At 64.3% G+C, this 225,329-nt stretch carries 210 protein-coding genes, 2 tRNA genes, 1 other RNA gene, 4 pseudogenes and 1 riboswitch (1 of these 218 running past the window's edge); of the genes and pseudogenes, 126 read left to right on the top strand and 91 right to left on the bottom strand.

Annotation, left to right across the window (positions count from 1 at the left end):
- Nucleotides 1-164: 164 nt before the first annotated feature.
- From FJW05_RS00005 to FJW05_RS00015, 3 genes are all read right to left on the bottom strand, one after another.
- Complete coding sequence (locus FJW05_RS00005; RefSeq protein WP_140626814.1) at nt 165-2,009, bottom strand: aminopeptidase P family protein; 1,845 nt, start codon at nt 2,007-2,009, stop codon at nt 165-167.
- A 98-nt stretch (nt 2,010-2,107) separates the two neighbouring features.
- On the bottom strand, nt 2,108-2,980 hold the full coding sequence (locus tag FJW05_RS00010; protein WP_140626816.1) for a 50S ribosomal protein L11 methyltransferase: 873 nt from the start codon (nt 2,978-2,980) through the stop codon (nt 2,108-2,110).
- A complete protein-coding gene (locus tag FJW05_RS00015; RefSeq protein ID WP_140626818.1) occupies nt 2,980-3,564 on the bottom strand; it encodes an SCO family protein in 585 nt (194 codons plus the stop codon). The genes FJW05_RS00010 and FJW05_RS00015 overlap by 1 nt, the downstream gene beginning before the upstream one ends.
- 230 nt (nt 3,565-3,794) lie before the next feature.
- Here FJW05_RS00015 and FJW05_RS00020 point away from each other — a divergent pair, with 230 nt between their 5' ends.
- From FJW05_RS00020 to FJW05_RS00030, 3 genes are all read left to right on the top strand, one after another.
- Nucleotides 3,795-4,223 (top strand): CreA family protein, encoded by a 429-nt coding sequence (locus FJW05_RS00020; RefSeq protein ID WP_246673195.1) that lies wholly within the window; start codon nt 3,795-3,797, stop codon nt 4,221-4,223.
- 67 nt (nt 4,224-4,290) lie between these two features.
- Nucleotides 4,291-4,959 carry a DapH/DapD/GlmU-related protein gene (locus FJW05_RS00025; RefSeq protein ID WP_140626823.1) on the top strand — a complete coding sequence of 223 codons (669 nt, stop codon included), beginning with the start codon at nt 4,291-4,293 and terminating at the stop codon, nt 4,957-4,959.
- Nucleotides 4,960-5,248: 289 nt separating this feature from the next.
- A complete protein-coding gene (locus tag FJW05_RS00030) occupies nt 5,249-5,743 on the top strand; it encodes a low affinity iron permease family protein (protein WP_181164811.1) in 495 nt (164 codons plus the stop codon).
- An 8-nt stretch (nt 5,744-5,751) separates the two neighbouring features.
- On the opposite strand, the gene FJW05_RS00035 is transcribed toward FJW05_RS00030, so the two are convergent.
- Complete coding sequence (locus FJW05_RS00035) at nt 5,752-6,618, bottom strand: SDR family NAD(P)-dependent oxidoreductase (protein WP_140543314.1); 867 nt, start codon at nt 6,616-6,618, stop codon at nt 5,752-5,754.
- Between the two features lie 172 nt (nt 6,619-6,790).
- Here FJW05_RS00035 and FJW05_RS00040 point away from each other — a divergent pair, with 172 nt between their 5' ends.
- Complete coding sequence (locus FJW05_RS00040) at nt 6,791-7,072, top strand: hypothetical protein (RefSeq protein WP_140626825.1); 282 nt, start codon at nt 6,791-6,793, stop codon at nt 7,070-7,072.
- Between the two features lie 3 nt (nt 7,073-7,075).
- Here the strand turns inward: FJW05_RS00040 and FJW05_RS00045 are convergent, their stop codons facing one another.
- On the bottom strand, nt 7,076-7,651 hold the full coding sequence (locus tag FJW05_RS00045; protein ID WP_140626827.1) for a TMEM175 family protein: 576 nt from the start codon (nt 7,649-7,651) through the stop codon (nt 7,076-7,078).
- On the opposite strand from FJW05_RS00045, the gene FJW05_RS00050 reads away from it, so the two are divergent.
- Nucleotides 7,627-8,997 carry an MFS transporter gene (locus FJW05_RS00050; protein WP_246673147.1) on the top strand — a complete coding sequence of 457 codons (1,371 nt, stop codon included), beginning with the start codon at nt 7,627-7,629 and terminating at the stop codon, nt 8,995-8,997. The genes FJW05_RS00045 and FJW05_RS00050 overlap by 25 nt on opposite strands.
- A 32-nt stretch (nt 8,998-9,029) precedes the next feature.
- Here the strand turns inward: FJW05_RS00050 and FJW05_RS00055 are convergent, their stop codons facing one another.
- The 3 genes from FJW05_RS00055 to FJW05_RS00070 form a co-directional block, all read right to left on the bottom strand.
- Nucleotides 9,030-10,502 (bottom strand): MATE family efflux transporter, encoded by a 1,473-nt coding sequence (locus FJW05_RS00055; RefSeq protein ID WP_140626829.1) that lies wholly within the window; start codon nt 10,500-10,502, stop codon nt 9,030-9,032.
- A gap of 119 nt (nt 10,503-10,621) precedes the next feature.
- Nucleotides 10,622-12,094, bottom strand: a complete 1,473-nt coding sequence (locus FJW05_RS00060) for an esterase-like activity of phytase family protein (protein WP_140626830.1) — start codon at nt 12,092-12,094, stop codon at nt 10,622-10,624.
- Nucleotides 12,095-12,367: 273 nt separating this feature from the next.
- Complete coding sequence (locus tag FJW05_RS00070) at nt 12,368-13,393, bottom strand: LacI family DNA-binding transcriptional regulator (protein WP_140626835.1); 1,026 nt, start codon at nt 13,391-13,393, stop codon at nt 12,368-12,370.
- Between the two features lie 196 nt (nt 13,394-13,589).
- Between FJW05_RS00070 and FJW05_RS00075 the strand changes: the two genes are divergently transcribed.
- From FJW05_RS00075 to FJW05_RS00095, 5 genes are all read left to right on the top strand, one after another.
- Nucleotides 13,590-14,621: a Gfo/Idh/MocA family oxidoreductase gene (locus FJW05_RS00075; protein WP_140543319.1), complete on the top strand. Its 1,032-nt coding sequence runs from the start codon at nt 13,590-13,592 to the stop codon at nt 14,619-14,621.
- Entirely contained in the window at nt 14,618-15,526 is a 909-nt protein-coding gene (locus FJW05_RS00080; RefSeq protein WP_140626837.1) for a sugar phosphate isomerase/epimerase, read from the top strand. The genes FJW05_RS00075 and FJW05_RS00080 overlap by 4 nt, the downstream gene beginning before the upstream one ends.
- 105 nt (nt 15,527-15,631) lie before the next feature.
- Nucleotides 15,632-16,639 (top strand): substrate-binding domain-containing protein, encoded by a 1,008-nt coding sequence (locus FJW05_RS00085; RefSeq protein WP_140626838.1) that lies wholly within the window; start codon nt 15,632-15,634, stop codon nt 16,637-16,639.
- 86 nt (nt 16,640-16,725) lie between these two features.
- On the top strand, nt 16,726-17,517 hold the full coding sequence (locus FJW05_RS00090; RefSeq protein WP_140543322.1) for an ATP-binding cassette domain-containing protein: 792 nt from the start codon (nt 16,726-16,728) through the stop codon (nt 17,515-17,517).
- Entirely contained in the window at nt 17,514-18,572 is a 1,059-nt protein-coding gene (locus tag FJW05_RS00095; RefSeq protein WP_140626840.1) for an ABC transporter permease, read from the top strand. Before FJW05_RS00090 ends, FJW05_RS00095 begins: the two co-directional genes overlap by 4 nt.
- A 9-nt stretch (nt 18,573-18,581) precedes the next feature.
- Here the strand turns inward: FJW05_RS00095 and FJW05_RS00100 are convergent, their stop codons facing one another.
- Nucleotides 18,582-21,179: a UvrD-helicase domain-containing protein gene (locus FJW05_RS00100; RefSeq protein WP_140626842.1), complete on the bottom strand. Its 2,598-nt coding sequence runs from the start codon at nt 21,177-21,179 to the stop codon at nt 18,582-18,584.
- Between the two features lie 182 nt (nt 21,180-21,361).
- Between FJW05_RS00100 and FJW05_RS00105 the strand changes: the two genes are divergently transcribed.
- On the top strand, nt 21,362-23,674 hold the full coding sequence (locus tag FJW05_RS00105; protein WP_140626844.1) for a glucose/quinate/shikimate family membrane-bound PQQ-dependent dehydrogenase: 2,313 nt from the start codon (nt 21,362-21,364) through the stop codon (nt 23,672-23,674).
- Nucleotides 23,675-23,693: 19 nt separating this feature from the next.
- Here the strand turns inward: FJW05_RS00105 and FJW05_RS00110 are convergent, their stop codons facing one another.
- Complete coding sequence (locus FJW05_RS00110) at nt 23,694-24,131, bottom strand: hypothetical protein (RefSeq protein ID WP_140626845.1); 438 nt, start codon at nt 24,129-24,131, stop codon at nt 23,694-23,696.
- 247 nt (nt 24,132-24,378) lie between these two features.
- Here FJW05_RS00110 and FJW05_RS00115 point away from each other — a divergent pair, with 247 nt between their 5' ends.
- The gene (locus FJW05_RS00115; protein ID WP_140626847.1) at nt 24,379-25,281 is read left to right on the top strand and encodes a dienelactone hydrolase family protein; all 903 of its coding nucleotides are present in this window, start codon (nt 24,379-24,381) and stop codon (nt 25,279-25,281) included.
- Nucleotides 25,282-25,681: 400 nt separating this feature from the next.
- Here FJW05_RS00115 and FJW05_RS00120 read toward each other — a convergent pair whose 3' ends face one another.
- The gene (locus FJW05_RS00120; protein ID WP_140626849.1) at nt 25,682-26,533 is read right to left on the bottom strand and encodes a DMT family transporter; all 852 of its coding nucleotides are present in this window, start codon (nt 26,531-26,533) and stop codon (nt 25,682-25,684) included.
- Between the two features lie 163 nt (nt 26,534-26,696).
- Between FJW05_RS00120 and FJW05_RS00125 the strand changes: the two genes are divergently transcribed.
- Nucleotides 26,697-27,173: an Lrp/AsnC family transcriptional regulator gene (locus FJW05_RS00125; protein ID WP_140626851.1), complete on the top strand. Its 477-nt coding sequence runs from the start codon at nt 26,697-26,699 to the stop codon at nt 27,171-27,173.
- A 55-nt stretch (nt 27,174-27,228) separates the two neighbouring features.
- Here the strand turns inward: FJW05_RS00125 and FJW05_RS00130 are convergent, their stop codons facing one another.
- Both FJW05_RS00130 and FJW05_RS00135 read right to left on the bottom strand, forming a co-directional pair.
- On the bottom strand, nt 27,229-27,426 hold the full coding sequence (locus FJW05_RS00130; protein ID WP_140626853.1) for a hypothetical protein: 198 nt from the start codon (nt 27,424-27,426) through the stop codon (nt 27,229-27,231).
- 145 nt (nt 27,427-27,571) lie between these two features.
- Nucleotides 27,572-28,057 carry a thioesterase family protein gene (locus FJW05_RS00135; protein ID WP_140626855.1) on the bottom strand — a complete coding sequence of 162 codons (486 nt, stop codon included), beginning with the start codon at nt 28,055-28,057 and terminating at the stop codon, nt 27,572-27,574.
- 155 nt (nt 28,058-28,212) lie between these two features.
- Here FJW05_RS00135 and FJW05_RS00140 point away from each other — a divergent pair, with 155 nt between their 5' ends.
- Complete coding sequence (locus FJW05_RS00140) at nt 28,213-29,628, top strand: FAD-linked oxidase C-terminal domain-containing protein (RefSeq protein ID WP_140626856.1); 1,416 nt, start codon at nt 28,213-28,215, stop codon at nt 29,626-29,628.
- A gap of 15 nt (nt 29,629-29,643) precedes the next feature.
- Here the strand turns inward: FJW05_RS00140 and FJW05_RS00145 are convergent, their stop codons facing one another.
- A complete protein-coding gene (locus FJW05_RS00145) occupies nt 29,644-30,612 on the bottom strand; it encodes a Dyp-type peroxidase (protein WP_140626858.1) in 969 nt (322 codons plus the stop codon).
- Between the two features lie 195 nt (nt 30,613-30,807).
- Between FJW05_RS00145 and FJW05_RS00150 the strand changes: the two genes are divergently transcribed.
- The gene (locus FJW05_RS00150) at nt 30,808-34,731 is read left to right on the top strand and encodes an AsmA-like C-terminal region-containing protein (RefSeq protein ID WP_140626860.1); all 3,924 of its coding nucleotides are present in this window, start codon (nt 30,808-30,810) and stop codon (nt 34,729-34,731) included.
- Between the two features lie 440 nt (nt 34,732-35,171).
- On the opposite strand, the gene FJW05_RS00155 is transcribed toward FJW05_RS00150, so the two are convergent.
- A complete protein-coding gene (locus FJW05_RS00155) occupies nt 35,172-35,600 on the bottom strand; it encodes a helix-turn-helix domain-containing protein (protein ID WP_140626862.1) in 429 nt (142 codons plus the stop codon).
- A 171-nt stretch (nt 35,601-35,771) separates the two neighbouring features.
- Here FJW05_RS00155 and FJW05_RS00160 point away from each other — a divergent pair, with 171 nt between their 5' ends.
- A complete protein-coding gene (locus tag FJW05_RS00160; RefSeq protein ID WP_140626864.1) occupies nt 35,772-37,577 on the top strand; it encodes a chloride channel protein in 1,806 nt (601 codons plus the stop codon).
- Here the strand turns inward: FJW05_RS00160 and FJW05_RS00165 are convergent.
- The 4 genes from FJW05_RS00165 to FJW05_RS00180 all read right to left on the bottom strand — a co-directional run bounded on the left by FJW05_RS00165 (nt 37,574) and on the right by FJW05_RS00180 (nt 39,347).
- A complete protein-coding gene (locus FJW05_RS00165; RefSeq protein ID WP_140545388.1) occupies nt 37,574-37,801 on the bottom strand; it encodes a ribbon-helix-helix domain-containing protein in 228 nt (75 codons plus the stop codon). The genes FJW05_RS00160 and FJW05_RS00165 overlap by 4 nt on opposite strands.
- Before the next feature lie 8 nt (nt 37,802-37,809).
- Nucleotides 37,810-38,007, bottom strand: coding sequence for a DUF4169 family protein (locus FJW05_RS00170; RefSeq protein ID WP_140626866.1), 198 nt, complete (start codon nt 38,005-38,007; stop codon nt 37,810-37,812).
- A gap of 9 nt (nt 38,008-38,016) precedes the next feature.
- A complete protein-coding gene (locus tag FJW05_RS00175; protein ID WP_140545386.1) occupies nt 38,017-38,547 on the bottom strand; it encodes an SspB family protein in 531 nt (176 codons plus the stop codon).
- A 116-nt stretch (nt 38,548-38,663) separates the two neighbouring features.
- A complete protein-coding gene (locus FJW05_RS00180) occupies nt 38,664-39,347 on the bottom strand; it encodes a TetR/AcrR family transcriptional regulator (RefSeq protein WP_140626867.1) in 684 nt (227 codons plus the stop codon).
- 186 nt (nt 39,348-39,533) lie between these two features.
- Between FJW05_RS00180 and FJW05_RS00185 the strand changes: the two genes are divergently transcribed.
- Nucleotides 39,534-40,739, top strand: a complete 1,206-nt coding sequence (locus tag FJW05_RS00185) for a multidrug effflux MFS transporter (RefSeq protein ID WP_140545384.1) — start codon at nt 39,534-39,536, stop codon at nt 40,737-40,739.
- 282 nt (nt 40,740-41,021) lie between these two features.
- Here the strand turns inward: FJW05_RS00185 and ssrA are convergent.
- Nucleotides 41,022-41,382, bottom strand: a transfer-messenger RNA (tmRNA) gene (gene ssrA / locus FJW05_RS00190).
- 167 nt (nt 41,383-41,549) lie between these two features.
- Between ssrA and FJW05_RS00195 the strand changes: the two genes are divergently transcribed.
- Entirely contained in the window at nt 41,550-41,861 is a 312-nt protein-coding gene (locus tag FJW05_RS00195; protein WP_042644091.1) for a DUF2853 family protein, read from the top strand.
- Between the two features lie 364 nt (nt 41,862-42,225).
- Nucleotides 42,226-43,020 (top strand): thymidylate synthase, encoded by a 795-nt coding sequence (locus FJW05_RS00205; protein WP_140626869.1) that lies wholly within the window; start codon nt 42,226-42,228, stop codon nt 43,018-43,020.
- A 12-nt stretch (nt 43,021-43,032) separates the two neighbouring features.
- On the opposite strand, the pseudogene FJW05_RS00210 reads toward FJW05_RS00205, so the two are convergent.
- A pseudogene (locus tag FJW05_RS00210) lies at nt 43,033-43,238 on the bottom strand (TOBE domain-containing protein).
- A gap of 166 nt (nt 43,239-43,404) precedes the next feature.
- On the opposite strand from FJW05_RS00210, the gene modA reads away from it, so the two are divergent.
- The 4 genes from modA (at nt 43,405) to FJW05_RS00230 (ending at nt 46,473) form a co-directional block, all read left to right on the top strand.
- Entirely contained in the window at nt 43,405-44,199 is a 795-nt protein-coding gene (gene modA / locus FJW05_RS00215) for a molybdate ABC transporter substrate-binding protein (protein ID WP_140626871.1), read from the top strand.
- Between the two features lie 22 nt (nt 44,200-44,221).
- On the top strand, nt 44,222-44,926 hold the full coding sequence (gene modB, locus FJW05_RS00220; protein ID WP_140626873.1) for a molybdate ABC transporter permease subunit: 705 nt from the start codon (nt 44,222-44,224) through the stop codon (nt 44,924-44,926).
- On the top strand, nt 44,923-46,035 hold the full coding sequence (modC, locus tag FJW05_RS00225; RefSeq protein ID WP_140626875.1) for a molybdenum ABC transporter ATP-binding protein: 1,113 nt from the start codon (nt 44,923-44,925) through the stop codon (nt 46,033-46,035). The genes modB and modC overlap by 4 nt, the downstream gene beginning before the upstream one ends.
- 87 nt (nt 46,036-46,122) lie before the next feature.
- On the top strand, nt 46,123-46,473 hold the full coding sequence (locus FJW05_RS00230) for a winged helix-turn-helix domain-containing protein (RefSeq protein ID WP_140545379.1): 351 nt from the start codon (nt 46,123-46,125) through the stop codon (nt 46,471-46,473).
- 89 nt (nt 46,474-46,562) lie between these two features.
- Here FJW05_RS00230 and cobF read toward each other — a convergent pair whose 3' ends face one another.
- Complete coding sequence (cobF, locus tag FJW05_RS00235; protein ID WP_140626877.1) at nt 46,563-47,327, bottom strand: precorrin-6A synthase (deacetylating); 765 nt, start codon at nt 47,325-47,327, stop codon at nt 46,563-46,565.
- 141 nt (nt 47,328-47,468) lie between these two features.
- On the opposite strand from cobF, the gene FJW05_RS00240 reads away from it, so the two are divergent.
- The 6 genes from FJW05_RS00240 (at nt 47,469) to FJW05_RS00265 (ending at nt 53,175) form a co-directional block, all read left to right on the top strand.
- A complete protein-coding gene (locus tag FJW05_RS00240) occupies nt 47,469-48,485 on the top strand; it encodes a DUF4424 domain-containing protein (RefSeq protein ID WP_140626879.1) in 1,017 nt (338 codons plus the stop codon).
- Nucleotides 48,485-49,003, top strand: coding sequence for a dihydrofolate reductase (locus FJW05_RS00245; protein WP_140626881.1), 519 nt, complete (start codon nt 48,485-48,487; stop codon nt 49,001-49,003). Before FJW05_RS00240 ends, FJW05_RS00245 begins: the two co-directional genes overlap by 1 nt.
- A gap of 247 nt (nt 49,004-49,250) precedes the next feature.
- A complete protein-coding gene (gene hflK / locus FJW05_RS00250) occupies nt 49,251-50,366 on the top strand; it encodes an FtsH protease activity modulator HflK (RefSeq protein WP_140626883.1) in 1,116 nt (371 codons plus the stop codon).
- The gene (locus tag FJW05_RS00255) at nt 50,366-51,319 is read left to right on the top strand and encodes a protease modulator HflC (protein ID WP_140626885.1); all 954 of its coding nucleotides are present in this window, start codon (nt 50,366-50,368) and stop codon (nt 51,317-51,319) included. The genes hflK and FJW05_RS00255 overlap by 1 nt, the downstream gene beginning before the upstream one ends.
- A 5-nt stretch (nt 51,320-51,324) precedes the next feature.
- A complete protein-coding gene (locus FJW05_RS00260) occupies nt 51,325-51,510 on the top strand; it encodes a DUF2065 domain-containing protein (RefSeq protein ID WP_095764777.1) in 186 nt (61 codons plus the stop codon).
- 147 nt (nt 51,511-51,657) lie between these two features.
- Nucleotides 51,658-53,175, top strand: a complete 1,518-nt coding sequence (locus FJW05_RS00265; protein ID WP_140626887.1) for a DegQ family serine endoprotease — start codon at nt 51,658-51,660, stop codon at nt 53,173-53,175.
- Between the two features lie 133 nt (nt 53,176-53,308).
- On the opposite strand, the gene FJW05_RS00270 is transcribed toward FJW05_RS00265, so the two are convergent.
- Nucleotides 53,309-53,872 carry a GNAT family N-acetyltransferase gene (locus FJW05_RS00270; protein WP_140626889.1) on the bottom strand — a complete coding sequence of 188 codons (564 nt, stop codon included), beginning with the start codon at nt 53,870-53,872 and terminating at the stop codon, nt 53,309-53,311.
- Nucleotides 53,869-54,711, bottom strand: coding sequence for a phosphoserine phosphatase SerB (gene serB / locus FJW05_RS00275; protein ID WP_246673149.1), 843 nt, complete (start codon nt 54,709-54,711; stop codon nt 53,869-53,871). Before serB ends, FJW05_RS00270 begins: the two co-directional genes overlap by 4 nt.
- A 34-nt stretch (nt 54,712-54,745) precedes the next feature.
- Here serB and miaA point away from each other — a divergent pair, with 34 nt between their 5' ends.
- A complete protein-coding gene (miaA, locus tag FJW05_RS00280; protein ID WP_140628120.1) occupies nt 54,746-55,690 on the top strand; it encodes a tRNA (adenosine(37)-N6)-dimethylallyltransferase MiaA in 945 nt (314 codons plus the stop codon).
- Between the two features lie 123 nt (nt 55,691-55,813).
- Entirely contained in the window at nt 55,814-56,605 is a 792-nt protein-coding gene (locus tag FJW05_RS00285; RefSeq protein ID WP_140626893.1) for a GGDEF domain-containing protein, read from the top strand.
- A gap of 166 nt (nt 56,606-56,771) precedes the next feature.
- On the opposite strand, the gene FJW05_RS00290 is transcribed toward FJW05_RS00285, so the two are convergent.
- Nucleotides 56,772-58,604 carry an ATP-binding protein gene (locus tag FJW05_RS00290; RefSeq protein WP_140626894.1) on the bottom strand — a complete coding sequence of 611 codons (1,833 nt, stop codon included), beginning with the start codon at nt 58,602-58,604 and terminating at the stop codon, nt 56,772-56,774.
- Between the two features lie 153 nt (nt 58,605-58,757).
- On the opposite strand from FJW05_RS00290, the gene FJW05_RS00295 reads away from it, so the two are divergent.
- From FJW05_RS00295 to FJW05_RS00305, 3 genes are read left to right on the top strand one after another with little or no spacing between them, the layout of a single operon-like run.
- The gene (locus FJW05_RS00295; RefSeq protein ID WP_140626896.1) at nt 58,758-59,324 is read left to right on the top strand and encodes an XRE family transcriptional regulator; all 567 of its coding nucleotides are present in this window, start codon (nt 58,758-58,760) and stop codon (nt 59,322-59,324) included.
- A 5-nt stretch (nt 59,325-59,329) separates the two neighbouring features.
- Nucleotides 59,330-59,638, top strand: coding sequence for a hypothetical protein (locus FJW05_RS00300; RefSeq protein ID WP_140626898.1), 309 nt, complete (start codon nt 59,330-59,332; stop codon nt 59,636-59,638).
- A 38-nt stretch (nt 59,639-59,676) separates the two neighbouring features.
- A complete protein-coding gene (locus FJW05_RS00305) occupies nt 59,677-60,252 on the top strand; it encodes a GNAT family N-acetyltransferase (RefSeq protein WP_140626900.1) in 576 nt (191 codons plus the stop codon).
- On the opposite strand, the gene FJW05_RS00310 is transcribed toward FJW05_RS00305, so the two are convergent.
- The gene (locus FJW05_RS00310) at nt 60,209-61,093 is read right to left on the bottom strand and encodes a LysR family transcriptional regulator (protein WP_246673151.1); all 885 of its coding nucleotides are present in this window, start codon (nt 61,091-61,093) and stop codon (nt 60,209-60,211) included. The genes FJW05_RS00305 and FJW05_RS00310 overlap by 44 nt on opposite strands.
- 111 nt (nt 61,094-61,204) lie before the next feature.
- On the opposite strand from FJW05_RS00310, the gene FJW05_RS00315 reads away from it, so the two are divergent.
- Both FJW05_RS00315 and FJW05_RS00320 read left to right on the top strand, forming a co-directional pair.
- A complete protein-coding gene (locus tag FJW05_RS00315; RefSeq protein ID WP_140626901.1) occupies nt 61,205-62,356 on the top strand; it encodes a gamma-butyrobetaine dioxygenase in 1,152 nt (383 codons plus the stop codon).
- On the top strand, nt 62,353-62,943 hold the full coding sequence (locus FJW05_RS00320; protein ID WP_140626903.1) for an HD domain-containing protein: 591 nt from the start codon (nt 62,353-62,355) through the stop codon (nt 62,941-62,943). The genes FJW05_RS00315 and FJW05_RS00320 overlap by 4 nt, the downstream gene beginning before the upstream one ends.
- Nucleotides 62,944-62,999: 56 nt before the next feature.
- Here the strand turns inward: FJW05_RS00320 and FJW05_RS00325 are convergent, their stop codons facing one another.
- Nucleotides 63,000-64,808, bottom strand: coding sequence for an NAD(P)/FAD-dependent oxidoreductase (locus FJW05_RS00325; RefSeq protein WP_140626905.1), 1,809 nt, complete (start codon nt 64,806-64,808; stop codon nt 63,000-63,002).
- Nucleotides 64,809-65,392: 584 nt separating this feature from the next.
- On the opposite strand from FJW05_RS00325, the gene FJW05_RS00330 reads away from it, so the two are divergent.
- The 9 genes and pseudogenes from FJW05_RS00330 (at nt 65,393) to FJW05_RS00370 (ending at nt 75,707) form a co-directional block, all read left to right on the top strand.
- The gene (locus tag FJW05_RS00330; RefSeq protein WP_140626907.1) at nt 65,393-67,174 is read left to right on the top strand and encodes an acetolactate synthase 3 large subunit; all 1,782 of its coding nucleotides are present in this window, start codon (nt 65,393-65,395) and stop codon (nt 67,172-67,174) included.
- A 142-nt stretch (nt 67,175-67,316) separates the two neighbouring features.
- On the top strand, nt 67,317-67,892 hold the full coding sequence (gene ilvN, locus FJW05_RS00335) for an acetolactate synthase small subunit (RefSeq protein WP_140626909.1): 576 nt from the start codon (nt 67,317-67,319) through the stop codon (nt 67,890-67,892).
- Between the two features lie 106 nt (nt 67,893-67,998).
- Nucleotides 67,999-68,595, top strand: a complete 597-nt coding sequence (locus FJW05_RS00340; RefSeq protein WP_140543132.1) for a LysE family translocator — start codon at nt 67,999-68,001, stop codon at nt 68,593-68,595.
- 421 nt (nt 68,596-69,016) lie between these two features.
- Nucleotides 69,017-70,306, top strand: a complete 1,290-nt coding sequence (locus FJW05_RS00345; protein WP_140626910.1) for an efflux RND transporter periplasmic adaptor subunit — start codon at nt 69,017-69,019, stop codon at nt 70,304-70,306.
- Entirely contained in the window at nt 70,303-73,455 is a 3,153-nt protein-coding gene (locus FJW05_RS00350; protein WP_140626912.1) for an efflux RND transporter permease subunit, read from the top strand. Before FJW05_RS00345 ends, FJW05_RS00350 begins: the two co-directional genes overlap by 4 nt.
- 64 nt (nt 73,456-73,519) lie before the next feature.
- Nucleotides 73,520-73,777, top strand: a pseudogene (locus FJW05_RS00355) (nitrile hydratase subunit alpha); the annotation flags it as partial.
- A 13-nt stretch (nt 73,778-73,790) separates the two neighbouring features.
- Nucleotides 73,791-74,108: pseudogene (locus FJW05_RS00360) on the top strand (SH3-like domain-containing protein); the annotation flags it as partial.
- Nucleotides 74,095-74,446, top strand: a pseudogene (locus FJW05_RS00365) (nitrile hydratase accessory protein). The pseudogenes FJW05_RS00360 and FJW05_RS00365, both read left to right, overlap by 14 nt.
- Nucleotides 74,447-74,579: 133 nt before the next feature.
- Entirely contained in the window at nt 74,580-75,707 is a 1,128-nt protein-coding gene (locus tag FJW05_RS00370; RefSeq protein ID WP_140626914.1) for an ATP-dependent RecD-like DNA helicase, read from the top strand.
- Here FJW05_RS00370 and FJW05_RS00375 read toward each other — a convergent pair.
- Nucleotides 75,704-76,102 carry an STAS/SEC14 domain-containing protein gene (locus FJW05_RS00375; RefSeq protein ID WP_140626916.1) on the bottom strand — a complete coding sequence of 133 codons (399 nt, stop codon included), beginning with the start codon at nt 76,100-76,102 and terminating at the stop codon, nt 75,704-75,706. The two genes, FJW05_RS00370 and FJW05_RS00375, sit on opposite strands and share 4 nt — an antisense overlap.
- 109 nt (nt 76,103-76,211) lie before the next feature.
- Here FJW05_RS00375 and FJW05_RS00380 point away from each other — a divergent pair, with 109 nt between their 5' ends.
- The 4 genes from FJW05_RS00380 to FJW05_RS00395 all read left to right on the top strand — a co-directional run bounded on the left by FJW05_RS00380 (nt 76,212) and on the right by FJW05_RS00395 (nt 82,139).
- On the top strand, nt 76,212-76,952 hold the full coding sequence (locus tag FJW05_RS00380; protein WP_140626918.1) for a pyridoxine 5'-phosphate synthase: 741 nt from the start codon (nt 76,212-76,214) through the stop codon (nt 76,950-76,952).
- A gap of 86 nt (nt 76,953-77,038) precedes the next feature.
- Nucleotides 77,039-78,952, top strand: coding sequence for a potassium transporter Kup (locus FJW05_RS00385; protein ID WP_140626919.1), 1,914 nt, complete (start codon nt 77,039-77,041; stop codon nt 78,950-78,952).
- A 148-nt stretch (nt 78,953-79,100) separates the two neighbouring features.
- Nucleotides 79,101-81,017 (top strand): potassium transporter Kup, encoded by a 1,917-nt coding sequence (locus FJW05_RS00390; RefSeq protein ID WP_140626921.1) that lies wholly within the window; start codon nt 79,101-79,103, stop codon nt 81,015-81,017.
- Between the two features lie 81 nt (nt 81,018-81,098).
- Nucleotides 81,099-82,139 carry an aldehyde reductase gene (locus FJW05_RS00395; RefSeq protein ID WP_140626923.1) on the top strand — a complete coding sequence of 347 codons (1,041 nt, stop codon included), beginning with the start codon at nt 81,099-81,101 and terminating at the stop codon, nt 82,137-82,139.
- Nucleotides 82,140-82,178: 39 nt separating this feature from the next.
- On the opposite strand, the gene FJW05_RS00400 is transcribed toward FJW05_RS00395, so the two are convergent.
- Entirely contained in the window at nt 82,179-83,072 is an 894-nt protein-coding gene (locus FJW05_RS00400) for an SDR family oxidoreductase (protein ID WP_140626925.1), read from the bottom strand.
- A 272-nt stretch (nt 83,073-83,344) separates the two neighbouring features.
- On the opposite strand from FJW05_RS00400, the gene FJW05_RS00405 reads away from it, so the two are divergent.
- Both FJW05_RS00405 and FJW05_RS00410 read left to right on the top strand, forming a co-directional pair.
- On the top strand, nt 83,345-83,749 hold the full coding sequence (locus FJW05_RS00405) for a helix-turn-helix domain-containing protein (RefSeq protein WP_140626926.1): 405 nt from the start codon (nt 83,345-83,347) through the stop codon (nt 83,747-83,749).
- Nucleotides 83,750-83,838: 89 nt separating this feature from the next.
- Entirely contained in the window at nt 83,839-85,068 is a 1,230-nt protein-coding gene (locus tag FJW05_RS00410; protein ID WP_181164813.1) for an NAD(P)/FAD-dependent oxidoreductase, read from the top strand.
- Here the strand turns inward: FJW05_RS00410 and FJW05_RS00415 are convergent.
- Complete coding sequence (locus FJW05_RS00415) at nt 85,022-85,741, bottom strand: glutathione S-transferase family protein (protein WP_140626928.1); 720 nt, start codon at nt 85,739-85,741, stop codon at nt 85,022-85,024. The two genes, FJW05_RS00410 and FJW05_RS00415, sit on opposite strands and share 47 nt — an antisense overlap.
- Nucleotides 85,742-86,047: a Rieske (2Fe-2S) protein gene (locus FJW05_RS00420; protein ID WP_140543146.1), complete on the bottom strand. Its 306-nt coding sequence runs from the start codon at nt 86,045-86,047 to the stop codon at nt 85,742-85,744. It abuts the gene before it with no gap.
- Between the two features lie 96 nt (nt 86,048-86,143).
- On the opposite strand from FJW05_RS00420, the gene FJW05_RS00425 reads away from it, so the two are divergent.
- A complete protein-coding gene (locus FJW05_RS00425) occupies nt 86,144-86,599 on the top strand; it encodes a MarR family winged helix-turn-helix transcriptional regulator (RefSeq protein WP_140543147.1) in 456 nt (151 codons plus the stop codon).
- A 21-nt stretch (nt 86,600-86,620) separates the two neighbouring features.
- Here the strand turns inward: FJW05_RS00425 and FJW05_RS00430 are convergent, their stop codons facing one another.
- Nucleotides 86,621-87,052 carry a DUF1772 domain-containing protein gene (locus FJW05_RS00430; RefSeq protein WP_181164842.1) on the bottom strand — a complete coding sequence of 144 codons (432 nt, stop codon included), beginning with the start codon at nt 87,050-87,052 and terminating at the stop codon, nt 86,621-86,623.
- 121 nt (nt 87,053-87,173) lie between these two features.
- On the opposite strand from FJW05_RS00430, the gene FJW05_RS00435 reads away from it, so the two are divergent.
- Together FJW05_RS00435 and ilvC are read left to right on the top strand one after the other, a co-directional pair.
- Nucleotides 87,174-87,827: a TetR/AcrR family transcriptional regulator gene (locus tag FJW05_RS00435; RefSeq protein WP_140626930.1), complete on the top strand. Its 654-nt coding sequence runs from the start codon at nt 87,174-87,176 to the stop codon at nt 87,825-87,827.
- 25 nt (nt 87,828-87,852) lie between these two features.
- Nucleotides 87,853-88,872: a ketol-acid reductoisomerase gene (gene ilvC / locus FJW05_RS00440; protein ID WP_140626932.1), complete on the top strand. Its 1,020-nt coding sequence runs from the start codon at nt 87,853-87,855 to the stop codon at nt 88,870-88,872.
- A gap of 281 nt (nt 88,873-89,153) precedes the next feature.
- Here the strand turns inward: ilvC and FJW05_RS00445 are convergent, their stop codons facing one another.
- Together FJW05_RS00445 and FJW05_RS00450 are read right to left on the bottom strand one after the other, a co-directional pair.
- On the bottom strand, nt 89,154-89,438 hold the full coding sequence (locus tag FJW05_RS00445; RefSeq protein ID WP_140626934.1) for a PilZ domain-containing protein: 285 nt from the start codon (nt 89,436-89,438) through the stop codon (nt 89,154-89,156).
- A gap of 170 nt (nt 89,439-89,608) precedes the next feature.
- Nucleotides 89,609-90,196 carry a BA14K family protein gene (locus FJW05_RS00450; RefSeq protein ID WP_140626936.1) on the bottom strand — a complete coding sequence of 196 codons (588 nt, stop codon included), beginning with the start codon at nt 90,194-90,196 and terminating at the stop codon, nt 89,609-89,611.
- A 167-nt stretch (nt 90,197-90,363) separates the two neighbouring features.
- Between FJW05_RS00450 and FJW05_RS00455 the strand changes: the two genes are divergently transcribed.
- Complete coding sequence (locus tag FJW05_RS00455) at nt 90,364-91,476, top strand: endonuclease/exonuclease/phosphatase family protein (RefSeq protein ID WP_140626938.1); 1,113 nt, start codon at nt 90,364-90,366, stop codon at nt 91,474-91,476.
- 5 nt (nt 91,477-91,481) lie between these two features.
- Nucleotides 91,482-92,198, top strand: a complete 717-nt coding sequence (locus tag FJW05_RS00460; protein WP_140628129.1) for a hypothetical protein — start codon at nt 91,482-91,484, stop codon at nt 92,196-92,198.
- A 71-nt stretch (nt 92,199-92,269) separates the two neighbouring features.
- On the opposite strand, the gene FJW05_RS00465 is transcribed toward FJW05_RS00460, so the two are convergent.
- Genes FJW05_RS00465 through FJW05_RS00475 form a run of 3 tightly spaced genes read right to left on the bottom strand, consistent with a single transcriptional unit; the run spans nt 92,270 to nt 95,479 of the window.
- Entirely contained in the window at nt 92,270-93,487 is a 1,218-nt protein-coding gene (locus FJW05_RS00465; RefSeq protein ID WP_140626940.1) for an ABC transporter permease, read from the bottom strand.
- Nucleotides 93,484-94,188, bottom strand: a complete 705-nt coding sequence (locus FJW05_RS00470; RefSeq protein WP_140626941.1) for an ABC transporter ATP-binding protein — start codon at nt 94,186-94,188, stop codon at nt 93,484-93,486. Before FJW05_RS00470 ends, FJW05_RS00465 begins: the two co-directional genes overlap by 4 nt.
- Nucleotides 94,189-94,192: 4 nt before the next feature.
- A complete protein-coding gene (locus FJW05_RS00475; RefSeq protein ID WP_140626943.1) occupies nt 94,193-95,479 on the bottom strand; it encodes an efflux RND transporter periplasmic adaptor subunit in 1,287 nt (428 codons plus the stop codon).
- Between the two features lie 132 nt (nt 95,480-95,611).
- On the opposite strand from FJW05_RS00475, the gene FJW05_RS00480 reads away from it, so the two are divergent.
- On the top strand, nt 95,612-96,514 hold the full coding sequence (locus tag FJW05_RS00480) for a PhzF family phenazine biosynthesis protein (RefSeq protein WP_140626945.1): 903 nt from the start codon (nt 95,612-95,614) through the stop codon (nt 96,512-96,514).
- A gap of 162 nt (nt 96,515-96,676) precedes the next feature.
- Nucleotides 96,677-96,752 (top strand) — tRNA-Lys (locus tag FJW05_RS00485).
- A 40-nt stretch (nt 96,753-96,792) separates the two neighbouring features.
- On the opposite strand, the gene FJW05_RS00490 is transcribed toward FJW05_RS00485, so the two are convergent.
- The 8 genes from FJW05_RS00490 to cbiE all read right to left on the bottom strand — a co-directional run bounded on the left by FJW05_RS00490 (nt 96,793) and on the right by cbiE (nt 103,700).
- Nucleotides 96,793-97,053 (bottom strand): hypothetical protein, encoded by a 261-nt coding sequence (locus FJW05_RS00490; RefSeq protein ID WP_140626946.1) that lies wholly within the window; start codon nt 97,051-97,053, stop codon nt 96,793-96,795.
- A 223-nt stretch (nt 97,054-97,276) separates the two neighbouring features.
- A complete protein-coding gene (cobT, locus tag FJW05_RS00495) occupies nt 97,277-98,287 on the bottom strand; it encodes a nicotinate-nucleotide--dimethylbenzimidazole phosphoribosyltransferase (protein ID WP_140626948.1) in 1,011 nt (336 codons plus the stop codon).
- 24 nt (nt 98,288-98,311) lie between these two features.
- Nucleotides 98,312-99,079: an adenosylcobinamide-GDP ribazoletransferase gene (gene cobS, locus FJW05_RS00500; protein WP_140543160.1), complete on the bottom strand. Its 768-nt coding sequence runs from the start codon at nt 99,077-99,079 to the stop codon at nt 98,312-98,314.
- Complete coding sequence (locus FJW05_RS00505) at nt 99,076-100,392, bottom strand: cobyrinate a,c-diamide synthase (protein ID WP_140626950.1); 1,317 nt, start codon at nt 100,390-100,392, stop codon at nt 99,076-99,078. Before FJW05_RS00505 ends, cobS begins: the two co-directional genes overlap by 4 nt.
- Nucleotides 100,389-101,204, bottom strand: coding sequence for a uroporphyrinogen-III C-methyltransferase (gene cobA / locus FJW05_RS00510; RefSeq protein WP_140626951.1), 816 nt, complete (start codon nt 101,202-101,204; stop codon nt 100,389-100,391). The genes FJW05_RS00505 and cobA overlap by 4 nt, the downstream gene beginning before the upstream one ends.
- On the bottom strand, nt 101,201-101,965 hold the full coding sequence (cobM, locus tag FJW05_RS00515; RefSeq protein ID WP_140626953.1) for a precorrin-4 C(11)-methyltransferase: 765 nt from the start codon (nt 101,963-101,965) through the stop codon (nt 101,201-101,203). Before cobM ends, cobA begins: the two co-directional genes overlap by 4 nt.
- Nucleotides 101,962-102,459, bottom strand: coding sequence for a cobalamin biosynthesis protein (locus FJW05_RS00520; RefSeq protein ID WP_140628132.1), 498 nt, complete (start codon nt 102,457-102,459; stop codon nt 101,962-101,964). The genes cobM and FJW05_RS00520 overlap by 4 nt, the downstream gene beginning before the upstream one ends.
- Nucleotides 102,459-103,700: a precorrin-6y C5,15-methyltransferase (decarboxylating) subunit CbiE gene (cbiE, locus tag FJW05_RS00525; protein WP_140626955.1), complete on the bottom strand. Its 1,242-nt coding sequence runs from the start codon at nt 103,698-103,700 to the stop codon at nt 102,459-102,461. The genes FJW05_RS00520 and cbiE overlap by 1 nt, the downstream gene beginning before the upstream one ends.
- 1 nt (nt 103,701) lies before the next feature.
- Here cbiE and FJW05_RS00530 point away from each other — a divergent pair, with 1 nt between their 5' ends.
- On the top strand, nt 103,702-104,469 hold the full coding sequence (locus FJW05_RS00530; protein WP_140626956.1) for a cobalt-precorrin-6A reductase: 768 nt from the start codon (nt 103,702-103,704) through the stop codon (nt 104,467-104,469).
- Here the strand turns inward: FJW05_RS00530 and FJW05_RS00535 are convergent.
- The 8 genes from FJW05_RS00535 to FJW05_RS00570 all read right to left on the bottom strand — a co-directional run bounded on the left by FJW05_RS00535 (nt 104,433) and on the right by FJW05_RS00570 (nt 114,760).
- Complete coding sequence (locus tag FJW05_RS00535; protein WP_140626958.1) at nt 104,433-105,197, bottom strand: precorrin-3B C(17)-methyltransferase; 765 nt, start codon at nt 105,195-105,197, stop codon at nt 104,433-104,435. The genes FJW05_RS00530 and FJW05_RS00535 overlap by 37 nt on opposite strands.
- The gene (locus tag FJW05_RS00540; protein ID WP_140626960.1) at nt 105,194-105,943 is read right to left on the bottom strand and encodes a precorrin-2 C(20)-methyltransferase; all 750 of its coding nucleotides are present in this window, start codon (nt 105,941-105,943) and stop codon (nt 105,194-105,196) included. The genes FJW05_RS00535 and FJW05_RS00540 overlap by 4 nt, the downstream gene beginning before the upstream one ends.
- Nucleotides 105,940-106,572 (bottom strand): precorrin-8X methylmutase, encoded by a 633-nt coding sequence (locus FJW05_RS00545; RefSeq protein WP_140626962.1) that lies wholly within the window; start codon nt 106,570-106,572, stop codon nt 105,940-105,942. Before FJW05_RS00545 ends, FJW05_RS00540 begins: the two co-directional genes overlap by 4 nt.
- On the bottom strand, nt 106,573-108,048 hold the full coding sequence (gene cobG, locus FJW05_RS00550) for a precorrin-3B synthase (RefSeq protein WP_140626964.1): 1,476 nt from the start codon (nt 108,046-108,048) through the stop codon (nt 106,573-106,575).
- The gene (locus tag FJW05_RS00555) at nt 108,045-111,803 is read right to left on the bottom strand and encodes a cobaltochelatase subunit CobN (protein WP_140626966.1); all 3,759 of its coding nucleotides are present in this window, start codon (nt 111,801-111,803) and stop codon (nt 108,045-108,047) included. Before FJW05_RS00555 ends, cobG begins: the two co-directional genes overlap by 4 nt.
- A gap of 18 nt (nt 111,804-111,821) precedes the next feature.
- Entirely contained in the window at nt 111,822-112,859 is a 1,038-nt protein-coding gene (gene cobW / locus FJW05_RS00560; RefSeq protein WP_140545665.1) for a cobalamin biosynthesis protein CobW, read from the bottom strand.
- Nucleotides 112,856-113,287, bottom strand: coding sequence for a DUF1636 family protein (locus FJW05_RS00565; protein ID WP_140628135.1), 432 nt, complete (start codon nt 113,285-113,287; stop codon nt 112,856-112,858). The genes cobW and FJW05_RS00565 overlap by 4 nt, the downstream gene beginning before the upstream one ends.
- Before the next feature lie 39 nt (nt 113,288-113,326).
- A riboswitch (cobalamin riboswitch) is annotated at nt 113,327-113,530 on the bottom strand.
- Nucleotides 113,531-113,560: 30 nt separating this feature from the next.
- Nucleotides 113,561-114,760 carry a winged helix-turn-helix domain-containing protein gene (locus FJW05_RS00570; protein WP_140626968.1) on the bottom strand — a complete coding sequence of 400 codons (1,200 nt, stop codon included), beginning with the start codon at nt 114,758-114,760 and terminating at the stop codon, nt 113,561-113,563.
- Nucleotides 114,761-115,093: 333 nt separating this feature from the next.
- Between FJW05_RS00570 and FJW05_RS00575 the strand changes: the two genes are divergently transcribed.
- The 23 genes from FJW05_RS00575 to FJW05_RS00685 all read left to right on the top strand — a co-directional run bounded on the left by FJW05_RS00575 (nt 115,094) and on the right by FJW05_RS00685 (nt 140,131).
- Complete coding sequence (locus FJW05_RS00575) at nt 115,094-115,459, top strand: NADH-quinone oxidoreductase subunit A (RefSeq protein ID WP_040982049.1); 366 nt, start codon at nt 115,094-115,096, stop codon at nt 115,457-115,459.
- Nucleotides 115,450-116,031: an NADH-quinone oxidoreductase subunit B gene (locus tag FJW05_RS00580; protein WP_015317338.1), complete on the top strand. Its 582-nt coding sequence runs from the start codon at nt 115,450-115,452 to the stop codon at nt 116,029-116,031. The genes FJW05_RS00575 and FJW05_RS00580 overlap by 10 nt, the downstream gene beginning before the upstream one ends.
- 4 nt (nt 116,032-116,035) lie before the next feature.
- Complete coding sequence (locus FJW05_RS00585; protein ID WP_140626970.1) at nt 116,036-116,638, top strand: NADH-quinone oxidoreductase subunit C; 603 nt, start codon at nt 116,036-116,038, stop codon at nt 116,636-116,638.
- Between the two features lie 8 nt (nt 116,639-116,646).
- Nucleotides 116,647-117,837 carry an NADH-quinone oxidoreductase subunit D gene (locus tag FJW05_RS00590; protein ID WP_140545668.1) on the top strand — a complete coding sequence of 397 codons (1,191 nt, stop codon included), beginning with the start codon at nt 116,647-116,649 and terminating at the stop codon, nt 117,835-117,837.
- Nucleotides 117,837-119,159, top strand: coding sequence for an NADH-quinone oxidoreductase subunit E (locus FJW05_RS00595; RefSeq protein ID WP_140626972.1), 1,323 nt, complete (start codon nt 117,837-117,839; stop codon nt 119,157-119,159). Before FJW05_RS00590 ends, FJW05_RS00595 begins: the two co-directional genes overlap by 1 nt.
- A gap of 10 nt (nt 119,160-119,169) precedes the next feature.
- Nucleotides 119,170-120,474 (top strand): NADH-quinone oxidoreductase subunit NuoF, encoded by a 1,305-nt coding sequence (gene nuoF, locus FJW05_RS00600; protein ID WP_140545670.1) that lies wholly within the window; start codon nt 119,170-119,172, stop codon nt 120,472-120,474.
- A 75-nt stretch (nt 120,475-120,549) separates the two neighbouring features.
- Nucleotides 120,550-121,233, top strand: coding sequence for an NADH-ubiquinone dehydrogenase (locus FJW05_RS00605; RefSeq protein WP_095764863.1), 684 nt, complete (start codon nt 120,550-120,552; stop codon nt 121,231-121,233).
- Nucleotides 121,234-121,307: 74 nt separating this feature from the next.
- On the top strand, nt 121,308-123,389 hold the full coding sequence (gene nuoG / locus FJW05_RS00610) for an NADH-quinone oxidoreductase subunit NuoG (RefSeq protein ID WP_140626974.1): 2,082 nt from the start codon (nt 121,308-121,310) through the stop codon (nt 123,387-123,389).
- A 2-nt stretch (nt 123,390-123,391) separates the two neighbouring features.
- A complete protein-coding gene (gene nuoH, locus FJW05_RS00615; protein WP_140626976.1) occupies nt 123,392-124,435 on the top strand; it encodes an NADH-quinone oxidoreductase subunit NuoH in 1,044 nt (347 codons plus the stop codon).
- Nucleotides 124,435-124,926: an NADH-quinone oxidoreductase subunit NuoI gene (gene nuoI, locus FJW05_RS00620; protein WP_095764866.1), complete on the top strand. Its 492-nt coding sequence runs from the start codon at nt 124,435-124,437 to the stop codon at nt 124,924-124,926. The genes nuoH and nuoI overlap by 1 nt, the downstream gene beginning before the upstream one ends.
- 228 nt (nt 124,927-125,154) lie before the next feature.
- The gene (locus tag FJW05_RS00625) at nt 125,155-125,775 is read left to right on the top strand and encodes an NADH-quinone oxidoreductase subunit J (RefSeq protein WP_140545674.1); all 621 of its coding nucleotides are present in this window, start codon (nt 125,155-125,157) and stop codon (nt 125,773-125,775) included.
- Between the two features lies 1 nt (nt 125,776).
- Nucleotides 125,777-126,085 carry an NADH-quinone oxidoreductase subunit NuoK gene (gene nuoK, locus FJW05_RS00630; protein WP_027168992.1) on the top strand — a complete coding sequence of 103 codons (309 nt, stop codon included), beginning with the start codon at nt 125,777-125,779 and terminating at the stop codon, nt 126,083-126,085.
- 11 nt (nt 126,086-126,096) lie between these two features.
- Nucleotides 126,097-128,070, top strand: coding sequence for an NADH-quinone oxidoreductase subunit L (gene nuoL, locus FJW05_RS00635; RefSeq protein ID WP_140626977.1), 1,974 nt, complete (start codon nt 126,097-126,099; stop codon nt 128,068-128,070).
- The gene (locus FJW05_RS00640) at nt 128,070-129,575 is read left to right on the top strand and encodes an NADH-quinone oxidoreductase subunit M (protein ID WP_140626979.1); all 1,506 of its coding nucleotides are present in this window, start codon (nt 128,070-128,072) and stop codon (nt 129,573-129,575) included. The genes nuoL and FJW05_RS00640 overlap by 1 nt, the downstream gene beginning before the upstream one ends.
- A gap of 14 nt (nt 129,576-129,589) precedes the next feature.
- Nucleotides 129,590-131,026, top strand: coding sequence for an NADH-quinone oxidoreductase subunit NuoN (nuoN, locus tag FJW05_RS00645; protein ID WP_140626981.1), 1,437 nt, complete (start codon nt 129,590-129,592; stop codon nt 131,024-131,026).
- 4 nt (nt 131,027-131,030) lie between these two features.
- Nucleotides 131,031-131,852, top strand: coding sequence for a biotin--[acetyl-CoA-carboxylase] ligase (locus FJW05_RS00650; protein ID WP_140626983.1), 822 nt, complete (start codon nt 131,031-131,033; stop codon nt 131,850-131,852).
- Between the two features lie 96 nt (nt 131,853-131,948).
- Complete coding sequence (locus FJW05_RS00655) at nt 131,949-133,619, top strand: ribonuclease J (protein WP_140626985.1); 1,671 nt, start codon at nt 131,949-131,951, stop codon at nt 133,617-133,619.
- A gap of 148 nt (nt 133,620-133,767) precedes the next feature.
- Entirely contained in the window at nt 133,768-134,172 is a 405-nt protein-coding gene (mce, locus tag FJW05_RS00660; RefSeq protein ID WP_140626987.1) for a methylmalonyl-CoA epimerase, read from the top strand.
- Entirely contained in the window at nt 134,169-134,453 is a 285-nt protein-coding gene (locus FJW05_RS00665) for a DUF1467 family protein (protein WP_095764873.1), read from the top strand. Before mce ends, FJW05_RS00665 begins: the two co-directional genes overlap by 4 nt.
- Nucleotides 134,454-135,026: 573 nt before the next feature.
- On the top strand, nt 135,027-136,355 hold the full coding sequence (gene proS / locus FJW05_RS00670) for a proline--tRNA ligase (protein ID WP_140626989.1): 1,329 nt from the start codon (nt 135,027-135,029) through the stop codon (nt 136,353-136,355).
- The gene (locus FJW05_RS00675) at nt 136,352-137,638 is read left to right on the top strand and encodes a lipoprotein-releasing ABC transporter permease subunit (RefSeq protein ID WP_140626992.1); all 1,287 of its coding nucleotides are present in this window, start codon (nt 136,352-136,354) and stop codon (nt 137,636-137,638) included. Before proS ends, FJW05_RS00675 begins: the two co-directional genes overlap by 4 nt.
- Nucleotides 137,635-138,318 (top strand): ABC transporter ATP-binding protein, encoded by a 684-nt coding sequence (locus FJW05_RS00680; RefSeq protein WP_181164814.1) that lies wholly within the window; start codon nt 137,635-137,637, stop codon nt 138,316-138,318. The genes FJW05_RS00675 and FJW05_RS00680 overlap by 4 nt, the downstream gene beginning before the upstream one ends.
- A 562-nt stretch (nt 138,319-138,880) precedes the next feature.
- The gene (locus tag FJW05_RS00685; protein WP_140626994.1) at nt 138,881-140,131 is read left to right on the top strand and encodes a site-2 protease family protein; all 1,251 of its coding nucleotides are present in this window, start codon (nt 138,881-138,883) and stop codon (nt 140,129-140,131) included.
- Between the two features lie 10 nt (nt 140,132-140,141).
- Here the strand turns inward: FJW05_RS00685 and lipB are convergent, their stop codons facing one another.
- The gene (gene lipB / locus FJW05_RS00690) at nt 140,142-140,885 is read right to left on the bottom strand and encodes a lipoyl(octanoyl) transferase LipB (RefSeq protein ID WP_140626996.1); all 744 of its coding nucleotides are present in this window, start codon (nt 140,883-140,885) and stop codon (nt 140,142-140,144) included.
- Between the two features lie 239 nt (nt 140,886-141,124).
- On the opposite strand from lipB, the gene FJW05_RS00695 reads away from it, so the two are divergent.
- Nucleotides 141,125-141,209 (top strand) — tRNA-Leu (locus FJW05_RS00695).
- Between the two features lie 149 nt (nt 141,210-141,358).
- Here the strand turns inward: FJW05_RS00695 and FJW05_RS00700 are convergent.
- The 6 genes from FJW05_RS00700 to FJW05_RS00725 all read right to left on the bottom strand — a co-directional run bounded on the left by FJW05_RS00700 (nt 141,359) and on the right by FJW05_RS00725 (nt 149,327).
- The gene (locus tag FJW05_RS00700) at nt 141,359-144,040 is read right to left on the bottom strand and encodes a phosphoenolpyruvate carboxylase (protein WP_140626998.1); all 2,682 of its coding nucleotides are present in this window, start codon (nt 144,038-144,040) and stop codon (nt 141,359-141,361) included.
- 197 nt (nt 144,041-144,237) lie between these two features.
- On the bottom strand, nt 144,238-145,137 hold the full coding sequence (gene sucD / locus FJW05_RS00705) for a succinate--CoA ligase subunit alpha (RefSeq protein ID WP_140627000.1): 900 nt from the start codon (nt 145,135-145,137) through the stop codon (nt 144,238-144,240).
- 13 nt (nt 145,138-145,150) lie between these two features.
- Nucleotides 145,151-146,338 carry a malate--CoA ligase subunit beta gene (locus FJW05_RS00710; protein WP_140542015.1) on the bottom strand — a complete coding sequence of 396 codons (1,188 nt, stop codon included), beginning with the start codon at nt 146,336-146,338 and terminating at the stop codon, nt 145,151-145,153.
- Between the two features lie 18 nt (nt 146,339-146,356).
- Nucleotides 146,357-147,334 carry a CoA ester lyase gene (locus FJW05_RS00715; protein ID WP_140541999.1) on the bottom strand — a complete coding sequence of 326 codons (978 nt, stop codon included), beginning with the start codon at nt 147,332-147,334 and terminating at the stop codon, nt 146,357-146,359.
- A 10-nt stretch (nt 147,335-147,344) separates the two neighbouring features.
- Nucleotides 147,345-148,535, bottom strand: coding sequence for an aminotransferase class V-fold PLP-dependent enzyme (locus FJW05_RS00720; RefSeq protein ID WP_140541998.1), 1,191 nt, complete (start codon nt 148,533-148,535; stop codon nt 147,345-147,347).
- 120 nt (nt 148,536-148,655) lie between these two features.
- On the bottom strand, nt 148,656-149,327 hold the full coding sequence (locus FJW05_RS00725; RefSeq protein WP_246673154.1) for a response regulator transcription factor: 672 nt from the start codon (nt 149,325-149,327) through the stop codon (nt 148,656-148,658).
- A gap of 357 nt (nt 149,328-149,684) precedes the next feature.
- Between FJW05_RS00725 and mgtE the strand changes: the two genes are divergently transcribed.
- On the top strand, nt 149,685-151,103 hold the full coding sequence (gene mgtE / locus FJW05_RS00730; RefSeq protein WP_140541996.1) for a magnesium transporter: 1,419 nt from the start codon (nt 149,685-149,687) through the stop codon (nt 151,101-151,103).
- A gap of 143 nt (nt 151,104-151,246) precedes the next feature.
- Nucleotides 151,247-151,633 (top strand): MerR family DNA-binding transcriptional regulator, encoded by a 387-nt coding sequence (locus FJW05_RS00735; protein WP_027168973.1) that lies wholly within the window; start codon nt 151,247-151,249, stop codon nt 151,631-151,633.
- Nucleotides 151,634-151,964: 331 nt separating this feature from the next.
- Here FJW05_RS00735 and FJW05_RS00740 read toward each other — a convergent pair whose 3' ends face one another.
- Both FJW05_RS00740 and FJW05_RS00745 read right to left on the bottom strand, forming a co-directional pair.
- Nucleotides 151,965-152,444 (bottom strand): isoprenylcysteine carboxylmethyltransferase family protein, encoded by a 480-nt coding sequence (locus FJW05_RS00740; RefSeq protein ID WP_140627004.1) that lies wholly within the window; start codon nt 152,442-152,444, stop codon nt 151,965-151,967.
- Nucleotides 152,441-153,442, bottom strand: a complete 1,002-nt coding sequence (locus FJW05_RS00745; RefSeq protein ID WP_140627006.1) for a DUF1624 domain-containing protein — start codon at nt 153,440-153,442, stop codon at nt 152,441-152,443. Before FJW05_RS00745 ends, FJW05_RS00740 begins: the two co-directional genes overlap by 4 nt.
- A gap of 227 nt (nt 153,443-153,669) precedes the next feature.
- Here FJW05_RS00745 and FJW05_RS00750 point away from each other — a divergent pair, with 227 nt between their 5' ends.
- On the top strand, nt 153,670-154,869 hold the full coding sequence (locus FJW05_RS00750; RefSeq protein ID WP_140627008.1) for an MFS transporter: 1,200 nt from the start codon (nt 153,670-153,672) through the stop codon (nt 154,867-154,869).
- Here FJW05_RS00750 and FJW05_RS00755 read toward each other — a convergent pair.
- The gene (locus tag FJW05_RS00755; protein WP_140627010.1) at nt 154,838-156,028 is read right to left on the bottom strand and encodes an aromatic ring-hydroxylating dioxygenase subunit alpha; all 1,191 of its coding nucleotides are present in this window, start codon (nt 156,026-156,028) and stop codon (nt 154,838-154,840) included. The genes FJW05_RS00750 and FJW05_RS00755 overlap by 32 nt on opposite strands.
- A 103-nt stretch (nt 156,029-156,131) precedes the next feature.
- Between FJW05_RS00755 and FJW05_RS00760 the strand changes: the two genes are divergently transcribed.
- From FJW05_RS00760 to cobO, 3 genes are all read left to right on the top strand, one after another.
- Nucleotides 156,132-156,818: a gamma-glutamylcyclotransferase gene (locus tag FJW05_RS00760; RefSeq protein ID WP_140627012.1), complete on the top strand. Its 687-nt coding sequence runs from the start codon at nt 156,132-156,134 to the stop codon at nt 156,816-156,818.
- 129 nt (nt 156,819-156,947) lie between these two features.
- Entirely contained in the window at nt 156,948-157,493 is a 546-nt protein-coding gene (cobU, locus tag FJW05_RS00765) for a bifunctional adenosylcobinamide kinase/adenosylcobinamide-phosphate guanylyltransferase (RefSeq protein WP_140627014.1), read from the top strand.
- Between the two features lies 1 nt (nt 157,494).
- Nucleotides 157,495-158,124 (top strand): cob(I)yrinic acid a,c-diamide adenosyltransferase, encoded by a 630-nt coding sequence (gene cobO / locus FJW05_RS00770; RefSeq protein WP_140627016.1) that lies wholly within the window; start codon nt 157,495-157,497, stop codon nt 158,122-158,124.
- Here cobO and cbiB read toward each other — a convergent pair.
- Complete coding sequence (gene cbiB / locus FJW05_RS00775) at nt 158,121-159,110, bottom strand: adenosylcobinamide-phosphate synthase CbiB (protein ID WP_140627018.1); 990 nt, start codon at nt 159,108-159,110, stop codon at nt 158,121-158,123. The two genes, cobO and cbiB, sit on opposite strands and share 4 nt — an antisense overlap.
- Here cbiB and cobD point away from each other — a divergent pair.
- Both cobD and FJW05_RS00785 read left to right on the top strand, forming a co-directional pair.
- Complete coding sequence (cobD, locus tag FJW05_RS00780) at nt 159,109-160,164, top strand: threonine-phosphate decarboxylase CobD (RefSeq protein ID WP_140627020.1); 1,056 nt, start codon at nt 159,109-159,111, stop codon at nt 160,162-160,164. The two genes, cbiB and cobD, sit on opposite strands and share 2 nt — an antisense overlap.
- Nucleotides 160,161-160,670, top strand: a complete 510-nt coding sequence (locus tag FJW05_RS00785; RefSeq protein ID WP_140627022.1) for a tyrosine phosphatase family protein — start codon at nt 160,161-160,163, stop codon at nt 160,668-160,670. Before cobD ends, FJW05_RS00785 begins: the two co-directional genes overlap by 4 nt.
- An 18-nt stretch (nt 160,671-160,688) precedes the next feature.
- Here the strand turns inward: FJW05_RS00785 and FJW05_RS00790 are convergent, their stop codons facing one another.
- Nucleotides 160,689-161,486, bottom strand: a complete 798-nt coding sequence (locus FJW05_RS00790) for a creatininase family protein (RefSeq protein ID WP_140627024.1) — start codon at nt 161,484-161,486, stop codon at nt 160,689-160,691.
- 61 nt (nt 161,487-161,547) lie between these two features.
- Nucleotides 161,548-161,931 (bottom strand): RidA family protein, encoded by a 384-nt coding sequence (locus FJW05_RS00795; RefSeq protein WP_140627026.1) that lies wholly within the window; start codon nt 161,929-161,931, stop codon nt 161,548-161,550.
- 253 nt (nt 161,932-162,184) lie between these two features.
- Between FJW05_RS00795 and FJW05_RS00800 the strand changes: the two genes are divergently transcribed.
- The 9 genes from FJW05_RS00800 to FJW05_RS27865 all read left to right on the top strand — a co-directional run bounded on the left by FJW05_RS00800 (nt 162,185) and on the right by FJW05_RS27865 (nt 169,403).
- Entirely contained in the window at nt 162,185-163,189 is a 1,005-nt protein-coding gene (locus tag FJW05_RS00800; RefSeq protein ID WP_140627028.1) for an ABC transporter substrate-binding protein, read from the top strand.
- Between the two features lie 15 nt (nt 163,190-163,204).
- Nucleotides 163,205-164,026: an ABC transporter ATP-binding protein gene (locus FJW05_RS00805; RefSeq protein ID WP_140627030.1), complete on the top strand. Its 822-nt coding sequence runs from the start codon at nt 163,205-163,207 to the stop codon at nt 164,024-164,026.
- Nucleotides 164,013-164,864: an ABC transporter permease gene (locus FJW05_RS00810; RefSeq protein ID WP_140627032.1), complete on the top strand. Its 852-nt coding sequence runs from the start codon at nt 164,013-164,015 to the stop codon at nt 164,862-164,864. The genes FJW05_RS00805 and FJW05_RS00810 overlap by 14 nt, the downstream gene beginning before the upstream one ends.
- 75 nt (nt 164,865-164,939) lie before the next feature.
- Nucleotides 164,940-166,238 carry a cytosine deaminase gene (locus tag FJW05_RS00815; protein ID WP_140627034.1) on the top strand — a complete coding sequence of 433 codons (1,299 nt, stop codon included), beginning with the start codon at nt 164,940-164,942 and terminating at the stop codon, nt 166,236-166,238.
- Nucleotides 166,239-166,240: 2 nt separating this feature from the next.
- On the top strand, nt 166,241-167,644 hold the full coding sequence (locus FJW05_RS00820) for an FAD-binding oxidoreductase (RefSeq protein WP_140627036.1): 1,404 nt from the start codon (nt 166,241-166,243) through the stop codon (nt 167,642-167,644).
- Nucleotides 167,644-168,225: an NAD(P)H-dependent oxidoreductase gene (locus FJW05_RS00825; protein ID WP_181164815.1), complete on the top strand. Its 582-nt coding sequence runs from the start codon at nt 167,644-167,646 to the stop codon at nt 168,223-168,225. The genes FJW05_RS00820 and FJW05_RS00825 overlap by 1 nt, the downstream gene beginning before the upstream one ends.
- A complete protein-coding gene (locus FJW05_RS00830; protein ID WP_140627040.1) occupies nt 168,225-168,812 on the top strand; it encodes an NAD(P)H-dependent oxidoreductase in 588 nt (195 codons plus the stop codon). Before FJW05_RS00825 ends, FJW05_RS00830 begins: the two co-directional genes overlap by 1 nt.
- 70 nt (nt 168,813-168,882) lie before the next feature.
- The gene (locus FJW05_RS00835) at nt 168,883-169,116 is read left to right on the top strand and encodes a hypothetical protein (protein WP_140541977.1); all 234 of its coding nucleotides are present in this window, start codon (nt 168,883-168,885) and stop codon (nt 169,114-169,116) included.
- A gap of 164 nt (nt 169,117-169,280) precedes the next feature.
- Nucleotides 169,281-169,403: a hypothetical protein gene (locus FJW05_RS27865; RefSeq protein WP_281405761.1), complete on the top strand. Its 123-nt coding sequence runs from the start codon at nt 169,281-169,283 to the stop codon at nt 169,401-169,403.
- 55 nt (nt 169,404-169,458) lie between these two features.
- Here FJW05_RS27865 and FJW05_RS00845 read toward each other — a convergent pair whose 3' ends face one another.
- From FJW05_RS00845 to FJW05_RS00865, 5 genes are all read right to left on the bottom strand, one after another.
- Complete coding sequence (locus FJW05_RS00845; RefSeq protein ID WP_181164816.1) at nt 169,459-171,921, bottom strand: FAD-dependent oxidoreductase; 2,463 nt, start codon at nt 171,919-171,921, stop codon at nt 169,459-169,461.
- On the bottom strand, nt 171,918-173,099 hold the full coding sequence (locus FJW05_RS00850) for a pyridoxal phosphate-dependent aminotransferase (RefSeq protein ID WP_140627044.1): 1,182 nt from the start codon (nt 173,097-173,099) through the stop codon (nt 171,918-171,920). The genes FJW05_RS00845 and FJW05_RS00850 overlap by 4 nt, the downstream gene beginning before the upstream one ends.
- The gene (locus FJW05_RS00855; protein WP_140627046.1) at nt 173,099-173,998 is read right to left on the bottom strand and encodes a homocysteine S-methyltransferase family protein; all 900 of its coding nucleotides are present in this window, start codon (nt 173,996-173,998) and stop codon (nt 173,099-173,101) included. Before FJW05_RS00855 ends, FJW05_RS00850 begins: the two co-directional genes overlap by 1 nt.
- A complete protein-coding gene (locus tag FJW05_RS00860; protein ID WP_140627048.1) occupies nt 173,995-176,448 on the bottom strand; it encodes an FAD-dependent oxidoreductase in 2,454 nt (817 codons plus the stop codon). The genes FJW05_RS00855 and FJW05_RS00860 overlap by 4 nt, the downstream gene beginning before the upstream one ends.
- A 96-nt stretch (nt 176,449-176,544) precedes the next feature.
- The gene (locus FJW05_RS00865) at nt 176,545-177,132 is read right to left on the bottom strand and encodes an XRE family transcriptional regulator (protein WP_140627050.1); all 588 of its coding nucleotides are present in this window, start codon (nt 177,130-177,132) and stop codon (nt 176,545-176,547) included.
- Nucleotides 177,133-177,365: 233 nt separating this feature from the next.
- On the opposite strand from FJW05_RS00865, the gene FJW05_RS00870 reads away from it, so the two are divergent.
- Nucleotides 177,366-178,070 (top strand): nitroreductase, encoded by a 705-nt coding sequence (locus FJW05_RS00870; RefSeq protein WP_095764905.1) that lies wholly within the window; start codon nt 177,366-177,368, stop codon nt 178,068-178,070.
- A 14-nt stretch (nt 178,071-178,084) separates the two neighbouring features.
- Here the strand turns inward: FJW05_RS00870 and FJW05_RS00875 are convergent, their stop codons facing one another.
- The 5 genes from FJW05_RS00875 to FJW05_RS00895 form a co-directional block, all read right to left on the bottom strand.
- Nucleotides 178,085-179,467, bottom strand: coding sequence for an MFS transporter (locus FJW05_RS00875; RefSeq protein ID WP_246673156.1), 1,383 nt, complete (start codon nt 179,465-179,467; stop codon nt 178,085-178,087).
- A 225-nt stretch (nt 179,468-179,692) separates the two neighbouring features.
- Complete coding sequence (locus tag FJW05_RS00880) at nt 179,693-180,280, bottom strand: sarcosine oxidase subunit gamma (protein ID WP_140628140.1); 588 nt, start codon at nt 180,278-180,280, stop codon at nt 179,693-179,695.
- 7 nt (nt 180,281-180,287) lie between these two features.
- The gene (locus FJW05_RS00885; protein ID WP_140627055.1) at nt 180,288-183,281 is read right to left on the bottom strand and encodes a sarcosine oxidase subunit alpha; all 2,994 of its coding nucleotides are present in this window, start codon (nt 183,279-183,281) and stop codon (nt 180,288-180,290) included.
- A complete protein-coding gene (locus tag FJW05_RS00890; protein ID WP_140627057.1) occupies nt 183,278-183,556 on the bottom strand; it encodes a sarcosine oxidase subunit delta in 279 nt (92 codons plus the stop codon). The genes FJW05_RS00885 and FJW05_RS00890 overlap by 4 nt, the downstream gene beginning before the upstream one ends.
- Before the next feature lie 14 nt (nt 183,557-183,570).
- Nucleotides 183,571-184,830, bottom strand: coding sequence for a sarcosine oxidase subunit beta (locus FJW05_RS00895; protein WP_140627059.1), 1,260 nt, complete (start codon nt 184,828-184,830; stop codon nt 183,571-183,573).
- A 193-nt stretch (nt 184,831-185,023) separates the two neighbouring features.
- On the opposite strand from FJW05_RS00895, the gene FJW05_RS00900 reads away from it, so the two are divergent.
- From FJW05_RS00900 to FJW05_RS00970, 15 genes are all read left to right on the top strand, one after another.
- The gene (locus tag FJW05_RS00900; RefSeq protein WP_140627061.1) at nt 185,024-187,513 is read left to right on the top strand and encodes a mechanosensitive ion channel family protein; all 2,490 of its coding nucleotides are present in this window, start codon (nt 185,024-185,026) and stop codon (nt 187,511-187,513) included.
- Nucleotides 187,514-187,706: 193 nt separating this feature from the next.
- A complete protein-coding gene (locus FJW05_RS00905) occupies nt 187,707-187,970 on the top strand; it encodes a hypothetical protein (RefSeq protein ID WP_027167119.1) in 264 nt (87 codons plus the stop codon).
- 259 nt (nt 187,971-188,229) lie between these two features.
- Nucleotides 188,230-189,663, top strand: coding sequence for a UbiA family prenyltransferase (locus FJW05_RS00910; RefSeq protein WP_140627063.1), 1,434 nt, complete (start codon nt 188,230-188,232; stop codon nt 189,661-189,663).
- Entirely contained in the window at nt 189,663-191,030 is a 1,368-nt protein-coding gene (locus tag FJW05_RS00915; RefSeq protein ID WP_140627065.1) for an FAD-binding oxidoreductase, read from the top strand. Before FJW05_RS00910 ends, FJW05_RS00915 begins: the two co-directional genes overlap by 1 nt.
- Before the next feature lie 107 nt (nt 191,031-191,137).
- Nucleotides 191,138-191,587 (top strand): EamA family transporter, encoded by a 450-nt coding sequence (locus FJW05_RS00920; protein WP_140627067.1) that lies wholly within the window; start codon nt 191,138-191,140, stop codon nt 191,585-191,587.
- Nucleotides 191,584-192,591, top strand: coding sequence for an NAD(P)-dependent oxidoreductase (locus tag FJW05_RS00925; RefSeq protein WP_140627069.1), 1,008 nt, complete (start codon nt 191,584-191,586; stop codon nt 192,589-192,591). The genes FJW05_RS00920 and FJW05_RS00925 overlap by 4 nt, the downstream gene beginning before the upstream one ends.
- Before the next feature lie 23 nt (nt 192,592-192,614).
- Nucleotides 192,615-194,090, top strand: a complete 1,476-nt coding sequence (locus tag FJW05_RS00930) for an aspartate aminotransferase family protein (RefSeq protein WP_140627071.1) — start codon at nt 192,615-192,617, stop codon at nt 194,088-194,090.
- A gap of 12 nt (nt 194,091-194,102) precedes the next feature.
- Complete coding sequence (locus FJW05_RS00935; protein ID WP_140627073.1) at nt 194,103-195,323, top strand: hypothetical protein; 1,221 nt, start codon at nt 194,103-194,105, stop codon at nt 195,321-195,323.
- Nucleotides 195,324-195,331: 8 nt separating this feature from the next.
- Nucleotides 195,332-196,087, top strand: a complete 756-nt coding sequence (locus FJW05_RS00940; RefSeq protein ID WP_140627074.1) for an FkbM family methyltransferase — start codon at nt 195,332-195,334, stop codon at nt 196,085-196,087.
- Nucleotides 196,088-196,242: 155 nt separating this feature from the next.
- Entirely contained in the window at nt 196,243-198,804 is a 2,562-nt protein-coding gene (locus tag FJW05_RS00945; RefSeq protein ID WP_140627076.1) for an FAD-dependent oxidoreductase, read from the top strand.
- Between the two features lie 131 nt (nt 198,805-198,935).
- On the top strand, nt 198,936-199,877 hold the full coding sequence (locus FJW05_RS00950) for a phosphoribosylaminoimidazolesuccinocarboxamide synthase (protein WP_140627078.1): 942 nt from the start codon (nt 198,936-198,938) through the stop codon (nt 199,875-199,877).
- Nucleotides 199,878-199,953: 76 nt separating this feature from the next.
- Nucleotides 199,954-200,796, top strand: coding sequence for a DUF1194 domain-containing protein (locus FJW05_RS00955; protein WP_140627080.1), 843 nt, complete (start codon nt 199,954-199,956; stop codon nt 200,794-200,796).
- A 133-nt stretch (nt 200,797-200,929) separates the two neighbouring features.
- Nucleotides 200,930-201,880, top strand: a complete 951-nt coding sequence (locus FJW05_RS00960; RefSeq protein ID WP_140627082.1) for an ABC transporter substrate-binding protein — start codon at nt 200,930-200,932, stop codon at nt 201,878-201,880.
- 62 nt (nt 201,881-201,942) lie between these two features.
- Complete coding sequence (locus tag FJW05_RS00965) at nt 201,943-202,716, top strand: ABC transporter permease (protein ID WP_140628143.1); 774 nt, start codon at nt 201,943-201,945, stop codon at nt 202,714-202,716.
- Complete coding sequence (locus FJW05_RS00970; protein ID WP_140541957.1) at nt 202,713-203,504, top strand: ABC transporter ATP-binding protein; 792 nt, start codon at nt 202,713-202,715, stop codon at nt 203,502-203,504. The genes FJW05_RS00965 and FJW05_RS00970 overlap by 4 nt, the downstream gene beginning before the upstream one ends.
- A 20-nt stretch (nt 203,505-203,524) precedes the next feature.
- Here the strand turns inward: FJW05_RS00970 and FJW05_RS00975 are convergent, their stop codons facing one another.
- From FJW05_RS00975 to FJW05_RS00985, 3 genes are all read right to left on the bottom strand, one after another.
- Complete coding sequence (locus FJW05_RS00975) at nt 203,525-204,463, bottom strand: GlxA family transcriptional regulator (RefSeq protein WP_254633786.1); 939 nt, start codon at nt 204,461-204,463, stop codon at nt 203,525-203,527.
- Between the two features lie 308 nt (nt 204,464-204,771).
- Nucleotides 204,772-204,906, bottom strand: coding sequence for a hypothetical protein (locus FJW05_RS27870; RefSeq protein WP_081482193.1), 135 nt, complete (start codon nt 204,904-204,906; stop codon nt 204,772-204,774).
- A gap of 346 nt (nt 204,907-205,252) precedes the next feature.
- Nucleotides 205,253-205,438 (bottom strand): hypothetical protein, encoded by a 186-nt coding sequence (locus FJW05_RS00985; protein ID WP_140627083.1) that lies wholly within the window; start codon nt 205,436-205,438, stop codon nt 205,253-205,255.
- Between the two features lie 219 nt (nt 205,439-205,657).
- Between FJW05_RS00985 and FJW05_RS00990 the strand changes: the two genes are divergently transcribed.
- The gene (locus FJW05_RS00990; protein ID WP_140627085.1) at nt 205,658-206,557 is read left to right on the top strand and encodes a LysR substrate-binding domain-containing protein; all 900 of its coding nucleotides are present in this window, start codon (nt 205,658-205,660) and stop codon (nt 206,555-206,557) included.
- Nucleotide 206,558: 1 nt separating this feature from the next.
- Here the strand turns inward: FJW05_RS00990 and FJW05_RS00995 are convergent, their stop codons facing one another.
- Both FJW05_RS00995 and FJW05_RS01000 read right to left on the bottom strand, forming a co-directional pair.
- Nucleotides 206,559-207,521: an alpha/beta hydrolase gene (locus FJW05_RS00995; RefSeq protein WP_140627086.1), complete on the bottom strand. Its 963-nt coding sequence runs from the start codon at nt 207,519-207,521 to the stop codon at nt 206,559-206,561.
- A 309-nt stretch (nt 207,522-207,830) separates the two neighbouring features.
- Nucleotides 207,831-208,016, bottom strand: a complete 186-nt coding sequence (locus FJW05_RS01000; RefSeq protein WP_140541953.1) for a hypothetical protein — start codon at nt 208,014-208,016, stop codon at nt 207,831-207,833.
- A 340-nt stretch (nt 208,017-208,356) separates the two neighbouring features.
- On the opposite strand from FJW05_RS01000, the gene FJW05_RS01005 reads away from it, so the two are divergent.
- Nucleotides 208,357-209,379, top strand: a complete 1,023-nt coding sequence (locus tag FJW05_RS01005) for an acyltransferase (protein WP_246673159.1) — start codon at nt 208,357-208,359, stop codon at nt 209,377-209,379.
- Nucleotides 209,380-209,388: 9 nt separating this feature from the next.
- Here the strand turns inward: FJW05_RS01005 and FJW05_RS01010 are convergent, their stop codons facing one another.
- Nucleotides 209,389-211,458 (bottom strand): ASKHA domain-containing protein, encoded by a 2,070-nt coding sequence (locus FJW05_RS01010; RefSeq protein ID WP_140627088.1) that lies wholly within the window; start codon nt 211,456-211,458, stop codon nt 209,389-209,391.
- An 89-nt stretch (nt 211,459-211,547) separates the two neighbouring features.
- Between FJW05_RS01010 and FJW05_RS01015 the strand changes: the two genes are divergently transcribed.
- Complete coding sequence (locus FJW05_RS01015; RefSeq protein WP_224626007.1) at nt 211,548-211,790, top strand: hypothetical protein; 243 nt, start codon at nt 211,548-211,550, stop codon at nt 211,788-211,790.
- A 79-nt stretch (nt 211,791-211,869) separates the two neighbouring features.
- On the opposite strand, the gene FJW05_RS01020 is transcribed toward FJW05_RS01015, so the two are convergent.
- The 7 genes from FJW05_RS01020 to FJW05_RS01050 form a co-directional block, all read right to left on the bottom strand.
- Nucleotides 211,870-212,844 carry a methyltetrahydrofolate cobalamin methyltransferase gene (locus FJW05_RS01020; RefSeq protein ID WP_140541950.1) on the bottom strand — a complete coding sequence of 325 codons (975 nt, stop codon included), beginning with the start codon at nt 212,842-212,844 and terminating at the stop codon, nt 211,870-211,872.
- A 143-nt stretch (nt 212,845-212,987) separates the two neighbouring features.
- Entirely contained in the window at nt 212,988-214,079 is a 1,092-nt protein-coding gene (locus FJW05_RS01025; RefSeq protein WP_140541949.1) for a methylenetetrahydrofolate reductase, read from the bottom strand.
- Nucleotides 214,076-214,666, bottom strand: a complete 591-nt coding sequence (locus FJW05_RS01030) for a methylenetetrahydrofolate reductase C-terminal domain-containing protein (protein WP_140627090.1) — start codon at nt 214,664-214,666, stop codon at nt 214,076-214,078. The genes FJW05_RS01025 and FJW05_RS01030 overlap by 4 nt, the downstream gene beginning before the upstream one ends.
- On the bottom strand, nt 214,659-214,961 hold the full coding sequence (locus FJW05_RS01035) for a virulence factor (RefSeq protein ID WP_127863411.1): 303 nt from the start codon (nt 214,959-214,961) through the stop codon (nt 214,659-214,661). Before FJW05_RS01035 ends, FJW05_RS01030 begins: the two co-directional genes overlap by 8 nt.
- A 176-nt stretch (nt 214,962-215,137) precedes the next feature.
- The gene (locus FJW05_RS01040; RefSeq protein ID WP_140627092.1) at nt 215,138-215,404 is read right to left on the bottom strand and encodes a DUF6290 family protein; all 267 of its coding nucleotides are present in this window, start codon (nt 215,402-215,404) and stop codon (nt 215,138-215,140) included.
- A gap of 55 nt (nt 215,405-215,459) precedes the next feature.
- Nucleotides 215,460-216,242 (bottom strand): formyl transferase, encoded by a 783-nt coding sequence (locus FJW05_RS01045; RefSeq protein ID WP_140627094.1) that lies wholly within the window; start codon nt 216,240-216,242, stop codon nt 215,460-215,462.
- A gap of 94 nt (nt 216,243-216,336) precedes the next feature.
- On the bottom strand, nt 216,337-216,912 hold the full coding sequence (locus tag FJW05_RS01050; protein ID WP_140627096.1) for a DUF4893 domain-containing protein: 576 nt from the start codon (nt 216,910-216,912) through the stop codon (nt 216,337-216,339).
- A 128-nt stretch (nt 216,913-217,040) separates the two neighbouring features.
- Here FJW05_RS01050 and FJW05_RS01055 point away from each other — a divergent pair, with 128 nt between their 5' ends.
- Entirely contained in the window at nt 217,041-217,952 is a 912-nt protein-coding gene (locus tag FJW05_RS01055; RefSeq protein ID WP_140541943.1) for an NAD(P)-dependent oxidoreductase, read from the top strand.
- Between the two features lie 3 nt (nt 217,953-217,955).
- Here the strand turns inward: FJW05_RS01055 and FJW05_RS01060 are convergent, their stop codons facing one another.
- Nucleotides 217,956-218,597 carry a DUF1638 domain-containing protein gene (locus FJW05_RS01060; protein ID WP_140541942.1) on the bottom strand — a complete coding sequence of 214 codons (642 nt, stop codon included), beginning with the start codon at nt 218,595-218,597 and terminating at the stop codon, nt 217,956-217,958.
- 53 nt (nt 218,598-218,650) lie between these two features.
- Between FJW05_RS01060 and FJW05_RS01065 the strand changes: the two genes are divergently transcribed.
- Nucleotides 218,651-218,785 (top strand): entericidin A/B family lipoprotein, encoded by a 135-nt coding sequence (locus FJW05_RS01065; RefSeq protein ID WP_041003961.1) that lies wholly within the window; start codon nt 218,651-218,653, stop codon nt 218,783-218,785.
- 83 nt (nt 218,786-218,868) lie between these two features.
- On the opposite strand, the gene FJW05_RS01070 is transcribed toward FJW05_RS01065, so the two are convergent.
- Nucleotides 218,869-219,567 (bottom strand): B12-binding domain-containing protein, encoded by a 699-nt coding sequence (locus FJW05_RS01070; protein WP_140495658.1) that lies wholly within the window; start codon nt 219,565-219,567, stop codon nt 218,869-218,871.
- Between the two features lie 271 nt (nt 219,568-219,838).
- Here FJW05_RS01070 and FJW05_RS01075 point away from each other — a divergent pair, with 271 nt between their 5' ends.
- From FJW05_RS01075 to FJW05_RS01095, 5 genes are all read left to right on the top strand, one after another.
- On the top strand, nt 219,839-221,413 hold the full coding sequence (locus FJW05_RS01075; RefSeq protein ID WP_140627098.1) for a trimethylamine methyltransferase family protein: 1,575 nt from the start codon (nt 219,839-219,841) through the stop codon (nt 221,411-221,413).
- Between the two features lie 89 nt (nt 221,414-221,502).
- Nucleotides 221,503-222,192, top strand: a complete 690-nt coding sequence (locus FJW05_RS01080) for a 4Fe-4S dicluster domain-containing protein (RefSeq protein WP_140627100.1) — start codon at nt 221,503-221,505, stop codon at nt 222,190-222,192.
- A gap of 104 nt (nt 222,193-222,296) precedes the next feature.
- Nucleotides 222,297-223,028 carry a dienelactone hydrolase family protein gene (locus FJW05_RS01085; RefSeq protein ID WP_140541938.1) on the top strand — a complete coding sequence of 244 codons (732 nt, stop codon included), beginning with the start codon at nt 222,297-222,299 and terminating at the stop codon, nt 223,026-223,028.
- A gap of 181 nt (nt 223,029-223,209) precedes the next feature.
- Nucleotides 223,210-223,770, top strand: coding sequence for an RNA polymerase sigma factor (locus tag FJW05_RS01090; protein WP_140542008.1), 561 nt, complete (start codon nt 223,210-223,212; stop codon nt 223,768-223,770).
- A 2-nt stretch (nt 223,771-223,772) separates the two neighbouring features.
- Nucleotides 223,773-225,329 carry the 5' portion of a VWA domain-containing protein gene (locus FJW05_RS01095; RefSeq protein WP_140627102.1) on the top strand. 636 nt of this gene lie beyond the right edge of the window, so 1,557 of the gene's 2,193 nt are visible here — the first part of the coding sequence; the start codon lies at nt 223,773-223,775; its stop codon lies beyond the right edge, outside the window.

A 225,329-nucleotide genomic window follows, 5' to 3' on the forward strand; every position in this document is an offset into this window, starting at 1 on the left:
TCCAGCAACGCTCCCTTCCTTTCCCTCCGGAGGGGGAAAGGTGGCGCTGCGAAGCAGCGACGGATTGGGGGAACCACGTGGCAATCAAGCCTCGGCCCGATCAGTCACGCCAGTCGCACAAGATGTGTGCATAGCGAGCGTGAACGGGGAGAAAGAAGCCAGTCTCAGATCTTGGCGTCGTGGGGCAGCGGCGCGGTGGCCTTCTCCAGCCAGGCCAGCGTTTCGCCGTCGACCATCGGGCCGATCTCGGCCAGCACCCGGGCGTGATAGCGGTCGAGCCACTGCAGCTCGTCCCGATGCAGCAGGTCGGTGCGGATGAGCCGCTTGTCGATCGGCGCCAGCGTCAGCGTCTCGAAGCCGTGCATGGCGATGTCGCCGCCTTCGATCTGCTCCGCCGGCGTGACCAGGATCAGGTTCTCGATGCGGATGCCGTAGGCGCCTTCCTTGTAGTAGCCCGGTTCGTTGGATAGCATCATGCCGGCCAGCAGCTTTTCTGTGCCGGTGCGGGCGATGCGCTGCGGCCCTTCATGCACGGCGAGGTAGGAGCCGACGCCGTGGCCGGTACCGTGGGCGAAGTCGCAGCCATGCTTCCACAGCGCCACGCGGGCAACGGCATCGATCTCCGAACCGCGCGTGCCGGCGGGGAAACGCAGCGTCGAGATGCCGATCATGCCCTTCAGCACGAGGGTGAAGTGCTCGCGCATCTCCTCGCTCGGCTGGCCGATCGGCACGGTGCGGGTGATGTCGGTGGTTCCGTCCTGATACTGACCGCCGGAATCGAGCAGGAACAGCTCGCCGCTCTCAAGCTTGCGGCTGGTGGCGCGCGAGACGCGGTAATGCATGATCGCGCCGTTTGGGCCGGCGCCGGAAATCGTGTCGAAGGAGACGTCGCGCAGCGGCATCTGCGTTTCCTCGCCGGTCTGCCGGCGCACTTCCTCAAGCTTGGTGACGACGGCGATTTCGTCCAGCGTGCCGGGCTTCTGGCGGTCGAGCCAGCACAGCAGCCTGGCGACCGCGGCGCCGTCGCGGCGATGCGCGGCGCGGCTGCCGGCGATCTCGGCCTGGTTCTTGGTCGCGCGCGGAATACGCGCCGGGTCGGCCGCCAGGACGACCGTGCCGCCATTGTCCTCGACCAGCAGGCGGAGCTTCTCCGCCGCCAGCACCGGATCGAGCGCGATTTTCGCGCCACCCTTGGCGAGCTCGATGATCGCGGCTTCGAACTCGCCCGGGTCATGCGGATCGGCAAGCTGGGTGAGATAGGCCGCGACCTGGCGCGGGAATTTGCGCTGGTCCATGAACAGCTGATGCTTGCCGTCGGCGGCGAGGATGGCGAAGCCGAGCGCCAGCGGCGTATGCGGCACGTCGCCGCCACGGATGTTGAAGGCCCAGGCGATAGAGGACGGATCGGTCAGCACCGCATGGGTGGCGCCTTCCTTTTCGATCGCGCCTGCCAGCCGCTTGAGCTTGTCCTTGGCGAGCTCGCCGGCAAGGTTTTGCGGATGGATCTCGACAGCCGCGCGGGGCGGTTCCGGCTGATCCGTCCAGATGATGTCGATGGGATTCCTGTCGAGCGGCACCAAGGTCGCGCCGGATTGCTCCGCCGATGCCTTCAGCGCCTTGATCTCGCCGATCGTGTGCAGCCAGGGGTCGAAGCCGAGCCTTGCGCCCTTGCCGAGATTGTCCTTGATCCAGCTGGCCGGCGGATTGTCGATGAGGCTTTCGACGGTGAAGATCGAAAGATCGACCTCGCCCCGCACCTGCAGCGTGTAGCGGCCGTCGACGAAGATGAAGGCGCGGTCGCGCAGCACGATCGCGACGCCGGCCGAACCCGAAAAACCGGTCAGCCACTTCAGCCGCGCCGAGCGGTCGGCGACATATTCGCCCTGGTGCTCGTCCGCGCGGGGAACAAGGAAGCCATCCAAACCATTCTCAGCCAGCCATTGCCGCAGCAGCGCCACACGCGGCTTACCGACGGCAGGATCACCAGCGGAATCAAAGGTCTGGAACATTATTGGCCTCTCTTCGATACTTGTTGCGAGCGTAGCGCATGACCCCGGAAATCGGAATCGATTTCGGCAGGGCCAGATCGGCTGGATGCAACCCGGCCTCAGCGCTTGAGATGGATGGTCACCCAGCCCTCGCGATGCAAGGTGCGCACGTGGCGGAAGGCTTGGCCGACATAGGCCGAGATCACCGCGTCGCGCTGCCGGTCGAGGATGCCGGAGAGCACCAGCGAGCCACCGAGGCCGATGTGCTTGGCCATTTCGGGCGCGAGCCGCATCAGCGGCCGGGCCAGGATGTTGGCGACGATGAGGTCGAAAGGCGCGCGCCTGGCGAAGATCGGATGATGGAAGCCGGGCGCCGTCACCGTCTCGACCAGCGCCTTGGCGTGGTTGAGGCGGGCATTGGCGGCGGCGACGCGGACGGCGACCGGATCGATATCGGTCGCCAGCACCGGGATATGCGCGAGCTTGGCCACAGCAATCGCAAGCACCGCGCTGCCGGTGCCGAGGTCGAGCGCATTGCGCGGCCGCTCGCGCAGCACCACCTGCTCCAACACTTCGAGGCAGCCGGCGGTGGTGCCGTGATGGCCGGTACCGAAGGCAAGGCCCGCCTCGATCTCGATGGCGAGGTCGCCACTGCGACGCTTGGCCCGGTCGTGCGAGCCGTGGACGAAGAAGCGTCCGGCGCGGACCGGCTTCAGGCCTTCCAGCGAGCGCGACACCCAGTCCACGTCGGGAAGGACCTCGCGCTCGATCGCGTTCGGCAGGCCGAGACCGGCGAGGATATCCTTGACCCGGACCTCGACGGGATCGACGTCGCCATCGGCATAGAGCGACACTTCGTGGATATCTTTTTCCTCGTCGAGCTCCAGCACGGCGATCGGCAGGCCGTCCTCCTCGAAGGCGGCGTCCAGTGCGGCAAAGATGCGGTCGGCCTCGAGCTTGTTGGCGGTGAAGTGGAGCCTAGTCTGGCCCATCAGGTCTGCCCACCCGCAGCCAGCCGCTTCAGCTTGGCTATCGCGGTGTCGGCGCTCTCGCCATAGGCGATGGTGCCGGCGAAATCGCCCTTGGCGTTGAGCAGCAGCACCGAGGCCGTGTGGTCCATCGTGTAGTCGCCGTCTCCGGTGTCGACCTTCTTCCAATAGATACCGAAGGCCTTGGCCATGGCGTGCACCTTGTCCGGATCGCCGGTGATGCCGGTGATGCGGTCGGAGAAGTTGCTGACATAGGTGTTCATCGTCTCCGGCGTGTCGCGTTCGGGATCGACGGTGACGAAATAGGCGTTGAGGTCCTTGCCGCTGTCGCCCATCGTCTTCAGCCAGCCGGCGAGCTCAAACAGTGTCGTCGGGCAGACTTCAGGGCAATGGGTGAAGCCGAAGAACACGACGCTGGGGTGTCCCCTGAAGGCGGCTTCGGTGATCGGCGCGCCTTTCTGGTCGACCAGCGTGAAAGGCGCGCCGAAGGGCTCGCCGCCATAGTGGCCCCGGTACCAGTCGAATGTCAGCCAGCCGACGCCCGCCGCCATCAGGACAAGAATGCCGACCAGGATTGAGCGCATCATCAGTGAATGTCCGTTGCTTTGGCTGGAAGCCAGTTAGGCGACAGTCTTAGCGGGTCGGCGCCGGGCGCGCAAAGATGTCGCGTTGCCGCAAGCGGCCGGGCGGGCCGATCGGCTTGCAAACGCCACGATCCTGTCCCACCTGACATCGGCAAACGTGAACCGAGGAGGCTTCCTTGCGAAAATTGATCGGCTTGTTCGCCGCCTGTCTTGCCCTGAGCGCCGGCGCGGCCATGGCTGACGAAGTGGGTAAAGTGGGTGTCGACTGGGTCGGCAACGACATCATGGTCGACGCGATCAAGGACCCGAAGGTCGACGGCGTCACCTGCCATGTCGCCTATTTCGACCGCAGCATCATCGACCGGCTGCATAAGGGCAACTGGTTCGAGGATCCTTCCGATTCGTCGATCTCCTGCCGCCAGACCGGGCCGATCACCATCGGCGACATCGACATGGGCGAGAGCGGCGAGGAGGTGTTCAAGCAGGGCCTCAGCCTGATCTGGAAACAGCAGGTGGTGAACCGCATCTACGACAAGAAGAACGAGACGCTGATCTATCTGTCGCATTCGCGCCAGGTGCAGAACGGCTCGGCGAAGATGTCGGTCACGACCGTGCCGCTTTACGGCCAGAACGTGGTGTGGACCAAGGGCAAGCCGCAATAGCTTCCAACAGGCCTTGCCGGGACAGGCCGCGCTTGCGGGGCCGTCCCCGCCGGCGTAAAGCCCCCTCATGGATCGTCCTGAAAATCTCGTCCTCAAGGATCCCGAGCCGCGCATCCATCCGACCGCGGAGCTGAAGGCATGCAAGCTCGGCCGCTATGCCTCGATCGGCGAGCGGGTGATCCTGCGCGAGGTGAGCGTCGGCGATTTTTCCTATTTCGAACGCCATTGCGAGGCGATCTATACGACGATCGGCAAGTTCTGCTCGATCGCCGCGAACAGCCGCATCAACGCGCTCGAGCATCCGATCGAGCGGCTGACGCAGCACAAGGTCAGCTACCGGCCGAACGAGTATTTTCGCTGGCTGGGCGTCGACACGGCTTTTCGCGCGCGGCGGCAAGCAAAATCGGTCAGAATCGACCATGATGTCTGGATCGGACACGGCGCGGTGATCATGCCGGGTGTCGCGATCGGCAACGGCGCGATCATCGGCGCCAATGCGGTGGTGACACACGACGTCGCGCCCTACACGATCGTCGCAGGCGTTCCGGCAAAGCCGCTGCGCCGGCGGTTCTCGGCCACTGTCGCGGCGCGCATTGAAGCCCTCGCCTGGTGGGACTGGGCGCCCGAGAAACTGGCGAGCGCAATCCCCGACATGCAGGCCATGCCGATCGAAGCCTTTCTCGATCGTTGGGAAGAAACGCTCACTGACGCGGGCAGAACGCCGTCGAGCACATGACCGGCGCTATCCGACCGGTCCCCTTCCGGGAATCAAATGCCCCTTCCGCCATGCGGGGGTGGCGCAGCGGAAGGGGCTGGAGGTAAACCGCCGTGAAGCGGAAGGAACAGGCTTTCGGCCTGCAACCGCACTATGACGCACAATCGGATAAGGTGTTTCTTCGCGCGCCTGCGCTTTCTGCGTGTATGCGATTGCGGCTGCGAAGGCGAAAATTCAATCCTCGGGAACCGGAGAAGGCGGCAGCTTGTTTCTTCGCAAATGCCTGAGCATCCACGGTCCAGGGAATTGCATGATCGAGAAGGTTTTTACGAGGATAGCCAACCATGTGGCCCATCTAGCGGGTCTGCCGCCCACCTTTGCCGTCTGTGTGCTGATCGTGGTTATATGGGCGTTGAGTGGGCCGATCTTCGGGTTTTCGGATACTTGGCAGCTGGTCATCAACACCGGCACCACCATTGTCACCTTCCTGATGGTGTTCCTGATCCAGAACACGCAGAACCGCGACGGCGCCGCGATCCAGGCTAAGCTCGACGAGCTGATCCGCGTCAGCCGCGCCCACAACCGTTTCATCGGCATCGAGCACCTGACGGAGACCGAGGTCGAGGAAATACGCGCCAAATGCGAGGCGGCGGCAAAGCGGCACGACCGCAAAATCGCCGAAGCGGCGGCCAACAAGGCCGTGGCCGAAAAGAACGGCACCAAGGGCAATCGCAAGATCGCCCAGACGGCTGCAAAGAAAGCCGTCGGGGGCAAGAGCGGCTCCAAGAAGAAAGCCGCCGCGTGACCGGACTGTCAGCGGTACATGAAGGCCGCGAAGGCGTCCTTGTGGTCGGGATGCCAGCGCGACAAGGCAGGGCGGTTCTCGATGATGTCGCCGATCGCCCAGGCCATGCGTTTTTCATCCGTCGACCGTGCCACCTCGTTGTCGGGGCACAGGATGTAGAAGTCGTCGTCCAACAGCGATGTCAGCATGAAGTCGATCACCTGCTCGCCGGTCCAGGCGCCGGCGGGCTTTTCCGTCGCGCCTTCGGTCAGGCCAGTATAGGTGAAGCCCGGGATCAGCAGATGCGCCGACACCTTGGCTCCCGGCTCGTTGCGCAGCGCATGCGCCAGCCCTTCGGTAAAAGTCTTCACGCCGGCCTTGGAGACGTTGTAGGCGAGGTTGCCGGGCGGCGTGGTGATGCCCTGCTTGGACCCGGTGTTGATGATCAGGCCCGGGTTTCCGGCGGCGAGCATGCGCGGCGCGAAGGCTTCGACGCCATGCACGACGCCCCAGAAATTGATGTCCAGCAGCCGCTTCCAGGCGTCGCGGTTTTCCCACGGCTTGCCCGGATTGTTGCCGACGCCGGCATTGTTCATCAACACCGACACCGCACCGAAGGCGCCGTAAGCGAGGTCCGCCAGCCGGTCGACCTCTTCCGCCCTTGAGACATCGGTCGGGATTGGGAGGATGGCATCCTCGCCGCCGATCGCGGCGACCGCCTGCTTCGCCTGGTCGAGGCGCATGCCGCCGATGTCGGCAAGCACCACCTTCATGCCCATTGCCGCGAACCGTTTTGCGGCTGCAAGGCCGATGCCGCTGGCGCCGCCGGTGATCACGGCGACATTGCCGGAGGCGAAGGCGGGCAGGGCGGTCTGGATCTGGGCGTCGCTGGTCATGAGTTCCATCCTTGTTCGGGTCGGGCCGAACTTAACGCCGGGCGCAGCCGAGGCAAGGCCGGTTGGTCCCATCATTGACGGCAAAAGCCGCAACGGGTTGACGGCAAGAGCCGCAACGGGTTGACCATCGCAGCGCTCGCCGCGCATGTTGTCCCAAAAAGGAGTTCGGCATTTGACCGACTGGATCGGAATCCTGAAGGAGCAAACCGTCAACGGCGACCAGATGAGCCGCGAGGTGCCGAAGATGCTCGCCAATCCCGACATCAGCGAGACGCAGGTGAAGACGCTGTTTGCGGCGCTGGAGAAGCAGGCGGATTTCGCCGAGAAGCTAAGGCTGGCGCTGGAAAAATTCGGCCATGACTTTCCGATCATCAAGGCGGCCGAGAGGCTGGAGGAGCGCTATGCCGACCTTGCTGCCTCCGCGGCAGAAAAGCTGAAAACCATGCGGAAGTAAGCGTTATTTCTCGACCAACCGTTCGAAGCGCTTGTCCGGCACGAACCAGATGGCAGCCACAACCACATAGATCGCCACGCTGATCCACTGGTTGAGGAAGCTGAGCAGGACGGCGGCGATGTAGAGCGCCAGCGAGATCTTGCCTTTGTTGTCACGGCCGACGGCCTTGGCGAAGGTCGTGTCGGCGCCGTGCAGATGGCGCAGCTTGAGGACCAGGATGGTGTAGGCGACGGCGCAAAGCGCGAGGTCGATGCCATAGACGGCGACCGGTACGGGCGCGAAGTGGTTCTCTCCCATGAACGCGGTGGTCACCGGCATCAGCGACAGCCAGAACAAAAGGTTCAGGTTAGCCCACAGCACGCGTCCATCGACGCGCTGCACGGTGTGGAACATGTTGTGCAGGTTGTTCCAGTAGATGCCGACATTGATGAAGGACAGCACATAGCAGAAGAAGACCGGCCACAGCGGCAGAAGCGCTGAGAAATCCTCGCCATGCGGCACTTTCAGCTCCAGCACCATGATGGTGATGATGATGGCGACGACGCCATCGGTGAATGCCTCGACCCGTCCCTTGCCCATGGTTCCTCCTCGTCGGCCGACAAAAGCTACGCGAGGATTTCGCACAAGACCATCCTGTCAGGATTGTCAGGAGGACGTTCGGTGGCTGGAACAGCGCCATTATACAGGCGTTGTGCTTGCAACCCCCGGAGGCTGCCATGACCAGCTACGCTCAAACCATGACGCGTGACAATGAGCTTGGCGGCGGCGCCGCAATGGCCGTCGTCGCCGCCATGATCGCTGCGCTTTTTGCCGGCAGCACCGCGCTGACGCCGCTTTACGTGATCTACAAGCAGGCCTTCGGCTTCTCGCAGGTCACGCTGACGCTGGTCTATGCTGTCTATGTGGTCGGCAATCTGGCGGCGTTGCTGTTTTTCGGCCGCCTGTCGGATGTCGTCGGCCGCCGCCCCGCCGCGCTAGCGGCGATGGGCGTTGCCGTGGTCAGTGCGTTATTTTTCCTGTTCGCCGAAAACCTCGCCTGGCTCGACATCGCCCGCATTCTCAGCGGGCTCGGCATCGGTGTCGGCGCGGGGGCGGGCACCGCCTGGCTGGCCGAGCTGATCGAAGGCAAGGACAAGTCACGCGCCGCCGTCATTGCCACCAGCACCAATTTTGTCGGTCTCGGGGCCGGCGCGCTCATGTCGGGGCTGCTCGCCCAATATGCGCCCTGGCCGCTCAGGCTGACATTCGCCGTCTATCTCGTCCTGCTTGCGCTGGTGACCCTGCTGATCTGGCGCACGCAGGAAACCGTCTCCAGGCCCGGACGGTTCTCCGAGGTCTCGCTGCGGCCGAGGCTTTCGGTTCCCGACGATATCCGCGCGCAGTTCGTGGCGCCGGCGGTGACCGGCTTCGGCGCCATGGCGCTGGTCGGCTTCTACGCGGCGCTGGCGCCGAGCATCCTGGCGCAGCAGCTGCATGTGATCAATCATGCCGAAGCCGGCGGGCTTTTCTTCGAGCTGTCGATCGTGGCGGCCATCACCATCGTCGGGACCACATGGCTCTCCAGCCGTTCCACCATGCTTGCCGCGCTGGTGCTGATGATCCCGACCGTGGCGCTGATCGTGGCGGCGCAGGTCTATGCCTCGATGGTCCTGATGATCGTTGCGACGGCGGTCTGCGGCGTGGCGGCGGCGCTCGGCTATCGCGGTGGCCTGCAAGTGGTGAATCAGATCGCGCCCGCCGACCGCCGCGCCGAGGTGGTCTCGGCCTTCTTCATCTGTTGCTTCTGCGGCAACGCGCTGCCGGTGATCGGTATCGGCATCCTGTCGAGCCTGGCGAACGCAACCATCGCAAGCCTGGCCTTTGCCGGCATGATCGTCGTCTTCTCGCTGGTGGCGCTTGGCTTCGGCGCCAAATACGCGCGGTAGCGGATTTTCACGTTTTCCTGTCGTCGCGGATTTTAGCCGTTCGGCGTCTCCGACAGGAGCTGCGCGCGCTGGCGCGGCACGCCGAGGCCGGTGTCGGGCGGCTCGCCGGCCGCCGGCCGGTCCTCGATCATGTGCATCGTGCGCCAGCGGCCGAAGCGGTAATAGGCGGCGGCGAGCGCCAGCGAGGCGATCGAACCCGCCGGAAAGCTCCACCACAGCGCCTCCTGGCCGATGACGCTGCGCATGGAATAGGCAAAGCCGGTGCGAATGATCAACACCGAGATGATCAGGATGATCAGCGGCGGCATGACAGCGCCGGTGGCGCGCACCGTGGCGAACAGCACGATCGTGACGCCGAACAGGATGAACGACCAGGACGCCACCTTGTTGATGTGGGCGGCGATGTCGATCGCGGCGCTGTCGGTGCTGAGGAAGAGGCTGAGCACCGCGCGGTCGAAGACGAAAAGCAGCGCCACCAGCGCGCCGGTCAGCACCAGGTTGAAGCCGACGCCCGATGCCGCGACCCTCCCGATGCGGTCCCAGCGCCCGGCGCCGACATTCTGCGCCGCCATCGAGGAGACCGCGGCGCCGATCGCCAGAGCCGGCATCTGGATATAGGTCCAGAGCTGCGCTGCGATGCCGTAGGCGGCTGCGACCTGGGAGCCGTAGGAATTGACGATGCCCATCACGGTCAACGCCGCCGCCGAGATGACGATCATCTGCAGGCCCATCGGAATGCCCTTGGAGACGACGATGCGCAGCAATGTCGGGTCGGGCCGCAGCAGCGCGAGATCGCTGCCCGCCAGCCGCAGCGGATGTTTGCGCACATAAAGCACGATCAGGATGGCGATCACGCTCACCGTCTGGCCAACAAGCGTCGACATTGCCGAACCGGCAATGCCGAGTTCGGGGAAGGGGCCGATGCCGCGGATCAGCAGTGGATTGAGCACGACGTCGAGCACGACCGCCAGCGCCATGAAGACGAACGGCGTGCGCGAATCGCCGGCGCCGCGCAGCACGGTCATGACGAAGGACAAAAGGTTCATCATCGGCACGGCGATGAAGATGATGCGTAAATAGGCGCGCGCCAAAGGCAAGGCATCGGCCGGCGTGCCGAGTCCGGTCAGGATGACGTCGACCCAGATCCAGCCGCAGACGGCGAACACGACCGAGACGAGAAAGAAGAAGGTGGCGCTGGTACCGACGATGCGCTTCGCCTCGGGCAGGTCGCGGGCGCCGACCGATTGCGCCACCAGAATGGTCGCCGCCATGCCGATGCCGAAGACGGTGCCGAGAATGAGGAACAGCACCAGATTGGCGTTGGAGGTCGCCGTCAGCGCCGCCTCGCCGAGGAAGCGGCCGACCCAGACCGCGTTGATCGAGCCGTTGAGCGACTGCAACACGTTGGAGCCCAGCACCGGCAGTGCGAACAACAGCAGCGTGCGCGGAATGGGGCCGCTGGTCAGGTCGCCGGTCCGCCGCCGGGTGGTCTGTTTGTCATCCATGTTGTCACCCATGGTGGTGAGGCCGAAACTGAATCAGGCCCGCGATGCTATCGCAGGCCTGATGTTCATGCATCCCTTCAGAAAAGGCGTCGGCTGCCGCGGCAGCCGATCCTATCCCATTACTGAGTGGTGTTTCCAGAAAGGCCGGGGAGTGTGACCTGATAGACCAGGAAGGTGGTGTCGACATCGGCGCCGTCCTCGGCTTTGTACGCAGCGCCGACCTGGAAGCCGTCCTGGGTGAGGAAGTCATTGTCGTTGGCGACGAACAGGAAATAGTCGTCGGGCAGCTTCGGATCGAGCACCGGCGCCAGCGACATCGCCTCCCACTTCTCCGAGAGGTTGTTCTTGTCGTTCGGCGCGCCATTGTGCAGGCCGAAACGGCCGAGCTCGCCCTTGTCGTTGATGTCGATAAACGGCGTCAGCTTCGCCGGCGTCACCGACGCATCGAGCATGCCTTTCGGCGCGACCGGCTTGTCGGCGGCGTCGAACGGGCCGTTGGCGATATCGGTGGCGGCGGAGAGGTCGACGATCTCGATCTTGCGGTAGAGCGATTCATCGCCCTTGACGCCCTGACCGTTGCCTGAGTCGCGCGCCAGCATCAGGAAGCTCTTGTCGGAGAGCGCGACGATCTCGCTCTGAGCGGCCACCTTGGTCTTGCCCTTGGCGTCCGTGAACACCGGCAGCGGCACGACATATTCATGCGCCAGCTTGAGATGGGCGAGATCGGAAGCGTCGTAAACCAGCGCGCGGGTGTTCTGGCGGGTCGAGCCGGAATCGCCGCCGTCCTGGCGGGGCGCCGACTGCAGCACGGCGATCAGGAACCTGCCGTCCGGCGTCATCGACATGCCTTCTAGGCCCTGGTTGTTCTGGCGACCGGTTTCGGGATCCTTCGGATCGGGCTCGGCAGCGCCCGGGCCCGGGTTGTCGGACGCGAAGTTCGGCTTGCCGTGGCGCATCGGCACCAGCGCCGCGGGCGGTTGCGTCGCCGACATCAGACGGCCTTCGGCCGAGAAGCGGTAGATATTGGGACCATATTCGTCTGAGATGAACATCGTGCCGTCCGGCAGCCGCACGATCGCTTCGTCGTCCAGCGCCAGCTTGCCATTGGCCTCAGGCAGGATCGGCATGTCGCCAGCGGCGGCGCGCACGCCGTTCGACGGATCGAGGCCGGTGGCGTCGGCGCCCTTGTCGTCGGTCAGAAGCATCGTGTCGGCGAGCGTCGCCTTGACGCCCGACTGTTCCTGTCCGGCGGCGGGTGCCGCGCCAGGAGCGGTCGGGGCCAGCTCGATCGAGATGGTGTTGAGGCGCGGGCGATAGTCAGTGGTGCCGACGACATTGTAGCCGCGGTCCGGCAGCAGCCAGAGCGAACCCTTGTAGGTGGCCCCTTCACGCGTCCAGGATTTGGTGTCGATCGCCATGCCCGAACCTGAACCGAAGGTCTCGCCGAACTTGTCCTTCTGGTTGGCCGGGATGCGGCCGATGCCGATGAGTCCCTTGTTGACGTAAGCGACGCCGTCGGCGAGCGCCGGCGTCATGGCGGTAAACAGGACAAGTGCCGCGCCGAGCGCGACGGTTCGGTTGAGATGTTTCATCGATATCCCCTTCTTGACGAGCAGAGCGGCCTGGAAGGAACGCGCATCGGCGATGCGGCGAGCCGGTTCCCGTCGAGCGGTCTAGGACGTGAACGTGATGGTTGCGTGACAGTTTCCTTCTCCCCTTGTGAGAGAAGGTGGATCGGCGCGTAGCGCCGAGACGGATGAGGGGTGTTCCAGCGGAGTGAAACGCTGGTGTCTTCTGGAGCACCCCTCATCCGTCGCCTTCGGCGACACCTTGTCCCACAAGGGGAGAAGGGAAAGCGCCTCCGCTCAATCGCTCTCTCTTGCAATCAGTTCCAGCGGCCAAACCTCGTGGATGATGCGCGTGCCTTCGGGGCCGGCGAAGGCGGGAAGCGAAGCGAGCAGCATCTCGGCCAGCCGCCGGCCCATGGGCTCCAGCGACGGACGGAAGGCGGTCAGCGTCGGCGAGAAGTAGCGGCAGAGCGGCGTGTCGACGATGACGATCACGGCCATGTCATGGCCCGGCTTGATACCCATCTCGGCCAGCGCCTTGCAGCCGCCGAGCGCCATCGCGTCATTGTTGAAGATGATCGCCGTCGGCGGGTTTTTGGAGCGCATTACTTGCGGCGTCACCTGGTAGCCGCCGGTCTCGTTGATGAAGCCATCGGCGATCAGGTTGGGGTCGACCTCGATACCGTGCCGCTTCAGCGCCTTGCGGTAGCCGTCGAGGAACAGGTAGCCGAAGTTGAGATCAAGCGAAGGGCGGATGGCGGCAATGCGGCGGTGGCCGCGCGCGACCAGCCGGTCGACGGCTTCATCACCCGCCCTCTCGAAATCGATATCGAGTGAAGGATACGTGTCGCCGCCGGACTGACTTCGGCCAAGCGTGGCGAAGGGAAAGCCGGCCTTGCTGAGATAGTCGATCCGATCGTCTTCCCTTCGCGTATTGGCCAACACGACCGCGTCGGCCCGGCGCGTCTCGACCACGCGGCGCAACCGCTCCTGCTGATATTGGCCCGGCTCACCCATGACGACCATCAAATCCAGGTCATGCTCGGCGAGCCGCGCCTGCAGGCCGGTCAGGAACGGGATGAAGAACGGCTCGCCATATTGCTGGTCGCCGGGATGCGGCTGCAGCATGAAGGCGATCGAGCGGGTGGCGCCCTGGCGCAGGCTGCGGCCTGATTGATTGGGCGAATAGTTCAGCTTCCTGGCTGCTTCGAGCACACGCTGGCGTGTGTCGGCATTGACGTCGGCACGGCCGTTCAGCGCCCGCGACACGGTGCCGATCGAGATGTTCAGGTGACGCGCGAGATCGTGGATGCTGGACGCCAAGGACGGATTCTCCCCCTGCCTTGGCTAGCACCGGCTGCCGCTCAGGCCAAGGCTTCGGGACGATTTTTGCAAGCAGCCGGTTGACATTCTACGCCATCGGGTGTGTTCTCGTAAACGTTTACGGAAAAACGTTTACGGTGACGCCGTGGACGCCGTGACATCCGGTCTGGAGGGACCGGCGGAGGAGGAGCGCTGGATGATGAAGGTCGTCCTGGCCGGGTGCGGAGCGATGAGCAAGCACTGGCTCGATGCCGTGAAGCAGATCGACGAGCTCGCCGTTGTCGGCGTCGTCGACCTCGATGCCGAGCGGGCCCAGGCGAGGGCGCGCGAATACGCGCTCACCAACGCCGTCATCGGCACCAACCTCGACGCCGTCCTCGACCAGACCAAGCCCGATGCCGTGTTCGACGTCGTGGTTCCCGCCGCGCGCCGCGAGGTCGCGCTTTCGGCCTTCGCGCACAATTGCCATCTGCTCACCGAGAAGCCGCTGGCCGACAGTCCCGACAATGCGCGCGCCATCGTCGAGGCAGCGCGCCGCGCGGGGCGCATCCACGCCGTCGTCCAGAACCGCCGCTATGTCGCCAATGTCAGGCGCATCAGGCGCTTCCTGGACTCCGGCGTCATCGGCAAGCCGACCAGCATCCACGCCGACTTCTTCGTCGCGCCGCATTTCGGCGGTTTTCGCGAGGAGATGGCCCATGTGCTCCTGCTCGACATGGCGATCCACACGTTCGATGCCGCGCGTTACATGGTCGCCGGTGAGCCGGCCAGTGTCTATTGCCAGGAATGGGAACCCGTGAATTCCTGGTACAGGCAGGGGTCGTCGGCCAGCGCCGTCTTCGACCTCGGCGGCGGCAAGATCTTCACCTATGCCGGCTCCTGGTGCGCCGATGGTTTCCGCACGAGCTGGGAGGGAAGCTGGCGCATCGTCGCCGAGCGCGGCAGCCTTTTGTGGGACGGCCATGACGGGCTGAAGGCGGAGGTGATTGCGTCGGGCCGCGACGGGATCATCGACAAGACCCAGCCCATCGCAGTGCCGCCGCTCGATCCCGCCGACCGTGTCGACGGCCATGTCGGCATCATCCGGGATTTCATGCACGCGATCGAGACCGGCGTCGAGCCGGAGACGCGCGGCGCCGACAACATCAAAAGCCTGGCCATGGTCTTCGGCGCCATCGAGAGCGCGGAGAGCGGGCGGCGCGTGACAATCGCCAAGGAAGCACAATGACGGCAAACCCGCTTCTCGATATCAGGATCGGCACCATGGTGCGGGCCAATCTCGACGATCCGGCGGCCTATGTCAGGCAGATCCTGCCGCTCGGGTTCGAGAGCATCCAGCCTTTCTTCTGGCAGACACTGGGCGGCAAGGACCTGAAGCGCCTGGCGGGCGAGATCCGCGAGGCGATCGGCGACGCCGATGTGACCGTGTCCTCGATCGGTGTGTTCGGCAACGCGCTCGAGAATGGAGAGGTCGATCGCGGTGTGCTGGCAGCCTGGGAGACGGTGATCGACAATGCGCATCTGTTCGGCGCTTCGACGGTCAGCGGCTTCACCGGCCGCATCCGCGGCAAGAAGCTGACCGACAGCCTGCCGCGCTTCCGCGAGGTGTGGGGCCCGCTAGCCAAGCGTGCCGCCGACAAGGGCGTGCGCATCGCTTTCGAGAATTGCGCGATGGACGGCAACTGGGCGAGCGGCGATTGGAATATCGCGCATAACCCGGATGCCTGGGAGCTGATGTTCAACGAACTGCCGGACGACAATCTCGGGCTGGAATGGGAACCCTGCCATCAGCTCGTCTATTTGATCGATCCGATGCCGCAGATCCGCAAATGGGCGCCGCGCATCTTCCACGTCCACGGCAAGGACGCGACGGTGCGCTGGGACGTCATCCGCGAGCATGGCGTGTTCGGCCGCCTGCCATTCGTGCAGATGCGCACGCCGGGTTTCGGCGACAGCGACTGGACGCGGGTGATCAGCGAGTTGCGGCTGGCCGGCTACAAGGGCGCCATCGACATCGAGGGCTGGCACGACCCGGTCTATCGCGGCGACCTCGAGATCACCGGACAGGCGCGCGCGCTCGACTATCTGAAGCAATGCCGGGGAGGGAACAGCTACCTGCCCAATCCGGCTTGAGGCCAAATTCGATGTGTGGATTGGCCGGCGGGAGGAGCCGGCCGACCGAGGACGCAGATCAATTCGAAACCCTCTATCGGGAGGGGCTAAAAGGGAGGAACGTGCATGACGACCAGAAGGACTGTTCTGCGCTCGACCGTCGTGGCGGCTGCCACGGCGCTCTGCGCCTCGATCTCTGCCTTGCCGGCGCACGCGCTCGACGCGCAATGGTGCAAAGACGTACACATCCGCTTCTTCGTCGGCGGCGCCGAGGGCGACGCCTTCGGCACCATCGTCTATAATGGCGCCAAGCAAGCGGCGGCCGACCTCGGGCCGAAGGTCGACTACATCTTCTCGCAGTGGGACGTCGAGAAGATGGTGCAGCAATTGCGCGAAGCGGTCGCGGTCAAGCCGCAGGGCATCGCCATGATGGGCCATCCGGGCGATGCCGCGATCATGCCTTTGGCCGAGCAGGCACATAAGGACGGCATCAAGATGATGTACCAGAACGTTCCGGTGCCGAAGGTGGTGGCGGCGTTCGGCGGCGGCTATGTCGGCGCGCAGCAGGAGCAGCAGGGCCGCGCGCTCGGTGTCGAGGCGTTCAAGCTCGGCAAGCTCAAGGCCGGCGACAAGGCGATCATGATCGGTCCGTTCGAGAATGAAAGCCGCGGCGCACGCGAGCGCGGCACGGTGGCGGCGCTGAAGGAGGCCGGCGTCGAGGTGATCCAGCTGTCCTCGCCGCCGAGCGGCGAATGGGCGTCCGATCCCAACCTCGCCATTCCGGTGATCACCGCGGCGCTGCTCAACCACCCCGACGTCAAGGCGGTCGGCTATCCCGGCGGCCAGATGCTCGGCAATGTCGCCACCTATATGCAGGCGGCGGGCCGCAAGCCCGGCGACATCTTCAACTTCGGCTTCGACACCAGTCCGCAGATCGTCGAGGGCTTCAAGGGCGGCTGGGTGCAGCTGACGGCCGACCAGCAGCCGTTCCTGCAGGGCTACCTGCCGATTCTCAGCCTCTGCCAGCAGGTGGTGCTGGGGCTGGCGCCGATGAATGTCGACACCGGCGCCGGTTTCGTGACGCCGCAGAACTACGAGATCGTCTCAGAGCTCGCCAAGCAGGCGCTGCGCTGACCTCCCAGGCAGCCGGCCGGGCTTGTCCCGGCCGGCTGGACCGCCGGCGACGAGGCCGCCGAACAGACATTGCAAGCGAGGATCGCATGGGCGAACGCATCATCGAACTGCGCGACATCAAGAAATCCTACGGCCAGGTCTATGCGCTGGGCGGGGTCAACCTCAGCGTCGACCGCGGCGAGGTGGTCGGCCTTATCGGCGACAACGGCGCCGGCAAGTCGACGCTGATCAAGATCCTGTCCGGCGTGGTCAAGCCGACCAGCGGCGAGATCCTGGTGCGCGACAAGCCGGTCACCGGGTGGAGCGCGGCGCGCTCGCGCGACGCCGGCATCGAGACGGTGTTCCAGGACCGCGCGCTGGCCGTGCAGCAGACGATCGTGCGCAACATCTTCATGGGCCGCGAACTGACCAGCTTCATGGGCTGGCTGAAGGTCGACAAGGAGATCGAGGAGGCGAGCCGGCTGATGCGCGAGATCGGCTTCACCTCGAAAGTGTTCACGCCGCACTCGATCGTCGGCCAGCTTTCCGGCGGCGAGCGCCAGGGCGTGGCGATCGCCCGCGCCATCTACAAGCAGGCGGAACTGATCATCCTCGACGAGCCGACGACGGCGCTGTCGCTGACCGAGACCGCCAAGGTCTTCCACTTCGTGCGCCAGGTGCGGGCGAGCGGCCGCTCGATCCTGTTCATCGGGCACAACATCCACCATGTCTTCGACATCGCCGATCGTTTCGTCGTCCTCGACCGCGGCAAGGTGGCGCTCGCGGCCGACCGCAACGAGGTCAAGTCGGCAGAAGACCTCATCAACTTCATGGAAGACGTGGCACACCCCGGCGGATTGCCGGGACTGCATGAGGACGCGGAGCAGGGAGCGCAATGAGCAAGGCGATGGAACCCGATCTGCAAACTCCTCTGGGAACGGCAAGCGGCAAGGTAGCCAAGGGACCGGCCAAGGAATGGAGCCATCCGTCCAATCACTGGCTGCGCGGCTTCGTCCTCGACAACCGCGCCTCGCTCGGCACGCTCGGCGTGTTCATCGTCATGATGGCGGTGTTCATGATCGCCAACCCGACCGTGTTCACCACGTGGTATCTCTACAGCTCCGTGCTGACGACGCTTCCCGTCGCGCTGTTCGTGGTCGTGCCGCTGGTCTTCGTCGTCACCTGCGGCGAGATCGACCTGTCATTTCCCGCGACAATGGGCTTTGCCTCCTGGGTCTTCGCGCTGGTCGTGCAGGCAGGCTACGATCCGTTTATCGGCATCGCGGCGGCGCTCGTCACCGGCATGCTGCTCGGCTTCCTGGTCGGCTCGCTGGTCGTCTATGGCGGCCTGTCGTCGCTGATCGCCACGCTCGGCATGAATTTCCTGCTGCGCGGCCTGATCCAGATCATCAACGAAGGCAGGTCGACGGCGCTGACCGGCCTTGCCGACAGCTCGGCCTACAAAATCTTCTCCAGCCAGGTCTGGGGCATCCCCGTTCAGGTCTTCTGGGCGATCGCCTTCGTCGTCTTCTCGGCGCTGCTCTACAACCGCCATCGCTTCGGTGCGCAGGTGAAAGTGGTCGGCGACAATCCCGACAGCGCCAGGCAGATGGGCATCGACGTCAAATGGGTTCGGGTGAAAGTGTTCGTCTTCGTCGGCATCGGCGCGGCGATCGCCGGCACCTTCTCGGTGATGATCAATTTCACCTGGTGGCCGACGGCGGGCGACGGCTATCTGCTGCCGGTGCTGGCCTCGGTATTCGTCGGCGGCACGCCGACCTGGGGCGGCATCGGCACGGTGGTCGGCGGCGCGATCGGCGCGGTCACCGTGTCATTCATCCAGACCGGCGTGGTAGCGGCGGGCCTGAGCGGCTTCTACGTGCAGTTCTTCAACGGGCTGATCATCATCCTGTCGCTGCTCGGCCATAAATGGAACCAGGCAAGGTACAGGTGAGGAGGCCGGTCACACCGGCGCGACAAACCCGTCCAGCACCCGCTTCTGGCCGGCCTTGTCGAAGTCGATGGTGAGCTTGTTGCCGTCGATGGCCGCGATGTTGCCGTTGCCGAATTTCTGGTGGAAGACGCGGTCGCCGACATTGAAGGCGGATGGCGTGTCGGCGACGGATTTGGCGACCAGCTCGCCCTCGATGGTGCGGCCTTTCACGCTGGTGCGGCCGGCGCCGTAGCCTGAATCGGTTTCGCCATAGCCGATACGCTCGACCTGGTGGCCGGAGCGGGTGCCCCAGTTGCGGTCGGTCGCCTCGGTGCGGTTCGCCTGCGCGCGTTGCCAGCCGGGCGTTGCATAAGTGTTGGAGAAGCTGCCCTGGTCCTTGGCGCCGATATTGTCGAAGCGCGAGGCGCCGTAGGGGTTTTGCCGGCCGCCACCGCGCCCGGAAGCGAACGAGCCACCGCCATAGGGATTGCCGTAGCCGCCGTAGCTGTTGCCGCTGTCGGCAATATCGATATGGGTTTCGGGCAATTCATCGACGAAGCGCGACGGAATCGTCGATTGCCAAAGGCCGTGAATCTGGCGGTTGGAGACGAACCAGATATGCAGGTTCTTCTTGGCGCGCGTCAGGCCGACATAGGCGAGCCGGCGCTCTTCCTCGAGGCCGGAGCGTCCGCCTTCATCCAGCGCACGCTGATGCGGGAACAGGCCTTCCTCCCAACCAGGCAGGAAGACGGTCTCGAATTCAAGACCCTTGGCCGAATGCAGCGTCATGATCGAGACCGCATCTTGCGATTCGCCTTGCTCGGCCTCCATCACCAGCGCGACATGCTCGAGGAAGGAACGCAGCGATTCATACTCCTCCATGGAGCGGATCAGCTCCTTGAGGTTTTCCAGCCGCCCGGGCGCCTCCGCCGAACGGTCGTTCTTCCACATGTCGGTGTAGCCGCTCTCCTCCAGGATGGTCTCGGCGAGTTCGGTGTGCGGGGTGGTTTCCAGAGCCTTCTGCCAGCGCTCGAAATTGGCTGCGACCTCGCGCAGCGCCGCGCGCGGCTTCGGCTTCAGCTCGTCGCTTTCGGCGAGGGTTGCGGCAGCCTCCAGCATCGGGATGCGCATGGCGCGGGCCGTATCGTGGATCTGGCGGATGGTGGCTTCGCCCAGACCGCGCTTCGGCACGTTGACGATGCGCTCGAAGGCGAGGTCGTCGCCGCCATTGGCGACGACGCGGAAGAAGGCAAGCGCGTCGCGGATTTCCAGGCGCTCGTAGAAGCGCGGGCCGCCGATAACGCGGTAGTTCAAGCCCAGCGTGATGAAACGGTCTTCGAAGGCGCGCATCTGGAAGGAGGCGCGCACCAGGATCGCCATGTCGTTGAGATTGTGCTTCTGCCGCTGATAGGCCTCGATGGCGTCGCCGATGGCCCGGGCCTCTTCCTCCGAGTCCCAGGCGGCGTGGACGTGCACCTTGTCGTCCTCGGGGTCGTCGCGGTCGGTGAACAGCGTCTTGCCGAAGCGGCCCTCATTGTGGGCGATGAGGTGGGAGGCGGCGCCCAATATATGCGCGGTGGAGCGATAGTTGCGTTCCAGCCGGATGATGGTGGCGCCCGGGAAATCCTTGTCGAAGCGCAGGATGTTGTCGACCTCGGCGCCGCGCCAGCCGTAGATCGACTGGTCGTCGTCGCCGACGCAGCAGATATTAACGGCGCTGGCTCCAATCTCCCCCACTTGGGGGGAGATTGGCCTGCCGCCGGCGTCAGCGCCTTTGCGCCTAGAATTGGGCCGCTGCGCCAGAAGCCGCAGCCACATGTATTGCGCGGTGTTGGTGTCCTGGTATTCGTCGACCAGTATGTATTTGAACCTGCGGTGGTATTCCTTCAGCACGTCCGGGTAGGCGCGGAAGATTCGGATCGGGTGATAGAGCAGGTCGCCGAAGTCGCAGGAATTCAGCGTCTGCAGCCGTTCCTGGTAGGCCTTATAGAGCTGGCGGCCCTTGCCGTTGCCGAAGCTGCGCGCATCGCCTTCCGCGATTTCATCGGGGCCAAGGCCCTTGTTCTTCCAGTTGTCGAGCATCTGGGCGAAGGTCTTGGCCGGCCAGCGCTTGTCGTCCAGCCCCTCAGCCTGGATCAGTTGCTTGATCAGCCGCACCACGTCATCGGTGTCGAGGATGGTGAAGTCCGATTTCAGTCCGGCGAGCTCGGCGTGGCGGCGAAGCAGCTTCACGCCGATCGAGTGGAAGGTGCCGAGCCAAGGCATGCCCTCGACATTGCCTTCGCCGATCAGGATGCCGATGCGCTGCTTCATCTCGCGCGCGGCCTTGTTGGTGAAGGTGACGGCCAGGATCTGCGAGGGAAAGGCCCTGCCGGTGGCAAGGAGATGGGCAATGCGCGTGGTGAGCACCCGCGTCTTGCCGGTGCCCGCGCCGGCCAGCACCAGAACCGGGCCTTCGGTCGTCTCGACGGCGAGCCGCTGCTCCGGGTTCAGGCCCTTGAGATAATCGGGCACGCCGTTCTGGCCGCTGCGGGCGGCCATGGCGCGCGCGGCTATGCCGGATGGAGCCGCAGCGGGCCGCGCATTCGGTTCATCGAAAAAAGGCATGTCCTCGGAAAAGCCCGACATCGCTCCCGAATGTAGTGATTCGGCAGCGAAAGACCAGAACTGTCTACGTTTTGTTCTAGTTTCGCGTGTCTGGCCGCAACTTGACAGCCGGAGCGGGTGAGGGAAAGCTGCCGGCAGGGCAGGGACGGCTCGCCGTCGCCTGAAAGCGGCCGCGAAGGCGCAACAGTCGAAGGAGCACCGTCTTGGCTGTCACCATCACCTCCCTCGTCCTCTTCCTCATCGGTCTCATTCTCGGCGGCGGCGGCATCTTGCTCATCGCGCTGGGCGGCAGTTGGTATTATCTGGTCGCCGGCCTGGTCTTCCTGATCACCGCCTGGCTGCTGTTCAGGCGCCGGTCGACCTCGCTCTGGCTCTACGCGCTGTTCGTACTGGCCACGCTATCCTGGGCGGTCTGGGAAATCGGCTTCGACTGGTGGCAGCTCGGCCCGCGCGGCGGCGTCATCGTGCTCATCGCGCTGTGGCTGCTGACGCCGTGGGCAAGGCGGGGCTTGCTCGGGCCGGACGGACGCGCGCCGCTGATCCTGGCCGTGCTCGCCTCGCTCGCGGTCGCCGGTTATTCGATGACCGCCGATCCCATGGATATCGGCGGCACGCTGGGCACCGAAAAGGCGGCGACGGCCGCCAATCTCGGCGGCGACATGCCGGCGGGCGAGTGGCAGTTCTACGGCCGCACGCCCTTCGGCCAGCGCTATTCACCGCTCGACCAGATCACGCCGGACAACGTCGCCAAGCTGCAGCCGGTCTGGACCTATCGCACCGGCGACGTGAAAGGCCCCGACGATATCGGCGAGACGACCTATCAGGTGACGCCGCTGAAGGTGGGCGACGCGCTGTTCATCTGCACGCCGCATAATTTCGCCATCGCCATCGATGCCGCGAGCGGCAAAGAGAAGTGGCGCTACGATCCGAAGATCAAGTTCGACCCCAACCGCCAGCATCAGACCTGCCGCGGCGTGTCCTATTATGCCGACGCCAAGATCGCCGCCGGCCAGCCTTGCGCCGCGCGCATCTATCTGCCGACCTCCGACGCCCGGCTGATCGCGCTCGACGCCGCGAACGGGCAGGTGTGTCCGTCCTTCGCCGAGGGCGGCACGCTGAACCTGATGGCCAACATGCCCTATCCGAAGTCGGGCTATTACTATTCGACATCGGCGCCACTGATCGTCGGCGGCAAGATCATCGTCGGCGGCGCGGTCAACGACAATTACTCGACCGAGGAGCCGTCGGGCGTCATCCGCGCCTTCGACGTCAACACCGGCGCGCTGCTGTGGAACTGGGATTCCGGCAATCCGGATGTGACGACGCCGCTGCCCGCCGGGCAGACCTACACCCACAACTCGCCCAACATGTGGTCGACCGCGAGCGTCGACGAGAAGCTCGGGCTGATCTACGTGCCGCTCGGCAACCAGACGCCGGACCAGCTCGGCATGGGCCGCAGCGCCAATGTCGAGAAGTTCTCCTCCTCGATCACCGCGCTCGACCTCAACACCGGGCAATTGCGCTGGGTGCGGCAGACTGTGCATCACGATCTGTGGGACATGGACGTGCCGGCGCAACCGTCGCTGGTCGACATCACTACGGCGAGCGGCGTCGTGCCGGCGCTGGTCGGACCGACCAAGCAGGGCGATCTCTACGTGCTCGACCGGCGCACCGGCGAGCCGATCATTCCGGTGAAGGACGTGCCGGCGCCCGGCGGCGCGATCGAGGGCGATCATGCCTCGCCGACGCAGCCGGCCTCGGATCTGTCCTTCAATCCGAAGCCGCTGACCGGCGCCGACATGTGGGGCATCACCATGTTCGACCAGTTGGCGTGCCGGATCGAATTGAAGAAGCTGCGCTATGAGGGACGCTACACGCCGCCCTCGCTTCAGGGCTCGCTGATCTATCCCGGCAATTTCGGCGTCTTCAACTGGGGCGGCGTCGCGGTCGATCCGGTGCGGCAGGTGATGTTCGGCATGCCGACCTATCTCGCCTTCACCTCGAAGCTCATCCCCCGCGCGGACGTGCCGCCGCCGGGCGACACCAAGGGCAGCGAGCAGGGGCTGAACCGCAACGAGGGCGCGCCTTACGCGGTGGTGATGGGACCGTTCCTGTCGCCGCTCGGCATTCCCTGCCAGGCGCCGCCCTGGGGCTATGTCGCCGGCGTCGATCTCAAGACGGGAAACATCGCCTACAAGCACCGCAACGGCACCGTCTACGACATGACACCGCTGCCTTTGCCGCTGAAGGTCGGCGTTCCCGGCATCGGCGGGCCGATGATCACGGCTGGCGGCGTCGCTTTCCTGGGCGCGGCGGTCGATGACTATCTTCGGGCCTACGACCTCACCACCGGCAGGCAGCTCTGGCGGGCGAGGCTGCCGGCGGGCGGCCAGTCGACGCCGATGACCTATACGGTGGCCGACGGCCGCCAGTTCGTCGTCATCGTCGCCGGCGGCCACGGCTCGGTCGGCACGAAGCCGGGCGATTACGTGATGGCCTACACGATGCCGAAATAGGACAGGGCGGCGTCAGGCCTCAAAGCCCGAGATGACCGCGCAAGCTGGGCACCTGGTCCAGCACCTGATTGGTCAGGTCGGGGCCGGCGGCAACCTCGGCCTGCTTGATCAAGGTCTCGCCGGCCTGACGGATTTGCGCCATGTCGAGGCCGGACGCCTTGAGCGCGGCGATGCCGTTGATCAGCGCGCCGGCCTTTTCACCCAGCACGCCGCCCAGCGCGCCCTGCAGCGACGACAGAAGCCCGCCGCCCGAATTGGCCGTCGCGCTGGCGGCCATCACGTCGTATTTCTGGGCCAACGCATCGGCGCCGGGAATCTGGTCGAAGAAGGACGAAACGCTGGTGCCTTCAGCCTCATGCTCGAGCACGGAAAAAATGGTGCCCACAACCTTCTCGGTGGTCGGCTCGTCGAGGCCAGCCTTCGAGGAAACGGTGTTGATGATATCCTGGACGTTCATGGCATTCCCCTTTTTCGTCATTCGTATCGGTGAAGCCGATCCGGCAACTTCACGTCCTAATGTGACAGCACCATCAAGCCTTTCGGAAATGACCAAAATGTGATGAATCGCGCTGGCTTGTCGGCGCGACGGCGGGTTGGCTCCACCAGGGTTCCGCCCATATGGGTCGTCACCGGGGCGTGACTGGACCGTGCGATACTCGACCCTATCTTGCGGTTCGATCTGCCAATCGTCGTCGAGGACAGCCATGACCGAACCCGTTGCAAAGCCCGCCATCACGCAGCCTATCATCACCCAGGCGATGATCGACGCCTATGACGAATACACGCATCTGACGCTCGACCGCCGCCGCTTCATGGAGCAGTTGACGAAGCTGGCGGGCTCGGGTGCCGCGGCGGCCGCGATCGCGCCGATGCTGGCGGCCAATTCCGCAAAGGCGGCGATTGTCTCCGAGGACGACAGCCGCGTTAAGGGCGAGGACATCACCTATCCCGTCTCAAGCGGCGAGATGAAGGGCTATCTGGTCAAGCCCGCGAACCAGTCAGGCAAGCTCGGCTGCGTCATCGTCATCCACGAGAACAGGGGGCTGAACCCGCATATCCGCGATGTCGCCCGGCGCGTGGCGCTGGAGGGATTCATCGCGTTGGCGCCGGACTTCCTGTCGCCGCTTGGCGGCACGCCGTCCGATGAGGACAAGGCGCGCGACATGTTCACCAAGCTCGACGTGGCCAGAGTCGCCGCCGACGGCGTTGCGACGATCGCCTATCTCAAGGGCCTCAAGGATGGCAACGGCAAGGTCGGGGCGGTCGGCTTCTGCTGGGGCGGAGGCGCGGTGAACCAACTCGCCGTCCATGCGCCCGACCTCAGCGCCGGCGTCGCCTATTACGGCATGCAGCCCAAGGCCGAGGACGCTCAAAAGATCAAGGCGCCGCTGCTGCTTCACTATGCCGGGTTGGACGAACGCACCAACGCCGGCATCGACGCCTATAAGAAGGCGCTCGACGCCGCCCATGTCGAATACAAGGTGTATGTCTATGAGGGCGCCAACCACGCCTTCAACAACGACACCTCGGCCGCGCGCTATGACAAGAGGGCCGCCGACCTCGCTTGGGGCCGGACGATTGCTTTCCTGAAGGAGAAGCTTGCATAGCCGAGCGGTCCAGAGCAATTCCAGGAAGAGTGACAAACGGCAACCTTTCAAAATCCGTGTGTCGGAGAACCAGGGCGTTTCACTGTTTCACGGAAACGGCGCCGGGAATTGGTTGAAGCCGCCCCAGCCTCGTCATTCTATGGCGGAGCAAGGAGCGAAGCGACGCGCGCAGACCATAGAATCCATTCCGTGACTTCGAAGCGACGCCTCGGTGCAGAATTCTGCTCCGTTGCACGCCTTGGCGAAGGTAACGGCATGGATTCGAAGGATATTCGCGACGGAGCTTCGCTCCTGCTCCGCCCTGGAATGACGATCGCGATGGGCGTTTCGGCCAATCTCCGAGGCGTGCCACCTGCCAACGCAAACAGAGCCGACCGGTCAAAATCCCTGTGCAGTGCCACTAGGCGTTTGCCGCCGGCTTGTGGAAGGCCACCCCGGCGATGACCAGTGCAATCCCGACGCAATCGGTGAGGCTTGGCACCTGGCGCAGCACGATGACGCCGATCAGCGTCGCCGTGAGCGGCAGGAGCGAGAGCATCAGCGCGAAGCTCGCGCGCGGCAACCTCGCCATGGCGAGCTGGTCGCAGATGTAGGGGATGACCGAGGAGCAGATGCCGACACCGATCGCGGCGCCGAGCAGTTGCGGCGACGCGAAGGCGGGCAGCGCCTCGCGAAAGCCGATGGGCAACACGATGAGGAAGGCGACCGCCATGGCGGCGCCGAGGCCGGCGATGCCGATGCCTGCCTGGGCGACGCGGTGACCGATCACGATGTAGCCGACGAACAGGGCGCCGTTCAAAAAGGCCCAGAACAGGCCGACCGGATCGCTGGACCATTTCACGTCGATGAGCAGCAAGGTGCCGACAACGGCAATGGCGAGCGCGGCAAAGTTGCGCCGGCTGCGCAGGCCAACCAGCGCGACCGCGATCGTGCCGACGAATTCGATCGCCGCCACCAGCGAGATCGGCAGCCGGTCGAGCGCCAGATAGAACGAGCAGTTCATCACCGCCAGGCAGATGCCGAATGCCAGCAGCAGAAGTCGCTGAGGGCGATCGGCGCGGGCGAAAACGCGCCAGGGCCTGGTCAGGGGAGCAAAGACGAGGGCGGCGGTGGCGATGCGCAGCCAGGCCATGCCGAGCACGCCGACCTGAGCGAAAAGCAGCACGGCGAAGGCCGGCCCGAGATAATGGAACACGGCGCTGACGCAGAACCAGACATGCGGCGGCAACGCGTCGGCCGTTCTGGCAACCATGGTGGGGCCGGCGAGGGCTGGGTGCGCATCGGCGGCGGCCCGGTTTGCAGCCGGAATTTGCGTTTGCGTTTTCATGCGAGCATTATCGCAGGCGGAACTCGCGGATTACATGTGTAATGAATGGCTCGATTGACGCTTTGCTTTCTGATGGGAGAGGTTTGGCTTGAAAAACCTTCGAAGTGAAAATGTCGATCTGGACGCGATCGACCTGAAGCTCCTGCGGCTCCTGGAAAAGGACGCGCGCATCAGCACGGCGGAACTGGCGCGTGCGGTCGGGCTGTCGGCGCCGAGCGTGGCGGAGCGCATCCGCAAGCTGCAGGATAACGGCGTGATCGAGGCGTATACGGTCAGGATCAATCCGGCCGCTCTCGGCATGAAGCTGTCCGCATGGCTGAGAATCAGGCCGGTGCCGGGACAGCTTTCCGTGGTGGCGGACATCATCCGCGAGCTGCCGGAAATCGCGCAATGCGACCGCGTGACCGGCGAGGACTGCTTCGTCGCGCTCGCCCATGTCGGCTCGGTGAGCGAGCTCGAGCGGGTGATCGACCGGATCATTCCCTATGCGATGACCAACACCGCGATCATCCAATCGTCACCGGTCGAGCCGCGCTCGCCGCTGGGCGGGTTCAAGCAGCCATGATTCGGCGGTTATGACTCGGCAGCTATGACTGGGAGGATGAGGCAGCGACGATGAATCAAGCGTGGCCGCGCTTCATGCGCGCCTGCTTCAGGATCACGCGCCAGCGGATCATGTCGAACGGGATGGGTTCGTTGTTGTTGGCGATGTGGAAGATCTCGTTGTTGACGTTCTTCAGCGATCGCCAGAAATCATAGTCGGTGATGCGTGGATCGGCCGCCAAGCGCTCCACTTCGACGTTGATGTCGGTTTTCATGCACTATCCTCGCACCGCATTCCGCCAGCCGCCCCCGCGCAAACCCGGTACGGCGGTTTTCGAACGCGCCAGTGAGTCGTTCAACGGACTCAACCGACTTGTTCACGTTAAAACCTTGGTAAGGTTAACGCGGGCGTGCGGGTTTTCAAGCGCTCTTGCGCTTGATGCCGATCGAGCGGCCGGCGCGCTCCGGCGTCGGCAGTCCGGCATGAGCGGCGCGCATCGCCTCGACCTGGGCCATCACGTCGGCGGGGAAGGGAGCGACCTTCGGTCCTTCCATGTCGACATGCAGCGACAGCGACTCGGACGTGGCGGCCAGCCAGCCGTCGACATGGCGGATTTCCTGGTAGGCACGCAGGCGCTTCTCGTCATGGTCGATCAGCTGGAACGAGACATTGACCTTGTGGTCGAGGTGCAACTCCTGCACGTAGCAGACATGAACTTCGGCCGTGTAGATGGTGAGGCGTCGCTCCTTGGCGTAGTTCGGCCCCATGCCCATCAGCTCGAACGCCTGGTCCGAGCAGCGGTCGAACAGCACGTTGTAGTAGGCCATGTTGAGATGGCCGTTATAATCGATCCATTCCTTCTCGATCGCCATTGGGCCGGAAATGATCGGTGCGGGGATCGTCATTTTGGTTTTCCTCGATGGTCGCTGGACGGGGCGGATGGAAGATTACGACGTAGTCGCCACAAGCCTAATCGCTTGGCACTTTTCCTAGGATTGCTTTAGGCATCATTCATAGCTGCACTAAAAGCGTGGCCACTGGTCCATTCGCGGAGGAATTCATGGCTTTGAGCGACCTCAACCCCGTCGAACGCAATGAGGAAGGCATCGCCGCGGTGCTCGGCATCCTCAAGCAGCGCTTCGGCGAGCGCTTCCAGACCGGCGAGGCGATACGCGGCCAGCACGCGCACACCACCACCTATATCCCGACCCAGGCGCCGGACGGCGTGGCTTTCGTCGAGACGGCTGCGGACGTGCAGGAGATCGTGCGCGCCTGCGCCGTCCACCGCGTGCCGGTCATCGCCTTCGGCGTCGGTTCTTCGCTGGAGGGCCACACCAATGCGCCGGGCGGCGGTATTTCCATCGATACGTCGCGCATGAACCGGATCCTGGCCGTCAACCCGCAGGACCTCGACTGCACAGTCGAGCCCGGCGTGACGCGCGAGGACCTCAACCGGCATCTGCGCGACACCGGCCTGTTCTTTCCGATCGATCCGGGCGCCAACGCCTCGCTCGGCGGCATGGCGGCGACCAGGGCCTCCGGCACCAACGCGGTGCGCTACGGTACCATGCGCGAAAACGTGCTGTCGCTGACCGCCGTCATGGCCGACGGCGAGACGGTGACGACCGGCAAGCGGGCGAAGAAAAGCTCGGCCGGCTACGACCTGACGCGGCTTCTGGTCGGCTCCGAAGGCACGCTCGGCGTCATCACGTCGCTGACGCTGAAACTGCAGGGCATTCCGCAGGCGATCTCCGGCGGCGTCTGCCCGTTTCCGAGCCTCGAGGCGGCCTGCAACACGGTGATCGCGACCATCCAGATGGGCATTCCGGTGGCGCGTATCGAGCTGGTCAACGCGCTGCAGATGCGGGCGATGAAAAACTATTCCAAGCTCGACCATCCGGAGAGCCCGTGCCTGTTCGTCGAGTTCCACGGCAGCGACGCGGGCGTCGCCGAGCAGGCCGAGACGTTCGGCATGATCGCCGAGGAGCAGGGTGGCGGGCCGTTCCTGTGGACCAGCGTCGCTGAGGAGCGGACAAAGCTCTGGAAGGCGCGGCACGACGCCTATTGGTCGTCGCTGACGCTGCGCCCCGGCGCCAAGGGGCTTTCGACCGACGTCTGCGTGCCGATCTCGCGGCTTGCCGAATGCGTCACGGAGACCGAGGCCGACATTGCCGAGATGGGGCTTGTCGCGCCGATCGTCGGCCACGCCGGCGACGGCAATTTCCACGTGCTGGTGCTGATGGATGTCGACAATCCTGGAGAGATCGCGCTCGCCGAGAAATTCGTCGCCCGGCTCAACTTGCGCGCCATCGCCATGGAAGGCACCTGCACCGGCGAGCACGGCGTCGGCCAGGGCAAGGTCGGCTTCCTGCGCCACGAACTCGGCCATGGCGTCGATGTCATGCGCACCATCAAGCAGGCGCTCGATCCGCTGAACATCATGAACCCGGGCAAGATCCTACCGGCGGCGGGCTGATCCGCTGGCCGGCGGCTATTCGCCCACGCCTTCGGCCAGCTTCTGCAGCATCGGCCGCGTCGGCGCGAAGAAGGTCGTGCCGGTATGCGGCGTCGAGAAGTCGAGCAGCCGGTCGTAGGCGCCGGCCGGCTCGCCGACATACATGCGCTGCAGCATCTTTTCGATCACCCACAGATAACGCGTATAGCCGATGAAATAGGTGCCGAACTCGTTCTGACCCGGGCGGCCGAACGGCATGTTGTCGCGCAGGATGTCGTATTCGTTGCCGGCGTCGTCCTCGATGGTGGCCAGCGACTTGTGCGACTTGCGCGGCCTGTCGTCGTCATCGATCTCGATGTTGTCGATCTTGGTGCGGCCGATGATCTCTTCCTGGACATGCGTCGGCGTCTCTTTCCAGGCTGCCATGTTGTGCAGATATTTCTGTACGACGACGTAGCTGCCGCCGGCAAAGTCGCCGTCCTCGTCGCCGATCAAAGCAGAGGCGGGCAGGTCGAGGCCGGTCGGATTTGCGGTGCCGTCGACAAAGCCCAGGAGGTCGCGCGCGTCGAAATAGCGGAAGCCGGACACCTCGTCGGCGACGGTCACGCTGCCGGCCAGGCGGTCCAGCAGGATGCGCTCGAGCTCGAAGCACATGTCGGGCCGCTCGGCGCGGATGTGGAAGAGCAGATCGCCCGGCGTCGAGGGCGCCGAGTGCGCCGAGCCCTCGATCGGCGCGAAGGGTTTCAGCTCGCGCGGCCGGCGGCCGGGCGACAGACGGTTCCAGAGCGCGGCGCCGATGCCGGCGATGCAGGACAGGCGTCCCGACAAGTCGCGGAAGCCGACGTTCTTGACGAGATCGTCGAGCTCGCCCAGCACCGAAGCGACATTCGAAAGCGCGGCCTTGTCGCTGCCGACGGTCACAACAAGGAAAATCGCGGCCAGCGACAGCGGAGCGTCCACGCTCTGCGCGTCGATGGGCACTCTGTCCCAGTTCTTGCCTGACATCGGGAACGCTCCGTGTTGGGTTCAGATTTGTCGCGGCCAAGGACGTGACCGGAAGGGCGGGAATCCGCAAAAGAGATATCGCGAGCGCAAGCCTTCGCGCAACTGGAGACGTCGGCCGTTGCCGCGCATTGAATTGCCTCTTTATCGACACGCGGATGCGGGTAGAGTGCGGCTGACTTTCAACCTGGGAAACAGATGCTCGCCCGCCTGTTCGTGATTTTCGGTGGCCTGTTCGTGCTGGTGCTGTGCGCGGCGCTGGTGGTGCCGTATTTCATCGACTGGACAGGTTACCGGGGCGATTTCGAGCGCGAGGCGAGCGCCGTCCTCGGCCGCAAGGTGACGGTGAAGGGCGACGCGACAGCGCGGCTGTTGCCGTTTCCGTCGGTGACCTTCTCGAATGTCGAGGTCGCGGGCGGGCCGGAAGGCCAGCCGGCGATGACGGTCGAGACCTTCTCCATGGATGCGGAGCTCGCACCATTCCTGCGCGGCGAGGTGCTGATCTTCGACATGCGGCTGGTACATCCGAAAGCCGTCATCAATATCGCCGGTGACGGCACCGTCGACTGGACGCTCCGGCCCTCGGCTCCCTTCGATCCGGGCCAGATCGCGATCGAGAAGCTGTCGGTGACCGAAGGGCAGATCGAGCTGCGCCATGCCGCCGGCGGGCGCAGCCACCTGATCTCGGAGATCAACACGACGATTTCGGCCAAGGCGCTCACCGGCCCATGGCGCATGGACGGAACGCTGCGCTTCGATGGCCTGCGGGCCGACGTCTCGGCTTCCACCGGCAAGGTGGAGCCGGACGGCCAGATGCGGCTCCGGCTGAAAGCGGATCCCGATGCCTATCCGCTGATCATCGAAGCCGACGGCAATGCCGGCATCGTCAACGGCGCCGCGGTCTATTCCGGCCAGTTCAAGATTTCGGGTGACGACAGGAATTCGGCCGAGCTGCGCGGCAACGGGGGCGAACCGGTCAAGGTCAGCACCGGCAAGCCCGATCCGGGCTTCCGGCTGAACGGCAAGTTCGCGCTCGACCACCAGAAGCTCAATTTCGACGAGTTCCGCTTCGAGACCGGGCCGCTCGACAATCCCTATACCGCCGACGGCAAAGCATCGGTCGATCTCGGCCTGAAGCCGCATTTCTCGGTCGAGGCCAGCGGGGCGCAGGTGCAGTTCGACGAGGCCGTCGGCGGGGCCGCCGCCGGTTTCACGCTCGACCAGCGCATTGCGGCGTTCGAGCGGACGCTGCAGCACATGCCGAAGCCGACCATACCGGGCAAGGTCGAGGTCAGGCTGCCGGCGGTGGTGGCGGGCGACACGACGGTGCGCGATGTGCGGCTGTCGGCCGAGCCGGCCGAAGGGGGCTGGTCGGTCAAGTCGCTTGCCGCGACGCTGCCGGGCCGCACAACGCTCGAAGCCGACGGCATGTTGAGCGTCGAAGACCATTTCGGCTTCACCGGCTCGTTGCTGCTGGCCGTCGGACAGCCTTCCGGCTTTGCCGCCTGGCTGTCGAAGGATGTCGACGAGGCCATCCGCCGGCTGCCCGCGGCAGGTTTCAAGGCCAAGGTCGATCTCAGCGAGAACCGGCAGTCGTTCAGCGATCTCGAGCTCATCCTCGGCAAGGCGAAATTTTCGGGCAGCATCGATTCCAGCCAGCCGGACGGCGCCAGGCCATCGGTGCTGATGCGGCTGACGGGCGGCGAGATGGATCTGGACGGGCTCGCGGCGTTCGCCTCGATCTTCATCAGCGACAAGGGCGCCAACCGCTTTTCGGATCGCGATCTCGATTTCCAGATCAAGGCGGGTCCGGTCAGCGCTGCCGGGCTCAGCGTCGACACCGTCGACACGGCGCTGCGGCTGCGCGAGGGCCTGCTCGAGATCGACCGGCTTTCGATCGGCGGCCTGGCCGGCGCCTCGATCAGCGCCACGGGCCGGGTCAAGGATTTCCCGCAAAGCCCGACCGGCAAGCTCAACGCTTCCGTGGTGGCGGTGGACCTCAAGCCGCTGATCGACGTCGCGGCCCAGCATTATTCCGACAATGCCATGCTCAAAGGCCTGGCCAGCCGCGCGGCGGCCTATCCCGAACTGTTCCAGGACGCGCGCATCGATCTCTTGACCAGCGCCGCCGACAATGGCGACGGCACCACGGGCCTGGCGCTCTCGGCCCAGGGCAAGGCCGGCGGTTCGGCCTTTTCGGCTTCGCTTTCCGGCAAGGGAACCGCGGACAAGCTCTCCGAGGCGCCGGTGGCGATCACCTTCAACGCCCACAACGACAATGCCACCGCGCTGCTTGCGCTTTACGGCCTGCCGGCGTTGCCGCTCGGCATGCTCGGCCACGCCAACACCGACGTCTCGGCGAAGGGCTCGGTCGCCGGCGGTCTCGCGACAAGCTTCAACCTGACGGCTGATGATTTCAAGGCAAGCTTCGACGGAACAGTCGCCTCGACGGCGCAAGGCCCCACCGCCAAAGGCAAGGTCAATCTCGACGCCGCCGATATCGAGCCGTGGCTGATGACGACGGGGGTAGGCCTGCCCGGCATGGGAACGGGGACGTCGACGTCGCTGGCGGCCGATGCCGATTTCGGCAATGGGCTTCTGGTGCTGAGCGGTCTCACCGGCTCGATCGACAAGGCGGCGGTGTCCGGCGACGTCAATATCGACGCCAAGGATGGTCTGCCGCATCTTGCCGGGGCGCTGGCGCTCGACGAGCTCGACCTCGATCCGCTGGCGGTCTCGCTGTTCGGCGACCAGTCCTTCGCTGCCGCCAAGGGCGGCTGGCCGACGACGCCGTTCAGCCAGAAGTCGACCCTGCCGTTCAACGCCGACCTCGATCTCAACACCTCGGCGCTCGCCGTCGGGCCCTTCGCGACGGCGCATGACGCTTCATTCTCGCTTAAGCTCGACCGCGAAGGCATCCATGTCTCCGATCTCAAGGCGAAGCTCTATGGCGGCGAGCTGACCGGCCTGTTCGACCTGAAGAACACCGAGGGCACCGGCCTGTTCTCCAGCCAGATGAGGCTGGCCGGCAGCGATCTTTCCGCGGTCCTGCCAGGCGCCGGCATCGGCGGCAGCGGCGATCTTTCGGCCGCGTTGTCGACCAGCGGCAAATCCGTCGATGCCATGATTGCCGCCCTGTCCGGTTCCGGCACCGCGGCGCTGAAGGGATTGAAGGTGGACGGCATCAATCCGGACGGCTTCGGCGCCATCATCGCCAAGGCCGATGCGATCGGACGCGATATCGACATGGCCAAGACCGCGGAGTTCGCGCCGCAGATCGCAGGCGAAGGCAGCTTCGCCGCCGGCGACACCGATGTGGCCTTCACCGTCGCCAACGGCACGCTGCGCGTGCCGCCGATCAGCCTCGACAATCCCGGCGCGACCTTGTCCGCCGACGTGACTGCCGATCTCAACACGAGCACCGTCACGGCAAAGGGGACGCTGACCTATCGCCCCGGCGATGAGGCACTGGTCGGTTCCGAGCCGGCCGTCAATTTCAGCCTGGCCGGTCCGCTCGGGGCCGCGCCCCAGTTCGACAGCGGCCCTCTTGCACAGTTCCTGACGCAGCGCGCGCTGGAGAAGGAACAGCAGCGGGTCGAGGCGATGCAGGCGGCGCTGCTGGAGAAGCAGCGGCTGCGGCGCGAGGTGCGCTATTACGCCTCGCTGCAGACGGAGCGCGACAAGGCGGCCGAGGAGTTGCGCCGGCAAGAGGAAGAGGCGCGGCAGAAGGCCGAGGCGGAAGCCAAGGCAAGAGCTGAAGCGGTAGCGCAGGCACAGGCAGAAGCCGAGGCAAAAGCCAAGGCGGATGAAGAGGCCAGGGCCAAGGCGGAGGCCGACGCCAAGGCGCAGGCCGAAGCGGACGCCAAGGCCAAGGCCGATGCACAGGCGAAGGCCGAGGCCGAGCAGCGGGCCGCGGACGAGGCGGCCAAGGCACAGGCCGAAGCCGATCGCAAGAAGGCGGAGCAGGCGAAGCTGGACGCAGCGCGCAAGGCGGCCGAGCAAACGCGCAAGGTCGACGGGTCGCTGCCGGGCGTCAACGACGGTTCGGCGCCGGCGCCGGCGAAACCGAAGGCCAACCCTTTCACGATCGACAATCTGTTGAAGTCGCTCGACGGCGGCTGAGCTTTACGCTGCGGGGGCGGGACCAGTTCCGCGGCACACGGATTTGACCGGTCGGCTCTGTTTTCGTTGTCAGGTGGCATGCGTTGGAGATTGGCCGAAAACGCCATCGCGATCGTCATTCCAGGGCGGAGCAGGAGCGAAGCTCCGTCGCGAAGACCCACGGTCATAACGTCTGGAATCCATGCCGTTACCTTCGCCAAGGAATGCAACGGAGCAAAATTCTGCACCGAGGCGGCGCTTGCAAGTCACGGAATGGATTCTATGGTCTGCGCCGCGTCGCTTCGCTCCTAGCTCCGCCATAGAATGACGAGGTTGGGGCGGCTTCAACCCATCCCCGGCGTTTGCGCTGATTTCACGGCAATGAACGGAGATCTTGCTCTAAGACAAACGGCAACCTCTCAACATCCCTATGTCGGGGAACCAGTTGAATATCTTAGCGCCTAGGATTCTTCTTGGCGCGAGAGCAGGCGCCGCAGCATCGGCTCGATGCGCGAAAGCTCGTCGAGATGCGCGGCCGACAGTTCGGCCAGGCGATCGTCGGCCAAAGGGGTAAGCTGCAGCAAGACGCGGCGGTGATCGGCCTTGTCCTGATCGCGTATCACCAGGCCTGCCTCGACAAGGCGGTTCACCAGTTCCACGGCGCTGTGGTGGCGGATGCGCAGCCGCTCGGCGAGATCGCCCACTGCCACCGGTCCGCCGCCTGGAAACCCCTTGATCGCCAGCAGCGCCTGGTGCTGGCGCGGCGTGAGGCCCGCCTCGTTGGCCTGTACCTGGCTGAATTCGAGAAAGCGGCGGATCAGATAACGGAACTGCGACAGCCGCTGGTAGTCGGCCTGGCTGATGGCGGGGCGTGGTTTCGGCGGCGTCATTTCCCGTCTTATGGTCTTTTCCTGCAAAAGCTCAACTGGCCGTCGCGATCCTTGTCCAAAATGACGCGGCGCAGCGATTGAAAACAGCCTTGCAGGTTTATATCGTGTTACGATATGAGGCCACCTGAAACCGGACGCTCTTCGCGCCGTCAGAAAGTTCAGGCTCCCAAAATGAAATCCGCTCGTGCCGGCAACGGCCATCTTCGCGACTTCACGACCGACCCGCGCGTGCTGTTTATTGCAGCCATCGCCGTGGTGGTGGCGACCGCCGGGCTCTTCGCCGGCATCGTGCTCCTGCAGCTCATCCGGCTTGCCACCAACATCGCCTATTTCGGCCAGTTCTCGCTGGCCGAGCTAAGGCTCGAGGACACGCCGCTTGGGCTGGCCGCCGTGATCGTGCCGGTGATCGGCGCGCTGATCATCGGCCTGATGGCGCGCTTCGGCAGCGAGAAGATCCGCGGCCACGGCATTCCCGAAGCCATCGAGGCAATCCTGCTCGGGCGCTCGCGGCTCGATGCCAAGGTCGCGGTGCTGAAGCCGCTATCGTCGGCAATCTCGATCGGGTCGGGCGGACCGTTCGGCGCCGAAGGCCCGATCATCATGACCGGCGGCGCCATCGGCTCGCTGATCGCGCAGATGCTGCCGGTCAGCGACAATGAGCGCAAGACGCTGCTGGTGGCGGGTGCAGCGGCCGGCATGACGACCGTGTTCGGCACGCCGATCGCCGCCATCATGCTTGCGGTCGAACTGCTTTTGTTCGAATGGACGCCGCGCAGCTTCATCCCGGTTGCCGTCGCGGCAATCGTTGCGGAAGTCGAACGCAGCCTGCTTCACCTGCCGAGCCCGATCTTTCCGTTCTCGGGCAGCATGGATTCATCGATCGCCGGGCTGGGCGGCTGGGTGCTGATCGGCATTGCCGCCGGACTTCTTTCAGGACTGCTGACGCAATTGGTCTATGCCTGCGAGGACGCCTTCCTGAAGTTGCCGATACACTGGATGTGGTGGCCGATGATCGGCGGCCTGGTGGTCGGCATCGGCGGACTTATCGAGCCGCACGCGCTCGGCGTCGGCTATGACAACATCGCCAACATGCTCGAGGGTCGCACCGTCGCCACCGCCGCGCTGCTGCTTCTGGTGGTGAAGGCCGTCATCTGGTCGGTTGCGCTGGGATCCGGGACCTCGGGAGGCGTGCTGGCGCCGCTGCTCATCATGGGCGGCGCGATGGGCGCGGTGCTCTCGGGCATCTTGCCTGAGGCAAGCCCCGGATTCTGGCCACTGCTGGCGATGGCGGCGACGATGGGCGGCACCATGCGCGCGCCGCTGACCGCGACCTTTTTCGCCACCGAGCTCACCGGCAACACGCATGTGCTGGTGCCGCTGATCGCGGCCTGCGCCACCGCGCATGCGGTCACCGTGCTGTTGATGAAGCGCTCGATCCTGACCGAGAAGGTGGCGCGGCGCGGGCACCATCTCGTGCGCGAATACCGCGTCGATCCTTTCGCCCTGACCAGGGTCAAGGAAGTGATGACGACCAAGGTCGAGAGCGTGCCGGGAACGATGACGCTGCATGGCGCGGCAACCTTCCTGACCGCTCCGGACACGCGGCATCCGAGCTTCCCGGTCATCGATGAAGCGGGGCATGTGCTCGGCGTCATCGATCCGCCGGCGATCCTGCGCTGGCGTCGTAACGGCAAGCACCGCAAGGCGACGCTCGGCGAATTGCTGGCCGGCAGCAAGATCACGCTCGCCTATCCGGACGAGTATCTGGAGGCGCTTTCCGATAAGCTGCTCACCGCCAATGTCTCGCATCTGCCGGTCGTCTCACGCGAGGATGAACGGCTCGTCGGCTATATCGGCTGGAAAGACATGATGCGGGTAAGGTCGAAAAAGCAGGCGGAGGAGCGCGACCGCACCGCATTGCTGAGCTTTGGCGCAAGGCGCAAGACGCAACAAAGCGTCAGCGACAACGCGGTCTAGGGCGCGGCGGCGCCGCGTTTGGCCCAGGCTAGCACATAGAGCCTCAGCGCGGATGACAGGTTTGCGTCGCGGGTCCGAGTCTCGTCGATCTCCGCGACCAAGGCCGCGAGCGACAGCGAGCGCTCGGCGGCGATGGCGATGAGGTCGTCATAGAAGGGCTGTTCCAGGGAAAAGCTGGTGCGGTGACCGCGGATCGTTACCGAACGTTTCTCGACCGCGGCCATTGCAGGACTCAGCGCTCGCCAGGGTCGTCGGGTTTTTCCCGGCGATGGCCGGCTACGAATTTCTCGGCCTTCTGCGATGTCAGCCTATCACGCTCGCGCTCTGTCTTCGAGCGGCCGTGCAGCGCCCGGTTCTCGCCGGCCCGGCGTTCCTTCTCGGTGCGCGCTTTCTGCTTGCGGGCCTGGCGGAGATTGATGACCTCGCCCATGGCGCCGGGCTACTTCTTGCGGAAGGCGTCGAGCGAAACGACGTCGGCGCCCTTGGCGCCTGTCTCGGCGACCGCCTGCTTCTTTTCGGCCTCGGCGGCCTTCTTCTTGGTTTCCGCCTTCTTCTCGGGGACGACGGCGACCGGCTCGGGGGCCGGAGCGACGGCCTCGTCTTCGGCGCTTTCCGTCTTGACGTCGAATTCGAGCTCGAAATTGACCGACGGATCATAGAAGCCGCGCACGGCGGAGAAGGGGATTTCGAGCTTTTCCGGCACGTCGGAGAAGGAAAGCCCGACCTCGAAGCCGGCATCCGTCACCTTGAGGTCCCAGTACTGGAACTGGATGACGATGGTCATCTGCTCCGGATAGCGCTCGCGCAGCCTGGACGAGATGCGCACGCCCGGCGCGCCGGTCAGGAAGGTGATGAAGAAATGATGATTGCCCGGAAGGCCGGTGCGCGCGACCTCGGCCAGGACCTTGCGCATGACGCCGCGCAGAGCCTCCTGGGCCAGAATGTCGTAGCGGATGTGGTCGTCGGCCATCTGATGGTCGGGTTCCGTTGAATCGTCCGCATAGCTGTAATCAAGCTTGAGCGCGGCGTAAACCGCATATAGGCGCAAAGCCGCGAGGCCAAGAGGGGTGTCGGCGATTTGATGGCTCAGGCGTGAGCGAGCGCAGCCTGTTTGCCGGCCGGCGATTTCCTTCTGGCGAAGGCGCCGAGAAAGGTCCGCACGCCGTTCGTGGCCGAGCGCAGCACCTCTTCCTCGGTGGGCACGCCGCCCAGCATGAAAGTGATCTGAAGCTCGGCGTTGACGAGGGCGAAGAACTGACGCGCCGCGACGTCGGGGTCGCCGATCGACAAGTGGCCGGCGAAGGCAAGCCGGGCAAAGCGCGCGGCAAGCGCCGACCAGGTACGGCCCGGGCCTTGCTCGCGCCATTCGGCAAACAGCTCCGGACAACGCTCGCCTTCGGCCTGGATCAGCTTGCGCAGGAAACGGCCATCGCGGTTGCAGATGCAGTTGCGGTTCATGCGCACGGCGAAGGCGACAAGGTCGGCTTCCAGGTTCGTCGGCTGGTCGGGGAAGCTGGCGATGGTGGCGAAGATGCCGGCATTGCAGCGCTCCGTCAGGTCGCGCACGACGGCGACGAACAGCTTTTCCTTGTCGCCGTGATGGTTGTAGACGGTCTGCCGCGAAACGCCGGCCTCGGCCGCGATCAGGTCGATATTGGCGCCGGCATAGCCTTCGCGGCAGAAGACGGAAGCGGCAGCGTCAACCACCGATACGCGCTTGGCCTCGTGGCTGCGTGGCGGGAAAGTGTCAGGAGAAACGCCGGGCTTCATGAAAATCTATATAGCGGCGATTGACGAATTGGACAAGCCTGTCTAAATTTGTGGACACAATAAAGGAAGCCCGCACGGAAGGGGCGAAGAAATTCGCCCTTGGACGTAGGATTTCCGCGGGATGGAACGTCCTGGGTTCAGACGCCGGCATTTTGCGGCGGCAACCAGATCCGAAAGAGCCTTATCATGAGTCCCAAATTCCTCCGCATCGCGGTCGTGCTCGGCTTGTTGTCCGCGATCGGCCCATTTGCGATCGATATGTATCTTCCCGCGCTGCCTTCGATCGGCCAGGACCTGCATGCCGGCACTGCCGCCGTGCAGATGAGCCTTCTGATCTTCTTCCTGTCGATGGGTTTTGGGCAGATCGTCGTCGGCCCGATCTCCGACATGGTCGGCCGCAAGGCGCCGCTTTATGCCGGCCTCGCGCTGTTCATGGTCGGCGGCGTCGGCTCGGCGATGGCGCCGACCATCGAGTGGCTGATCGCCTTCCGCTTTCTGCAGGGGCTTGGCGCCAGCGCCGGAATGGCGGTGCCGCGCGCCATCGTGCGCGACCTGCACACCGGCAACGAGGCCGCCAAGCTGATGTCGCTCTTGATGCTGGTCTTCTCGGTGTCGCCGATCCTGGCGCCGCTGACCGGCAGCCAGATCATCGAGAGCTTCGGCTGGCGCGCCGTGTTCTGGACGGTGACGGGCGCGGCCGCCTTGGCCACCATCCTGCTTGCCACCTCGCTCAAGGAGACGCGGCCCGTCGAAGAGCGCGCCGGCTCATCCTTCGGCACGGCGCTTGCCGGCTACCGCTACCTGATGGGCGACCGCAACTTCCTCGGCCTCGTGGCTATCGCCGGCTTCGGCATTGCGAGCTTCTTCGTCTATCTGTCGAGCTCGTCCTTCATCCTGATCGACCATTACGGCCTGTCGCCGTCGGTCTACAGCGTGTTCTTCTCGATCAACGCGGTCGCGTTCATCGGTATGTCGCAGCTGACCGGCTTGCTGGCCGACCGCTTCGGGTTGAAGCGCGTCGTCTGGGTGGCGGTCACCGGCTATGCCACGGTGATGGTGGCGCTGTTTGCGATCATGGCGTCCGGCGTCGACCGGCTCGACGTGATGGCCGCGCTGCTTTTTGTCGGCTACGGTTTCCTCGGCCTCGTCATCCCCACCACCTCGGTGCTGGCGATGGAAGAGCATGGCGAGATCGCCGGCACGGCCTCGGCGCTGATGGGCACGCTGCACTTCGCCATCGGCGCGCTGGCGATGGGTGTCGCCGGCCTCTTCTTCGACGGCACGCCGCTGCCGATGGTGGCCGGCATCGCGCTGTGCGCCGTGATCTCCTTCACTCTGGCCAAGCTAACGCTCGGCCGCGCGCGGGAAGCGGTCGAAGCGCCGGCGGAGTAGGACAGCCGTTGAGAAGATAGAAAGGCCGGGTCGCTCCCGGCCTTTTTCATGTGCCTCGCGAAGCTGTTTGATCGAGGGCGAAGCGCACCCGTTCATCGACCGGAGCGAGAGGCAACGGTACCAGGTCGTAGCCGAGCTCCGCATAGAGGTCAGCACGAAAAATCGATCGGTATCGTTTTGCATCGCCTGTCCATGGATGATGGGCGGCAAGGCTGTGCCCGCGCATCAGGCGCCGGACGAGCCTTGGCGTTCGGTTGACTGGGGAGAAGCAAGGAGGGGGAAGGTGGAGGTTTCTGTTGCCAGGTACCTCCGAACCCCGCCTAGAAGTGCGAACCCCTAGGGCTTGATTTGAAGCGTTCGCGCCGCATTAAGCAGCGAGACGAGCTTCCGCATAGTTGTCGTTGGCAACTATAAGTTTAGCCCGATAACGGTGGTACAATGCCGGGCAAAAGTACGATCTTTACACCTTCGTCGATCCTATTTCGCCCCCAGCAAAAGCCGCTCCGTCAACCAGAGCGGTTTTTGGTGGAGGCGCCGGGTACCGCCCCCGGGTCCGAACGGCTTATTTCATCGCCTGTTTATCGCCATAGTCGGTCAAGCCGACGAACCGTATATAGGGAGCGGCGAGGGAAAAATAAAGGCCAAAACCGGCGCTTATCCGGTTGTGCCAAACGGCAGCCAAGGGTTGACTTGCGCGCCTACTCAATCAAATCTCGCTCCCGGTGAGGAGTCTCTGACCTAGCGCACAGGTTGCGCGGCGCGCCACAACCCTCATCGACCGGATCCGTGGCGCCGACGAGGGGAAGTTTGATGGCCGACTATCTTGCGGATGTGAAGAAATATGATGCCGGCGCCAGCGCCGACGCGGTCGATAAGATCGTCAAGCATCTGGGCATTGCGCTCAGGAACCGCGATTCCTCGCTGGTGTCCTGCACCGACCCGAAGGAACTCGACCGCGTGCGGGAGAACTGGATCGGCAAGAAGCTCGGCATCGCCGATGCCGCAAAGGCCAACGCCTCGATCGAGAAAACCTGCAAGGCGATGCAGGCCGACAACACCAAGAGCCGCGTGACCTTTTACTACCTGGTCGCCAAGGATCTCGGCAAACTCGGCTCCCTCTGACGGTCGCGCGTCGGCTGGCGAAGACTGGCGCGGCAAGGCTGTCGCGTCGGATTTGAATTTACGTCACGGGGCATCAGCGCTGCCCCTCATTTGGCTGCCGGCATCCTCTCCCCGTATAGTGACGGGGAGAGGGGCTGTCTTAGGCGGTTTCGCCAACCGTCAGCGTCGCAAGAAACGCTGCAGCGCGGCAGCCAGCCCTTTCTCCCCGTCACTATACGGGGAGAAATGCCCGGCAGGGCAATGAAGGGGCGGCGCAAACGTTTGGAAGTGTAGTGGTGCACAGGCGCTAATGGCGCCGTTTTGGTGTGTCCGGACACCTGGCTATCGGTTATTATCGGCTATTACTCGAATCGAGGCAGAGCCGATGCGCCAATATCTCGACCTGTTGAAGCATGTGCTGGAGAATGGCATCGATCGCGGCGACCGTACGGGTACCGGCACGCGCTCCGTGTTCGGCTACCAGATGCGCTTCGACCTTTCGCGCGGCTTTCCGGTTACGACCACGAAGAAGCTGCATCTGAAGTCGATCATCCATGAGCTTTTGTGGTTTCTGGCCGGCGACACCAACATCAAATATCTCAACGATCATGGCGTCACCATCTGGGACGAATGGGCCGACGAGAATGGCGATCTCGGGCCGGTCTATGGCAAGCAGTGGCGCTCATGGCCGGACGGGCATGGCGGCGAGATCGATCAAATTGCGGGCCTTTTGAAGGAGATACGCAAGAATCCCAACTCGCGCCGGCTGATCGTCTCGGCCTGGAACCCGGCCGAAGTCGAGGCGATGGCGCTGCCGCCCTGCCACTGCCTGTTCCAGTTCTATGTCTCGGAAGGCCGGCTTTCCTGCCAGCTCTACCAACGCTCGGCCGACGTCTTCCTCGGCGTGCCGTTCAATATCGCTTCCTATGCCTTGCTCACCCTGATGGTGGCGCAGGTAACCGGGCTGAAGCCCGGCGAGTTCGTCCACACACTCGGCGATGCGCATCTTTATTCGAATCATTTCGAGCAGGCGCGCGAGCAGATGCGGCGCACGCCCAAGGCCTTGCCGACGATGTGGGTCAATCCGGAGGTGAAGGACCTCTTCGCCTTCCGCTTCGAGGATTTCCGCCTCGAGAATTATTTCGCGGACGCGAGTATCAAGGCGCCTATCGCGGTGTGAGCCAGCTTCGGCTCAATCGATGCCAACCGTGACGTCCGAGGCCTTGATCACCGCATAGGCTTGCTTGCCCTTCTCGATCACGAGGCCGGCGACCGCTTGGTGATTGACGCGGTGACGATGACGCCGCCGCCGATGTCCATCCTAACATGCGAAGTGGTGGCTTCCTTGACGATCTCGGTCACCTCACCCTTGTGGATGTTGCGGGCGCTGATCTTCATGCGTCCCTCCTTGAGCTTCGCCCTTCCGTTTCGCATTCGCCGTAGGCTGAGATCGCGCCGGCGCACAATGCCGCGACAGGTGAAAAGCCTTCCCTTGTTATGTTCATACGGATATATCGGTCCAAGGCTTTTGGCGGTACGGATTTTGGAACCAGGGAGAGACTTCATGACGGGCAAGGGTTTCGGGTTGAAGGCGATCGCCACTGGCGGTCTGGCGGCGATGTTGATGGCGGCGGTGCCGGCGGCCCATGCCGACGACAAGGTGGTGGTGTTTGCCGCGGCCAGCCTCAAGGACGCGCTCGACGCGGTCAACAAGGCCTGCGAGCCGGAAGTCGGCGAAGCAGCGACCATTTCCTACGCGGCGAGCTCGGCGCTCGCCAAGCAGATCGAAGGCGGCGCGCCGGCCGACATCTTCGTCTCGGCCGACCTCGACTGGATGAAATATCTCTCCGACAAGAAGCTGACCAAGCCTGATACCGAAGTGAAGCTGCTTGGCAACCAGATCGTGCTGGTGGCGCCGAAGGATTCCGCGGTCGAGACCAAGGTCGAGAAGGGCTTCGACCTCGCCAGGCTGATCGGCGACGGCAGGCTTGCCATGGGCGATTTCAAGGCCGTGCCGGCCGGCAAATACGGCAAGGCGGCGCTGGAATCGCTGGGCGTCTGGTCGTCGGTCGAGGGCAAGATCGCGCAGGCCGAGAATGTGCGTGCAGCTCTCAAGCTGGTGTCGACCGGCGAGGCGGCTCTGGGCATCGTCTACGCCACCGACGCGCATGCCGAAAAGGGCGTCAAGGTGGTCGGCACCTTCCCGGAAGATTCGCATCCGCCGATCATCTACCCGATTGCCCAGACCGCCGATTCGAAGGACAAGGATGCGGCGGCCTTCCTGAAATGCGTCGAGTCGGCCAAGGCCGCCGACCTGTTCAAGGAGCAGGGCTTCACGGTCCTCGCACCGAGCAACTGAGAAAGACCGCGCAAACACAATCATGAACTGGCTGCTGGACCTCACTCCCGACGAATGGAATGCGGTGCGGCTGTCGATCAAGGTGGCGACGGTGGCGATGATCGCCAGCTTGCCGCCGGGCATCCTGATCGCGCTCCTGCTCGCGCGGGGGCGTTTCTGGGGCAAGACGCTGCTCAACGGGCTGGTGCATCTGCCGCTGATCCTGCCGCCGGTGGTGACCGGCTATCTGCTCTTGCTCACCTTCGGCCGGCGTGGTCCGGCCGGCGCCTTCCTTGCCGAGCATTTCGGCATCATCTTCTCGTTCCGCTGGACGGGCGCGGCACTGGCCTGCGGGGTCATGGGCTTTCCGCTGATGGTCCGGGCCATCCGGCTCTCGATCGAGGCTGTCGACCGCAGAATCGAAGCGGCGGCCGGCACGCTCGGCGCCAATCCGCTCTGGGTGTTCGCCACCATCACACTGCCGCTGATCCTGCCCGGCCTGATCGCGGGAGCAATCCTTTCCTTCGCCAAGGCGATGGGCGAATTCGGCGCCACCATCACCTTCGTCTCCAACATCCCCAACGAAACGCAGACGCTGCCCTCGGCGATCTACACCTTCACGCAGGTGCCGGGTGGCGATGAAGGCGCGCTCAGGCTGACGCTGATCTCGATCGTCATCTCGATGGCCGCGCTCATCGCCTCGGAAGTGCTGGCGCGGCGGGTCGGCCGGCGGATGGACATCGAATGACGCTCTCGGCCGACATCAGCCATCGCCTGGGCGATTTCGCCGTGGAGGCCCGTTTCGAGAGCGCCGGCCGGCTGACGGCGCTGTTCGGGCCGTCGGGTTCGGGCAAGTCGACGCTGATCAACCTGATCGCCGGCCTGATCCGCCCGGACAAGGGGCGTATCTCGGTCGACGGCAATGTGCTGGTCGACACCGCCGCGCGCATCTTCGTGCCCATGCACAAGCGGCGCATCGGCATGGTGTTCCAGGATGCGCGGCTGTTCCCGCATATGAGCGTCGCCGGCAATCTGCGCTACGGCCGCTGGTTCACGCCGTCTTCCGAGCGCTACGCCAAGATGGATGCGGTGGTCGACCTGCTCGGCATCGGTCACCTGCTCGACCGGCGGCCGGCGAAACTGTCGGGCGGCGAAAGGCAGCGCGTCGCGATCGGCCGCGCGCTGCTTGCCAGCCCGAAACTGCTTCTGATGGACGAACCGCTCGCCTCGCTCGACGAAGTGCGCAAGGCCGAGATCCTGCCTTACATCGAACGGCTGCGGGACGAGACGAAGATCCCGATCGTCTATGTCAGCCATTCCGTCGCCGAGGTGGCGCGGCTGGCGAGCGACGTCGTGGTGCTTTCGCAGGGCAAGGTCGCGGCCGCGGGGCCGACCGAGGCGATCATGCGGCGGCTCGACCTGTTGCCGGCGGAGGAGCGCGGCGAGGGCGGTGCGGTGCTCGATACCAAGGTGCTGCGTCACGACGAGGTCTTCGGCATGACGGTGCTTGCCTCGCAGGCCGGCGAAATCCGCGTGCCGAAACTGGCGCGGGCGGCGGGCGCTCCGGTGCGCATTCGCATCCGCGCCCGCGACGTGATGGTCGCCACCGAGAAACCCGCCGGCCTCAGCGCGCTCAATATCCTGTCGGGAACGATCGTCGGCATGAAGCCGGGCGAGGGGCCCGAGGTCGAAATCGGCATCGATTGCCATGGCGCGGTTGTGATCGCGCGGATCACCGAGCAATCGCGGCAAGCGCTTGGCCTCAAGCCGGGAAGCCAGGTCTTCGCGGTCATCAAGACGGTGAGCTTCGATCGCGCAAACACCGGCGCCGGCCTGCCGGCCGAAGTCGGCGTTTGAGGATCTCGATCATGTCGCTATGTATATTTGGAATAGCGCTCCCCTCCCATAGGGACTATTGTCGTGCGTGGAATCCGAGGAGATGAAATGCCGTCGCTCAGCCTGCGGATAAATCTCGACCCCGATGGCCGGATCGGCCCGGGCAAGATCGAATTGCTGGAGCAGATCGCCGCCTTCGGCTCGATCTCGGCCGCGGCGCGCGGCATGGAGATGTCCTACAAGCATGCTTGGGATCTGGTCGAGGACATGAACCGCGTGTTCGGCAAGCCGCTGGTCGCGGCGCAGACCGGCGGCCGCAAAGGCGGCGGCGCGCAACTGACATCGGCGGGTTTGGCGGTCGTCAGCCGGTTTCGCGCCATAGAGCGCGCCGCTTCATCGGCCGCCGCCGTCCATATGCGGGCCCTGCAGGCGGAGATCGATGCTGGAGTAGGGGAGTAGGGGAGTAGGGGAGTAGGGGAGTAGGATGTGATGTCCTGGCCGCCTGCGCATGCGATGTGCGCCCCCTATTGCCTGACTCCCCTACTCCCTTACTCCCCTGATTTTCTCAGCAGATAGATGTCCATGATCCAGCCCTTCTTTCCTCTGGCGTCTTCGCGAACCCTTTCGATTTCGGCACCCACGTCGCCTAAGCGTCCGGAGATGACGATCTCGTCGGGCGTGCCGAGATAGGCGCCCCACTGGATGAGGACGTCCTGGTCGGCAAGCGTGTTGAAGGCGCATTTGCCGTCGAGCATGACGACGGTGGAGCCGGCGTTCGCGGGCAGCCCTTCTTCGGTTAGCCGGCGACCAGTCGTCACCAGGATCGAATCGCCGATGCGGTTGAGCGCAGTCGCGTGGGCGGCGGCCAGCGCCTGGATCGCGGTGATGCCGGGGATTACCTCGAGCTCGAAACCGACATTGCCTCTCAGGCGCACGCGCTCGAGAATACGCAGCGCGCTGTCATAGAGCGACGGATCGCCCCAGATCAGGAACGCGCCGCAGCCGTTTTCGGCAAGCTCGTCGCGGATCAGAGCCTCATAGATCTCGGCGATCGCCTCGTGCCAGTCGTCGACCGTCACACGATAGGACGATGTCGGCTCGGCCCGAACCGGCACATCGAACTCGACCCGGCGCGATTTCGGATTGGTGACGAAGCGGTCGCAGATCTGCCGGCGCAAATCGGCAAGATCGTTCTTCTTCGCTCCCTTGTCGGGAATGAACAGCACGTCGGCGCGGTTCAGGCCGTCGATGGCCTGGACCGTCATGTGGTCGGGATTGCCGGCGCCGATGCCGATGACGAGAAGCTTGCGCATGGCGATCTCCTGCCCGATCGGCGGCGCGGTGTCCAGAAGTACCCGTATTGACCAACGAAGGGCTTTGAAACGCCGTCCTGAAACGGCTAGATGGAACTGCGCATTCGGCTGATCCCGGTATTGCCGCAGAGAGGAGGGTCCATGTTACGCACCGTACTGACCGCAGCGCTGGCGCTCGTGACTGCCCCGGCCTTCGCCAATGATTCCGTCGCCGAACTCGGCACCGGCGGGCTGATCCTGTCGCGCAGCGACGCCGTCGCCATGCAAAGCGAGGACCTTTTCATCTCGCCGGAGAAGGTGACGGTCGACTATGTGTTCCGCAACAACACCGACAAGGATGTCAGCTCCATCGTCGCATTCCCGATGCCCGACATCGAAGGCGATCCCAACGAGATGCCGGCCATCCCGGAAGCGCAGAGCGACAATTTCCTCGGCTTCGAGGTGACGATCGACGGCGTCGATGCGAAGCCGCAGCTGGAACAAAAGGCGCTGGCGCTCGGCATCGACATCACCGCCGATCTCAAGGCGCAGAACATGCCGCTCTATCCGTTCGGCGACGCCGCAAAGACGGCGCTGGCGAAGCTGCCCAAGGATGTCGCCAAGGACTGGGAAGACCGCGGCATCATCATCGAAGATACCGCCGATGACGGCTCGGGCATGCAAGCCGCTTACGTGCCCTTCTGGCAATTGCGCTCGACCTACTGGTGGCGCTCGACCTTCCCCGCCAACAAGGAGGTCCATGTCTCGCACCGCTACAAGCCCAGCGTCGGTGGCACGTCCTCGGTCAGCTTTTTCTTCGACGGACAGTTCCAGAAGCCGCAATACGACACCTACAAGACCCGCTACTGCATGGACGGCGCGTTCGAGAACGCGGTGCGCAGGGCCGCGAAGGAAAATCCCGACGGCTATCCGAAATATTACGAGAGCCGGATCGCCTATATCCTGACCACCGGCGGCAACTGGGCGGCCGGAACGATCGGCAATTTCAAGCTCACCATCGACAAGGGCAGCCCCAAGAACCTTGTCTCCTTCTGCGGCGACAATGTCAAAAAGGTCGGGCCGACGACGTTCGAGGTCACCGCGAAGGATTTTTATCCCGAGCACGATATCGACATCCTTCTGCTCGAGCCGTCGGACAATGGCGAGAACGGCGGCTGATGGATATCGCGATCTATGTCGCCATCGCCGAAAACGGCGTGATCGGCCGCGAAGGCGGCCTGCCGTGGCGGCTTTCCACCGATCTCAAGCGCTTCAAGGCCGACACGATGGGCAAGCCGATCATAATGGGCCGCAAGACCTATGAAGGCATCGGCCGGCCGCTGCCCGGTCGGCTCAACATCGTGGTGACGCGCGACAAGACCTGGCGCGCCGAGGGCATCGAGGTGGCCCACTCGCTGGAGGACGCGATCGCTCTGGCCAAGGTGCGCGGCCGCTGCATGGAGGGAGCGGAGGAGATCTGCGTGGTCGGTGGCGGCGAGATCTATGCCCAGGCCTTGGCGCTTGCCGACCGGCTGCATGTGACCCATGTGCTGGCCAGCGTCGATGGCGATGCGCATTTCCCGCCGATCGATCCAAGCATCTGGCGAGTCGTCAGCGCCGAGGACTTTCCTGCCGGCGAGAAAGACAGCCACGCCACGCGTTACACGGTTTACGAGCGCCGACGCGACGATCGTTGACGACGACAAAGGGTCGCTACCCGTCCAAATCGCACGGGGACGATGGCACATCGCGTTGAAAGCGGGTCAAGGCGTCCCTATAGAAGAACGGTGTTGCAGCGGCGCGCGTCCAACCGGACGCGCAAGAGGCCGCCGTAATACTTTGATTTTGGGGCATGATTCCTTTTCGAAAACCGATATGGGTTTTCGTGGTCATGCGCTAGGATTGCGCCGCAAGGCCTGAGGGAACCGAAGCGAAAGGACATTCATGCCCTGGAACGACAAGAGCGGCGGCGGCGGCCCATGGGGCGGCGGCGGCAATCAGGGGCCCTGGGGGCAGGGACCGAAAGGGCCAAGCGGCCCGCAGGGTTCGCCCCCCGATCTCGAGGACATCATCCGCCGCGGCCAGGACAGGCTGCGGCGCGCGCTTCCGGGCGGCGGCGGCGCCAGCCCGGCCGTGCTCGGGCTGATCGCGCTGGCCCTCATCGTGCTGTGGGCCTTCAAGGCGATCTACACCGTGCAGCCCGACGAGGTTGCGGTCGAACTGCGCTTCGGCCAGCCGAAGACCGAGCTTTCGCAGCCGGGCCTGCATTTCCACTGGTGGCCGATCGAAACGGTCGAGACTGCCAAGATCTCCGAGCAGCTCGTCAGCATCGGCGGCGGGTCGAGCAGCGGCTCCGGGCTGATGCTCTCCGGCGACCAGAACATCGTCAACGTGCAGTTCTCGGTGGCCTACCAGGTCTCCGATCCCAGAGCCTATCTGTTCGATGTTTCAGATCCCGACGGCATGCTGACCCAGGTCGCCGAGAGCGCCATGCGCGAAGTCGTCGGCCGGCGGCCGGCGCAGGACATCTTCCGCGACGACCGCCAGGGTATCGCAACCGGGGTGCGCGAGATCATCCAGGGCACGCTCGATGGCTACAAGACCGGTCTCCAGGTCAACGCAGTCTCGATCGAGGACGCGGCGCCACCGCGTGAGGTGGCCGACGCGTTCGACGAGGTGCAGCGCGCCGAGCAGGACGAGGACAAGTTCGTCGAGCAGGCCAACCAGTATTCCAACCAGAAGCTCGGCCAGGCGCGCGGCCAGGCGGCTCAGGTCCGCGAGGACGCCGCCGCCTACAAGAACCGCGTCGTGCAGGAGGCGGAAGGCGAGGCGCAGCGCTTCATCTCCGTCTACAACGAATATGCCAAGGCGCCCGACGTCACGCGCAAGCGCCTCTACCTCGAAACCATGGAGAGGATCCTGAAGGACTCCAACAAGGTCGTCGTCGAGCAGGGCAACGGTCAGGGCGTGCTGCCTTACCTGCCGCTGCCGGCATTGCAGCCGAAAGCGCAGCCGGCGCCGGCCCCTCTGAGCGGCGTCACGACGGGAGGCAACCAGTGATGGCCAACCGTCTTCCCATCGTCGCCGTCATTGCGGCTGTCCTTCTGTTCCTGCTCTACTCCTCGGTGTTCGTGGTCAATGCCGGCCAGCAGGCGATCGTGCTCAGGTTCGGCGAGATCATCGACGTCAAGAGCGAGCCCGGCATCTACTTCAAGGCGCCATTCGCCTTCTTCGATGCCGACAGCGTGCAGATGGTCGAGAAGCGGGTGATGCGCTTCGATCTCGACAACATCCGCGTCCAGGTCTCGGGCGGCAAGTTCTACGAGGTCGACGCCTTCATCGCCTATCGCATCTCGGATCCGCGCACGTTCCGCGCGGCGGTGTCCGGTCAGGTTGAACTGGCCGAGGCACGGCTGCGGACGCGTCTCGATGCGGCGCTTCGCCGTGTCTACGGCCTGCGCGACTTCGAGGCCGCGCTTTCGGAAGAGCGCGGCGTGATGATGCGCGAGGTGCGCGATCAGCTTCGCCCCGATGCGACCTCGCTCGGCCTCGACATCGAGGATGTGCGCATCCGCCGGACCGACCTGACGGCGGAGGTCTCGCAGCAGACCTATGACCGCATGAAGGCCGAGCGCCTGGCGGAAGCCGAGCGTCTGAGGGCGCGCGGCAACGAGGCGGCGCAGCGCATCAGGGCGCGGGCCGACCGCGAGGTCGTCGAGATCGTCGCCGAGGCGCAGAAGGAATCGGAGATACTGCGCGGCGAGGGCGAGGCGCAGCGCAGCGCGACCTTCGCGGACGCCTACAAGCGCGATCCGGCCTTCTTCGATTTCTATCGCTCGATGAATGCCTATGGCACGGCGCTGGACAGCACCGGAACGACGATGGTGCTCTCGCCTGAATCCGAGTTCTTCCGCTACTTCCGCGATCCGGACAGCAAGCCTCAGCCCGGGCAGCCGGCCGCGCCCGCGACGCCGCCTGCCGCACCGGCCGCGCAACCCGGCACCGCCCAGTAGCGGCGGTGCAGGACTTTGTCGCGGCGATCGGGCTGGTCCTGGTGATAGAGGGCCTGGTCTATGGCGGGTTTCCGGGCCTTGCCCGGAAACTGGCGAGCGAAATGCAGTCGATGCCCGAGAACGCGCTGCGGTTCGGAGGGTTGGCGGCAATCGCGGTTGGCGTCGCCATTGTGTGGCTGGTTCGCGGCTGATGAAATTCATTGGTACCGCGGCGACGGACGATTTATCCTGAGAAGACGGGCATAGCCGCAAACGTGCCGTATTTCTTGCCAACATGAACCGGACAGGGCGTCTTTGCGGAAAACGCCTGTCCTTTTCAGACACACCGGGAGGCCACGATGATATCCGACACCCTGTTGCGCGCGGCGCGGCGCATGGTCTTCGCCGGCGCCACCGCATTCGCGGTCGGCATTGTTGCCGTCCCGTCCTTCGTCACACCGACGATCGCCTCCGACGGGCCGCCTTCGGTCGCCGATCTCGCCGAGCACCTGCTTGGCGCGGTGGTCAACATCTCGACCTCGCAGACGGTGAAAGGCACGGAAGGGCCGGGCGCGGTGCCGATGCCGCAGCTGCCCGAGGGCTCGCCGTTCCAGGACTTCTTCGACGATTTCTTCAAGAATCGCGGCGGCGACAAGGGCGGCGCCGCGCAGAAGGTGCAGTCGCTCGGCTCCGGTTTCGTCGTCGACGCCGAGCAGGGTATCGTGGTGACCAACAACCACGTCATCGCCGATGCCGACGATATCGAGGTCAATTTCTCCGACGGCATCACGCTGAAGGCGACGCTCGTCGGCACCGACACCAAGACCGATGTCGCGGTGCTGAAGGTCGACCCCAAGGGTCACAAGCTGACGGCGGTGAAATTCGGCGATTCCACCAAGATGCGGGTCGGCGACTGGGTGATGGCGATCGGCAATCCGTTCGGCCTGGGCGGCACGGTGACGGTCGGCATCGTCTCGGCGCGCAACCGCGACATCAATTCCGGCCCCTATGACGACTTCATCCAGACCGACGCCGCCATCAACCGCGGCAATTCCGGCGGCCCGCTGTTCAATGCCGAGGGCGAGGTCATCGGCATCAACACCGCGATCATCTCGCCGTCGGGTGGCTCGATCGGCATCGGTTTCTCCATCCCCTCGCAGCTTGCCGCCGGCGTCGTCGACCAGCTTCGCCAGTATGGCGAGACGCGGCGCGGCTGGCTTGGCGTGCGCATCCAGCCGGTGACGGCGGACATCGCCGAAAGCCTCGGCATGGCGACCGCAAAGGGCGCGCTGGTGGCCGGTGTCATCAAGGGCGGGCCGGTCGACAACGGGTCGGTGCAGGCCGGCGACGTCATCATCAAATTCGACGGCAAGGATATCCATGAAATGCGCGACCTGCCGCGTGTTGTGGCCGAAAGCCCGGTCGGCAAGGCGGTCGACGTCGTCATCGTACGCAAAGGCGTCGAGCAGACCGTCAAGGTGACGCTCGGACGGCTGGAGGACGGCGAGAAGCTGGCCAGCGGCGAGAACGGCAATACCGACCAGGACAAGGGCGACAAGGCGACGCCTCCGGTATCGACGGCCTCGGTGCTCGGCATGACGGTCGGCGAGCTCAACGACCAGACACGGCAGAAGTTCGGCATCGCGGCCGATGTGTCCGGCGTGGTCATCACCGACGTCGCCAAGAATTCGGCGGCGGCCGAGCGCGGCATCCAGCCCGGCGAGGTGATCACCGAGATCGCGCAGGAATCGGTCGGCACGCCCAAGGACGTCATGGACCGGATCGGCGCATTGAAGGAGCAGGGCCGCAAGAACGCGCTCTTGATGCTGGCGTCGAAGACCGGCGAACTGCGCTTCGTGACGATCCGGATGGATTGAGAGCGATGGAGACCGCGGCCGACTTCCTGCGCCGGCAAGCGGGCAACGCATCTGCCTGGGATTTTGCCAAGGTTCTAGACAGGGTCGCAGATGCGGCGCCACAGCCTGGCGACGAGCAGCCCTCCGAAAGCGATCAGCGCCGTCGCGCCCGCCAGTCCTCACGCGACAGCCTATAGAGCACATGGCGCTTGAGATGCGGGTGGGTGTCCGGCACAGCGGGATGGTCGAAATCGGCGCCCGCATCGGCTTGCATGCCGAGTCGCTTCATGACTGCGACCGAACGATGATTGCCGGCGACCGCGAACGATACGATTTCGTCGACGCCAAGCGTTTCGAAGCCGAAGGCGAGCCAGGCTTCAGCCGCTTCGGTGACATAGCCCTTGCCCCAGAATTCCGGCGCCAGCCGCCAGCCGATCTCGATCGTGCCGTCCGGTAGCGATGGCACATCATCCGTATCCAGGAGACCGACGAAGCCGATGCATTCGCCGGTGGCCGCGATCTCGGCCGCGGCGAAGCCGTAGCCATCCTCATCGATCCAGGCGCGGAATTCGTCCATCTTGGCATCCGCGGTCGCACGGTCGCGGCGGAACGGGAAGAACTCCATCACGTGCTCGTCGGAGTTGACGCGGTGGAAAAGCGCGCGGTCGCGCTCCTCCCAGTTGCGCAGGATCAGGCGGTCGGTGCGGATCGGCTTCATTCGACGAACTCATCCCGGCGGTAGCCTTGGAGATAGAGCAGCGCGGTCAGATCGCCGTGATCGATGCGGATGCGGGCCTGCTCGGCCACCGTCGGCTTGGCGTGAAGCGCGATGCCGGTGCCGGCAAGACGGATCATGTCGAGATCGTTGGCGCCGTCGCCGACCGCGATGGCATCCTCGGTCGTCAGCCCGAGCCGTGCCGCGATGTCGAGCAATGCTTCGGCCTTGGCGGCGCGGCCGAGGATCGGCTCGGCCACCATGCCGGTGAACGTGCCGTCTTTTTCGATCAGGCGGTTGGCGCGGTTTTCCTGGAAGCCCAGCATATCGGCGATGCGGCTGGTGAAGACGTCGAAGCCGCCAGAGACCAGCGCCGTCCAGGCGCCATGGGCGCGCATCGTTTGCACCAAGGCGCGGCCGCCGGAGGCGAGCGTCAGCCGATTGGCGATGATGCGGTCGACCACGGCTGTGTCGAGGCCTTTCAGCAAGGCGACGCGCTCCCGCAAGGCGGGCTCGAAGGCGATCTCGCCATTCATCGAGCGCGCGGTGATCGCCGCCACATGATCCTTGACGCAGATCTCGTCGGCAAGCTCGTCGATGCATTCCTGGTCGATCATGGTCGAATCCATATCGGCGAGCAGGATCTTCTTGCGCCTGCCTTCGGCCGGTTGGACGATGACGTCGACCGGCTCGGAAGCCAGCGCCGCGCGCAGATTGGCGGTCATTTCGCCGATATCCGGCGTCTGCGGCAAAACGAGATCGCAGGCGACGTCCTCGGCCAGCCAATGAACGGCGCTTGCGCCGGCGGCCCGCAAGCCCATATTCGCAAGCGAGGCCGGCATGGCGCGGGCTTCTGGACGGGACACTAAAGTGGCGATCAGCGGCATCGAGAATTCCGGCAGGCAGGCGGGCGAAGGCCGCATCAAGAACGCGATCCTGATAGCCGGGCCGACAGCCAGCGGCAAGTCGGCGCTAGCGCTTGATCTCGCCGAATGCAATGGCGGCGTCATCGTCAACACCGATTCCATGCAGGGCTATTCGGTGCTCGATGTCCTGACGGCGCGGCCGAGCGCCGCCGAAATGGCACGCGTTCCGCATTTCCTTTACGGCCATGTCCATCCCGCCACCGCCTATTCCACCGGCGCCTGGCTGCGCGACGTGACAAAGCTGATTGACGACGGCGTGCTGTCGGGCCGTCCGGTCGCTTTCGTCGGCGGCACCGGGCTCTACTTCCGCGCGCTGGCCGAAGGCATCTCGGATATGCCGGACATTCCGGCGTCCGTCCGCGAGCGCTGGCGCTACGAGCTCAAGGAGCAAGGGGCCGAAAGGCTGCACCGCCTGCTGATGCACGAGGATTCGGCTGTGGCCATGCAACTCAGGCCGACCGACGGCCAGCGTATCGTTCGGGCGCTCGAAGTGCTCGACGCTTCCGGGCGCTCGATCCTCGAATGGCAGGCGGTGCGCGGTCGGCCGCTGATCGATCGCGACAGCGCGCGCTTCCTGGTCATCGAGCCGGACCGCGAGCAACTGGTCCGGCGCATCGAGGCGCGTTTCGACCAGATGCTCGACAAGGGCGCTCTCGACGAAGTGCGTCGACTCACCGCTCTCGGTCTCGACCCGGACCTGCCGGCGATGAAAGCGATCGGCGTGCGGGAGCTGCAGGCGGCGATGGCCGGACAATCGGATTTTCCAGCAGCCATTGAGCGCGCCAAGATCGCGACCCGGCAATATGCCAAGCGTCAGTCGACCTGGTTCAGGCATCAGCTGGGAGCGGAGTGGCGCAGGCTGCGGCCGGGCGACGAACCGGCTGTTCAGGACTGACTAAAAGCTTTTTCAATCAGCGCCTTAAAATCCCCGGCTCTAATTCTCGCCAAGGTTGCTCGGGTTAACTGTCCGTAAGGTCGGCCATGCCATAACCTCGGGGCTAGAGTGCGCGGGGAGTAGATGCGTTTCCATAAGGCGGAATCCGCATTTTTCGTCTTTATTTTCGTGATCCTGGCCGCGGGCCTGGTGACCTACCACGCCTATGGCCAATTGCAGGACATCGCCGCCGACCTCGACACCGCATCGCGCGTCGACAAAATTGTCTATCTCAACAAACTGCTGTTCGTCACCGGGGCGCTTCTGGCAACCGCGCTGTTCTTCGGCACCTTCTTCATCTACCCGCTGATCCGCGGCCAGGTGCGGGAAGAGGGCAAGCTCAGGGCCATGACGGTTTCGCTCAGCGCTCGCTCGCAGACGCTTGAGCAGGCGGCGCTCACCGACAGTCTCACCGGAATGCAGAACCGCCGCTATTTCGACGATGCGCTGCGCGAATATCTGCACGAGTTTCGCCGCATCGACAGGCCAGTCGGGCTGATGATCCTCGATCTCGACCATTTCAAGCAGGTCAACGATACGCATGGCCATGACGTCGGCGACGAGGTGCTGAGGGCCGTCGCTACCTGCCTGCGGGGCATGACACGCTATCACGACGTGGTGGCGCGGCTGGGCGGCGAGGAGTTTGCCGTCGTCACCCCCAACATGGATGTCGAATTGCTCGCCAGGTTCGCCGAGCGCATCCGCAAGGCGGTCGCCAACATGTCGATCATGTCGGGCAACGTGCGGCTGAAGGTCACCACCAGCGTCGGCCTTGCCGTCTGGGACCACAAGGAGAGCGCGGAGGATTTCTACCGCCGCGCCGACCGCCAGCTCTATGAGGCGAAGAAGCAAGGCCGCAACCGCGTCTGCGCCTAAAATTCCGAAGATGAATTCGTGAGGCTGGCCGTATGCCGCCATTTGCTGCGCTTCCGGTGCTCACGGACTTTTATGTCCGCTCCGCTCCGGTTCTCGCAAACGGCACCATCCGACTCAGCCTGACGAATTCCCTATCGGAATTTGCGTGTCTTGCAGCGCCGCCAGATCAGTCGTTGAGCTGGCGCATGCCGAAGGTCGAGGGCTTCAGGCCGTAGCGCGTGTCGAAGTCGTCGTCCGGCTGCACGCGCGCGGCGGTGGCCGGCTTCTTGTAGTCTGGGTCGCCGGCCTGGCGGGAAGAATCCACAGCCTCGGCGAAGGCCATGGCCTGCTGCGGCTTCGGCACGTTGCGCAGCCGCTCGACGATCATGGCGAGATCGACGTCGTTGCCATCCACGGAGGGATCGATCTTCTCGCCCTTCGCGGTGCCCGGGATGAACTCCTGCGGCAGCTTCTCGAACTTCAGCCGCATGGTGGTCGCCACGCCTTCGCCGAAGGCGATGGCTTCGCGCTGCCCCATCGAGGAGAGGAACGCCAGGGTCGAGGCCGAGGAATCGGCGATCGCCGAGCGGATGATGGCCTGGTCCTGCTCGTTGGCAAGCCGCATGGCGAAGAAGGTCGAGCACTGCGACAGGATGGTCGGGTCGAGCTCGCCCGGACGCTGGGTGACGACGCCGAGATAGCAGCCGTATTTGCGGCCTTCCTTGGCGATGCGCGACAGCGCGTGCCTTGTCGGCGCGAAGCCGAGACGCGGATCGGCCGGCATGTAGCGATGGGCTTCCTCGCAAAGCAGCAGCAGCTTCAGCCGGCCCTCGCTCCACAGCGCCAGGTCGAAGGCCAGGCGTGCCAGCACCGAGCAGACCGAGTTGACGACTTCCGAAGGCATGCCCGCCATCTCGAAGCAGGTCACCGGGCGTCCATGGTTGGGGACGCGGAAGATGTTGCCGATCGTTTCGTGGATGGTGTCCTCGATCAGCCGCGAATTGAACATGAAGCGGTAGCGCGGATCGGCCGCCGCCGATTCGATGCGCGTCTTCAGCGATTTCAAGGTCGGGCGGTCGTTCTTGCTTTCGAGCATGCCCATGCGCTCGTCGATCTGCTTGATGAGATCGGCAATGCGATAAGGCACCGGCGTGTCCGCCGTCAGCGCGTCGCTGCCGCGCCTGACATAGGTGCCGGAATTCGGGTTGCGGTAAAGGTTCTTGGCGGCGGGGATCAGGTCGCGCAGGACATCCACTTCCTCGGGCACCGTCTCGCGGCCGCGAAACAGCACTTCGGCGAACTCCTCCAGCCTGAACATCCAGAACGGCAGGTCGAGCGTCTTGGAATCGACCTTCACGCAATATTCCGGCAGCGAGGCGGCGAACTCGTTATGCGGGTCGAGGATGAGCACGCGCAGATCCGGACGCGCTTCGATCGTCTTGCGCAACAGCAGCGAGACAGCTGTCGACTTGCCGACACCGGTGGTGCCGACGATGGCGAAATGACGCGCCAGCGTGTCGTCAATGGCGATATTGGCATCGATCGACTCATCCTGCGACAGGGTACCGATGGTCACCGAATGGCGCCCGGCCAGATCGTAGACCGCCTGCAGGTCGCGGGTTCGGATGCGGTGAGCAATGGCGCCGATATGCGGGTAGGTGGTGATGCCACGGTCGAACACCGGCTTGGCGCCGGGCTCGACGCCGTCGCGCACCTCGCCGACCAGTTCGACGCTGACCTCGATCGGATTCTGCCCTTCGTGGTTCCAGGCGCGATCCGATTTGCCGATGGCATAGACAAGGCCGACCGTTCGTGTCGAACCGAGATTGATGGAGATCATCTTACCGACGGTCCAAAGGCCGCTGATCGCGCCTTCGGTGTCTTCGGCATGGGCACTGATGGTGGCTCGCGCGCCATCGCATTGCACGACATTGCCCAGAATCCGCTTGTCGTTCTGTTGGATGTTGCGGCGCTCCTGCGAAGTCGGTTCGCCAACGGAGGCTTCGCGTTCGACAAACATGGCTGACCTGATCCCATTCCCCTGGAGCCTCGACCCTACCCAATCGGGGTTAAAGTCAGGTGAGGTCGGATGGTGTAGGCAGCGTTAAGCCCGGCGCGACAATTCGATCGACTGGCCTCTTTCCAGGCTGAAAAAATCCGATATATTGGACGAATGGATGATATATCGAATAGTATTACCGCCACGATCGGCAGGCGGATACGCTCCGAAAGAACGGTGAGGGGCTGGTCGCTTGCCGAATTGGCCGAGCGCTCGGACGTTTCGAAGGCGATGCTGAGCGCCATCGAACGCGGCACGAACAGTCCGACCGCGGCGCTTCTGGTGCGCATCGCGGCGGCCTTCGGCATGACGTTGTCGACGCTGATCGCACGGGCCGAGATGCAAGGCGGCGGTATTTCGCGCCGGGACGAGCAGCCGATCTGGCAGGATCCGGCAACCGGGTACATCAGGCGGCATCTATCGCCGGCATCGCAGATGCCGCTGGAACTGGTCAGGGTCAGCCTTCCGGCCGGTGCCAAGGTCAGTCTGCCGGCGGCGTCCTACGCCTTCATCAAACAGCAGATATGGCTGATCGACGGAAGGCTGGATTTCACCGAGGGCGATGTGGCGCACCGGCTCGAGCCCGGCGACTGCCTGGCGCTGGGCGCGCCCTCGGATTGCGTCTTTCATGCTCCCGGACCGGATGCGGCGGAGTATCTTGTGGCGCTGGTCAGGGACTGACTCCGATGTCTCGCCGGCCAAAACGCTCGCACAATGGCGGGCCGCCGCTCGACGACTATGACGGCCCGCCCTGGGGCAAGGGCGATGCCTACATTTTCCTCGCCTGGCGCGCCGCCCACGACAAGGCTTGGAGGGCGCCAAGCCACGCCGTCATGCTGATGCGGCTGGAACGGGCCGAGCGGCTCGGTCTGACCTATGAGGAATATACGCTCGAGATTTTGGAGCGCGGCCGCCATCTCAGCGAGGACGACGCCGACCGTATCGCCGAAATCCGGCGGGCGCGCCGACGCAAACGCATCGGCCATTTCGAATGACCTCGTCAACGACATATCATCACCTGGAGAGCACCAGCATGAACTCCCTTGAAATCCGGGCGTTGCGTGACGATGCGGCGACCATCGCGATGCTCACCGATCTGCTGATCGAGACGGTCGCCGCCGGCGGATCGGTGAGCTTCATGCATCCATTGTCGGCGGAGGCCGCGCGGGATTTCTGGCGCAAGTCACTTGCCGCGGCCGCGCGCGGCGAAAGGGCGGTGCTGGGCCTATGGCGGGGCGAGGCGCTTGCCGGCACCGTCACGCTGTTGCTCGACTTCCCGCCCAACCAACCGCACCGCGCCGAGATCGCCAAGCTGATGACCGGCCGGAACCATCGCGGCAAAGGCGTCGCGACGGCCCTGATGCGGGCAGCGGAGAACCTGGCCGTCGAGAAAGGCCGTAGGCTGCTGGTGCTGGATACGGCCAGCGAAGAGGGCGCGGCCGGGCTTTATGAGAAACTTGGTTTCACCTTGGCCGGTGAGATCCCCGATTTCGCGCTCAAGCCACAGGGCGGGCTGACCGGCACCCTTATCTACTGGAAACGGATCGGGGGCAGCGGCCGACACGCTATCCTGAAATCCTGGCGATGCGCGACAGAAGCCAGCGGCTAAAATCCTGCTCGGCGCCGGAGAGCCGCGACGATGACGGTCTCGTCAGGAAATGGCCCGACGGGCTCGAAAGCTCGAAATCCGAAAGCCTGATAAGAACCTTGTCCTTGAGGGCCGCGTCGATCAGTGGCCGCGAGCCGAGCAGCGCCCCGGCGCCGACCTTCGCGGCTTCCATGGCGGCGACGAAACTGTCGAAGCGGTGCGAGCGGCGGGGATGGCCGGAAACGCCCGCGGCGGCGAACCATTCCGCCCACATTTCGCGCGCGCCCGCCACCAGGAGAAGCGGCAATGACGTCCACTCGCCACCTCGGGCGAGCGGCGGAGCCGCGACCGGGACAAGCCGCTCGACGGTCAGCCGGTCGGCCTCACGCCCGGGAAAGGATCCGTTGCCGAAGCGTATGTCGAGCGCCGAGCCCGGCTGGTCGTAGTCGGTCGGCCGATGGATGGTCACCAGATCGAGCCGGATCTGCGGCAGCATCTTTGCCAGGTCCGGAAGAGCCGGGACCAGCACCAGCATCGCGAAGGAGATGGGGACGCGGATGCTGACGATCTGCACGGCACGCGGCTCGAACAGCTCGTTGGTGCTGTTGCCGATGGTCGCGAATGCCGATTGGATGTGCGGGAGATAGGCTGCGCCTTCCGGCGACAATGCCACGCCGCGCGCCAGGCGCGCGAACAATCGCGTCTTGAGCCGCTCCTCCAGAAAACGGATGTGCTGGCTGACGGCGGCTTGCGTGAGCCCGAGCTCGGCGGCCGCGGCAGTGAAGTTCGACAGGCGGGCGGCAGCCTCGAAACTGCGCAGCCAGTCGAGCGGAGGCATTGTGTCGAAAGCCCTGCCAGCCATCAGAAATTTAGGCCTATTGCCCGAAAAACGATAATTTGAATTATGCCTTGGATGAGGCCACCATGCAATCCGTGCCCCTAGTGGCGGGTAAAGGATGGGAGCTTTCGGGACATGTTGAGGACGGCAACGCTAGCCGACGACGGACGAGTGATCGAGCTTTGCTGGAAGGACGGAACGGTGAGCCGCTTCCATGCCATATGGCTGCGCGACAACGCGCTGGACGACAAGACGCGCAGCGCCGGCAACGGACAGCGGCTGATCACCATCCTCGATATTCCCCCCGAGACGCGGATCGGCGCGGCCGAGATCAAGGGCGAGCTGCTCGAAGTCACGTTCGTTCCCGAAGGCAAGGTCGTCAGCTTTCCCTCAAGCTGGCTCCGCGCTCATGCCTATGATCGCAAGGAGGTGCGCGAGCCTGGCTGGACGGGAGGCGACATAGAGCGCTGGACGAAAGCCACGATGCAGAATTCCGTGCCGCGCGCGACCTATGCGGAGGCCAGCCGCGACAGCAATGTGCTGCGGCAATGGCTGGCCGCGGTCCGCAGCTTCGGCTTCGCTATCATGGACGGCCTGCCTGCCGAATCCGGCGCGCTGTGCAAGGTGGCGGACCTGTTCGGCTATATCAGGGAGACCAATTACGGGCGCTGGTTTGAGGTGCGCGCAGAGGTCAATCCGAACAATCTCGCCTACACCAATCTCGGCCTGCAGGCGCATACCGACAATCCCTATCGCGATCCGGTGCCGACGCTGCAGATCCTGGCCTGCATCGAGAACACGGTGGAAGGCGGCGAGTCCAGCGTCGTCGACGGGTTCGCGGTGGCTGCCGCACTTCAGTCGGAAAACCCGAACGGATTCCGGCTGCTCTCTTCCTATCCGGCGCGTTTCGAATATGCCGGCTCGTCGGGCGTGCGGCTGCAGTCCAAGCGGCCGATGATCGAGCTCGGGCCCGACGGCGAGCTCATCTGCATCCGCTTCAACAACCGCTCGCTGGCCCCGACCGTCGATGTGCCCTTCGCTGTGATGGACAAATATTATGCGGTCTATCGCCGGTTCGCCGAGCTGATCGAGGATCCTGCCTTCGAGGTCACGTTCAAGCTCGAGGCGGGGCAATGCTTCATCGTCGACAACACCCGCGTCATGCATGCGCGCAAGGCGTTTTCCGGCAGCGGCAAGCGCTGGCTGCAGGGCTGCTACGCCGACAAGGACGGCCTGCTGTCGACGCTTGCCGCGATCGAGCATGGTTTCCAGGAGGCGGCGGAATGAAGCCGAACGAATTGAACGCAGGCAACATCGTCGAGTTCATCGCCGATATTTTCGAGCGCCGCGGCGCCGAATCCTATCTCGGCGAGCCGGTCACCATGTCAGAGCATATGCTGCAGGGCGCGTGGCTGGCCGAGCAGGACGGCGCGCCGGAGGAGCTTGTGGCGGCGGCGCTGCTGCACGACATAGGCCACTACACCAGCGAGTTCGGCACCTATTCGCCCGACGACGTCGAGGACAAGCACCATGACGAGGCGGGCGGTGAGGTGCTGGCGCCGTTCTTCCCGCCGGTCATCGTCGAATGCGTCAGGCTGCATGTCTCGGCCAAGCGTTATCTGTGCGCCACCGATCCGACCTATTTCGGCAAGCTGTCGCCGGCTTCGGTGCATACGCTGTCGCTGCAGGGCGGGCCGATGAGCGCGGAGGAGGTGGCTGAGTTCCGCAGCAATCCCTTCCACGACGAAGCGGTGCGCGTGCGGATCTGGGACGAGGGCGGCAAGGTCGCCGACATGAAGACGCGGGCCTTTCGCGACTACGTGCCGTTGCTCGATCGAGTGGTGAAGAAGTTCGCGGCTGAAAAGGCGGCATAGACGGCAGAAGCCCGGCCGGTCGGCCGGCTTTCTGCCATCCGCGAGCGCGCCGTGCGTCAGCTCTTGTGGTAGACCTCCTGCAGTCCGTAGACGGGCGTCGGCAGGCCAACTTGGCGCGCCTTCAGCTGCAGCGACAGATACTGCGAATAGTGGCGCGACTGGTGCAGGTTGCCGCCGTGAAACCACAACGCTTCCTGCTGCGTCGGCTTCCACATGTTGCGCTGCTCGCCCTCCCAGGGACCCGGATCCTTGGTGGTGGCGGAGCCGAGGCCCCAGACCTTGCCGACCTTGTCGGCCACCTCTTGCGAGATGAGGTCGGCGGCCCAGCCGTTCATCGAGCCGTAGCCGGTCGCATAGATGACCAGGTCGGCCGACAGTTCGGTGCCGTCGACGAATTTGACGCCGGTTTCGGTGAGTTCCTGAACCGCGGCACCCGGTCCGCTCTTCAGCTTGATCGAGCCGTCGATGACGAGGTCGCAGGCGCCGACATCGATGTAGTAGCCGGAGCCGCGGCGCAGATATTTCATGAACAGGCCCGACCCATCGTCGCCCCAGTCGAGCATGAAGCCGGCCTTTTCCAGGTCGTCGTAGAATTTCGCGTCGCGCTCCCTCATCTGCCGGTAAAGCGGGATCTGGAACTCATGCAGGATGCGGTAGGGCAACGAAGCGAAGATCATGTCGGCCTTGCCCGTCGTCATGCCGTTCTCCACCGCCTGCTCGGAGTAGAGCGCACCAAGCCCGATATCCATCAGCGTGTCCGACTTGACGATGTGGGTCGACGAGCGCTGCACCATGGTCACATCGGCGCCGCCTTCCCACAGCGCCGCGCAGATGTCGTGGGCCGAGTTGTTGGAGCCGATGACCACCACCTTCTTGCCGCGGTATTTGTCCGGTCCGGGATGGGTCGAGGAGTGCTGCTGCTCGCCCTTGAAGATGTCCTGGCCTTTGTATTTCGGCCAGTTCGCCTTGCCCGACATGCCGGTCGCCAGCACCAGTTGCTTCGGCTTCAGCACGATCTCCTTGCCGCCGCGCTCGACGACGATCGTCCATTCCTTGGCCTTCTCGTCGTATTTGGCGGATTTGGCGGTGGTGGAAGACCAATAGTTCAGCTCCATCACCTTGGTGTACATTTCCAGCCAGTCGCCGATCTTGTCCTTGGGCGCGAAGACCGGCCAGTTCTTCGGGAAGTCGATATAGGGCAGGTGATCGTACCAGACCGGGTCGTGCAGGCAGAGCGACTTGTAGCGCTTGCGCCAGGAATCGCCCGGGCGCTCGTTCTTCTCGACGATGATGGCCGGCACGCCGAGCTGCTTCAGCCGGGCGCCGAGCGCGATACCGCCCTGGCCGCCGCCGATGATAACGACATAGGGTTGCCTGGTGTGGCCGAGCTCGGCGATCTCGTCGTCGCGCTCCTCACGCCACGTCTTGCGGCCCTTGCCGTGGCCGTGCTTGGCGCCGAGCGGGCGGGTGAAGCCGGCCTTCTCCTCGTGGCCTCTCAGCTCCGCCATGGTGGTGAGCAGGGTCCAGATCAGGTCGCCCTTGAACCGCACGAGGCCAAAGCCGCGCGCAACGCTCGTCTCGAAGGTGATCCAGGCGGTGATGATGCCGCCGTCCTCGTTCGCTTCCTCGTCCTTGGCCACCGCCCATCCGGTCGGCCTGGTGCTGGCCAGCGTCGCCTGCAGCATGTCGCGGATCTGGTCCTGGCCCTCCATCGTCTTCAGGTTCCAGGTGAAGGTGACGAGGTCGCGCCAGTAGCAATCGGCCTGGAAGCAGTTGACGGCGCTGTCGATGTCGCCGGCTTCCAGCGCCTTGCCGAATTTGTCGAGCAGCGCCTGCGCCTTGGTGGTGGGTGTTCTCTCGAGCATTTGTTCTCCTCCACTTTGCTAGAGTCCGGCATGAGCAGCAAGCAGCCTGCCAACCGCGACGCTCATGAGCGATTGCAATGAAATCAATCTGTTAGGACGATATGGGCTTCGATCGGCCGTGCCGGGTCGAGTCGATGGGTATCGATGCAGCGCGGCCAGGATTGAACTATGACATCGTCGCGAGACGATCGCACGCCGGACACGACCTGCTCGATCTCGCGTATGTGCTCGCCAGCCATGCGTCCTCCTCGCACGTCTTTTGCCAGCGTATAGTGGTGCGTCGGAGAGCGACGCTCAACTGTACTATGGTAGCTGTGGGGCGGTAGCGCGCAGGCGCCGTCTCTCACAGGCGAGTGAATTCGCGCTGGACCCCATTGACGAGCCCGCGTTTTGGCCCTTATTGTCCGCGCCCATGAAAACGGCACTCATTCTCGTAGGCTGGCGCGTGGGCAAGGCGGTGTAACCGCCGGGCGAAAACCTCCCATGCGCATCACACAGGCTCCCTCGGGGGCCTTTTTTATTGCCTTGAACACGACTAAACGACCAGCAAATCGCCAGGCGGCGAACATTACGGGACCAGACCGATGAGCAACGGACAGAACGAGCGGCGCGAGATGACGGGCGCCGAAATGGTGGTGCAGGCGCTGAAGGACAACGGCGTCAAGCATGTGTTCGGCTATCCGGGCGGCGCCGTGCTTCCGATCTACGACGAGATTTTCCAGCAGGACGACGTCGAGCACATTCTGGTGCGGCACGAGCAGGGCGCCGGCCACGCGGCCGAAGGCTATGCGCGCTCGACCGGCAAGGCCGGCGTCATGCTGGTGACGTCGGGCCCGGGCGCCACCAACGCGGTGACGCCGTTGCAGGACGCGCTGATGGATTCGATCCCGCTGGTCTGCCTGACCGGCCAGGTGCCGACCTCGCTGATCGGCTCCGACGCCTTCCAGGAATGCGACACGGTCGGCATCACGCGGCCCTGCACCAAGCACAACTGGCTGGTGAAGGACGTCAACGAGCTCGCCGCCACCATCCATGAGGCGTTCCATGTCGCGACGACCGGCCGACCCGGCCCGGTCGTGGTCGATATTCCGAAGGACGTGCAGTTCGCCAAGGGCATCTACGTGCCGCCGCAGACGGCGCCGCGCACCAGCTATCAGCCGAAGGTCCAGGGCGACCTGGAAAAGGTGAAGGCCGCCGTCGAGCTGATGGCCGGCGCGAAGAGGCCGATCATCTATTCGGGCGGCGGCGTCATCAATTCCGGTCCGGAAGCCAGCCATCTGCTGCGCGAGCTGGTCGATCTCACCGGTTTTCCGATCACCTCGACGCTGATGGGCCTCGGCGCCTATCCGGCATCCGGCAAGAACTGGGTCGGGATGCTCGGCATGCACGGCACCTACGAAGCCAATATGGCCATGCATGACTGCGACGTGATGGTCTGCATCGGCGCGCGCTTCGACGATCGCATCACCGGCCGGCTCAACGCATTCTCGCCGAACTCGAAGAAGATCCACATCGATATCGACCCGTCGTCGATCAACAAAAACGTTCACACAGAGGTGCCGATTATCGGCGATGTCGGCCGGGTGCTCGAAGATATGGTGCGGCTGTGGCGGGCGACCGCCAAGGTCGACAAGAAGGCGCTCTATCCGTGGTGGGAGCAGATCGCGAAATGGCGGGCGCGGGATTCGCTCGCCTACAAGATGAACAACGACGTGATCATGCCGCAATACGCGATCCAGCGGCTCTACGAACTGACCAAAGATAAGGACACCTACATCACCACCGAAGTCGGCCAGCACCAGATGTGGGCGGCGCAGCACTATCATTTCGACAAGCCGAATCGTTGGATGACGTCCGGCGGTCTCGGCACGATGGGCTACGGCCTGCCGGCCGCGCTCGGCGTGCAGATCGCGCATCCCGACGCGCTGGTCATCGACATTGCCGGCGACGCTTCGGTGCAGATGACCATGCAGGAAATGAGCTCGGCGGTGCAGTATGAGGCGCCGATCAAGATCTTCATCCTCAACAATCAGTATATGGGCATGGTGCGCCAATGGCAGCAGCTGCTGCACGGCAACCGGCTGTCGCATTCCTACACCGAGGCGATGCCGGACTTCGTCAAGCTGGCGGAAGCCTATGGCGGCCACGGCATTCGCTGCGACAAGCCGGACGAGCTCGACGACGCGATCAAGGAGATGATCTCGGTCAAGAAGCCGGTGTTGTTCGACTGCCGCGTGGCGACCTTGGCCAACTGCTTCCCGATGATCCCATCGGGCAAGGCACATAACGAGATGCTTCTGCCCGACGAGGCGACCGACGAGGCGGTGGCCAACGCCATCGACGCCAAGGGCAGGGAACTAGTTTAGAGCATGATGCCGAAAAGTGAGAAGCGGTTTTCGGGCAACATCATGCTCCATCCATAACACCAGCCATCAAGGCGGGGCTGTCGCGAGAAAGCCGTGCGCAAACAGAGAATTAGCTCAAAAGTCTGAAATCGAGATTCACCTTATGAACGCACAGCACCTTCAACCGACCGGCTCCGCCTATTTTATCGCCAAGGAAACCGAGAAGCCGGAAACGCACACGCTTTCAGTGCTGGTCGACAACGAGCCGGGCGTGCTTGCACGCGTCATCGGCCTCTTTTCCGGTCGTGGCTACAACATCGAGAGCCTTACCGTTTCCGAGACCGAGCATGAGAAGCATCTGTCGCGCATCACCATCGTGACGCGCGGCACGCCGCATGTGATGGAGCAGATCAAGCACCAGCTCGAGCGCATCGTGCCGGTGCACAGGGTGGTCGACCTGACCGTGCGCTCGCATGAGCTAGGCCAGGAGCGGCCGCTGGAACGGGAATTGGCGCTGGTCAAGGTCGCCGGCACCGGCGACGCCCGGGTCGAGGCGCTGAGGCTCGCCGACGCGTTCCGCGCCAGCGTGATCGACGCCAACACCGAGCATTTCATCTTCGAGATCACCGGCAAGGGCTCCAAGCTCGACCAGTTCATCGCCATCATGAAGCCGCTTGGCCTTGTCGAGATCTGCCGCACCGGCGTCGCAGCGATGAACCGCGGTTCGCAGGGAATGTGAAACAGGACGACCATCCTGTTTTCAAGCTTTGGCCCGGCGGTTGCCCGGTTCTGGCTTTTGCGCATTCGCTAAAGGACAGTAAGGCTGACATATCCGGGAGGATAACATGTCGCTCGACACATTCCTTGCCCTGTTGGTCTATGCCTTCGTGACTTCGATCACGCCGGGGCCGAACAACCTCATGCTGCTGGCTTCCGGCGTCAATTTCGGTATCGCCAGGACGGTTCCGCACATGCTGGGCATCAGCATCGGCTTCCTGGTCCTGCTGCTGGCCGTCGGCTTCGGGCTCGGCGCGGTGCTGACCGCGGTGCCGGCGCTGCATACGGCGCTGAAGATCGCCGGCGCCGCCTACCTGCTCTACCTCGCCTGGAAGATCGCCATGTCGCGCTCGATAAGCGACGGAAAAGGAGCGGAGGGGCGGCCGATGCGCTTCATCGACGCCGCCGCATTCCAGTGGGTGAACCCCAAGGCATGGGTGATGGCGATCACCGCGATGGCTGTCTACACCAATGCCGATCACCCGTTCGTCTCGGTGGCGCTGATCTCGATCGCCTTCACCATCGTCAACCTGCCCAGCGTTTCGGTATGGGCCGGCTTCGGCACGGCGCTGCGCGGCTTCCTGTCGGATCCGGTGCGGCTGAAATGGTTCAATATCGCCATGGGTGTGCTCTTGGCGGCGACTCTGTGGCCAATGCTCCGTTAGATGTGCCGATATTCAGGTGAGGCCGGCCTGCAAACGCTGGCTTTCTGCGCTTCCGGTGCTCACGTACGAAAAGTACGCTCCGCTCCGGCCTTCGCCGGCCGAAGCCCTCATAAGTGTCTCCGCCCTATGAAGGCTACGGCTGGCGTAGGCCGGTTCTCGAAAACCATCGTTTTCGACTCGGCCTGACCTGAATCTCAACACATCTGACAGTTTTCGGACTGGTCGCAGAGGCGTTCGTTGGTTCGTTTGCCGGCTGCTTAGCCATTGTGCATTGCACATTAAATCTTCGTAATGCCCCGCTTTGGCCCTTTTCGGCCAAAGCCTTGTCCTATCTACTCCACGAAAATCGCGGCACGAGGTCGTGAAGCGAGCTAGAATGGACCACCGGGATCGGCGTGTCGGGTAGAAGGCTTATTTGTCGATGCGCGGAAAAATTGCCTTTGCAGTTGTTGCGGTCGCCTGCCTGGCGGGCGCCGGGCTCTATCTTTCGCCCACGATGTTGGCCAAGGTCCAGCAGCTGATTTCGGGCAAGCAGGAAAGCGCGGGCGCCACGAACAAGACGGCGAGCGGCGATAAGTCGGCCGGTGCCTCGGACAATGCGAAAGGCAGTGGTCCGCGTTCGGCCTCGATCGTCTCCGCCACCGCGACGACAGCCGATTTTCCGATCCGCCGCTATGCCATCGGCTTCGTCTCGTCACCGGAGGTGGTCAATATCAACGCCCGTGTCTCCAGCCAGATCGTGTCGATCGCGGTCAAGGACGGGCAGATGGTCAAGGCCGGCGATCTGCTCATTTCGCTCGATGACCGCGCGCTGAAGGCGCAGCTCGCCAAGGATCAGGCGCAGCTCGCCAAGGACCAGGCGATGCTGGTGAGCGCCCAGGCCGATCTGCAGCGCGCCAAGGACCTCGTCGCCAAGCAGGCCGGCACGCAGCAGACCTACGATCAGGCGCTGGCGGCGCAGAAAGCCGCTGCCGCCACCATCGACGCCGACAAGGCGACCATCGATGCCGACACCGTGCAATTGAGCTATGCAGCGATTACGGCGCCAATCTCGGGCCGGCTCGGCGCGGTCAACGTCTCGGTCGGCGATCTCGTCACCACCAGCAACGGCAACTCGAGCAGCTCGACGCCGCTGGTCACCATCACGCAGATGGATCCGCTGCAGGTGAACTTCACGCTGCCCGAGAGCAACCTTGCCCTGTTGCACAAGGCGCTCTCCGATCCACAGCAAGGCGACGTGACGCTGACCAAAAGCGGCGATCCCACGCCGATCGGCAAGGGCACACTCGATTTCGTCGATTCCAGCGTCGATACGGCCTCCGGCACCATCGCCACGCGGGCGAGCATACCGAATTCGGATCTTTCGCTATGGCCTGGGCAATATGTGAACGTGGTGCTCGAGGCCGGCATGATGCCGCAGATGACCTCGGTTCCGACGGTCGCGGTGCAGTCCAGCCAGAAGGGGCCGTTCGTCTATGTCGTCAAGCCGGACAACACCGTCGAGATGCGGCCGGTGCAGGTGGCGCTGACGGAGGGCCAAAACAGCGCCATCAGCGACGGTCTCAAGAGCGGCGAGAAGGTCGTCGTCGAAGGCCAGACACGGTTGAAAAACGGCGCGGCGGTGCATGAAGGCAAACCCGCCGCGGGATCCGGTGATCAGGCATCGCCCAAGGTCGCGGAGGCCGACAAGGCCGGCGGGGCGAGCCGATGATCTCCGAATTCTGCATCCGCAAGCCTGTCGCCACCCTTCTGATGTCGTTCGCCCTCATCCTGGGCGGTATTTTTGCCTACAAGTTCCTGCCGGTGGCGGCGCTGCCCAGCGCCGAATTCCCGGTGGTCAATGTTTCGGCCAGCCTGCCCGGCGCTTCGCCGGAGACGATGGCGACATCGGTGGCGACGCCGCTGATCAAGCAATTCGCGACGATCGCCGGCATCGATTCGATCTCGACCACCAATTCGCTCGGCCAGACCTCGATCGCCATCCAGTTCGTGCTCAACCGTGACATCGATGCCGCGGCCGCGGACGTCCAGGCGGCGATCGCGCGCACGCAAAGATCGCTGCCGCCGGAAATGACCTCGCCGCCAAGCTATCGCAAGGTCAATCCGGCCGACGCGCCGATCCTCCTGATGTCGCTGGTCAGCGACACGATCCCGCTGACCGACCTCGACGCCTTCGCCGAAAATGTCATCTCGCCCTCGCTGTCGACCATCGACGGCGTGGCCCAGGTCTCGATCTTCGGCCAGCAGAAATATGCCGTGCGCATCCAGATCGATCCGACCGCGCTCGCCGCTCGCGGCATCTCGATCGATCAGCTGCAGGCCGCGATAACCTCGGCCAACAGCAACACCCCGCTCGGTGTTTTGCAGAACAACAAGCAGCAGCTGACGATTACCGCCAACACGCAGCTTACCGACGCCGCAGGCTTCTCCAACCTCATCATCGCCACCAAGAACGGCCGCCCGGTGCGGCTGGGCGACGTGACGCGCGTCGTCGATTCCGTGCAGACCACGACGACGGCGAGCTGGTATGACGGCACGCGCGCGATCATCATGGCTGTGCAGCGCCAGCCCGACGCCAACACCGTCGACGTCGTCGACAAGGTCAAGGCGATGCTGCCGTCCTTCCAGGAGCAGATGCCGGCCGCCGCCCAGATCAAGCTGCTCAACGACCGCTCGACATCAATCCGCCAGGCCGTCGATGACGTCCAGTTCACGCTGCTCCTGACCATCGCCCTGGTGGTGCTGGTGATCTTCGTGTTCCTGCGCAGGGTGACGGCGACGATCATCCCGGCGGTGGCGGTGCCGATCTCGCTGATTGCCACGCTTGGCGCGATGTTCCTGTTCGGCTTCTCGATCGACAACATCTCGCTGATGGGATTGACTTTGGCCGTCGGCCTTGTCGTCGACGACGCCATCGTCATGCTGGAAAACATCTTCCGCCATATGGAAGAGGACGGGCTGTCCGCCTTCGACGCTTCGCTGAAGGGGGCGCGCGAAATCGGCTTCACCATCATCTCGATCTCGATCTCGCTGGTGGCGGTGTTCATTCCTGTGCTTCTGATGGGCGGCGTCATCGGCCGCATCTTCAACGAATTCGCCGTCGTGGTGACCGTCGCCATCCTGGCCTCGATGTTCGTGTCACTAACGCTGACGCCGATGCTCTGCTCGCGTCTGTTGTCGGTGACCAAGGCCGATCGCGAAAAGCATGCCCCCGGTCATAAGCCGGACCTCGTCACGCGCGGCTACGACCGGATCCTGGGCTTCTGCCTGCGAAACACTTTCCTGGTGTTCCTCGTCTTCATCGCGACCGCCGCGGCGTCGGTGTGGGTGATCCAGGTCTCCCCGAAGGGCTTCTTTCCGCAGGAGGATATCGGCCAGATATCGGTGAGCACGATCGCGCGCCAGGACATCTCGTTCGACGCCATGGCGAAGCTGCAAGGGCAGGTGGCCAGCGTGTTTTCGAAGTCGCCCTATGTCGACCATGTGGCCTGGTCGGCGGGTAGCGGCAACAACGCGCTCAACCAGGGCAAGCTCTTCGTCCAGCTCAAGGGCAAGGACCAGCGGCCCAACATCGAGAAGGTGCTTTCGGACCTCAGACGCCAGCTGGCCGGCGTGGCGGGCATCGAGACCTATATGCAGCCCGTGCAGAACCTGCGGCTCGGCTCGCGGTCGTCGGCCAGCGCCTATCAGCTCGTGGTGCAGGGGCTCGACACCGGCCAGACGGATATCTGGGCGCAGAAGCTGAACGACGCGATGGCCGCGGACCATACGAAATTCACCGATGTCACCAGCGACCTGCAGAACAACGCATCGCAGGCCTCGCTGGTGATCGACCGCGACAAGGCCGCCCAGCTCGGCATCGACACCAACACGCTGCGTTCCGCCCTCTATGGCGGCTTCGGCACCGACCAGGTTTCGACGATCTTCGGCTCGGCCGACAGCTACGAGGTCATCACCGAGCTCGATCCCAAGATCGAGTGGTCGCCCGAACGGATGCTCGCCATCCAGATGCGCACGGCGAGCGGCAGCCTGGTGCCTCTCGGCGCCTTCGCCCATGTCGATCGCACGGCCGGCGCGCTGACGATCAATCAGCTCGGCCAGCTTCCGGCGGTGACGATCTCCTACAACCTGCCGCAGGGCGTCTCGCTCGGCGACACGGTGACCCGCATCGACCAGCTCAAAGAACAGATCGGCATGCCGAAGGAGATCTCGACGAGCTTTGCCGGCACGGCCAAGACCTTCCAGGATTCGCTTGCCAACCAAGGCTTGCTGATCGGCGGCGCGATCCTGACGATCTATATCGTGCTCGGCATGCTCTATGAGAGCTTCATTCACCCGCTCACCATCCTCACCGGCCTGCCGTCGGCGGTGCTGGGCGCCGTGGTGGCGCTGCGCTTCGCCGGCATGGATCTCTCTGTGATCGCGGTGATCGGCATCCTGATGCTGATCGGCATCGTCAAGAAGAACGGCATCATGATGGTCGACGTCGCGCTGGAGCTCAGGCGGCACGGCATGTCGGCGAGGGACTCCATCCACAAAGCCTGCCTGATGCGCTTCCGGCCGATCATGATGACGACGCTTGCGGCGCTGATGGGCACGTTCCCGATCGCGCTCGGCACCGGTGCCAGCGCCGAATTGCGCCAGCCGCTCGGCGTAGCCGTGGTCGGCGGCCTGCTCGCCTCGCAGGCGCTGACGCTGTTCGTCACGCCGGTGATCTACGTCTATTTCGAGAATTTCTCGGGCTGGCTTCTCGGCTTCTCGTCGAAGAAGAGCCGGCCGGCGCTGCATGTGGTGGAAAGCGGCGAGCAACGCTCGCTGTTCGACGGCGAACCCGAGCCGCAGAAGACGGCAGCCGAGTAGATCGCGCCGACTGGCCCAAGCCGTGGCGCTTGCCGCCGGCCGCAGCCGATCCTAGTCTGTGGCCATGTCCCATGATCATGACCACGACAACGAGCTCGATCCGTTCGCGGCGCGCGTGCGCGCGCTGGAGACGATCCTGACCCAAAAGGGCCTGATCGACCCTGCGGCCATCGAAGTCATCATCGACACCTATGAGACGAAGATCGGCCCGCGCAACGGGGCGCGGGTGGTGGCGAAGGCCTGGAATGATCCAGCCTATGCCGAATGGCTCAAGCGCGACGCGACGGCGGCGATCGCCTCGCTGGGCTACACCGGTCGCCAGGGATGTGCCGGCCGTGCTCGCCAAGGGCGGCCCGTGCGACCGGCCGGTCACCACGCCGGCGCGGTTCCAGGCGGGCGACCGGGTGCGGACGAAGAATTTCAACCCGACTGGGCATACGCACCTGCCGCGTTATGCGCGCGGCAAGAACGGCAGGATTGAGGCGGTGCGCGACGGCTTCGTCTTCCCCGACAGCAATGCGCACGGCAAGGGGGAGAACCCGCAATGGGTCTACACCGTGGTGTTCGACGGGGGCGAAATCTGGGGCGAAGGCGCCGATCCGACGCTCAGCGTCTCGATCGACGCCTGGGAGAGCTATCTTGAGCCGGCATGAAGGTGCTTTGCCGGCCGGTTTCGACGAGCCGGTCTTTGCCCGAGCCGTGGCAGGCCGAAGCCTTCGCCATGACGGTGGCGCTGCACGGCGAGGGCCTGTTTTCGTGGAGCGAGTGGGCGGAGGCGCTTTCGGCCGAGGTGAAGCGGCCAGGCGCGGCAACGGACGGCCACGACTACTACGAGCATTGGCTGGCGGCGCTGGAGAAGCTGCTGTCGCGAAAAGGGGTCGCCGGCAAGGTCGAGGTGGACCAGCTTGCCGCCGCCTGGGAACGCGCCGCGCATGCGACCCCGCACGGCAAGCCGATCCTGCTGGAGAATGATCCGGGCGCAGGCCGATAGATCGTTTTTGTTCTCTTTACGTTCCGGTTGGCGACTGATAGCCTGAGTTGACGAGGCTCGCGCCCGCAGCCGACAACGGTCGACATGGCGGGCCAATCTTGTCTTTCGTCAGCGAATCCGGTCTGTCGCACTGATGGAATTTTCTCCCCAACAGGACGAGGCTCTGAAGGCGGTCGGGCGCTGGCTCAAGGAGGGCCGGCCGCAGGTCTTTCGGCTGTTCGGCTATGCCGGCACCGGCAAGACGACGCTGGCGCGCTATTTCGCCGAGCATGTCGACGGCCAGGTGCAGTTCGCCGCCTTCACCGGCAAGGCGGCGCAGGTGCTGCGCTCGAAGGGCGCGACCAACGCCCGCACCATCCATTCGCTGATCTATAGGCCCAAGGGCGAGGAATCGGTCGAGGACGAGGTGACCGGCAAGACATCGATGTCGCCGACCTTTTCGCTCAACCGGCAAAGCCCGATTTCGCGCGCCAAGCTTGTCGTCATCGACGAATGCTCGATGGTCGACGAGCAGCTCGGCCGCGACCTGCAGAGTTTCGGCACGCCGATCCTGGTGCTTGGCGACCCGGCGCAGCTGCCGCCGATCTCGGGCGGCGGCTTCTTTACCGAGCATGAGCCGGATGTTCTGTTGACGGAAATCCACCGCCAGGCGCGCGACAATCCGATCATCCGGCTGGCGCTCGACGTGCGCGAGGGCCGCGAATTCATGCATGGCGACTACGGCACGGCGCAGGTGATCGGCAGGGAAGCAGTCAACCAGGAGCTGGTTCTCAAGGCCGACCAGGTGCTGGTCGGCACCAACCGCACGCGCCGGCGCTACAATCAAAGGCTGCGCGAGCTGAAAGGGTTCAATGCCGACTTCCCGCAAGCCGGCGACAAGCTGGTCTGCCTGCGCAACGATCCGGCCAAGGGGCTGCTCAACGGTTCGCTGTGGAAGGTGATGACCTCGTCGCGCGAAACGGTGAAACCTGGCATCAATCTTCTGGTCTCGCCGGAAGACGACGACCCCGACCGCGGCGTCGCCAAGATCAAGCTGCTCAAGGCGGCATTCGAGGATCCGGATGCCGAGATCCCCTGGCAGCAGAAGAAGCGCTTCGACGATTTCGACTACGGCTATGCGCTGACCGTGCACAAGGCGCAGGGCTCGCAATGGAACGACGTGGTGCTGTTCGACGAGAGCTGGGCGTTCAAGGAAACCAGGCAGCGCTGGCTCTACACCGCCATCACCCGGGCCGCGGAGCGACTGACGGTGGTGCGCTAGTCCGTTGGTCTTGCGCCAAGCCATTGCCAGGCGGCTTCCTCGTCGTCGACGCCAAAGCGCCTGAATTCGAAAGGCAGCGTCTTGGGGAAAAGGCCGGCGACGAGGGGGGCCCAACTCGGCTCGCCGATGGCCGCGCAGCGCACGACATGTTGCATCGCGTCGGCCACGCCCTGCTTGAGCGTGTCTTGCTTGATATTGGCCCAGTCGACGCTTTCCTCGTCGGTCAACCTGACCAGCACGTCGATCCTGGGATGCAGCGCGTAGGCGGCCTCCAGCAGGCCGAACAGGTTTTCCGCATCGGCCGGCGAGACATCGCCGACGACGTCGATGGCGAAAAGCGCATCGCGGTTGGTCTCGATGCGGCGGATCGCCGGCACGGCTTCGAGGAAATTCACTGGCAAATCCTTATCTTAGCCTCCATCTATCCCCTGGAACACGCGAAACCCTCTATCTGTTCCCGTCAAAGGCGCTATAGATGCGCGCCGATCCACTGGACCCCAGCTCATGCCCGCCAAGCTTTCGGTCAATCTCAACGCCGTCGCCATGCTGCGCAACCGTCGCGACTTGCCATGGCCGAGCGTGACCGGACTTGGCCGCATAGCGCTTGCCGCCGGCGCGCACGGGCTGACGGTGCATCCGCGCCCTGACGAGCGGCACACCAGGCATTCCGACCTGCCGGAGATCAGGGCGCTGATCGATGACGAGTTTCCGGGCGCGGAGTTCAACATCGAGGGCTATCCGACCGAGGATTTCCTGGCGCTTGTCGAAAAGAACCAGCCCGAGCAAGTGACGCTGGTGCCGGACGACCCTGCACAGGCGACTTCTGACCATGGCTGGAACTTCGTCGCCCAGGCGGCGTTCCTCATTCCGATCGTCAAGCGGTTGAAGAAGGGCGGGTTCCGGGTGTCTTTGTTCTCCGACGCCGATCCTGATGGCGTGAACGCGGCGCGCGATACCGGCGCCGACCGCATTGAGCTCTATACCGGCCCCTATGGTGGCTTCCATTCCGATTCCGAAAAGGCGGCGAAAGAACTGGAAAGATTGGGAAAAACCGCTGATGCGGCATTCGCGGCCGGGCTCGGTGTCAATGCCGGCCACGATCTGACCGTGAAGAACCTGCCGCCGCTGGCCAAACGCATTCCGGCATTAGCCGAAGTATCGATCGGACATGGGTTGACAGCGGATGCGCTGGAGTATGGCATGGCCGGCACTGTCGGGCGGTTCTTGAAGGCCTGCGGATGGTAGGGCGCCTTGCGTAACTCCGGCAGTTTCGGTGCGTCCCGCGCGTTGCGGCGACGTCGAAGCGTGGCGAATCTGATGAAATGGGGTTCATGGTGCTAGCCAACGCCAGCGAGACGGAATCCCTCGAACGCTCGGGCCATGCCGAAACCGAGCGGCAGCACAGCACCAAGGTCCTCATGCTTGGCGCGCTGGGCGTCGTCTACGGCGATATCGGCACGAGCCCGATCTACGCCTTCCGCGAGGCGCTGCATGCCTCGTCGAGTTCGGTCGCCCGCTATGACGTGCTCGGCGTGCTGTCGCTGATCGTCTGGGCGCTCACCATCATCGTCACGATCAAATATGTCGCCTTCGTGCTCAGGGCCGACAACAAGGGCGAAGGCGGCACGCTGTCGCTGATGTCGCTGGCGCGCAGCGCCTATCCCCCGGGCTCGCGTTTCATCCTGGTGATCGGCCTTTGCGGCGCGGCATTGTTTTTCGGCGATTCTATCATCACGCCGGCGATCTCGGTGCTTTCGGCGGTTGAGGGCCTGAAAGTCATTACCCCGGCACTCGATGCCTATGTGGTCCCGATCACGTTGGTCATCCTGGCCGTGCTTTTCGCCGTGCAACGCTTCGGCACCGGCAAGGTGGCGGCGGTGTTCGGACCGGTGACGGCGACTTGGTTCGTGGCCATCGGCGCGGCCGGCATCTATCATATCATCGACGACCCGTCCGTTTTCCTGGCGATCAATCCCTATTACGCGATCTATTATCTCGCCACCACGCCGACAGGCGCCTTCGTCACCGTGGGCGCCGTGTTCCTGGCCGTCACTGGCGCTGAGGCGCTCTATGTCGACCTCGGCCATTTCGGCCGCAAGCCGATCGTGATGGCCTGGTTCGCAATCGTTTTCCCTTGCCTGCTCCTGAATTATTTCGGGCAGGGCGCCTTCGTGCTCTCGCATGGCGGCAAGCCCACCAACCCGTTCTTCCAGATGCTGCCCGAATGGGCGCTGATGCCGATGGTGGGCCTGGCGACCGCGGCCACCGTCATCGCCAGCCAGGCCGTCATTTCCGGCGCCTTCTCGCTGACAAGGCAGGCGGTGCAGCTCAATCTTCTGCCCCGTATCGAGGTGCAGCATACTTCCGAGATGCAGAGCGGCCAGATCTATATGCCGAGGGTGAATCTCCTGGTGGCGCTCGGCGTGATGCTTCTGGTCGTCGGTTTCGGCAGCTCGAGCGCGCTCGCCTCGGCCTACGGCATTTCGGTGACCGGCGAGATGCTGATGACGACGATCCTTTTGTTCGTGGTCATGCGCTGGCTCTGGAAATGGCAGGTTGCGGCCGCACTAGCGCTGGCATTGCTGTTCGGCGTCATCGATCTCGGCTTCTTCTCGGCCAACGTCGTCAAGATCGTCGAAGGGGGCTGGGTGTCGATCACCGTCGCCTGCCTCATGGGTCTGATCATGTGGACCTGGATCCGCGGAACCCGCTACCTCTTCGACAAGACGCGCCGCAACGAGATCCCGCTCGATTTCCTGGCGGGGAACCTGTTGAAGAAGAAGCCGCAGCTCGTCTCGGGCACCGCCGTGTTCCTGACCAGCGATCCGCTGAGCGCCCCCACAGCTTTGATGCACAGCCTGAAGCACTACAAGGTGCTGCATGAAAAGAACGTCATCCTGTCGGTGGTGACGGCGCCGCAGCCGGTCGTGCCGGACAGCGAACGCGTGAAGCTGGAGACGGTCAACGAGCTGTTCATGCGGGTGACGCTGACCTTCGGCTACATGGAGCAGCCCAACATTCCGCGCGCGCTGGCCATCTGCCGCAAGCAGGGCTGGAAGTTCGACATCATGACGACGTCGTTCTTCCTGTCGCGTCGCTCGCTTAAGGCCTCGCCCAATTCCGGCATGCCGGTCTGGCAGGACCGCCTATTCATCGGCCTTGCGCGGACGGCAGCGGATGCAACGGAGTATTTCCAGATTCCGACCGGACGCGTGGTCGAGATCGGCACGCAGGTCGCTATCTGACGAGGCCCGTTTCTGTCGGATGACGGTGCCAACGCGCTCCGTACGCAGTGAAGTCGTGCGTCGGCGGCATGGGAGCCCTCACGCTAGGGCACTTGATATTGCACTGCAGCAAGCGTAGAGCACCGCGCATTTTATCGGAGTGTCGTCCATGGCCCTTGCCAATGGTGCTGAGGCAGAACCCGTCGACCAATCGAGCCATCCAGAGATCGAACAGCACAGCACCAAGGTGCTGATGCTGGGGGCGCTCGGTGTCGTCTATGGCGATATCGGTACGAGCCCGATCTACGCCTTCCGCGAGGCGCTGCACGCCTCGTCGGGCGGCGACGTGGCCAACCGCGCCGACATTCTCGGCGTGCTGTCGCTGATCATCTGGTCGCTCACCATCACGGTCACGGTAAAATACATCATGTTCGTGCTGCGCGCCGACAACCGCGGCGAGGGCGGCGTGCTGTCGCTGATGGCGCTGGCGCGCGGCACTTTCCCGACACGCTCGGCGATCGTGCTCGGCATCGGCATCGTCGGCGCGTCGCTGTTCTTCGGCGATGCCGTCATCACGCCGGCCATCTCGGTGCTGTCGGCGGTCGAGGGCATGAACGTCGTCACCCCCGCCTTCCAGCCCTATGTGGTGCCGCTGACATTGCTCATTCTCGCCGCCGTGTTTGCCGTGCAGCGTTTCGGCACGGGCGGTGTCGGCCTGGTGTTCGGGCCGGTCACCGCCATATGGTTCCTTGCCATCGGCATATCCGGGCTGAAGCACATCATCTCGGACCCGGAAATCCTGTGGGCCATAAGCCCGCATTACATCGTGGCCTTCTTCATCAATTCGCCCGACGTGTCTTTCGTCACGGTCGGCGCCGTCTTCCTGGCCGTCACCGGCGCCGAGGCGCTCTATGCCGACCTCGGCCATTTCGGCCGCAAACCGATCGTGCTGGCCTGGCTTGCGATCGTGTTTCCCTGCCTGCTTTTGAACTATGCCGGGCAGGGCGCCTATGTGCTTGCCAAGGGGGGTACGGTCGGCCACCCGTTTTTCGAGATGAATGAGGGCTGGGCGCTCATCCCCATGGTGGTCCTTGCAACCGCGGCGACCGTGATTGCCAGCCAGGCCGTCATCTCCGGCGCCTATTCGCTGACCAGACAGGCGGTGCAGCTCAACATGCTGCCGCGGCTTGAAATCCTGCATACGTCGGAGAAGCAGTCCGGCCAGGTTTATATGCCGCGCGTCAATATGCTCCTGGCGCTGGTGGTGATGCTGCTGGTGGTTGGCTTCGGCGAATCCAGCAGGCTCGCCTCGGCCTACGGCATTTCCGTCACCGGCAACATGCTGGTGACGACGACGCTGCTGTTCATCATCATGACGCGCATCTGGAAATGGAACATCTGGCCGGCGATCGGCCTGACGGCGGTGTTCGCCCTGATCGACATTGGCTTCTTCGCTTCCAACGTCGTCAAGGTGTTCGAGGGCGGCTGGGCCTCGCTCGCGGTCGCCTTCGCCATCATCCTCGGCATGTGGACCTGGGTGCGCGGCAGCCGCTATCTGTTCGACAAGACGCGCCGCAACGAGATCCCGCTCGATTTCCTGGCGGCCAATCTTCTGAAGAAAAAACCGCAGCTGGTATCCGGTACAGCCGTGTTCCTGACCAGCGATCCGTTGAGCGCGCCGACGGCGCTGATGCACAGCCTGAAGCACTACAAGGTGCTGCACGAAAAGAACGTCATCCTTTCAGTGGTGACGGCGCCGCAGCCGGTCGTGCCCGACAGCGAGCGCGTGAAGCTGGAGACGGTCAACGAGCTGTTCATGCGGGTGACGCTGACTTTCGGCTACATGGAGCAGCCGAACATTCCGCGCGCCCTGGCCATCTGCCGCAAGCAGGGCTGGAAGTTCGACATCATGACGACGTCTTTCTTCCTGTCGCGTCGCTCGCTTAAGGCCTCGCCCAATTCCGGCATGCCGATCTGGCAGGATCGGCTGTTTATCGGCCTGGCGAAGACGGCGTCGGACGCGACCGAGTATTTCCAGATTCCCACCGGACGCGTGGTGGAGATTGGCACGCAGGTCGCGATCTGAGAAACTGCGCCGCACGGGGTAGCTCAGCGTCACGCAATTCCGATGGAAAGCTGCTGGAATTACTCTTGAGGGGAGGCGGGCATGAGCGGCGAATTGGTGCTTGTGACCGGCGGCTCCGGTTTCCTCGGCGCCCATTGCATCCTTGGGCTTTTGAACGCGGGCTACCGCGTGCGCACGAGCGTTCGCTCGGCCAAGCGCGAAGCCGATGTTCTCGCCATGTTGAAGGCCGGCGGCGCCGATCCGGGCGATGCGCTTTCCTTTGCCCATGCCGATCTCACGGGCGACAAAGGCTGGGCGGAAGCGGTCGGCGGATGCCGCTACGTCCTTCACGTCGCTTCGCCTTTTCCGCCCGGCGTGCCGAAGCACGAGGACGACCTGATCGTCCCGGCCAGGGAGGGGGCGTTGCGCGTGCTGCGGGCCGCGCGCGATGCCGGCGTCGAACGCGTCGTGCTCACCTCGTCCTTTGCCGCCATCGGCTATGGCCAGCTACCGATCGCCGGCCATCCGTTCACGGAAGAGAACTGGACCGACCTGTCGCAGAAGGTGAGCGCCTATGTGAAATCGAAGACGCTGGCCGAGCGGGCGGCGTGGGATTTCATCGCCGCGCAGGGCGGGTCGCTGGAGTTGGCGGTCGTCAATCCGGTCGGCATTTTCGGGCCGGTTCTGGGACCGGATCATTCGACGTCGACGGATTTCATCAGGCGCCTGATGGATGGCGAGATGCCCGGCCTGCCGCGCATGGTGTTCGGCGTGGTCGACGTGCGCGACGTCGCGGACCTGCATCTGCGCGCCATGACCAATCCCGCCGCCAGGGGCGAGCGGTTCCTGGCCATCAGCGGCGACTTCATGACGATGCTCGAGATCGCGCGGACGCTGAAAGCGCGACTGGGCGACGCAGGCTCGCGCATCACGACCAGGGTGTTGCCGGACTGGCTGGTCCGGATCGTCGGCCTGTTCGACGGGCAAGCGGCCCAGATCGTGACAGAACTGGGCAAACCGAGGAACGCCACGAGCGCCAAGGCCGTGCGCCTGCTCGGCTGGGCGCCGCGATCGCGCGAAGACGCGCTCGTCGCGACCGCTGAGAGCCTGATCCGGCTTGGATTGCTCAAGAAGTCGAAGTGAAGCGCGCCCGCGGGACGACTTCCCCAGGCGCGCCAGACTTCAACCGAGCAGGGCAGTCTTATTCGCTTCGAGGAACTGCCTCAGCGTCCGCGGCTTGCGGCCTGAGAGCTTCTCGACGGCATCGGTCACCTCGCCTATGCGGCCGGCGCGGGTGTTGGCATCGAAGGAGACGATGATGCGGGCGAAGTCCTCGGGAACGCCCGCCGCTTTCACCCCTTCGGTCAGCGCCTCGTCCGGCAACTGGATGACCTCCAGCGGCTTGCCGATGACTTCGCTCACCAGCGCGGCGATCTCGCTTGTCGTGTAGGCCTCCGGGCCGGTCAGCGTATGGATTTCGCTCTGCTTCGAGCCGGAAGCGAGGCCGGCAGCAATGGCCGCCGCCATGTCGTCGCGCGCGCCGTGAGCGACGCGGCCGTCGGCGGCAGAGCTGTACCACTTGCCCGACGCAATGGCGTGCGGCAGCGACATGAACAGGTTCTCCTGGTACCAGCCGTTGCGGAAGATGGTGTAGGGGATGCCGCTCGCCTTGATCGCCTCTTCGGTGCCGTAATGGTCGCCGGCAAACAGCACCGGCGAGCCGGGCTCCGGATTGGGCATCGAGGTGTAGAGCAGGTGCGAGACCTTGGCCGCCTTGGCCGCCGCCACCGCTGCCTGGTGCTGCTTCAGGCGCCGGTCGCTTTTCAGGTCGAGCTCGCCGGTCGAGATGACAAGCACCCGGTCGGCGCCCGTGAACGCTTCTTCCAGCGAAGCCCTATCGTCGAAGTCGGCGACTCTCACAGCGACGCCCCGCGCAGCCAGATCGGCGAGATTCTCCGGGTTGCGCGTGGTGGCGATGATATTGGCTGGCGCGACTTTCCGTTCGCCAAGCAGATGATTGATGACGGCGCGGCCAAGATGGCCGGAAGCACCGGTTACGAGAAGGGTTTCGGTCATCGGGTATCCCTTGAAAATGCCAATGGCGGGTCTGATTGATGGTCTCAAAAAGAGACCAGCGCTAAAATAGGAATTGACCGCAGGCCGTAAAGAAGGCAGTTTTTCGGGAGGTAGGCACTGCGAGGGAACCACCCCGGCCGGCCTAAAGCGCGTCGCGATCTTTCAGATTCGCTCCATGCGCTTTAGGTTTTTGATTTTTACGCATGTCTTTATCCTGAAACCGGTTCCCGTTTTCGGGAGACATGCTTTAGTTTCGATCAGCGGATGTCGCGATGGACAGCAAGATCTTCAATCTGAAAGCCAAGCTCGAGGTCTACAAGGCCATGACGAACGGCGCCAATTTCGCCGATTGTCCGGTCCGCGACGTGATCCAGGGCATCAGCGGCAAATGGAGCTCGCTGCTGGTGATGGCGCTGGCCGAGAAGCCCTATCGCTTTGGCGAGCTGCGCCGGTTGGTTCCCGACATTTCGCAGCGCATGCTGACGCAGACGCTCCATGATCTGCAGCGGGACGGATATGTGCACCGCGAAGTATTCCCGACCAAGCCGCCGAGTGTCGAATATAGCCTGACCGATCTTGGACGCTCGATGTTCCTGCCTCTGCAACAGCTCGTTCAATGGGCCGAACTCAATCATGACGCGGTGCGCGCCGCCCGCGCCGCCTTCGACGCTGCCTAGGGCTGATCTCTCGACACAAGCGTCAAAGCGCCCGATTGATCCGGAGCGTTCCAAGCGGGATTGTCCCCGCAAGGTCGGGTTGGGGTACGATGGGCAAGTCTTACGACATAGCGATTGCCGGTGCTGGTCCGGCCGGGCTGGCGGCAGCGCTTTACCTCAAGCGAGCCGGGCACAACGTCACCGTCTTCGAGCGCTTCGATGCGCCGAAGCCTGTCGGTTCCGGCCTCATCCTGCAGCCGACCGGGCTAACCGTTCTCGCCGATCTCGGCCTGCTCGACGAGATCCTTTCACTTGGCAGCCGTATCGAGCGGCTGCACGGCACTGATGCCGGCAGCGGGCGCACGGTGCTCGAAGTCCGCTATGACGCGCGGCGCGGCCGCCGCTTCGGCCTCGCCGTGCATCGGGCGGCGCTGTTCGGGGTGCTCTACCGCGCCGCCTTGCGCGAAGCGGTCGCCATCGAAACCAATGTCGAGGTCGAAACGCTGAAAGTCGGCGAGCGGGCGACGCTGGTCGGCGGCAATGGCAGCCGGCTCGGACCCTTCGACCTCATTGTCGATGCCAGCGGCGCGCGCTCAACACTGCGGCGCTATCTCGGCGATGCCGCCATGCCGCGGCCGCTCGCCTATGGGGCATTCTGGGCGTCGCTCGGCTGGCGGGGCGGCTTTGACAAGCGGGCGCTGCTGCAGCGCTATGACAAGGCGAGCGTCATGGTCGGCGTGCTGCCCATCGGCCGGCCGGAGCCCGGCGCGCAAGAGATGGCGGCCTTCTTCTGGAGCCTCAAGCCGGCCGATGCCGAACAGATAAAGGCGAAGGGCCTCGATGCCTGGAAAGCGAGGGTGGTCTCTGTGTGGCCAGAGTGCGAGGCTTTCACCAGCCAGATCGACAGTTTCGAGCAGCTCTCGCTCGCCCGTTATGGCCACCACACGATGACACTGCCGGCCGGCCGGCGGCTTGCCGTCATCGGCGACGCGGCGCATTCGACCAGCCCGCAGCTCGGGCAAGGCGCGAACATGGCGCTGCTCGACGCGGCGGCGCTCAGGCATGCGCTGGCGCAGGCGAAAGGTGTCGACGACGCGCTCGACACCTATGCGAAGGCAAGGCGCTGGCATGTGCGCGTATTCCAGGCGCTGTCGCGGTCGCTGACGCCATTCTACCAGTCGGACTCCGCGGCCCTTCCCTTTGTCCGCGACCATATGGTCGCGGCGTTAGCGAGAGTTCCGCCAGGGCCGCAATTCCTTGCGGCCATGGTCGCTGGTACAGTAATCGATCCGTTCAGGCGGATCGGGCTTGCGGAGTGGCGATGGCCTGCCGCCGGATGATCCCAGACAGATAAGATTGCTTTGCCAGAAGGAAGGCATGCAGCCGCCGTGGATAGTCCGGGCCGACGGCTTCGGTCACCGATTTCCGTTTGCTCAAGGCCGCGCGCCAGGCCTGGACGAGCGGCTTGCCGTCCAGAATGCCGAAATCGTCGATGCTGTCGAACGTGTCGAAATAGCGGAAGACCGGTCCGTAGACGGCATCGACCAGCGAGAAACGATCTCCGGCGAACCACGGACCGCTTTGCCTTGCCGCGAGTTCTGCTTCCACACGCGCGAACATCCCGGACAAGCCCCTGCTTTCATGGAGGAAAGCGGCTTCATCGGCAGCGGAATAGAAACGGCCGATGGCATTGAGGATCGCCGAGCCGAATTCGATCCAGGCGCGATGCCTGGCCCGCAGCAGCGGATCGGCAGGGTGCAAGGGATTGGCCTCCGTCTCCTCGAGAAATTCGAGGATAACGGCGGATTCGAAGATGATTTCCTGCGCGTCGCCATGCCGGACGCGCAGCAGCGGCACCTTGCCAAGCGGCGAGACCGCCTTGAACCAGCCGGGCTTGTTGGCAAGGTCGACATCGACCCGTTCGAACGGCACGCCTTTCTCGGCAAGCGAGATCGCGGCGCGCTGGACGTAGGGGCAGAGGTGATGGCTGACGAGAGTGAGCCTGGCGGTCATCTATTCCCCCCAGACGTAGTTCAGCGCGCCGTCTTCGACGCGGGTCGACAGGAACATCAGGCGGGAGCCCTTCGGCGCCGGGCCTTCCAGGTGTTCGCCGCTTGCGATGTCGAACTTCGCGCCATGCCATTGGCAGACAAATGAGCCGTCCTTGCATTCCAGCGGCCCGCCGAAATGCAGGCAGGCATTGGCCGCGGCGCGGATGCGCTCGCCGCTGCGCCAGACATGGACCTCGCGGCCGAAGAACGGCGCGATCAGGCTGCCGGTTTGCGGGATATCAGCGATCTTGCAGATTTCATGTTTCATCGGAGAACTCCATATCGATGCGTTTGCATCTATATGGATGCACTCGCATCGATCGTCAAGCTTGATGCATTTGCATCTATCCGCTAGGCTGCGCCGATGACGAAGAAATCCCCATCGCCCGAAGCCGTCGCCGCCTGGGCGCGCCTCATGCGCGTCTCGCGCCAACTGGTCGAAAAGACCGAGGACGCGCTGAAGGCCAGCGGGCTGCCGCCGCTAGGCTGGTATGACGTGCTGCACGAGCTGGCGGAAGCGGGCGAGGGAGGGCTGCGGCCGTTCGAGCTGATCGATCGCGTTCTGTTGGCGCAGTACGGCGTTTCAAGGCTGCTGGCCCGGCTGGAAGCGGATGGCCTCGTCGAAAAGCTCCCCGTTTCGGATGACGGCCGGGGCCAGACCGTGCGCATCACGCCAAGCGGTCGGGACATGCGCCGCCGCATCTGGGCCGTCTATGGCGCCTCGATCGCGGAACTGATGGGCGACAGGCTGTCAGCCAAAGAGCTGGAGATGCTTGCCGGGTTGCTCGGGCGGCTGCGCGATCCGCCTGTCACGGACTGAAATCCATGAGCCGACGAGCTTTCAGGGCAGGCGCAAGGCCCATAGAAATGCGATCGTCGCCAGCCCGCCCAGTGCGACACGGACCAGATGCATCTCGCCCCACCTGACGATCAATGACCTCGCCTGAGAATTGGCGGCCTCGGCATCCATCGCCTCCAGCATCCGGTTCGTCGGCATCATCACCAGCAGCGTCCATGGCCAAGGCAGAATGATGAACAGCGCACCGGCCAGATAGGCCGACGCGCCCGTCAGCCACCAAGCGATCAAGCCGAGAACGCAGGCGACCATGGCAATCGAGGCCTGCATGGCGGCGCCGCGCTTATAGGAGGGCTGCCATTCGCGCAGCAACGCCTGGTCATCGAGGCCAAGCCGCGCAGGCTGCTCCGCGACGCTGACATAGACAGCGGCACCGGTGAAAGCGGCGGCCACAGCCAGGGCGAGCAGACCGACCAGCATCGTATCCCTCCGGCAAGGAAATGGAAAATAGGGCTTGCATGACGTCCGGCAATACGGCATAGAACCGAACCGTAACGTACGGTACGCACCGGTCTTATTGACGTAGCCGAGGGCAAACGTGTTGCACAGCGTGCAGGATATCGACAACAGCGAGACGCTCACCGAGCGCCAGCAGGCCGTCCTGGATGCGGCGCTTCGCCTGCTGGTCGAGGAGGGCGACAACCTGACCATGACCGCGGTGGCGCGGCGGGCAAGCTGCTCCAAGGAAACGCTCTACAAATGGTTCGGCGACCGCGACGGGCTGCTGACGGCGACAGTGCAGTGGCAGGCGTCCAAAGTGCGCGTGGCGCCGGTCGATCGCAAAGGGCTCGACCTTGCTTCGTTGACCGCGAGCCTCGAACGCTTCGCATCCGACTGGCTCAAGGTGATTTCCAGCGACACCTCGATCGCGCTCAACCGTGTCGCGGTCAGCCATGCCGGCTCGGGCAAGGACGATCTCGGCGCCGTCGTGCTGCAGAACGGCCGCTTTGCCTTGGCGAAGCGCCTGAAGCCTGTGCTCGAAGCCGGACGCCTGGCAGGACTGCTCGATTTCGAGGACGCCGAGACGGCGTTCCGGACCTTTTTCGGCCTGGTCGGCCGCGACGTGCAGATACGTCTGCTGCTCGGTGATCGGGTGGAATTGACTGGGGCGACGATCGGCGGCGATGCCCGCCGCGCGACGCAACAGTTTCTCGCTCTTTTCGGAGCAAAAACCGGGCCGCAGGCCCTCTGATCTTCAAACGGGAAGGAAGACCACAATGCGTGTCTATTACGATCGTGATGCCGATCTCAATCTGATCAAGGGCAAGAAGGTCGCCATCATCGGCTATGGCAGCCAGGGCCGGGCGCACGCGCTCAACCTCAAGGATTCCGGCGTCAAGGAGATCGCCATCGGCCTGAAGGCCGGCTCGGCGACCGCCAAGAAGGTCGAGGCCGACGGGCTCAAGGTGATGACCGTGGCGGACGCTGCCAAATGGGCCGACCTGATGATGATGGCGACGCCCGACGAATTGCAGGCCGACATCTACAAAAACGAGATCGCGCCGAACATCCGCGACGGCGCCGCGATGGCCTTCGCGCACGGCCTCAACGTGCATTTCGGCCTGATCGAGCCGAAGGCCTCGGTCGACGTCGTCATGATCGCGCCGAAGGGCCCGGGCCACACGGTGCGCGGCGAATACCAGAAGGGCGGCGGCGTGCCGTGCCTGGTGGCCGTCAACCAGGACGCTTCGGGCAACGCGCTCGACCTCGCGCTCTCCTACGCCTGCGGCGTCGGCGGCGGCCGTTCGGGCATCATCGAGACCAATTTCCGCGAGGAATGCGAGACCGACCTGTTCGGCGAGCAGGTGGTGCTGTGCGGCGGCCTGGTCGAGCTGATCCGCGCTGGTTTCGAGACGTTGGTGGAAGCCGGCTACGCGCCGGAAATGGCCTATTTCGAGTGCCTGCATGAGGTGAAGCTGATCGTCGACCTGATCTATGAAGGCGGCATCGCCAACATGAACTACTCGATCTCGAACACCGCCGAATGGGGCGAATATGTCTCGGGTCCGCGCATCATCACCGCCGAGACCAAGGCCGAGATGAAGCGCATCCTGAAGGACATCCAGACCGGCAAGTTCACCTCGGAATGGATGCAGGAATATCGCGCCGGCCTGTCGCGCTTCAAGGGCATCCGCCGTGGCAACGACAGCCACCAGATCGAGGAAGTCGGCGCGAAGCTGCGCGCCATGATGCCGTGGATCGCCAAGAACAAGCTGGTCGACAAGGCGAAGAACTAAAGCGATCCACGTCTTTTTGCCTGCGCGTCCTCGGGCTTCGCCCTGCGGTCGCGCGGGTGATCGCCAAGAACAAGCTGGTCGACAAGGCGAAGAACTAAGGCGATCCACGTCTTTTTGCCTGCGCGTCCTCGTGCTTCGCCCTGCGGTCACGCGGGTGATCGCCGAGAACAAGCTGGTCGACAAGGCGAAGAACTGATCTTCGATTTCACCGTTGCATTCCATAGGCCGGCGGAGCGATCCGCCGGCCTTTCTTTGCCAAGCAAGCTGGTCGGGTCCGGGATTTAGCCGTAATGCCAATTCGGCTTGGGCTCGGTGCCGGTGAACTCGACGCCGATGCGGTCCTCGCGGCGCCAACGCACCACGGCCCTGTAGCCGATGCCGTCGACCGGCACATAGAGCAGAAATTCGTCCGGCACGCGCGCATCGATCGGCACTTTCAACTCTGCGCCGTTAGCATGCATGTTGCGCACCATGCATCTGACCTCGGAATTGTTGATGCCGGTCAGGATCGCCGCGCCTTTGAGCACGCGTTGCCTGTGTTGGTTTCTGTGTTCGTTTTCGGCCATGGCGTGCACGTCTCGCACCCCGTTCGCGCGAATCGTCATATTGGGGGACAACGGCGTGGATGAATAGCCGCCGCTGATGAATTTAGGGTTATCGGCCGATGGCGGACACAGGTTGCGGCAAATAAAACGGCGCCGCGAAGGGCGCCGTCTCATTCTTCCTGCCGAAGGGCTCAGATATAGGGCGAGATGCACTGCCGGCGCGGGCCGTAGTTGGGCTGGAACGTGTTGTCCCAGGCCCGATAGGACCGGTAGCGGTCGTAGCACCATTGGACATGGGCCCTGGAAAGCCGCTCGGTCCGGTAAATGCGCCGCGGCTGAACGTAGCGCGGGTAAGGGTCGTAATAGTATGGATCGTAGTAGTTGTTGTAGGCGAGGCTACCCAGGCCCAGGCCTAGGCCCAGCCCCAGAAGGGCGGCGTCACCATTGTCGAAACCCCGATGATGGCGATGATGTCGCCAGCGCCAGTCGCCGCCGCCGTCCCAGTTGCGGGAGAAATGACGAGAGCGGAAGTCGTCGCCGCGCCATCTGAAATCCCGGCCCCGCCAGTCGCCACCGCGCCGCCAGCGCCAATCATACATCCCCCGCCGGTCGTTGCCGCCGGCCCAGCTGTCGCGGATGGGTATGATGGTTGCCGCCGTGCTGGTTGCGGTCGACAGATCGGGTTGCAGGATCGGTCCAGCGACCGATGGCGCCGTCACGCCGGTAACGAGGCCCAGGACCAAGAGGCCGGATCTCATGGAAGAAAAAAGCGGTTTCATTTCACTCTCCAAGGAGCAAAGGCCCCACGCCCAGCACAACTCGGGAAGAGGCCCATTGTTGGAACTTTCCGTCTGAACGGAGGATGAACGGAAAGGTTCCATCAACCATAACGAGTATCGCGCCTGGCTCTTGTTTTCGCCCCCGCTTGCGGGCAAAGGTCACGGCCATGTCGCTGCGGCTTGCCACCTTCAACGTCGAGAACCTGATGAGCAGGTTCGATTTCTCGGGCTATCGCAACCAGCTCAATGAAGACCGCACGCTGGCCCTATTCGATATCCAGAGCGAGGCCGAATACCGGTTTCTCGAGCAGGCCCGTGCCATCGCCCAGTCCGACGACACGCGCCAGATGACGGCGCTCGCCATAGCAGCCACCCGCGCCGACATCATCTGCATGCAGGAGGTCGACAATATCGAGGCGCTGAAGGCTTTCGAATATGGCTATCTGTTCAAGATGATCGGCCAGGGCTACCGGCAGAAATACACCACCGCCGGCAACGATACGCGCGGCATCGATGTCGCGGTGATGATGCGCAACGAAACAGCGCAAGGGCAGCCGATCGACTTCGTGCGCATGACCAGCCATGCCTATGTCACCTTCGAACAGTTCGGCCTGTTCACGCCGGAGCTCGCCGCGCTCGGCTATCTCGCCAATGAGCGTGTCTTTCGCCGCGACTGCCTGGAGATCGACCTGAGGGTCGGCGGCGTGCCGTTGACGCTCTATCTGGTGCATTTCAAATCGATGGGGCCGCCGCGCAACGGGCTGGATGGCCGCCAGGCGTCGATGCCGCTGCGCATCGCGGAAGCGCAAGCGGTGCGCCGCATCGTCGAGGAGCGTTTCGGCAAGGACCATGCCGCCGACAAACGCTGGGCGATCTGCGGCGACATGAACGATTACCGGCAACGCGTGAAGATCGATGGCGACGCCATTGACGGCTACCATTTCGAGGTCATCGACGAAACCCGGTCCTCGATCGATGTGCTCACCGCAGGGGGCTTTTGCGAGAATGTCGTTGAGCGGCGTCCGGAGATGGACCGCTGGAGCTTCTACCATACGCGCGGCCCGGAGGAGCGGCACCTTTGCCAACTCGACTATATCCTGCTGTCGAAGGCGCTGGCAGCGAAGAATGCCACCGCCGTTCCCGACATCATCCGCAACGGCCAGCCCTGGCGCACCATCTTTCCGCCCGGACAGGAGGTCGAACGTTTCCCGCGCGCGGGCTGGGACAGGCCGAAAGCGTCGGACCACTGCCCGGTGGCGATCACACTGGACATGGCATGACGCTGTTGAGTTTCGACCTGCCGCGCAACGTCATTCTTCCGGTCGATGCGGTCGATGTCCGCCTCGATCCCGGCCCGCATCCCTTCGCGCTGAGCAATGCGGCAGCCATCGCCGAGAACTGGCGGCGGGAGATCGCCGCCAATCCGGCATTGTTCGACGGCGCCGTGGTGCTGCTTTCCGAGCTTGCCTACCGCGACGGCCGCCTCGTCGGCCGCTGCCACGCGGTGAACTATTCGACCTTCATGCTGTGGCGCAAGCGACGCGAGAATTCCGGCGCCGAGCACGCCTACGCGCATGCCGTGCTGGTCGCCGGCGACAATGCGCTGGTCGCGATCCGCATGGGGCAGCATACGGTCAATGCCGGCCGCGTCTATTTCGCCGCCGGCTCGTTCGAGCCGATCGATTTCCGCGACGGGCTGGCCGATGTCGACTTCAACATGATCCGCGAGGTGAGAGAGGAGACCGGGCTCGATCTTTCTGCGGCCGAGCGCGGACAGCGCTATCACGCGCTATCGATGGCAAGCGGCACGGTGATCTTCCGCCGCTACCGGGTGGCCGAGCCGGCCGACGAGCTGGCGCGCCGTATCAGTGCCTTCGTCGCCGCCGAGACCGAGCCGGAGATCGAAGGGCCGGTCATCATCCGCAATGCCGCCGATCTGCCCGACGGCCTGATGCCGCACATGAAGCCGCTGGTCGAGTGGCATTTCGCCGGCGATCGCTAGCAGCACCCATCCGCTCTTTCAGCGCAGCGTCACCGCAAGATCGGGGCACAGGCGCAGAACGATGCCTCTGACTATTCGTGCCTGAGCGCGTCGATCGGGTCGAGCCTGGCGCCGCGCAGCGCCGGGAAGAAGCCGAACACCATGCCGATCAGCGCCGAGAAGCCGACGGCGAGCATGATGACGGCGGGGCTTGGCGCGAACGGTATCGTCAGCGTCATCGAGGCAAGGCCGGCCAGCGAAAGCCCGGTCAGGATGCCGATGATACCGCCAAAGAGCGACAGCACCGTCGCCTCGACCAGGAACTGGATGAGGATATGTTTTTCATGCGCGCCGATCGCCAGCCTGATGCCGATCTCGCGCGTGCGTTCGGTGACCGAGACCAGCATGATGTTCATGATGCCGATGCCGCCGACCAGCAGGCTGACGCCGGCGACGGCGCCCAGCATGCCGGTCATTGTGGTGGTGGCGCTGGTCATCGCATCGGCGATCTGGGTCATGTCGCGGATGGCGAAATCGGGATCGCGGTCGGGCGTGATACGGCGTGTGTCGCGCAAGATATCCTCGACGCGCGACTGCAGCTCGGTGGTCGGGGTGCGGTCGTCGGCGGCGATATAGATGTTGTCGATGTCGCGGTTGCCGGCGATGCGCCGTTGAAAGGCGTGCAGCGGCGTCAGCACGACATTGTCCTGGTCCTGGCCGAAGCCGGTATAGCCCTTGGGCTCGAGCAGGCCGATGATCTTGCAGGAGGTGCGGTTGACGCGGATGATCTCGCCCTCCGGATCGCCGGCGCCGAAGAATTGCTGGCGCACGGTTTCGCCGATCAGGCACACACCCGCGCCGGCGCGCGTTTCGGAATCGCTGAAGGATCGTCCGGACACCAGTTTCCAGTCGCGGGCGTCGAGATAGGCGCTGTCGGTGCCGGTCACGCCAGAGGTCAGGCTTTCGGTGCCGAAGATGACGCGGACCTGCTTTTGCGAGGCCGGCGAAATCGCGCGGGCGCCGCTCAGATGCGCGACGAGCGCGGCGACATCCTTTTCGGCCAGCGGCCGCACCGCCTGGTCGAGCCCTCCCGGTCCGCCGGGTCCCGCCGGCCGACCGGCGCGAACCACAAGCAGGTTGCTGCCGAGCTTGGAAATATCCGCCTTGACCTTCTCCGTCGTGCCGGAGCCGATGGTGAGCATGGCGATGACGGCCGCGACGCCGATGACGATGCCAAGCAGCGTCAGGAACGAGCGCAATACGTTGCGGCGGATTGAGCGCAGCGAGAGGCGTACGGTCTCCCAGATCATGCCGCTTGCTCCGCTAAGGTGTCGGAGGCGACATGGCCGTCGAGGAAACGGATGGTGCGGCCGGCATAGTTCGCGACGTCGGCCTCATGCGTGACCATGACGATGGAGAGCCCGAGCTCGGCATTGAGCCTGGTCAACAGCTCCATGATCTCGTGCGTGCGCGCCGTGTCGAGATTGCCGGTTGGCTCGTCGGCAACGAGCAGCGTCGGCCTGGTGACGATGGCGCGGGCGATCGCCACGCGCTGCTGCTGACCGCCGGAAAGCTCGGCCGGCGTGTGGTGCTCGCGCCCGACAAGTCCGACCTCGGCCAGCGCCTGCATGGCGAGATCGCGGCGCTCGCGCGCGGCAACGCCGCGATAGATCAGCGGCAGCTCGACATTTTCCGCCGCTGTGGTGCGCGGCAGCAGATTGTAGCCCTGGAAGACGAAGCCGACATAGAGGTTGCGCAAAAGCGCGCGGCGGTTGCGGTCGAGGCGACCCGCATCGATGCCCATGAAAGAGTAGGTTCCGGCCGTCGGCGTGTCGAGGCAGCCGATGATGTTCATCGCCGTCGACTTGCCCGAGCCGGAAGGACCCATGATGGCAACGAATTCACTTCTGCGGATGGCAAGATCGACGCCGGCCAGCGCGTGCACGCGGGCCTCGCCCTCGCCGTAGCTCTTCCAGATCTTGTCGAAACTGATGAGAAGATGAGCCGACATTTCGTCAGCTCCGCTGCTGCGCGCCGGTGACGACCTCAGCGCCCTCATCGAGGCCGGAGGTGATCTCGGTCAACTCGCCGTCGGTCGAGCCGGTTCTGACGTTGACGGGATGCGGCCGGCCGTTCTCCAGCACATAAAGCGTGCGCGAACCGTCGGTCGGCGCCTTCGTTGCCTCGGCTTGCCGGTTGGGGCGGCCTATTCGGCCGGTGAAGAGGTCGCGCAGGCTCCAGCCGCGTGCCTGCTGTTGCATCGGGCGGTAGCGGAAGGCGGTCGACGGGACGGTAAGCACGCCTTTGGCCTGCCGGGTGACGACCGAGACGGTCGCCGTCATGCCGGGCCGCAAGAGCAGCTCGCCATTGTCGACTTCGAGCCGCGCTTTATAGGTGACAACGCCGTCGGTGGTGACCGAGGCATAGGAGATGTCGCGGATCTCGGCGTCGAACGGGCGGTCCGGGAAAGCGTCGACGGTGAAGCGGGCATGCTGGCCGGGCTTGACCTCGCCGATATCGGCCTCGTCGACCGCAGCCTGCAATTCCATGTTGCGAAGGTCGGCGGCGATGACGAAGAGCACGGGTGCCTGCAGCGAGGACGCGACCGTCTGGCCGGGATCGACCGAGCGCGTTAGCACGATGCCGTCGATCGGCGCATAGATGGTGCTCTTGGCGAGATCGGTCTGCTGCGCCTTGAGATCGGCCTGAGCAATGGCGAGATTGGCTTCGGCGCTGTCGAGCGCCGCCTTCGAGCGATCGCGCGTTGCGGTCGCCGCTTCGAGCGACTGGTCCGTCGCCATGCCGCGCTTGGTCAGCGCGCTTGCGCGCACAACCGCGTTCTCGTTCTCCTGCAAGGTAACCTTGGCGTTCTCGACGGCGGCTGCCGCCGCCTTGGCGGAGGCGGTGGCGCGCTCGATCTGGACTTCGAGCTTGGCGGTGTCGAGCCTCGCCAGCACGTCGCCCCTCTTGACCTGCTGATTCTCGTTGACCGCGACCGATCGGACGATGCCGGAAAGCTCGCTGGAGATATCGACCTGGGTCAGCGGCTGCAGCGTGCCGGTGGCCGATACCGCGACGGTGAGGTCGGCGATCGCCGCGGGCACGGTGGTGTATTCGATCCTGGGAGGTGCTGCGGCATACGACCGATAGACGGCAATGCCGGCCGCGATGATCGCCATCGTCAGCAGCGCGTAGAACCAGAAGCGGCGACGCTTGCGGCTTACGCCCTTGCGGTCGAGCCCGAGCGCTGCCTCTATGGAAGTACCGGATTCCGCGTTTGGCGGATTGACAAGCTGGTCCACGCCGGACCCCTATGCTGAAAATGGATGTCCCTATCCGTCCACAAATCAGGCCTTAAGGTTCGAATTTCAAATTAAATTTCCCTCATGTTGGGATTGAGGCAGAAATTCGGGGCGAGGCGAAAGGTTTTCTCCATGGCGCGCAATTACTTGCTTTACGATGTGTTTACTACCGAAGGGCTGGCCGGAAATCCGCTTGCGGTGGTGCTCGACAGCGATGGGCTCGACACTGGCGGCATGCAGGCGATCGCGCGCGAATTCAATCTGTCCGAGACGGTGTTCATGCTGCCTCCCGACAATCCGAAGCATCGCAACCGCATACGCATCTTCACGCCCGACTATGAAATGCCTTTCGCAGGCCATCCGACGGTCGGCTCGGCGATCGCGCTGGCCGAACTCGCCGGCGAGGCGACCGGCATCTTCGTGCTGGAGGAGAATATCGGGCCGGTGCGCTGCGCGGTGAGCAAGCATGACGGCTCGACCTTCGCCGAGTTCGACCTGGCGAAATTGCCGGAACCGCTGGAGCTCAAGGCTGACCCCGACGCGATCGGCGCCGCGCTCGGCCTTGCCCCGCACGAGATCGGCTTCGAGAATCACCGCGTCGCCTTCTGGTCGGCCGGCGTGCCTTATGTGACGATTCCCGTTGCCGGGCTGGAGGAGGCGGCCAAGATCCGGCTCGACAACCAGGCGTGGTCGGAATTGGCGCCGCGCAAGAGCGAATGGGCCTTCGCCAGCCCCTACATCTATTGCCGCGAGCGGGTCCATCACGACAGCGCTTTCCATGTCCGCATGATCGTGCCCGGCACGCCTTCCTATGAGGATCCGGCGACCGGTTCGGCCGCGGCCGCCTTTGCCGGCGCCATCATGCATTTCGACGCCCCGACCGACGGCATATCGCAACTCTGGATCGAGCAGGGGCTGGAAATGGGCCGGCCGTCGCGCATCCGGCTCGAGCTCAACGTCGATGGCGGGAAACTGGCCTCCGCGCGCATTGGCGGCCATGCGGTCAAGGTGGCTGAAGGCAAGCTGTTCGTGTGACACCTGCGGGCTTCTTGGGCAGGCATGATCTTTTTCCGAAAACCGGAATCCACTTTTCGGGATCATGCCGTGTCGATTTGTCGGGAAATGATCCGGCAGGGCCTAGACATAGCCGAAAGCGGCGGCTATATGCGCCGCCGACGCTGAGTTTTCCGGCGGTGTGGGTGTGTAGCTCAGTTGGTAGAGCAGCTGACTCTTAATCAGCGGGTCCACAGTTCGATCCTGTGCACACCCACCAAATCTTCTCATGAAAACAACGAAGTCGGCCGCAGCGGCGCCTACTGCGCCGTCTTGCTGAGGCTCGCCTTGAACCTGACCTTCATTGTGATCTGACCGCTCACCGTGAGCTGTGATCCGCCGTAACCGCCGATGTTGCGGTCCCTGCCATTGAGATTGGTGCTCATGCCGGCAATCTCGCAGGTATCGGCGACGGTCTCGACCACCATCGCGCAACTGCCGGCCGCCACTTTGTAGAAGGAGCGAAGCGCGACTTGCTGCTGCGCGGCAGCGTCGTCGTCATCCTTGACCGGAAAGGTCATCGAGATGGACGATTGGATCCTGGCCGAGCCGTCTTCGCCCGGACGGAGCGGCCGAACATATTGGTCCTGAGATACGGCCGGCGAAGCTGCGGCAACAAGAATCGCAGCAGATATTAGATACTTCAAATACATCGAATGATCTCCCGTGAGACTTCTACGTCTCATGGAATAATCAAGATGACGTTATTTCGATGTTTCAACAGTGTTGAAATTTCGACCGATTTTATTTTTCAGAAACGCCGGCCTCGGCAAAGCTCGCCATCTTTGCGTGGCATTCGAGCGCCGAGCGCACGACGTTGACGGCAAGGCAGGCGCCGGAGCCTTCGCCGAGCCGCATGCCGAGATCGAGCAGCGGCGGCAGGCCGAGCGCCTCGAGCAGGCGGCGGTGGCCGGCTTCGGCCGAGACATGGGCGGCGATGGTGTGGGCCAGCCCGGTCGGATGCAGCCTGGCCAGCGGTGCTGCGGCCGCGGTGCAGACGAAGCCGTCGAGCAGCACCGGCACGTTGTTCTTGCGCGCGGCGAGTGTGGCGCCGAGGATTGCCGCCAGCTCGCGCCCGCCAAGGGCGGCAGCGATCTTCAGCGGATCGGAGAGCGCATCGGCATGGCGCTTGAGGCCGGCCTCGATGGCCACGATCTTGCGCAGCAACCCGGCATCGTCGACGCCGGTGCCGCGGCCGGTCCATTTTTCCGCGCCGCCGCCGAAAAGCGCCGTCGAGATCGCCGCCGCCGGCGTCGTGTTGCCGATGCCCATCTCACCGAAGCAGACGAGGTCAAGATCCTTGGTCACCGTGTCGTAGCCGGCCGAGACGGCGGCGAGGAATGCCTTTTCGTCCATCGCCGGCACTATCGTGAAATCGCCGGTTGGATGATCGAGATCGAGCGGGATGACGTCGAGCTTGGCGCCGGCAGTGCGGGCAAGCTGGTTGATGGCCGCGCCGCCGCCGGCGAAGTTCGCCACCATCTGTACCGTGACTTCCGAAGGATAGGCCGACACGCCCTGCGCGGTGACGCCGTGATTGCCGGCGAAGACGACGACCTTCACTTGGTCGAGCTTCGGCATGTCGCGGGCCTGCCAGCGGCCGAGCCAAGCGGCGATCGTTTCCAGCCGTCCGAGACTGCCCTGCGGCTTGGTCAGCGTGTCCTGGCGCCTCGCGACGGCGCTGGCGGCCGCATCGCTGCCGGTGGGGAGGTCAAGGCAGGCGGCGCGAAGGTCTTCGAGGGATTTGAAGCTCATGGGGGCAAGGTCTCCGAAAGTGAATCAGGAAAGGCAGACGGATGCGACGAGCAGCACGGCGATCTCGCCGAGCTGCTGCAGCGCGCCGATCGTGTCGCCGGTCTGGCCGCCGATCTGGCTGAGGCAAAGCGCGCGGAACGCCATGAAGACCAGGCCGAGCAGGATCAGCGCCGCGATCGCGCCGCCAAGGCCGAGCGCCAGCAGCGCCACGGCACCAAGCGCAGCACCGATGACTGCGGTTTCGGTGGTGACGGTGCCTGCGCCCGCCGACAGGCCGTCGCTGCGTGCCGGCGGCAGAAGATGCATGAAGGCGCCGAACAGGCCACGCGAGCCGGCATGCGCAGCAAGCAGCGCCAGGAACACGTGGCCTGGACCGGCGAGCTCGGACAGCGCGCTCCAGCGGATGAGCAGCGACAGCCCAAGCGCGGCGGCGCCATAGGCGCCGATGCGGCTGTCGCGCATGATCTCCAATTTCCTGTCGCGCGTCCTGCCACCCCAAAAGCCATCGGCGATATCGGAAAGCCCGTCCTCGTGTAGGCAGCCGGTAACGAGCATCGTCGCGGCGAGCGTGAGCGCCGCGGCCGGTGCTGTGGCGAGGCCGAAGACGGCGGCGATCGCATAGACGAGCGCGCCGATGATCGCCACCGCGAGGCCGGCGAAGGGCGCCGCCCAGATTGCATCCGCCAGGCTGCGGCCGCCGAAGTCGCTCGAGGGCAACCTCAGCCGGGTGAAGAAGACGAGGCTGAGGCCGATATCGTCAAGCACTTGCCGGGGCGCGGAAGGGCCGCTCATGCGCCCCTCGCAATGGCATGGAAGAAGGTGCCGCTGACATGGCCGCGCCGGTAGCCGGAGGCGCCGAGCGGGTTGCCCTGGCCGTCGGCGAGATCGGCCAAGGGCTCGTCATTGCCGGCAGCAAGCATCTGCGCGTAGTGGAACTCGTGACCGCGGATCAGCGTGCCCTCCGGTCCCAGCGGGCAGGCGGCACGCAGCCGCGCTCCGCGATAGCCGAGGTTCATCTTGCGTTTGGCGAAGCTGGTCGAATGGCCAAGCAGGCCAAGCATCTTGTGGCTCTCGCCGTCCGCGTCTTCCAGCACTTCGCCCAGCACCATGAAGCCGCCGCACTCGCCGTGAACCGGCTTCGTCGCCGCCAACCGCGCCATTCCGGCTTGGAAGTTGGTCGCGGCCGCAAGTTTTCCGGCATGCAGTTCGGGATAGCCCCCCGGCAGCCAGCAGACGTCACAGCCCTGTGGGGGCGCCTCGTCGGCGAGCGGCGAGAAAGGCACGATCTCGGCGCCGGCCTTGCGCCAATGCGTGGCGACATGCGGATAGAGGAAGGTGAAGGCCGCGTCTTCCGCCAGCGCGATGCGCTGCCCGGGCGGCTGCAAGGCATCGCTGAAGTCGCCGGCCGCCGGCTCCAGCGGGCATGCCAGCGCCAGGATGGCGTCGATGTCGAGCGACTTCTCGACCATGTCGGCCAGCCGGTCGAGATGCGCCATCAGGTTCTCGTATTCGCCGGCCTGGACGAGGCCGAGATGCCGCTCCGGCAGGTTGAGTGTCGGATCGCGCAGGATGGCGCCGACCACGGGCAGGCCGATCGCCTCGATAGCGTCGCCGGACAGGCGGCGATGGCGTTCGCTGCCGAGCCGGTTGAGCACGACGCCTGCCATGCGGACATCCGGGTCATAGGTCGCGAAACCCTTGGCCACCGCCGCCGCCGTGGTCGATTGGCCGGAAACGTCGAGCACCAGGAGCACAGGCAGGCCGTAGAGCCGGGCGAGATCGGCGGCCGAGCCGGAGCGGCCTTCCGGCGCGGGGATGCCGTCGAACAGGCCCATCGCGCTTTCGAGAATGATGTATTCGGCGTCGCCCGCGGCCTGGGCCGCCAGCGCGTTGAGCAAGGACGGCGACATCGCCCAGCTGTCGAGATTGACGCCGGACAGGCCGGTCGCGGCGGCGTGGAAGCCCGGGTCGATATAATCCGGTCCGGACTTCGCGCCGCGCACCTTCAACCCTCGCCGGGCAAGCGCGCGCAGCAGGCCGATCGTGACGCTGGTCTTGCCCGAGCCGGAGCGCGGCGCGCCGACGATGATCGCGCGCGCCGTCATGCCTCGCCCGCCAGTGCCGCGCGCATGGCGACGATGCCGCCGACCACGATCAGCGCCGGCGAAGCGAGCCCGGCGGCCGCGGCCTCCTCAGCGATGGTGGTGAGCGTGGCGACGACGATGCGCTCCTGCGGCGTGGTCGCCGCGATGATCACGGCGGCCGGGGTCGACGGCGCTAGGCCGCCACTGAGCAGCTTTGCCGCGATGACCGGCAGATTGGCCATGCCCATATAGATGACGACCGGCTGTCCGGTGCGGGCGAGCGCGGCCCAGTCTATGTCGTCATCAGTGCCCGCCGCGTGGCCGGTGGCGAGGATGACCGCCTTGTTGATGCCGCGCATGGTGGCCGGAATGCCGGTGGCGGCCAGCGCGCTGAGACCGGAGGTGAGGCCGGAGAGCACCCGGAATGGAATTCTTTCGCCGGCGAGCGCCAGAGCCTCTTCGCCGCCGCGGCCGAAGATGTAGGGGTCGCCGCCCTTCAAGCGCACGACGCGGCGGCCTTCGCGCGCCAGGCGCAGGAGAAGGGCGTTAATGTCGTCCTGCTTCATCGAGGGCTGGCCGCCGCGTTTTCCGGCGTAGAAAAGCTCGGCACCTTGAGCGACCGCCACGACGTCGGGCGAGACCAGCGCGTCATAGACCAGCGCGTCGCATTGCCCGAGTGCGGCCAGCACCTCCAGCGTCAGGCAGCCGGGGTCGCCGGGGCCGGCGCCGGCCAGCCAGACATGGCCGGGTTCCAGCACGCGCGGCTTGAAGTTCAGCCGCGCCAGCGCCTGCTCCACATTTGCCCGTCCGTTCGTATTGGCGCTGCCGTTCACAATCCGTCCCGTCCGCGAAAACGCCGCTGGTAGTGGGCGTCGTACAATGAGCTTTCGCCGAAATCCTGCGCCGCGAGCGCGCTGCCGACGAAAATGATCGCCGTGCGCTCCATCGGGTTTTCCGCCAGCTGTGCTTCGATAGTGCCGAGCGTGCCGGTCAGAATGCGCTCGTCCGGCCAGGAGGCGCGAAAAACGACCGCGACCGGACACTCGGCGCCGTAGAGCGGCGTCAGATCCGCGACGACGCGGTCGATGGCATGGATGGCAAGATGAATGGCAAGCGTGGCGCCGGTGCGGCCGAAGCCGGCCAGCGTCTCGCCCGGTGGCATTTTTGAGGCGCGGCCGGAGACGCGGGTCAGCACTAGGCTTTGCGCGAGCTCGGGAATGGTGAGCTCGCGGCGAAGTGCGGCCGCCGCCGCCGCGAAAGAGGGCACGCCTGGGGTCAGCGTGTAGGGGATGCCGTGCTTTTCCAGGCGCCTGATCTGTTCGGCCACCGCGCTCCACACCGAAAGGTCGCCGGAATGCAGGCGCGAGACATCCTGGCCGGCCTTGTGCGCGGCGACATATTCGGCCTCGATCTCGTCGAGCGACATCGGCGCGGTGTCGATCAATTTGGTGCCTGGCGCGCAATGCTCGAGCAGCTCCGGCGCGACGATCGAGCCGGCATAGAGGCAGACCGGACAACTGGCCAGGAGCCGCGCGCCGCGCAGCGTGATGAGATCGGCCGCACCTGGACCGGCGCCGATGAAATGGACGGTCATGGCGCATCTCCGCTGATGGCGATGGCGCAGGTGACCGGGCCAAGAACTGTGCGGGGCCCGAGCAGTCTCGCGCCGGCCCCGGCAACCGCGAGGGCCGACGCCTCCGAAACCGACGGTGTGCCGGCGAGTTCTTGCGAAAGGTTGCGTGAGGCGGCCCCCTCATCCGGCCCTTCGGGCCACCTTCTCCCCGGTGGGGAGAAGAGACTGGCGCCAGCGCTGGTAGCCTCCTCTCCCCTCGGGGAGAGGTCAGCCGAGCGAAGCGGAGGCTGGGTGAGGGGGAGCGGTGGTTCGGAGCCAGCGGCATCCACCACTATCACCGGGAGGCTGAGCTTACGACCGGCGGCAAAAATGGCTTCTTCGTTGCGTTTGAATTCGGTTGTCGCCAAGGCGGACAATGCCGTTATGGTCAGGCCATGCGCTTCGAGCGCGGTCTCGATCGCCGCCAGCACGTCTTCGACACTCACGCCCTTCCGGCTGCCGATGCCCGCGACCATCATAGCTTGATCCAGCTCCACTGCGTGACCGGCATGGCCGGTCGCCATGCCTGCATCGAGCCGACAGGCGCCGCGCGCGAGAGCGCAATTCGGGTGAGGTCGCCGCCACGCCTGTTGTGCAGGTCGAGCAGCAGCGCCTCCATCTCCAGCGTTACCGCATTTGCGACCAGCCGGCCGCCGGGACGCAGCGCCTTGATCGCCTTCTCCAGCACGCCGGCATCGCTGCCGCCGCCGCCGATGAAGATGGCATCGGGCATCTCCAATTTTGCCAGCGCCTTCGGCGCGGCTCCTTCGATCACGACGAGGCCGGGCACGCCGCAATGCGCGGCGTTGCGGTGGATGCGGGCGGCGCGCTCGCTATTGGCTTCGATGGCGATGGCGCGCAGGGAGGAATGAGCCAGCATCCACTCGATGCCGATCGAGCCGGAACCGGCGCCGATGTCCCACAGCAGCTCGCCGCGCCGTGGCGCCAGCGCCGATAGCGTGATGGCGCGGATCTCGCGCTTGGTGATCTGGCCGTCATGCTCGAACAGATGATCGGCAAGCCCGACGGTCAGAGGCAGGATGCGCGCATCCGGTGTCGATTCAATTTCGAGCGCCAGCACATTGAGCGGGTTGATGTTTTTGAGGTCGAAGGCATCGGCGCGGGAGGTCCGAAGCGCCTCATCCATACCGCCGAGCGCTTCGAGGACCGTCAACCGCGAAGAGCCGAAACCGAGCTCGTCGAGCAGTGCGGCGATAGCCGCCGGCGCATCGGCGTCGGAGGTGAGCGCCAGGATGCGCGCGCAGGGATGGAGCAGGGGCCGGATCAGGTCGATCGAATGGCCGTGCAGCGAGATGGTCTCCACGTCCTGCAAGGCCCAGCCGAGGCGGGAGGCGGCCAGCGACAGAGACGAGGGCGCCGGCAGGACGAGCATTTGCTCCGGCTTGACCTTGCGGGCCAGCGTGACGCCGACACCATGGAAAAACGGGTCGCCGGACGCGAGCACGCAGATTTTTTTACCCTTGAGCGCCAGCACGTCGCGCATTTCGGCATCGAATGGCGTCGGCCATGAGCGGGTTTCGCCCTTGGCCAGCAAGGCGACAAGGCTGAGATGCCGCTTGCCGCCGAAGACGACGTCCGCCTGCGCAATGCGCTGCTTGGCCTCGTCGCCGAGACCCGCTACACCGTCCTCGCCGATGCCGACGATGGTGAGCCATTTGGAGGCGGGCTTGGCGGCGCGCGGACCCTTAGCAGGCATGATGACCCACCGTATCCTGATCCTCGGCGGAACGACGGAAGCCCGGCAGCTGACCGGGACGCTCGTCCGTCGCGAGGAACTGTCGGTCACACTGTCGCTTGCCGGCCGCACCGAAAGCCCGGTCGCGCAAAGCGTGCCGGTGCGTGTCGGCGGCTTTGGTGGCGCCGACGGGCTGGCCGCCTATCTTCGCGAAGAACACGTCGATCTGCTGATCGACGCCACGCATCCATACGCCGCGCGTATTTCGGCCAACGCCGCCGAAGCGGCAAGGCAGACGGACGTGCCGATCCTGGCGCTGCGCCGTCCCGGCTGGGAACCCGTGACGGGTGATCGCTGGACGCTGGTTGACAATGTCACCGAGGCGGCACGAGCGCTCGGCACGGCGCCGCGTCGTGTCTTCCTGGCGATCGGCCGGCAGGAGGCGGGCGCGTTCCAGGCCGCTCCGCAGCACCACTACCTGATCCGCAGCGTCGACCCGGTCGAGCCGAAGCTTGCCGTGCCCGATGCGCTCTACCTGTTGGCGCGCGGGCCGTTCCCGGAAGCGGACGAACGGGCGTTGCTCGAAGAATATGGCATCGACGCCGTCGTTTCCAAGAACAGCGGCGGCCAGGCGACCTATGGCAAGATCGCCGCTGCGCGGGCGCTCGGCATCGACGTGGTCATGATCCGCCGACCGCCTTTGCCGGACGTTCCTTCGGCCGAAACCGTCGATGCGCTGGCGGCAAAAGTCGATCATCTTTTCGACCCCGTTGCCGAACGCGGCGTGTAGACCAGCGCGGGTTTTTTGCCGCGCTTGATGATGCGGGTCTCGGGCGAGCCGATGATGATGCAGGTCGCCATGTCAGCCTTTGCCGCATCGGCATCCGCCAGCAGGAAAACCTCGATGCGCTCGTCGGGCCGGCCGGCGGCGCGGCCGAAGATCACCGGCGTGGTGCCGGGCAGGATCGCCTTCAGGCATTCGAAGGCGCGGCCAAGCTGCCAGGGGCGAGCCTTGCTGATGGGATTGTAGAGCGCGATGACGAAGCCGGCCCCGGCCGCCGCCAACAGGCGCAGCTCGATCAGCTCCCAAGGCTTCAGATTGTCGGAGAGCGAGATGGCGCAGAAATCATGGCCGAGCGGCGCGCCGATGCGGGCGGCAACAGCAAGCATGGCGGTGACGCCGGGAACGACCGACAGGTCGATGGCGCGCCATTCGGCCGGGCCTGCTTCGATCGCCTCGCAAACCGCCGCCGCCATGGCGAAGACGCCGGGATCGCCGCCGGAAACGACGGCGACGTTGTGGCCTTCTGCGGCCTTGGCCAGCGCTTCGTTGGAGCGGGCGAGTTCCTCGCGATTGTCCGAAGCGATGCGGGTCTGGTCCTGCCGCAGCTTCAGCCGGTCGAGATAGGGCTTGTAGCCATAGAAGAAGGAAGCCTCGGCGACGGCATTGGCAGCCTGCGGCGTGACCTGGTCGGCATTGCCGGGTCCGAGACCGATGACGGTAAGGCGGCCGCTCATGGCTTGGCACCCGGGCGAGCCGACCAGCCGGCAACCAGCACGATGGCGAAATAGGGCGCCTTGTCGTCCGGTTTCTCGGCGAGCCGCATCGAGACGCTGCCCGGCATGGTGCCGCGCTCGACATAGACGGCCTTCGCCAGCTTGCCGGTCGCTTCTAGCGCGCGGCGGATTTTTGGCAGGTTGCGACCGACCTTCATGATGACGGCGGCATCGGTGTCGGCGAGGCGACGGGTCAGCTCGAACTCGCTCATCGTGCCCGGCAGCACACTCAGCACGTCGTCGCCTTGGACGATCGGCAGGCCGGTGCTCGACCAGCAGCCCGACATGGCGGTGATGCCCGGGATGACCTCGGTCGGGAAGCGGTGCGCCAGGCGCACATGCAGATGCATGTAGGAGCCGTAGAACAGCGGATCGCCTTCCGACAGCACCGCCACCATCCTGCCGGCGCCGAGATGCCGGGCGACCTGTTCGGCCGATTGCTCGTAAAAATCGGCGATCTGCGCGCGGTAGTCGTCGTGGTCCTTGTCGATCTCGGTCGTCACCGGATAGAGCAGCGGCAGCTCGATCATGTCCGGCCGGAAGCGCGCCTGGACGATGGCACGCGCATTGCTGTTGTTGCCGCGCTTGGCGAAATAGGCGACGACGTCGGCCTCGGCCAGCGCGCGCGCTGCCTTCAGTGTCAGAAGCTCCGGATCGCCAGGGCCGGTGCCGACGCCGACGAGACGGCCTTTCATGATCGCGTTCACAGGCCCGGCCTCGCCAACGAATTGAGCGCGGCGGCGGTCATGGCGCTGCCGCCGAGCCTGCCGCGCACGATGGCGTAGGGCACGCCATAGGAATTTTCGGCCAGCGCATCCTTGGATTCGGCAGCGCCGACGAAGCCGACCGGCATGCCGATGATCGCGGCCGGCTTCGGCGCGCCGTCGCGCAGCTTCTCCAAGAGATAGAAGAGCGCGGTCGGCGCATTGCCGATGGCGACGACAGAGCCGGCCATGCGCTCGCCCCAGAGGTCGATCGCGGCAGCCGAACGCGTGTTGCCGATTTGCTTGGCGATGTCGTGCGTGCGCGGGTCGCGCAGCGTGCATATCACTTCGTTGTCGGCCGGCAGCCGGGCGCGGGTGACGCCGTGCGCCACCATCTCGGCATCGCAGAAGATCGGCGCGCCAGCGGCGAGCGCGGTCCGGGCGGCGGCAACGAAATTGTTCGAGAAGACGAAATGGCTGGCGGCTTCGACCTGGCCGCAGGCATGGATCATGCGGATCGCGACATCGGCCTCCGCTTCCGAGAAGCGAGACAGGTCCGCCTCGGCGCGGATGATGGCGAAAGAGCGCTCGTAGATCGCCGTCCCGTCATGGATATAGTCGTAGGCGGCCATTCACTGGTTCCGTCGATAGAGTTCGGCGATGCCGGCAGCGCCAAACCTTGCCAGGCAGGCGGCGGCGGTTTCGCCGGGATGTCGTGCGTTTTGGAGCGCCACCGCAATACTGGCGACCCCGCGCGCGGCGTCATAGCCCGGCCTGTACGCGGCAGGAAGGGTCTTTGCCGTCCCGTCCACGACAAGTCCGGCTCCGTTTTCGTCGCCGACCAGGGTGAGCGCGGTGGTGCCGGGATGCGCGCAGCCCTTGGCGCAGCCTGAGATATGCAGGGTCAGCGAGGCGTCGAGAAGGTCCGCGCTTTCCTTTGCGATGGTTTCGGCGACGGCGCGGGTGGCGATGCGGCCGGACGCGCAAGCCGGCGTGCCGGGGCAGGCGGCGATGCGGGTGCGCGGATCGGCAGGGTCGGTGACGAAGCCGAGAGCGGCGGCGGAGGATTGGAGAGAGGAGGGGGCGGAGAGGCCGAGGAAGAGCAAGGCGCGACCTGGGGCGAGGCGGATTTCGGTGGCGCCGAGGTTTGAGGCTTGGGTGGCGAGGTCGATGAGGGACTGCGCCGGCATGCTGCCGTAGGGCAGGGCGATGCCTAGGGCGTGGGTGTGGGTGAGAGTGAAGGTGCCAATGGGGCTTCTTGTAGGTTGCTGCTCTACGGCGCCCCCCTCTGTCCTGCCGGACATCTCCCCCTCTAGGGGGGAGATTGCCTTGTCACCGCGGCTTTCGCCAATTTCCAACGCTGAAAGTGCAGAGCCGGCGCGGGAACTGCCAATCTCCCCCCTAGAGGGGGAGATGTCCGGCAGGACAGAGGGGGGCGCGACGGAATGCCAGCCTGCGAGAGAAGCCAACTGTCTCTCCGAAAGATCCCGGGTGTGCGCCTCGCGACCTTTTTCGGCGACCATCCGAAGAGCCGCGACTGCAATGTCGCGCGCGCCATCCGCATCGACCGTCGCGAGCGGCTTCGCACTCCGCCCGTCGCCGGCAACCGATATGCTCCATTGAACGCCCGCCGCAGCCCGCACCGCCTTCAGCCTTAAATCGGCTGTCAGCGCATTCATCGTCAGCTGCCCACCTCCATCGACTACCACCGACACCTTCGGTCCCACCCTTGTCGTCAGGCCGGCCGCTTCAATCGCCGCGCTTATCCGCTCAGCCAGCGGACGCGGATCGGCGATCTCTTCCGGATCGATCCCAGCCAACGGCCCCGTCTCGACCGGCACCCCCGTCCGCACTTCGATCCCCAGCGCATCTACTTCGTCCGCCAGCAGCCGGGCGCTTTCCGCCGTCAAACCACGAATCTGCAGGCTGCCGCGCGCTGTCACCTCCATGATGCCGTTGCCGTGGCGCAAGGCGGATTCGCCGAGCCCGATCAGCGGCTTGGGCGAAATTCCTCCAGCCACCGGGTTGAGCCGCACGAGCAGCCCGTCGCCGGTGTGCATCGGGGCGCTGAGGGCCGGGCAGGCGCCGCGGCGCGAGAAGGCGTTCATGCCGCCACCTCGCTTGCCTGGGCCTCGGCGATCAGGGCCGCGAGGTCGTCGTCGATGGAATTCCTGAGCGGATGCCAGAGACCGCGCCGACGCGCGGAGAGAAGCCGCTCGGCGATGACCTTCGCCGCCGCCGGATTCTCGCGCAGCAGGAAGGCGCGCACGTCCGGGTCGCCAACATAGGCGTCGTGCACTGCCTCGATCAGCGCGCCGGGAATCGCATGGGTGGTTTCGGCGAAGCCGACCAGACGGTCGACCGTTTCGGCGAATTCGGAGGCGCCGCGCGGGCCGTGGCGCATCTGACCGGCGATGAAGCGCGGGTTGACGGCGCGGGCGCGGACCACGCGCGATACCGCTTCTCCGACCGAACGCGGCTTTGGCTTCTTCGGGTCTGTCGTGTCGAGCACGATGACGTCGGCATTCCGGCCAAGTGCTGCAAGGGCAGCCGAAAAGCCGCCGATGAAGGCGACGTCGGCCGAGCCTTCGAGGATGTCGCGGCCCGGATCGTCGCCGGTGTGGACGAGGAGATCGGCTTCGGCGATCCGGCCTTCGAAAGCGCCGGGCGCGGAAATCGCCTGGCCCTCGGCGCCGCCATAGGCGTGCGAGGTGGCGTCGAGATAGGCGCGGCCGATCTCTTCGCGCGCGCCCCATTCGCCGCGCGACAGCAAGTCCTCGACGCCGGCGCCATAAGATCCCGGCGAGGTGCCGAAAATGCGCGGGCTGATCTTCCCCTGAGCGCGCGTCGCCGCGGCGAGCGGGTTTTCCGTGTCGTCCTCGTCGCGGCTGGCGACCGCGTTGGCAGCGGCGTCGATCAACGCGATCTGGGTCGGAAACATGTCGCGGAACAGGCCGGAGATGCGCCAGGTGACGTCGACGCGCGGGCGGCCGAGCGTGGCCGGCGGCAGCACCTCGATACCGGTGACGCGGCCCGTCGCGGCATCCCATTGCGGCCGGCAGCCCATCAGCGCCAGGCCTTGCGCGATCTCTTCGCCGCCGGTGCGCAAGGAGGCGGAGCCCCAGAGGTCGATGACCAACGAGCGCGGCCAGTCGCCATGGCTTTGCATATAGCTGCGCACCACTTCCTCCGCTGCCGCCTGGCCGAGGTCATAGGCAGTCGGTGTCGGCATGGTGCGCGGATCGGAGGTGAAGAGGTTGCGGCCGGTGGGCAGCACGTCGGAGCGGCCGCGCGCCGGCGCACCGGCAGGTCCTGCCTTGACGTGACGGCCGTCGAGCGCGGCAAGCAGGGCTGCTTTTTCCGCGTCCGCGCTTTGCCGGCGCAGCGGATCGGCTTCGTCCTGCGGCGCGCGGCCATAGATATGCAGCCCGTCCTTGACGGCGAAATCCTTGAGGTCGCAGAGCCAGGCGTCGATGCGGCGCAGCGCTTCGTCCGGAGCGTCTGTGCCGGCAACGCCGGCTTCGGACGCAAGGCCGGTCTTTTGCGCCGTCTCGACGATCAATTTGGCCAGACGGTCGCGGCGGCGGCGGTCGAGGCCGTCGGCCTGGGCATATTCGTCTACCAAGCGCTCCAGCTTCTGTTGCGCCTCGTCTAGGCCGGCGCCGGTCAGCGGCGGCGGTAGATGGCCGAGGGTGACCGCCGAGATGCGGCGCTTGGCCTGCGCCGCCTCGCCCGGATTGGAGACGATGAAGGGATAGATGACGGGCAGCGATCCGGTGACGATCTCGGGGAAGCAGGTTCCGGAGAGGGCCACCGTCTTGCCCGGCAGCCATTCCAGCGTGCCATGCGCGCCGACATGGATGATGGCATGCACGCCGAGCGATTTCTGCAGCCAGAGGCCGAAAGCGATCAGCTCGTGGCGTGGGGGCAGCGTCGGGTCGTGATAGTCGGCGCGGCGATCGGCGGAGCGGCCGCGGTCGGGGGCCAGCGCCACGGTGACGTTGCCGAAGGTCGCGGCGCGGAAGGGGAAGTGGTTGTAGGAACTGGCCTGCGAAGGTAGGCGTTCTGTCGCCCCCCTCTCTGTCCTGCCGGACATCTCCCCCTCAAGGGGGGAGATTATTCCTTCACCTCGGCTTTCGCCACCCACTTGGGTTGCAGGAAGGGCACCATCGATGGAACTGCCAATCTCCCCCCCTGAGGGGGAGATGTCCGGCAGGACAGAGAGGGGGGCCTCGCGCAGCCCTATCTCGTCACCCCATGCGGCCTTTACGGCATCGCGCGCTCCCTCGGGCAGATCTGCCGAAAGGGCGAGATAATCCATCAAGGCAAGGCCGTGCCCACCCACCTCCAGCGCATCCAGCAATCCCCGCGGCGATTGCGGAATCCCCTCAACCGCATAGCCCTGTTCCTTCAGGTCATGCAGCATCGCAAGCACACTGGAGGGCACATCGAGCCCGACGGCATAACCTGTACGTCCGGGCGCGCTCGGATAGTCAGGGATCAGGATCGCGAGCTTGCGTTTGGCCCGCGCCGTCCGCTGCAGGCGGATAAAGGCGGCGACGCGCTTGGCGACCTGCGCCACGCGGTCCGCCTCCGGCCGGTTGGCGAAGGCGCGGAAGGCGAGCGCCGGATCGGTCTCGACCTCGCCCTTGAAGGAGATGGCGCCGGCCAGGATGCGGCCGTCGAGCTCGGGCAGGACGACATGCATGGCAAGGTCGGCGGGCGCCAGGCCGCGCTGGTTCTTTTCCCAGACCTCGCGCCTGGTGGTGGCGACGATGACCTGGAAGACGGGCACGCCCGCGCGGTCGAAGAGGGTCTCGGCGCCGGGTTCCGCGCCGGAGGCGAAAGCAGTGGCGGTGACAATGGCTGAGGGGTTCGATGTTGCGATGGCATTCTCTACGAAGGCCAGGGATGCCGGATCTTTGAGGCTGGAGACGAAGATCGGCACGGGGGTGAGCCCTTGCAGCTTCAACGCTTCCACGAGAACGTTGATCGGCGCTACGTCTGCCGCCAACAGCATCGAGCGGTAGAAGAGGATGGGGATAGCCGGGGCGCTGAGGTTGCCAGCGTCGAGTTCCGTCGCCCCCCCCTCTGTCCTGCCGGACATCTCCCCCTCAAGGGGGGAGATTGTTCTGTGGTCGACGGTTTCGCCAACTGTAGATGTTTCAAGTAGCTCGATATTTGACGAAGCAGAGATAGAGCCGGCTTGGGTGACAGCTGATCTCCCCCCTTGAGGGGGAGATGTCCGGCAGGACAGAGGGGGGGGCGAAGGATCGCCGACGCTCGACAGGACTGGCTTTTCGACAACTCCCAGACCCGGCTCATAATACCCCGCCTTCGGCACGCTGACCGGTTCGGCCACGGCCGCATCCGACCCCGCAAGCCTTGCCAGCCTTTGCACCAGCGCGCTCATATTCGCCGGGCCGCCTTCGCGGAAATAGCCGAGCAGAGCGTCCAACTCGGCACGCGGCAGGGTCGAGGCTTCGATCAGCCGCTGGTCCTCGTCATGGCTTTCGCCGGGCAGCAATGCCAGCTTGATGCCGCGCTCGCGCGCGACCGCGGCGAGCTGGTCGCAGCCATAGCGCCACCAGTCATAGCCGCCGAGGATGCGCACCAGCACCACCCTGGCGTGGCGGGCGACGCTGTCGATCCACAGGTCCACCGACATCGGGTGCCGAAGGTCGCGCAGCGCCGCCAACCGCATCGATGGTAGCCGCCCCGCATCCGCCGTCCAGGCGGTGGCCAGGCCGGCGAGATCGCTGTCGGTAAAAGACAGTGCCACGACATCCGCAGGCGCCTGCCTGAGGTCGATCGGCTCGGCGAGGTCGTCGAGCGAAGCGGATGTGGTGGCGAGGATGTGCATCGCTTTTTGGTATTAGCCTCAGCCGGCGAGGATACGCTCGATCGCCGGGCGGTTCAGCCCCTTGAGGCCGATGACGACGAGCCGCGAGCGGCGATCGTCCTCGGACGTCCAGGCGCGGTCGTAGTAATGATTGACGCGTGGGCCGACCGCCTGGAGCAGGAGCCGCATCGGCTTGCCGCCGACCTCGACGAAACCTTTGACGCGCAATACGTTTTCCTGCTCGGCGGCAAGGGCGACGCGCTCGGCCAGCTCGTCGGGATTGGTGATCGAGGGGATATCGAGGACGAAGGAATCGAAATCGTCGTGCTCATGGTCGAGCTCGTCGTCGTGATGGGTCTTGCGGTTCTCGATGTCGTCCTCCACCGCAAGGCCAAGGCCGAGCAGCACGGACGGATCGACCTTGCCCTGCGCTGTCGGCACGATCTTGACGGCACGCGCGACATGCTCGCCGATGACGGCGTTGGCACGGGCGGAGCCTGCCGCATCCATCAGGTCGCTCTTCGACAGGATGATCAGGTCGGCGCAGGCGATCTGGTCCTCGAACACCTCCTCGACCGGATCGTCATGGTCGAGGGAATCGTCCGCCGCACGCTGCGCCTGCAGCGCATCCATATCGGAAGCGACACGGCCGTCGGCGAGCGCCGGGCCGTCGACCACGGCGATGACGCCATCGACCGTCACGCGGCTCTTCACGCTCGGCCACTGGAATGCCTGCACCAGCGGCTTCGGCAGAGCGAGGCCCGAGGTTTCGATCAGGATGTGATCGACCTTGGGGTTGAGCGACAGGATTCGGTCGAGCGCCGGCACGAAATCGTCGGCAACGGTGCAGCAGATGCAGCCATTGGCGAGCTCGACGATGTTCTCCTCCGGACAGGAGTCGACGCCGCAGCCTTTGAGAATCTCGCCGTCTATGCCGACATCGCCGAACTCGTTGACGATGATCGCCAGCCGCTTGCCCTTGGCGTTCTCGAGCAGGTTGCGGATCAGCGTCGTCTTGCCGGCGCCGAGGAAGCCGGTGACGACGGTGCAGGGCACACGGGAAACGGATGCGTTCATGGTCGGTCCTTCAGCATGTCGAGGGGAGGGATGCGGGCAACCAGGCCGCGCTTGAGAGAATCGGGCCGGCCGCGCCAGGGGATCAGGCCGTCGGTCGAGGTGGCGAAGAGTTTCGCGCCGGTGACGAGATCGGCGCCGCTGGTCGTGTTCAGATCGCCGAAGACGTAGCTCCAGCAGCCGTCGCGCAGCAGCGCCGCGCTTAGCCGGCGCTTGCAGTTGCCGAGGCATTCGACGGTACGGATGTCGATCTTTTCGCCGCAAGCCGCCCGACGCGTGTCTTCGGCAAGCAGCGCGCCGGCGCGCGGATGCGCATCCGACCCGGTCTCGTCGCGGCAGGATGAGCAGACGATGACGGCGACGCCGGCCAAAGCGTCGGGCTCGGACGGAACATCCGCACTGTTTGCCGGGAAACTGCCGTTGCGATCCAAAACCATGCTCCTTGCCCGGAAAACCCGCCGGGCATTCGGATACTTAAAGTCTCAGACGGCAGGTCTCCTGGCTCGCGGGTCGTCGCCCTGAATGCCGCCTTCCCGGGAACATCCCAGTGGTTTTCGGCAGAGGCTCGTCGCTTACAGTTGCGGGGACAGCCGCGGATTTGGGTTTTGGCCCGCACCGCATTCCCTCTTGGCTCCTCCCTTTGCCGGGAGAAGACCGTCTGGGTCAGGATTTAGGCTTACGGCTAGGTCCCTGTCAACGCGCAGCTACGACACCGCGATGTCGGCCAGCGCCGGTCCGACGTCGCCGGCCGGCGTCACTTCGATTGACTCCAGGCCGAGCCAGCCCTGCATCTGCTTCAACTCGTCGAAGAGCTGGGCGGCCGTTTCGGGCGGGGCGCCGGCCTCGGCATAGGCAGCGTGGACACGCAACACGCTGGCCGGGCGATCGGCCCTCAGATCGACGCGGGCGACGATCCGGTCGCCGAGCAGGAAGGGCAGCACGTAGTAGCCATATTGGCGTTTCTCGGCCGGCGTGTAGATCTCTATGCGGTAGCGGAAATCGAAGAGTTTCTCGGTCCTGGTGCGTTCGAAGACGACGGGATCGAAGGGGGCGAGCAGGGCACGCGCTTCTATCCGGCGCGGAAAACGGGCGTCCTTGTGGAGATAGGCGGTCTTGTCCCAACCTTCGACCTTCACCGGCAGCAATTCGCCGGCATCGACCAGTTCCTCGATGCGATCCTTCGTGTCGCCCGGCGCGAGACGAAAATAGTCGCGAAGGTCGCCATAGGTGGCGATGCCATGGGCGCGGGCCGAGATGCGTAGCAACTCGCGATGCGCGTCCTCGACGGAGGGTACGGGCAGGTCGAGGACCGCCTGCGGCAAAACGCGCTCGGGCAGGTCGTAATAGCGTTCGAAGCCGCGGCGGTAGGCGGTGGTGATGCGCCCGGCCCAGAACAGCCATTCGAAAGCGTGCTTGGCCTCGCTCCAGCCCCACCAGCCGCCATTGCCCTTGTGGCCTTCGATATCGGAGGCGGCGATCGGACCGCGATCGGCGACCTCTCTATATATCTCGTCGATCATTTCCTTGCGTTCACGGCCCCATTTCGCCAGGCCGAGATACATCTCGTCGCCCTGCTCGGCGCGCTGCATGCGCCAGCGCATCAAAGGGTAGGTCTCGACGGGCAGGAACGACGCCTCATGCGCCCAGTATTCGAACACGGCGCGCTTGCGGGTGACCGCGGCATTGTCGAGCAGCGTAAGCGGGTAGGGGCCGAGGCGCGAATAGAGCGGCATGTAATGCGCGCGCACCACCGCGCTCACGGAATCGATCTGCAAGAGGCCGGTTCGCGAAAGTACCCGTGCAAGGTGGCGGCGATCCGGAATACCACTGGGCCTAGGGTCGTTGAACCCTTGCGCGCCGAGCGAAATGCGCCTCGCCATGGCCAGCGAAATCTTGTCCTTCATCAGGTGTCCTTGCCCGATCATCTGCTGGATTTTTAGCCGGTGATTCCTGTCATGCTAGCAGGCAAATGGCGGGAGATATGTCAGGAGAGAAAAGTGGAGTAAAAGCTGAAGGAAATCAAACAGGAGCGGATCGGACCAGTTTCTTCCGATAAGGCGTCCAGCGCCGCGATTTGAACAACGTTTGACTTGCGTCACCGAAACCGCTGCGCTAACCCTCGCCGCGTTGCAGCATGGGCCCGTTAAAACGGTTCAGCGGTTAAACTGTCACGCTTCCGCATTAGAGTCCGTTGCTGTAATCAAAGTGAACTGCCCCCGCCGAAGGAAAGTCGCCGCATGAGCGCACTCCTAAGTTCGTACCTGCCTATCGTGCTGTTCATCGCCGTGGCGATGATCGTCGGTCTGGCGCTCATCGTCGCTCCGTTCCTTGTGGCCTACCGCAATCCCGACCCGGAAAAGCTTTCCGCCTATGAATGCGGGTTCAACTCGTTCGACGACGCCCGCATGAAGTTCGACATCCGCTTCTACCTGGTGTCGATCCTGTTCATCATCTTCGATCTCGAGGTCGCCTTCCTGTTCCCGTGGGCGGTGTCCTTCTCGAAGCTCGGCATGCTCGGCTTCTGGTCGATGATGGTGTTCCTGGCGGTGCTGACCATCGGTTTTGCCTATGAATGGAAAAAAGGAGCGCTGGAATGGGATTGAACGACAGTTCAGGCACCCTCGTCGCGCCGAAGCCCAAGGGCATCATCGACCCCAACACCGGCAGGCCGGTGGGGGAGGACGATCCCTTCTTCCTCGAAATCAACAATGAGCTGGCCGACAAGGGTTTCCTCGTCACGTCGACCGAGGCGCTGATCACCTGGGCGCGCAGCGGCTCGCTGATGTTCATGACTTTCGGCCTCGCCTGCTGCGCGGTCGAGATGATCCACACCTCAATGCCGCGCTATGACTCGGAGCGCTTCGGCGTCGCCCCGCGCGCGTCGCCGCGCCAGTCCGACATTATGATCGTCGCCGGCACGCTGACCAACAAGATGGCGCCGGCGCTGCGCAAGGTCTACGACCAGATGCCGGAGCCGCGCTACGTCATCTCGATGGGCTCCTGCGCCAATGGCGGCGGCTACTACCACTATTCCTATTCGGTGGTGCGCGGCTGCGACCGCGTCGTGCCGGTCGACATTTATGTGCCCGGCTGCCCGCCGAGCGCGGAAGCACTGCTCTACGGCATTCTCCTTCTGCAGAAGAAGATCCGCCGCACCGGCACGATCGAACGGTGAGCCGATGACCCTGGCGTTGAATGAACTCTCCACCTATCTCGGCGAGAAGCTCTCCGGCCGCATCGGCGAAGCCGTGATTGCGTATGGCGAGCTGACGGTTTCGGTGGAACCGGGCAATCTGATCGAGGTGGCGACCTTCCTGCGCGACGATCCGCGCTGCCAGTTCATCTCGATCATCGATGTCTGCGGAGCGGACTACCCGTCGCGCGCCAGGCGCTTCGACGTCGTCTATCACCTCCTGTCGCCGAAGCAGAATGCGCGCGTCCGCCTCAAGGTCCAGGCCGACGAGGAGACGCTGGTGCCGTCGCTGACCGGCGTCTATCCGGGCGCCGACTGGTTCGAGCGCGAGACCTACGACCTTTACGGCGTGCTGTTCTCGGGCCATCCGGACCTGCGCCGCATTCTCACCGATTATGGTTTCGAGGGCCATCCGCTGCGCAAGGATTTCCCGCTGACCGGTTTCGTCGAGGTTCGCTACGACGACGAGGCCAAGCGGGTGATCTACGAGCCGGTCGAGCTCAAGCAGGAATTCCGCAATTTCGATTTTCTTTCTCCCTGGGAAGGGACGGACTACGTCCTGCCGGGGGATGAGAAGGCGAAGCAGTAGGGCGACCCATGGCTGAAACCTCCGTCCGCAACTTCAACATCAACTTCGGTCCGCAGCATCCTGCGGCGCATGGCGTTTTGCGCCTGGTGCTGGAGCTGGACGGCGAAGTGGTCGACCGCGTCGATCCGCATATCGGTCTGCTGCATCGCGGCACCGAGAAGCTGATCGAGGCCAAGACCTATCTGCAGGCAGTGCCCTATCTCGACCGGCTGGATTATTGCGCGCCGATGAACCAGGAGCATGCCTTTGCGCTCGCGGCCGAGCGCCTGCTCGGCATCGAGGTGCCGAAGCGCGGTCAGCTGATCCGCGTGCTCTATTCCGAGATGGGCCGCATCATGTCGCACATCTTGAATGTGACGACGCAGGCCATGGACGTCGGCGCGCTGACGCCGCCGCTGTGGGGCTTCGTCGAGCGCGAAAAGCTGATGGTGTTCTATGAGCGCGCTAGCGGTTCGCGCATGCATGCGGCCTATTTCCGGCCGGGCGGCGTGCACCAGGACCTGCCGCAGAAGCTGGTCGAGGACATCGGCAAGTGGATCGACCCGTTCCTGAAGTCGATCGACGATCTCGACGCGCTCTTGACCGGCAACCGCATCTTCAAGCAGCGCAATGTCGATATCGGCATCGTGTCGCTGGCCGACGCCTGGGCCTGGGGCTTTTCGGGCGTGATGGTGCGCGGCTCGGGCGCTGCCTGGGACCTGCGCAAATCGCAGCCCTATGAATGCTATTCCGAGATGGATTTCGACATTCCGATCGGCAAGAACGGCGACTGCTACGACCGTTACCTGGTGCGTATGGAAGAGATGCGCCAGTCGGCCAGGATCATGCGCCAATGCGTCGATCTCTTGTTGGGCAAGGAAAGCGCCGGCCCGGTGTCGAACCTCGACGGCAAGGTCGTGCCGCCGAAGCGCGCTGCAATGAAGCGCTCGATGGAAGCGCTGATCCATCACTTCAAGCTCTATACCGAGGGCTACCGCGTGCCGGCCGGCGAGGTCTATGCGGCCGTCGAGGCGCCGAAGGGCGAATTCGGCGTCTACCTGGTCTCCGACGGCACCAACAAGCCCTATCGCTGCAAGCTGCGCGCCCCCGGTTTCGCGCATCTGCAAGCCATGGATTTCCTGTGCCGCGGCCACATGCTGGCCGACGTCACCGCCGTGCTTGGCTCCCTCGACATCGTGTTTGGTGAGGTCGATCGCTAATGTCAGTCCGCCGTCTTGCAGAAGCCAGCCTCCAGCCAGCCACCTTCGCCTTCAACGAGGCGAACGCGGCAGCCGCACAGCAGTGGATCGCCAAATATCCGAAAGGGCGCGAGCAGTCGGCGATCATCCCGCTGCTGATGATTGCGCAGGAGCAGGAAGGCTGGGTCACCAAAGCGGCGATCGAGACGATCTCGGACATGCTCGGCATGCCGCGCATCCGCGGCCTCGAGGTCGCGACCTTCTACACGCAGTACCAGCTCAATCCGGTCGGCACGCGCGCCCATATCCAGGTCTGCGGCACCACGCCCTGCATGCTGCGCGGCTCGGAAGCGCTGATGGATGTGTGCCGTTCGAAAATCCATCACGACCAGTTCCACACCAACGATAAGGGCACGCTGTCGTGGGAGGAGGTCGAATGCCTCGGCGCCTGCGTCAACGCGCCGATGGTCATGATCTTCAAGGACACTTTCGAGGACCTGACGCCTGAGCGGCTGACCGAGATCATCGATCTCTACGACGCCGGCAAGGGCGCCGAGGTGAAGCCTGGTCCGCAGAACGGCCGCCACGGGTCCGAGCCGGCTACCGGGCTGACGACGCTGACCAGCGAAAAGGCGATCCTGAAGTCGACGCGCGACAAGGAAGCCAGGGCGGCGGCGAAAGCCGCCAAGGAAGCTCTCGCGTCGGCGCCGCCTGTAGCTTCCGCCGCAGCCCCGGCACCCGCTGCGCCGGCAAGCTCGGCGCCAGCTCCGGCCGCCTCTGGCCCGGTTGGACCGTCAAAATCCAGCAAGCCGAAGACCCATGCGGCTGAAACCAGCCCGGCGCTCAACACGCCGTCGCCGGTCAAGGTCGCCCCGGCCACCGAGAACGGCGCCAGCGTCAGGGCACCGCGTCATTCGGCCGCCAACGCCAACCAGGCCGCTCCGGAAGTCGAGGCGGTTTCAAAGCCGCGCAGCGGGCCGAAGACCAAGGCCGAGCCGGCCACCGCTTTCAAGGCGCCGGAAACCAAGCAGCCTGTCGCCAAGACGGCGAAACCTTCGCTCGACGACAAGAACCGGCCGGCCGGCATCGAGCGCCCGGCAACGGTCGACGATCTCAAGCTGATCTCAGGCGTCGGCCCGAAGATCGAAGGCACCCTGCATTCGCTGGGCATCTACACCTTCGCGCAGGTCGCCGCCTGGAAGAAGGCCGAGCGCGAATGGGTCGACGGCTATCTCAATTTCCGCGGCCGCATCGAGCGCGACGACTGGGTGAAGCAGGCCAAGGCGCTCGCCAAGGGCGGCGTCGCCGAATACATCCGCGTCTTCGGCAAGAAGCCGGTCTGAGGGACGAAAAATGCTTCAGGACAAAGACCGCATCTTCACCAACATCTACGGCCTGTTCGACAAGTCGCTGGCCGGCGCGCAGTCGCGCGGCATCTGGGACGACACGCCAGGCCTCGTCGCCAAGGGGCGCGACTGGATCATCAATGAAATGAAGGCGTCCGGCCTGCGCGGCCGTGGCGGCGCCGGCTTCCCGACCGGGTTGAAATGGTCGTTCATGCCCAAGCAGAGCGATGGACGGCCGAGCTATCTCGTCATCAATGCCGACGAATCCGAGCCCGGCACCTGCAAGGACCGCGATATCCTGCGCAACGATCCGCACACGCTGGTCGAGGGCGCACTGGTCGCCGGCTTCGCCATGGGTGCGATCGCAGCCTACATCTACGTGCGCGGCGAGTTCATCCGCGAGCGCGAGGCGCTGCAGCGCGCCATCGACGAGGCTTACGCGGCCAAGCTGATCGGCAAGAACAACACGTCCGGCTACGACTTCGACATCTACATGCATCATGGCGCCGGCGCCTATATCTGCGGCGAGGAGACGGCGCTGCTCGAAAGCCTGGAAGGCAAGAAGGGCCAGCCGCGGCTGAAGCCGCCATTCCCGGCCAATGTCGGCCTCTATGGCTGCCCGACCACCGTCAACAACGTCGAATCGATCGCGGTGGCGCCGACCATCCTGCGCCGGGGCGCCGCCTGGTTCTCGTCCTTCGGCCGCCCGAACAATGCCGGCACCAAGCTGTTCTGCGTGTCCGGCCACGTCAACAATCCGTGCACCTTCGAAGAAGCGATGTCGATCCCGTTCCGCGAGCTGATCGAGACACATTGCGGCGGCATCCGCGGCGGCTGGGACAATCTGCTCGCGGTCATTCCGGGCGGCGCTTCGGTGCCGCTGGTGCCGGCCGAGCAGATCATGGACGCGCCGATGGATTTCGACGCGCTGCGCGACCTGAAATCCGGCCTCGGCACGGCCGCCGTCATCGTCATGGACAAGTCGACGGATATCGTGAAGGCGATCGCCAGGCTGTCCTACTTCTACAAGCATGAGAGCTGCGGCCAGTGCACGCCGTGCCGCGAAGGCACCGGCTGGATGTGGCGGGTGATGGAACGGCTGGTGCGCGGAGAGGCGCAGAAGCGCGAGATCGACATGCTGCTCGACGTCACCAAGCAGGTCGAGGGCCACACGATCTGCGCGCTGGGCGACGCGGCTGCCTGGCCGATCCAGGGCCTGATGCGGCATTTCCGCGGCGAGGTGGAACGCCGCATCGACGAGTTTTCGCGCAACGCGCACCGGGTCGAGCCGGTGATGGTGGCGGCGGAATAAGACTACGAAATACGGGCTTGGCCCGAAGACTAAAAAACTGGGGCGGGCATACGAAGAAACGACCAGGAGATCTCTATGGCGCCGTATTCGATACCCTATCCGTTCGTGCCTGATTTGGACCAACTCGAGAAGATGAACCAGGACCTGACCAAGATGATGCCGAAGGAGATGGCCAGCGCCGTCAACCTTCTGGCGCATCCAGTCGCGGGTGCCGCCGCGATGTCGGCGCTCAGCATCGGTCTGGCCAACCACGCCGTCGGCATGTGGATGGGCGCGTTCACCGGCGCGCTGGAGGCTTCGCAGCGCATGTTCCAGCCTTTCCTCGACGATCTCGAGGCGCAGCACGAAGCGGCCGCCAACGCCTCCAAGGCGCGCAAGGCGACCGAGACGTTGATCGCCAGGGCTCAGACCTTCGCCCAGGATGTGACCGACATAGCGGCGAACGCGACCGAGAAAGCGCTCGACGCGACCGGGGCCGATATTGTCGCCCAACCGGCTGCAACGGGGCTGATGCCCGAGGATTTCAGGCAGCCTAAGGCCGTCGACAAGCCGGCGAAGCCGTCGGACCTGAAGGCGATTTCGGGTATCGGACCGAAGCTGGAAAAGGTGCTCAACGGTCTCGGCATCTGGACCTATGGCCAGATCGCCGCCTGGACGTCGGAAGAGATCGCCTGGGTGGAAGATTACCTGTCGCTCGCCGGCCGTATCGGCCGCGACAACTGGACTGCCCAGGCCGCGGCGCTTGCCGCGAAGAAGTGAATTGAAATGCCGGGCGCGGCTTCAGTCGCGCCCGGAAGGATAGATTGCGGGACATCCGCAGAGGTTTGAGGCGAATGGCAAAGCTAAAGGTCGACGGGAAAGAGATCACGGTACCCGACCATTACACGCTGCTGCAGGCGGCCGAGGACGCCGGCGCGGAAGTGCCGCGCTTCTGCTTCCACGAGCGGCTGTCGATCGCCGGCAATTGCCGCATGTGCCTGATCGAGGTAAAGGGCGGTCCGCCCAAGCCGCAGGCCTCCTGCGCCATGGGCGTGCGCGACCTGCGCCCGGGCCCGAATGGCGAGCCGCCGGAAATCTTCACCAACACGCCGATGGTCAAGAAGGCCCGCGAAGGCGTGATGGAATTCCTGCTGATCAACCATCCGCTCGATTGTCCGATCTGCGACCAGGGCGGCGAATGTGACCTGCAGGACCAGGCGATGGCCTTCGGCGTCGATTCCTCGCGCTATCACGAGAACAAGCGTGCGGTCGAGGACAAGTATATAGGCCCGCTGGTCAAGACGGTGATGAACCGCTGCATCCATTGCACGCGCTGCGTCCGCTTCACCACCGAGGTCGCCGGCATTTCCGAGCTCGGCCTGATCGGCCGCGGCGAGGATGCCGAGATCACCACCTATCTCGAACAGGCGATGACGTCGGAGCTGCAGGGCAATGTCATCGATCTGTGCCCGGTCGGCGCGCTGACCTCCAAGCCGTTCGCCTTCCAGGCGCGGCCGTGGGAGCTGACGAAGACGGAATCGATCGACGTCATGGACGCCGTCGGCTCGGCGATCCGCGTCGACAGCCGCGGTCGCGAAGTGATGCGCATCCTGCCGCGCGTCAACGAGGCGGTGAACGAGGAGTGGATCTCCGACAAGACCCGCTTCATCTGGGACGGCCTGCGCACGCAGCGCCTAGACCGCCCTTACGTGCGCAAGAACGGCAGGCTCGTTTCGGCAAGCTGGGCGGAAGCCTTCGCAGCGATCAAGGACGAGGTTGCAAAGACCGCGCCCGAGCGGATCGGCGCCATCGCCGGCGATCTCGCCGCGGTCGAGGAAATCTACGCGCTTAAGCTGCTGATGGCGGCGCTCGGCTCGAAGAACGTCGACTGCCGCCAGGACGGTGCCGCGCTCGATCCGTCGCTCGGCCGCGCCAGCTACATCTTCAACCCGACCATCGAAGGCATCGAGCAGGCCGATGCGGTGCTGATCATCGGCGCCAATCCGCGCTTCGAGGCCTCGGTGCTCAACGCTCGCATCCGCAAGCGCTGGCGCGTCGGCAATCTGCCGGTCGGCGTCATCGGCGAGATCGGCGACACACGCTACGACTATGAGCTGATCGGCGCCGGCCCGGAATCGCTCAAGGATCTTGCCGACGGCAACGGCAAGTTCTTTGAGGTGCTGAGCAAGGCCACGCATCCGCTGATCATCGTGGGCCAGGGCGCGCTGGCGCGCACCGACGGCGCAGCGGTGCTCGGCCAGGCAGCCAGGCTCGCGGCTGCCGTCAACGCGGTCACAGCCGAGTGGAACGGATTTGCGGTGCTGCACAACGCAGCGGCAAGAGTAGGCGGCCTCGATGTCGGCTTCGTGCCGGGCGAGGGCGGCAAGAACGTCGCCGGCATGCTGGGCGACACCGATGTGCTCTTCCTGCTCGGCGCGGACGAGATCGACATGGCCAAGACCGGCGGCGCCTTCGTCGTCTATATCGGCACGCATGGCGATGCCGGCGCGCACCGCGCCAATGTCATCCTGCCGGCCGCGGCCTACACCGAGAAGTCGGGCACCTATGTCAACACGGAAGGCCGCGTGCAGCAGACCAACCGCGCCGGCTTCGCCCCTGGCGAGGCGCGCGAGGACTGGGCGATCCTGCGGGCGCTCTCCGACGTGCTCGGCAAGAAGCTGCCCTTCGATTCGCTGGCGCAGCTGCGTGCCAAGCTCTATGGCGAATTCCCGCATCTCGCCCGCATCGACCAAGTGCAGGCGGGCAGCGGCGACGACATCGCCAAGGTGGCGAAGCTCGGCGGCCGGCTTAACAAGGGCACCTTCACCTCGCCGGTGAAGGACTTTTATCTCACCAACCCGATCGCGCGGGCGTCGGCCGTGATGGCTGAATGCTCGGCGCTGGCCAAGAGCGGCTTCAAGCAGGCGGCGGAATAAGCATGGACACCTTCTTCTCCTTTTATGTGCTGCCGACGCTGCTGATCCTGTTGAAGTCGGTCGTACTGATCGTCGTGCTGCTGATCGGCGTCGCCTATCTGCTCTATGCCGACCGCAAGATCTGGGCGGCGGTGCAATTGCGGCGTGGGCCGAACGTCGTCGGTCCGTGGGGAACGCTGCAGGCCTTTGCCGACCTTCTGAAATTCGTCTTCAAGGAGCCGGTGATCCCGTCGGGCGCCAACAAGGGCGTGTTCCTTCTGGCGCCGCTGGTCTCGGCGGTGCTGGCGATTTCGGCCTGGGCGGTCATTCCGGTCAGTGAGGGCTGGGCGATCGCTAACATCAATGTCGGCATCCTCTATGTCTTCGCCATCTCCTCGCTTGAGGTTTATGGCGTGATCATGGGCGGCTGGGCATCGAACTCGAAATATCCGTTCCTCGGCGCGCTGCGCTCGGCCGCGCAGATGGTGTCCTACGAAGTCTCGATCGGCTTCGTCATCGTCACCGTGCTGCTCACCGTCGGCTCGCTCAACCTCTCCGACATCGTCATGTCGCAGCAGGACGGTCTCGGCACGCGGCTCGGCCTGCCTAACACCTTCCTCGACTGGCATTGGCTGTCGCTGTTGCCGATGTTCGTGGTGTTCTTCATTTCGGCGCTGGCCGAAACGAACCGCCCGCCTTTCGATCTCGTCGAGGCGGAATCGGAACTTGTCGCCGGCCACATGGTCGAATATTCGTCCACGCCGTTCCTGCTCTTCTTCCTCGGCGAGTATGTCGCCGTCGTCCTGATGTGCGCGCTGGCGACCATCCTGTTCCTCGGCGGCTGGCTGCCGCCGTTCAACTTCGCGCCTTTCACCTGGGTGCCGGGGGTGATCTGGTTCGTGCTGAAGATCTGCCTGATGTTCTTCATGTTCTCCATGGTGAAGGCTTTCGTGCCGCGCTACCGCTACGACCAGCTGATGCGGCTGGGCTGGAAGGTGTTCCTGCCGATCTCGCTGTTCATGGTCGTCGCCACCGCGGCCTTCCTCAAGATCACGGGGTTTGCGTGATGTCCGCTCTGGCCCAGGCCGCAAAATCGCTGCTGCTGAAGGATTTCGTCAGCGCCTTCTTCCTGTCGATGCGCCAGTTTTTCGCGCCGAAGGAGACGATCAACTATCCGCATGAGAAGGGGCCGATCAGCCCGCGTTTCCGTGGTGAGCATGCGCTGCGCCGCTATCCGAACGGCGAGGAACGCTGCATCGCCTGCAAGCTCTGCGAGGCGATCTGCCCGGCGCAGGCCATCACCATCGAGGCCGGGCCGCGCCGCAATGACGGCACGCGCCGCACCGTGCGCTACGATATCGACATGGTGAAGTGCATCTATTGCGGCTTCTGCCAGGAAGCCTGCCCGGTCGACGCCATCGTCGAGGGGCCGAATTTCGAATTCGCGACCGAGACGCGCGAGGAGCTCTACTACAACAAGGAAAAGCTGCTCGCGAACGGCGATCGCTGGGAGCGGGAGCTGGCGCGCAACATCGCGCTGGATGCGCCGTATAGGTGATTAGCGTGCTTCTCCCCGTTTACGGGGAGAAGATGCCGGCAGGCAGATGAGGGGCGGCGCCAGCTTCTGGAAAGTTGGCGTACCCCTCATCCGGCCCTTCGGCCACCTTCTCCCCGTAAACGGGGAGAAGGAACAAGAAAGTGGACGGCGCAACGTCGTCCGTCTAAGGAACACGCGGTTTCGAACCGGAGGCGGGTCGGAGTCGGAATTTGGAACCCGGGGGAACCCATGCTGAGTGGACTAGAGGCGGCCTTTTTCTACCTCTTCGCCTTTATCGCCGTGGCGTCGGCCTTCATGGTCATTTCGTCGCGCAACCCCGTGCATTCCGTGCTGTTCCTGATCCTCACCTTCTTCAACGCCGCGGGGCTGTTCATGCTGACCGGCGCCGAGTTCCTGGCGATGATCCTGCTGGTCGTCTATGTCGGCGCGGTGATGGTGCTTTTCCTGTTCGTCGTCATGATGCTCGACGTCGACTTCGCCGAGATGAAAGAGGGGGCGCTGCAATACGCGCCGATCGGCGCGCTGGTCGGGCTGATCCTGGCGGCGGAGCTGATCGTCGTGCTCGGCGGCTACACATTCGCGCCGCAGCTCGCCTCGACGGTAGCCAAGGCAACGCCGGATCTCGCCACTCGCTCCAACACGGCGGCGCTCGGCGACATCCTCTACACGGACTACCTCTATTATTTCCAGATTTCCGGCCTGGTGCTGCTGGTCGCCATGATCGGCGCCATCGTCTTGACGTTGCGCCACAAGGAAGGCGTCAAGCGGCAGTCGATCGCCGCGCAGGTCGCCCGCACGCCGGCGACGGGCATGGAAATCCGCAAGGTCAAATCGGGCGAGGGCATCTGAGATGGTCGTCGGCATTGCACATTATCTGACCGTATCGGCGATCCTGTTCACGCTCGGCGTGTTCGGCATCTTCCTGAACCGCCGCAACATCATCGTCATCCTGATGTCGATCGAGCTCATCCTGCTTGCGGTCAACATCAACTTCGTCGCTTTCTCGGCGGCGCTGCACGACCTCGTCGGACAGGTCTTTGCCCTGTTCGTGCTGACGGTCGCAGCCGCTGAAGCCGCGATCGGACTTGCCATTCTTGTCGTCTTCTTCCGCAACCGCGGGTCGATCGCGGTCGAAGACGTGAGCGCGATGAAGGGTTGACGGGAACCACCATGTATCAGGCTATCGTCTTCCTTCCGCTGCTTGGCTTCCTGATTGTCGGCCTGTTCGGCAATTCGCTCGGCGCCAAGGCTTCCGAATACATCACTTCCGGCTTCCTGGTGATCGCGGCGGTGCTGTCGTGGGTTGCCTTCTTCACCGTCGGCTTCGGCCATGGCGAGGTGTTCACCGTGCCGGTGCTGCGCTGGATCCAGTCGGGCGGCATCGACGCCTCCTGGGCGCTCAGGATCGACACGCTGACGGTGGTGATGCTGGTCGTCGTCAACACCGTGTCGGCGCTGGTCCACATCTACTCGATCGGCTACATGCACTACGATCCGAACCGGCCGCGTTTCTTCGCCTATCTGTCGCTGTTCACCTTCGCGATGCTGATGCTGGTGACGGCCGACAACCTCATTCAGATGTTCTTCGGCTGGGAAGGCGTCGGTCTCGCCTCATATCTCTTGATCGGCTTCTGGTACAAGAAGCCGTCGGCCAATGCGGCGGCGATCAAGGCTTTCGTCGTCAACCGCGTCGGCGACTTCGGCTTCGCGCTCGGCATCTTCGGCGTATTCGTGCTGTTCGGCTCGGTCAATCTGAGCACCGTCTTCGCCAATGCCGCATCCTTCCTGCCGGCCGAAGGCGCGCCGGCGGGTGCCGCCGTGCTCACCTTCCTCGGCCAAGCGCTCGACAAGCAGACGGCGCTGACGGTGGTCTGCCTGCTGCTCTTCATGGGCGCCATGGGCAAGTCGGCGCAGGTGCCGCTGCACACTTGGCTGCCGGACGCGATGGAAGGCCCGACGCCGGTCTCCGCGCTGATCCACGCCGCGACCATGGTGACCGCCGGCGTGTTCATGCTGGCGAGGCTTTCGCCGCTGTTCGAGCTGTCGCATTCGGCGCTGACCGTCGTCACTTTCATCGGCGCATTCACCGCCTTCTTTGCGGCGACCGTCGGCCTCGTCCAGAACGACATCAAGCGCGTCATCGCCTATTCGACCTGCTCGCAGCTCGGCTACATGTTCGTGGCGCTCGGCGTCGGCGCCTATGGCGCGGCGATCTTCCACCTTTTCACGCACGCCTTCTTCAAGGCGCTGCTGTTCCTCGGCTCCGGCTCGGTCATCCATGCCGTGTCCGACGAGCAGGACATGCGCAAGATGGGCGGCCTGCGCAAGCTGATCCCGGCGACCTACTGGATGATGGTCGTCGGCACGCTGGCGCTGACCGGCGTCGGCATTCCGGCAACGGTGATCGGCACTGCCGGCTTCTTCTCCAAGGACGCCATCATCGCGACCTCCTTCGCCAGCCACAATGCGGTCGCCGGCTTCGCCTTTATCCTGCTGGTGGTCGCCGCCTGCTTCACCAGCTTCTATTCCTGGCGGCTGATCTTCATGACCTTCCACGGCGAGCCGCGCGCCAGCCACGAGGTCATGCACCATGTCCACGAATCGCCGCCGGTGATGCTGGTGCCGCTCTATGTGCTGGCCGCCGGCGCGCTGTTTGCCGGTATCATCTTTCACGGCGCCTTCATCGGCGAGGGTTACGCCCAATTCTGGAAGGCTTCGCTGTTCACGCTGCCGGAAAACCGCATCCTGCGTGAGATCCACGAATTGCCGCTCTGGGTCGAGCTCGCCCCGTTCGTCGCCATGCTGATCGGCCTCGCGGTGGCCTGGAAATTCTATATTCGCTCGCCGGAACTTCCCCGAAGCGTCGCCGCCAATCATCGCCTGCTTTATGCGTTCCTGCTCAACAAGTGGTATTTCGACGAGCTCTACGACTTCTTGTTCGTGCGGCCGGCGAAGCGCCTCGGCAGGTTCCTGTGGAAGACCGGCGACGGCGCCGTCATTGACGGCCTCGGCCCCGACGGCATCTCGGCGCGCGTCGTCGACGTCACCAACAGGGTCGTCAAGCTGCAGACCGGCTATCTCTACCACTATGCCTTCGCCATGCTGATCGGCGTGGCCGCTCTCGTCACCTGGATGATGCTCTGATGACCGACTGGCCAATCCTCTCGCTGGTCACCTTCCTGCCGCTGGTTGGTGTTCTGCTCATCCTTTTCATCAGCGACGACAGCGAAAACGCGCGCCGCAACATCCGCGCGATCGCATTCATCACGACGGCGTTCACCTTCGTCGTCTCGCTGTTCATCTGGACGGGCTTCGACAATTCGCAGGCCGGCTTCCAGTTCGTCGAGAAGCACGCCTGGCTGGATTCGGGCATTTCCTACCATATGGGCGTCGACGGCATCTCGATGCTGTTCGTCATCCTGACCACCTTCCTGATGCCGCTCTGCATACTGGCCTCCTGGGATGCGATCGAGAAGCGGGTCAAGGCCTATATGATTGCCTTCCTGATCCTCGAGACGCTGATGATCGGCGTGTTCTGCGCGCTCGACATCGTGCTGTTCTACGTCTTCTTCGAGGCCGGCCTGATCCCGATGTTCATCATCATCGGCGTCTGGGGCGGCAAGCGGCGCGTCTATGCCTCGTTCAAGTTCTTCCTCTACACGCTCGCCGGCTCGGTGCTGATGCTGCTCGCCATCATGGCGATGTTCTTCCAGTCGGGCACGACCGACATTCCGACGCTTTTGACGCATGATTTCCCGGCCAACATGCAGACCTGGCTGTGGCTTGCCTTCTTCGCCTCCTTCGCAGTGAAGATGCCGATGTGGCCGGTGCATACCTGGCTGCCCGACGCCCACGTCGAGGCGCCGACCGCGGGCTCCGTCATCCTGGCCGGCATCCTGCTGAAGATGGGCGGGTACGGCTTCCTGCGCTTCTCGCTGCCGATGTTCCCGGAGGCGTCGGCGATGTTCGCGCCGCTGGTGTTCACGCTTTCCGTCGTCGCCATCATCTACACCTCGCTGGTGGCGCTGATGCAGGAGGACATGAAGAAGCTGATCGCCTATTCGTCGGTCGCCCATATGGGCTTCGTCACCATGGGCATCTTCGCTATGAACCAGGAAGGCGTGCAGGGCGCGATCTTCCAGATGCTCAGCCACGGCCTCGTCTCGGGCGCGCTGTTCCTGTGCGTCGGCGTCATCTACGACCGCATGCATACGCGCGAGATCGACGCCTATGGCGGTCTGGTCAACAACATGCCGAAATACGCCACCGTGTTCATGATCTTCACCATGGCCAATGTCGGCCTTCCCGGCACCAGCGGCTTCGTCGGCGAGTTCCTGACCATGCTCGGCGTGTTCAAGGTCAACACCTGGGTGGCGTTCTTCGCCGCCACCGGCGTCATCCTGTCGGCGGCCTACGCGCTGTGGCTCTATCGCCGGGTGATCTTCGGCGCGCTGACCAAGGACAGCCTGAAAAACCTGCTCGACCTTTCGCCGCGCGAGAAGGCGATCGTCTACCCGCTGGTGGCGCTGGTCATCTTCTTTGGCGTCTACCCGGCGCCGGTGTTCGACGCGACCGCCGCTTCAGTCAAGACGCTCGTCACCAACGTCACCGCATCCATCAATTCCGCGCAGACCGCGGCGGCGAACTGACTGGGGAATAGACCATGACGCCGGACCTTCTCTCCAGCTTTTCGCTCTCGACTCCGGAACTGATCCTCGCCGTCGGCGCGCTGGCGCTCCTGATGATTGGGGCCTATTCGCGCTCCAACAGCACCATGACCGTGACCGGGCTGGCGGTTCTCGTGCTGGTGGTGGCCGGACTGTGGCTTGCCTTCTCCGGCACGCAGGGCTCAGCCTATGGCGGCGCCTTCGTGCAGGATCCCTTCAGCGCCTTCATGAAGATGCTGTCGCTGATCGGCTCGGCGGTGACGCTGATCATGTCGATGCGCTTCGCGCGCCAGGAACATTTCGACAAGTTCGAATTCCCGGTACTGGTGCTGCTCTGCACGCTGGGCATGCTGTTGATGATCTCCGCCAACGGCATGATCGGGCTTTATCTCGGGCTCGAGTTGCAGTCGCTGGCGATTTATGTGCTGGCGGCGATCAACCGCGACAATCTGCGCTCGACCGAAGCCGGCCTGAAATACTTCGTCCTCGGCGCGCTGTCGTCGGGCATGCTGCTCTACGGCATCAGCCTCGTTTACGGCTACACCGGCAATACCGGCTTCCAGGAAATCGCGACGGCGCTTGGCAGCGGCGAGCGCCAGCTCGGCCTCGTCTTCGGCCTGGTGTTCGTGCTGGCAGGCCTCGCCTTCAAGATCTCGGCCGTGCCGTTCCACATGTGGACGCCGGACGTCTATGAGGGCGCGCCGACACCGATTACCGCCTTCCTGGCAGCCGCTCCGAAGATGGCGGCGATGGCGCTGATCGTGCGCGTCACCATGGGCGCCTTCAAGCCGATCGCATCGGACTGGCAGCAGATCGTCGTCTTCATCTCGATCGCCTCGATGGCGCTCGGCGCCTTCGCGGCCATCGGTCAGACCAACATCAAGCGCCTGATGGCCTATTCCTCGATCGGCCACATGGGCTACGCGCTGGTCGGCCTTGCCGCCAACAGCCAGGCCGGCGTGCGCGGCGTCGCCATCTACATGCTGATCTATCTGGTGATGACGCTCGGCACCTTCGCCTTCATCCTCGCCATGCGGCGCAAGGAAGGCAATGTCGAGCAGATCAGCGATCTTTCCGGTCTCGCCTCGACCAATCCGTTCATGGCCACCATCCTCACCATCCTGATGTTCTCGCTGGCCGGCATTCCGCCGCTCGCAGGCTTCTGGGGGAAGTGGTACGTGTTCCTCGCCGCCATCAACGCGCATCTCTACGCGTTGGCGATCATCGGCGTGCTGGCCTCGGTGGTGGGCGCCTATTATTACCTGCGCATCATCAAGATCATGTGGTTCGACGAACCGGTCGGCGGCTTCGTGCCGATGGCCAGCGAGCTGCGCCTCGTGCTCGGCGTCAGCGGCGCCTTCGTGCTGTTCTATGTGCTGATCGGCGGGCCGATCGGCAGCTATGCCGAAGCCGCCGCCAAGACCTTCTTCTGACGGGATGGCATTTCGGCTGGCTCCAACCGCGGCGTCGGAGGGGTTCCGGCTCGAGGCGCATGACAGCGTCGGCTCGACCAACGCGCTGGCGCTGGAGCACGCGCGCGCCGGCGATCCCGGCAAGCTCTGGGTCGTTTCGAAGAAGCAGGAAAGCGGCCGCGGCCGCCGTGGCCGTGTATGGGCAACGCCCGAAGGCAATCTCGCGGCGACGCTGCTTCTGGTTCCGGGCGGCGAGCTCCGCCTTGCCGCGACGCTCGGCTTTGTCGCGGGGCTTGCACTGGCCGACGCGCTAGACGCCGTCGTGCCGAAGGGCCGGATCGCCGTCGCCTTGGATGGCGCAAGCCAGGGCCGCAACCGCTTCGAATTGAAATGGCCGAACGACGTGCTGGCTTCGGGCGCCAAGCTTGCCGGCATCCTGTTGGAGTCGGCGATGCTCGATGGCGGCCGCTTTGCCGTCGCCATCGGCATCGGCGTCAACGTCGTGGCTTACCCTGAGGATTTGCCTTATCCAGCGACGTCGCTGCAGGCGCTGGGCGCCACTTGCGATGCCGAAACCCTGTTCCTGGCGCTTTCGGATGCCTGGAGCGAGAATGCCCGGATGTGGGATGACGGGCGCGGGCTCGATGCCATCAGAAAGCGCTGGCTTGCCCGCGCAGCCGGCCTCGGCGGCGAGGTTGCTGTCAGAATTGACGGTAATGTGGTGCGCGGCGTCTTCGAAACCATTGACGAGGACTGCCGTTTCGTGATCCGCGACGATGAGGGATCGGTTTTGACGATCGCGGCCGGCGACGTGCATTTCGGCGCGGTCGCTTCGGCCCGCGTATAATTTTGTTTTTGCGCAATTCCGGGCGGAAAGCCGTGACACGCTTTTCCGGGAATTGCGCCAACGGCTTGGCCAAAGCGGCCAGGAAGGAAAGAATTGATGGCGAATAGACAAAACGCCGAGCTCGTTTTCGCGCCGCTGGGCGGCGTCGGCGAGATCGGCATGAACTTCGCCCTTTACGGCTATGGGCCCGCCGACGCGCGCGAATGGATTATCGTCGATGTCGGCGTCACCTTTCCGGACTCGGCACATCCCGGCGTTGATCTCATCCTGCCCGATACGCGCTTCATCGAGGAGAATATCGACGGCCTGCGCGGCATCGTCATCACCCACGCGCATGAGGATCATTACGGCGCGCTGCTCGACATCTGGCCGAAGCTTAAAGTCCCGGTCTGGATGACGCCGTTCACCGCCGGCCTGCTCGAAGCCAAGCGGCAGGGCGAGCAGGGCGCGCCGAAGATCCCTGCGTCGATCTACCGGGGCGGCGAGAAATTCACCATCGGACCTTTCGAGATCGAGGCCATTCCGGTGGCGCACTCGATTCCCGAGCCGATGTCGCTGGCGATCACCACGCCCGCCGGCACCGTCATCCACACCGGCGACTGGAAGATCGACCCGGCGCCGACGATCGGCCCGAAGACCGACGAGGCACGCTTCCGCGCCTATGGCGACAAGGGCGTGCTGGCGCTGATCTGCGATTCCACCAACGCGCTTAGGGAAGGGGAGTCGCCGTCGGAAGTCGCTGTCGGGGAAGGCCTCAAGGGCGTCATCGAGAGCGCGAAGGGGCGCGTCGCGGTCACGACCTTCTCCTCCAATGTCGGGCGCATCGTCTCGATAGCCAAGGCGGCACGCGATGCCGGCCGGCAATGCCTCGTGCTCGGCCGATCGCTGAAGCGCGTTATCGATGTGGCGGGCGAGCTCGGCTACATGGACGGGCTGCCGGAGTTCATCGCCGAGGAGGACTATGGCTATATCCCGCGCGAGAACCTGGTGATCATCTGCACCGGCAGCCAGGGCGAGCCGCTGGCTGCCCTTGCCAAGCTTTCGCGCGACGAGATGAAGTCGGTGGCGCTGACGGCCGGCGATACGGTGGTGTTTTCCTCGCGCACCATCCCGGGCAACGAAAAGGGAATTCTCGAGATCAAAAACCGGCTGATCGATCTCGGCATGAAGATCATCGAGGACGGCGACGCGCTGGTGCATGTCTCCGGCCACCCGCGCCGCAGCGAATTGCGCAAGATGTATGAATGGGTGCGGCCGCAGATCGGCGTTCCCGTGCATGGCGAGGCGGCGCATCTGGTGGCGCAGGGCTCGCTGATGTCGATGTCGGGGATCGGCCAGGTGGCGCAGGTGCGCGACGGCGACATGCTGAGGCTCTGGCCTGGCCCGGCGACGATCATCGACCAGGTGCCGTTCGGGCGGCTCTACAAGGATGGCTCGCTGATCGGCACCGACCAGGCGATGGGCATACGCGACCGTCGCAAGCTTTCCTTCGCCGGGCATGTCGCGGTCAATGTCGTGCTCGACGACAAATATGAGCTTGCCGGCGACCCCGACCTGGTGGCGATCGGCGTCGCCGAAGCGGATGCCCGCGGCGAGACACTGGAGGACCTGATGCTCGATGCGGCAATCGGCGCGGTGGACTCCATTCCGCGTCAGCGCCGAAAAGACCTCGACCTGGTGCAGGAGGCGGTGCGCCGCGCAGTGCGCGGCGCCGCCAACGAAGCCTGGGGCAAGAAGCCGCTGGTGACGGTGTTTGTTACGAGATGAGGCAGTAGGCAGTAGGCACTAGGCAGTAGGCAATAGGAAAGGCAATTGCTTTTTAGCTCGCCAAATTTGCTTCTTCTCTACTGCCTACTGCCTACTGCCTACTGCCTACTGCCTACTGCCTACTGCCTACTGCCTGAGGAAACCGCCGATGCTTGGACGCCTGAACCATGTCGCGCTTGCCGTGCCGGACCTGGCCGCGGCAATGGCCGCCTATCGCGATACGCTGGGCGCGCGGCTGAGCGAGCCGCAGGTGCTTCCGGAGCATGGTGTGAGCGTGGCGTTCGTCGATGTCGGCAACACCAAGATCGAGTTGCTGGAGCCGCTGGGCGAGGCATCGCCCATCGCCGCTTTCCTCGAGAAGAACCCTTCGGGCGGCATGCATCACGTCTGCTATGAGGTCGACGATATCCTGGCCGCTCGCGATCATTTGAAGCAAAGCGGCGCGCGCGTGCTTGGCGACGGCAATCCGAAGATCGGCGCGCATGGCAAGCCGGTGCTGTTCCTGCATCCCAAGGATTTCTTCGGCACGCTGGTCGAACTGGAGCAGGCATGAACTGGATCCTGTTCGCGGCGCTGTTCTTCGTCACCTGGTGGCTGGTGCTGTTCGTCGTTCTTCCGTTCAGCCTGCGCACCCAGGACGACGACCAGGATGTCACGCTCGGCACCGTTTCCAGCGCGCCGCGCGGCCCGCATATGCTGCGCGCCTTCGCCCGCGCGACGATCGTGACGGTGGTCGTGATGGGCATTCTCTACGGCCTGACGATGGGCCTGGGATTCAGCTTCGACGATATCATGCGGATCATGCCGGACTTTAGTCCGAATGCCCATCACTGACGCTGAAGATACAGTCTCCCCAAGTATTAAGCAGCATACGCGCGCCAAGGTTGAATTCGGAAGCCGGCTTCCGAATTCGGCGGCTAACCGTGGCTGATGCCGTTTGGCAGATGATCGCGCTAAGCAGATGATTGCACAAAAAAAATGCAAGGCACAAGGCCTTGCAATTTAAACGCGTCCGATCCGTTTCCGGTGTCCGGCGGCAGCGAGTTACCGCGCCTAGATCGCATCCTCCCAAGACTTTGACCGCGTAGGAGAGCAGATTTTTCTCCGCCCTCTCGGTTATCGGCGCACACTAGACCAAGGCAGGTGAAAATGTCACGAAGAATTTTGCCTCGAAACAGGCAATATCGTGCTGCACTGCACAATAGTGCGGCAGGGCTTGCTTGTGAATCGATCAAAAAGCCATTTGCGGCACTTTGCAGCCAAAATCGCCTTTTTGGGAAGGTGCAGAAGGCCCGATACTTTGGGGCACTCGGGTTTCCATTCGGCCATGAAATGGCTATGAAGCCCGGGCAAGCAGCCTCGGTTGCGCCGATTCCCGCGCCGCCATTTTCACTCACGGACAAGTCCATGCGTTTGTCGCGCTATTTCCTGCCCATTCTCAAAGAAAATCCCCGCGAGGCCGAGATCGTCTCGCATCGGCTGATGCTGCGCGCCGGCATGATCCGCCAGCAGGGGCAGGGCAGCTTTTCGTGGCTGCCATTGGGCAAGCGCGTGCTGGACAAGGTCTGCCAGATCATCCGCGAGGAACAGAACCGCGCCGGCGCGCTGGAAATCCTGATGCCGACCATCCAGTCGGCGGATCTGTGGCGCGAAAGCGGCCGTTACAACGACTACGGCAAGGAGATGCTGCGCATCAAGGACCGCCAGGACCGTGACATGCTCTACGGGCCGACCAACGAAGAGATGGTCACCGAGATTTTTCGTGCCTACGTGAAGTCCTACAAGGACCTGCCGCTCAACCTCTACCATATCCAGTGGAAGTTCCGCGACGAGGTGCGCCCGCGCTTCGGCGTCATGCGCAGCAGAGAATTCCTGATGAAGGACGCCTATTCGTTCGACCTCGATTTCGAGGGCGCCAAGGCCGCCTACAACCGTATGTTCGTCTCATATCTCAGGACGTTCACACGCATGGGCCTGCAGGCCATTCCAATGCGCGCCGACACCGGTCCGATCGGCGGCGATCTCAGCCATGAGTTCATCATCCTGGCCGAAACCGGCGAGAGCCAGGTGTTCTGCGACCGCGCCTATCTGACGCTCGACGTGCCGGGCGCCGGCACGGACTTCTCCAACGACGCCGAGATCGGCGATATCGTGAAGAAGTGGACGACGCCTTATGCCGCCACCGACGAGATGCATGACGAGGCGGCCTGGGCGAACGTTCCGCCAAGCGAGCAGGTCTCGGCGCGCGGCATCGAGGTCGGCCACATCTTCCACTTCGGCGAGAAATACTCCAAGCCCATGGGCGCCAAGGTGACCGGACCCGACGGCAAGGATCACTTCGCCTCTGGCGGCTCCTACGGCATCGGTCCATCGCGCCTGGTCGCGGCGATCATCGAGGCGAGCCATGACGAGAACGGCATCATCTGGCCGGAAGCGGTGGCGCCCTTCGACATCGGCCTGATCAACATGAAGGTCGGCGACGGCGAATGCGACCGCGTCTGCGACGAGCTCTATGCGGCGCTTAGCGCAGCCGGCAAGGACGTGCTTTGTGACGACACCGACCAGCGTCCCGGCGGCAAATTCGCCACCGCCGACCTGATCGGCCTGCCGTGGCAGGTGATCGTCGGCCCGCGCGGCGTGGCCGCCGGCGAGGTCGAGATCAAGAACCGCAAATCGGGCGAGCGCGAGACGCTGCCGATCGCCGAGGCCAAGAAACGCCTGGGTATCGCCGCATGAACGAGGCGGCGGCAGCGGCCAGATCAGCGGCGGGCGCTTTCTCCGGCTTCGAGCGCATGGTGGCGTGGCGCTATCTGCGCTCGCGCCGCAAGGAGACGGTGATCTCGGTCATCGCCTCGATCTCCTTTCTCGGCATCATGCTCGGCGTCGCGACGTTGATCGTCGTCATGGCCGTGATGAACGGTTTCCGCGCCGAATTGCTGACCCGCATCCTCGGCGTCAACGGCCATCTCATCGTGCAGCCGCTCGATTCGCCGCTGGAGGACTACGCCCAGGTGGCGAGCCGAATCAACGGTGTTTCGGGCGTCAAATACGCCATCCCGCTGATTGACGGCCAGGTCCTGGCGCAAGGCAATGTCGGCGGCGGCACGGGCGCCCTGGTGCGCGGCATCCGCGGTGAGGACCTCGGCAAGATTTCGATCGTCGCCAGCAACATCAAGCAGGGCACGCTCGACGGTTTCGACACCGGCGACGGCGTGGCGATCGGCAAGCGCATGGCCGAAAGCCTCGGACTGGTGCTCGGCGACACCATCACGCTGATCTCGCCGGACGGCGACGTGACGCCGCTCGGCACCACGCCGCGCATGAAGGGCTACAAGGTGGCGGCGATCTTCGAGGTCGGCATGTCGGAATATGACAGCTCGATCGTCTATATGCCGTTCTCGGAAGCGCAGCTCTATTTCAACATGGACGGGCGCGCGCAGACCATCGAGATCTATGTCGACAATCCCGACAATGTCGACGCGTTGAAGCCGCTGGTCGAGCAGGCGGCGCAGCGGCCGGTCGACCTCGTCGACTGGCGCCAGCGCAACGAGACCTTCTTCTCGGCGCTGCAGGTCGAGCGCAACGTCATGTTCATGATCCTGACGCTGATCGTGCTGGTGGCGGCGCTCAACATCATTTCCGGCCTCATCATGCTGGTGAAGGACAAGGGCCACGACATCGCCATCCTGCGCACGATGGGCGCCTCGCGCGGCGCGATCCTGCGCATCTTCCTGATGACCGGCGCGGCGATCGGCGTCACCGGCACCATCGCCGGCGTGCTGCTCGGCGTCATCATCTGCATCAATATCGAATCGATCCGCCAGTTCTTCTCCTGGATGACCGGCCGGATCCTGTTCAACCCCGAGCTCTATTTCCTCAGCCAGCTGCCGGCAAAGATGGATCCGCGCGAGACGACCTATGTCGTCATCATGGCGCTGGCCCTGTCGTTCCTCGCGACGGTGTTCCCGGCCTGGCGGGCCGCCCGGCTCGATCCCGTCGAAGCCTTGAGGTACGAATGATGGCCGAGGCCATTATCGAGTTGAAGGGCGTCGAGCGGCACTACGTCCAGGGGCCGCGCAAGCTCACCATTTTGAACGGCGCCGACTTTTCGCTCAGGCGCGGAGAGATGGTGGCGCTGGTGGCGCCGTCGGGCACCGGCAAGTCGACCCTTTTGCACACGGCCGGTCTGCTGGAGCGGCCCGACGCCGGCGACGTGATCCTCGCCGGCCGTGCCTGCGGCCGGCTGTCGGACGAGGAGCGCACCGCGATCCGCCGCAACGATGTCGGCTTCGTCTATCAGTTCCATCATTTGCTACCGGAGTTCTCCGCGCTCGAGAACATCATGATGCCGCAACTGATCAAGGGGCTCGGCCGCAAGGAAGCATCCGAGCGGGCGGCACAGCTCCTCGACTATATGCAGATCGGCAAGCGCGCGCAGCACCGGCCGGCCGAGCTTTCCGGCGGCGAGCAGCAACGCGTCGCCATTGCCCGCGCGGTCGCCAACGCGCCGCTGGTGCTGCTGGCAGACGAGCCGACAGGCAATCTCGATCCGGTCACCGCCTCCTATGTGTTCGATGCGCTGGAGGCGCTGGTCAGGCAGTCGGGCCTCGCAGCGCTGATCGCCACCCACAACCACGAGCTCGCCGGACGCATGGACCGGCGCGTGACGTTGGCCGAGGGCAAGGTCGTGCCGCTTTAGGCCAAACCGATATTCGGATGAGGCTGGCCTGCGGACGGCAGGTTCCCTGCGCTTCCGGTACTCACGTACTTTAAGTACGCTCCGTTCCGGTTCTCGGAACCTACCGTCCTCGACTCAGCCTGATCCGAATCTCGGCTTGCCCTGGCTCTGCGCACCGAGGCCCAATCCGCCGTCAACCCTTCCTTAACCCTGCCCTAACGGACCGCTCGAATTTCCCCGGCGTGCTGCAGGCGGCCGTTGACATTCGAACAAAATTAGAACAAATTGCGAACATTCCAACAACGGAGAGAGTTATGTCTGATCTGGTTCAGGATGTTGTCTCGCTGGTTTGCATGAGCACCTTTCTCGTTTCCATGGCGATCTGGATCGGCGCCATGTGATCAGGCGGCTTCGCCGCTACCGGGACGGGCAATGGCCCGTCCGTTGTTCGGGCGGGCAACAAGGCCCGCCTGTGGGATAAGCAAAGCCCGCCTTGAACGGGCAAGAGCCCACCCATTGCTGTTAAGCCTTTCTTGGCCGCGTCGCCGCTAGGCTGCTCCTTCAAGACAGGGAGCCAAGGCAAGTGTCGGTCATCGTCACGGTCACGCTCGTGGCCGGCAATCTCGGACTGATCTTTCTTTTGATGACCGTGCCGCTTGGACTGCGCACGGTGACGGTCAGCCGCGTGATCAAGGCCGACCGCAATCGCCTTTGGCAGGCGCTGTGGCCGTTCGGCAGCGATGCCGGCTGGTCGGGCGGAATCCTTTCCGCCGAACCGCTGGATAGCGAAGGGACGGCGCTGATCCGGCTCTCCTGGGAAGGACGGGACGGCCGGACGATCGACCGCAAGGCGCGGTTGGAGGATGTGAGGGAGGGAAGCTGCTTCTCGATGACGGTCCTCGAGGATACGGCGCTCGATCCCTCGTTCTGGGCGAACTATCGCGAGACCGCCGAACTCGTACCGGAAGGTGATGCCACGCGGGTGACGCTCAGCCAGACCGATCGCTATCGCGGTGTCGCGTTCCTGATCTTCCGCTTCTTCGCCATGCGCCGTGAGCTCCGCAAGCTGGACGTGTGGGCGGCTACCGGCACGTATCGCAGGGGCGGCTGGTTCGAGCATCCGCTGAGCCAGGTCGGCTTCGCCGTGCTTTCGGCCCTGATCCTGTGGCCGTTCTTCGGGCTCAATCTTGGCGGCCTGGCGCTGGCGGCGATCCTCACCTCGGTGGTCGCCCTGCACGAGCTTGGCCACATGGCCGCCTTCCGCCTGACGGGGCATCGCCGGGCGCGGATGATCTTCATTCCGCTGCTTGGCGGCATCGCCATCGGCGGCAGGCCCTATGACAGCCGCTTCGAGGTCGCCTTCGTGGCGCTTATGGGCGCCGGCTTCTCCGCCTTCCTGGTGCCGGTGCTGATCGCCGCCAGCGGCTTCGCCAATGGCGAAGGACATCGGCTGGCCGCCATGCTTTTGGCCACGCTTGCCGGCTGCGCGTCGCTGTTCAACATCGCCAATCTGGTGCCGGTGTGGAAATTCGACGGCGGCCAGGTGCTGCGCCAGATCTGCCCGGGCCCGGCCGCACTTGCGCTGGCGTCCTTCCTGCTGCTCTTGGCGCTTCTGTCGCTCGGCTGGCGGGCTGGTTTCTCGCCGAGCTTCCTGCTGATCGCCGGCGCGGTATTCGCGATCCTCAGCTTGATCACCGTGGGCAGCGGCGTGAAGCCGCGCCACGAGCTGAAGCCGATCCGGCCCTTCGACAGGCTGGCCATGGCCGGCGCGCTGCTCGCCGTTTTTGCCATCCATGGCTACGGGATGCTGTGGGCGTCCGCGCAGCTCATGTAGGCGGAGCGGCTTAGCTAGCCTTGCGAGCGGGCTCGGCGGCAGAAACTGCGGCAGGTCCGAACACATCCTCGAACGCAGCTTTCAGCGCGAGGTCGAGGTCGGCCATGGTGACCGGCAGCCCAAGATCGACGAGGCTGGTCACGCCATGATCCGAGACGCCGCAGGGCACGATGCCGCTGAAATGGCCGAGGTCCGGTTCGACATTGATGGCGATGCCGTGGAAGCTCACCCAGCGCCGCAGCCGGATGCCGATGGCCGCGATCTTGTCTTCGGCGGGCGTGCCGTCCGGCAGGGCGGGCCGGTTCGGTCGTACCACCCAGACGCCGACGCGGTCCTCGCGCCGCTCGCCGCGCACGTTGAAGGCGGCGAGCGTGGCGATGATCCATTGCTCGAGCGCCGCGACGAAGGCGCGCACATCCTCGCGCCGGCGCTTCAGGTCGAGCATCACATAGGCCACGCGCTGGCCGGGACCGTGATAGGTATATTCGCCGCCGCGCCCGGCGGCAAAGACCGGAAAGCGGTCGGCATCGATCAGGTCTTCAATTCGCGCGCTGGTTCCGGCGGTGTAGAGCGGCGGATGCTCGACCAGCCAGACCATCTCGCCGGCAGCACCGCTGCGGATCGCCTCGGCGCGCGCTTCCATGAAGGCCAGCGCGTCCGGATAAGAGGTGAAGCCAGGTTCGATCATCCATTCCACCGGCGACGAACCAGGCAGGGGAAGGAACGACGTGGCGATCTGGCTGCGTTCGGTCATGGAACTTTCTCGATGCTCCTCTCATATGGCGGCAATCGGCCAAAACGTCCAGTTTCGCCAGTGTGAAGCCGAGCCGCGGCGGCTTGTGCCAGCCGCTTTGCCTGATGCACGTCGTCCTCCCAAAACCTCTGCGCAGTTGTGGGCGATACGCATTCGCGAATATTCCGCTCGGCGCACTTGTTTCGCCGGAAACGATTTGCTACAGGCCCCGGGCCGGTCGGTTCCGGCTCCTACCACGTGCGGTCGTGGCGGAATTGGTAGACGCGCAGCGTTGAGGTCGCTGTGGGGCAACCCGTGGAAGTTCGAGTCTTCTCGACCGCACCATTCTCCCCAAAAGCCTGTTGAATTTGGCTTCGGCGAGCGATCGTCGCTGCCGGCGGTTTCCTAGACCAAAGTGAAGCGGCGGCGGGCCATGAGACCACACCGCCGCTGATGCTTGACGCGAGGCGATTCCGGCAACCGGCAAACCGAGCCTATCCCGTCCACCCCAGACCGGCCGAGATGCAGTTGATCGAGACGAGCAGGGCGTCGGTCGCCCGCCTTTGATCTGTGCTTGTGCCTGCCCGAGCTTCGCGCAGCAGATTGACCTGCAGCCGGTGGATGTCGTCCATCTGCCGGCGCAGATTGTCGAAACGCCTTTTGAACATCGGGAAGCGCGCGGAAAGGTCGCCTCCCGTAAGGTCGCCGATCAGGCGCCGCGTCAGCTCGTATTCGGCCGCGATGCGGGCGTGGATTCTTGCTGCCACATCGCTGTCGGACACCAGGTCGGCATAGAGCCGTGCGATCTCCATGTCGGACTGGTAGAGCGTCTTTTCGGCCTCGTCGACGATCAGGCGGAAAAAGCGCGAATGCTCGAACATGCGGGTCAGAAGCTCGCGCCCGGCCTCGCCGCGCACCGTGACGAAAGCGCTCAGCGCGCTGCCGATGCCGTACCAGCCGGTCAGCAGATGTCGGTTCTGGCTCCACGCGAACACCCACGGAATGGCGCGCAGGTCGGCAATGCCGCTGGCGCCGAAACGGCGATCCGGCCGTGAGCCCATTTTCAAGAGCGCCAGTTCGGCAACCGGGCTCGCCTGGTTGAAATAATCGAGGAAGCCCGGCTCGGCCATCAACCTGGCATAAGACGCCTGCGACATGCCGGCCAGCGCTTCCAGCGCTTCGTCGAACTCCGGCGATTCCTTCGGCCCGGCATCGCCGGGCGATCGGATCCCGTGCGCCAGCACGGCGGCGGCGAGAACCTCAAGCTGGTTGAGGCCGGTGCCGCGATTGGCAAATTTCGACGAAACGACCTCGCCCTGTTCGGTCACCCGCATGGTTCCGGCGACGGTGCCTTGCGGCTGCGCCGCGATCGCCCGGCCGGTCGGCGCGCCGCCGCGGCTGACGGAGCCGCCGCGGCCGTGAAAGAAACCGATCCTGACCTTGTGCTTGCGGCCGATGGCGGCGAGGCGCTTCTGCGCCTTTGCCAGTTCCCAATTGGAAGCGAGGAATCCGCCATCCTTGTTGGAGTCCGAATAGCCAAGCATGATTTCCTGGCGCGCGCCGAAATCGCGCACCGTCCGCCGCACCAGCGAGACGCCGAGCAGTTCGTTCAGGATGGCAGGGGCTGCCTGCAGGTCGGCGATGGTCTCGAACAACGGCACGATCCGCAGCCCGATCGTGCCGTCGCCGCCGGGCGCGGTGGAGAGCCCGCAATATTGCGCCAGCAGATAGACCGCGAGCAGGTCGTCGGCCGAGCGGGTCATGCTGAGCACGAAAGAGCCGATGGCATCGGCATCCGCGCTAGATATTTGTTCGCGGATGACAGCGAATGTCGACAGCAGTTCACCTGCCTCCGGCGAGAGTTGGCTTGCGTCGATCTGCAACCGCTCGCCCTGGCTGAGCGCCGCGCGGATGCGCATCGACCATTGTGGCGTGCCGGCGGTGATCGGATCGGTGGCGTCTATAAGAGCAAACAGCTCGGCGAGCACCCGATTGACGACTGTGGAGTTCTGCCGGATGTCGAGCGAGACGGTGCGGAAGCCAAAGCTTCCGACCTGCCAAACGAGCGGCTGGATGAAACGCCTGGCGACCGCGCGGCCACCGATCGCTTCGAGGACTGAAGAGAGGGCGTTGAGATCGGCGCGAAACGCCTCCGCCGAGAGGTACGCCGCCTTGCCGCCATCACGGGTGGCGACCAGTCGGGCCAGCAGGGCCGAAGCGAACTGCCGCAGCGGTTCGTCAGGATTGCGGCCGGCTATCTCTTGCGCCTCTCCACTCTTATCCAGCGCTGTTTGCAGCACCGGCCTGAAGCCGGCCGGCAGGTCGATGACGTTCGAACTGGCGCTGAGCACCGTCACCAGCCGCTGCGCCTGCGCCAGATACCAGCCTATGGCGGTGTTGCGGCATTCGGCCATGGCATGGGCCGTGACCGCAGCCGTCACGTTCGGATTGCCGTCGCGGTCGCCACCGATCCAGGAGGCATAGCGCATGAAGGAAGGAATTTTGATTGGCTCGCCCGGATAGTGACGCTCGAAGGCGTCCTGAAGCTTGCCATAGAGCTGTGGCGTTGCCTCGAAGATGACTTCGCGGAAGAAATGAAGTCCCCAGGCGATCTCGCGCTCGACCGTCGGTCGCTCCAGCCGCAGCTCGCCCGTCATCCACAGAAGCTCTATCTCGCTTTCCAGATCGGCGACCAAGAGATCGCGCTCGCGCGGCGCCCAGCGCGGCTGGTCGAGCTCGGTCAGCTTGCGATAGATGCGGCGGTGGATCTCCAGCACCGTGACGCGTTTGGCCTCCGTCGGATGCGCGGTCATGGTCGGGCCGACGCAAAATTCGTCGAGCATCGCCTGGACGTCGTCCGCCGAGTGGCCGCTCGCCGCCATCTCGGCAATCACGCTGGCGAAGGAGCCGGGCACTTCGTCGGCGCCCGCGCCTTGCTCGAGCTCGCGCCGCGCCCGCATCGCCAGCAACTCGTCGGCAATCGCCAGCAACTGGAACCACACGCCGCTCGCCTGAAGCGCCGGGATGCGCTGCTCCGGGGCCAGCGAGACAAGTGACCTGCGGCCGCTCAGGACCGCGGCGATCTCGGGCTCGCGCGCGCTTGCGACCTGAAGCAGCAGACGTAACAGCAGGCTGCGCTCGTCCTCACGAAACTTGATGGGTTTGCTCTGTTCCAAAGCCGCTTTCCCGATCGTCAGCCGATTTGCCGCTGCGCTGCTAAGTAGTTGTTTTCAGGCAATCCCGGACGGCCGCAGCGCACGTCTCCTGGAATTGCTCTTCATAGGGCAGCGCCGAGCGCACGGGCCGACGACCATCGAGGAGGCCGGCCCGGAACAGGCTTCACATCCTGTCGCGATATTCGCCTGGTCGACCGTCAAGCAGCCTTCTTCGTCCGCGCCAGCGTGTCGGCCACGACCTCGCCGAAGGAGGCGGGGGTGGGCACGATGACGACGCCGGCTTCCTTCAGGATCTCGACCTTTTCCTGCGCCGACTCGCCAAAGGCGGAGATGATCGCGCCGGCATGGCCCATGCGGCGGCCCTTCGGGGCGGAAAGGCCGGCGATGTAGGCGATCAGCGGCTTCCTCATATTGTCGCGCGCCCAGATCGCGGCTTCGGCTTCCTGCGGGCCGCCGATCTCGCCGATCATCACCACGGCGTCGGTGTCGTCGTCGCGCTCGAAGAGCTGCAGGATGTCCTTGAAGGACGAGCCGTTGATCGGATCGCCGCCGATGCCGACGCTGGTCGACACGCCGATGCCCAGCGCTTTCATCTGCGATGCGGCCTCGTAACCCAGCGTGCCGGAACGGCCGACGATGCCGACGCGTCCGGGCAGATAGATGCTGCCCGGCATGATGCCCATCAGCGCCTGTCCGGGCGTGATGACGCCAGCGCAGTTCGGGCCGACCAGCCGCATGCGATCCTCGAAGCGGTAGCGGCGCATGTAGCGCTTGACCTGCATCATGTCCTGCGAGGGGATGCCGTCGGTGATGCAGACGCAAAGCTTGATGCCGGCGTCGGCCGCTTCCATGATCGAATCGGCGGCGAAGGGCGGCGGCACGAAGACGATGCTGGCCTCGGCGCGGGTCTCGCGCACGGCGCCTTTGACGGTGTTGAAGATGGGCAGGCCGAGATGCGTCTGGCCGCCCTTGCCGGGGGTGACGCCGCCGACCAGCTTGGTGCCGTAGCGTTTCATGTCGTCGGCGTGGAAGCTGCCGATCTTGCCGGTGAAACCTTGCACGATGACGCGCGTGCTGCGGTTGAGCAGGATTGCCATTTCTCGACCTCCCTCAGGCTGCTTTTTTGTTCTTGGCGGCTGCGCGCCAGGCGGCGACGGCTTTTTCGGCGGCTTCGGCCAGCGTGTCGGCGACGATCACCTTCTCGCCGGAATCGGCCAGGATCTTGCGTCCTTCCTCGACCTTGGTGCCGGACAGGCGCACCACCAGGGGGACGTCGACGCCGACCTCGCGGATCGCCTTGATGACGCCTTCAGCCACCCAGTCGCAGCGGTTGATACCGGCGAAGATGTTGACCAGGATTGCCTCGACATTCTTGTCGCCGAGCACGGCGCGGAAGGACTTTGCTACCCGCTCCGGCGAGGCGCCGCCGCCGATGTCGAGGAAATTGGCCGGCTCGCCGCCGGCGATCTTGATCATGTCCATCGTTGCCATGGCGAGGCCTGCGCCGTTGATGATGCAGCCGATATTGCCGTCGAGCCCGACATAGGAGAGGCCGCGGTCGCTGGCGAAGGTTTCGCGCGGATCTTCCTGGCTCTTGTCGCGCAACTCGGAGATTTCCGGCCGGCGGAACAACGCGTTCTCGTCGAACGACATTTTTGCGTCGAGCGCGACGAGGCTGCCGTCACGCGTCACCACCAGCGGATTGATCTCCAGCATCGAGGCGTCGTAGTCGCGGAACACCTGGTAGCAGCCGAGGATGGTTTCGGTCGCCTTGCCGATCAGGTTGCTCTCAAGCCCGAGGCCGAAGGCGATTTCGCGCGCCTGGAAGCCTTGCATCCCGACGCCCGGATCGACGGTGGCGCGGATGATGGAGTCCGGCTTCTTTTCGGAGATGTCCTCGATCTCCATGCCGCCGGCGGCCGATGCCACGATCATGACGCGCTCTTCCTTGCGGTCGAGCACGAAGCCGAGATAGAGCTCCTGCGCTATATCGACGGCTTCCTCGAGATAGAGGCGCGAGATCAGCTTGCCGCGCGGGCCGGTCTGCTGCGTCACCAGCTTGCGCCCGAGCATGGCTTCTGCCGCGTTGGAAATCTCCTCGTCGTTCGAGCAGAGTTTTATCCCGCCGGCCTTGCCGCGCGCGCCGGAATGGACCTGCGCCTTCAGCACCCATTTGGCGCCGCCGATCTCCCGGGCACGATAGGTCGCCTGCTCGGGGCTGTAGGCGAGGCCGCCGCGCGGCACGTGCACGCCGTGGCGAGCAAGCAGTTCCTTGGCCTGGTATTCGTGGATGTCCATCATGTCCTCCGGGTATGTCTATTGCGCGGCTTGCGGCTTTTGTTCGCTGGCAAGATGGCCTGCGCGTTCGATCGCCTCGTTCACCACCAGCACGTTGCGCGCCATGCGCTCCGACGCCGCGTCGATCATCTTGCCGTCGAGCGCCGCCGCGCCCTTGCCGAGCGCCTCGGCTTCCTTCAGCACTTCGAGGATACGCCTGGCCCGCGTGACTTCTTTCTCCGGCGGCGAGAACACATCGTTGGCCAAGGCGATCTGCGAAGGGTGGATCGCCCATTTGCCTTCGATACCGAGCGCGGCGGCACGCCTCGCGGCCGCCTTGTAGCCTTCGGGATCGGAGAAATCGCCGAACGGCCCGTCGATCGCACGCAGGCCGTAGGCACGGCAGGCGACCGTCATGCGCGACAGCGCGAAGTGCCACTGGTCGCCGGGATAGTCGGGGTTGAGGCCGCCGATGTTGACGGTGCGCGCCTTGTTGCTGGCGGCATAGTCGGCGACGCCGAAATGCATGGCTTCCAGCCGGCCCGGCGTGGCGGCGATCGCCTCGACATTGGCCATGCCCAGCGCCGTCTCGATCAACGCCTCGAGGCCGACACGGGTCTTGAAACCCTTGGCCATCTCGATCTGGTTGACCATGGCCTCGACCATATAGAGGTCGGCCGGCACGCCGACCTTCGGCACCAGGATCGTGTCGAGCCGGTCGCCGGCCTGTTCCATGACGTCGACGACGTCGCGGTACATGTAATGCGTGTCGAGACCGTTGATGCGCACCGAGACGGTCTTGCCCTTGGCGCGCCAGTCGATGTCGTTCAGCGCCTGGATGATGTTCTTGCGGGCGCGCTCCTTGTCGGGCGGCGCCACCGCGTCCTCGATGTCGAGGAAGACGAAGTCGGCGGCGCTGTTGGCCGCCTTGTCGATCATCTCCGGGCTGGAGCCCGGCACGGCGAGCTCGCTGCGCTGCAGCCTCAGCTTCTTCAGGTGGTTGATGGTGTGGCTCATGGTGCGCTCCTCACGCCGCTCTGGCGACCGGCACGTCGGCCGTGCGGCGGAAATGCTCGATCGCCGCCGCCACGCCCGAGCCGGGGGCCAGGCGCACGCCGCAGTCGAGCAGCGCCATTTCGGCGGCCGACAGCGAGGCCAGCACCATCACCTCGTTCAGCCAGCCGAGATGGCCGATGCGGAAGACCTTGCCGGCCACCTTGTTGAGGCCGCCGCCGAGAGAGGTATTGTATTGCTGGTAGGCGCGCTTGACGACATTCGCGCTGTCGATGCCTTCCGGCACCAGGATGGCGCTGACCGTGTCGGAGTGCCACTGCGCTGTCTTGGCGCACAGCTTCAGGCCCCAGGCGTCGACGGCCTTGCGCACGCCCTCGGCCAGGCGATGGTGGCGGACGAAGATGTTCTCCAATCCTTCCTCGGCAATCAGATCGAGCGAGGCGCGCAGGCCGCGCAGCAATTGGGTCGCCGGCGTGTAAGGGAAGTAGCCGGCGTCATTGGCGCGGATCATGTCCTCGAAGGAAAAGTAGCAGTGCCGGTGTGTCGCCACCCGCGAAGCGGCAAGCGCCTTCTTGCTGACCGACAGGAAGCCGAGGCCGGCCGGCAGCATGAAGCCTTTCTGTGAGCCGCTGACGGCGCAGTCGACGCCCCATTCCTCCTGACGGAAGTCGATCGAGCCGATCGAGGAAACGCCGTCGACGAAGAGAAGGGCAGGATGGTGCGCCGCGTCGAGCGCCGCGCGGCAGCCGGCGACGTCGCTGGTGACACCGGTCGCGGTCTCGTTCTGGGTGCAGAAGACAGCCTTGATGCGGTGCGCCTTGTCGGCCCGAAGCTTCTCGGCATAGAGCTCGAGCGGAACGCCGGTGCCCCACTCGCAGTCGATGACGTCGACCTCGAAGCCGAGCCGCTCGGCCATGTCGACCCACAGATGCGAGAACTGGCCGAAGCGCGACATCAGCACCTTGTCGCCGGGGCTGAGCACATTGGTCATCGCCGCTTCCCAGGCGCCGGTGCCGGAAGACGGGTAGATGAAGACGCGGCCGGTCTCGTTCTTGAAGACCCTTTTGATGTCCTCGAACAGCGGCAGCGTCAGGTTGGGGAAGGAGGAGGCGCGCATATCCTCCATCGGCAGGTTCATGGCTTGCCGGACTTGCTCGGGAATGTTGGTGGGCCCCGGGATAAAAAGATGCGTGAACCCAGCCATGCGCGAAACTCCTCCGATCGTTGGGATGTGGAGGAAGTTTCGTCTCGGCGAGGTCCGGCAACAACACCTTGCCGGGTAAGTTGTTCGCCCTTGCGGGTGGGGTGATCCTACCCGGTCGGCCTACCCGATAGGCGATTTGGAGGTGCGGCGTTTCTCGCTCGAATAGAGCGCGACGGCCATCGCGCGGTTGCGGACGTCCAGCTTGTCGTAGAGATTCTTCAGGTGATACTTCACCGTGTTCTCGGAAATCCCGGTCCGCGTTGCGATCTGCAAATTGGTCCAGCCGTCGGAAAGCACCGCCAGCAACTCGCGCTCGCGCACGGTGAGCCTGGACAACGGCGTGTCGTTGACCTTGTTGATGTCGATATAGGGAATGCAGATACGCCCGTGGGCGACCGCCAGGATCGTCTCGAAGATCACCGGCGGATCGTCGAACTGGAAGCAGTAGCCTTGCGCGCCGAGGCGCACGCATTGCTTCAGGATGCCGATGTCGTGGTCGTTGGAGAAGATCGCGATGCGCACGCCAAGCTCGCGGCTCTGGACTTCCGCAAGCACATCGGCGCCGTCCATGTCGGCCAGCTTCCAGCCGACGACGGCGACATCGAATTGCGTGGCGGCGGCCAGTTCCAGGAATTGCGCGCCGCTGTGCACGACACCGAGCAAATCGAAGCGGCCGTCGCATTCCAGCATCTCGCGTAAAGCCGAAACGACGAACGGATTGCGTTCGGCGACGACCACGCGAACGCGCCGCTCGGCATTTCCTTCGCTCGTCTTTCCGGACTTGATGTTCAAGGGCAGCGTTTGTCCTCGGAGCATTTGGCGATGCGCTGATCTCTGGATCATGCATCATGACAATTCTGCCTCAATAGGGAAGGGGTGCTCTTTCCCCAGCGACATGCACTGTCGCGCCCGCTGAAGCGTTATCACACCTGCGACGCGGTAGTCGCACGCTGCTTCCGAGAAGTGCGGGGCGAAGGCGGCCGTCACATTTCCTTGGCTATTCCGCGCGCTAGAGCGACATCTTTCCAAGACGAATCCTATTGCCGCGCTATCTGCCGAACAGGGTTTGGATTTCCCGAAAAGCGGTTTCCCCTTTTCGGGATCATGCACTAGACCTCGTTTGGGGATTCCTCGTTGCGGGAGGCGCTGGTGGAAGGCCAGGACAGACAGACGACCGGCGCCGCGCCCGCCGAGGAGCGCCACGCCGACATCTATGGCGAGGACGGCGCAGTGCGCGCCTCCTTCCTTGCCCAGATCGGCGCGGCGATCGCCGACCGCGACACGATCACCCTCAAGCGCGAGGTCGACGACCTGCACCAGTCGGAGCTCGGCGACGTGCTGGAAGCGCTTCATCCCGAACAGCGCCGGGCTTTGGTCGAACTGCTCGGCTCCGATTTCGACTTCTCCGCGCTGACCGAAGTCGACGAGGCGATCCGCCTCGACATCGTCGACAATCTGCCCAACGCACAGATCGCGCAGGCGGTGCAGGAGCTCGATTCCGACGACGCCGTCTACATCCTCGAGGACCTCGAGAAGGAAGACCAGGACGAGATCCTGTCGCAACTGCCTTTCACCGAGCGCATCAGGCTCAGGCGCGCGCTCGACTATCCGGAAGAGACCGCCGGCCGGCGCATGCAGACGGAGTTTGTCGCCGTGCCGCCGTTCTGGACCATCGGTCAGACCATCGACTACATGCGCGAGGACAGAAACCTGCCCGAGCGCTTCAGCCAGATCTTCGTCATCGACCCTAGCTTCAAGCTGCTCGGCGCCATCGATCTCGACCAGATCCTGCGCAACAAGCGCGCGGTCAAGGTCGAGGACGTCATGCATGAGACCCTGCATGCGATCTCGGCCACGATGGACCAGGAAGAGGCGGCGCGCGAGTTCGAGCAGTACAATTTGCTCTCCGCCGCCGTGGTCGACGAGAACGGGCGGCTGGTCGGCGTGCTGACCATCGACGACGTGGTCGACGTCATCCAGGAAGAGGCGGAAGAGGACCTTTTGCGCATGGGCGGCGTCGGCGACGAAGAACTGTCCGACACGGTGCTCGCCACCTCGCGCTCGCGCGTGCCCTGGCTGCTGGTCAACCTTGTGACCGCCTTCCTTGCTGCCTCGGTCATCGGCCTGTTCGACCGCACGATCGAGCATATCGTGGCGCTGGCGGTGCTGATGCCGATCGTCGCCGGCATGGGCGGCAATGCCGGCTCGCAGACCATGACCGTCACCGTGCGCGCACTGGCGACCAGGGACCTCGATATCTACAACGCCGCCCGCATCATCCGTCGCGAGGTCGGTGTGGGCTTCATCAACGGCATCGTCTTCGCTACGCTGATAGGCATCGTGGCCGCAGTCTGGTTCCGCGATCCCAATCTGGGCGGCATCATCGCGGCGGCGATGATCATCAACATGTTTGCGGCTGCCTTGGCCGGGATTCTCATCCCGCTGCTGCTTGACCGCTTCAAGATCGATCCGGCCGTGGCCTCCGCCGTCTTCGTCACCACCGTCACCGACGTCGTCGGCTTCTTTGCTTTCCTTGGCTTGGCTACCTGGTGGTTCAGCATTCGCTAAAGCAACAAGGCGCCGTTAATTGACTTTTACGTAAATGCCGTGCGAGGTTGCCGCGGGGTCACGTGCCGATTCCGGCGCTGGATGGGTATCACCGGAGGGAAGGGCGACGCTTCAAGCGGCGATGCCCTGGCTTGGGAGCGGGAATGCGGGAATATTACACGATCACCGAGCTGACGCGCGAATTCGACGTGTCGACGCGGACATTGCGTTTTTACGAGGACGAGGGGCTGGTGCAGCCGGTAAGGCGCGGCCGCACGCGGCTGTTTCGGCCGTCGGACCGGCATCTCATCCGCCAGATCATGCGGGGAAAAAGGCTCGGCTTCTCGATCAACGAGATCCGCGAGATCATCCAGATGTACAAGGAGCCGCCCGGCGAGGTCGGCCAGCTCAAGCTGATGATCAAGCGCATCGAGGAAAAGCGCGAGGACCTGCGCCAGAAGCGGCGTGACCTGGAAGAGACGCTGGCTGAATTGGACCAGGCGGAAGAGTCCTGCGTGGAGCGGCTGGCCGAGCTGGGTGTGAATACGTAGCCCGCTGACAGGCGAAGACCAACTGGGGCGAACGTTCGAGATTAGCCGGTGCCTCCCGAAGTTCGTCATCCACGGGCGAAGCGGACGCGGAGACCCGAGGATCCATTCCGTGACCTTCGCCGAGGCATGCGGCGGAGCAGAATTTTGCGCCGCGGCGACACCTCAATGTCACGGAATGGATTCCAGGGTCTGCGCGCGTCGCTTCGCTCCTTGCTCCGCCCTGGAATGACGAAGTCGCGGATGCTCCTGCCACATCGCCGAGGTGCGCGGTTGCCAATCGCCTAGGTGTGCGGTCTGATCGCACCAGGCAGCCGTCATTGCGGAAGCAACTTCAAATCCAGCGCCGCACCCTTTTTGCGTAATCGCGGTATTTCTTGCCGAATTTCGCCGCCAGGATCTTCTCTTCCTTCTCGATCGCTAGCTTCTGCGTCGCGAAGCCGGCGAGGAAGGCAAAGAGCAGGAACCAGGCGATGCCGGTGATGAAGGCGACGCCGATCAGAAGCAGCGTGTTGGCGAGATACATCGGGTTGCGCGTGATGCCGAAGGGGCCTGACGTCACCAGATGATCGGGCTCGGCGTTGGGGTCGAATGTCGTCTTGGCCCGCATCATCACGCGGATGGCAGTGACCCAGAGCATGGCGACGCCGAACAGCGCCACCCAACCGACGCCGAACAGGAGATCGCCGAAGATGTCGCCGATCCAGGGCAGCGGGTAGAGCATGCCGAGGACGACGCTCGCCGCAATCGCCACGACGTAGATCACCGGCGGCCAGGGAATGATCCCGCGTCTGGGCTTTACGATGCCCGTCATTGCTGCCCTCCCTCCATCTGGTCCTGCGTCGCGGCGGTGCAGGTCTCCGCCATGTCGGCCAGATGCGATTTCCAGACGCTGGACTGATCGTTGGCGTAGAGCTTGTCGAGCGACCCTTCGCCCTTCAGCGTGTCCAGCATGCAGCCACAATAGCTCGTACAGAACTTGCTGTCCCGCTGTTGTTCGCACTGCGCCTGGCAAGCCGGCAGGAAGCCGGCTTCCCTATCCTGAGGGGCGGCGGGCATGACCTGCGAGAACAGCCACACCGAGCCGAACAGAAGCGGCTGATGGATGAGGTAGAAGGCGAGGCTGTGCCGGCCGATGAAGGTCAGCGGCTCAGACCCGCGGCCGGGCAGCCATGTTCCCAGCCGGGCGAGAAAGCCAGTGGCAGAAGCGAGCTTCGCCGTGGCGATGCCCGCAAGCACCGCGCCGAACCACGGGAAAAGCGGCACGTAATCGTTGGAACGCGGGTTGGTGGCGGAAAGGCCAACCCACCACAGCGCCGGATGATCGAAGAACTCCGACCGCAGATAGTAAGGGGCGGCAATGACCGCCGCGGCAATGATCGTCGTCACCAACCAGGGCAGCCTGAGAAAGGCGAGGCCGAGCAGGCTCGCCAGCGCGATCTCATGCAGGATGCCGAAGAAGATGAACCCGTCCGGGGTGACGATGTAGGTGACTGCCGAGATGGCGGCCGCTGCGATGGCCACCATGGCAAAGCGCTTCCAGAAGCCTGGCCAGCGGATATGACGGCCGTGGGCAAGGAAGAGGCTGACGCCGACAAGCAACAGGAAAGTCGAGGCAATGCAGCGCGCGTAGAATTTCCACCAGCCGAAGGCGGTGAGGGCGGGCGCGGTGTAGCCGAAGTTTTCGAGGTCCCAGGTGAAGTGGTAGCTCGCCATCGCGATCAGCGCGATGCCGCGCAGGATGTCGATGGCCTGGATGCGGCCGTGCTTTGGCGCGTCCTGAACAGGGCCGCTCGTCGTTTGAAGGCTCATCATCTCGATCCGATTCAGTCGTGCCAAACGACTATCACGGTTCAAGTGGACGACAGAAGCAGGCGGCCATCAATGCCGTTCATGGCAGCCATGAAATTTCGCTTTAGGCCAGAGCTGGAAAGCCTTTGGCAGGCTTCGCTTTTCGGCCTCTCGGAGTCGGTTTCCTGCTACTGGCCGGCAGCTGGCCCGGCCAGATTCGGGCGCGGGATTCACGTTTCGGAGGGCCGATGTCCACCCATGTGCGCCATCCGATCTGGCTTCCGGCCCTGCGGCCGGCGGACGCGCGCACCTTCGCCTCGCTCTATGCGGTTGAATCCTTCGCCCGCGCCACGATCTCCAGCGTGATCCCGATCCAGGCCTACGAGATCCTGCACAATGAGCGGATCGTCTCGATCCTCTACACGATCGTATCCCTGATGGGCCTTTCGGTCACGCTGTTCATGCCGATCCTCATCCGCCGCTTCGCGCGGCGCTGGGTCTACACGGCCGGCTGCGTGCTGCTGGCGCTCGGCTCCGCCTTCTTCGTCACCCACTCGCTGCCCGGCCAGATTGCCGGCATGCTGTGCCGCGTCATGGGGGCGAGCGCGCTGTCGATCACGCTCAACCTCTACATCATGGATCACATCCGCAAGACCGACTTCATGCAGGCAGAATCGCTGCGCATGGCGTGGTCGATGTTCGCCTGGACCGGCGGGCCGACGCTCGGCATCTTCCTCTACACCCATTTCGGCATCTATGCCGCGCATGGCGCGGTCGTCGTGTTTGCGTTCGCCCTGCTTTGCCTGTTCTGGTTCTATCGGCTGAGCGACAACCAGTCGATCCGGCCCGGCAAGTCGCGGCCCGCCAATCCGCTTGCCAATATCGGCCGCTTCGTGAAGCAGCCAAGGCTCAGGCTTGCCTGGCTGATCGCCTTCGGTCGTTCCTGCTTCTGGACGACGTTCTTCGTCTACGGCCCGCTGTTCATGGTGATCACCGGCCAGGGCGAGCTCGCCGGCGGCTTGCTGGTTTCGGCCGGCAACGCGCTCCTGTTCGCGGCGATCTTCTGGGGCAGGGCCGGCAAGCGCTTCGGCGGGCGGCGGGTCATGACTTTCGCCTATTTCGCCATGTCGGCCATGTTGTTTGCCGCGGGCGGAATCGGCGAGGCGGCGCCGTTGCTCACCGGCGCGCTGCTGCTTTGCGGCGCCTTGTTCACCATCGCGCTCGATGCGCTCGGCTCGACCGTCTTCATGCGCTCGGTGCGCGCTTACGAGAAGGCGCAGATGGCGGCGGTCTACCGCACCTATCTCGATTTCTCCGAGCTGACGCCGCCGCTCGTCTATTCGGTGGTGCTGGCCTTCTTCGGCCTCGGATCGGTGTTCGTCACGCTCGGCATCCTGGCCGCCTTCTGCGGCTTCATCACCTGGCGCTACCTGCCGAAGGCGTTTTGAACGCTGCGTGACGGCCGCGCACCCAATCGTGGAAGCGGTGCAGGTCGTATTCCTCCGGCATTAGCACGCCGGCTTTGTGGCGCAGCGAGCGAAGCCCCTTCTGGTTGACCTCGCAGATCGCGGCGTCTTCTTCGAGCACCTGGGTGCCGAAGGCGACGATGTTTTCGACATCGGTCTCAGCCAACGCTTCCGGAGCGAACAGCCATTCGGCGGTCAGCTCAGTCTGCTCCGGGCCGAGCGGGGCGAGCCGCACGGTGCGCATGTAGTCGACATGGCCGACGATGAACATCGAGGGCAGCGAGGTGGCGTAGGTCTGGCCGGCAGCGCGCTCGGCCGGCGTCAAGCCGGAAAAGACAGGGCCATGGACATGGCCGTCCTTGGACCAGGTTTCGGCACCGGGGCGCAGCCGGCCGGAGAATTCCGGGGCGTCATTGTCGGCGTGGCGCGCCCATTCGGGATCGTCATGCCTGGCCATCAGGCCGCGGCCATAGATCGGCACCAGTCGCGACAAATCCTTATGCACGCCGGGGCAGTGCAGGCATTCGTTGAAGTTCTCCCAGAAAATCTTCCAATTGCAGTTCATCACTTTGGTGAGCCGGTGGCCGGTGACTAGGCTTTCCAGAGGCCAGCTGGAAAGATCTCCGGAGGCGCGATCGAAGGAGCTTTCCGCCGAGCCGTCGGGATGCTCGGCGAGGTTGACGAAGACGAAACCGCGCCACACCGATAGCGCCACGCGGTAGAGCGGATAGTCGGCCTTGTCGAAGCTCTCGGGCAGCGATTTCGACGGCACGCGCACGAGATCGCCGCGCAGCGAATAGGACCAGGCGTGATAGGGGCAGGTCAGCAGCCTGGCTTTCAGCCGCCCGGCGCTCTCCTGGCAAAGCTGCGAGCCGCGATGCCTGCAGGTGTTGTGGAAGGCGCGCAAGGCGCCGGTCTCGTCGCGCAGCACGACGACCTCCTGGCTGCCGATGCGCACCGTGCGGAAGGCGAGGGGCTCGGCGATATCGGCCTCGCGGCAGACCATCAACCAGTTTCGATACCAGATGGCGTCCAGATCGCGCCGGTAGGCGTCGGCGTCCCAATAGGCGGCCGACGGCAAGGTCGGCTGGAGGCTGGTCAGGCCGTTGTAAGGGTCGCGTTCGTTCGGATCGGGCTGCATCGGATACTCCGTGGCTGCCGACAGCCGACACCCGGGCCAAGGAGTTGTCAATCGCGAGGCGCCCGCATAGTTTCGGTCGCGCAGGAACCTTAAGGTCGCGCGCATGCCGCCAAGAACCATGTCGCTAACCGAGGAACTGGTCGCCCGCTGCTTCCGCGCGGTCGAGGATGCAGGACCGGATCCCGATGCGGCGCATCTGGATGACAGCGACTATGCGGCGATGACGCGTGAGCTGGAGGCTCAACTCCTGGCCAACGAACCGCTTTGGCTGTTTGGCTACGGCTCTCTGATCTGGAAGCCCGAGATCGAGCATGTCGAGGAGCGCGTGGCCCTGCTGCGAGGTTGGCACAGATCCTTTTGCATGAACATGACGCGTTGGCGCGGCACCAAGGAGAGTCCGGGCCTGATGATGGCGCTGGACCGTGGCGGACAGTGCAAGGGCGTCGCCTTTCGGCTCGGCGACGGTGACAGGCGCGAGCAACTCGACAAGATCCTGCGGCGAGAGGTGACACTGAAGCCGACCAGCTACCATCCGCGCCTGCTCAATATGACGAGCGATGGCGGCCCGCTGCGGGCGCTGGCCTTCGTCATCAACCGCCAGGGCACCACCTATGCCGGTCCATTAATCGAGGATGCGGTTGTCGAAAGGCTGGCGACCTCCTGCGGCCATTGGGGCTCGGGTGCCGACTATCTCTACAACACGGTGAATAATCTCGAGCAGCGCGGCATCCACGATACGCATTTGTGGCGGTTGCAGCAGCTGGTCGCGGCGCGGATTGCCGGCTCGTAGCATCGCAAGTCGTGCCGCAATCGCACCGGGCGGTGGCGGAATTGGGTTTGCCGGTGGTTGCGCTTCTGCCTAAGGTTCGCGCACCGTCGGCCTCTGGGCCGCGACACGATTCCAACCTGGAAGGCAAGAATGACCGGCGCGACAGCCGCGAGCGGCAATAGAGCTTCCGATGGGAAGCTGACCTTCATCCTGGGCGGTGCGCGCTCGGGCAAGAGCACGCATGCCGAGGCGCTGACAACCGCCCATCCATCGCCCTGGACCTACATCGCCACCGCGCAGGCCTATGACGACGAAATGCGCGAGCGCATCACGCTGCATCGGTCGCGGCGCGGCGAAGGCTGGGTCACCGTCGATGCGCCGCTCGATCTGACGGGCACAATCGAGGCTTTGCCGACCCACCAACCTGTGCTGATCGATTGCCTGACATTGTGGCTCACCAACCACATGCTGGCCGAACACGATGTCGAAGCCGAATGCCGGCGGCTCAAGGATGCGCTGTCGCGGCCGCGCGGGCCATGGTTCGTGGTCTCAAACGAAGTCGGCCTGGGCATCGTGCCCGACAATGCGCTGGCGCGCCGGTTCCGCGACGCTGCGGGAAGACTCAACCAGCAGGTCGCGGCGACAGCCGACAGCGTTCTCATGATGGTGGCGGGATTGCCACTCAAGGTGAAGTGACATGGCCGAAATCGAAGACAAGACTATCGACGACAAGGACGCCGAGCGCCACCGCGCCAAGATGGCCAAGCGCAAGGCGGTGCAGGATGCCGAAGTGGCCGGCAAGACGGTCGAAAAGGGGCTGCTGATCGTCAACACCGGGCCGGGCAAGGGCAAGACTACGGCTGCCTTCGGCTTGGCGCTGAGAATGCTGGGCTATGGCAAGCGCGTCGGCGTCGTGCAGTTCATCAAGGGCAAATGGCATACCGGCGAGAAGGATGCTTTCGCGGCCTTCGGCGACCGTGTCGTCTGGCATGCGATGGGCGAGGGTTTTACCTGGGAGACGCAGGACCTGAAGCGCGACATCGCCGCCGCCGAAGCCGCCTGGGCCAAGGCGTTGGAGCTGATCGCCGATCCGTCGATCAGCCTCGTGGTGCTCGACGAGCTCAACATCGCGCTGCGCTACGACTATCTCGACCTGGAAAAGGTGGTCGCGGCGCTGAAGGCGCGCCGGGGCGACCTGCATGTGATCGTCACCGGCCGCAACGCCAAGCCGCTCCTCGTCGAGGCGGCCGATCTCGTCACCGAGATGGGGCTGACCAAGCACCATTTCGCCGCGGGCGTGAAGGCGCAGCAGGGAATTGAGTTTTAGCCGCCGATCAAGATGGTCAGGTAGATCACGATCGCGGAGACGACCGCGAACAGGCCGAGCAGCAGCCAGTCGGCTATGCGATAGAGCTTGAGCGCCTGGCGGATGTCGGTGCTTTCGGCCTCGCGGCGGCCGTCTTCGCCCATGAAGGCGTCCTCGACGACTTCGCCGCCATAGCTGCGCGGTCCGGCGAGGGATAGCCCCAGCGCGCCGGCCATCGCCGCCTCCGGCCAGCCGGCATTGGGCGAACGGTGCTTCCTCGCGTCGCGACGCATGACATGCCAGGCGGAGTGCGGATCGGCGCCCGGGACGAGAAAGGCCGCCAGCACGATGAGCAGCCCGGTAAGCCGCGATGCGGGTAGGTTGACCAGATCGTCGAAACGGGCGGCCGCACGGCCAAAGGCTTCGTATTTCGGCGTGCGGTGGCCGATCATCGAATCGGCGGTGTTGGCGGCCTTGTAGGCAGCACCTCCGCCAAGGCCGCCGATGCCGGTCCAGAAGGCGGGCGCGACAATGCCGTCCGAAAAATTCTCGGCCAGGCTTTCGATCGCGGCACGCGCGACACCGGCCTTGTCGAGCTTTTCCGGATCGCGGCCGACAATGCGCGATACGGCGATGCGGCCGAGCGTCAGGCCGCCGGTCTCCAGCGCATCGGCGACCTCCTCGACATGCTCTGCGAGGCTTTTCTGCGACAGCAGCGTGGAGCCGAGGATGGCGGCGATGACGAGACCCGCCGGGAACATCGTCCAGAGCAGGACATGCAGCGCCAGGCCGATCAGGCCGGGCACCAGCAGAATGACGAGCAAGGCCTGGACGCCGCGTCGGCGACGCAATTCGTCGGAATCCGTAGCGTGGTTGAGCCGGCGATCGAGAAAGGATATCAGCCTGCCGATCCAGGTGACCGGATGGCCGATGGCGCCGAACAGCCAGTCCGGGTAGCCGAGAGCCCGTTCGACGGCGAGTGACAGGAAAGCGATCAGGACGGACATGAAACTTCTAAGCGGAGCGATTGCAGCGGTTGATCATGGCGGCAGCCTTGGCCGGGCAAACGCGCTTTTTCCTCATGCGCCAAAACCTTTCGTGGACCTCTCGACAGGTATCAATCCGCACTCCTATCCGCTTTTCGATCTGCCCGCCACAGCGCTGTCCCGATTGCCGGAGGCAGGACAACTGTGCGAATTGGCCGAAATTGCGGCCAGGGCCTATGGCGCGCCGTCGGCGGCGCATGTGGCGGCGGCGCCCGGCACGCAGATTCTCCTGCCGCGCGTCGCTTCGCTGCTACGGCCAGGCAAGGCGCTGGTGCTTGGCCCGACCTATGCCGAACATGCCCGGGCCGCCGCTATCGCGGGCCATGCCGTCGCGGAAGTCAGCGATTTCGGCGCGCTGGCCGAGGCGGACCTTGCTGTGCTGGTCAATCCCAACAATCCGGATGGGCGGCTGATCGAAAAGGCCCGTCTGCTCGACCTTGCGGCGCGGCTTCGCGCCAAGGGCGGGCTGCTGGTCGTCGACGAGGCCTTCATGGATGTCGGCCCGATCGAGCAAAGCCTCGCCGGCGATGTCGGGCAGGGCGGCATCGTCGTGCTGCGCTCCTTCGGCAAGTTTTTCGGCCTCGCCGGTGTTCGGCTCGGCTTCGCGCTGGCGGATCCGCTGATGGCCGAGCGGCTGGATGCGCAGCTCGGGCCCTGGGCGATCGCCGGCCCGGCGCTCGAATATGGCATCCGCGCCTTGTCGGATGCGGCGTGGCAGGCCGATATGCGGCAACGCCTGGCGCAGGATGCCGGGCGGCTCAACGCGCTGCTTGGCCGATTCGATGTTCCGGTCGCCGGCGGCACCAGCCTGTTCCGCCATCTGTCGTTTCCCCAGGCCGCAGGCCTTTTTTCGGCACTTGGCTCGAGCGGCGTGCTGGTCCGCCATTTTGCCGAGCGGCCTCAAGTGCTGCGTGTCGGTTTGCCGGGCAATGAAGCGGAATGGCAACGCCTCGAAGGCGCCCTTGCCACGTGGGCCGCGCGGCGCAAGGATGCGCCAAAGGAGTTCGGGCAATGATCCACGTCTGTTCGCTGTCGAAGGTCGACGAGGCCGTGGCAAGGACCGGTGCGCAGCGGTTGTTGTCGCTGCTCGCCGCAGGCACCGAAGTGGTCCGCCCGGCCTCGATCCTGGCGGAAAACCACCTCCATCTCGTCATGCACGACATCGCTGTCGCGCAGGAAGGCATGACGATGCCCGGCGAGGAGCATGTGCGGGCCTTGCTCGATTTCGCCTATCGTTGGGATCGGGCAAAGCCTTTGGTGGTGCATTGCTATGCCGGCGTCAGCCGCTCGACGGCATCGGCCTACATCATCGCGGCGGCGCTGGCGCCGAAGCGCGACGAGATGGAACTCGCCCGGACGCTGCGCTTCCTCTCGCCGACGGCCACGCCCAATCCGCGGCTGATCGCCGTCGCCGATATGCTGCTTGAGCGTGACGGCCGCATGATCGCGGCGATCGAAGCCATCGGACGCGGTGCCGACGCGTTTGAGGGGATCCCCTTCGAATTGGGGATCGAAGCTTAAGTCAAAGCAGACCCGCCGCTACGCCAGCCACTCGGCAAGCTTCGCCTTGCGCACATCCCGGACCAGGTTGATAAAACCGTCGGCCTGCATTTCCGCCGTCAGCCGGCCCTTCTCGGCCGTGGCGATGGAGGCGTCGCCGACCACGCCGTTCGGATTGAGGTCGCTGGCGATCCAGGCGAAGGCATGCGTGCCGGTGTGGCGCAGCAGGGCGAATTCCTTTTCGGCGCGCCCGACATTGGAGACGAAATTCTCCGCCTTGCTCATGTCGACGAGGTCGGGCCGGAAGTGCAGCATCAGTGATGTCTCGACATCGCCGCCATGGATGCCGTGACGGTCCTCGAGCTCGGTGTACATGCCGGCCGGACGGCCGAAACGCTGCCAGCTCGTCTTCACCGACAGCATTTTGGCGCGCACGCGCAATTCGCGCGAAATGATGCCCATGATCTCTTCATTGCCGCCATGCGAATTGACGACGATCAGCTTCCTCACCCCGGCCCGGGCGACCGACAGGCCAAGCTCGGTCCAGGCGTCGACCAAGGTGGTGGCGGGCAAGGTGAGCGTTCCCGGCGCATGCAGATGCTCGTTCGATTTGCCGACCGCCTGCACCGGCAGGATGCGGATGTCGAGATCGTCGGGCAGACGCGCGATCACCGTCTCCAGCATGCCCGCCATGATCGAGGTGTCGGTCGAGACCGGAAGGTGCGGGCCGTGCTGCTCGATCGCCGCCACCGGCAGCACGGCGATGGTCGCTTCGGCGTCGATCGAGGCGTATTCGGTCGTCCGGTAATCGCCCCACCACACGCGTCTTGTCGTCACTTTTCGTCTCCCGATTGGTCTGCTGTCCGGCCTGAGGTCTAGAGACTATCCCCGGAAACAGCTAGCCCGCTGCCAGAACTTCGACCTCGACCTTGAACTCCGGACGGGCGAAGCCGGAAACGATCATCAGTGTCGATGCCGGCGCCGGATCGGAAAAGAGCCGGTTGCGGACATCCATATAGGCCTGCAGGTGCTCGCGGCCGATGACGAAGGCGTTGATGCGCACGATGTCGTTCAAGGTCAGCCCGGCCTCACTCAGAATCGCGGCGATGTTCTTGAAGCAGAGCTCCGTCTGCGCGCCGGCATCCTGCGGCACGGCATCGTCGGGGCCGATGCCCAATTGACCCGAGCACAGCACCAGGCGCTTTCCGGCCGGTATTTCGACGCCGTGGCTGTAGCGGGCGAAAGGCGGCTTGATCGACTTGGGGGCGAGGTATTTGAGCACGGCATTCTCCTGTCGGCCGACAGCCTAGTGGCGGATTCATGAAACATTCAAGATGCCGTGGACGCCGCCAGGAGCGATTATGGACAGGCGTCCAAAAAATAGGCACGATGCCTCGCGTACGGCATGCCCCGTCCGGTCTCGGCAACGACTGCCGCACGAGCAGGCGGCCCTGGCGGTGGCATGTGTCTTGCTTCTTGAATCAATGGTGTCGAGCCCAGCGCGTTGCGCGCCGGAGCCAAGAGAGGGTGAGTTTATGATCGAACAAGGAAAGATGCTGGCGGGCGCCGTCGTCCTGCTGGCTGCGGGCACGCTGACTGCTGCCGCGAACGAGAAGGTGACGTTCGGCACCAATTGGCTGGCCGAGCCGGAACATGGCGGCTACTATCAGGCGATCGCCGACGGCACCTATGCCGCCTGCGGCCTCGATGTGACCATCATGCAGGGTGGTCCGCAGGTCAGCGGCCGGCCGATGCTGCTTGCCGGCAAGATCGATTTCTACATGGGCGGCAACCTGCTGTCGGCCTTCGATGCCGTGCAGCAGGGCATCCCGATGCGTGTCGTCGCGTCCGACTTCCAGAAGGATCCGCAGGTCATCATGTCCCAGCCGGGGCAAGGGCTGGACAAGTGGGAAGACCTCAAGAATGCCGACCAGTACATCATGGGCGACGAAGGCGCGCAGACCTTCTTCCAGTGGATGGTCACCGATCTTGGCTTCGACGCCGCCAAGCGCGTGCCCTACACGTTCAATCCAGCGCCCTTCATCGCCAACAAGAAGTCGATCCAGCAGGGCTATGTGACGTCCGAGCCGTTTGCCGTGCAGAAGCAGGGCGGCTTCACGCCGAACCAGTTCCTGCTCGCCGACTATGGCTGGGATACCTATGCGACCACCATCGAGGTGATGCAGGACACGATCGACAAGCGGCCGGAGGTGGTGCAATGCTTCGTCGATGGCTCGGCCAAGGGCTGGTACAAATACCTCTATGGCGACAACAAGGCCGCCAACGAGATGATCAAGAAGGACAATCCGGACATGACGGATGAGCAGATCGCCTTCTCGATCGAGCAGATGAAGAAATTCGGCGTTGTCGATTCGGGCGATTCGGAAAAGCTCGGCATCGGCGCGATGACCGAAGCCCGCATCCAGAGTTTTTACGACAAGATGGTCAAGGCCAAGGTCGCGCAGCCGGGCCTCGATATCAAGAAAGCCTATACGCTGGCCTTCATCAACAAGGGTGTCGGGCTGGAGCTGAAGAAGTAAGGCGGCCGGCCTGAGATGATCCAGGAGAAAATGGCTGAGACGCCGGCGGCATCGGGGGAGGACCCGATGCTGCTGGCATTGCGCAGTGTCGGCAAGGTCTTTTCCAACGGCGTGACGGCGCTGAGCAAGGTCGACTTGGCGATCCGCGAAGGCGATTTCCTGAGCCTGCTCGGCCCCTCCGGCTGCGGCAAGTCGACGGCGCTTCGGCTGATAGCCGGTCTGTCGACGCCGACCTCCGGCCAGCTCGACTGGCGCGGCGCGATCGACCGCTCGAACATTGGCTTCGTCTTTCAGGAGCCGACACTGCTGCCTTGGGCCAGCGTCTTCGACAATGTCTGGCTGCCGCTGAGGCTGAAGGGCGTGTCGCGCGCCAAGGCGGAGCCGGCGGTGATGGAGATGCTGTCGCGCGTCCACCTCAGCGGTTTCGAGAACGCCGTGCCGCGCGAGCTTTCCGGCGGCATGAAGATGCGCGTCTCGATCGCGCGGGCCATGGTGACCAAGCCGCGCATCCTTCTGATGGACGAGCCTTTCGCGGCGCTTGACGAGATCACCCGCTTCAAGCTCAACAACGACCTTCTGGAGCTTTGGCAGGACGAGCGCTTCACCGTCATCTTTGTCACCCACAGCGTGTTCGAGAGCGTGTTCCTGTCCAGCCGCGTCGTCGTCATGGCCGCGCGCCCGGGTCGCATTTTCGGCGAACTCCCCATCCATGCGCCCTATCCCCGCGACGAAGCGTTCCGCACCTCGCCGGCCTATGCTGCGCTTTGCCGGCAGGCCTCGGGCGTGCTGGTCGACGCCATCAACTCAACCGCCGGATCGCAAAATGACGGCCATTGACGACAATGTCCTGACGCTCGATCCGGAAGAGGCACGCCGCGCCCGCCAGGAGCGGCTGGAGCGCATCGGCAAATGGGTGCTGCCGCTGGCGATCATGGTGCTGGCGATCGTGCTGTGGGACCGCATCTGCGTCTGGAATGAGATCCCGCAATATATCCTGCCGCGGCCGGGTGTGGTGCTGCAGACGCTGCGCAGCGACGCGGGGCTGTTGTTCTCGTCACTGCTGGTGACGCTCAGGATCACCTTTTTCAGCCTGTTGCTCGCCGTGATCGGCGGCGTCGGACTGGCGGTGCTGTTCGCGCAGTCGAAATGGGTGGAGATGTCGTTCTTCCCCTTCGCCATCGTGCTGCAGGTGACGCCGATCGTCGCCATCTTCCCCTTGATCAACATTTATGTGGACAACCAGACCGTCAAACTGCTGCTCTGCGCCTGGATCGTCGCCTTCTTTCCGATCCTGTCCAACACCACGCTCGGCCTGAACTCGGTCGACCGCAATCTGCGGGACCTGTTCAAGCTCAACGGCGCGACGCGCTGGCAGCAATTGCGCTATCTGCGCCTGCCGGCAGCGATGCCTTATTTCCTCGGCGGGCTGAAGATCGCCGGCGGCCTGTCGCTGATCGGCGCGGTGGTGGCGGAATTCGTCGCCGGCGCGCAGGGGCAGTCGTCGGGGCTCGCGTCGCGTATCATCGAGGCCGGTTACCGGCTCAATGCTCCGCGCTTGTTCGCGGCGCTGATCCTGATCTCGCTCACCGGCATATTGATCTTCCTGGTGCTGTCGCTGGTGTCGCATCTCATCTTGCGCCGCTGGCACGAGAGCGCGCTGAAACAGGAGCGGTAAGGTGCGCGACGCGATTGAGAATAGTGAGGCGTCCATTTGGGGACCAGTTCTGCATAAGACAGCGGGGGCCAGGCCTTGATACCACCCTCTGGTTCTTATCGCCTGGCTAACATTCGGCTTCATCGATCGCTCACGCCGGGTCTTGCCGCCGCTTTCGACCCGGATGGGTTTGCGCTTGCCGACATATCTGTCGCCGACGGTAAGATCGCGAGCATTGTCGCCCGTGCCAAGTCGAAAGCAGAAGCCGACGCGATCGACCTTGCCGGCCGCATCGTGCTGCCGTGCTTCGTCGATTGCCACACCCATATCGACAAGGGCCATATCTGGCCGCGAAAGCCCAATCCGGACGGCACTTTCATGGGCGCGCTCAATGCCACCGGCGCCGACCGCACCACGCGCTGGAGCGCCGAGGATGTCGCGCGCCGCATGGACTTCTCGCTGCGCTCGGCCTATGCGCATGGCACCAAGGCCGTGCGCACGCATCTCGACAGCGTGCCGCCGCAGGAGGAGATCTCCTGGCCGGTGTTCGAAACGATGCGGGAAAAATGGCGCGGGCGCATCGAGCTGCAGGCGGCCTGCCTGCTTGGCATCGAAGGCGTGCGCGACAAGGCCTGGTTCGAACGGCTGGCGAAACGCGTCGCCGCGGCCAAGGGTGTGCTCGGCGTCGTGACCTATATGGTGCCCGATCTCGAGGAACTGCTCGACCAAGTTTTCGCCCAGGCGATCGAGCATGGGCTCGATCTCGATTTCCATGCCGACGAGACCGACGACGTCGCGGCCATCTCGCTGAAGAAGATCGCAGAGGCGTCGCTGTGGAACGGTTTCGAGGGCAACATCCTGGTCGGCCATTGCTGCTCGCTGGCACGCCAGCCGGACCTCGAGGTGCTCGATACGCTGGACAAGGTGGCGAAGGCGCGGCTTGCCGTGGTGTCGCTGCCGATGTGCAATCTCTATCTGCAGGACCGCCGCAACAACCACACCACCCCGCGCTGGCGCGGCGTGACGCTGCTGCATGAGATGAAGGCGCGCGGCATCAAGGTGGCGGTGGCCTCCGACAACACGCGCGATCCGTTCTACGCCTATGGCGATCTCGACATGCTTGAGATCTACCGGATGGCGACGCGCATCCTGCATTTCGACCACCCGGTCGGCGACTGGCCCAGGGCGGTTGCGGCAACGCCGGCCGAGGTGATGCGGCTCGACGGCGCCGGCATCCTTGCCGCTGGAAGCAGCGCAGACTTCATCATCTTCAAGGGACGGAGCTGGACCGAATTGCTGTCGCGGCCCGAATCGGATCGCATCGTGGTGCGCGACGGCAGGGCGATCGAACGCCAATTGCCCGACTATGCCGAACTCGACGAACTGATGGTGTGATGATGGATATCGCAGCCCTGAAGCGCGATCTCGACGGGATCAAGCTCGACGACCATCCGGCCATCGTCCAGCAGAAGAGCCGCGACTTCTACTGGTACAGCCCGGTGCTGAAGGCGCAGCTCGATCACGTCAAGGGCGACCTGATCGTGACGCCGAAGAACGAGGATGAAGTCATTCGCGTGCTTGCCGCGTGCCACAGGCATGGCGTGCCGGTGACGCCGCGCGGCAGCGGCACCGGCAATTATGGGCAGGCGATGCCGCTGTCGGGCGGCGTGGTGCTGAACCTCGCCGAGATGAACCAGATCAAGACGATCGCGCCGGGGCGGGTGGTGACCGGGCCCGGCGCGGTGCTGGCAGAGATCGACAGGGCGACGCGGGCGCATTCCGGACAGGAGCTGAGGCTCTCGCCCTCGACCTACAACACCGCCTCGATCGGCGGCTTCATCGCCGGCGGTTCGGGCGGCGTCGGCTCGATCAATTTCGGCGGCTTGCGCGATTTCGGCAATGTGCTGCGGCTGCGCGTCGTCACCATGGAGGCCGAGCCCAAGGCGCTCGAGCTTACCGGCGAGGACCTGCACAAGGTGACCCATGCGTACGGCACCAACGGCGTCATCACCGAGGTCGAGATGCCCCTGACCGCCGCCTATGACTGGATCGACGTCATCGTCGGCTTCGACAATTTCATGGGCGCTGCCCGCTACGGCAACGCGCTTGCCTGCCAGGACGGCATCCTGACCAAGCTGATCACGCCGATCGCAGCACCCGTGCCGCAGCTCTATTTCAAGCGGCACCAGAAATTCCTGCGCGAGGGGCAAAGCATCTGCGTCGTCATGGTCGTGAAGCATGGGCTCGACGCCTTCCTGGCCTTCACCCGGCGCGCCGGAGGCGAGGTCATCTTCAATGCGGCGACCGCGACGGACGAGGACAAGAAGGGCCTGCCGCCGGCCTATGAGCTTGCCTGGAACCACACGACCCTGCGGGCACTGCGCGTCGACCCGTCGATCACCTATCTGCAGTCGCTCTACCCGTTCCCCAACCAGCTGGCGCTGGTCGAGAAGATGGATGCGATGTTCCCGGGCGAGGTGTTCTCGCATCTGGAATTCGTGCGGCTCGACGGCAACATCACCTGCTTCGGCCTGCCGCTGATCAGGTTCACCACCGAGGCACGGCTCAACGAGATCATCCGCATCCATGAGGAGAATGGCTGCCCGATCTTCAACCCGCACCGCTACACGCTGGAAGAAGGCGGCATGAAGCAGACCGACGAGATCCAGCTTGCCTTCAAGCGCCAGACCGATCCGCAAGGGTTGCTCAATCCCGGCAAGATGATCGCCTGGGAAAACCCGGACTATGATTATCGCTCCGGCCGCACGTTCCTGTTCAAGGGATTGCAGAAGGCGGGTTGATGAAAATCCTCGTGCTTTACGCTCATCCGGTGGAGACCAGCTTCAACGCCGGCCTGCACAAGACGATCGCCGAACGGCTCGCCGCAGCCGGGCATGCGGTCGATGATTGCGATCTCTACGCCGAGGATTTCGATCCGCGGCTGACGCGCGCCGAGCGGCTCGGCTACCACGACCCGCGCGGGCCGGACGATGCGGTCGCCGGCTATGTCGAAAGGCTGCAAAATGCCGAAGCGCTGGTGCTGTCGTTTCCGGTCTGGAACTATGGCTATCCGGCGATCCTGAAAGGCTTTTTCGACCGCGTCTTTCTGCCCGGCGTGTCGTTCAAGCTGGTCGACGGCAAAGTGCGGCCGACGCTGCACAACATCCGCAAGCTCGCAGCCATCACCACCTATGGCGGCAGCCGCCTTCGCGCCATGCTGATGGGCGATCCGCCGCGCAAGGTCGTCAAGCGCATGCTGCGGGCGACCATCAAGCCCGGCGCTCCCGTCTCCTATCTCGCGCATTATTCCATGAACCTTTCGACCGACGAGACGCGCAACGCCTTCACGGCGAAGGTCGCGGCCACGATGGACGCCTTCTGATGCGCGTGCTGGTGGTCTATTGCCATCCGGTGCCGGAAAGCTATTGCGCGGCGATCCGCGACACCGCGCTCGAGGTGCTGAGGGGGCGAGGCTGGGAGGTGCGGCTGCTCGACCTCTATGCCGAGAGTTTCGACCCTGTGATGAGCTGCGAGGAGCGGCGCTTCTACAACGACCGGGCGCCGCAAGACCCGGCACTGGCGCCGCATTTCGAACATCTGCAATGGGCACAGGCGATCCTCTTCATCTATCCGACCTGGTGGTACGGGTTGCCGGCGATGCTGAAGGGTTGGTTCGACCGCGTGTGGGCGACCGACATCGCCTTCAAGCTGCCGGCCGGCAAGGGGCGGATCACGTCGCTGATGCGGCATGTAACCAAGGTCGGCGTCATCACCACCTGCGGCGCGCCGACCTGGTGGAGCGTCGTCGTCGGCCAGCCGGGACGCAAGACGATTTTACGCGGCATGCGGGCGCTATGCGCCACGCGCTGCAAGACTTTTTTCCTGGCGCACTATTTGATGGATTCGTCGACACCGAAGAGCAGGGCGGGGTTTCTGGTCAAAGTCCGCAGGATGCTCGAGCGGTTTTAGGGGACTCAGCTATCCTGCGGGATTGTGGCGAACGCCTTTTTTATGCGGAAATGAAGTGCATAATAGAGGCATGACCAAGCTTTTCGAGCATGCAGTCCAACGTGTTCGCACCTTGCCTCCTGAATTGCAGGACGAGTACGCACGTGTCCTCTTGCGCCTCGCGGGTGATGTGGGGGACGAACCTGTTCACCAACTGAGCCGAGAGGAAAAAGCCTCGCTCGCAATGTCCCGAGCGCAGGCTGCGCGTGGTGAATTTGCAACCGACGAAGAAGTCCGTGCTGTTTGGGCGAAGCACGGCCTGTGAAGCTTCGTTACACGCCGGCGGCGTTAGCAGAGTTAGAGAGGTTCTCGGCAATATCGCGTTGCAGTCACCCAAAGGGACGAAGCGGATCCAAGCCAGACTCCACGCAGTCATCAATCCATTGCTCGAACATCCCCTGGCCGGCATTTGCTACAGACGAAAGGCCGATGCGCCGGATCGTCGTGCGGCCTTATCCCTACCTGATCTACTATGAGCCATCCGCCGCCGAAATTGTGATTGTCGGTATTCGAAATGGTGCTCGCGATCCGTCAACCATGCCGGACAAGTAATAGCGACTCTTGCTCACGCCTGCGGGCAATCCTGCCCGAAGCCGCGAGAGGAAAACTACATTCTCACCCGTTCCGCCTTGGGATCATACATCGGCTTCAGCGAGGCTTCCGCGGCGAAGCGCTCGCCGGCGATTTCCACCTCGTAGGATGAGCCCAGCACATCCGTCTCGCTCTCGCCCTGGCAAGGCACATAGCCAAGCCCGATCGCGCCGCCGAGATGGTGGCCGTAATTGCCTGATGTGATCGGGCCGACAATCCGGCCGTCGCGCAGGATGGCCTCGTTGTGAAAGAGCAGCGGCTGCGGGTCCTTCAGGCGAAACTGTACCAGCCGGCGTGACAGGCCGGCTTCCTTCTTCCTGAGCACAGCGTCGCGGCCGATGAAGCCGGCTTTGCTCGTCTTGACGGCAAAGCCGAGGCCCGCCTCCAGCACATTGTCCTCGTCGGTGATGTCGTGGCCGAAATGGCGGAAGGCCTTTTCGATGCGGCAGGAATCAAGCGTATGCAGGCCGCAGAGTTTCAGGTCGACATCTGCGCCGGCTTCGGTGATCGCCTCGAAGACATGGGCCGCCTGTTCGGTCGAGACGTAGAGTTCCCAGCCGAGCTCGCCGACATAGGTGACGCGGTGGGCGCGGGCGAGACCCATGCCGATCTCGATCTCCTGGAAAGTGCCGAACGGATGGGCCTCGTTGGAGAAGTCATTCGGGCTGACCTTCTGGATCAGTTTTCGCGCCTCCGGACCCATGACGCAGATCACGGCTTCAGCGGCGGTGACATCGGTGATGACGACGAACTCGTCGGCGACGTGCTTTCTCAGCCAGGCGAGGTCGCGCTGCAAGGTGGCGCCAGGCACGACCAGGAAATAGGCCGTCTCCGACAGCCGCGTCACGGTGAGGTCGCTCTCGATGCCGCCGCGCTGGTTGAGCATCTGCGTGTAGATGATCTTGCTCGGCGCGACGTCCATGTCATTGGCGCAGAGCCGCTGCAGGAAGGCGCAGGCATCGCGACCCTCGACGCGGATCTTGCCGAACGAGGTCATGTCGAACAGGCCGACGCCGTTGCGCACCGCGAGATGTTCCTCGCGCTGATTGCCGAACCAGTTCTGTCGCTTCCAGGAATAGCGGTATTCGCGCTCCTGGCCTTCGCGCGCGAACCAGTTGGCGCGCTCCCAGCCCGCCACTTCGCCGAAGACCGCACCGCGCGCCTTCAGGTGCTCGTGCAAGGGCGAGCGGCGCACGCCGCGCGAGGTCGCCATCTGGCGATAGGGGAAATGGTCGGCATAGAGCAGGCCGAGCGTTTCGGAGACGCGCTCCTTGAGGTAGCGGCGGTTCTTCTGGAAGGGCTGGGCGCGGCGAATGTCGACTTCCCACAGGTCGAAGGGGGCCTCGCCGTCGTTGATCCACTGAGCCAGCGCCATGCCGGCGCCGCCGGAGGAGACGATGCCGATCGAGTTATAGCCGGTCGCCATCCAGTAACCGGAAAGCTCGGGCGCCTCGCCGAGATAGTAGCGGTCGTCGGGCGTGAAACTCTCGGGGCCGTTGAAGAAGGTGTGGATGCCGGCGGTGCCCAGCATCGGCATGCGGTTGACTCCCATTTCCAGGATCGGCTCGAAATGGTCCATGTCCTCGGGCAACTGGTCGAAGCAGAAATCCTCACGGATGCCGTCCATGCCCCAGGGCTTCGCCACCGGCTCGAAGGCGCCAAGCATCATCTTGCCGGCGTCCTCCTTGTAGTAGGCGCACTCGTCCGGCACGCGCAGCACCGGCAGGCGGGAGAGGCCGGGGATCGGCTCGGTGACCAGATAGAAATGCTCGCAGGCATGCAGCGGGATGGTGACGCCGTTCTGCCGGCCAAGCTCGCGCGCCCACATGCCGGCGCAGTTGACGACGATGTCTGTCTCGATCGTGCCTTGCTCCTCGCCCTGCGTCCAGGAGACGCCGCAGACTCTACCGTCCTTGGTATGGACTTTCGTGACCTTCACATTCTCGACGATGGAAGCTCCCCGCTGGCGCGCGCCCTTGGCCAGCGCCATGGCGATGTTGGCGGGATCGCACTGGCCGTCGAGCGGCAGATGTACCGCGCCGACCACATCCGAGACGTTGAGATGCGGGTACATCTCCTTGACCTCGCGCGGCGAAATCTCGCGCACATCGACATCGAAGGCGCGGGCGAGCGAAGCCTGCCGGTAGATCTCGTGCTTGCGCTCTTCCGTCAACGCCACGGTGATCGAGCCGACCTGGCGCATGCCGGTGCCGACATCGGTCTCGGCTTCCAGCTTGACGTAGAGATCGGCCGAATATTTCGCCAGCCGCGTCATGTTCTGCGAGCCGCGTAACTGGCCGATCAGCCCGGCCGCATGCCAGGTGGTGCCTGAGGTGAGCTGCTTGCGCTCCAGGAGCACGATGTCGGTCCAGCCGAGCTTGGCCAGGTGGTAGGCGACCGAGCAGCCGGAGACGCCGCCGCCGATGATCACGGCCCTCGCCTTGTTGGGGATCGCCTTGGCCAGGATGGTCTTGGTCATGCGGCCTCGCGGCGATAGTTCGAAGCGAAGCGGCAAACGCGAAGTGCTGCCTCCTTGAGGACGGGTTCGGGCTGGCAGAGGCTGATGCGGATATGCCCGGCGGCGGCCTCGCCGAAGCTCGATCCGGGCATGACGCCGACCTTTTCCTTGTCGAGCAGCGCCCAGGCGAATTTCTCGTCGTCGGGTTCGACCGCGGAGACATCGAGCATGATGTACATGCCGCCGTCGGAGCCGCGCACGGTGACTTCATTGGCGCCGCGTATGGCATCGAGGAAGATCGTGCGCCGCGCGGCGTAACGCTCGGCGATATCCTTCACGCCATAGTGATTTTCGAGCGCCTCGGCGCAGGCGATGGAGATGAAGGCCGGCAGGCCGTAGGTCGTGACCAGATTGAGGTCGGTCATCAGCGCGATCATCGCTTTCGGCCCGGTCAGCCAGCCCATGCGCCAGCCGGTCATGCCGTGGCTCTTCGACATGGAGTTGATGACCAGCGTGCGCTCGGCCATGCCGGGCAACGAGCGCGGCGAGATGTGCTCGCCGCCGCCAAGCGTCCAGTAGACCTCATCCGACAGCAGCCAGAGATCGTGTTCCTTGCAGATTTCGGCCAGCTGCTCGAGCCGTTCGCGCGAGTAGACGGCGCCGGTCGGGTTGTTCGGCGTGTTGATCAGTATGGCGCGGGTGTTTGGCTTGAGCGCAGCGCGGATCATCTCCGCGCGAGGTTGAAACCCATCTTCCGCGGGCGTCTCGACCACGGTGAAGCTGGCGCCCGCGGCGCTGAATGTGTTGGGATAGGTGGCGTAATAGGGCGCGACGACGATGGCGTGGTCGCCCGGGTCGAGCACGCCCTGCACGGCGGCGTAAAGCGCTGCCTGGCCGCCAGGCGTGGCGATGACCTCGTCGGCTTCGGTGAGGATGCCGGCGCAAGCGGTCGCGGCGGCGGCCATCGCCTTGCGCAGGCGCGGCAGGCCGGGCAGCGGCGTGTAATGATGGTTGCTGCCGCGCACGGCGGTCACGCAAGCCTCAATCGTTTCAGACGGCGTGTCGAAATCATGGTCGCCGACCGAGAGCACGATGATGTTTTCGCCCGCCTGCTTGCGGGTCCAGGCGGCGAAGTGGACTTCCCAGCCATCCTTGCCCGAAGGCACGATACCGGTAATGCGCTTTGACGGTTTTGGCATCAGGAGACTCCCGAAATCTGGTGACCGGCCCGCGTGAGCTTGTCGCGCAGGGCGGCGATATGAGCAGGGCCGACTTCGCAACAGCCGCCGACGATGCCGGCGCCGGCATCGACCCAGCCGATGGCCTGGTCCGAATAGGCTTGCGGATCGAGATCATGGCGGGCGTGCAGCACGTCCACCGTCCCGCCATGCTTCAATGCCTCGACCGAAGTGAAGCCGTTGGCATAGGCACCCACCGGTCCACCCAGGGCAACGAGTTCGGGCAAGGCGGCGGCGATGGCTTCGGGCCCGCAGCAGTTGAGCAGCCGGGCCGCGACCGGCAGGCCGTCGAGGGCACTGACGGCGGCAGCAATGGTTTCGCCGCTGCGCAGGCGCGGCGTGCCATGATCGGCGAGCGTCCAGGACACCCATACGGGCTTGCCGCTTTCCGAGGCCGCGGTGACCGCCGCGCGCGCCTCCTCGGCGGAGGCCATCGTCTCGCACAGGAACAAATCGACGCCATCCGCCTGCTCGGCGACGATACGGCGATAGATATCGAGCGTGTCCTCAAAGGAGATGGTCAGCGCCGGCGCGTAGCTGCCGAAGAGAGGCGACAGGCAACCGGCAATAGCAGCATCGCCCGCCTCGTCGCGAGCCTGGCGCGCCAGCTCGATGCCGCGCTTCTGCAACGGCTTGAACAAATCTTCGGCGCCCTCGCGCGCCAGGCGCTCCGGCGTTGCCGAATAGGTGTTGATGGTGATGACGCGGGCGCCGGCACGGATGAATTCCGCATGCAGGTCGCGCACAAGTTCCGGCTCGTCGATCAGCACCCTGGCCGACCACAGCGGCGTCGGCTCGGACCTGCTGCGCCGGACCAGTTCCTGTCCCATGCCGCCGTCGGTGAGGATGACGGAGGTCATGCCCGCAACCTCTCATTCTTCGGATCCCACAGCGGCTCGTCGTTCTGGACGATGGCCTTGAAGCGGTCGCCGAAAATCTCGACCTCGATCGCGGTGCCCGGTTGCGTGAGATCGGCGCGCAGCATGCCGAGCGCAATCGACCTGTCGACCCGGTGGCCCCAGCCGCCCGACGTCGTCTCGCCGACGATCGTGCCGTCATGCCAGAGCGTCGACATATAGGGCGCGTCGCAGTCGCCGGGGTTCTCGACGACCAGCGTGACGAAGCGCTTCTTCACGCCCTGCTGCTTCTCATTGAGCAAAGCCGCCTTGCCGCGGAAGTCCGGCTTGTCCCATTTGACGAAGCGCTCCAGGCCGCCCTGCAGGATCGAATAGTCGGTCGAGAGGTCGCCCTTCCAGGTGCGGTAGCCTTTTTCCAGCCGCAGCGAATCCAGCGCATACATGCCGAAGGGTTTCAAACCGTGCTTCCGGCCAGCGGCCCAGACGGCGTCGAAGACGGTCGCCGTGTCCGCGACCTTGGTGTGGATTTCCCAGCCGAGCTCGCCGGCGAAGGAGACGCGCACCAGCTTCGCCCGGCGCCCGGCAATGGTTGTTTCCTGATGCGTCAGCCAGGGCAGCGTCAGGTCGGCGTCGCAGACTTCGGCCAGGATTTTTCGCGAGTTCGGGCCGGCGAGGATCTGGGTGGAATATTCCTCCGTCCGGTCGGTGAGCGTGAAGGCCGCATCGGCGGGCAGGCGCGACTTCAGCCATTCGAAATCGTGCCACTGCGCCACCGCGGCAGTGATCAGCGTCATCTGGTCCTCGCCATGGCGCACCGCCGACATTTCGGTGACGATGCGGCCCTTGTCGTCGGCGTAATAGACGAGGCCGATGCGGCCGGGCTTCGGCACAAGGCCGGTGACCTGCAAGGCCAGCCAATCGGCCGCGCCCGGACCTTCGAGGTTGAAGCGCGAGAAGCCGGGCAAGTCGAGGATGCCGGCGGCGTCGCGCACGGCAAGGCATTCCTCGCGCACACGCTGCTGCCAGGGCCCGTCGCGGCGGAAGGTGAGGGTAGACTCTTCGGAAGTATCATCGCCGGGTTGTGCGTACCAAGTCGCGCGCTCCCAGCCATTATAGGCGTCGAACTGGCCGCCCAGCGCCTTGATGCGATCATGCAGCGGCGACAGTTTGCGGTTGCGCCCCTCCGGCCAGGCATGGCGCGGGAACTGGATGGCGTATTCGTTGCCGTAGATTTCCATGCCCTTGGCGACGCAATAGTCGGGCGCCGAGGCGAAGCTGGTGAAACGGCGCGGATCGCAGGACCACATGTCCCATTCGGTCTGGCCCTCGGTGACCCATTCGGCCAGCACCTTGCCGGCGCCGCCCCCTTGCGCGATGCCGAAGGTGAAGACGCAGGCCTCGAAGGCGTTCGGCACGCCGGGCATCGGCCCGATCAGCGGATTGCCGTCCGGCGCGTAAGGGATCGGGCCGTTGATCACCTTGGAGAGGCCGGCGGTGCCGAGGATCGGCACGCGGGCGACGGCGTCGGCGAGATAATGCTCCAGCCGGTCGAGATCGTCGGGGAAAAGCTGGAAGGAAAAATCCTCCGGCATCGGATCGTTGTGGGTCGCCCAATGCGCGCGGCAATTGCGCTCATAGGGGCCGAGATTCATGCCGCTCTTTTCCTGCCGCAGATAATAGGACGTGTCGACGTCGCGCAGCAGCGGTAGCTTGTGGCCCTGTTCCTTCGTCCAGGCGGCAAGCTCGGGGATTTCCTCAAACAGGATGTACTGATGGCTCATCACCATCATCGGCACGTCGCGCCCGAACATCTTGCCGACTTCGGCGGCGCGGTAGCCGGCCGCATTGATGACGATCTCGCAGCGGATCTCGCCTTGCGGGGTGGCGATCACCCATTCGCCGTTCTCGCGGCGCACGCCGGTGACCGGGCAGAAGCGGATGATCTTGGCGCCCATGTCACGCGCGCCTTTGGCCAGCGCCTGGGTCAGCTGAGCCGGGTCGATGTCGCCGTCGCTCGGGTCATAGAGCGCGCCCTTCAACTCATGCGTCTCGATGAAGGGGTAGCGGCGCTTGATCTCGTCCAGTCCGACGACGTCGATATCCATTCCCTGGTAGCGGCCCATGCCCTTGGCGCGCTGGAATTCCTGCATGCGCTCCTTGGTATGGGCGAGCCGGAGCGAGCCGGTTACATGGTAGTTCATCGGATAGTCGACCGCTTCGGCCAGACCCCGGTAAAGCTCGGTCGAATAGCGCTGCATGTTCATCAGCGACCAGGACGAGGAGAAGGTCGGCACGTTGCCGGCGGCATGCCAGGTCGAGCCGGAAGTCAGCTCGTTCTTTTCCAGAAGCACGCAGTCGGTCCAGCCCGCCTTGCAGAGGTGATAGAGCGAGGAGGTGCCGACGACGCCGCCTCCGATGATCACCACGCGTGCCGCGGTTGGCAAACCGGCCATTTCTTCCTCCAGAGTCTCAGCGCTTCGCGCTTCGGTTTTGTTTTTGATGCATGTCGTTATCCCAAACCGCTGCGCACTTTTGGATGACATGCATTGTCAGTATACCGGTGGCGAAACCACCCAGATGACTACTGCCGGCTCGGCGCCGGGATTGCGCCAGCGGAACGGCTTGCCCTCAAAGCGGAACGAATCGCCTTCGCCGAGACGATGCCAGACGCCGTCGATCTCGATCTCGAAAGTGCCCGACGCGATATAGCCCGCTTCTTCCGTCGGGCGGCGCGCTTCGGTCTTCAGCTCCGCGCCCGGCGCGAACACCGAGCGCAGCATCTCGAAACTACCGCCGAGATCGGGCGACAGAAGCTCCTCCACCAGGCCGGATTCACTTGTGCCAAGCGAACGGCGGCTGCCGGCACGCACGACCACGCCGCGTTCCTGCTCGACAGGCACGTCATGGCTGAAGAACAGGCTGATCGGAACATCGAAGAGGCTGGCGAATGCCCGCAAGTCACCGAGCGAGGGAATCGAGAGGCCGCGCTCGACCTGGCTGACCCAGCCGACCGACCGGCCGAGCTTGAGGGCAATCTCGGCCAGCGTGAGGCCGCGCGCCTTGCGAAGCGCACGGATGTCGCCGGCCAGCAGCCGGTCGCCATTATCCTGCTCCGATCTGGCTGTAGTCGAGCTCAAGCGTATCTCGTGAAAAAATCCGTATAAATTTCATGAAGCGGCAAAGTCATGAAAAAATCAAGGGGATTTTCACAACCCGCAAGATTTACTTGCGCGATTTTTGAGGTTGAGGCAAAGCCACGATCACGAACGGCGAGTGGGGACGTCCGGTCGGGGACCAATACAGTTTTAGTGTCTGCGGATGGTCGCCATGGAACCGGTTGCAGTTCCGGCCATGCGCGAAGGGACGGCCCATGCTGGAGAAGAATAGCCGAATCGCCATGGACGCGGCGATCGTCGACGATGCGATCCTGTCGCGCCGGTCGGTGCGCGCGTTTCTGCCCGATATGGTCGATGACGACACGATCCGTGCGATCCTGGCGGTCGCCGCGCGCGCGCCGTCGGGCACCAACATGCAGCCCTGGCGCGTCTATGTGACCAAGGGCGAGGTCAAGCAGCGCATAAGTGACGCCATCCTCAATTCCGGCATCCGTGCCGAAAAGGCGGAGTGGGACGAGTACCGCTACTATCCCGACCAGTTCTTCGAACCATATCTCACCCGCCGCCGCGCCAACGGCTTCGGGCTCTATGGCGTGCTGGGCATCGGACGCCGCGAGGTCGACAGAATGCGCGCCCAGCACGACCGCAATTTCATCTTCTTCGACGCTCCGGTCGGCATGATCTTCACGATCGACCGGAGGCTGAACCAAGGGTCGTGGATCGACTACGGCATGTTCCTGCAGAACATCATGGTCGCGGCGCGGGGCAGGGGACTGCATACCTGTCCGCAGGCGGCCTTTGCGCCCTATCACCGTCAGATCAGGCCTGTGCTCGATATTCCCGACGAAGAGATCGTCGTCTGCGGCATGGCGCTGGGCTATGAAGACACGTCCAAGCCGGAGAACGAGTTCCGCACCGACCGCGCGCCGCTCGAGGACTGGGTGACGTTCGCGAAGTAGCGTCGGCGGAGGCGTCAGTCGGTGCTCATATGCGCGCCATGGCCGCTGACATGGGCGCCGTCCTTCGGGGTCAGCCTCAGGTAGGCCGACAGCGCGCAAAGCGTGATCAACCCTTCGATGACGAACAGGATGCGGTAGTCGTAGATGCTGGCCTTGCCGCCGCCGGCAAGCAGCGACAGCAATGCTGCCGCGAGGCCGACGCTGATCGCCACCGCCAGCTGCCACAGGATGTAATAGAGCGCGCTGAAGCGCGCGAGCTGCTCCGGTGCGATGTCCGAATAGGAGAGATTGCCGGTCGAAGCCCATTGCACCGAGCGGAAGACGCCGAAGGCGAAAATATAGGCAAGCACGATCCAGGCCGGGAGGGCCTCCTGCATCAGGGCGAAGCCCGCGACCAGCAAAGCGACGATCGGCGTATTGGTGACCAGCACGCGCTTGAAGCCGAAACGGTTCAAAAGGCGCGGCATGAAGAAGCGCATGATCAACGACCCGATCGCGGCGACGAAGGTCAGCGATCCTGCCTGCACGGCGCTCATGCCGAAGCCAAGCTGGAACATCAGCGGCAAGAGGAAGACCACCGAGCTCAGGCCGATCGTGTCGAGGCCGCCGCCCGTCAGGAAGGAGATGCGGAAGGTGCGGATGCGCAAGAGATTGAGGTCGAGCAGCGGATTGCGCGCGCGCAGGCAGTAGAAGGCGGCAACCGTCAGGATAACGATCGCCAAGCCAAGTTCCAGCGCCATGCCGCTGGCGGCCGCATCTTTCGCAGCGACCGAATCCATGCCGAAGACCAGCAGCGTCATGCCGCAGCCGACGAGCAGGAAGCCCGGCAAATCGAACGGCGTGCGCACCGGCTTGGTCGTCGTCGGAAACAGGGAGGCGGCCAGCAGCGCCGCGGTCAGCGCGATCGGGATATTGATGTAGAAGATCCAGCGCCAGGAGACGTAAGTGGTGAGGGCGCCGCCGACGAGCGGCCCGACCAGCGGCCCGGATTGGCCGGCGAGCGAAATATACATGTTGATCTTCAGCGTGCGGTCGCGCGGGAAGCTCGACAGGATCACGACCTGACCAAGCGTGCCCATCAGCGCGCCGCCGCAGCCTTGCAGGGCGCGCGAGCCGACCAGCATCCAGATGTTTTCCGAAAGGCCGCACAAGGCCGAGGCGCCGGCGAAGACGAGCAGCGCGAAGCAATAGACGTTGCGCAGGCCGAAGCGGTCGGCCAGCCAGCCGCCGAGCGGCATGGTGACGATGAGGCTGGCGACATAGACGGTGATCAAAAGGCCGAGCTGGCTTGGCGGCCGGTCGAGGCTCTCGCCGATGCCGGGCAGCGCGGTGACCACGACGTTCTGGTCGAGACTGGTCATGAACACGCCGCAAGCGACGGTTGCCGGCAACAGCATCGACGGACCCTCCGCCGGAGCAAAGCGGGTCGTGGCCGTCGCCGAAATCTCAACAGTCATGGAAGAGCATGGTCGAACTGGTTGCCGGTGCGGACGTTTGCCCTGGCAAACGCCCGTGATTCCTTACCTATCGCGCCTGCTGGCCCAGCGCTCAAGCAGCAGTTGTAGCCGTCGATAATGCCAGATGCCGTCTGGACCAATGTTAAGCCAACAACGCCGAGCGGGCTATTGCACTTCGTAACCGACCTCCTCGGAGGCATGGCACAAGGCCTTCCAGAAGGAGCGCGCGAAGGAGCGGAAGACGTAGATGTCGAACTGGTCTGGCCCGCTGCGCTGGATCTGGGCGAAGATGTCGTGATGGTTGGTCGAACGTCCGGCGCCGAGCGGGAAGGCCGGCAAGGCGAAGTCGATAGCGAAGAACTTCGCCATCACCCATTCAGCCTTCGGACCAGCGATGCGGATCGCGGTGCGGCCATGCGAAAGGTCCGTCAGCGTGCCGATGGTCGGCGTGATGGCGCCGGCGAAGGCCGCGGCCAGACCTTCGGCCTCGTCCACCACGGTGAATTTTCCCGGCGCGAAGCCGAAGGCGGCACGCGCACCGTTGCTCACACCCCCGCCGGCGCCGTCGGGCAGAGCGAGACCGGTGACCTTGCCGATAATTTCGATCAGCTGCTTCTCTTCACCCGGCCAGGCGGCGAGCTGCAGGATCGAGCCCGGCCGCGTCTCGGACAGGATGACGTCGACGCCATGTTCGAAATTGCCGTGTGAACCCGGATGGTACTCCGGCTCGAGCGGCGATTGGCGTTCGGGCAACTCGTGCTCAGCCATGCATGCGGCTCCCGTCCGGATCGTAGAAATGGTTTGAGACGATCTCGATCGGTCCGAACCGGTTGCGCAGCGGGTCGGAGACGAAGGCGCGGGTCCCATGCCTTGCCTTGCCGCCCTTGACCAAGGCCAGCGCGATATATTTGCCGAGCGCCGGCGAATAGCAGCAGGCGGTGATGTGGCCTAGCGAGTCGTGCGGATTGTCCTCGTCCAGTTCCTCGACGATATGGCCGCCGCCGTTGAGCGGCCGGTTGTCGAGCGCGATCAGCCCGACCAGCTCGAGCCGGTCAGGCGCGATCAGGCCTTCGCGGTCCATCATGGCCGAGCCGATGAACGGCTTCTTCTTCGACAGCATCCAGTCGAGATGCAGGTCGCGCGCCGTGGTGCGGCCGTCGATCTCGGCGCCGGTGACATGGCCTTTCTCGATCCGCATCGTGCCCAGCGCCTCGAGCCCGTAGGTGACAAGGCCGAGAGGCTTGCCGGCCTCGATCAGGGCTTCCCAGACACGGGTGCCGTAGCCGGCGCCGGAATAGACTTCGAACGCCATTTCGCCGGAGAAGGACAGCCGGCAGATCATCACCGGCACGCCGGCGATCCGGCCATGGACGATGCCCATGAAGGGCAGGGTGGCGTTGTTGACGGCGGTGCCGGTCACGCAGGAAGCGAGGATGGCCCGCGCGTTCGGTCCGCCGATCGCCGCACCCGCCCATTCGTCGGTGACGGAGGTCACGGTGACCTTCAGCTCCGGCCAGATGACGTCGAGGAAATATTCCAGATGCTGCATCACCTTGCCGGCATTGGCGGTGGTGGTGGTCATCAGGAATTCCTGCTCGCCAAGCCGCCAGGTGGTGCCATCGTCGAAGGCAAGCCCGTCCTCGCGCAGCATCAAGCCGTAGCGGGCCTTGCCGACGGCCAAATTGGAGAACATGTTGGTGTAGACGCGGTCGAGGAACTCGGCCGCGTGCGGTCCCTGCACCGCGATCTTGCCCAGCGTCGAGACATCGACGATGCCGGCGCTTTCGCGCGTCGCCCTGGCCTCGCGGACATAGGCCTGCTCGACCGTCTCGCCGGGAAGGCCGTAGATCATCGGCCGGTACCAGAGGCCGGCCGAATACATGGTCGCGCCGTTGGCGATGTGCCAGTCATGCATCGGCGTCAGCCGCTGGGGCTTGAGGTCGCCGAAACGCTCGGCAGCAAGGGAGCCGATCGAGACCGCCGTGTAAGGCGGGCGAAAGCGCGTCGTGCCGACCTCGGGGATCGGCTTGCCGAGCGCCTCGGCCATGATCGCAAGGCCAGGCACATTGGAGTTCTTGCCCTGGTCGGTCGCCATGCCGAGCGTGGTGTAGCGCTTCAGGTGCTCCACCGATACGAAACCTTCGCGATGCGCCAGCCGCACGTCCTCGGCGGTGACATCGTGCTGGAAGTCGACAAAGCTCTTGCCCTTGGCCTTGATCTCGAAGACCGGTGCCGGATCTGGATCGCCCGGTGCGGCCTCGACGATCGGCAGGGCTGCGGGCGCCGCCGTTCCGCCGGCAGCCGAAACGCCGGCCGCGCGGCCCTCGGCGATGGCTTCGGCGGTGGAGAAGCTGCCGGTGAAGGCGCCGGCACCGATCCAGCGCTGCGTTGGCCTGGGCGGCAGGAAGGCCTGCCTGGCCGGGTCCCATTCAGCCTTGGCGCCCGCCTGGCTGGCGAGATGAATGGTCGGCGACCAGCCGCCCGACATCAGAAGGCTGTCGGCATGGATGCTGCGCTCGTCGCCACTCAGCGTGCCGCCCGTGGCATCGAAGCGCTGCACCTTGAGACCGGTGAGGGCCTTGCCGCCTTCGGTCGCAACCACGGCATGGCCGTCCAGAAGCTCGGCCTCGGCCTCGCCGGCGAGCCGGCGCATGTCGTTCGAGACGTCGGCGCGGACATCGACGATGGCAACGATGGCCGCGCCGGCCTTCTTCAAGGCAACGGCCGAGCGGTAGGCGCTGTCGTTATTGGTGAAGAGCGCGACGCGCTGTCCCGGCAGCACGCCATATTCATTGACGTAACGTTCCGCCGCATGCGCCAGCATGACGCCGGGACGGTCGTTGCCCGGAAACACCAGCGGCCGCTCGAAGGAACCGGTGGCGAGGACCACCGTGCTGGCGCGGATCGCCCAGTAGCGCTGGCGCGGCTCGCCCTTGGCTGGCGTTTCCTTATGATCGGTCACCCGTTCGAGGGCGGCCAGCGTGTTGCCGTCGTAATAGCCCCACACCGTCGTGCGCGGCAAAAGCCGCACATTGTCGTTGCCTCCGAGCTGCGCGACCGTGCGCTGGGCCCATTCGGCGGCAGGCATGCCGTCGATGATTTCGCCCGACCAGTTGGCGGAGCCGCCAAAATGGGCTTCGAGATCTGCGAGGATGACGCGGACGCCCTGGTCGGCGGCGGCTTTCGCCGCCATCAGGCCGGCGGGGCCGGAGCCGACGACCAGCACGTCGCAAAAGGCGTTCATGCGCTCGTAGCGAGACGGATCGGGAGCGGTGCCAGCCTTGCCAAGGCCGGCGGCGCGACGGATGAAATGCTCGCAGAACATCCAGAAGCGCGTGCCCTTCAGCGGGCCGATCACCGGCCCCATGAAGGTCTTGTAGTAGAAGCCGGCCGACAGGAGCTTGCCGCCGAGCTGGTTGAGGGCGCCGATATCCCAGGCGAGCGAGGGGGTACGGTTCTGGCTGACGGCGACGAGCCCGTCGTAGATTTCGACCATGGTCGCCGCGATGTTGGGCTCGCGCACCTCGCCGCGCAGCACAGTCACCAGCGCGTTCGGCTCCTCGACGCCGGCGGCGAGCAGGCCGCGCGGGCGATGGTATTTGAACGAGCGACCGAACAGCGTCACGCCATTGGCGAGCAGCGCCGAGGCCAGCGTGTCGCCGGCATGACCGGTGTAAGGCGCGCCGTCGAAGGTGAAGCGGATGGTGCGCAGCCGGTCGATCCGGCCGCCGGTCTCTGTGCGGCGGGGGCTCACGAGCGGCTCTCCGTCTTGTGGCCGCCACGGGCGAATGCGGTGCTCAGGATTTCGTGCGAGATCGTGTTGCGCACGACCCTGAGATGCGCGCGGCAACCGCCGGAATGCTGCCAGATCTCATTGTGATCGCCGGCCGGATTGAGCCGGTCGTAGACATAGGCGTTCCAGGCGTCGAGGTCCTGCGAGGCGGGCTGCGGCCGCTCGCGGTTACCGTCGCCCTGGTAAGTGAATTCGATGACGTCGCGCGGGCCGCAATAGGGACAGGTGATCAGCATTTTCAATCCAAACCCTAGTGCAATCTGGGCGTCGCGCCCTGGCCTTTGTCGTCGATGACGAGGCCGCGGTAGAAACGGTCGAGCGTGAAGGGCGCGTTGAATTCGTGCGGCTCGTCCTTGGCAATGGTGTAGGCAAAGCACCAGCCGGAGGCCGGCGTCGCCTTGAAGCCGCCATAGCACCAGCCGCAATTGAGATACATGCCCGGCAGCGGACCGGCGGCGATGATCGGCGAGCCGTCCATCGTCATGTCGCACAGACCGCCCCAGGAGCGCAGCATGCGCACGCGCGCCAGGCCGGGAAACAGCGCCACCATCTCGCTCATCACCTCATCGACGATCGGCAGGCTGCCGCGCTGGGCGTAGCTGTTGTAGCCGTCGAGGTCGCCGCCATAGACCAGGCCGCCCTTGTCGGACTGCGAGATGTAGAAATGGCCCATGCCGAAGGTGAGAACGGTGTCGACGACAGGCTTCAGCGATTCCGAGACGAAGGCCTGCAGCACGTGGCTTTCGATCGGCATGTGCGAGATGCCGGCAAGCTGCATGACGCGGCCGGTGCTGCCGGCAACCGCAAGCGCGACCTTCTTGGCGCGGATCTCGCCGCGCGTCGTCGAAACGCCGGTGATGCGGTCGCCGTCGCGCAGGAAGCCGGTGACCTCGCAATTCTCGATAATATCGACGCCGCGCCGGTCGGCGCCGCGCGCATAGCCCCAGGCGACCGCGTCGTGCCGGGCCGTGCCGGCGCGCGGCTGCATCAGCCCGCCAAGGACGGGAAAGCGTGCCGACCCTGAGACATCCAGCGCCGGGACAAGCCGCTTGATGCGGTCGACGCTCATCAGCTCGGCGTCGACGCCGAGATGGCGCATGGCGTTGCCGCGCTTGGCATAATCGTCGAGCTGGGCGGGCGTGTGCGCGAGGTTCAGGCAGCCGCGCTGCGAGAACATGACGTTGTAGTTGAGGTCGTGCGAGAGATTCTCCCACAGCTTCATCGAGTGTTCGTAGAAGCGGGTGTTCTGCGGCAAGAGATAGTTGGAGCGCACCGCCGTGGTGTTGCGGCCGACATTGCCGGAGCCGAGCCAGCCCTTTTCCAGCACCGCGACATTGGTGATGCCGTGTTCCTTGGCGAGATAATAGGCGGTCGAAAGACCGTGGCCACCGCCGCCGATGACGATCACGTCATAGGAAGCCTTGGGGTCCGGCTTACGCCAGGCGGGCTTCCAATCCTTGTTGCCGGTCAGCGCGTTCTTGAGCAGCGAGAAGGCTGAATATTCCGCCATTCTTCCTATCGTCCTTATGATGCGAGGCGGCAGACTATAGAGCAGGCGGGAAGCGCAAAGCCAAGATTGCGCCATCGCTTTTCGACAGGCCGACTATCGCCGACACGATCGGGACGGCTTGCCGCCCGATATGCCGGTCTTTATCAAGAGCGGAAATTTCGAGAATTTTCGGCCGCGAGTCGCCAACAACGCCATGTTCCTCCACCTGCTACGCCTGGTTCTGGTCGTCATCGTCGCTGTCTTCGCGCAGCCGGCGCTGGACGCGTCGGCGCAGGCGATCGGCCATGGCTCGTCACAACTCATCGCCGACCAGACCAAGGCCATCCAGGACCTGACGGCCAGGACCGACGGCCTGGAAAAGAAACTGAGCGACCCCGACCAGGACGATCCGGGGCTCGTCGACATCCGGTTGCAGCTCGAGGATATTTCGCGCGCGGCGCTGAACAGCGCGCTGGCATTCCGGCAGCGCCTCACCGACATCAACAATCGCGCGGAGGTTCTCGGCCCGCCGCCGGCGCAGGGGCAACCTGCCGAGCCGGTGATCGTCAGCAGCGAGCGCGGCGCGCTCGCCACGGAAAAGGCTCAGATCAACGCGGTCGTCGCCAGCGCGCAAAACCTGTCGATTCGCGTCAACGGCTTGATCGACAAGATCGCCGTCATGCGCAGCGAGCTTTTCCGCAGCGTCATCACCAAGCACTATGACCTGACCGACGCGTTGAGCCCGCAGGCCTTTTCCGACGCGCATGACCAGTTCACGGGCCTCTACAAGGCGGTGTCGTCCTGGGCGAGCTTCGCCGTCAGGTTCAAGTTCCAGGCGATCCTTGCGGCGACGCTTATGGCGCTGGCGCTGGCGGCCGTGCTGTTGATCGGCGGCAGACGCCTGTTCGGCCGCATCTTCGAGGCCGACCCGACCGTCGAGGATCCGTCCTATCTCAGCCGGCTGTCGGTGGCCTTCTGGTCGACGCTGCTGCCGACCCTCGCGCTCGGCGTCTTCTTCGCCTCGGCCGTGTTCTTCTTCAATTATTACAATGTGCTGCGTGGCGATATCGGCACATTCCTCAATGCCTTGCTGACGGTGATCGCCATGGTGTTCTGCGTCAACCGGCTGACCAACGCGGCGCTCGAACCGCGCCTGCCCAACTGGCGCCTGATCCCGGTCGCGACCGGCCGGGCGCGTTGGCTGGTTGGCCTGGCGACCGCCATGGCGCTGGTGCTCGGGTTCAACTACTTCCTGTCGGTCGTCAACGAGAAGATGGGATCGCCGCTTTCGCTGACGATCGCTAGAGGCTTTGTCGCCGCTATCATCGTCGGCGTCATCCTGATCCTGATGGGACTGTTGCGGCCTTTCAGGACGGCTGACGGCTCATGGCGGCCCTGGCCGGCATGGCTTCGCTTCATGGCCATCGCCCTCGGCCTGTTCACCATTGCGGCGGCGCTGCTCGGCTATATCGGCCTGGCGCTTTTCGTCTCGTTCCAGGTCGTGGTGACCGGCACGGTGCTGGTGACGGCCTATATCGGCTTTCTGTCGGCACGCGCGATCGGGGAGGAGGGCGGCTTCGCCGACACGTCGGTCGGGCGATGGCTTTCGGAAAAGTCCAGCTACGAGGATACCGCCCTCGACCAACTCGGGCTGGTCGTCAGCATCGCTATCAACCTGATGATCGTGGCGGTGTTCCTGCCGCTGATCTTGTTGATGTGGGGCTTCCAGCCCGGCGATATCGAGGCCTGGGCCTACAAGCTGGCGACCGGCGTCACGATCGGTTCGGTGACCATCTCCTTCCTCGGCATCCTCAGCGGCATCGTCGTCTTTGCTATCGGCTATTTCCTGACGCGCTGGTTCCAGGGTTGGCTGGACGGATCGGTGATGGCGCGCGGCAAGGTCGATGCCGGCGTGCGCAACTCGATCCGGCTCGGCGTCGGCTATGCCGGCGTGGCGGTCGCCGGCCTGGTCGGCATCTCGGCGGCGGGCATCGATCTTTCCAATCTGGCGCTGGTTGCCGGCGCGCTTTCGCTGGGTATCGGCTTCGGCCTGCAGAACGTCGTCTCGAATTTCGTTTCGGGCCTGATCCTGCTTGCCGAGCGGCCGTTCAAGGTCGGCGACTGGATCGTGGCGGGCGACGTCAGCGGCACGGTGCGGAAGATCAGCGTGCGCGCCACCGAGATAGAGACCTTCCAGCGGCAGGCGGTGATCCTGCCCAACTCGAACCTCATCAACAATGCGGTCGGCAACTGGACGCATCGCAACAAGCTCGGGCGCATCGACATCAAGGTCGGCGTCGCCTATGGCAGCGACGTCAAGCGCGTCCACGCCGTCCTGATGGATATTGCACGCGCCCATCCGATGGTGCTGAAGAATCCCGAGCCGTTCGTTCTCTTCGCCAATTTCGGGGCGGCCGCGCTCGAATTCGAGATCCGCGTGTTCGTCGCCGACATCATGAACGGCAGCGTCGTTCAGAACGACATCCGCTTCGCCATCTTCGATATCTTCGAGGGGGAGAGGATCGAGATACCCTCGACGCCGCGCGCCGTGGTCGAAACGAAGAAGCACGAGGCTTGGCCGATCGACGACGACAAGATCGAAGCCGAATTCGCAGAGCGCGAGAGGCTGGAGGCGGAAGCCGCGGCCGAGCGGGAACGCCTGGCCAAGATGAAGCGCAGGGGCCGCAAGCCCGACCCGGGCTGAGGTGGTATCGACATTCGGATGAGGCCGGCCTGCAAATGGCCACACGCTACGCTCATCCGGCGCCGAAACCGATTGTGGCATGAATGCGGCATTCAGTTGCGGTTCAGGTAACAACTCATATAAGCTTCGATGCAAAGGGCGAGAATGCCTTGCAAATTTGAACAGAGGCGGTGTGCGAAACACCGGAATTGCAATGTGGAAGTCTGTCGTTGCCGCCATCGCTTTGCTGGCCCTGGGCGGTTCGGCTTTCGCCGCCAGCGCGATCAACAGGGACGCTCAGACGCGGACCCTGGTCGTGACCGAAGGCGGCGCCAAGAGCGAGCTGACGCTTGCCGCCGGCGAGACGGTGGAGTTCTGCTCGAACGGCTGCTTCGTCACCCTGCCCAATGGTGACCTCGAAGCCCTGACCGGCTCGGAAACGGTCGAAATCTCGGGTGGCGCGGCCCGCATCAAGTAACCGCTCCCGCAAGATTGCGGGGCCAGATTGGCAAAGGCCGGACCGATGTCCGGCCTTTTATCGTTTCCGGTAGCCGACACTTAACGATGACGGCGAAAACCCGGTAGGACAATGCTCTGCAACCGGACGTTTTAACGTTCGCTGCGTCATGACCCGCTATATCCGACCCGAGGACGCCGGCATACGGCGTGGGTTGAGTTGGCGCGTGATCTTTCCGTGATCGGAGTTTCGGGATCCTGCGCTCTATCGGGGCAGGACCATGGACGCGAGGTCGGACAGGAACGCAATTCCGCTTGCGGTCGATCTCGACGGTACGCTGATTGCAACGGACCTTCTGTGGGAAGGCCTGTTCATCCTGCTCAAGAAGAACCCGCTCTATTTTTTTCTCCTGCCACTCTGGCTGATCGGCGGGCCGGCCCGCCTGAAGCAGGAAATCGCCGGCCGCGTCGACATTGACCCAGCCTCGCTGCCTTACCGCCAGGATCTGCTTGACCGGCTGCGCGCCGAGCACCGGGAGGGTCGCAAGATCGTGCTGGCGACGGGAACGCCGCGCAAATTCGCGGAGGCGATCGCGGCGCATCTCGGCATTTTCGATCATGTGCTTGCGACCGACGGTCCGCACAACATGACCTCCGACAGGAAATGCGCAGCACTTGTCGCCGCCTATGGCGATGCAGGCTTCGACTATGCCGGCAACAGCCGGCACGACCTCAAAGTGTTCGATGCAGCGCGCAACGCGCTCGTGGTGGCGCCCGACCGCAGCGCCCGGCGCTGGCAGGCGGCGCATCAAGCCGATGCCATGCCCTCACCGAGGCCGGCGCTGAGGACCTACGTCAAGATGCTGCGCATGCATCAGTGGCTGAAGAACGCGCTGATCGCCGTGCCGATGGTGCTGTCGCACGAATATTTCAACCCGAACATGATCTGGGAGTGCCTGCTGGCGTTCGTTTCCTTCAGCGCCGTGGCGTCCGCCATCTATATCCTCAACGATTTCTTCGACCTCGCGCTCGACCGCAAGCATCCGACCAAGCGCAACCGGCCTTTCGCCAGCGGCGCATTGTCGATCCCATTCGGTCTCGGCGCGATCGTCGCGCTGCTTGCGATCGGCATCGCCGCAAGCCTCTTCCTTCCGATCGAATTCCTTGGCGTGCTTGCCGGCTATTTGGCCGTCACCACCGCCTATTCGCTGTCGTTCAAGCGCATGCTTCTGATCGATGTGCTGACGCTTGCGGGCCTCTACACGATCCGCGTGCTGGCGGGCGCGGCCGCCACCGGCGTCGACGTCTCCTTCTGGCTGCTTGCCTTCTCGATCTTCTTCTTCCTGTCGCTGGCGCTGGTGAAGCGCTTCGTCGAGTTGCGCACCACGGCCATCCCGCCCGGCGAGCGCATCGCCGGCCGCGGCTATCGCACCGAGGACCAGGAGATCGTCGCCCAGGCCGGCATGGCATCGGCCTTCTCCTCGGCACTGGTCCTGGCGCTCTATATGGACAGCCCGGCGGTGCGCGAGCTCTATCCGCATCCCTGGCTGATATGGCCGCTGGCGCCGATCGTGCTTTATCTCACGATGCGCGTCTGGATCCTCGCCCGCCGCGACGAGATGCATGACGACCCGGTCGTCTTCATCATCCGCGACTGGCGCAGCCAGATCGTCGTCGCCATCGGCGCGGTCTTCCTCGTCGCCGGAGGCTGGTGATGGGGCACGAGCGCTTCGGCAGCTTCGGACTGGCGACCCCGCCGGCGCGCAAGGCGATCCCGGCGGACGAGGCGATCGCCTTGCTTAAACGCGGCGAGGCGAAGACCGGTTCGCTGCTCGGATACGGCAATGGCCGCTCCTATGGCGACAGTTGCCAGAACGATGCGGGCATGGTGGTCGACATGCGGCCGCTCGACCGCATCCGTTCCTTCAATGCCGAGACCGGCGTGCTCGAGGCCGATGCCGGCACGCTGCTTTGCGATATCATCGCTTATGCCGCGCCCTACGGGTTCTTTCCGGCCGTGGTTCCAGGCACCCAATTCGTGACACTGGGCGGCGCGATCGCCAACGACGTCCACGGCAAGAACCATCATCGGCGCGGCACCTTCGGCTGCCATGTCGAGGCTTTGACGCTGCTTCGGTCCGACGGCCGGACCCATCGCTGTTCGGCGACTGACAACGCCCGTCTGTTCGGGGCGACGATCGGCGGCATGGGGCTGACCGGGCTTATCCTTTCGGCATCGGTCAAGCTGATGCGGGTTCCCTCGCTCGACATCATGGAAAGCGTGACGCGGTTTCGCGATCTCGGCGAATTCTTCGATCTTGCCGAGGCTGCCGACCAAGCCAACGAATATGCCGTCGCCTGGATCGATCAGCTTGCCAGCGGCCACGGACGCGGACGCGGCCTGTTGTTCACCGGCAACCATGCCGAAAACGGCTCGCACGCCGCGGCGCGCGCCGGCAGCCGGTTCTCCGTGCCGGTGCAGCCACCATTCAATGTCCTCAATCGGCCCTTCCTCACCGTCTTCAACGCGGCCTACCGCTGGAAGAAGGGCAAGTCCCAGGCTCCGCGCCAGGCAGGCTATCAGGGCTTCTTCTTTCCGCTCGACGGGGTCCGCGACTGGAACCGGCTCTACGGGCCGCGCGGGCTTTTCCAGCACCAAAGCGTGGTGCCAGAGGCGAATGCGCGCCGCATCGTGCCTGTGCTGCTCGACGCCGCACGGCGGGCAGGGCAGGGATCGTTCCTGACCGTGCTCAAGCGCTTCGGCGACGTCCGCTCGCCGGCGCTGCTGTCGTTCCCGCGGCCCGGCTATACGCTGACGCTCGATTTCCCCAACCGGGGCGAAAGGACGTTGCGGCTGCTCGCCGAACTCGACCGCATCGCGGTCGAGGCTGGCGGCGCGGTGAACCCCTACAAGGACGCCCGGATGGGACCTGAGGCATTCGCCGCGTCGTTCCCGCAATGGCAGCGGCTGGAGGCGCTTCGCGACCCGGCTTTCCTGTCGAGCTTCTGGATACGGACGGCAAAAAGACTGGATGCAACGAGAGGCGTTTTTGAAGCCGCAGAATGGATAAAAGTCGAATAAATCGTGGTAAATGAAAGGTTATACCGTGGTTTACTCAAAGCATCGTCGAGGCTTCACGAAATATTTGTGGGTTTGTAATAGGATCGCCCAAGGGCGGGGTGGCAACAATGAAATACATAATCTTCATTCTCTTTACGGTCATGACCAATGCCGCAGCGCAGCTGATGCTGAAGCAGGGCATGATGTCGATTGGGCCGGTCTCCTTCGAAGGCGTCAATCCGCTCGTCAAGCTCTTGCAGATCGTGTTCAGCCCCTGGGTGTTCCTCGGCCTGTGCACCTTCGTCATCTCGATGGCATCGCATCTCTACGTGCTGTCCAAGGTCGAGCTCAGCTTCGCCTATCCGTTCCTCAGCCTCGCTTATGTCGCCGTGGCGATCTTTGCCTATTTCGTCTTCCGCGAGGACCTCAATGGCTGGCGCATCGCCGGCATCGCCTGCATCTGCGTCGGCACGGTGCTGATCGCGCAGAGTGGCCGGGGAATGGGCGAGCAGGGGCATGAGGATCAGACAGCATCCATCAATCCCGACAAGATCGGCATAAGCGAGATCGTTCGATGAGACATGTGATCTTCGGCGGCGACGGCTTCGTCGGCCGCCATCTTGCCCCCAAGCTCGCCGCCGACGGCGAGGATGTCGTCGTCGCCGATATCGTCAAGAGCGACCTGTCGCATTACCGCTCCATGCGTTTCGTCACCTGCGACGTCACCGATCCGGCCTCGATCGCGGCGGTCGGTCTCAAGGCCGGCGACATGGTCTACAATCTTTCGGCCAAGATGCTGTCGCCGATCCAGGTGCGCGCCAAGCGGCACGATTTCTTCTTCCCGGTGAATTTCCACGGCACCGAGAACATCATCAAGGCGATGGACAAGGCCGGCGCCTCGAAGCTTATCCACTATACGACCGACATGATCTACGGCCACACGGTCGTGCTGCCGATGACAGAGGATCATCCGGTCGCGCCGCTCGGCGAGTACGGGCTGTCGAAGCTCAAGACCGAGGAGCTTGCCGCCGAATGGCGCAAGCGCGGCATGTCGATCTCGCTGTTTAGGCCGCGCCTGATCATCGGTCCCGGCCGCCTCGGCATCCTGGAAAAGCTGTTCAAGCTGATCGACTGGAATTTTCCGGTGCCGATGATCGGCTCGGGCAGGAACCCTTACCAGTTCATCTCGGTGTTCGACTGCGCCGAAGCCGCCCGCGCGGCCTGGAAAGCCGGCGTGCCGAACGAGGTCTACAATCTGGGCTCCCTCAATCCGCCGCCGGTCAAAGAACTGCTCGGCGACCTGATCAAGCATGCCGGCTCCAAGTCGATCCTGGTGCCGACGCCCGGCTGGGCGGTCAAGCGCACGCTCGACCTGCTCGATTGGTTGAACATGCCGATCATGGATCCCGAACAGTATCTGATCGCCGACGAGGAATGCCTGCTCGACGTGTCCAAGGCCGAGCGCCAGCTCGGCTGGGTGCCGCAATATCGCGACGAGGACATGCTGATCGCCGCCTACAACGAATATCGCGCCAAGATGGACGCCCACGCCGTTGCCACCAGACAGGTTCCCGCCGAATAGAGCGCGAAGGGGAGATTTTTCAGATGACCGTCATGGCCAAGCCGGAACATACCGGAACGCGCACGCTGGTCGACGCGCCAGCGCTTTCGCCCACAGCAATCGCCAAGCCCGACCTGATCAGCGTCGAGCAGGCCAAGGCGATGGACATCGCCCGCATCACCGACCTGTTCAAGGCGCATCTCAACCCTGGACAGTTGCATTTCATGAAGCTGCTCGGCTTTCACAAGGTCAAGATCGAGCGCGCCGAGGGCATGTTCTATATCGACCAGAACGGCCGCAAGATCCTCGACTTCTTCGGCGGCTTCGGCTCGCTGGCCTTCGGCCACAACCACCCGCGCATTTTGGAAGCCCGGAAGAAATTCCAGGAGGAGAAGCGCCAGGAGATCGCCATCGCCTTCATGTCGCAATATGCGGCAGCTCTCGCGCACAACATCGCCAAATGCTCGCCCGGCGATCTCGACATGGTGTTCCTGGGCTCGTCGGGTTCTGAGGCCATGGAAGCGGCGGTGAAGCTTGCCGAGCGCGCCGCCGGCCCGAAGCGGCCGAAAATCGTCTATGCCGAGAATTCCTTCCACGGCAAGACCAAGGGCGTATTGGCGATCACCGACGGCCAGCTCTACCGAGCCGATTTCAAGGTGGCAGACAATGTCGTGCGCGTTCCCTTCGCCGACATCGACGCCGTCGAGCGCCTTTTCAAGACCGATCCGGAGATCGGCGTCATCGTGCTGGAAACCATCCAGGGCGGCGGCGGCATCATCCAGGCGCCCATGGAATACTGGCAGAAGCTGCGCGCGCTTTGCGACCGCTATGGCGTGCTGTGGGTCGCCGACGAGGTGCAGTGCGGCTATGGCCGCTCGGGCCGTTTCTATGCCTTCGAGCATTATGGCGTGGTGCCGGATGTGACGGCGCTGGCGAAATCGCTCGGCGCCGGCAAGGCGGCGGTCGGCGCGATGATCGCGAGGCGCGACGTCTACATGAAGGCCTATGGCACGCCGAAGACGGCGATGATCCATGCCATGGCCACTTTCGGCGGCATGGGCGAGGCCTGCGTCACCGCGATCGAGGGCATCAACGTGCTCTATGATGAGGGGCTGATCGACAACGCCGCCTCGACGGGCGACTACCTTCTGCAGCGGCTGCAGGCGCTCAAGGAAAAATATCCGAAAATCATCAAGGACGTGCGCGGCAAGGGTCTCATGATCGGGCTCGAGTTCCACGATTTCTCGCAGACCCTGCCGATGGTGCTCAGACCGGTGGTGAGCGTGCTCGACGACAAGCTTAAGGGCTCGCTGTCGGGCTTCGTCGGCGCGCTGCTGCTGCGCGACTACGACGTGCTCGTCGCCTTCACCGAATACAACCGCAACGTCATCCGACTCGAGCCGCCGCTGATCTGCCGGCCCGAGCATGTCGATCGTTTCGTCGACGCCTTCGACAGCCTGTTGTCGCGCGGCATCGTGGCGATCGTGAAGGATTTCGTGAAAAGCCAGGTCGGTAAATAGAGGCCGCCGAGGATGCTGACCAGGCCGTCCGCTCCGAGCAATCCGCTGGAACGGCTGACCGGCGCCGGCCTGGCGTGGGGCGAGGGAGCTTACGCGAAATGGGCCGCGTCGATCGGCGCGGTCGCCTTCTCGCTCTATATCCTGCTGACCGCCGCGACCGCCTGGTTCATGCCCGACGCCAACTGGGACATGCTGCCTTATCTGGCGATCGCAGAGGAAAGCGCCTATCCCGATCCCCAGGCGCTGCATGACTATGCCTATGGCATGGTCAAGGCGGGCGTGTCGGCCGGCAATTACAAGGCGCTGACCGACGACGGCGGCGGTTTCCGCAGCCATATGGCGCAGAACGCTGCCGACTTCCATTCGCTGCTCGGCATGTACCGGATCAAGTTCCTTTATGCTGAGATCCTGTCCGGCCTCAGCGATGTCGTCTCGCCGGTCGAGGCGATGCGGCTGGTGCAGGTGTTTTCCGTGCTTCTGTTCGGCGCCATAACGCTCGCCTGGCTGCGCGCGGAAGGCGCGCTGGCGCTGGCGCCTGTCGTCGGCGCGGTGCTGATCATGGCCGATCTCGGCGATGCCGCGCGCGCCTCGACACCGGACCTTCTATGCTCGGCGCTGTTCCTAGGCGGCACCTTTGCCTATGTGCGCAAGCGCGAGGCGGCGACGGCGGTCCTGCTGTTCCTGGCTTTCATGGCTAGGCCCGACAACATCGTCTTCCTCGCCATTTTCGCGACGCTGCTCGTCGCTTTCCGTGAGAAGGCATGGGGCGCGCTGGCAGGCTTCGCGGCCTCTTTCGTCGCCTATTTCGCCATTTCGCATTGGGCCCAGCATCCCGGCTGGTGGCCGCATCTTTGGTTTTCCAGTATCGAGCAGCACTACAACATGGACGGGTTCGAGCCGCCGTTCTCCGTGGCCGCCTACCTGAAGGCCTTCGCCGCCTCGGTGATCCGCGCCATCAGTGTCAACAGCTGGGTCGGCGTATCGGTCCTGGCACTGGCCGGATGGTACAGCTTGAGCCGCGCCGGCTTCCGGCTCGACCGCCGCGCCGGCATCCTGCTGGCGGCGCTTGTGCTCGGCGTGCTGGCGAAGTTCACCGTTTTCCCGATTCACGACACCCGCATCTACTTCCCCAATCTTCTGCCGCCCTTGCTGCTCCTGGCCACCCCGCTGATGGCACTGTGGGCATCGGCAAGCCAAGGCAGGCACCGCGCCGCGCTGCAGGTCATTCCCTGAGACAAGTCATGAGCTCGCTTTCCAGTCTCGCGCGCATCCTTCTGTCGCTCGGCCTTCCGGTCGGCCTGCTCGATCGCGGCCCCTCCCTGCACGGCACGAAATTCCTGGCAAAGGCCGCGCTCAAGGCACGTTTCGGCAATGGCCGGCCGTTCCAGATGGTCAATGTCGGCGCCTGCGACGGCGCGCTTTTCGACGACGTGACGCCCTGGCTGCATCGCATTGCGGGGGCGCACGCGATGCTGGTCGAGCCGATCCCGTACAATCAGAAGCGGCTGCGCGCCAACTATCCGGATACCAGCCGCTTTGTCATAGAGCCGGTGGCGGTGACCAGGACCAAGGGCACGATCACGGTCCATACATTCGATGCCGCGGCGCTTGAAGCCGGCACGCTGCCGATCGAGTTCATCGGCTGCTCGTCGGTCACCGACACCAATCTGATGTCGGGCAAGAACGCCTGGGGCGAGGCGGACGCCAACTTCAACAGGTTCGCGCCGCACCTGAAGGACATCGAAGTGCCGTCGGAGATTTTGCAGACGCTGCTCGACCGCAACGGCATCACCCACATAGACGCTTTCCTGGTCGACTGCGAAGGCGCCGACTGGATGGTGTTCGAACAGCTCGACCTTGAGCGCTATCGCCCGGGCATGATCAAGATCGAGGTCGGCGCGCTGCCGGCCGCCGAGATCGGCCAGGTCGTGGTCAAGCTCAAGACCGCCGGCTATCAGGTCGGCTTCCAAGCCGAGGACGTCTGGGCATTCGCCTGAGCTTAACCGCATCCAGTACCACGCTTGCGCGCGGGGTCGCGCCGTACCTGCGGCGTGTCGCAAACAGGCGGTAGCTCAATCCGCGACCTCTGCATATTGTGCGCCATTCGAAGGGCGCGCAAACGCGTCCGTCCATCATTCCGGAGTCGCGGGCAATGGCAGAGTTTCCGAAAAAGGCGAAGGTCGTCATCGTCGGCCTGGGCGGTATCGTCGGCGCTTCGGTCGCGCATCACCTGATCGAGCGCGGCTGGGACGATATCGTCGGCATCGACAAGTCGGGCATCCCGACCGATATCGGCTCGACGGCGCACGCCTCGGACTTCTGCTACACGACCAGCCACGACTTCCTGTCCTGCTGGACGACGCTCTACTCGATCGATTTCTACGAGAAGATGGGCCACTACGCCCGCGTCGGCGGCCTTGAGGTCGCCCGCGTCGGCGACGACGCCCGCATGGATGAGATCAAGCGCAAGATCGCCTCGGCAAAATCCTTCGGCACCCGCGCGCGGCTGATCGAGCCGGCCGAGATCAAGGAAAAATTCCCGCTGATCGAGGAGCATCTGGTGCAAGGCGGCCTGTGGGATCCGGATGCCGGCCTCGTCATCCCGCGCTCGCAGACGGTTGCCGGCAAGCTGGTCGATCAAGGAGTTGCCGCCGGCAAGCTCCAGGCTTTCGCGAACACCTCGGCCAAGGAGCTGATCGTCGAGAACGGCCGCATCAAGGGTGTGGTGACCGAGCGCGGCACGATCGAGGCCGATTATGTCGTGGTCTGCACCGGCATTTGGGGCCGGCTCACCGCCGCGCTGGTCGGGGAGGACCTGCCGGTCATGCCGATCGACCATCCGCTGACATTCTTCGGCCCCTACAACGAGTTTGCCGGAACCGGCAAGGAGATCGGCTGGCCGCTGCTGCGCGACCAGGGCAACTCTGCCTATATGCGCGACACCGGCGACCCGAAGACCGCCGAGGGCGGGCAGATCGAATGGGGCTACTACGAGGAGACCAATCCGCGTCTGTGCCACCCGCGCGATCTCCTTGAAAAAGACCAGGCGCGGCTCTCGCCGTCGCAGCGCGACCTCGATATGGAGCAGATCATGGCGCCGCTGGAGCGCGCCATGGAGCTGACGCCGATCCTCGGTGAGCTCGGATATAACGAAGGCCATTCCTTCAACGGCCTGCTGCAGGTGACCACCGATGGCGGCCCGTCGATGGGCGAAAGCCAGAAGGTGAGGGGGCTGTGGTATGCCGTCGCCATCTGGGTGAAGGACGGCCCGGGCATGGGCAAGCTGATCGCTGACTGGATGACCGACGGCCGTACGTCAATCGACCATCACGCGATCGACTATTCGCGTTTCTACCCGCACCAGACCAAGGAACAGTTCATCTGGGATCGCTGCACCGAAACGGCGATGAAGGTCTACAATCCGGCGGTGCATCCGCGCGAGCCCTTCTCCAAGGGCCGCAACATCCGCCGCTCGCCGTTCTATGAGCGCGAGAAGGAACTCGGCGGCTATTTCATGGAGTTGGGCGGCTGGGAGCGCGCCCATGGCTACGCGGCCAACGAGCATCTCCTCGAGAAGTACGGCAACCGCGTGCCGGTGCGCGAGAACGAGTGGGACAATCGCCATTTCTGGCGCGTCTCGAACGCCGAGCACCTGGCGATGAGCGAGGATTGCGGCATCGTCAACCTGTCGCATTTCTCGATGTATGACATCGAAGGGCCCGACCATGTCGCGCTGCTGGAATGGCTGTGCGCGGCCAAGATCGGCGGCGACAACAATATCGGCAAGGGCATCTACACCCACTTCCTCGACGAGGAAGGCATGGTGCGCGCCGACTTCACCGTCATCCGCATGGCCGATCGGTGCCGGCTGATCGACGGCGCAGACGCCGGCCCGCGCGACTTCCGCTACATGCAGCGCACCGCACAGGACAAAGGCTTTGACGTCACCATCACCGACGTGACGGAGAAATACGTCACCATCGGCATCTGGGGGCCGAATGCGCGCACGACCCTGCAGAAGGTGGTCGAGGATCCGAACGGGCTGACGCCGGAGAATTTCCCGTTCGCGGCAATCAAGCCGATCCGCATCGGCGGCAAGGACGTCACCGCCTTCCGCATCTCCTATGTCGGCGAGCAGGGCTGGGAACTGCATATGCGCTACGAGGACGGTCTGGCCGTCTGGGACGCGCTGCGCTCGACCGGCGTCATGCCGTTCGGCGTCGAGACCTATGCCAACACGCGCCGCATGGAAAAGAGCCTCAGGCTGCAAAACGCCGATCTCTTGACCGAATACAATCTGCTCGAGGCCGACCTTGCCCGTCCGAAGGTCAAGGAGAACGACTTCTGCGGCAAGGCCAAGCATCTAGAGTATCGCGCCCGCGAGCATCAGCCGGCGATCCTGTGCACGCTGGTAATGACCGACAACAAGGACGCCAAGGGCGTCGCGCGCTATCCGGTCGGCACCATGCCGGTGCAGGATCCCGCGACGGGCGAGACGCTGGTCGACGAGCTCGGCCGCCGCTCCTTCACCACTTCGGTCGCCTACGGTCCGACCATCGGCAAGAACATCGCGCTTGCCTATCTGCCCTGGGCCTATTGTCAGGAAGGGCGCAAGCTGCAGGTCGAGTATTTTAGCGAGACCTATCCGGTCGAGGTGGCCGGCGTCGGCTACAAGCCGCTCTACGACCCGGAGAACCTCAAGCCGCGGAGCTGACAACCGGCGCAATAGCGGCAACTGGTCGGAAAAGCTTTGGCCTTCCTCGGAAGGCCTTCAGGCTTGGCTTGATGTGCTGGGGGCCAACGGCTTATGTGGCCCATCAGCAGCCCGCGAAAGCCACACGCACCATGCGCATCCTTTCCGACGCCTTCATTCCCGAACTGCCCAACCGCTACAACGGCAAGGTGCGCGAGAACTACGATCTGCCGGACGGGCGCCGCATCATCATCGCCACCGATCGTCTAAGCGCGTTCGACACGATCCTGGCCTCGATACCTTTCAAGGGGCAGGTTCTCACCCAGACGGCGCGCTACTGGTTCGAGGAGACCGCCGACATCTGCCCCAACCACGTGCTGGAATATCCCGATCCCAACGTCGTCGTCGGCAGGCGGCTCGACATGCTGCCGGTCGAGATCGTGGTGCGCGGCTATCTGGCGGGGACCACCAGCACCTCGATCCTGACCAAATACAGGAAGGGCGAACGGAGCTTCTACGGTCACATCTTTCCCGATGGGCTGCGCGACAATGAAAAGCTGCCGCAAGCGATCATCACGCCGACCAGCAAGGCCCCCAGCGGCGGCCATGACGAGCCGCTGTCGAAAGCCGAGATCATCGAACAGCGGCTGCTCACGCAGGCGCAGTGGGACACCGTATCGCGTTATGCGCTGCAACTGTTCGCCCGCGGCCAGCAGCGCGCCGCCGAACGCGGCCTGATCCTGGCCGACACCAAATATGAGTTCGGCACCGCGCCGGACGGCGCCATCGTGCTGGCTGACGAAATCCACACGCCCGACAGCAGCCGCTACTGGATCGCGGCGAGCTACGACGAGGCGTTCGAAAGCGGCGGACGGCCGCAGAGTTTCGACAAGGACTTCATCCGGTCGTGGGTGTCGGCGCGCTGCGATCCCTACAAGGATCCTATCCCCAGAATCCCGGACGAGATCGTCAACCAGGCCTCGGCGGTCTATATCCAGGCCTACGAGGCGATCACGGGCGCGAAATTCGTGCCCGACCTTTCCGGTGACAGCGTGCTGGAACGCATCCGTTCGAATCTCGCGCGGTATTTTTGAGCAATTCCGTGGCGGCGGAATCCGATGCCCGGATTCCCAGCTTCTGCGCGCGGCGATTTTCGCCTAACCTTGCTCCATGTCTGCTTATGCCCGTGCAAGGCATATTTTTTTAGGCAGTGCCGCGCTGGCGCTGGCGCTCTGGTTGACGCCGGCAGCTTCTCCCGCCGAACCCGTCGATGTCGAGCTGGTACTGGCGGTCGATGTCTCGCTCTCGATGTCGCCGGCCGAGCTTGAGATCCAGCGCCACGGTTATGCCGCGGCGCTGACGCATGACAATGTGCTGAAGACCATCGCCGACGGCGCCTACGGCAAGATCGCGGTAACTTATGTCGAGTGGGCGGGCACGACCTGGCAGCGCGTCATCGTGCCGTGGACGGTGATCGCCAACCGCGACGATGCCGAGAAGGTGGTGGCGCAACTCAATGCCAGCCCGCCGGACAGCGCCCGGCGGACCTCGATCTCCGGCGCGCTGAGCTTCGGCAGCGACCTCTTCGCCGAGAGCGGATTCCAGGGAACCAAGCGCGTCATCGACATCTCCGGCGACGGGCCCAACAATCAGGGCGCGCCGGTCGACCTCACGCGCGACGAGGTGGTCAAGCAAGGCATCACCATCAACGGGCTGCCGTTGATGACGCGCGGCGGTTTCAGCGGCGCCTTCGACGTTGAGAATCTCGACCGCTATTACAGCGACTGCGTCATCGGCGGACCGGGCGCCTTCATGATCCCGGTCAATGACTGGACGCAGTTTCCCGAAGCGATCCGCCGCAAGCTGGTGCTCGAGCTTGCCGGTCCCGCTTCGCTGCAATGGGCGGCGCAAGAGGCCGCGCATCCGCCGGTCGTGCTCGCCGACGACGGGCCGGCGGCGGACTGCCTGGCGGGCGAGAAGATGTGGCGCAACCGCGGCTGGGGCACGCCGTGAGCAATCGAGAAGCCCCTCAAGGTCCGCCGGCGTGCGCCGGATTGGACCATCGTCCAGTGCGGCTTCTGCTTCATTGACAAGCCTTTTGGGGTCTGTGAGACAATTCGAGCTCACCACAAAAAGGGGAACCACAATGAAAAGAACCTCCATCTTCGCGGCGGCGCTGACGGCGGCCGCGGTGCTTAGCGCGCCGGCGATGGCCGCGACGTCGCTCACCATCGGCATCAGCGGCTGGACCGGCTTCGCGCCTCTGACCTTGGCCAAGCAGGCCGGGCTTTTCGAAAAGCACGGGCTGGACGTCACCCTCAAGAAAGTGCCGCAGGCGAGCCGCCCGCTGGCCATTGCCAGCGGCGACCTGCAATGCGCGGCAACCACGGTCGAGACCTGGATGGTGTGGAACGCCAGCGGCGTCACCACCAAGCAGATCTTCCAGCTCGACAAATCCTATGGCGCCGACGGCATCGTCGTGCGCAACGACATCAAGACCGTCGCCGATCTCAAGGGCAAGAATGTCGCCTCGTCCGCGCCCGGAACCTCGCCCTATTTCCTGCTCGCCTGGGTGCTCAACAAGAACGGCATGTCGACCAAGGACGTCACCGTCGTCAACCTGGAGCCGGACGCGGCGGCGCAAGCCTTCCTCGCCGGCCAGAACGATGCCGCCGTCACCTACGAGCCCTTCATCTCAGCCGTGCGCGACAAGGCGGACCAGGGCCATATCCTGGCGACCACGCTAGATTATCCGATGGTGCTGGATACGGTCGGCTGCACGCCGGATTTCCTCAAGGCCAATCCCGATGCCGCCAAGGCGCTCGCCGACAGCTATTTCGACGCGCTCGACATGATCAAGAAGGATCCGCAGAAATCCTACGAGATCATGGGAGCCGACGTGAAGCAGTCGGCCAAGGAGTTCGAGGACTCGGCCAAGTACCTGAAATGGGCCGACAAGGCCGAGAACAAGCAGTTCTTCACCAAGGATTTTCAGGACTTTTCCAAGACCGCGGCAGAGCTTCTGCTGCAGATGGGGCTGATCAAGGAAGCGCCGGATGTGTCGACGCTTGCAGACACCAGCGCGATCGCCGACTGATCGCGTATCGCCCGATCGGCGGTGTCACGCCGCCGATCCCTCCTCTCAAGGACTTCCTGATGCTGCGCCCCTTGCACCCCGTTGCACCGGGCACGCGAACCGTGCTCGGCATCGCCTTCTTTGTTCTGTTCGTGGCGTTCTGGGCGTGGATCACGCTCGGCGGCCACGTGAACCGGATCTTTCTCGCCGATCCGCTGTCGATGCTGAAGGACGGCTGGCGGCTGCTTACCGAGGATCGTTTCTGGCTGGATATACTGATCACCATCTGGCGTGTTTTCGGCGGCTTCGTGCTGGCGTCGATCGTCGCGGTGCCGATCGGCATCGCCATGGGCGCCTGGAAGCCGGTCGAAGCCTTCCTCGAACCGTTCGTATCCTTTGCGCGCTACCTGCCGGCATCGGCCTTTATTCCGCTGCTGATCCTGTGGGCCGGCATCGGCGAGCTCGAAAAGCTGCTGGTGATCTTCGTCGGCTCGGTGTTCCAGATCATCCTGATCATCGCGGTCAAGGTCGGCGCCACGAGGCGGGACCTTGTCGAAGCTGCCTACACGCTGGGAGCGACCGACAATGGCATCGTCAAGCGCGTCATCATGCCGGCCAACGCGCCGGAGATCGCCGAGACGCTGCGGCTGGTGCTCGGCTGGGCCTGGACCTATGTCATCGTCGCCGAGCTGATCGGCTCCTCGTCGGGCATCGGCTACATGATCATCAACAGCCAGTCGCGGCTGGCGACGGGTCAAATCATCTTCGGCATTATCGTCATCGGGCTGATCGGGCTTCTGTCCGATTTCGCCTTCAAGGCGCTCAACCGCTGGCTCTATCCATGGAGCCTGGCGTGAGCAAGCTTCTGATCGAGGGTGTCTCGCGGACCTTTGCCGGGGTCAGGGGCGGGGAGCCGGTGCGAGCGCTGCAGCCGGTTGAGCTGTCCGTTTCGGCGAATGATTTCATCACCATCCTGGGACCGTCCGGCTGCGGGAAGTCGACGCTGCTGAGGATCGTCGCCGGGCTGGAAGCGCCGAGCACCGGCCGCGTGCTGCTCGACGGCAAGGCGGTCACCAGGCCGGGACCGGACCGGGGCATGGTGTTCCAGTCCTACACGTTGTTTCCCTGGCTGACGGTTGCCGAGAACATCGGTTTCGGCCTGCGCGAGCAAGGCAGGCCCGAGCGAGAACGCAACGAGATCGTCGCCTCCTATGTCGATCTCGTTGGGCTGAGGGGTTTCGAGAACCATTGGCCGAAACAGCTGTCGGGCGGCATGCAGCAGCGCACGGCGATCGCGCGCGCTTTGGCCAACGACCCCGCGATCCTGCTGCTCGACGAACCGTTCGGCGCGCTGGACAACCAGACGCGCGGACTGATGCAGGAACTGCTGCTCGGCATCTGGGAGCGGCGCAAGAAGACCGTGCTGTTCGTCACCCACGACATCGAAGAGGCGATCTTCATGGCGTCGCGGGTGATCGTGATGAGCGCCAGGCCCGGCCGCATCAAATCGGACGTGCCGGTCGACCTGCCGCATCCGCGCCACTATACGCTGAAGACCAGCCCGGAATTTTCCGCGCTCAAGGCGCAGCTTACCGAAGACATCCGCATCGAGGCAATGCGGACCGCGCAGGAGCAGTCCGCCTAGACGACTGCGCCTCCGCCCGCTTAAGCCGCCAGCAACTGCTTGCGGTCGACGCGCTCCTGCTGCGGCGAGCGGGCGTAGAGCTCGCGGTAGCATTTGGAGAAATGCGAAGCGGAGACGAAGCCGCAGGCCACCGCCACTTCCACCACCGGCATGGATGACTGGATGAGCAGGTGCCTGGCGCGGTCGAGCCGGATCTCCAGATAGTAGCGGGCAGGCGAGCGGCCCATTTCGGTGCGGAACAGGCGCTCGATCTGTCGGCGGGACAGATCGACATGGTCGGCGATCTCGATCAGCGACAGCGGCTCGGAAAGGTTGGCCTCCATCAGCTCGATGATGGTCAGCACCTTGGAGTTCTGCACGCCAAGGCGGGCGCGCAGCGGCAGGCGCTGGCGGTCGGTCGGGCTGCGGACGCGGTCGGTCAACACCTGCTCGCAGACGCGGTTGACGAGGCTTTCGTCGAAATCGTCGCCGATCAGCTTCAGCATCATGTCGAGCGCGGCGGTGCCGCCGGCGCAGGTGTAGACGTTCTGGTCGACCTCGAAGAGGTCGGCAAAGACATTGGCCTTCGGGAATGCCTCGGAAAAGCCCGGCAGGTTTTCCCAATGGATGGCGCAACGCTTGTTGGACAAGAGGCCGGCGGCGGCCAGGATATGCGCGCCGGTGCACAGGCCGCCGACGGCGACGCCGCGATTGTATTCCTCGCGCAGCCAGGCGAAGGCCGATTTGTTGTGGTAGCGCTCGACATTGATGCCGCTGCAGACGATCGCCATGTTCGGCCGATCCGGCCCGGCCATCTTCTTGCGCTCTTCCTCGAGCGAGGTGTTGACGGCGCATTCAACGCCGTTCGAAGCGCGCACCGGTTTGCCGTCGATGCTGGCCAGCCGCCAGCGATAGGCTTCGTAGCCGAGCATCCGGTTGGCCGAGCGCAGCGGATCGAGCGCCGTCGCAAAGGCGATCATGGTGAAATCGGGAATGAGGAAGAATACAAACGATCTCTTGATCGGATGCTTTACGGCATTCACGGGGAAACCTCACGCAGCCATGACGCGAACAGGATGTCGCGAACAGCATAGCGACAACAGGAAAAAGCATTCCTGTCAATCGGGTAGGCGGCTAAGTGAAGATTAAATTTGCGACATGGGTCGCAAATGGGCAATTCAGCTGGGCATAAAGCACCGTCGCCCGGGCAATGCGGCGTCAATGCACATGAAAACGCCGCCTCGGTTAAACCGGGCGGCGTTGAATTCAGCTTTGGATGCCGATTGCCTCAGGCGACGAAGCCGAGACGGGCAGCATTCATGGCGCCGGTCTGGCCGGGCATTGTCTTGGCGAGACGCTGACGCTCGAGAGCGGTCGTCAGGTTCATTTCGCGGCGGGCGAACAGGCGGGCAAAAAGCTTCATCATCATCTCCATTGGTTGCTCAGACGGGTCGCCTTCGCTTGATGGAGTGGGGCAGCTCGTTTGCTGGCGTGGATATAGGCTCGCTTCGGCAGAAACTAAATCGCAAAAGCGAAGCGCTTGTTATGAAAAGCGACATCATTTTCGGCGTTTTTAGGCAGCGCGCTCAAAATTTGCGATCATTTACAATGGCTTAATTCGCAAATTAACCCGCTATGCGGCTTGTTCATATGCGTCATGCGGCTGCCGCATGGCTGGAAAGCCGTTTGAATGCAAACAAAAGCATCTAAACAAACGAAAGGCCTGTCGAGCTGATCCGACAGGCCTTCAGAACTCCATACACACTTGATTACTTCGCTCCGGCCCAGCTTCCGACGCCGAGGCGCATGCCGGTCTTGGCGTCGGCGGCTTCCGGCCAGCCGATATCCTTCTGCAGTTCGATCGGCAGGGCGTGGATGGCGCGTTCGGTCTGGTAGCGGGCGCGGGCCGCGCTGAATTCGGTCGCAAGCCGACCGATGGACGACAGGATAGACATTTCTTTCTCCTCTATGCGGGCAGGGAGGCGCCCGTCACTGCGTTAAGTCAGGTCTGTTTCAGCTTCATTTCACGTCGATTGCAGGACTGTGTCAGGGTCGTTTCATGGCTGCTTTTGGCAGCATCCTGTATCGATCGAGTTGACTATGCGCCTGGAGTGATGTTCAATCAAACGAAATGGAATGATGGATTGCATCAGAAAAATTGAAGGCAAGCTGCCATGAACGCCCCGCTCAATCATCCCTTGCCGCTGCTTGACCTCGATGTGCTGCGCACCTTCGTGGCGATTGCCGAGACCGGCAGCTTCACCACCGCCGCCAATGCGGTGTTCCGCACGCCGTCGGCCGTCTCCATGCAGATCAAGAAGCTGGAGGACATCTTGGGTCGTTCCGTCTTCGCGCGCGACGCGCGTTCGGTGACGCTGACCACGGATGGCGAGATGCTGCTCGGCTATGCGCGCCGGCTTTTGTCGATCAACCGTGAGGTGGTGTCGAAGTTCATCATTCCCGACATTGTCGGCGTGGTGCGGCTCGGTTCCCCGGACGACTATGGCGAGCGCGTGCTGCCGCATGTGCTGAAGCGTTTTGCCCAGTCGCATCCCTCGATCGCCGTCGACGTCACCATCGACCAGAGCATCAATCTGCGGCGCCGCATGGACGACCGCGCGCTCGACATCACGCTGCTCACCAATTCCTACAAGACCAGCGCAATCGGCGCGGAGGTGCTTTTGACCGAGCCGATCGTGTGGGCGGGCGCCAAGGGCGGCTGCGCGCATCTGCGTGAACCGTTGCCGGTGTCGCTGTGGGAAGAAGGCTGCGCCTGGCGGGCCGGCGCTCTCGAAGCGCTTGGACGCGAGGGTCGCAACTACCGCATCGCCTATATGAGCGCACACACGGCCGGCCAGCGCGCCGCGATCATGGCCGATCTCGCGGTAGCGCCGCTGCCGAAGTCCTTCCTCGGCGACGATATGGTCTCGCTGGGCGCCAAGGACGGCATGCCCGAGATCGGCACTTACAATCTTGCCATGGTGGTGGCGCCCGATGCGAGCGCGCCGGTGAAGGCCGTGGCCGACCATATCCGGGCGACGTTCGAACTGTTCCGGGAAACCGGCAAGTTCTGAACTATTCGGCCGCGGGCGCGGAGCGGGCTGCGAAAGCAGCTTTCGTCCTGCGTCGAGCGCGGGCTCGGGCTGGTGCCGGAACGCTGAGGAAATCGACGATGGAATCGCGTGCGCGGCGCGCCTCGGGCATCTCGATCAACGGCCAGGCGTGGAACATGCCTTCCTCGTAGACCAGGTCGACCTCGACGCCGGCAGCGCGTGCGCGTTCGGCGAAGATGAGATTATCCGGTGTCAGCATGTCGCGTGAACCGGTCAGCAGCAGCGTCTTGGGCAGCACGGACAGGTTGCCGTAAAGCGGGCTAATGTGCCAGTCGGTGCGGTCGAAACCGGCGCTGTAGAGCCGCACCGCTTCCAGCCCACCCGCAATACCCAGCCACGGATCCTGCCGCTCGGCCTCGAAGACTTCGGGATTTGCAAGCGAGACGTCGAGACCGGGCGAGATCAGCACATGCCGCGACGGTGCCGGCAGGCTTTCCTCGGCCGCCATCATGGTCAGCACGACCGCCATGTTGCCGCCGGCGGAATCGCCCATGAAGACGATGTCCTCGGCGTCGGTCTCTTCGAGCATGCGCCGGTAGACGTTGCCGACCATGCCGAACATGTCATGGAAGTCGTGCTCCGGCGCGATGGGGTAGACCGGCACGGTGATGCCGAAGCCGAGACGCTCGGCCATCTCGGCGATCAGCCCCCAATGGTAGGACGTGATCTGAAAGACGAAGGCGCCGCCGTGCATGTAGAGGATGCGCCGGCTTTCGCCCGCCTTCGGCGCGATCTCATAGACGGGAAAGCCGTTGATCTCGGTCTCGGTGATGTCCAGCCGTGCCCTGAGCACGGCCGGCGGATGATAGTCCTCGGTCTTGCGGGCGTAGGCGATCCAGCGCTGCAGGTTCTCGGGACTGGAAAACGCCTTCTTGCGGCTGTGCCTGAGAACGAACGAAACGAGATGGCTTTTCAAACTGGGCATGCAGATACACGCACTTCGGCAGAGCCGACTAAGAGAATTCCCCCCGCTCTGCGAAGATTGTACCTCAGTTAAAAATGTCAAGGATCACGCTGGCACATCGGCGTGATCGGATGGTGCCGGTTCTTTGTTTGCGCGATTTCGGGCGGAAGGCTACGGCGAATTGCCGAGCCCAACCGCCGCGCACTTTCCTGGAATTGCTCTAGCGCCGCTTCGGCAGTAGCGCCGCGCGCAATTTGTTGTCGACGTTCGCCGAGGCCGCGTCGCGGCCCAGGCGCTTGCCGAGCAACTTGCATTTGTCGGCGAAGGTCATCAGCGCGGCGTGCCCAGAAGCAGCGCATGAAGGGCTGCCTGCGGGTCGCTCGGCGGCGAGGCCGGCCAGCCGATATCCTTCTGGACATGCGCCGGCAGATCGTTGAGCGCGCGGATCGCCTTGTTCCTGGCATGAGCCTGCCTGATGGTCACACCGAAGCGGCTGAGATTATCGTACATCGACATTTTCATCTCCCTTGAAGACCAGCGGCAGCCGAGGATCTACTTTCACGCATGTCGTTTCCCAAAAGACACTTTTGGGCGACATGCATGGTCGGCCGCCGTTCGATGCGCGCTAAATGCGTCACGCATGTATCGGATCGATTTCGCGAAAACAGCGTTTCGGTTTCCGGATCGCGCGAATCCGGAAACATTTGCATGCAAACGAATTTAGAGGGGCTGCTATGCCGGTTTCTATCTGGATAGCTGCCATCAGCGGTTGACAGCAGCAAGCGACTGCATTGTTATTGTGCAATGCGGCGTGGGGCGTGTGCATCGCAACATGATGCGATCGGATCGAGGCATCGTGACGAACATCCATAGTGTTCAATATCTGCGCGGCCTCGCCGCGTGCGCGGTGGTATGCTTTCACGTCAGCGAGCAGTTCGGCGGTCCGTTCGACGTCGGGGCAGCCGGCGTCGACATCTTCTTCGTCATCAGCGGCTTCATCATGTGGGTGACGACGGCCGGCAGGCCGGCTGATCCTTGGCGCTTCATGGGGCGCCGGATCACCCGCATCGTGCCTCTCTATTGGATCGTCACGCTGCTGACCGCGGCCGGCATCCTGATCAAGCCGCAGTTCTTCTACGGCCATTTCTTCAGCGTCCCGAATTTCGTTGGGTCACTGTTCTTCCTGCCGATTCTGCAGGAGAACGCGCTGCATCCCATCGTCATACAAGGTTGGACGCTCTGCTATGAAATGATGTTCTATCTCGTTTTCACGCTGGTGCTGTTCCTCGGGGAGCGCTGGCGGTTCGGCGTCCTCGTGGGCGCCCTTGTTGCCATCGTCGCGCTGCATTTTGTTTTTGCCGCTGGATATGCGCGCGCCTTCACCGATCCAATCGTGCTCGAGTTCGCCGCCGGCGTCGTGGTTGGGCGCTTCTGGCTCCAGGGCTATCGGCTCCCGCTTGCGGTGGGGTTGGCCATGGCCGGCGCAGGATTCCTTCTGCTTGCGGCAAGTCCGCTGTTCGACGCCGGCATGGCTCGCGCCTTGCGCTGGGGGCTTCCGGCCGCGCTGATCGTGGCGGGCGCGGTTTTTGCCGAGCGGGCGCGACCGTTCAAGCCGGCTGCGTTGCCCACATTTCTCGGCGATGCGTCCTATTCGATCTATCTGTGGCATGTCGTGGTCGGCGTCCTGGCGACGGGCGTCGTCCTGAGGACCGGCCTGCCGGCAGCGTTGCAGCCGGCGACGATCCTGGTCGCCACGCTTGCGCTCTCGGCGATGCTTTATCTGATCGTCGAAAAACCATTGATCGGGCTGCTGCATCCGCACCGTCCCAAGGGCGCCGTGAAGGCAGCCAATGCCGCGGCCGCAGGGGCCGCGGAATGAGCTGAAGCGTTAGTCCCGACCGCGCCGTGCAGCGCGCTCCTCGCGTGAACGCCGGCGTGGGGTAGCGTCGCCGGCGGTGCCGTCCTCGCTCATCGCCTTGCGCGGCGGCAGCTTCACCGCGGCCGCCAGCTTGGGAAAGGGGTCGACCTTGTTCGGCAGCGCCATGGCGTAGACGAAGTGCTCCTGGAATTTCGGCTCAAGCGCCGTCTCGATCTTCTCGATCCTGCTCACCGTCTCCTCGATCTCGCGCCGGTAGCCGCGATTGAGCAGCGCCATGCGCGCGCCGGCGCCGGCGGCGTTGCCGACGGCCTGGACCTTGTCCAAGTCGCAATCCGGGATCAGGCCGAGCACCATGGCGTATTTCGGATCGATGAAGGAGCCGAACGCACCGGCGAAATGGATGCGGTCGACATGGTCGGTGTGCTGCTTTTCCATCAGAAGCTTGGTGCCGGCATAGAGCGCCGCCTTGGCAAGCTGGATGGCGCGCACGTCGTTCTGGGTGATGGTGATCTTGGGCTCGCCCTCCTTCAGCACGTAGGAGAAGGTGCGGCCGTTGGGCACGATGCGCGGCGAGCGCATGCCGAGCGATCCGTCGACGACGCCGTCCTCCGAGATGATGCCGGCGAGATACATCTCCGCCACCACTTCGATGATGCCGGAGCCGCAGATGCCGGTGACGCCGGTCGCCTGCACGCTGTCCGTGAAGCCCGGCTGATCGGACCACAGCTCCGAGCCGATGACCCGATATTTCGGTTCCAGCGTTTCGGGGTCGATGCGAACGCGCTCGATGGCACCAGGCGCCGCGCGCTGGCCGCCGGAGATTTCCGCGCCTTCGAAGGCCGGGCCGGTCGGGGAGGAGGCCGCCACGACGCGCGTGGAGTTGCCGAGCACGATCTCGGCGTTGGTGCCGACGTCGACGATCAGCATCATCTCGTCCTGGCGATGCGGGCCTTCCGACAGGGTGACGGCGGCCGCGTCGGCGCCGACATGGCCGGCAATGCAGGGCAGCATATAAAGTCGCGCGCCCTGGTTGAGCTTCAGGCCGATGTCGGAGGCCTTGATGCGCACCGCGCCGGAGACGGCAAGCGCGAAAGGCGCGCCGCCGAGCTCGGTCGGATCGATGCCGAGGAACAGATGATGCATGATCGGATTGCCGACGAAGACGGAATCCAGGATGTCGTTGCGCTGGACATTGCCTTCCGCGCAGACCTTGTCGACGAGGCCGGAGATCGCCTCGCGCACGGCGACCGTCATGCCTTCGCGGCCGTCCGGGTTCATCATCACGTAGGAGACGCGGCTCATCAGATCCTCGCCGAAGCGGATCTGCGGATTGGACGTGCCGGAGGACGCAGCAACGCGGCCCGACAGCAGCGACACCAAATGCATGGCAATGGTGGTCGAGCCGATGTCGCAGGCGAGGCCGTATGCCTCGTTCTTGAGGCCGGGCCACAGCGCGATGACGCGCGCGATATCGCTGTCGGCGTCCTTGTGGATGGCGGCGGTCGCGGTCCAGTTGCCCTTGCGCAGAATGCCCTGCACCTGCGGCATGAGATAAAAGTCGAATTCGAGGTTCTTGAAACCCCAGTCCTTCATCAGGGCGATCTTAAGCCGGTCGAGGTCGCCGAGCGGCTTGTGCATGTCGGGTTCTTCGATCTCGACATAGCACATGCGGATCGCCGTATCGCGGGCGATTACCCTGGTGTCGGCGTCCTTGCGGATGGTCTGGGCATTGATGACCGTGTCCTGCGGCACATCGATGACGAGGTCGCCGAGGATCTGCGTCGAGCAGGAGAGGCGGCGCCGCTCGGGCAGGCCGCGCACGCGCTCATAGCGCTCTTCCTTGGCGCCCTTGGGCGAGATGTGGTCGTTGGACGAGACGATCTTGTGCTTGGCGAAATTGCCTTCCTGCACTTCGATCTGGCAGCGGCCGCAGGTGGCGCGGCCGCCGCAAACGCTTTCGACATAGACGCCGAGCTGGCGCGCGGCATCGAGCACTGGCGTGCCGATCGGGAACCGGCCGCGCTTGCCGGACGGCATGAACAGCACGAGCGGATCGGTGATGTTGGGGGGAGGATTCATGCTGGCACGTGTCTCGATGGCAATCGCCGATGCCGTTTAACGGATCGTTTTACTATTGGGCGGAGAGTCCGTTGGTCCAGGGGCCAACCATGTCGGATCTGCTGCTCTCCGCCATCTTCACCGCGTTCACCATGGTGCGCGTGATTAAGGGCTCGTGGCTGCGCAATCCGCAATATCTCGCCACCGGGATCCTCGGCGCGATCGTCGGCGCGCTGCTGCTGCATGCGTTCTGGCCCGCCTACGACGATGATTTTATCGTCGGCGGCGTGACGGGCATCTTCGGATCGTGGGCGGGCATGGCGCTGTTCGACGCCATATTGGGCGTGGCCTGAACGCAAAGCAGAGCTGTCCGGCCGCATCCACGATGCGATCGGACCGGCCTTGTTTGCGGTGCGGCTCACGATTGCGCGCTTATCCTCTGGCCATGCGGGCTTCGCGGCCGCCACGGCGACGGCCGCCATTGCCGTTGCCCTCGCCCGGCGCATTGACGGCTGTTGGAGCCGCAACCGCTTGACCGCCTTCGGCCGGCTTATAGTCCTTGTAGGTGCGGATCCAGTTGGTGCAGTTCTCGTCGGTGCCGTTCAGCACATTGGCGCCGCGCACGGCTTCCATTTCCTGCGGACGGACCGGGTTCATGATTGCGGAGGTCATGCCGGCGCCGATCACCATCGGGATGAAAGCGGCGTTGATGCCGTGGCGATGCGGCAGGCCGAAGGAGATGTTGGAGAGGCCGCAAGTGGTGTTGACCTTGAGCTCTTCGCGCAACCGGCGCAGCAGCGCGAACACCTGGCGGCCGGCATCGCCCAGCGCGCCGATCGGCATCACCAGCGGGTCGACGACGACGTCATGCGCCGGGATGCCGAAATCGGCGCAGCGCTCGACGATCTTCTTGGCGACCGCGAAGCGGACGTCCGGGTCCATCGAGATGCCGGTCTCGTCGTTGGAGATGGCGACGACCGGGACATTGTATTTCTTGATCAGCGGCAGGATGGCCTCGAGCTTTTCTTCCTCGCCGGTGACGGAGTTGACCAGGGGGCGGCCCTTGGCAACCTTCAGCGCGGCCTCGATCGCGGCGGTCACCGAGCTATCGATCGACAGCGGCAGATCGACCAGGCCCTGCACGATCTCCAGCGTCTGCACCAGAAGCGCCGGCTCGGTCGCATTGGGGTCGACGGCGGTGACGCCGGCATTGACGTCGAGCATGGTGGCGCCACAGGCGGCCTGCTCCAGCGCGTCCTTGATGACGGTCTCGAAGTTGCCGGCCACCATTTCGGCGGCGAGCTTCTTGCGGCCGGTCGGGTTGATGCGCTCGCCGATCACGCAGAAGGGCTGATCGAAGCCGATGACGATTTCTCGGGTCGCCGAGGCGACGATGGTGCGGGTCATGCGATCTCTCCGTCGTGATATAAAGACTTCTTTATATCGTTATCTGATTTGGTTCAAGTGAATGCGTGCCGTCCGCGCTCTTAGACTCTAGGTTCATGTATGTCGTTGCCCCAAGACCGGTTCCCACTTTTGGGCGACATACATCAATGCGCGGTCTTCACCATGTCCACCTGGGTTTCGGTTATCTCGTCATGCAGCAGGTGGTCGAGCCGGTCGGCGACCAGCTGGTCGTCGCGGCGGATCTCCCGCTTCCAAGGCTGGCGGCCTTTCAGCACGCCGGATTCATCGACGATCTCGGCGACATATTCTTCCTGGCGATAGGCCATCACATGGATGCCGGCGACGCCCGGGATTTCCTTCACCTCGTTGATGATGTCGATGCAGAGCTGCTTGCCTTCCTTCTTCTGATCCTGCGCGCCTTCCAGCCGCTTGATAACCGCATCGGGGATGTGGATGCCCGGCACGTTGGAGCGGATCCACTTCGCGGTTTTGGCGGAAGCGAGCGGGCCGACGCCGCAGAGCAGGAAGAGCTTCTCGGTGTGGCCGAGGTCGCGCGCCTTCTGCATGAAGGTTCTGAACATCGGCACGTCGAAGCAATACTGCGTCTGCGCGAACTGCGCGCCGGCGGCGATCTTCTTGCCGAGATGGATCGGGCGGAAGTCGTAAGGCGGCGCAAAGGGGTTGACGGCAGCACCCAGGAAGACCTGCGGCGGCGTCGTCAGCTTGCGGCCGGACAGGAATTTGCCATTGTCGCGCATGATGCGGATGGTTTCGAGCAGCGACATGGAATCGAGGTCGAATACCGGCTTGGCACCCGGCTGGTCGCCTGCCTGCACGCCGTCGCCGGTGAGGCACAGCATATTGGCGACGCCCATGGCGGCGCCGCCCAGCACGTCGCCCTGGATAGCGATGCGGTTCTTGTCGCGGCAGGCGATCTGCATGATCGGCGCATAGCCCATGCGGGTGAGCAGCGCGCAGATGCCGACCGACGACATGTGACAGTTGGCGCCCGAGGCGTCGACCGCATTGATGGCGTCGACCCAGCCGTCGAAGATCTTGGCGCGGTTGTAGACATCTTCCGGATCGGCGCTGTCGGGCGGATTGAGCTCGGTCGTTACAGCGAACTCGCCGCGGCGCAGCACGCGCTCCAGCCGGCCGCGCGACGTGTGGCCTGGCAGGGGCTCGAGCGGCAGGTGGATGCCGGCCGGGTTCTCGTCGATCTGGCGGACGGTCATGCCGAAGCTCCGGGATTCTTGGCCGCTTCGCGCGCGGCGGCGGCCTGCGCGGTCACGCGGAGCCAGGCCGAGGTTTCGCGCAGCGACTGATCGACCGGCTTCTGCACGGTGAGGATCTTGTCGCCGTGCACCATGTTGCGCGAGCCTTCCCAGGCTTTGACCCAGACACAGGGCATGTCCGGCTCGACCTCGCAATTGCCGTTGGCACGCACGCCGCCGCAAGGACCGTTGCGCAGTTGCTTGGGGCAGTTCATCGGGCACGACATGCCGGTGGAGGAGAGCACGCATTGGCCGCACATGCGGCAGTCGAACATGAAGCCCTTGACCCGCTTCTCGACAAATTTCACCGGGGCTTCGACGCGACCGTAGCCGATGCCTTTCCACAGAGGGTGCAAGAGCAGGAAGGCGTCGGCGAACCTGCTGTAGAACCATTCCAGCAAGCGCGAGTGCCGGATCGACCAAAGCCGCACGGCAAAAGTGCGCTGGACGCGGCGCTGCGGCGACACGTCGGCGGGCTTGTAGTCGGATTTCGGCGCTGCCTTCTTGACCAAGGTGGCCTGGGTGACCGCCGGCTGTTGCTCAGACATTTTCTTTCCCGCCAGCCTTGACCAGAGCGACCAGCCGCTCGCGGTCATATTTCGCGTCGAGTTCCTGATAGGCTTTCTCGACCTCGGCTTCGATGTCGTCGCCGACCGGGATCGGATCGGCCTTGCGCCACTCCGCCAGATAGTCGTCGGTGCCGCCGGCGCCGGTGCGCATGGCGCACATGTCGATCGCCTCGGTGAAGCGCAGCGGCAATTCCCGCTTGGCGTTCTGCCGGCCCTTCTTGACGATGACCTGGGCAGGGATATCGCGCCAGTAGACGACGATCAGATCGGCCATGAATTCTCAACTCCTCGAAGTCTTGGAGCATTGCCGCATGCGTGGTTGAGCCGCTTGTTATGGGACGACGCGCGCGCCTTCAAAAGCGACGCTGCCGGAGGTCGCAAAAAGAAAGGTCATGAGCGCGGATTGAGAGACGGGGTTTCCGTCGTCGCTGGCAAGGGGCCGAGGAGGTGTCAGACCTGCCATACAGGCCGCGACGCAGCGAGCCGTTGCAAACCGGCGCGCCCCAGGGCCGGCGACCTCGCCCAAACCTCGAACTTTTCCCAATCGGCAGCCGGGATCGTCACCGCAAGCCCATCCAGCACCTGCATTTCGGCTGCCTCAACGGCCTCTTGCCGGATGAAATCGCTGAGATTGGTGTGTGCTTGACGGGCAGCAGCTTCAAGAAGCTCACGTTCGTCAGAGGTGACGCGAATATTGATAAGGGCCATGTTGGACATCGGCAGAACTCACTCTCCTGTAGACAATAGCATACAGGGCGACCAATTGACGGGCCTACCAGACGCGCTTGGTGAGGCCGGTCCAGAGGTAGAACCAGATCGTCGGGTGATACCACTGCTTCGACGGCAGGCCCGGATCGATCGTATCCAGTCTGCCGGCCAGCGCATCGCCGACCGCCTCGACACAGATATCGCGCGAAAACGCCGCCTGGCGCAGCGCGTAGCTGGCGATCGTGTCGCCGGTCCTGGGCCTGCCGCGCGCCTGCTTCAGCACGCCGCCGGTGTCGACGCCGGCATCGACCAGATGCACGGTGGTGCCGAAATTCCCTTGATCGCCGCAGGCCAGCGCCCAGTAGCCGCCATTCATGCCGCGGTATGTCGGCGCGATGCCGGCATGGTAGTTGAGCACCGGGCAGGGCATTTTTGCCAGCGTTTCCCTCGACAACAGCCTGCAGCCGGCAAGCAGCACCACGCCCGGATTGATCCTGGCGACCGCCTCGAGGCATTCCGGCCCGTTGGCGGATGGCACATGGATAATCGCCTGACCTTGCCGCGGTTCAGTGTCGAGCTTCTCCTCGGCGATCAATCTCTCGGCATGACCGGCGAGAAACCGCTTGCCGAGCCTGGTCAGCACCATGGTGCCGAGCTGGCCGATGGCCGAGATCAAGCCCTGGCGTCGCGCGCGGCCGATGAGCAGGCGCTTTTTGGATTCAGCGGATTCGAGGATGACGCCGACGGAACCGACGCGATCGGCAAGCGCATTGACGATGGCCCAGATATGCGGGCCACCTTCGGTGACGACCACGATCGGTCGCGTATTCGAGTCCGACGCTGCCACGGCACCCACCCGCTTGAAATCGCGCGCATGCTATGCGGAGCAGGTTAATCCTTGGTGTGCCGGCGCCGTTTCAACGAGGCAGCAGAGGACGGGCTCAGCGCTTGAATTCCATGATGTCGAGTTTCGATTCGTAATAGGGCGCCGGGAATTCGATCCGCCACCCGGTGGCGCTGTTGCGGAAAGCGTAGCCGACCTGGTCGCTTTCGGGGCCGCTGCCATAGGGCTTGGCCTTGTCATCATTGACCGAGAACGAGCCGAGATAGATGGAGCGTTTCTCGCCGTCGTCGAAGAACCGGCCGGTTGTGCGCTGCGAGCCGCTGATCTTGGCGAGCCGCCAACCGGAGCCGTCGTCGGTCACCTTGCACTTGAACCAGCCATAGATGATGAGCGGGCTCAGGCCGCCCGCCTTGATGGTGCGGCACTTCCAGTTGCCGGTGAGATCCTTGTCGGAGAAGGCGACGAGAGGTCTGGCGAGCAGTTCGTCCAACTGCTTGACCTCGGACGGATCGCCAGCTTTTGCCTCCTCGAGAGCCGCCTTGCGCGTCTCGCCGTATTTGTCCAATCGCGCCTTGTCGGCAGCCGTGATCAGCTTCTGCACCTCGCCGTCGGCAAGGGACGGCAAAGTGAGGGCGACGAGACCGAGGGCGGCAAGGAGCAGGCGAGGCATCATGAACGTGTTTCCTCAAATCAATGGCTGGAACAAAGTTCTTCCTATCGCTGGCGCACAACTTACCGGTTCGCGATCGTCTGTCATCCGTGCTTAACAACAGCAGTTCGGAAAAATGGTGGTTCGATCGAATGCGGATCCTGCTCACGGGGTCGTCCGGCTGGCTGGGCGGCGCGCTCAAGCCGAGGCTCGAAGCGCTCGGCCATCACGTCATCGGATTTGATCCGGTTCTCTCGGCGCGCACAAAGGTCGTCGGCTCGATCGCGGATCGCGATCTTGTCCTGAAGACCGTCCGCGAGAACAGCATCGAGGCCATCATTCACAGTGGGGCGCTGCACAAGCCGAATATCGAGCATCATGAGAACACGGCCTTTGTCGCCACGAATGTGCAAGGCACGCTCAATCTGCTCGATGCGGCCGTGACCTGCGGCGTGCAACGCTTCGTCTTCACCTCGACGACGTCGCTCATGATCTCGCAGGCAATCCGCGCCGGGTTCCAGGGCGGCGCGCGCAAGGCCGCCTGGCTGACGGAAGAGATGTCGCCTGAGCCGCGCAACATCTACGGCGTGACGAAACTCTCGGCCGAGCATCTCTGTCGCCTCTACCATATCGAGCATGGACTGCCGGTGGTGGTATTGCGCACGGCGCGCTTCTTTCCCGAGGCGGACGACATGGCGCATGCCATCGAACAGTCCGATGCCAACACCAAGGCCAACGAGTTGCTGTTTCGGCGGCTGACGGTGGAGGATGCGGCGGAAGCCCATGTGGCCGCCCTGGAGAAGGCGCCGAGCCTTGGCTTCGACATCTTCATCATCTCGGCGCCGACGCCGTTCCGGCCGCAGGATTGCGCCGAGCTGATCGCCGACGCGCCATCCGTCGTCGCGCGCTATTTCCCGGGTTATTCGAGGCTCTATGCGAGGAAGGGCTGGACCATGTTTTCCTCGATCGACCGCGTCTACGATCCCTTGCGGGCGCGAGAGCGGCTCGGCTTCGTCTGCAAGACCAGCTTCGCCGATGTGCTTGCCGCGCTGGAAGAGGCGTGACGACTAGGCGTCTCGGGCAGCGCCCTGTGCCGTCCGCGCCAGCTCGCCTGTCAGGTCGCCATAGCCGGTCGAGCGGCGCTCATAGACGAGGCCGAGCATGGCGGCGGCTTTTTCGGCGACCTTGTCGAGTTCCGGATCGTCGGTCTGGGCGAGATAGATCAGCTTCTCGTAGTTGCCGAAATAATCCTTGGTCAGCTCGGGATGCCGGTCGAGACCGAGCGGCTTGATGAAGAAGGCGTCGAACTGGCGGCAGAGAAAGTCGGTCATGTAGAACGACATCATGTCGTCATCGGCGACCTTCGCGTAGGCGTCCATGCCCTGGTAGAAAGCAAAGCAATGCGGCCCGGCCATGCGCTCGACGCCATGCTTCTCGATGACGCGGTCGAGCAGGCCGCCGGTGCCGCAATCGGCATAGCCGACGAAGATGTGCCGGTAGCCTTCCGCCTTGGCTTTCTCGATCGCCTTGTCCATCGCCGGCGCGATGCGGTCCGGGTAGAAGTGGAACTCGGCCGGCAGGCAGGTCAGATCGAGATGGTCGAGCTTTAGCTGTTGCTTGACGGCCAAAACTTCGCGCGCAATCATCCCGCAGGCGATGACGAGCAGCCTGTCTGTTTGATTCGGTTCCGGTTTTTGCGTCTTGACCAAGTCGGGCCGGCTTTCGCTGCGGGGCTTAATATCTGTCGAGGGAGACACCGTCCATGAAACTGCTACGCATCGCGCCGATCGCCATCCTGGCCTGCGCGCTTGCACTCACGGCCTGCGCCAACACCATCCGGGGCGTCGGCAAGGACGTCAAATCGACGGCAAGGGCGGTCAAAGACACCGTCAACTGATCTGCAGCCTCGTCCATAATCTGGGTACAAAAAAGCCGCGCTGCAAGGCGCGGTTTTTTGTCGATCCATCCTGATGCCTTGGGTCAGGCGGAAGCGCGAACGTTATGCTTGCGCTTCATGTAGTCCTTGGCGGTCTCGACCGCCACCGCCGCGTCGCGGCAATAGGCATCGGCACCGACGGCCTTGCCGAATTCCTCGTTGAGCGGCGCGCCGCCGACCAGCACGACATAATCGTCGCGGATGCCCTTTTCCTTCATCGTGTCGATCACGACCTTCATGTAGGGCATGGTGGTGGTGAGCAGCGCCGACATGCCGATGATGTCAGGCTGGTGCTGCTCGATGGCGTCCAGATATTTCTCGACGGCGTTGTTGATGCCGAGGTCGATGACGTCGAAGCCGGCGCCTTCCATCATCATGCCGACGAGGTTCTTGCCGATGTCGTGGATGTCGCCCTTGACGGTGCCGATCACCATCTTGCCCTGCTTGGGCGCGCCGGTGGCGGCGAGCAGCGGACGCAGGATGAACATGCCGGCCTTCATTGCGTTGGCCGACAACAGCACTTCCGGGACGAACAGGATGCCGTCGCGAAAATCCTCGCCGACGATGCGCATGCCTTCGACCAGAGCCTCGGTCAGCACCTTGTAAGGCGCCCAGCCGCGCTCGAGCAGGATGCGCGTGCCTTCCTCGATCTCTTCCTTCAGGCCGTCATACAGGTCGTCGTGCATCTGCTGCACGAGCTCGTCGTCGGAAAGCTCGGAAAGGATGATCTCGTCGTCGGACATTTTCTCGGGCTCCTTGCTGCTCGGAATGACTGCGGCAGCCTAAAAATCGATGCGCCAATACCTAACCCGCGAGGGCAAGCTAGCCATAGCTGATTTGCGACTTCCCGCAAAAGGAAAGCGACTGGAAAGTTGGCGCTTTTCTTGTCGATTTTGCGACAGGCGTTGGCGCTGGCGGGCCGTTTCCAATAGGGTGCATGGTTACGATCCGGCGAGAAGCGGCGGTTACGGGCTGCGAGCCAATCCAGACCAGGTTTTTATAGGAAGCACGATCATGAGCGAGAACGCGGCAGTCGACCAGGAAGCGTCAAACGCACGGCGTGGGCGCGGTGCCAGCGGCGGCGCGGCAGCCCGGCGCGCGGCGCGCTCGGGCGGCGGTCCGGGCACGCAGCTCACCTATATCAAGCGCAAGATCAATGTCTACGAGGTCCTCAACGAGGAAGGCCTGGCGCTGATCGAGAAGAATACCGACACGGTGCTGGAAGAGATCGGCATCATCTTCCGCGACGACACCGAGGCGCTGGCGCTTTGGAAGGAAGCGGGCGCCGACGTCAAGGGCGAGCGCGTGCATTTTCCGAAAGGCCTTTGCCGCTCGCTGTTGAAGACCGCGCCTTCGATCTACACCCAGCATGCGCGCAACCCGGAGCGCTCGGTGCAGATCGGCGGCAACGCGACCGTGTTCGCGCCGGTCTACGGCCCGCCCTTCGTGCGCGACCTCGACGGCAACCGGCGCTACGCGACGATCGAGGATTTCCAGAATTTCGTGAAGCTCGCCTATATGGCGCCGTCGATCCATCATTCGGGCGGCACGGTGTGCGAGCCGGTGGACGTGCCGGTCAACAAGCGCCACCTCGACATGATCTACTCGCATATCCGGTATTCGGATAAGCCGTTCATGGGCTCGGTGACGGCGCCGGAACGGGCCGAGGACACGGTGGCGATGGCCAAGCTCGTGTTCGGCGACGACTTCGTCGAGAACAACACGGTGCTGACCAGCCTGATCAACGCCAACTCGCCGATGGTGTTCGACGAGACCATGCTAGGGGCGTTGAAAGTCTATTCGCGCCACAACCAGGCCTGCATCGTCACGCCCTTCATCCTGGCCGGCGCGATGAGCCCGGTGACGGTTGCCGGCACGCTGACGCAGGTGCTGGCCGAAGTGCTCGCCGGCGCTTCGTTCACCCAGCTGATCAGGCCCGGCGCGCCGGTGCTGTTCGGCACCTTCGCCTCGTCGATCTCGATGCAGTCCGGCGCGCCGACCTTCGGCACGCCCGAGCCGTCGCTGGTCTCTTATGGTGCGGCGCAGCTGGCGCGACGGCTCGGCCTGCCGTTCCGCACCGGCGGCTCGCTCTGCGCCTCGAAGGTCCCGGACGCGCAGGCAGCCTATGAGAGCGCCAACACGCTCAACTCGACAATCCTTGCCGGCACCAATTTCGTCCTGCATTCGGCCGGCTGGCTCGAGGGCGGTCTCGCCTCCTGCTACGAAAAATTCATGATGGATATCGACCAGCTCGGCATGCAGCAGAAGTTTGCCGAAGGCGTCGACCTGTCGGAAAACGGCCAGGCGATGGACGCGATCCGCCAGGTCGGTCCTGGCAGCCACTATCTCGGCTGCGACCACACGCAGGCGAATTTCCAGACCGCCTTCTACCGCTCCAACATCGCCGACAACAATTCCTATGAGCAGTGGCTGGCCGAAGGCGAGAAGACCGCCCCGCAGCGCGCCAACGAGCTCGCCCGCCGCTGGCTGGAAAGCTACGAGGCGCCGCATCTCGATCCGGCCATTGACGAGGCGCTGAAGGATTTCATCGCCAGGAAGAAGGGCTCGATGGCCGACGCCTTCACGTGAAAGGAGCCCGAGTCAGGCGGGGCTAAAGTCGCCAACATCATTCACAAGGAAGTCTGGCGGAGCGCGTTCTCCGATCCGGACCGGAAGGGATGATTTTTGCGCGCGGCACGGTCGAGGAGATCGCGGCCGCGCTCGCGGCCAACGGCTTGATCCTCCGTGGCGGTTTCCGTTTCACTGATGGCGAAGACGCTCCTGTCGGTCCATCAGGCGCACCAGCCAAATCTGCGCTGCTCGTCGGGCAGGCGGGCGCGGCGCCATGGCCGCATTTTGAACGCTGGCTGGGACAGCAGGCGAGGGACATCGCCAATCCGCTCGACACCTGGTCGCGCGCGGTGATCGGCGCGGTCGCGCAAGGCTGCGGCGCCCGCGCGGTTTCGCCCTCCGACCGGCCCTACCTGCCGTTCCAGCAATGGGCGATGCGGGCCGAAGGGCTGAAGCCGTCGCCGCTCGGCATCCTCATGCATCCGACCTATGGACTTTGGCATGCCTATCGCGGCGCATTGCTGTTCGAGGACGAGATTTCTCTTCCCGAAGCTCATGAGATGAATCATCTTTGCGACGCATGCGTCGCAAAACCCTGCATGAAATCCTGTCCGGTCGGCGCATATTCGGTGGCTGGCTTTGCGCACGAGGCGTGCCTGCTGCATGTGCGTGGCACGGATGGTGCGCCCTGCCGCGCCGGCGGCTGCCTCGACCGCAACGCCTGTCCCTATGGCGCTGAGTATCGCTATCCGGCCGATGTCCAGGCTTTCCATATGGCGGCGTTCGCCGGACTGTAGGCATTCTTCCGAACCGCACGGAAACTTGACCGCGATCGAGAGGTTGCGGCTTGCCCTGGCGGGCAGTGCGGATATCTAGCGCCTAACAACCGGCGGAGCGCGCAATGACGAAGCAGGACATCAAGATCAAGACCCAGGACGGCACGGCGAAGGCACGGCTGTTTCGTCCAGCCGCGCCGGCCAAGGCTGGCGTCATCCTCTATACGGATGTTTTCGGTCCGCGCCCGGCGCTCGACCAGATGGCCGAGCGCCTCGCGGAGCATGGCTATGCCGTGCTGGTGCCCGATCTCTTCTACCGCTATGCGCCCTATGGGCCGTTCGATCCCAAAACCGCCTTTGCCGAGGAAAAGACCAAGGCCCTGCTGTTGATGCTGAGCGGCGGCACGACGCAGGGCATGACCATCCGCGACGGCAGCGCCTTCCTCGATGCTCTGGCCGCCGAGGGGATCGCCGGACCGATTGGCGTCGTCGGCTACTGCATGGGCGGCGCGCGGGCGCTAAACGCGGCGGCGAGCTATCCCGACCGTATCGCCGCCGCGGCAAGCTTCCATGGCGGCAATCTCGCCAGCGACGCGGCCGACAGCCCGCATCGCAAGGCGGCCTCGATCAAAGCGCGCGTCTATGTCGGCGTCGCCGGCGTCGACCGCAGCTTTCCGCCAGAGCAGTCGGCGCGGCTGGCGGAGGCGCTCAGGGCAGCAGAGGTCGACCACGTGATCGAGAATTATGTCGGCGTCGGCCACGGCTGGTGCGTCAAGGACCACAGCGTCTATGACGAGGCGGGCGCCGAGAGGCATTGGAAGCGGCTGACGACGTTTTTCAAAGAGACGCTGGGCTAGCTTTTTTTCCCAGATCGCGAAGGGGCGCAGTGCAGCGCGAGCCTTCGAATGTTCGGGCCGCCCCTCATCCGCTCTTCGGGCACCTTCTCCCCGTGAACGGGCAGAAGGAAATGCGCCTCCACAAATAAATCTTTCCATCGCCCCAAGGATTGGCCATTAGCCTTCGTCCAACAGGCAAATGATGGCGATGATGCTGGACGACGGCGAAGCCTCCGATGCCGAATTGATCGGGCGGGCGAGGGGCGGAGACAGCGGTGCTTTCGGCAGATTGCTCGAAAGGCACTATGGTTTCGTTTATCGCGCCGCCTATCGCTGGTGCGGCCGCAAAGCCGACGCCGAGGACATCGCCCAGGACGTCTGCGTGCGGCTCGGCCGCGCGATCCGCAACTATCAGGGCAGCGGCGCCTTTACGACATGGCTCTATGCCATGACGCTGAACGCTTCGCGCGACATGATGCGCAAGCGCGCCCGCGACACCGCCAAGACCGATGCCTACGGCGCCTATGCGCTGATCGCGGCCGAAGCGTCGGCGGAGGTCGACGATCCGGCCGAGGCGCTGTGGGCGGCGGTGCGGATGCTGCCCGACAAGCAACGCGACGCAGTGCTGCTGGTCTATGGCGAAGGTCTCAACCACGCGGCGGCCGCCGAGGTGATGGCGATCTCGGAGACGACGGTGTCCTGGCACATCCATGAAGCGAAGAAACGGCTGAAGCTGCTGATGCGCTCAGCCGGGGAAGTGTGACCATGGTCGACGACAACGAACTCGAAAGGCTACGCGACATCGCGGTACCGGCGCCGGGCGGCGAGGCGAAGGCGCGCGCGTTCGCCGCCGCGATGCAGGCTTTCGACCTCGACGAAAAAATTTCGCCTGTTCGCCAAGGAACGTCCGCAGGCCTTCGTCTCACGGAGCGAGCAAGAATGCTCTGGAGAGACATCATGCAACGGAAACTCATCGCCACGCCGGCCATCACCGCGCTGGTCGCGCTGCCTATCGCCGGCTATGCTGCTTTCGAGATGCTGAAGGACCAGCCGCCCGTCGTGGGCGGCAACGGCACGGTCACCGAGACCTTGGCCGACAAACCGGCGGCGCAGAAGCCGGCGCCGGAACAGCCCGCGGTCAACGAGCCGCTGGCAGCGGCGCCCGCCAAGGAGAAGAAGACCGACGCGGACGCCGAGACCCAGGCCAATTCACAAATGGTGCCGGCAACGCCGCCCAAGCCGGCGGCCGAGGTCGACAGCCTGCTCAAGCAGGAGGCGGCGCCCGAGGCCGAGCGCGCCCTGCAGTCTGCGCCGGCGGAGAGTGGCCAGCTCGCGGCCGGCGGCAAAGCCGGGGTCGGGGTAATTGCGGGCTATTCCCCGAAGCGGAGAGCCGACCAGTTGGAGCGGGCCGACAAGGCGCCGGCAGGAGCAACTGCCGCGACACCGGCGTCTCCGCCGCCGGCCGCCGATTCCAAGCTGATGGTGCAGCCCGCGCCCATGCCCGCCGACCAAATGCAGCCGCGGGAGGAAAACCGCGACCGCGTCGAGACTTTCAAGACCAATCCGGTGCATGAGACGGCGCAGGATCCGGTCTCGACCTTCTCGATCGATGTCGATACCGCCTCCTATTCCTTCGTGCGGCGCTCGCTGAAGGAAGGCAGTCTGCCCGACCCGGACACGGTGCGCGTCGAGGAGATGATCAACTACTTCCCCTATGACTGGAAGGGACCGGATTCGGCCAAGACGCCGTTCAACTCGACCGTCACCGTCATGCCGACGCCGTGGAACGAGCACACCAAGCTCATGCATGTCGCGATCAAGGGTTTCGACGTGAAGCCGGCCGAGCAGCCGAAGGCCAATCTGGTTTTCCTGATCGACGTCTCGGGTTCGATGGACGAGCCGGACAAGCTGCCGCTGCTGAAATCCGCCTTCCGCCTGCTGGTGAGCAGGCTGAAGCCCGACGACACCGTCTCGATCGTCACCTATGCCGGCAATGCCGGCACGGTGCTGATGCCGACCAAGGCGGCGGAAAAGCAGAAGATCCTTGCGGCCATCGACAATCTGGCGCCCGGCGGCTCGACGGCCGGCGAAGAAGGCATCCGCGAGGCCTACAGGCTCGCACAGCAATCCTTCGTCAAGGACGGCGTCAACCGCGTGATGCTTGCCACCGACGGCGACTTCAATGTCGGCCAGACCGATGACGACGACCTCAAGCGACTGATCGAGAGGGAGCGCAAGACGGGCGTGTTTCTCTCGGTGTTCGGCTTCGGCCGCGGCAATCTGAACGATCAGTTGATGCAGACCATCGCTCAGAACGGCAAC

Source organism: Mesorhizobium sp. B2-9-1 (assembly GCF_006439455.1).
In the GTDB taxonomy this organism is placed as follows: Bacteria; Pseudomonadota; Alphaproteobacteria; order Rhizobiales; family Rhizobiaceae; genus Mesorhizobium.

What these genes read in the sequence shown, in the direction of transcription:
- FJW05_RS00005 (WP_140626814.1), bottom strand. Translation starts at nt 2,009, where the DNA reads ATGTTCCAGACCTTTGATTCCGCTGGTGATCCTGCCGTCGGTAAGCCG.
- FJW05_RS00010 (WP_140626816.1), bottom strand. Translation starts at nt 2,980, where the DNA reads ATGGGCCAGACTAGGCTCCACTTCACCGCCAACAAGCTCGAGGCCGAC.
- FJW05_RS00015 (WP_140626818.1), bottom strand. Translation starts at nt 3,564, where the DNA reads ATGATGCGCTCAATCCTGGTCGGCATTCTTGTCCTGATGGCGGCGGGC.
- FJW05_RS00020 (WP_246673195.1), top strand. Translation starts at nt 3,795, where the DNA reads ATGGCTGACGAAGTGGGTAAAGTGGGTGTCGACTGGGTCGGCAACGAC.
- FJW05_RS00025 (WP_140626823.1), top strand. Translation starts at nt 4,291, where the DNA reads ATGGATCGTCCTGAAAATCTCGTCCTCAAGGATCCCGAGCCGCGCATC.
- FJW05_RS00030 (WP_181164811.1), top strand. Translation starts at nt 5,249, where the DNA reads ATGATCGAGAAGGTTTTTACGAGGATAGCCAACCATGTGGCCCATCTA.
- FJW05_RS00035 (WP_140543314.1), bottom strand. Translation starts at nt 6,618, where the DNA reads ATGACCAGCGACGCCCAGATCCAGACCGCCCTGCCCGCCTTCGCCTCC.
- FJW05_RS00050 (WP_246673147.1), top strand. Translation starts at nt 7,627, where the DNA reads ATGCCTCGACCCGTCCCTTGCCCATGGTTCCTCCTCGTCGGCCGACAA.
- FJW05_RS00045 (WP_140626827.1), bottom strand. Translation starts at nt 7,651, where the DNA reads ATGGGCAAGGGACGGGTCGAGGCATTCACCGATGGCGTCGTCGCCATC.
- FJW05_RS00055 (WP_140626829.1), bottom strand. Translation starts at nt 10,502, where the DNA reads ATGGATGACAAACAGACCACCCGGCGGCGGACCGGCGACCTGACCAGC.
- FJW05_RS00060 (WP_140626830.1), bottom strand. Translation starts at nt 12,094, where the DNA reads ATGAAACATCTCAACCGAACCGTCGCGCTCGGCGCGGCACTTGTCCTG.
- FJW05_RS00075 (WP_140543319.1), top strand. Translation starts at nt 13,590, where the DNA reads ATGATGAAGGTCGTCCTGGCCGGGTGCGGAGCGATGAGCAAGCACTGG.
- FJW05_RS00080 (WP_140626837.1), top strand. Translation starts at nt 14,618, where the DNA reads ATGACGGCAAACCCGCTTCTCGATATCAGGATCGGCACCATGGTGCGG.
- FJW05_RS00085 (WP_140626838.1), top strand. Translation starts at nt 15,632, where the DNA reads ATGACGACCAGAAGGACTGTTCTGCGCTCGACCGTCGTGGCGGCTGCC.
- FJW05_RS00090 (WP_140543322.1), top strand. Translation starts at nt 16,726, where the DNA reads ATGGGCGAACGCATCATCGAACTGCGCGACATCAAGAAATCCTACGGC.
- FJW05_RS00095 (WP_140626840.1), top strand. Translation starts at nt 17,514, where the DNA reads ATGAGCAAGGCGATGGAACCCGATCTGCAAACTCCTCTGGGAACGGCA.
- FJW05_RS00100 (WP_140626842.1), bottom strand. Translation starts at nt 21,179, where the DNA reads ATGTCGGGCTTTTCCGAGGACATGCCTTTTTTCGATGAACCGAATGCG.
- FJW05_RS00110 (WP_140626845.1), bottom strand. Translation starts at nt 24,131, where the DNA reads ATGAACGTCCAGGATATCATCAACACCGTTTCCTCGAAGGCTGGCCTC.
- FJW05_RS00115 (WP_140626847.1), top strand. Translation starts at nt 24,379, where the DNA reads ATGACCGAACCCGTTGCAAAGCCCGCCATCACGCAGCCTATCATCACC.
- FJW05_RS00120 (WP_140626849.1), bottom strand. Translation starts at nt 26,533, where the DNA reads ATGGTTGCCAGAACGGCCGACGCGTTGCCGCCGCATGTCTGGTTCTGC.
- FJW05_RS00130 (WP_140626853.1), bottom strand. Translation starts at nt 27,426, where the DNA reads ATGAAAACCGACATCAACGTCGAAGTGGAGCGCTTGGCGGCCGATCCA.
- FJW05_RS00135 (WP_140626855.1), bottom strand. Translation starts at nt 28,057, where the DNA reads ATGACGATCCCCGCACCGATCATTTCCGGCCCAATGGCGATCGAGAAG.
- FJW05_RS00140 (WP_140626856.1), top strand. Translation starts at nt 28,213, where the DNA reads ATGGCTTTGAGCGACCTCAACCCCGTCGAACGCAATGAGGAAGGCATC.
- FJW05_RS00145 (WP_140626858.1), bottom strand. Translation starts at nt 30,612, where the DNA reads ATGTCAGGCAAGAACTGGGACAGAGTGCCCATCGACGCGCAGAGCGTG.
- FJW05_RS00150 (WP_140626860.1), top strand. Translation starts at nt 30,808, where the DNA reads ATGCTCGCCCGCCTGTTCGTGATTTTCGGTGGCCTGTTCGTGCTGGTG.
- FJW05_RS00155 (WP_140626862.1), bottom strand. Translation starts at nt 35,600, where the DNA reads ATGACGCCGCCGAAACCACGCCCCGCCATCAGCCAGGCCGACTACCAG.
- FJW05_RS00160 (WP_140626864.1), top strand. Translation starts at nt 35,772, where the DNA reads ATGAAATCCGCTCGTGCCGGCAACGGCCATCTTCGCGACTTCACGACC.
- FJW05_RS00165 (WP_140545388.1), bottom strand. Translation starts at nt 37,801, where the DNA reads ATGGCCGCGGTCGAGAAACGTTCGGTAACGATCCGCGGTCACCGCACC.
- FJW05_RS00170 (WP_140626866.1), bottom strand. Translation starts at nt 38,007, where the DNA reads ATGGGCGAGGTCATCAATCTCCGCCAGGCCCGCAAGCAGAAAGCGCGC.
- FJW05_RS00175 (WP_140545386.1), bottom strand. Translation starts at nt 38,547, where the DNA reads ATGGCCGACGACCACATCCGCTACGACATTCTGGCCCAGGAGGCTCTG.
- FJW05_RS00180 (WP_140626867.1), bottom strand. Translation starts at nt 39,347, where the DNA reads ATGAAGCCCGGCGTTTCTCCTGACACTTTCCCGCCACGCAGCCACGAG.
- FJW05_RS00185 (WP_140545384.1), top strand. Translation starts at nt 39,534, where the DNA reads ATGAGTCCCAAATTCCTCCGCATCGCGGTCGTGCTCGGCTTGTTGTCC.
- FJW05_RS00195 (WP_042644091.1), top strand. Translation starts at nt 41,550, where the DNA reads ATGGCCGACTATCTTGCGGATGTGAAGAAATATGATGCCGGCGCCAGC.
- FJW05_RS00205 (WP_140626869.1), top strand. Translation starts at nt 42,226, where the DNA reads ATGCGCCAATATCTCGACCTGTTGAAGCATGTGCTGGAGAATGGCATC.
- modA (WP_140626871.1), top strand. Translation starts at nt 43,405, where the DNA reads ATGACGGGCAAGGGTTTCGGGTTGAAGGCGATCGCCACTGGCGGTCTG.
- modB (WP_140626873.1), top strand. Translation starts at nt 44,222, where the DNA reads ATGAACTGGCTGCTGGACCTCACTCCCGACGAATGGAATGCGGTGCGG.
- modC (WP_140626875.1), top strand. Translation starts at nt 44,923, where the DNA reads ATGACGCTCTCGGCCGACATCAGCCATCGCCTGGGCGATTTCGCCGTG.
- FJW05_RS00230 (WP_140545379.1), top strand. Translation starts at nt 46,123, where the DNA reads ATGCCGTCGCTCAGCCTGCGGATAAATCTCGACCCCGATGGCCGGATC.
- cobF (WP_140626877.1), bottom strand. Translation starts at nt 47,327, where the DNA reads ATGCGCAAGCTTCTCGTCATCGGCATCGGCGCCGGCAATCCCGACCAC.
- FJW05_RS00240 (WP_140626879.1), top strand. Translation starts at nt 47,469, where the DNA reads ATGTTACGCACCGTACTGACCGCAGCGCTGGCGCTCGTGACTGCCCCG.
- FJW05_RS00245 (WP_140626881.1), top strand. Translation starts at nt 48,485, where the DNA reads ATGGATATCGCGATCTATGTCGCCATCGCCGAAAACGGCGTGATCGGC.
- hflK (WP_140626883.1), top strand. Translation starts at nt 49,251, where the DNA reads ATGCCCTGGAACGACAAGAGCGGCGGCGGCGGCCCATGGGGCGGCGGC.
- FJW05_RS00255 (WP_140626885.1), top strand. Translation starts at nt 50,366, where the DNA reads ATGGCCAACCGTCTTCCCATCGTCGCCGTCATTGCGGCTGTCCTTCTG.
- FJW05_RS00265 (WP_140626887.1), top strand. Translation starts at nt 51,658, where the DNA reads ATGATATCCGACACCCTGTTGCGCGCGGCGCGGCGCATGGTCTTCGCC.
- FJW05_RS00270 (WP_140626889.1), bottom strand. Translation starts at nt 53,872, where the DNA reads ATGAAGCCGATCCGCACCGACCGCCTGATCCTGCGCAACTGGGAGGAG.
- serB (WP_246673149.1), bottom strand. Translation starts at nt 54,711, where the DNA reads ATGCCGGCCTCGCTTGCGAATATGGGCTTGCGGGCCGCCGGCGCAAGC.
- FJW05_RS00285 (WP_140626893.1), top strand. Translation starts at nt 55,814, where the DNA reads ATGCGTTTCCATAAGGCGGAATCCGCATTTTTCGTCTTTATTTTCGTG.
- FJW05_RS00290 (WP_140626894.1), bottom strand. Translation starts at nt 58,604, where the DNA reads ATGTTTGTCGAACGCGAAGCCTCCGTTGGCGAACCGACTTCGCAGGAG.
- FJW05_RS00295 (WP_140626896.1), top strand. Translation starts at nt 58,758, where the DNA reads ATGGATGATATATCGAATAGTATTACCGCCACGATCGGCAGGCGGATA.
- FJW05_RS00300 (WP_140626898.1), top strand. Translation starts at nt 59,330, where the DNA reads ATGTCTCGCCGGCCAAAACGCTCGCACAATGGCGGGCCGCCGCTCGAC.
- FJW05_RS00305 (WP_140626900.1), top strand. Translation starts at nt 59,677, where the DNA reads ATGAACTCCCTTGAAATCCGGGCGTTGCGTGACGATGCGGCGACCATC.
- FJW05_RS00310 (WP_246673151.1), bottom strand. Translation starts at nt 61,093, where the DNA reads ATGGCTGGCAGGGCTTTCGACACAATGCCTCCGCTCGACTGGCTGCGC.
- FJW05_RS00315 (WP_140626901.1), top strand. Translation starts at nt 61,205, where the DNA reads ATGTTGAGGACGGCAACGCTAGCCGACGACGGACGAGTGATCGAGCTT.
- FJW05_RS00320 (WP_140626903.1), top strand. Translation starts at nt 62,353, where the DNA reads ATGAAGCCGAACGAATTGAACGCAGGCAACATCGTCGAGTTCATCGCC.
- FJW05_RS00325 (WP_140626905.1), bottom strand. Translation starts at nt 64,808, where the DNA reads ATGCTCGAGAGAACACCCACCACCAAGGCGCAGGCGCTGCTCGACAAA.
- FJW05_RS00330 (WP_140626907.1), top strand. Translation starts at nt 65,393, where the DNA reads ATGAGCAACGGACAGAACGAGCGGCGCGAGATGACGGGCGCCGAAATG.
- ilvN (WP_140626909.1), top strand. Translation starts at nt 67,317, where the DNA reads ATGAACGCACAGCACCTTCAACCGACCGGCTCCGCCTATTTTATCGCC.
- FJW05_RS00340 (WP_140543132.1), top strand. Translation starts at nt 67,999, where the DNA reads ATGTCGCTCGACACATTCCTTGCCCTGTTGGTCTATGCCTTCGTGACT.
- FJW05_RS00345 (WP_140626910.1), top strand. Translation starts at nt 69,017, where the DNA reads ATGCGCGGAAAAATTGCCTTTGCAGTTGTTGCGGTCGCCTGCCTGGCG.
- FJW05_RS00350 (WP_140626912.1), top strand. Translation starts at nt 70,303, where the DNA reads ATGATCTCCGAATTCTGCATCCGCAAGCCTGTCGCCACCCTTCTGATG.
- FJW05_RS00370 (WP_140626914.1), top strand. Translation starts at nt 74,580, where the DNA reads ATGGAATTTTCTCCCCAACAGGACGAGGCTCTGAAGGCGGTCGGGCGC.
- FJW05_RS00380 (WP_140626918.1), top strand. Translation starts at nt 76,212, where the DNA reads ATGCCCGCCAAGCTTTCGGTCAATCTCAACGCCGTCGCCATGCTGCGC.
- FJW05_RS00385 (WP_140626919.1), top strand. Translation starts at nt 77,039, where the DNA reads ATGGTGCTAGCCAACGCCAGCGAGACGGAATCCCTCGAACGCTCGGGC.
- FJW05_RS00390 (WP_140626921.1), top strand. Translation starts at nt 79,101, where the DNA reads ATGGCCCTTGCCAATGGTGCTGAGGCAGAACCCGTCGACCAATCGAGC.
- FJW05_RS00395 (WP_140626923.1), top strand. Translation starts at nt 81,099, where the DNA reads ATGAGCGGCGAATTGGTGCTTGTGACCGGCGGCTCCGGTTTCCTCGGC.
- FJW05_RS00400 (WP_140626925.1), bottom strand. Translation starts at nt 83,072, where the DNA reads ATGACCGAAACCCTTCTCGTAACCGGTGCTTCCGGCCATCTTGGCCGC.
- FJW05_RS00405 (WP_140626926.1), top strand. Translation starts at nt 83,345, where the DNA reads ATGGACAGCAAGATCTTCAATCTGAAAGCCAAGCTCGAGGTCTACAAG.
- FJW05_RS00410 (WP_181164813.1), top strand. Translation starts at nt 83,839, where the DNA reads ATGGGCAAGTCTTACGACATAGCGATTGCCGGTGCTGGTCCGGCCGGG.
- FJW05_RS00415 (WP_140626928.1), bottom strand. Translation starts at nt 85,741, where the DNA reads ATGACCGCCAGGCTCACTCTCGTCAGCCATCACCTCTGCCCCTACGTC.
- FJW05_RS00420 (WP_140543146.1), bottom strand. Translation starts at nt 86,047, where the DNA reads ATGAAACATGAAATCTGCAAGATCGCTGATATCCCGCAAACCGGCAGC.
- FJW05_RS00425 (WP_140543147.1), top strand. Translation starts at nt 86,144, where the DNA reads ATGACGAAGAAATCCCCATCGCCCGAAGCCGTCGCCGCCTGGGCGCGC.
- ilvC (WP_140626932.1), top strand. Translation starts at nt 87,853, where the DNA reads ATGCGTGTCTATTACGATCGTGATGCCGATCTCAATCTGATCAAGGGC.
- FJW05_RS00445 (WP_140626934.1), bottom strand. Translation starts at nt 89,438, where the DNA reads ATGGCCGAAAACGAACACAGAAACCAACACAGGCAACGCGTGCTCAAA.
- FJW05_RS00450 (WP_140626936.1), bottom strand. Translation starts at nt 90,196, where the DNA reads ATGAAACCGCTTTTTTCTTCCATGAGATCCGGCCTCTTGGTCCTGGGC.
- FJW05_RS00455 (WP_140626938.1), top strand. Translation starts at nt 90,364, where the DNA reads ATGTCGCTGCGGCTTGCCACCTTCAACGTCGAGAACCTGATGAGCAGG.
- FJW05_RS00465 (WP_140626940.1), bottom strand. Translation starts at nt 93,487, where the DNA reads ATGATCTGGGAGACCGTACGCCTCTCGCTGCGCTCAATCCGCCGCAAC.
- FJW05_RS00470 (WP_140626941.1), bottom strand. Translation starts at nt 94,188, where the DNA reads ATGTCGGCTCATCTTCTCATCAGTTTCGACAAGATCTGGAAGAGCTAC.
- FJW05_RS00480 (WP_140626945.1), top strand. Translation starts at nt 95,612, where the DNA reads ATGGCGCGCAATTACTTGCTTTACGATGTGTTTACTACCGAAGGGCTG.
- FJW05_RS00490 (WP_140626946.1), bottom strand. Translation starts at nt 97,053, where the DNA reads ATGACCTTTCCGGTCAAGGATGACGACGACGCTGCCGCGCAGCAGCAA.
- cobT (WP_140626948.1), bottom strand. Translation starts at nt 98,287, where the DNA reads ATGAGCTTCAAATCCCTCGAAGACCTTCGCGCCGCCTGCCTTGACCTC.
- cobS (WP_140543160.1), bottom strand. Translation starts at nt 99,079, where the DNA reads ATGAGCGGCCCTTCCGCGCCCCGGCAAGTGCTTGACGATATCGGCCTC.
- FJW05_RS00505 (WP_140626950.1), bottom strand. Translation starts at nt 100,392, where the DNA reads ATGACGGCGCGCGCGATCATCGTCGGCGCGCCGCGCTCCGGCTCGGGC.
- cobM (WP_140626953.1), bottom strand. Translation starts at nt 101,965, where the DNA reads ATGACCGTCCATTTCATCGGCGCCGGTCCAGGTGCGGCCGATCTCATC.
- FJW05_RS00520 (WP_140628132.1), bottom strand. Translation starts at nt 102,459, where the DNA reads ATGGTCGCGGGCATCGGCAGCCGGAAGGGCGTGAGTGTCGAAGACGTG.
- cbiE (WP_140626955.1), bottom strand. Translation starts at nt 103,700, where the DNA reads ATGCCTGCTAAGGGTCCGCGCGCCGCCAAGCCCGCCTCCAAATGGCTC.
- FJW05_RS00530 (WP_140626956.1), top strand. Translation starts at nt 103,702, where the DNA reads ATGACCCACCGTATCCTGATCCTCGGCGGAACGACGGAAGCCCGGCAG.
- FJW05_RS00535 (WP_140626958.1), bottom strand. Translation starts at nt 105,197, where the DNA reads ATGAGCGGCCGCCTTACCGTCATCGGTCTCGGACCCGGCAATGCCGAC.
- FJW05_RS00545 (WP_140626962.1), bottom strand. Translation starts at nt 106,572, where the DNA reads ATGGCCGCCTACGACTATATCCATGACGGGACGGCGATCTACGAGCGC.
- cobG (WP_140626964.1), bottom strand. Translation starts at nt 108,048, where the DNA reads ATGAACGCCTTCTCGCGCCGCGGCGCCTGCCCGGCCCTCAGCGCCCCG.
- FJW05_RS00555 (WP_140626966.1), bottom strand. Translation starts at nt 111,803, where the DNA reads ATGCACATCCTCGCCACCACATCCGCTTCGCTCGACGACCTCGCCGAG.
- cobW (WP_140545665.1), bottom strand. Translation starts at nt 112,859, where the DNA reads ATGAACGCATCCGTTTCCCGTGTGCCCTGCACCGTCGTCACCGGCTTC.
- FJW05_RS00570 (WP_140626968.1), bottom strand. Translation starts at nt 114,760, where the DNA reads ATGAAGGACAAGATTTCGCTGGCCATGGCGAGGCGCATTTCGCTCGGC.
- FJW05_RS00575 (WP_040982049.1), top strand. Translation starts at nt 115,094, where the DNA reads ATGAGCGCACTCCTAAGTTCGTACCTGCCTATCGTGCTGTTCATCGCC.
- FJW05_RS00580 (WP_015317338.1), top strand. Translation starts at nt 115,450, where the DNA reads ATGGGATTGAACGACAGTTCAGGCACCCTCGTCGCGCCGAAGCCCAAG.
- FJW05_RS00585 (WP_140626970.1), top strand. Translation starts at nt 116,036, where the DNA reads ATGACCCTGGCGTTGAATGAACTCTCCACCTATCTCGGCGAGAAGCTC.
- FJW05_RS00590 (WP_140545668.1), top strand. Translation starts at nt 116,647, where the DNA reads ATGGCTGAAACCTCCGTCCGCAACTTCAACATCAACTTCGGTCCGCAG.
- FJW05_RS00595 (WP_140626972.1), top strand. Translation starts at nt 117,837, where the DNA reads ATGTCAGTCCGCCGTCTTGCAGAAGCCAGCCTCCAGCCAGCCACCTTC.
- nuoF (WP_140545670.1), top strand. Translation starts at nt 119,170, where the DNA reads ATGCTTCAGGACAAAGACCGCATCTTCACCAACATCTACGGCCTGTTC.
- FJW05_RS00605 (WP_095764863.1), top strand. Translation starts at nt 120,550, where the DNA reads ATGGCGCCGTATTCGATACCCTATCCGTTCGTGCCTGATTTGGACCAA.
- nuoG (WP_140626974.1), top strand. Translation starts at nt 121,308, where the DNA reads ATGGCAAAGCTAAAGGTCGACGGGAAAGAGATCACGGTACCCGACCAT.
- nuoH (WP_140626976.1), top strand. Translation starts at nt 123,392, where the DNA reads ATGGACACCTTCTTCTCCTTTTATGTGCTGCCGACGCTGCTGATCCTG.
- nuoI (WP_095764866.1), top strand. Translation starts at nt 124,435, where the DNA reads ATGTCCGCTCTGGCCCAGGCCGCAAAATCGCTGCTGCTGAAGGATTTC.
- FJW05_RS00625 (WP_140545674.1), top strand. Translation starts at nt 125,155, where the DNA reads ATGCTGAGTGGACTAGAGGCGGCCTTTTTCTACCTCTTCGCCTTTATC.
- nuoK (WP_027168992.1), top strand. Translation starts at nt 125,777, where the DNA reads ATGGTCGTCGGCATTGCACATTATCTGACCGTATCGGCGATCCTGTTC.
- nuoL (WP_140626977.1), top strand. Translation starts at nt 126,097, where the DNA reads ATGTATCAGGCTATCGTCTTCCTTCCGCTGCTTGGCTTCCTGATTGTC.
- FJW05_RS00640 (WP_140626979.1), top strand. Translation starts at nt 128,070, where the DNA reads ATGACCGACTGGCCAATCCTCTCGCTGGTCACCTTCCTGCCGCTGGTT.
- nuoN (WP_140626981.1), top strand. Translation starts at nt 129,590, where the DNA reads ATGACGCCGGACCTTCTCTCCAGCTTTTCGCTCTCGACTCCGGAACTG.
- FJW05_RS00650 (WP_140626983.1), top strand. Translation starts at nt 131,031, where the DNA reads ATGGCATTTCGGCTGGCTCCAACCGCGGCGTCGGAGGGGTTCCGGCTC.
- FJW05_RS00655 (WP_140626985.1), top strand. Translation starts at nt 131,949, where the DNA reads ATGGCGAATAGACAAAACGCCGAGCTCGTTTTCGCGCCGCTGGGCGGC.
- mce (WP_140626987.1), top strand. Translation starts at nt 133,768, where the DNA reads ATGCTTGGACGCCTGAACCATGTCGCGCTTGCCGTGCCGGACCTGGCC.
- FJW05_RS00665 (WP_095764873.1), top strand. Translation starts at nt 134,169, where the DNA reads ATGAACTGGATCCTGTTCGCGGCGCTGTTCTTCGTCACCTGGTGGCTG.
- proS (WP_140626989.1), top strand. Translation starts at nt 135,027, where the DNA reads ATGCGTTTGTCGCGCTATTTCCTGCCCATTCTCAAAGAAAATCCCCGC.
- FJW05_RS00675 (WP_140626992.1), top strand. Translation starts at nt 136,352, where the DNA reads ATGAACGAGGCGGCGGCAGCGGCCAGATCAGCGGCGGGCGCTTTCTCC.
- FJW05_RS00680 (WP_181164814.1), top strand. Translation starts at nt 137,635, where the DNA reads ATGATGGCCGAGGCCATTATCGAGTTGAAGGGCGTCGAGCGGCACTAC.
- lipB (WP_140626996.1), bottom strand. Translation starts at nt 140,885, where the DNA reads ATGACCGAACGCAGCCAGATCGCCACGTCGTTCCTTCCCCTGCCTGGT.
- sucD (WP_140627000.1), bottom strand. Translation starts at nt 145,137, where the DNA reads ATGGCAATCCTGCTCAACCGCAGCACGCGCGTCATCGTGCAAGGTTTC.
- FJW05_RS00710 (WP_140542015.1), bottom strand. Translation starts at nt 146,338, where the DNA reads ATGGACATCCACGAATACCAGGCCAAGGAACTGCTTGCTCGCCACGGC.
- FJW05_RS00715 (WP_140541999.1), bottom strand. Translation starts at nt 147,334, where the DNA reads ATGAGCCACACCATCAACCACCTGAAGAAGCTGAGGCTGCAGCGCAGC.
- FJW05_RS00720 (WP_140541998.1), bottom strand. Translation starts at nt 148,535, where the DNA reads ATGGCTGGGTTCACGCATCTTTTTATCCCGGGGCCCACCAACATTCCC.
- FJW05_RS00735 (WP_027168973.1), top strand. Translation starts at nt 151,247, where the DNA reads ATGCGGGAATATTACACGATCACCGAGCTGACGCGCGAATTCGACGTG.
- FJW05_RS00740 (WP_140627004.1), bottom strand. Translation starts at nt 152,444, where the DNA reads ATGACGGGCATCGTAAAGCCCAGACGCGGGATCATTCCCTGGCCGCCG.
- FJW05_RS00745 (WP_140627006.1), bottom strand. Translation starts at nt 153,442, where the DNA reads ATGAGCCTTCAAACGACGAGCGGCCCTGTTCAGGACGCGCCAAAGCAC.
- FJW05_RS00750 (WP_140627008.1), top strand. Translation starts at nt 153,670, where the DNA reads ATGTCCACCCATGTGCGCCATCCGATCTGGCTTCCGGCCCTGCGGCCG.
- FJW05_RS00755 (WP_140627010.1), bottom strand. Translation starts at nt 156,028, where the DNA reads ATGCAGCCCGATCCGAACGAACGCGACCCTTACAACGGCCTGACCAGC.
- FJW05_RS00760 (WP_140627012.1), top strand. Translation starts at nt 156,132, where the DNA reads ATGCCGCCAAGAACCATGTCGCTAACCGAGGAACTGGTCGCCCGCTGC.
- cobU (WP_140627014.1), top strand. Translation starts at nt 156,948, where the DNA reads ATGACCGGCGCGACAGCCGCGAGCGGCAATAGAGCTTCCGATGGGAAG.
- cobO (WP_140627016.1), top strand. Translation starts at nt 157,495, where the DNA reads ATGGCCGAAATCGAAGACAAGACTATCGACGACAAGGACGCCGAGCGC.
- cobD (WP_140627020.1), top strand. Translation starts at nt 159,109, where the DNA reads ATGAAACTTCTAAGCGGAGCGATTGCAGCGGTTGATCATGGCGGCAGC.
- cbiB (WP_140627018.1), bottom strand. Translation starts at nt 159,110, where the DNA reads ATGTCCGTCCTGATCGCTTTCCTGTCACTCGCCGTCGAACGGGCTCTC.
- FJW05_RS00785 (WP_140627022.1), top strand. Translation starts at nt 160,161, where the DNA reads ATGATCCACGTCTGTTCGCTGTCGAAGGTCGACGAGGCCGTGGCAAGG.
- FJW05_RS00800 (WP_140627028.1), top strand. Translation starts at nt 162,185, where the DNA reads ATGATCGAACAAGGAAAGATGCTGGCGGGCGCCGTCGTCCTGCTGGCT.
- FJW05_RS00805 (WP_140627030.1), top strand. Translation starts at nt 163,205, where the DNA reads ATGATCCAGGAGAAAATGGCTGAGACGCCGGCGGCATCGGGGGAGGAC.
- FJW05_RS00810 (WP_140627032.1), top strand. Translation starts at nt 164,013, where the DNA reads ATGACGGCCATTGACGACAATGTCCTGACGCTCGATCCGGAAGAGGCA.
- FJW05_RS00820 (WP_140627036.1), top strand. Translation starts at nt 166,241, where the DNA reads ATGGATATCGCAGCCCTGAAGCGCGATCTCGACGGGATCAAGCTCGAC.
- FJW05_RS00825 (WP_181164815.1), top strand. Translation starts at nt 167,644, where the DNA reads ATGAAAATCCTCGTGCTTTACGCTCATCCGGTGGAGACCAGCTTCAAC.
- FJW05_RS00830 (WP_140627040.1), top strand. Translation starts at nt 168,225, where the DNA reads ATGCGCGTGCTGGTGGTCTATTGCCATCCGGTGCCGGAAAGCTATTGC.
- FJW05_RS00835 (WP_140541977.1), top strand. Translation starts at nt 168,883, where the DNA reads ATGACCAAGCTTTTCGAGCATGCAGTCCAACGTGTTCGCACCTTGCCT.
- FJW05_RS27865 (WP_281405761.1), top strand. Translation starts at nt 169,281, where the DNA reads ATGCGCCGGATCGTCGTGCGGCCTTATCCCTACCTGATCTACTATGAG.
- FJW05_RS00845 (WP_181164816.1), bottom strand. Translation starts at nt 171,921, where the DNA reads ATGACCAAGACCATCCTGGCCAAGGCGATCCCCAACAAGGCGAGGGCC.
- FJW05_RS00850 (WP_140627044.1), bottom strand. Translation starts at nt 173,099, where the DNA reads ATGCCAAAACCGTCAAAGCGCATTACCGGTATCGTGCCTTCGGGCAAG.
- FJW05_RS00855 (WP_140627046.1), bottom strand. Translation starts at nt 173,998, where the DNA reads ATGACCTCCGTCATCCTCACCGACGGCGGCATGGGACAGGAACTGGTC.
- FJW05_RS00860 (WP_140627048.1), bottom strand. Translation starts at nt 176,448, where the DNA reads ATGGCCGGTTTGCCAACCGCGGCACGCGTGGTGATCATCGGAGGCGGC.
- FJW05_RS00870 (WP_095764905.1), top strand. Translation starts at nt 177,366, where the DNA reads ATGCTGGAGAAGAATAGCCGAATCGCCATGGACGCGGCGATCGTCGAC.
- FJW05_RS00875 (WP_246673156.1), bottom strand. Translation starts at nt 179,467, where the DNA reads ATGCTGTTGCCGGCAACCGTCGCTTGCGGCGTGTTCATGACCAGTCTC.
- FJW05_RS00890 (WP_140627057.1), bottom strand. Translation starts at nt 183,556, where the DNA reads ATGCTGATCACCTGTCCCTATTGCGGCCCGCGCGACGTCATCGAATTC.
- FJW05_RS00895 (WP_140627059.1), bottom strand. Translation starts at nt 184,830, where the DNA reads ATGGCGGAATATTCAGCCTTCTCGCTGCTCAAGAACGCGCTGACCGGC.
- FJW05_RS00900 (WP_140627061.1), top strand. Translation starts at nt 185,024, where the DNA reads ATGTTCCTCCACCTGCTACGCCTGGTTCTGGTCGTCATCGTCGCTGTC.
- FJW05_RS00905 (WP_027167119.1), top strand. Translation starts at nt 187,707, where the DNA reads ATGTGGAAGTCTGTCGTTGCCGCCATCGCTTTGCTGGCCCTGGGCGGT.
- FJW05_RS00910 (WP_140627063.1), top strand. Translation starts at nt 188,230, where the DNA reads ATGGACGCGAGGTCGGACAGGAACGCAATTCCGCTTGCGGTCGATCTC.
- FJW05_RS00915 (WP_140627065.1), top strand. Translation starts at nt 189,663, where the DNA reads ATGGGGCACGAGCGCTTCGGCAGCTTCGGACTGGCGACCCCGCCGGCG.
- FJW05_RS00920 (WP_140627067.1), top strand. Translation starts at nt 191,138, where the DNA reads ATGAAATACATAATCTTCATTCTCTTTACGGTCATGACCAATGCCGCA.
- FJW05_RS00925 (WP_140627069.1), top strand. Translation starts at nt 191,584, where the DNA reads ATGAGACATGTGATCTTCGGCGGCGACGGCTTCGTCGGCCGCCATCTT.
- FJW05_RS00930 (WP_140627071.1), top strand. Translation starts at nt 192,615, where the DNA reads ATGACCGTCATGGCCAAGCCGGAACATACCGGAACGCGCACGCTGGTC.
- FJW05_RS00935 (WP_140627073.1), top strand. Translation starts at nt 194,103, where the DNA reads ATGCTGACCAGGCCGTCCGCTCCGAGCAATCCGCTGGAACGGCTGACC.
- FJW05_RS00940 (WP_140627074.1), top strand. Translation starts at nt 195,332, where the DNA reads ATGAGCTCGCTTTCCAGTCTCGCGCGCATCCTTCTGTCGCTCGGCCTT.
- FJW05_RS00945 (WP_140627076.1), top strand. Translation starts at nt 196,243, where the DNA reads ATGGCAGAGTTTCCGAAAAAGGCGAAGGTCGTCATCGTCGGCCTGGGC.
- FJW05_RS00950 (WP_140627078.1), top strand. Translation starts at nt 198,936, where the DNA reads ATGCGCATCCTTTCCGACGCCTTCATTCCCGAACTGCCCAACCGCTAC.
- FJW05_RS00955 (WP_140627080.1), top strand. Translation starts at nt 199,954, where the DNA reads ATGTCTGCTTATGCCCGTGCAAGGCATATTTTTTTAGGCAGTGCCGCG.
- FJW05_RS00960 (WP_140627082.1), top strand. Translation starts at nt 200,930, where the DNA reads ATGAAAAGAACCTCCATCTTCGCGGCGGCGCTGACGGCGGCCGCGGTG.
- FJW05_RS00975 (WP_254633786.1), bottom strand. Translation starts at nt 204,463, where the DNA reads ATGATCGCCTTTGCGACGGCGCTCGATCCGCTGCGCTCGGCCAACCGG.
- FJW05_RS27870 (WP_081482193.1), bottom strand. Translation starts at nt 204,906, where the DNA reads ATGAAGCTTTTTGCCCGCCTGTTCGCCCGCCGCGAAATGAACCTGACG.
- FJW05_RS00985 (WP_140627083.1), bottom strand. Translation starts at nt 205,438, where the DNA reads ATGTCTATCCTGTCGTCCATCGGTCGGCTTGCGACCGAATTCAGCGCG.
- FJW05_RS00990 (WP_140627085.1), top strand. Translation starts at nt 205,658, where the DNA reads ATGAACGCCCCGCTCAATCATCCCTTGCCGCTGCTTGACCTCGATGTG.
- FJW05_RS00995 (WP_140627086.1), bottom strand. Translation starts at nt 207,521, where the DNA reads ATGCCCAGTTTGAAAAGCCATCTCGTTTCGTTCGTTCTCAGGCACAGC.
- FJW05_RS01000 (WP_140541953.1), bottom strand. Translation starts at nt 208,016, where the DNA reads ATGTCGATGTACGATAATCTCAGCCGCTTCGGTGTGACCATCAGGCAG.
- FJW05_RS01010 (WP_140627088.1), bottom strand. Translation starts at nt 211,458, where the DNA reads ATGAATCCTCCCCCCAACATCACCGATCCGCTCGTGCTGTTCATGCCG.
- FJW05_RS01015 (WP_224626007.1), top strand. Translation starts at nt 211,548, where the DNA reads ATGTCGGATCTGCTGCTCTCCGCCATCTTCACCGCGTTCACCATGGTG.
- FJW05_RS01020 (WP_140541950.1), bottom strand. Translation starts at nt 212,844, where the DNA reads ATGACCCGCACCATCGTCGCCTCGGCGACCCGAGAAATCGTCATCGGC.
- FJW05_RS01025 (WP_140541949.1), bottom strand. Translation starts at nt 214,079, where the DNA reads ATGACCGTCCGCCAGATCGACGAGAACCCGGCCGGCATCCACCTGCCG.
- FJW05_RS01030 (WP_140627090.1), bottom strand. Translation starts at nt 214,666, where the DNA reads ATGTCTGAGCAACAGCCGGCGGTCACCCAGGCCACCTTGGTCAAGAAG.
- FJW05_RS01035 (WP_127863411.1), bottom strand. Translation starts at nt 214,961, where the DNA reads ATGGCCGATCTGATCGTCGTCTACTGGCGCGATATCCCTGCCCAGGTC.
- FJW05_RS01040 (WP_140627092.1), bottom strand. Translation starts at nt 215,404, where the DNA reads ATGTCCAACATGGCCCTTATCAATATTCGCGTCACCTCTGACGAACGT.
- FJW05_RS01050 (WP_140627096.1), bottom strand. Translation starts at nt 216,912, where the DNA reads ATGATGCCTCGCCTGCTCCTTGCCGCCCTCGGTCTCGTCGCCCTCACT.
- FJW05_RS01055 (WP_140541943.1), top strand. Translation starts at nt 217,041, where the DNA reads ATGCGGATCCTGCTCACGGGGTCGTCCGGCTGGCTGGGCGGCGCGCTC.
- FJW05_RS01065 (WP_041003961.1), top strand. Translation starts at nt 218,651, where the DNA reads ATGAAACTGCTACGCATCGCGCCGATCGCCATCCTGGCCTGCGCGCTT.
- FJW05_RS01070 (WP_140495658.1), bottom strand. Translation starts at nt 219,567, where the DNA reads ATGTCCGACGACGAGATCATCCTTTCCGAGCTTTCCGACGACGAGCTC.
- FJW05_RS01075 (WP_140627098.1), top strand. Translation starts at nt 219,839, where the DNA reads ATGAGCGAGAACGCGGCAGTCGACCAGGAAGCGTCAAACGCACGGCGT.
- FJW05_RS01080 (WP_140627100.1), top strand. Translation starts at nt 221,503, where the DNA reads ATGATTTTTGCGCGCGGCACGGTCGAGGAGATCGCGGCCGCGCTCGCG.
- FJW05_RS01085 (WP_140541938.1), top strand. Translation starts at nt 222,297, where the DNA reads ATGACGAAGCAGGACATCAAGATCAAGACCCAGGACGGCACGGCGAAG.
- FJW05_RS01090 (WP_140542008.1), top strand. Translation starts at nt 223,210, where the DNA reads ATGGCGATGATGCTGGACGACGGCGAAGCCTCCGATGCCGAATTGATC.